The 167500-nt window shown below is 60.0% G+C and carries 154 protein-coding genes, 3 tRNA genes and 2 rRNA genes (1 of these 159 cut by a window edge); 66 read left to right on the forward strand and 93 right to left on the reverse strand.

Annotation, left to right across the window (positions count from 1 at the left end; translation table 11 throughout):
* The first annotated feature begins 279 nt into the window (after positions 1–279).
* Genes AR323_RS15160 through AR323_RS11490 form a run of 3 tightly spaced genes read left to right on the forward strand, consistent with a single transcriptional unit; the run spans position 280 to position 2461 of the window.
* A complete protein-coding gene (locus AR323_RS15160) occupies positions 280–846 on the forward strand; it encodes a ParB/Srx family N-terminal domain-containing protein (protein ID WP_235510396.1) in 567 nt (188 codons plus the stop codon).
* Positions 768–1610 (forward strand): DNA-methyltransferase, encoded by an 843-nt coding sequence (locus AR323_RS15165; RefSeq protein WP_235510397.1) that lies wholly within the window; start codon positions 768–770, stop codon positions 1608–1610. The genes AR323_RS15160 and AR323_RS15165 overlap by 79 nt, the downstream gene beginning before the upstream one ends.
* The gene (locus AR323_RS11490) at positions 1607–2461 is read left to right on the forward strand and encodes a DUF5681 domain-containing protein (RefSeq protein ID WP_057884139.1); all 855 of its coding nucleotides are present in this window, start codon (positions 1607–1609) and stop codon (positions 2459–2461) included. The genes AR323_RS15165 and AR323_RS11490 overlap by 4 nt, the downstream gene beginning before the upstream one ends.
* A 208-nt stretch (positions 2462–2669) precedes the next feature.
* Here AR323_RS11490 and AR323_RS11495 read toward each other — a convergent pair whose 3' ends face one another.
* From AR323_RS11495 to AR323_RS15170, 8 genes are all read right to left on the reverse strand, one after another.
* Positions 2670–2897 carry a hypothetical protein gene (locus AR323_RS11495; protein ID WP_057884140.1) on the reverse strand — a complete coding sequence of 76 codons (228 nt, stop codon included), beginning with the start codon at positions 2895–2897 and terminating at the stop codon, positions 2670–2672.
* Between the two features lie 665 nt (positions 2898–3562).
* A complete protein-coding gene (locus tag AR323_RS11500; protein WP_057884141.1) occupies positions 3563–4060 on the reverse strand; it encodes a hemerythrin domain-containing protein in 498 nt (165 codons plus the stop codon).
* 188 nt (positions 4061–4248) lie between these two features.
* Positions 4249–5583 (reverse strand): PQQ-dependent sugar dehydrogenase, encoded by a 1335-nt coding sequence (locus AR323_RS11505; RefSeq protein ID WP_057884142.1) that lies wholly within the window; start codon positions 5581–5583, stop codon positions 4249–4251.
* A complete protein-coding gene (locus tag AR323_RS11510; protein WP_057884143.1) occupies positions 5580–6017 on the reverse strand; it encodes a DUF2231 domain-containing protein in 438 nt (145 codons plus the stop codon). Before AR323_RS11510 ends, AR323_RS11505 begins: the two co-directional genes overlap by 4 nt.
* 68 nt (positions 6018–6085) lie before the next feature.
* Positions 6086–6319 (reverse strand): hypothetical protein, encoded by a 234-nt coding sequence (locus AR323_RS11515; protein WP_152980331.1) that lies wholly within the window; start codon positions 6317–6319, stop codon positions 6086–6088.
* 46 nt (positions 6320–6365) lie between these two features.
* Complete coding sequence (locus AR323_RS11520; protein ID WP_057884145.1) at positions 6366–8903, reverse strand: cbb3-type cytochrome c oxidase subunit I; 2538 nt, start codon at positions 8901–8903, stop codon at positions 6366–6368.
* Positions 8900–9889, reverse strand: coding sequence for a cytochrome c oxidase subunit II (locus AR323_RS11525; RefSeq protein ID WP_235510591.1), 990 nt, complete (start codon positions 9887–9889; stop codon positions 8900–8902). Before AR323_RS11525 ends, AR323_RS11520 begins: the two co-directional genes overlap by 4 nt.
* Positions 9882–10040: a c-type cytochrome gene (locus AR323_RS15170; RefSeq protein WP_235510593.1), complete on the reverse strand. Its 159-nt coding sequence runs from the start codon at positions 10038–10040 to the stop codon at positions 9882–9884. The genes AR323_RS11525 and AR323_RS15170 overlap by 8 nt, the downstream gene beginning before the upstream one ends.
* A gap of 254 nt (positions 10041–10294) precedes the next feature.
* Here AR323_RS15170 and AR323_RS14485 point away from each other — a divergent pair, with 254 nt between their 5' ends.
* Entirely contained in the window at positions 10295–11035 is a 741-nt protein-coding gene (locus tag AR323_RS14485) for a c-type cytochrome (protein WP_083495390.1), read from the forward strand.
* Here AR323_RS14485 and AR323_RS11535 read toward each other — a convergent pair.
* Complete coding sequence (locus tag AR323_RS11535) at positions 10959–11609, reverse strand: cytochrome b (protein WP_057884148.1); 651 nt, start codon at positions 11607–11609, stop codon at positions 10959–10961. The genes AR323_RS14485 and AR323_RS11535 overlap by 77 nt on opposite strands.
* Complete coding sequence (locus tag AR323_RS11540) at positions 11606–12322, reverse strand: cytochrome c oxidase assembly protein (RefSeq protein ID WP_057884149.1); 717 nt, start codon at positions 12320–12322, stop codon at positions 11606–11608. The genes AR323_RS11535 and AR323_RS11540 overlap by 4 nt, the downstream gene beginning before the upstream one ends.
* Before the next feature lie 622 nt (positions 12323–12944).
* Here AR323_RS11540 and AR323_RS15370 point away from each other — a divergent pair.
* A complete protein-coding gene (locus AR323_RS15370) occupies positions 12945–13352 on the forward strand; it encodes an energy transducer TonB (protein ID WP_123321901.1) in 408 nt (135 codons plus the stop codon).
* Here the strand turns inward: AR323_RS15370 and AR323_RS11545 are convergent, their stop codons facing one another.
* The 5 genes from AR323_RS11545 to AR323_RS11565 form a co-directional block, all read right to left on the reverse strand.
* Positions 13353–14723, reverse strand: a complete 1371-nt coding sequence (locus tag AR323_RS11545) for a L,D-transpeptidase family protein (RefSeq protein WP_083495392.1) — start codon at positions 14721–14723, stop codon at positions 13353–13355.
* 5 nt (positions 14724–14728) lie between these two features.
* A complete protein-coding gene (locus AR323_RS15000; RefSeq protein ID WP_200956708.1) occupies positions 14729–15301 on the reverse strand; it encodes a hypothetical protein in 573 nt (190 codons plus the stop codon).
* A 288-nt stretch (positions 15302–15589) separates the two neighbouring features.
* Positions 15590–16012 carry a response regulator gene (locus AR323_RS11555; RefSeq protein WP_083495393.1) on the reverse strand — a complete coding sequence of 141 codons (423 nt, stop codon included), beginning with the start codon at positions 16010–16012 and terminating at the stop codon, positions 15590–15592.
* A 124-nt stretch (positions 16013–16136) separates the two neighbouring features.
* Positions 16137–18026 carry a response regulator gene (locus tag AR323_RS11560; protein WP_057884151.1) on the reverse strand — a complete coding sequence of 630 codons (1890 nt, stop codon included), beginning with the start codon at positions 18024–18026 and terminating at the stop codon, positions 16137–16139.
* Positions 18023–22933, reverse strand: a complete 4911-nt coding sequence (locus tag AR323_RS11565; RefSeq protein ID WP_235510596.1) for a HAMP domain-containing protein — start codon at positions 22931–22933, stop codon at positions 18023–18025. Before AR323_RS11565 ends, AR323_RS11560 begins: the two co-directional genes overlap by 4 nt.
* Positions 22934–23048: 115 nt before the next feature.
* Between AR323_RS11565 and AR323_RS11570 the strand changes: the two genes are divergently transcribed.
* The 4 genes from AR323_RS11570 (at position 23049) to AR323_RS14680 (ending at position 24356) form a co-directional block, all read left to right on the forward strand.
* Positions 23049–23420: a hypothetical protein gene (locus AR323_RS11570; protein ID WP_057884152.1), complete on the forward strand. Its 372-nt coding sequence runs from the start codon at positions 23049–23051 to the stop codon at positions 23418–23420.
* 2 nt (positions 23421–23422) lie between these two features.
* Positions 23423–23698, forward strand: coding sequence for a DUF5985 family protein (locus AR323_RS11575; protein ID WP_057884153.1), 276 nt, complete (start codon positions 23423–23425; stop codon positions 23696–23698).
* 1 nt (position 23699) lies between these two features.
* Positions 23700–23960: a DUF5985 family protein gene (locus AR323_RS11580; RefSeq protein ID WP_057884154.1), complete on the forward strand. Its 261-nt coding sequence runs from the start codon at positions 23700–23702 to the stop codon at positions 23958–23960.
* A gap of 126 nt (positions 23961–24086) precedes the next feature.
* Positions 24087–24356: a hypothetical protein gene (locus AR323_RS14680; RefSeq protein WP_152980333.1), complete on the forward strand. Its 270-nt coding sequence runs from the start codon at positions 24087–24089 to the stop codon at positions 24354–24356.
* Between the two features lie 338 nt (positions 24357–24694).
* On the opposite strand, the gene AR323_RS11585 is transcribed toward AR323_RS14680, so the two are convergent.
* The 3 genes from AR323_RS11585 to AR323_RS11595 all read right to left on the reverse strand — a co-directional run bounded on the left by AR323_RS11585 (position 24695) and on the right by AR323_RS11595 (position 27646).
* Positions 24695–25792 (reverse strand): S41 family peptidase, encoded by a 1098-nt coding sequence (locus AR323_RS11585; protein WP_057884155.1) that lies wholly within the window; start codon positions 25790–25792, stop codon positions 24695–24697.
* Positions 25793–26019: 227 nt separating this feature from the next.
* The gene (locus AR323_RS11590) at positions 26020–26883 is read right to left on the reverse strand and encodes a helix-turn-helix domain-containing protein (protein ID WP_057884156.1); all 864 of its coding nucleotides are present in this window, start codon (positions 26881–26883) and stop codon (positions 26020–26022) included.
* Positions 26884–27412: 529 nt separating this feature from the next.
* Entirely contained in the window at positions 27413–27646 is a 234-nt protein-coding gene (locus tag AR323_RS11595) for a hypothetical protein (protein ID WP_057884157.1), read from the reverse strand.
* A 917-nt stretch (positions 27647–28563) separates the two neighbouring features.
* Between AR323_RS11595 and AR323_RS11600 the strand changes: the two genes are divergently transcribed.
* The 11 genes from AR323_RS11600 (at position 28564) to AR323_RS11650 (ending at position 44376) form a co-directional block, all read left to right on the forward strand.
* Positions 28564–29733 carry an NnrS family protein gene (locus tag AR323_RS11600; protein ID WP_057884158.1) on the forward strand — a complete coding sequence of 390 codons (1170 nt, stop codon included), beginning with the start codon at positions 28564–28566 and terminating at the stop codon, positions 29731–29733.
* A gap of 96 nt (positions 29734–29829) precedes the next feature.
* A complete protein-coding gene (locus tag AR323_RS11605) occupies positions 29830–32052 on the forward strand; it encodes an adenosylcobalamin-dependent ribonucleoside-diphosphate reductase (protein WP_057884159.1) in 2223 nt (740 codons plus the stop codon).
* A gap of 215 nt (positions 32053–32267) precedes the next feature.
* Positions 32268–33248 carry a GTP 3',8-cyclase MoaA gene (gene moaA / locus AR323_RS11610; protein ID WP_057884160.1) on the forward strand — a complete coding sequence of 327 codons (981 nt, stop codon included), beginning with the start codon at positions 32268–32270 and terminating at the stop codon, positions 33246–33248.
* Positions 33249–33368: 120 nt separating this feature from the next.
* Positions 33369–36113 carry a nitrate/nitrite transporter gene (locus AR323_RS11615; protein ID WP_057884316.1) on the forward strand — a complete coding sequence of 915 codons (2745 nt, stop codon included), beginning with the start codon at positions 33369–33371 and terminating at the stop codon, positions 36111–36113.
* Between the two features lie 17 nt (positions 36114–36130).
* Entirely contained in the window at positions 36131–39928 is a 3798-nt protein-coding gene (locus AR323_RS11620) for a nitrate reductase subunit alpha (RefSeq protein ID WP_083495396.1), read from the forward strand.
* Positions 39925–41454 carry a nitrate reductase subunit beta gene (gene narH, locus AR323_RS11625; RefSeq protein WP_057884161.1) on the forward strand — a complete coding sequence of 510 codons (1530 nt, stop codon included), beginning with the start codon at positions 39925–39927 and terminating at the stop codon, positions 41452–41454. The genes AR323_RS11620 and narH overlap by 4 nt, the downstream gene beginning before the upstream one ends.
* On the forward strand, positions 41451–42146 hold the full coding sequence (gene narJ / locus AR323_RS11630) for a nitrate reductase molybdenum cofactor assembly chaperone (RefSeq protein ID WP_057884162.1): 696 nt from the start codon (positions 41451–41453) through the stop codon (positions 42144–42146). Before narH ends, narJ begins: the two co-directional genes overlap by 4 nt.
* On the forward strand, positions 42143–42937 hold the full coding sequence (narI, locus tag AR323_RS11635; protein WP_057884163.1) for a respiratory nitrate reductase subunit gamma: 795 nt from the start codon (positions 42143–42145) through the stop codon (positions 42935–42937). The genes narJ and narI overlap by 4 nt, the downstream gene beginning before the upstream one ends.
* Entirely contained in the window at positions 42934–43836 is a 903-nt protein-coding gene (locus AR323_RS11640) for a peptidylprolyl isomerase (protein WP_083495397.1), read from the forward strand. The genes narI and AR323_RS11640 overlap by 4 nt, the downstream gene beginning before the upstream one ends.
* Positions 43833–44195: a hypothetical protein gene (locus tag AR323_RS11645; protein ID WP_057884164.1), complete on the forward strand. Its 363-nt coding sequence runs from the start codon at positions 43833–43835 to the stop codon at positions 44193–44195. The genes AR323_RS11640 and AR323_RS11645 overlap by 4 nt, the downstream gene beginning before the upstream one ends.
* Complete coding sequence (locus AR323_RS11650) at positions 44167–44376, forward strand: hypothetical protein (RefSeq protein ID WP_057884165.1); 210 nt, start codon at positions 44167–44169, stop codon at positions 44374–44376. The genes AR323_RS11645 and AR323_RS11650 overlap by 29 nt, the downstream gene beginning before the upstream one ends.
* On the opposite strand, the gene AR323_RS11655 is transcribed toward AR323_RS11650, so the two are convergent.
* Positions 44373–44879 carry a hypothetical protein gene (locus AR323_RS11655; protein WP_152980335.1) on the reverse strand — a complete coding sequence of 169 codons (507 nt, stop codon included), beginning with the start codon at positions 44877–44879 and terminating at the stop codon, positions 44373–44375. The genes AR323_RS11650 and AR323_RS11655 overlap by 4 nt on opposite strands.
* A gap of 109 nt (positions 44880–44988) precedes the next feature.
* On the opposite strand from AR323_RS11655, the gene AR323_RS11660 reads away from it, so the two are divergent.
* On the forward strand, positions 44989–45666 hold the full coding sequence (locus AR323_RS11660; protein WP_057884167.1) for a Crp/Fnr family transcriptional regulator: 678 nt from the start codon (positions 44989–44991) through the stop codon (positions 45664–45666).
* A 9-nt stretch (positions 45667–45675) separates the two neighbouring features.
* Here the strand turns inward: AR323_RS11660 and AR323_RS11665 are convergent, their stop codons facing one another.
* Positions 45676–46581, reverse strand: a complete 906-nt coding sequence (locus AR323_RS11665) for an alginate export family protein (RefSeq protein WP_161808742.1) — start codon at positions 46579–46581, stop codon at positions 45676–45678.
* A gap of 424 nt (positions 46582–47005) precedes the next feature.
* Between AR323_RS11665 and mobA the strand changes: the two genes are divergently transcribed.
* Positions 47006–47587 carry a molybdenum cofactor guanylyltransferase gene (mobA, locus tag AR323_RS11670; RefSeq protein ID WP_057884169.1) on the forward strand — a complete coding sequence of 194 codons (582 nt, stop codon included), beginning with the start codon at positions 47006–47008 and terminating at the stop codon, positions 47585–47587.
* On the opposite strand, the gene AR323_RS11675 is transcribed toward mobA, so the two are convergent.
* The 9 genes from AR323_RS11675 to AR323_RS15420 all read right to left on the reverse strand — a co-directional run bounded on the left by AR323_RS11675 (position 47584) and on the right by AR323_RS15420 (position 55679).
* Positions 47584–48756: a molybdopterin molybdotransferase MoeA gene (locus AR323_RS11675; protein WP_057884170.1), complete on the reverse strand. Its 1173-nt coding sequence runs from the start codon at positions 48754–48756 to the stop codon at positions 47584–47586. The genes mobA and AR323_RS11675 overlap by 4 nt on opposite strands.
* A gap of 15 nt (positions 48757–48771) precedes the next feature.
* Positions 48772–49308 carry a molybdenum cofactor biosynthesis protein B gene (gene moaB, locus AR323_RS11680; protein ID WP_057884171.1) on the reverse strand — a complete coding sequence of 179 codons (537 nt, stop codon included), beginning with the start codon at positions 49306–49308 and terminating at the stop codon, positions 48772–48774.
* A complete protein-coding gene (locus AR323_RS11685; RefSeq protein ID WP_057884172.1) occupies positions 49308–49766 on the reverse strand; it encodes a molybdenum cofactor biosynthesis protein MoaE in 459 nt (152 codons plus the stop codon). The genes moaB and AR323_RS11685 overlap by 1 nt, the downstream gene beginning before the upstream one ends.
* A complete protein-coding gene (locus AR323_RS11690; protein ID WP_057884173.1) occupies positions 49767–50024 on the reverse strand; it encodes a MoaD/ThiS family protein in 258 nt (85 codons plus the stop codon).
* 12 nt (positions 50025–50036) lie between these two features.
* Entirely contained in the window at positions 50037–51308 is a 1272-nt protein-coding gene (locus AR323_RS11695) for an acyl-CoA dehydrogenase family protein (RefSeq protein ID WP_057884174.1), read from the reverse strand.
* Between the two features lie 1019 nt (positions 51309–52327).
* Positions 52328–52753 carry a hypothetical protein gene (locus tag AR323_RS11700; protein WP_057884175.1) on the reverse strand — a complete coding sequence of 142 codons (426 nt, stop codon included), beginning with the start codon at positions 52751–52753 and terminating at the stop codon, positions 52328–52330.
* A gap of 522 nt (positions 52754–53275) precedes the next feature.
* Positions 53276–53959 carry a PEPxxWA-CTERM sorting domain-containing protein gene (locus AR323_RS15175; RefSeq protein WP_057884176.1) on the reverse strand — a complete coding sequence of 228 codons (684 nt, stop codon included), beginning with the start codon at positions 53957–53959 and terminating at the stop codon, positions 53276–53278.
* Positions 53960–54355: 396 nt separating this feature from the next.
* Positions 54356–55144, reverse strand: a complete 789-nt coding sequence (locus tag AR323_RS14690; RefSeq protein WP_152980336.1) for a glycosyltransferase family 25 protein — start codon at positions 55142–55144, stop codon at positions 54356–54358.
* Between the two features lie 79 nt (positions 55145–55223).
* Positions 55224–55679: a hypothetical protein gene (locus tag AR323_RS15420; RefSeq protein WP_456119702.1), complete on the reverse strand. Its 456-nt coding sequence runs from the start codon at positions 55677–55679 to the stop codon at positions 55224–55226.
* A 9-nt stretch (positions 55680–55688) separates the two neighbouring features.
* On the opposite strand from AR323_RS15420, the gene AR323_RS11715 reads away from it, so the two are divergent.
* The 3 genes from AR323_RS11715 to AR323_RS14695 are packed head-to-tail and all read left to right on the forward strand — an operon-like array spanning position 55689 to position 60246.
* On the forward strand, positions 55689–57509 hold the full coding sequence (locus tag AR323_RS11715) for an HAD-IIIC family phosphatase (RefSeq protein WP_057884178.1): 1821 nt from the start codon (positions 55689–55691) through the stop codon (positions 57507–57509).
* A gap of 24 nt (positions 57510–57533) precedes the next feature.
* Complete coding sequence (locus tag AR323_RS11720) at positions 57534–59105, forward strand: MBOAT family O-acyltransferase (protein ID WP_057884179.1); 1572 nt, start codon at positions 57534–57536, stop codon at positions 59103–59105.
* A gap of 40 nt (positions 59106–59145) precedes the next feature.
* Entirely contained in the window at positions 59146–60246 is a 1101-nt protein-coding gene (locus AR323_RS14695) for a hypothetical protein (protein ID WP_152980337.1), read from the forward strand.
* 477 nt (positions 60247–60723) lie between these two features.
* Here AR323_RS14695 and AR323_RS11730 read toward each other — a convergent pair whose 3' ends face one another.
* The 5 genes from AR323_RS11730 to AR323_RS14850 form a co-directional block, all read right to left on the reverse strand.
* Entirely contained in the window at positions 60724–61038 is a 315-nt protein-coding gene (locus AR323_RS11730) for a hypothetical protein (protein WP_057884181.1), read from the reverse strand.
* The gene (locus AR323_RS11735) at positions 61035–62321 is read right to left on the reverse strand and encodes a tyrosine-type recombinase/integrase (RefSeq protein ID WP_152980338.1); all 1287 of its coding nucleotides are present in this window, start codon (positions 62319–62321) and stop codon (positions 61035–61037) included. The genes AR323_RS11730 and AR323_RS11735 overlap by 4 nt, the downstream gene beginning before the upstream one ends.
* Positions 62322–62441: 120 nt before the next feature.
* The gene (locus AR323_RS11740) at positions 62442–63683 is read right to left on the reverse strand and encodes a VapE domain-containing protein (RefSeq protein ID WP_057884183.1); all 1242 of its coding nucleotides are present in this window, start codon (positions 63681–63683) and stop codon (positions 62442–62444) included.
* An 80-nt stretch (positions 63684–63763) separates the two neighbouring features.
* Positions 63764–64036, reverse strand: a complete 273-nt coding sequence (locus tag AR323_RS11745) for a hypothetical protein (protein WP_152980339.1) — start codon at positions 64034–64036, stop codon at positions 63764–63766.
* 213 nt (positions 64037–64249) lie between these two features.
* The gene (locus AR323_RS14850) at positions 64250–64408 is read right to left on the reverse strand and encodes a hypothetical protein (protein ID WP_164461544.1); all 159 of its coding nucleotides are present in this window, start codon (positions 64406–64408) and stop codon (positions 64250–64252) included.
* A 216-nt stretch (positions 64409–64624) separates the two neighbouring features.
* Here AR323_RS14850 and AR323_RS11750 point away from each other — a divergent pair, with 216 nt between their 5' ends.
* The gene (locus tag AR323_RS11750; RefSeq protein WP_057884185.1) at positions 64625–65209 is read left to right on the forward strand and encodes a LysR family transcriptional regulator; all 585 of its coding nucleotides are present in this window, start codon (positions 64625–64627) and stop codon (positions 65207–65209) included.
* Positions 65210–65248: 39 nt separating this feature from the next.
* On the opposite strand, the gene AR323_RS11755 is transcribed toward AR323_RS11750, so the two are convergent.
* The 4 genes from AR323_RS11755 to AR323_RS11770 all read right to left on the reverse strand — a co-directional run bounded on the left by AR323_RS11755 (position 65249) and on the right by AR323_RS11770 (position 66649).
* Positions 65249–65488: a hypothetical protein gene (locus AR323_RS11755; protein WP_057884186.1), complete on the reverse strand. Its 240-nt coding sequence runs from the start codon at positions 65486–65488 to the stop codon at positions 65249–65251.
* The gene (locus AR323_RS11760; protein ID WP_057884187.1) at positions 65485–65853 is read right to left on the reverse strand and encodes a hypothetical protein; all 369 of its coding nucleotides are present in this window, start codon (positions 65851–65853) and stop codon (positions 65485–65487) included. Before AR323_RS11760 ends, AR323_RS11755 begins: the two co-directional genes overlap by 4 nt.
* A gap of 75 nt (positions 65854–65928) precedes the next feature.
* The gene (locus AR323_RS11765; protein ID WP_152980340.1) at positions 65929–66174 is read right to left on the reverse strand and encodes a hypothetical protein; all 246 of its coding nucleotides are present in this window, start codon (positions 66172–66174) and stop codon (positions 65929–65931) included.
* Positions 66175–66337: 163 nt separating this feature from the next.
* Positions 66338–66649, reverse strand: a complete 312-nt coding sequence (locus AR323_RS11770) for a hypothetical protein (RefSeq protein ID WP_057884189.1) — start codon at positions 66647–66649, stop codon at positions 66338–66340.
* A 109-nt stretch (positions 66650–66758) separates the two neighbouring features.
* Between AR323_RS11770 and AR323_RS11775 the strand changes: the two genes are divergently transcribed.
* From AR323_RS11775 to AR323_RS14700, 3 genes are all read left to right on the forward strand, one after another.
* Positions 66759–66977 carry a helix-turn-helix domain-containing protein gene (locus AR323_RS11775; protein WP_057884190.1) on the forward strand — a complete coding sequence of 73 codons (219 nt, stop codon included), beginning with the start codon at positions 66759–66761 and terminating at the stop codon, positions 66975–66977.
* Between the two features lie 151 nt (positions 66978–67128).
* Entirely contained in the window at positions 67129–67845 is a 717-nt protein-coding gene (locus tag AR323_RS11780; protein ID WP_057884191.1) for an endonuclease/exonuclease/phosphatase family protein, read from the forward strand.
* Between the two features lie 116 nt (positions 67846–67961).
* Positions 67962–68261: a hypothetical protein gene (locus tag AR323_RS14700; RefSeq protein WP_152980341.1), complete on the forward strand. Its 300-nt coding sequence runs from the start codon at positions 67962–67964 to the stop codon at positions 68259–68261.
* 2 nt (positions 68262–68263) lie between these two features.
* Here AR323_RS14700 and AR323_RS11785 read toward each other — a convergent pair whose 3' ends face one another.
* The 4 genes from AR323_RS11785 to AR323_RS15005 form a co-directional block, all read right to left on the reverse strand.
* Complete coding sequence (locus AR323_RS11785) at positions 68264–68956, reverse strand: thermonuclease family protein (protein ID WP_057884192.1); 693 nt, start codon at positions 68954–68956, stop codon at positions 68264–68266.
* A gap of 1 nt (position 68957) precedes the next feature.
* Entirely contained in the window at positions 68958–69434 is a 477-nt protein-coding gene (locus tag AR323_RS14705) for a hypothetical protein (RefSeq protein WP_057884193.1), read from the reverse strand.
* A gap of 110 nt (positions 69435–69544) precedes the next feature.
* Complete coding sequence (locus tag AR323_RS11795) at positions 69545–69898, reverse strand: response regulator (RefSeq protein WP_057884194.1); 354 nt, start codon at positions 69896–69898, stop codon at positions 69545–69547.
* 191 nt (positions 69899–70089) lie between these two features.
* On the reverse strand, positions 70090–70332 hold the full coding sequence (locus AR323_RS15005; protein WP_164461543.1) for a hypothetical protein: 243 nt from the start codon (positions 70330–70332) through the stop codon (positions 70090–70092).
* On the opposite strand from AR323_RS15005, the gene AR323_RS11800 reads away from it, so the two are divergent.
* From AR323_RS11800 to AR323_RS15375, 3 genes are all read left to right on the forward strand, one after another.
* On the forward strand, positions 70259–70678 hold the full coding sequence (locus AR323_RS11800; RefSeq protein ID WP_161808746.1) for a universal stress protein: 420 nt from the start codon (positions 70259–70261) through the stop codon (positions 70676–70678). The two genes, AR323_RS15005 and AR323_RS11800, sit on opposite strands and share 74 nt — an antisense overlap.
* Before the next feature lie 5 nt (positions 70679–70683).
* The gene (locus tag AR323_RS11805) at positions 70684–71445 is read left to right on the forward strand and encodes a VIT1/CCC1 transporter family protein (protein WP_057884196.1); all 762 of its coding nucleotides are present in this window, start codon (positions 70684–70686) and stop codon (positions 71443–71445) included.
* 91 nt (positions 71446–71536) lie between these two features.
* Complete coding sequence (locus AR323_RS15375) at positions 71537–71947, forward strand: c-type cytochrome (RefSeq protein WP_161808747.1); 411 nt, start codon at positions 71537–71539, stop codon at positions 71945–71947.
* 867 nt (positions 71948–72814) lie between these two features.
* On the opposite strand, the gene AR323_RS14500 is transcribed toward AR323_RS15375, so the two are convergent.
* Both AR323_RS14500 and AR323_RS11815 read right to left on the reverse strand, forming a co-directional pair.
* Positions 72815–72991 carry a YegP family protein gene (locus AR323_RS14500; protein ID WP_083495403.1) on the reverse strand — a complete coding sequence of 59 codons (177 nt, stop codon included), beginning with the start codon at positions 72989–72991 and terminating at the stop codon, positions 72815–72817.
* A 15-nt stretch (positions 72992–73006) separates the two neighbouring features.
* Entirely contained in the window at positions 73007–73207 is a 201-nt protein-coding gene (locus AR323_RS11815; RefSeq protein WP_057884198.1) for a dodecin family protein, read from the reverse strand.
* Between the two features lie 322 nt (positions 73208–73529).
* On the opposite strand from AR323_RS11815, the gene AR323_RS11820 reads away from it, so the two are divergent.
* Positions 73530–74030 carry an MgtC/SapB family protein gene (locus AR323_RS11820; RefSeq protein WP_057884199.1) on the forward strand — a complete coding sequence of 167 codons (501 nt, stop codon included), beginning with the start codon at positions 73530–73532 and terminating at the stop codon, positions 74028–74030.
* Between the two features lie 137 nt (positions 74031–74167).
* Here the strand turns inward: AR323_RS11820 and AR323_RS11825 are convergent, their stop codons facing one another.
* From AR323_RS11825 to AR323_RS14860, 7 genes are all read right to left on the reverse strand, one after another.
* Positions 74168–75358 carry a S8 family peptidase gene (locus AR323_RS11825; RefSeq protein ID WP_057884200.1) on the reverse strand — a complete coding sequence of 397 codons (1191 nt, stop codon included), beginning with the start codon at positions 75356–75358 and terminating at the stop codon, positions 74168–74170.
* A gap of 282 nt (positions 75359–75640) precedes the next feature.
* Positions 75641–75716 (reverse strand) — tRNA-Thr (locus tag AR323_RS11830).
* Between the two features lie 59 nt (positions 75717–75775).
* Positions 75776–75849 (reverse strand) — tRNA-Cys (locus AR323_RS11835).
* 78 nt (positions 75850–75927) lie between these two features.
* On the reverse strand, positions 75928–76950 hold the full coding sequence (locus AR323_RS11840; protein ID WP_057884201.1) for a tyrosine-type recombinase/integrase: 1023 nt from the start codon (positions 76948–76950) through the stop codon (positions 75928–75930).
* Entirely contained in the window at positions 76937–77242 is a 306-nt protein-coding gene (locus AR323_RS14855) for a hypothetical protein (RefSeq protein WP_057884202.1), read from the reverse strand. Before AR323_RS14855 ends, AR323_RS11840 begins: the two co-directional genes overlap by 14 nt.
* Before the next feature lie 119 nt (positions 77243–77361).
* A complete protein-coding gene (locus AR323_RS14715) occupies positions 77362–77622 on the reverse strand; it encodes a hypothetical protein (protein WP_152980342.1) in 261 nt (86 codons plus the stop codon).
* A gap of 336 nt (positions 77623–77958) precedes the next feature.
* Positions 77959–78102, reverse strand: coding sequence for a hypothetical protein (locus AR323_RS14860; protein ID WP_161808748.1), 144 nt, complete (start codon positions 78100–78102; stop codon positions 77959–77961).
* A gap of 744 nt (positions 78103–78846) precedes the next feature.
* Between AR323_RS14860 and AR323_RS11860 the strand changes: the two genes are divergently transcribed.
* Both AR323_RS11860 and AR323_RS11865 read left to right on the forward strand, forming a co-directional pair.
* Positions 78847–79998: a DNA-methyltransferase gene (locus tag AR323_RS11860; protein ID WP_083495405.1), complete on the forward strand. Its 1152-nt coding sequence runs from the start codon at positions 78847–78849 to the stop codon at positions 79996–79998.
* Between the two features lie 546 nt (positions 79999–80544).
* Entirely contained in the window at positions 80545–81825 is a 1281-nt protein-coding gene (locus AR323_RS11865) for a hypothetical protein (RefSeq protein ID WP_152980343.1), read from the forward strand.
* A 50-nt stretch (positions 81826–81875) separates the two neighbouring features.
* Here AR323_RS11865 and AR323_RS11870 read toward each other — a convergent pair whose 3' ends face one another.
* The 6 genes from AR323_RS11870 to AR323_RS11895 all read right to left on the reverse strand — a co-directional run bounded on the left by AR323_RS11870 (position 81876) and on the right by AR323_RS11895 (position 90757).
* Positions 81876–82874, reverse strand: a complete 999-nt coding sequence (locus AR323_RS11870) for a hypothetical protein (RefSeq protein ID WP_152980344.1) — start codon at positions 82872–82874, stop codon at positions 81876–81878.
* Positions 82875–83025: 151 nt separating this feature from the next.
* On the reverse strand, positions 83026–83712 hold the full coding sequence (locus tag AR323_RS11875; RefSeq protein ID WP_057884207.1) for a hypothetical protein: 687 nt from the start codon (positions 83710–83712) through the stop codon (positions 83026–83028).
* A 30-nt stretch (positions 83713–83742) separates the two neighbouring features.
* Complete coding sequence (locus tag AR323_RS11880) at positions 83743–84936, reverse strand: GIY-YIG nuclease family protein (protein WP_057884208.1); 1194 nt, start codon at positions 84934–84936, stop codon at positions 83743–83745.
* Complete coding sequence (locus tag AR323_RS11885) at positions 84929–87001, reverse strand: DEAD/DEAH box helicase (protein WP_057884209.1); 2073 nt, start codon at positions 86999–87001, stop codon at positions 84929–84931. The genes AR323_RS11880 and AR323_RS11885 overlap by 8 nt, the downstream gene beginning before the upstream one ends.
* A 103-nt stretch (positions 87002–87104) precedes the next feature.
* On the reverse strand, positions 87105–88013 hold the full coding sequence (locus AR323_RS11890; RefSeq protein WP_057884210.1) for an SHOCT domain-containing protein: 909 nt from the start codon (positions 88011–88013) through the stop codon (positions 87105–87107).
* Positions 88010–90757, reverse strand: a complete 2748-nt coding sequence (locus AR323_RS11895; protein WP_057884211.1) for a class I SAM-dependent DNA methyltransferase — start codon at positions 90755–90757, stop codon at positions 88010–88012. The genes AR323_RS11890 and AR323_RS11895 overlap by 4 nt, the downstream gene beginning before the upstream one ends.
* Before the next feature lie 52 nt (positions 90758–90809).
* On the opposite strand from AR323_RS11895, the gene AR323_RS11900 reads away from it, so the two are divergent.
* The 7 genes from AR323_RS11900 to AR323_RS11935 all read left to right on the forward strand — a co-directional run bounded on the left by AR323_RS11900 (position 90810) and on the right by AR323_RS11935 (position 96112).
* Positions 90810–91433 (forward strand): hypothetical protein, encoded by a 624-nt coding sequence (locus tag AR323_RS11900; RefSeq protein WP_057884212.1) that lies wholly within the window; start codon positions 90810–90812, stop codon positions 91431–91433.
* A 21-nt stretch (positions 91434–91454) separates the two neighbouring features.
* The gene (locus AR323_RS11905) at positions 91455–92018 is read left to right on the forward strand and encodes an HD domain-containing protein (protein ID WP_057884213.1); all 564 of its coding nucleotides are present in this window, start codon (positions 91455–91457) and stop codon (positions 92016–92018) included.
* 884 nt (positions 92019–92902) lie between these two features.
* Positions 92903–93382: a GIY-YIG nuclease family protein gene (locus tag AR323_RS11915; RefSeq protein ID WP_057884215.1), complete on the forward strand. Its 480-nt coding sequence runs from the start codon at positions 92903–92905 to the stop codon at positions 93380–93382.
* A 26-nt stretch (positions 93383–93408) separates the two neighbouring features.
* Positions 93409–93963 carry a hypothetical protein gene (locus AR323_RS11920; RefSeq protein ID WP_152980345.1) on the forward strand — a complete coding sequence of 185 codons (555 nt, stop codon included), beginning with the start codon at positions 93409–93411 and terminating at the stop codon, positions 93961–93963.
* Entirely contained in the window at positions 93960–94634 is a 675-nt protein-coding gene (locus tag AR323_RS11925) for a DUF6946 family protein (RefSeq protein WP_057884217.1), read from the forward strand. The genes AR323_RS11920 and AR323_RS11925 overlap by 4 nt, the downstream gene beginning before the upstream one ends.
* Positions 94635–94762: 128 nt before the next feature.
* Positions 94763–95227, forward strand: a complete 465-nt coding sequence (locus AR323_RS11930; protein ID WP_321164550.1) for a thermonuclease family protein — start codon at positions 94763–94765, stop codon at positions 95225–95227.
* Positions 95228–95278: 51 nt separating this feature from the next.
* On the forward strand, positions 95279–96112 hold the full coding sequence (locus AR323_RS11935) for an EcsC family protein (RefSeq protein WP_057884218.1): 834 nt from the start codon (positions 95279–95281) through the stop codon (positions 96110–96112).
* Positions 96113–96169: 57 nt separating this feature from the next.
* On the opposite strand, the gene AR323_RS14720 is transcribed toward AR323_RS11935, so the two are convergent.
* Together AR323_RS14720 and AR323_RS14725 are read right to left on the reverse strand one after the other, a co-directional pair.
* Positions 96170–96715 (reverse strand): hypothetical protein, encoded by a 546-nt coding sequence (locus tag AR323_RS14720; protein ID WP_152980346.1) that lies wholly within the window; start codon positions 96713–96715, stop codon positions 96170–96172.
* Between the two features lie 383 nt (positions 96716–97098).
* A complete protein-coding gene (locus AR323_RS14725; RefSeq protein ID WP_161808750.1) occupies positions 97099–97659 on the reverse strand; it encodes a hypothetical protein in 561 nt (186 codons plus the stop codon).
* Between the two features lie 142 nt (positions 97660–97801).
* On the opposite strand from AR323_RS14725, the gene AR323_RS11945 reads away from it, so the two are divergent.
* The 4 genes from AR323_RS11945 to AR323_RS11960 all read left to right on the forward strand — a co-directional run bounded on the left by AR323_RS11945 (position 97802) and on the right by AR323_RS11960 (position 100587).
* The gene (locus AR323_RS11945; protein WP_152980348.1) at positions 97802–98134 is read left to right on the forward strand and encodes a hypothetical protein; all 333 of its coding nucleotides are present in this window, start codon (positions 97802–97804) and stop codon (positions 98132–98134) included.
* Positions 98135–98368: 234 nt separating this feature from the next.
* Positions 98369–98794, forward strand: a complete 426-nt coding sequence (locus AR323_RS11950; RefSeq protein ID WP_057884318.1) for a MucR family transcriptional regulator — start codon at positions 98369–98371, stop codon at positions 98792–98794.
* A gap of 115 nt (positions 98795–98909) precedes the next feature.
* Complete coding sequence (locus tag AR323_RS11955) at positions 98910–100106, forward strand: serine hydrolase domain-containing protein (RefSeq protein ID WP_057884221.1); 1197 nt, start codon at positions 98910–98912, stop codon at positions 100104–100106.
* A 130-nt stretch (positions 100107–100236) separates the two neighbouring features.
* Positions 100237–100587: a response regulator gene (locus AR323_RS11960; RefSeq protein WP_057884222.1), complete on the forward strand. Its 351-nt coding sequence runs from the start codon at positions 100237–100239 to the stop codon at positions 100585–100587.
* A 19-nt stretch (positions 100588–100606) separates the two neighbouring features.
* Here AR323_RS11960 and AR323_RS11965 read toward each other — a convergent pair whose 3' ends face one another.
* The gene (locus AR323_RS11965; protein WP_057884223.1) at positions 100607–101092 is read right to left on the reverse strand and encodes an MgtC/SapB family protein; all 486 of its coding nucleotides are present in this window, start codon (positions 101090–101092) and stop codon (positions 100607–100609) included.
* 712 nt (positions 101093–101804) lie between these two features.
* Positions 101805–102449, reverse strand: coding sequence for a hypothetical protein (locus AR323_RS11970; RefSeq protein WP_161808751.1), 645 nt, complete (start codon positions 102447–102449; stop codon positions 101805–101807).
* Between the two features lie 56 nt (positions 102450–102505).
* Here AR323_RS11970 and AR323_RS11975 point away from each other — a divergent pair, with 56 nt between their 5' ends.
* Positions 102506–103114: a recombinase family protein gene (locus AR323_RS11975; RefSeq protein WP_057884225.1), complete on the forward strand. Its 609-nt coding sequence runs from the start codon at positions 102506–102508 to the stop codon at positions 103112–103114.
* Between the two features lie 293 nt (positions 103115–103407).
* On the opposite strand, the gene AR323_RS11980 is transcribed toward AR323_RS11975, so the two are convergent.
* From AR323_RS11980 to AR323_RS11995, 4 genes are all read right to left on the reverse strand, one after another.
* Positions 103408–104016, reverse strand: coding sequence for a GIY-YIG nuclease family protein (locus AR323_RS11980; RefSeq protein ID WP_161808752.1), 609 nt, complete (start codon positions 104014–104016; stop codon positions 103408–103410).
* Positions 104017–104404: 388 nt separating this feature from the next.
* A complete protein-coding gene (locus AR323_RS15380; RefSeq protein WP_083495407.1) occupies positions 104405–105226 on the reverse strand; it encodes a 3'-5' exonuclease in 822 nt (273 codons plus the stop codon).
* 207 nt (positions 105227–105433) lie between these two features.
* Positions 105434–106618 (reverse strand): PDDEXK family nuclease, encoded by a 1185-nt coding sequence (locus tag AR323_RS14730; protein ID WP_152980350.1) that lies wholly within the window; start codon positions 106616–106618, stop codon positions 105434–105436.
* Positions 106619–107329 (reverse strand): hypothetical protein, encoded by a 711-nt coding sequence (locus AR323_RS11995; RefSeq protein ID WP_152980351.1) that lies wholly within the window; start codon positions 107327–107329, stop codon positions 106619–106621. It abuts the gene before it with no gap.
* Positions 107330–107810: 481 nt separating this feature from the next.
* Between AR323_RS11995 and AR323_RS12000 the strand changes: the two genes are divergently transcribed.
* Entirely contained in the window at positions 107811–108605 is a 795-nt protein-coding gene (locus AR323_RS12000) for an acyl-CoA thioesterase (protein ID WP_235510602.1), read from the forward strand.
* A 22-nt stretch (positions 108606–108627) separates the two neighbouring features.
* Here the strand turns inward: AR323_RS12000 and AR323_RS12005 are convergent, their stop codons facing one another.
* On the reverse strand, positions 108628–109431 hold the full coding sequence (locus tag AR323_RS12005; protein WP_057884231.1) for a crotonase/enoyl-CoA hydratase family protein: 804 nt from the start codon (positions 109429–109431) through the stop codon (positions 108628–108630).
* Between the two features lie 65 nt (positions 109432–109496).
* Positions 109497–111023, reverse strand: a complete 1527-nt coding sequence (locus tag AR323_RS12010; protein WP_268810510.1) for a tryptophan halogenase family protein — start codon at positions 111021–111023, stop codon at positions 109497–109499.
* Between the two features lie 158 nt (positions 111024–111181).
* Here AR323_RS12010 and AR323_RS12015 point away from each other — a divergent pair, with 158 nt between their 5' ends.
* From AR323_RS12015 to AR323_RS12030, 4 genes are all read left to right on the forward strand, one after another.
* Complete coding sequence (locus tag AR323_RS12015; protein WP_235510604.1) at positions 111182–114466, forward strand: TonB-dependent receptor; 3285 nt, start codon at positions 111182–111184, stop codon at positions 114464–114466.
* Between the two features lie 180 nt (positions 114467–114646).
* A complete protein-coding gene (locus AR323_RS12020) occupies positions 114647–115696 on the forward strand; it encodes a LacI family DNA-binding transcriptional regulator (protein WP_057884232.1) in 1050 nt (349 codons plus the stop codon).
* A gap of 7 nt (positions 115697–115703) precedes the next feature.
* On the forward strand, positions 115704–116882 hold the full coding sequence (locus AR323_RS12025; RefSeq protein WP_057884233.1) for an MFS transporter: 1179 nt from the start codon (positions 115704–115706) through the stop codon (positions 116880–116882).
* A 77-nt stretch (positions 116883–116959) separates the two neighbouring features.
* Positions 116960–119344, forward strand: coding sequence for a glycoside hydrolase family 3 protein (locus tag AR323_RS12030; protein WP_083495408.1), 2385 nt, complete (start codon positions 116960–116962; stop codon positions 119342–119344).
* A gap of 29 nt (positions 119345–119373) precedes the next feature.
* Here the strand turns inward: AR323_RS12030 and AR323_RS12035 are convergent, their stop codons facing one another.
* Complete coding sequence (locus tag AR323_RS12035; protein ID WP_057884235.1) at positions 119374–120147, reverse strand: class II aldolase/adducin family protein; 774 nt, start codon at positions 120145–120147, stop codon at positions 119374–119376.
* A gap of 463 nt (positions 120148–120610) precedes the next feature.
* Here AR323_RS12035 and AR323_RS12040 point away from each other — a divergent pair, with 463 nt between their 5' ends.
* Positions 120611–121774: a tyrosine-type recombinase/integrase gene (locus AR323_RS12040; RefSeq protein WP_057884236.1), complete on the forward strand. Its 1164-nt coding sequence runs from the start codon at positions 120611–120613 to the stop codon at positions 121772–121774.
* Between the two features lie 1228 nt (positions 121775–123002).
* Here the strand turns inward: AR323_RS12040 and AR323_RS12045 are convergent.
* A complete protein-coding gene (locus AR323_RS12045) occupies positions 123003–123254 on the reverse strand; it encodes a DUF6894 family protein (protein ID WP_057884237.1) in 252 nt (83 codons plus the stop codon).
* Positions 123255–123544: 290 nt separating this feature from the next.
* Between AR323_RS12045 and AR323_RS12050 the strand changes: the two genes are divergently transcribed.
* Positions 123545–123748, forward strand: a complete 204-nt coding sequence (locus AR323_RS12050; RefSeq protein ID WP_057884238.1) for a hypothetical protein — start codon at positions 123545–123547, stop codon at positions 123746–123748.
* 1723 nt (positions 123749–125471) lie between these two features.
* On the opposite strand, the gene AR323_RS12060 is transcribed toward AR323_RS12050, so the two are convergent.
* On the reverse strand, positions 125472–126062 hold the full coding sequence (locus AR323_RS12060) for a pyridoxamine 5'-phosphate oxidase family protein (protein ID WP_057884240.1): 591 nt from the start codon (positions 126060–126062) through the stop codon (positions 125472–125474).
* 214 nt (positions 126063–126276) lie between these two features.
* On the opposite strand from AR323_RS12060, the gene AR323_RS14510 reads away from it, so the two are divergent.
* From AR323_RS14510 to AR323_RS12080, 4 genes are all read left to right on the forward strand, one after another.
* Positions 126277–127677 carry an amidohydrolase family protein gene (locus tag AR323_RS14510; RefSeq protein WP_083495409.1) on the forward strand — a complete coding sequence of 467 codons (1401 nt, stop codon included), beginning with the start codon at positions 126277–126279 and terminating at the stop codon, positions 127675–127677.
* A gap of 349 nt (positions 127678–128026) precedes the next feature.
* On the forward strand, positions 128027–128824 hold the full coding sequence (locus tag AR323_RS12070; RefSeq protein ID WP_161808754.1) for a c-type cytochrome: 798 nt from the start codon (positions 128027–128029) through the stop codon (positions 128822–128824).
* A 191-nt stretch (positions 128825–129015) separates the two neighbouring features.
* The gene (locus AR323_RS12075) at positions 129016–130026 is read left to right on the forward strand and encodes an HNH endonuclease domain-containing protein (protein WP_057884243.1); all 1011 of its coding nucleotides are present in this window, start codon (positions 129016–129018) and stop codon (positions 130024–130026) included.
* Complete coding sequence (locus AR323_RS12080; protein WP_057884244.1) at positions 130023–130613, forward strand: class I SAM-dependent methyltransferase; 591 nt, start codon at positions 130023–130025, stop codon at positions 130611–130613. Before AR323_RS12075 ends, AR323_RS12080 begins: the two co-directional genes overlap by 4 nt.
* Before the next feature lie 63 nt (positions 130614–130676).
* Here the strand turns inward: AR323_RS12080 and AR323_RS15385 are convergent, their stop codons facing one another.
* From AR323_RS15385 to AR323_RS14535, 11 genes are all read right to left on the reverse strand, one after another.
* Entirely contained in the window at positions 130677–130976 is a 300-nt protein-coding gene (locus AR323_RS15385; RefSeq protein WP_407701077.1) for a DUF6961 family protein, read from the reverse strand.
* Between the two features lie 540 nt (positions 130977–131516).
* Positions 131517–132137: a thermonuclease family protein gene (locus AR323_RS12090; protein WP_057884246.1), complete on the reverse strand. Its 621-nt coding sequence runs from the start codon at positions 132135–132137 to the stop codon at positions 131517–131519.
* 7 nt (positions 132138–132144) lie between these two features.
* Positions 132145–133251 carry a 5-methylcytosine restriction system specificity protein McrC gene (locus tag AR323_RS12095; RefSeq protein WP_083495410.1) on the reverse strand — a complete coding sequence of 369 codons (1107 nt, stop codon included), beginning with the start codon at positions 133249–133251 and terminating at the stop codon, positions 132145–132147.
* Positions 133221–135386, reverse strand: a complete 2166-nt coding sequence (locus tag AR323_RS12100; protein ID WP_083495411.1) for an AAA family ATPase — start codon at positions 135384–135386, stop codon at positions 133221–133223. The genes AR323_RS12095 and AR323_RS12100 overlap by 31 nt, the downstream gene beginning before the upstream one ends.
* Positions 135387–135480: 94 nt before the next feature.
* On the reverse strand, positions 135481–135774 hold the full coding sequence (locus AR323_RS14870) for a P27 family phage terminase small subunit (protein ID WP_161808755.1): 294 nt from the start codon (positions 135772–135774) through the stop codon (positions 135481–135483).
* A 346-nt stretch (positions 135775–136120) separates the two neighbouring features.
* Positions 136121–136654 (reverse strand): hypothetical protein, encoded by a 534-nt coding sequence (locus tag AR323_RS14875; RefSeq protein ID WP_057884251.1) that lies wholly within the window; start codon positions 136652–136654, stop codon positions 136121–136123.
* 626 nt (positions 136655–137280) lie between these two features.
* Positions 137281–137484, reverse strand: a complete 204-nt coding sequence (locus AR323_RS14525; RefSeq protein WP_200956709.1) for a helix-turn-helix transcriptional regulator — start codon at positions 137482–137484, stop codon at positions 137281–137283.
* A gap of 88 nt (positions 137485–137572) precedes the next feature.
* A complete protein-coding gene (locus AR323_RS12120; RefSeq protein WP_057884252.1) occupies positions 137573–138166 on the reverse strand; it encodes a hypothetical protein in 594 nt (197 codons plus the stop codon).
* 289 nt (positions 138167–138455) lie between these two features.
* Positions 138456–139805, reverse strand: coding sequence for a TonB-dependent receptor domain-containing protein (locus tag AR323_RS12125; RefSeq protein ID WP_057884253.1), 1350 nt, complete (start codon positions 139803–139805; stop codon positions 138456–138458).
* The gene (locus AR323_RS12130; RefSeq protein ID WP_057884254.1) at positions 139802–141013 is read right to left on the reverse strand and encodes a TonB-dependent receptor; all 1212 of its coding nucleotides are present in this window, start codon (positions 141011–141013) and stop codon (positions 139802–139804) included. The genes AR323_RS12125 and AR323_RS12130 overlap by 4 nt, the downstream gene beginning before the upstream one ends.
* Positions 141014–141228: 215 nt before the next feature.
* Positions 141229–141987 carry a Crp/Fnr family transcriptional regulator gene (locus AR323_RS14535; RefSeq protein WP_161808756.1) on the reverse strand — a complete coding sequence of 253 codons (759 nt, stop codon included), beginning with the start codon at positions 141985–141987 and terminating at the stop codon, positions 141229–141231.
* Between the two features lie 56 nt (positions 141988–142043).
* On the opposite strand from AR323_RS14535, the gene AR323_RS12140 reads away from it, so the two are divergent.
* Complete coding sequence (locus tag AR323_RS12140; RefSeq protein WP_161808757.1) at positions 142044–143390, forward strand: DUF1254 domain-containing protein; 1347 nt, start codon at positions 142044–142046, stop codon at positions 143388–143390.
* A gap of 399 nt (positions 143391–143789) precedes the next feature.
* Here the strand turns inward: AR323_RS12140 and AR323_RS12145 are convergent, their stop codons facing one another.
* Positions 143790–145115: a sigma-54-dependent transcriptional regulator gene (locus AR323_RS12145; RefSeq protein WP_057884321.1), complete on the reverse strand. Its 1326-nt coding sequence runs from the start codon at positions 145113–145115 to the stop codon at positions 143790–143792.
* The gene (locus tag AR323_RS12150; RefSeq protein WP_057884257.1) at positions 145112–146785 is read right to left on the reverse strand and encodes an ATP-binding protein; all 1674 of its coding nucleotides are present in this window, start codon (positions 146783–146785) and stop codon (positions 145112–145114) included. The genes AR323_RS12145 and AR323_RS12150 overlap by 4 nt, the downstream gene beginning before the upstream one ends.
* Before the next feature lie 214 nt (positions 146786–146999).
* Between AR323_RS12150 and AR323_RS12155 the strand changes: the two genes are divergently transcribed.
* The 5 genes from AR323_RS12155 to AR323_RS12175 all read left to right on the forward strand — a co-directional run bounded on the left by AR323_RS12155 (position 147000) and on the right by AR323_RS12175 (position 154659).
* Positions 147000–148385 (forward strand): dicarboxylate/amino acid:cation symporter, encoded by a 1386-nt coding sequence (locus AR323_RS12155; protein ID WP_057884322.1) that lies wholly within the window; start codon positions 147000–147002, stop codon positions 148383–148385.
* Entirely contained in the window at positions 148382–149326 is a 945-nt protein-coding gene (locus AR323_RS12160; protein WP_057884258.1) for an alpha/beta hydrolase, read from the forward strand. Before AR323_RS12155 ends, AR323_RS12160 begins: the two co-directional genes overlap by 4 nt.
* A gap of 20 nt (positions 149327–149346) precedes the next feature.
* Positions 149347–152394: a TonB-dependent receptor domain-containing protein gene (locus AR323_RS12165; RefSeq protein WP_057884259.1), complete on the forward strand. Its 3048-nt coding sequence runs from the start codon at positions 149347–149349 to the stop codon at positions 152392–152394.
* Between the two features lie 283 nt (positions 152395–152677).
* Positions 152678–153613 carry a M14 family metallopeptidase gene (locus tag AR323_RS12170; protein WP_161808758.1) on the forward strand — a complete coding sequence of 312 codons (936 nt, stop codon included), beginning with the start codon at positions 152678–152680 and terminating at the stop codon, positions 153611–153613.
* A 254-nt stretch (positions 153614–153867) separates the two neighbouring features.
* Positions 153868–154659, forward strand: a complete 792-nt coding sequence (locus AR323_RS12175) for an alpha/beta fold hydrolase (protein ID WP_057884261.1) — start codon at positions 153868–153870, stop codon at positions 154657–154659.
* 159 nt (positions 154660–154818) lie between these two features.
* On the opposite strand, the gene AR323_RS12180 is transcribed toward AR323_RS12175, so the two are convergent.
* From AR323_RS12180 to AR323_RS12210, 7 genes are all read right to left on the reverse strand, one after another.
* Positions 154819–155514 (reverse strand): FadR/GntR family transcriptional regulator, encoded by a 696-nt coding sequence (locus AR323_RS12180; protein ID WP_235510607.1) that lies wholly within the window; start codon positions 155512–155514, stop codon positions 154819–154821.
* A gap of 11 nt (positions 155515–155525) precedes the next feature.
* Complete coding sequence (locus AR323_RS12185) at positions 155526–156281, reverse strand: helix-turn-helix transcriptional regulator (protein WP_235510609.1); 756 nt, start codon at positions 156279–156281, stop codon at positions 155526–155528.
* A gap of 51 nt (positions 156282–156332) precedes the next feature.
* A complete protein-coding gene (locus AR323_RS12190; RefSeq protein WP_235510611.1) occupies positions 156333–157646 on the reverse strand; it encodes an MFS transporter in 1314 nt (437 codons plus the stop codon).
* Complete coding sequence (locus tag AR323_RS12195; protein WP_057884263.1) at positions 157643–159046, reverse strand: FAD-binding oxidoreductase; 1404 nt, start codon at positions 159044–159046, stop codon at positions 157643–157645. The genes AR323_RS12190 and AR323_RS12195 overlap by 4 nt, the downstream gene beginning before the upstream one ends.
* Positions 159047–159050: 4 nt before the next feature.
* Positions 159051–161231, reverse strand: a complete 2181-nt coding sequence (locus AR323_RS12200) for a TonB-dependent receptor (RefSeq protein ID WP_057884264.1) — start codon at positions 161229–161231, stop codon at positions 159051–159053.
* A gap of 114 nt (positions 161232–161345) precedes the next feature.
* Positions 161346–162119 carry an SDR family NAD(P)-dependent oxidoreductase gene (locus tag AR323_RS12205; RefSeq protein ID WP_057884265.1) on the reverse strand — a complete coding sequence of 258 codons (774 nt, stop codon included), beginning with the start codon at positions 162117–162119 and terminating at the stop codon, positions 161346–161348.
* Positions 162120–162129: 10 nt separating this feature from the next.
* Positions 162130–163614 (reverse strand): carboxylesterase/lipase family protein, encoded by a 1485-nt coding sequence (locus AR323_RS12210; protein WP_057884266.1) that lies wholly within the window; start codon positions 163612–163614, stop codon positions 162130–162132.
* 214 nt (positions 163615–163828) lie between these two features.
* On the opposite strand from AR323_RS12210, the gene AR323_RS12215 reads away from it, so the two are divergent.
* Entirely contained in the window at positions 163829–164986 is a 1158-nt protein-coding gene (locus AR323_RS12215; protein WP_057884325.1) for an alpha-hydroxy acid oxidase, read from the forward strand.
* Between the two features lie 118 nt (positions 164987–165104).
* On the forward strand, positions 165105–165992 hold the full coding sequence (locus AR323_RS12220; RefSeq protein WP_235510613.1) for an ROK family protein: 888 nt from the start codon (positions 165105–165107) through the stop codon (positions 165990–165992).
* Positions 165993–166236: 244 nt separating this feature from the next.
* On the opposite strand, the gene AR323_RS12225 is transcribed toward AR323_RS12220, so the two are convergent.
* The 3 genes from AR323_RS12225 to AR323_RS12235 all read right to left on the reverse strand — a co-directional run.
* Positions 166237–166313 (reverse strand) — tRNA-Met (locus AR323_RS12225).
* Between the two features lie 113 nt (positions 166314–166426).
* Positions 166427–166541 (reverse strand): 5S ribosomal RNA (rrf, locus tag AR323_RS12230).
* Between the two features lie 118 nt (positions 166542–166659).
* Positions 166660–167500 (reverse strand): 23S ribosomal RNA (locus tag AR323_RS12235) (it continues 1951 nt past the right edge of the window).

A 167500-nucleotide genomic window follows, 5' to 3' on the forward strand; every position in this document is an offset into this window, starting at 1 on the left:
GAATTCCGCCATTTCCTGATGCCAATTCCCTGCGCCCGGAACAGGGAATTCACCCACCTCGAACAGCGACCGGTTGCGCGCGAACAGCGAACGTTCCGCAGCGAACAGCGATCGGGCGTCGGTTGCTGAACGATGGCTACAAGGCAGTGAGCTCGAGACCATTGCTCCTATTCTTGGCACCGGGCAAAGCGGTCCTGTTCCCCCTTCGTTCTTGACATTCCAGCCCAGTTGTGATAAGGGTCGCACTCCATCGCTGGATAGCCGAAGGAGACAACAATAATGAACTACCCTGCCCAGCAGGTGATCGAACTGTCGATCGACCTATTGAAGCCTTACCCGCGCAACGCGCGCACCCATTCCAGAAAACAGATCAAGCAGATCGCGGCGTCGATCGAACGGTTCGGGTTCACTAACCCGGTCCTCGTGTCGGACGGCGGCGAGATCATTGCCGGCCATGGCCGCGTCGAGGCAGCACGGCTGCTGGGACGCAGGACCGTGCCCACGCTGGCGTTGTCCCATCTCTCCGAGGTCGAGCGGCGCGCCTACGTACTGGCGGACACAAGCTCGCGCTCAATGCCGGCTGGGACAAGGAGATCCTCGCGATCGAGCTGCAGGCGCTGGTCGATCTCGAGTTCGACGTCGAGATCACCGGGTTCAGCCTGGCGGAGGTCGACCTTGCGATCGACGAGGCCAGCGAAGCGAGCACCGATGGTCCGCTTTCGCCCGAGGACGCAGTACCGACGGTCTCGGGAGAACCGGTTACCTGCATGGGTGACCTCTGGGAGCTCGGACGACATCGACTGCTATGCGGCGATACGCGCGATGCAGCCGGGATGGACCGGCTGATGGCAGGCCAGCGGGCCGACCTCGTGTTCACCGATCCGCCCTACAACGTCGCGATCGACGGCAACGTCTGCGGGTTGGGCTCGGTCAAGCACCGGGAGTTCGCGTTTGCATCGGGCGAGATGAGCGAGAGCCAGTTCACCGGCTTCCTGGCAGACACACTGGGCAACATCGCGCGGGTCATGCGCGACGGGGCGATAGCCTATGTCTGTATGGACTGGCGCCACATGGGCGAGCTGGTCGCCGCCGGGGAGCAGTGCTTCACCGCGCTCAAGAACCTGGTGGTCTGGAACAAGACCAACGGCGGGATGGGCGCCTTCTATCGCTCGAAGCACGAGCTCGTGTTCGTGTTCAAGCAAGGCACCGCCGCTCACACCAACAGCTTCGGGCTCGGCGAGACCGGTCGCTACCGGACCAACGTGTGGGACTATGCCGGTATCAGCTCGCTCGGGGCGAGCCGCTCGGACGAGCTCGCGATGCATCCCACGGTCAAGCCGGTTGCGCTCATCGCCGATGCGATCCGCGACTGCTCGCGCCGCGGCGAGATCGTGCTCGACGGGTTCGGCGGCTCGGGCAGCACGCTGATCGCAGCCGAGAAGACCGGGCGCTCGGCGCGGTTGATCGAGTACGATCCGATCTACTGCGACACCATCATCCGGCGCTGGCAGGATTACACCGGCAAGCGGGCATGCCTTGCCGGGACCAGCGACTGCTTCGAGGACGTTGCCGAGGAACGGCGGGGCCTTGGGCGGGAGGCCGCGGAATGAGCGCGGCCGAAGATCAGGATGACAAGGGCGAGGTGCTCCCCGTCCCCTACAAGGTGGGATACGGGCGTCCGCCGACCGAGCACCGGTTCCGCAAGGGTTACTCGGGCAACCCGCGGGGCCGTCCGCGCGGCGCGCGCAACAAGCCGAAGATAGATACCGGTATCGGCATGCGCGGCGCCGAGGCGTACCTGCGCGCCGAAGCCTACCGGATGGTCACGCTGCGCGAGGGGGACAATGTCATCGAGCTGCCGGCCATCCAGGCGGTGTTCCGGGCGATGGGCGTGGCAGCAATGAAGGGCAACCGGTTTGCCCAGCGCACGCTGGCCGACATGATCACCAGGGTCGAGCACGAGGACTTCACTTCGCGGCTCGATGCGTTCGGGAAGTGGGCCGAGTACAAGCACGAATGGGGCGAAGCGATTGAACGGGCCAAGCTAGCGGGCAGGGAGCCACCTCGGCCCATTCCACATCCGGACGATGTCCTGCTCGATCCCAACACCGGAGACGTGAAGTTCGCTGGCCCGCTGACGAAGAAGGCGCGTGACCGGCTCGACCATGCTCTAGCGCGTCGCGCCGAGGCACAGGACAACGTCAACTACTACGCAGACCAGTACAGGACGCTGCCGGATGACCACCCTCTGAGGCCACGCTACCTGGACGAATGGCACTGGGAGCAGCGCATGTTCGACATCATCAACGATACCGTCTCCGAGCGCTACAAAATCAAGCTCGAGAACCGGTCCTACAAGGAGGGGGCCTCGCGATCAGGCAAAGCACTCGACGAGCTGCGGGCAAGCAGGAGGCTCAGGGACGAGTCTGCGGAGTATGGAACTAAGGGGGGTAGCCGCTAACCAGCCAGAGTCAGATCCGCGCCCCTCTCCCGCCGGCCACCCAACTGCCAAATCAACTTTCCTACACATACTGACTTGGCCTAGCGCCCGGTCATGCGCCGGCCGAATCGAACAGAACTGGAATTTGCCTTCCTGCTGTTCCTGTACGTCGTGCCAATGGGTTATTGGATGCTGCGCACGATCCTGGCGTTCATCGGTCTTTAGGCTGTCAATTGGCGACCTGCCAGTATCCCTCAAGGAACGTCAGGTCGGCTATCTTTTTGCCATCCTCGAACATGATCGCGTGGCGCTTGTTCGGGAAAGCCTGAAGACGGGAGAGCGCGACTTCCGGCCCCAGCGCCTCAAGCTCGATCTCTTCGGTCTCGCATCCATAGCCGTGTTCCAGCCTGATGAGATACGAATGATAGCCCGGCGTACGGGGTAGTGGGTGCGGCATTGGGCGACCTTCCGACCAGCGAAGGGGGGGGTATTTCCCATGAAATCGTGGCTGATGCAAATCTACGACCCGATCAATTCGCGACTCTTACGCCTCGCTTCGACCTGACTGACTGAGTGATGTGTCTGTCATCTTTCGAAGGAACCCACAGCCCGCTTCTTGCTTAGCACAGCATGGAAGTCGGTTCGTTGTCGCTTACGCGCTCAAGCTCATTGTAGCCGGGGTTGTCGGCTGCGCGATCATCCTTCGCCGCAAGCGCCTCAAGAGGCATCAAATGACGCGGGGCCGCCGCATCCGCAGCTAAAGAAACCCCCGCGAAATGCGGGGGTTTAGTTTGCACAGGGTTCGGTGGCAGGACTCAGGGGGATGAAGCCACCTATGCGACCCGAACGCATGAAAGATGCGCAAGTTCCGCCAAATCCCGACTGAAACACCCGTCCTTCGCCAGTGGAACAATATTTAGTGACGTGTCCGGGGGCTTGCACTAGGCCACTCGTCAGGCGCGTTGCACTTGTGCGACCCGAATGCGACGCGCCACCACAACGGTTCAACCGGCCGCCCTTCGGGATCGCTGGGGGAGAGGAAAGAGCCGGTAGGCCCTGCCAGCGCAGAGGCAGGGCCATGCCGAGCAATTGTGCGCAATCCCTGCGCCATAAGACACCTGGTTAGGTGGTTCGCATTTCTGCGGGCGGAAGGCCGTCCCCTTCGGCAAGCACCATGAGGTCTTCTTTGCGTGCGAGCATCTGCTGCCCCAACGCATCCAGATCGACGTTTGCCGCCCGGGCTTGCTGGAACATGTTCTCGTGCTGCTTCTCTTCCTCTTTCACGTGGTGCTCGATCTGCTCCTTGAGCACTGTCACCTTCGCATCGTAGAATTCTTCATCGGGTGATCCCGCCGCGATCTCGTTGACGAGCATCTTGGCGCCATCGTGCTCAACGTATGCCTCTTTCAGGAGATCGTCGTCGATCTTGCCCTCGAGCGCAGGGTAGAAAATCTCTTCCTCGATGACGGTGTGGATTTTGAGTTCGTTACAGATCTGGTTTGCGATCTCTGCCTTCGCCTTCACGCCCGAGGCACCTTCGTACTTCGAGAACAAGTCCTCCACCTTGCGATGGTCGGCGGCCAGGATGTGTGTTGCGTCGGTATCTGCCCTGGTAGCCATGGCCAGTCTCCTCTGACTGGCCAACGTGACTCCCACGCGGTTCGTTCCCTTACTCCCAATCCCTGAAGTAATCTGAAGCGTGGTTGTGGCCAAGCGAGCCCGTCGGCGCTGAGCCAGCGCTACCCAACCCATCAAGAATCCGCGACGACTTCACAAAATTGCGAGTCTTCGACACCGCGTTTAAAACCTCACTGGTTGACGCGTGAGGAAGCAGCTTGCTGAGACACCGCTGCCTGGCGCGGCGCTATCCGCCAAACGGTATTCGACACGTCATCGGCCACATACAGCGCGCGGCGCTGAGCATCGAAAAGTACGCCGACCGGGCGACCCCGTGCGTGACCATCCTTGAGAAAGCCAGTAGCCAAATCGATCGGTTTGCCATTTGGCCTTCCGCTCCTAAACGGGACGAACACGACTTTGTACCCGGACGGATCGCTGCGGTTCCAACTACCGTGCTGACCCACGAACGCGCCTTCCGTGAATGGACCGCCAAGTCCACCGCCGGTTGCGAAACTCAGGCCAAGCGCGGCCACGTGTGAACCGAGAGCATAGTCCGGTGAGATGGCCGTCTTCACCAAATCGGGCCGCTGGGGTCGGATACGTGGATCAACGGTTTGGCCGAAGTAACTGTAAGGCCAACCGTAAAAGCCGCCTTCGCGCACGGACGTGAGATAGTCAGGCACGAGTTGAGGGCCGAGTTCATCCCGCTCGTTCACCACCGTCCAAAGTGCGTTGGTCGAGGGGTTGATCGCGAGCGCCGTGGGATTTCGAATGCCGGACGCAAAGATGCGATTTGCGCCTGTTTCGCGATCGATTTCCCAGATCACGGCACGGTCCTCTTCGACCGACATGCCGCGCTCGCCGACATTGCTGTTCGATCCAATGCCGACGTAGAGCTTCGATCCATCAGAACTGGCGGTCATCGCCTTGGTCCAGTGGTGATTTACGACCGAAGGTAGCTTGGTGACCTCGGTGCCGGGCGAAGTGATCTGCGTTGCACCTTCGGTGTAGGGGAAGCTCATCAGGTCGCCCTGGTTCGCAATGTAGATCGTGTTGTCGACAAAGGCGAGGCCGTAGGGCGCGTCGAGGCCGTCGATGAACGTCGTTTGCAGGTCTGTCTGCCCGTCGCCATCGGTATCCCGCAGTAGCGTGATGCGATCGCCGCCCTTAACTGAACTTTTGCCGCGCTTCTTGATAACTCCAGCGATGACATCCTTCGGCCGGAGTTTTGGCGCTTTTCCGCCCGAGCCTTCCGCAACGAGCAGGTCTCCGTTTGGTAACAGAAGCATTTGGCGAGGGATCTTCAAGTCCTTCGCGATGGGGGCGACCGTGAAACCGTCGGGTACGGTGGGCAAATCCCCTCCCCAGCCTTTCGGGGTGGGAATCTTCATGGCTGGAAGAAGCGCATCGTTTTGCGCGGGTAACTGCGGTCTGGCGCCCGTCTGATCGAGAGAGGGATCGCTTTCAGATTGGCATGCGGCCAAAGCCAGGATGAGCGGGGTGAGAGTGAAAAGCCGGTTCATGCGCTCCGCTCCGACTGTACGGTTCCGGAATAGGCGAGAAAAGCGGCGGCAAACGCGAGCGCGGTGCACGCAATCGACATCACAAGACCGGCCGTACCAACCGAGTGCCAGCCGTCACGCGCGTGGTGGAGCGCGTTGAACATGCCAACCACGAACATCGACGCGACGACAACCAGATACAGCATTCCCCGTCCCCGCGCGTGGCGTGCGCGGCCCAGGAATAGTCCCAGAACCGCCCATGCGAGGACAATGCCGGCGAAGAAGTCTGCACCAGCGATCAGCCACGACGCGAAGTTCGTCCACTGGATTTCGGCCGAGTTGAGATAAGTGATGTCGGCCAGAAGGGCCGACGGGTAGAGTGCTACCGGAAAGGCGAGCAGGATTGCGTGGAATGGATTGGCGAAACTGCGTGTCCGCGTGACTGTCGCATCCATCGGCCGATCTCCTGGTTTCCTCTTGCGCTGTATTTCCAACACATCAATCGGCGAAAAGTGCCTGAGGGTCAGCCCACGATGGCGGGCAAGGTACCGAAGACAATGGCCGCGACGGCCAAAGCAGCAGCAGCGTGCCCGATAGGCCCGATCTTCGCGCGATATCGGGCCACTGCAACGGCAAGCGCGGTCGCCGCGAAGAACGATCCTCCGATGGCGACCCACCGCGCGGCGGCTTGGTCAGGTAACACTAGCACCGCTCCATAGGCGACGATGAAATGCGCAGCCCAGACGGCGAAGGCCATGATCAACGTCCGATAAACCGCCGGTCGATCGATCGGTTTGCCGGACTCAGGCACCCGGGAACACTCTTGGCAGGATCGTGAAAACCATCCCCTGCACCGCGCAGAAGGCTACGAAACGACCGACCACGTCCATAGTCACATTCGTCGGGGTCGTCATGATCCCACGCGCTTCGCGCAAGGCGAGGTAAATCGCCATGATCACCGCCACGATTAACACCTGGGCCTGCAGCACGGCGAGCATGAAGACCGTTGCCCCCATGCCGTTCTTTGTCGGGCCGAGGCCGGTCGCCTGCCACCCGGCCACGTCGAGCCACAGCGCCCCAACCAATAGGGCGACGGCAAGTGCCTCAATCATCCATGGCAAATCACCCGGATGCTTGCCGTGACGGCGTGCTAGCACCTTCCGCCCACCCCAGGCGCCCAGCAGGGCAGACGCTTCGAGGCCGACGATCAATGCAGTTTCGCCAAGGGGCGGCGGCGCACTCCAGACTTCGGGATTGATTCCGTAGAGATAGAGATAGGCGAACAAGGCCATGAATCCGATCATGCCAATGACCACCATCAGTGTGTTGAGGGCCCACCAGCCGTGGCTGCTTGGTCCCGTAATCGCTATCGGTACTTGGATTCCGGCCCCGATGTCGGCTGTCTCCTGCTTGATCGGGCGGTCGGTCTCCCACAGCCAGCGCAGCGTAGCGGCGACTGCGATCGCTCCGCAGAAGATCGCGAACGGGTAGGCCTGGACGGTCAGCGACAGGAAGAAACCGGCAGTAAATACCGCAGCGGCGAGCGGCCATCCCGAGGGGCCCGGCATGATCTGGAGATATTGGGGTTCGGCCAGGATGGGCGAGGTAATGAGCGTCTCTCGTCGGCCCGTCGCTGAGCGGGGAAGGAAATAGCGTCCCTCTTCGACCTCCCGAGCAAGGGGGGGTTGATCCCAGAGGGGTTCGCGCGAGGTAATCATGGGGATTGAACGGGTAGAATAGAGGCCCGTCGGCAACCATTCCAGGGTGCCGCCGCCATAGAGATTGCCTACGTCGTCGTCCGTCGTGAACCGAAACCGCAGGGCGCAGTCGATAATGAACAGCAACACGCCAGCAGCCATCACGAATGCGCCTACGGTTGAGATCAAATTTAGCAGGTCGAGTTCGCGACCAGGCAGGTAGGTATAAACGCGTCGCGGCATTCCCATCAGGCCCGTCAGGTGCATCGGGAAGAACGTGATGTGCAGACCGACGAACATCAGCCAAAACACCCACTTGCCGACCCGCTCGGACAGCGCGCGACTGCTTGCCATGCCGTGCCAGTGATAGAACGCGGCGAACATCGGGAACACCATTCCGCCGATGAGAACGTAATGGAGGTGAGCCACGATGAAGTAGGTGTCGTGCGCCTGCCAGTCGAACGGCACCATGCCGACCATAACGCCGGTCAGGCCACCCATCGTGAACACCAACACGCTTCCCACCACGAAAAGCGACGGCGTGTTCCAGCGAATCTTCCCGCTTGCCAGCGTGGCAATCCACGCGAACACCTGAATGCCGGCGGGAAGGCTTACCGCCATGCTCGCGGCAGAGAAATAGCCCGCCGACACGCGCGGCATGTCAGTGGTGAACATGTGGTGAGCCCATACGCCGAAGCTGATGAACCCGGTAGCAACTAGTGCCAGCACGTTCAGGCGGTAGCCCACTAGCTCAGTCCGTGCGACGGTCGTCACCATCATGCTCATGAGCCCGGCAGCAGGGATGAAGATGATGTAGACTTCTGGATGCCCGAAGAACCAGAACAGATGCTGCCATAGCATTGGATCGCCGCCGCGCGTGGCATCGAAGAAGGGCCAATTGAAGGCCCGCTCGATCTCGAGCAGCATCGTGCAGAGAATCACGCTGGGGAAAGCGACCACAATCATCACCGCGAAGACCAGCATGGCCCACGCGAACATTGGCATCCGGTCGAGCGTCATGCCCGGAGCGCGAGTGCGCATCACGCCGACGATAATCTCGATTGCGCCGGCGATAGCGGAAATCTCGATGAAGCCGATGCCCAGCAACCAGAAGTCGGCATTGATGCCTGGACTGAAGGCTATGCTGCTGAGCGGTGGATACATGAACCAACCGCCGTCTGGGGCGAGGCCGACGAACAGCGACAAAAAGAACAGCGTGCCTCCGACAAAATATGCCCAGAAGGCGTAGGCAGAGAGGCGCGGAAAGGGCAGATCGCGCGCTGCCAGCATCTGTGGGAGCAGCATGATGCCGATCGCCTCGACCATCGGTACCGCGAACAGGAACATCATCACCGTGCCGTGCATGGTGAAGAACTGATTGTAGGTATCGACCCCCAGGAAATCCTGCATCGGCGCCGCAAGCTGTACCCGCATTGCGAGAGCTAGGATTCCAGCAGCGACAAAGAATCCGAACGCGGTGACCACATACCAGAAGCCAACGTAATTGTTGTTGACCGCTGTCAGCCTTCTCCAGCCGGTGGGAGCCGCCCAGATTTTCCGCAATTCCTCGACGTCGGCGTCGGGCTGCTTCTCCGTGGGAAATCGTGCGTAGAGCGCGTGGTCGAACCCGGTTTCGGATCTCATTTCTGTTGCTCGAGCCAGCGCGCAATTGCTTCCAGTTCGTCAGCCGCCAGTTTGTCGTAACTGGGCATTCGATTGCCCGGCTTGATCGATTGGCTGTCGCCGATCCAGCCAATGAGCGTGCCGAGATGATTGGGCAGCACGCCTGCTCCCAGCGATCGGCGCGATCCGACATGTGTCAGATCAGGGCCCGCAAGACCATTTGCCTCGGTCCCCGCCACCCGGTGACAGGCCGCGCAACCACTTTGCATGAACAGTGCCCGACCATCCGTCTTCTGGGTAGTTGTACCGGCCGCCTGTGACAGAGCATCATTCGCTTGGGTCGAAGCACTGGCCACTCTTACCATGCGCGTCCCCTGCCAGGCTCGGTAGTCAGCTGGTGGGTGCGCGACTGCGACGAAGCCCATGAGAGCATGCTGGCCGCCGCAGTATTCAGCGCACACGCCGCCGAACTCGCCCGCCCTGTCTGCCTCGATCCGCAGCAAGGTGCGGCGTCCCGGGATCATGTCCTTCTTGCCCGATAGATGCGGTACCCAGAAGCTGTGAATCACGTCTGCGGATTCGAGCTCCAGCACCACCGGCACTCCAACTGGTATGTGGATCTCGTTTGCGTCCTCCATTACGATATTTCCGGAGGGATCGAGGTATTGCACCCTAAACCACCACATCTCTCCAATAACTCGAATGCGCATCTCGTCGCCGCGGATTGGCTCGGTCAGACTGGCGGTCAGGGTTAGCCCCCAGACAAGCAGAGCCGTCAGCACAACGCCGGGAAAGGCGACGCCGCCGATCCAGATCGCACGCTCGCCTCCCAACATCGCTTTCCACTTTGGCGGGCCTTTGATCGCGACGAAGAGCGCAGCGGCAACGATAGCGGTAACAGCGAAACCGAGGCCGAACAGCGACCAGGCGAGCGTGGTTACTTTGTCCGAATATGGTCCCGCTGGATCGAGCACCGGCGGCGGCCAACCCCACAATGCATCAATCATGGTCAAGTCCATAAAGATAGGCCGCGATGTCGGCCGCCTCGCGCTGCGTAACCGGCATAGGCGGCATGGTCGAGCCCGGCTTGACCGACGGCGGGTTGCGAATGAAGGCTGCCAGCACATCCGGGCGATTTGGCAGGGTGCCCGCGATCAAGCCCACATCACCGAACCCGACAAGCGACGGAGCCAATCGCCCTTTTGGCCAGTCAATTCCGGGTATCTCGTGACACGCGCCGCACCCTGCCTTGCGTATCGCGATGAGGCCTCGGTCGATCGCGGCGGCGTCGGGCTCGTGACGAGTGTCGATTGGATTTTTGCAACCGGTCAGGACAAGGCAAACGGGTAAGGCGAGACGTGCCGCCGAGCGCGCCGCAATCCGGCCCCTTGTAGTCCGATGCCCCATCGAAGATGGGAACCGGAGAAACCGTGGTCTCGTTCCCATTGCCGATGCCTTTTCGTCCATCCGCATTCCTGTCCGCAACTCTGCTCGCGTCATCTGTCGCGGGCTGCACGCCCCCAGCGGTCGCCGACCCTTTTGACGATACGGGAGAGCTCATCGCCTTGTCGGGAGGCGACGCGGGCGCAGCCTTGGCTTGCCACACCTGTCATGGGGTGAACGGTATGGGCGACGGCGCGCTCGTCCCGCGCATCGCTGGGCTCGATGCAGGATACATCATCAGACAACTGGGGTTTTATGCCGACGGCCAACGCAGCCATGCGCAGATGAGCTGGTCAGCGGGGCGCCTTGATTTGGACGAACGCGCTGCCGTCGCGGCGTATTACGCGAAAATGCCCACTGTCCTGCCGCCTGACGTATCAAGCCTTGGGGGGCAATGTGCGCCGCCGGCAATCGCGGCGCTTTACCAATTGGGCTCTGCCGAGCGTGGGCTCACGTCATGCGCATCGTGTCACGGCGAAGACGGCAGCGGTGTCGGCGCAGGCAATCCGCCTCTTGTCGGACAGCCCGCCCCCTACCTAGCCAAACAACTGCGCGATTGGCGAGAAGGCAAGCGTTACGGCGATGCTCTCGGCGTCATGCATGCCGCAGCGACCAGGCTAAGCGAGGATGAGATCAACCCGCTTGCGGATTATATCGCGCGTGATCCCGGGCATTCTGGTCGTCCTCGATTTCCGGAAGAATGCCGATGACGACATCGTCGCGGTCCCAGAAATGATGCTTGAGCGCCGCGCCTACATGGAGCGGCACCAATAGAGAAAGCCCCACGATACCCCACAAGTGAAGGCTTTCTGCCCAGGCAAGGACATAGAACTGCCATTCCTGCGACAGCGTATGGAACGGCATCGCCGGGACTGCGACCAAGCCAGCAAGACGGAGCGGCGCGACCGGCTGGATCGCTGACCACATTGCCCAGCCGCTAAGAGGAAGCAACGCGAACAGTCCATAGAACAAGACATGCGTCACATGCGCAGCCGTCGACTGCCAGCCGGGCGCGTCCGCATCGTTGATCGGGTCAGGGATGAAGAGCCGCCAGACGAAGCGTAGAGCCGCAAGCAAGAGGATTGCGAGCCCAAGTTGGCTATGGAGCGAATAGGCGGCTAGCTTGTCTCCTCCGACCGGGACGCGCGACATGGCCCAGCCGAACCCCAACTGGAACAGCACCAGCGCGGCCATGATCCAGTGAAACCAGACCCCAACCGGCGAATATTTGCCCTCACGGATATAACCCAAAGCCCACTCGCGAACGTGGTCATGCAGCTTCATGCCGCCGCTCGCCGTCCCAGTGCACGGTAGAGAATAACCAGTGCAGCTAACAGATAGACGAGGCTTGCTGGAGCCCACATGACAATGCCTGCAATCTGCTGATCCTCAAGTGGATTGAGACCCCAGCTCTGCACTGTGAACCAGTGCGGGGCATATAGCGCCCGCGGGGCAAATGTCAGAAGTGCGCCCAGCGCTCCCATGGACACCATCATCGCCAGCAAAGATGCGACAGCCGCGTGCGCCGGCGAGCGCAAGACTTTGGCCCACCACAATGCCGCCGTGGCAACGAGGGTCAACTGCATGAGCCAGAAGACCAGGTCGTTGCTCATCACCGCTTCGTACATCTGTGGAGCATGCCACATCCAGAAGATCAGGACATGGACGGCCGTCCAAATGGGCAGGCTGCCTCCGAGCACGAAGCGGTTGCGCGAAGCTCCCACCAAGAGAGGGGCGAACACCGCTACGAGGACAACATCATGCACGACGCGAACCGTAAAAAGCGCTGAGCCCAGTGCGCAAAAGGGAGTGATGTACAAAAACGAGAAAATCGCAGTCGCACCCACTGACGGAGTGGAGCGTAGCCGATCGCGGAAGAAAAATATCCCGGCGAGCATACCGATCACGATGAGGACCAACTCAGGCGAGAAATTCCAGTTCGCCCACCATTGCGCTGGTTTCGGTGCCTCTCCGCAATATGGCAGCCACTCACGCATCGCCCGAGGAGAACCTTTCACTGATCAGTACTGGAATGCCTTTGCACGTATGCGGGTTCCGTTTCGACGGCGGTTGGGTCCTGTTCAACAATCCCGCCCCCTAGGCAAGCAGCGCGATACAGTATCACACCATTTGCGAAAAAACCCCCGCCGGAGCGGGGGTTGAACCAGTCAGGGGCTGCGGGCGGTTGGGAAAGACGCACCGCGATATCGTCCGAACGCAAAAATTCCTGGCGAGTTCCACGCTGAGCTAAACGAACTTCCGAATATACCTCGGCAACCGATACTGATGGCGGCTACCCGCGGACCCCGTGGTGCGCTTTGTCGTTGATGGATAGCAATGTACAGTGAGCAGGCCCAAACATCGCGCCGACTCTTGGCCGCTGCCGCCTCGCTTGCGGTCAATGGAAGCCTGATCGTCGTCCTTCTATGGGGTTTAGCGTCAACGGGCAATGAGAGTGCAGTCGAGCGTGAAGCCGCGCTGACGACGGTAGAATTTCGGCCCGAACCCCGTCCGAAGCCGCCTCCTAAGGAACCTGCGACCAATCTGGACGACCATTCTGCGGGTCAGATAGGCAAGTCGTCTCCGATTGTGGAGCCGCCTGTCGTTCTCCCGGTACAAATGCAGCCTGCAGCTCCAGTCGCTGGGACTGGACTAGCGACAGGTTCGGGAAATGCAGGGCCGGGTACAGGGTCTGGAAGTGGTGGAAAAGGGGCTGGTTCGGGCGGTGCCGGTTCTGGCTCGCCGCCAGTCCGAATAACCGGGACATTGCGTGACACCGACTATCCGCGGGAGGCGCAAGCAGCACAGCTCGCCGGGACCGTCGGGATCAGCTTTCGAGTACGGACCGATGGAAGGGTCGATCGTTGCACTATCGAGCAATCGAGCGGACATTCACTTCTGGATGACCTCACGTGCCGCCTGTTCACCGGACGCTATCGCTTTAGCCCAGCCACCAACGCCGCAGGCGAGCCGATAGAGGCCGTTTTACGAACAAGTTTCACGTGGGGAATGCGTCCGCGAAGGTGATTACCCGCCAGCGAACTCAACCGGCGTACTGCTATCGAGTCCATAGACGTCGCTACGGAACGCAATGCCGCGCTCCGTCGGCATCGCCGTGAGATAGGTAATGTAAACCGGAACCAGGGTGGGCAGATCTATGCGTTGCTCTGGCTTTGTCTTTGCTGCCTTGGGCAGCGACTTGCCGAGGAGCCACTTGCCGAAACGATCCGCGTCCTCGAGCCGAACGCAGCCATTACTCAGTTGTCGGTCGTCGAGCTTGAGCAGAGCGCGTTCGGGCGTGTCGTGGAGATAGATGCCCTGGGCGTTGGGGAATTCGAACTTTACCTTGCCCATGAAATTCGGCCCGCCGGGCTTCTGGCGGACCCGTGGGGGTGCAATTGCTCCTTGGGCAACCGCCCGCCAGTTCACTTTCGCTGGGTCCAGTGCGGCCGGATTGTCGGTGAAATCGGAAAGGACCTCGTAAGTGTTCTGCTTGAGGTATCGCAACCCGCGATCAAGGACGTTGTTCGCAATAGTGTGCTGCACAAGATCGGGCGGCACGTTCCAGTAGGGATTGACGATCGCATATCGAATAAAGCCTGCCATCGTTGGAGTTGCCGATTCCGGTTTGCCCACGACGACGCGCATCGAATCCACGACCTTGCCGTTTTCGTACATCCATAAGCGGGCGCTGGCCGCATCAACCAAGACATAGCGATCGGCCGGCGTAGCCGGCAGCGCCCGGACCCGTTCGATGTTTTCCCAGATCGTTCTGCGCTGGACGGGATCGAACGCGCGGGTATCCATCGCGTCGCGTAGCGGAGCGTAAAATGGATGCATCCATCCCATCTGGCGCACGTAGTCATCGAGTGAAGGTGCCTTGGCTGCAGCGGAAACGGCGGCCGTCACGCTCGGAATTACCGGCGCAAGGGCGGCACTTTCGTAAAGCATGGGCGCCCGGTGGCCCGCGCGGGTCGCACGGACATAGTCGGCAAACAACGTGGACAATTCGATTTCTGCGCGGGCTACGTCCTTTGCCTTTCCGGATCTCGCACGATCAAGTGCCCGGCGAGCGTCGCGTGTAGAAAGGCGCTTCAAAGTCTTAGGATCGAGCGCATCGAACTGGGCAGTCTCCAAACGATCCAGCAACCGATTTACCGCAGGCCCGGCCCGCCCGTCAGGCGTCAGCCACATTGGGCGATGGCCTCTCGCCGCGTAGAAAGTCCGTAATTCGTCGGCTCTGCCGGCGAGCTGTTCGCGCAGATCAGCTGGCGGCGGTGCGCCGAGAGTTTGGGCAAGGACGGGAGAAGGCGCGCCGATCGAAATCAGCGCGCCCAGTCCCACTGCGAGTACCGCACGCTTCAAGCTAGCCGATGTAGGCTTTGCGATACCCGCCATGCCGGTCAGCCCCGCTCACCGGTGTAGGCGACGTTGGTGTTCTGCACCGTCGGCGCACCGGAGTAGTATTGACCTTCGCGAACATATCCGTCGACGCAGCCGTCACGGTTGTTGTCCGCCCAGACTGCTCCACCCAGGCCACCGACTGCAGCACCGATGGCTGCGCCCTCGAGCACCCCAAGTCCGCCGATCAGCGCGCCCGCGCCTGCGCCGACAGCAGCACCCGCAACACCGGTCTTGACGGCTGTTCCGGCAACGCTCGGGCAGTTGGCAGCAGCAGCGGTCTGATACTGGCTGGGCTGGCCCTCATAATACTGGTTTTGATAGACGTAGCCGTCCGCGCGACCATCACCGTTGCGGTCTGCCCAGACTGCCCCGGCCAAGCCGCCCACCGCAGCGCCGATCGCGGCACCGGTGAGGAGATCGCCACCGGCAATCGCGGAAATGCCGGCACCTCCAGCCGCACCGATCGCAGCGCCGGTACCGGCGCTTGCGAGCGTATCGTTGTCAGAACCGTAGGAAGTGCAGGCGCCAAGCGGCAAGGCGGCGGCAGCCAAGAGAACGAGAGACTTTTTCATGATCAACCCTTTCGACAAGTTGTATCGGTCACTGACCGAAGTCCTCTCGTCCGCCCCTGAAACGTTGGCCCATCTTGACGGTTCCGGATGACGGCAAAGCAAGTGCTTGTGACGAGCTTGAAAGGGGTCGCCAAAAAGGTAGGAATGGCGTCTTCAATTAGCGAGCACTGAGCAATACGGCGTCGGGGTCGCCAGATTCTGAATTGGATTCGATAGCCTCACACTAGGCAGTCATCTGCGTTGCTGTGGGTCCGCCTGCGTGATCGGGCATAAAAACGCCAAGGCCGTCTATTTCTTGGAAACACCGTCCACGTCCTCAGGGTCCGATGACGCCTGAAGCGTGGGGAGCCCATTGAGCAGACCAGTAATAGCGCTGATGACTTGAGCATCGGCGAAGGGCTTTTGCAGTACGAGACTGCGCGGTACGCCCTGTGCTGACCAATGGGCGGCGCTATCGCCAGTGATGTAGACTACCGCAAGATCAGGAAATCGGGCGCGTCCATGTCGCGCAATTTCCCAGCCGTCGGCACCTGAACCGAGGTTGATGTCGGTAATCAGTCCGCACAGGTGTTCGCGGGCGTCGATGGCTGCGATGCCCTCTATTCCGTTGGACACCTCGAGGACCGTGAACCCGCCCGATTCCAAGATGTCTACTAGATTGAGCCTGATCAGGCTTTCATCCTCCACCACCAGAATGGGCTGTACTTCCATCGTCTCAGCTTTCTTTTGACGTCCAGACCCTAGATGTGACCAATTCACTCTTTTACTAATCGCATTCCTGCTCGCGACGGAGGGAGGAGGATTTTAATCGGCATTTTTCCATTTAAGTTCGTTTCTACGCTACCGAAGCAAAGGCTTCCTCAAGTGCCTCCAAGTTAATAGGCTTGCGAACCACTGGAACCTCAACCTGCTTCTCGAGGCGAGAATCGGTAACGTTCCCCGACATAAGAACTCCCCGCGCAGAGGGGGCGATCTGTCCGATAGACTGGAGAGTTTCCAGTCCATCCATTTCGGGCATGGCAAAATCGCACAAGACATAATCATATTTGTCCGGACGTTGGCGAACCGCTTCGAGGGCGGCCAGCCCGCTTGCGAAGCCATCGATTAGAGCACCGGAATCGCGAAATTGCTCGCTTAGGATTTCTCTCACCGCGTCGTCGTCGTCGATGATCAGCAGGTTCTTGCCGGCAAGCCAGGAGAGACTGCAATCTCCCTCTCCCGGGGCGTTAGAAACTTGGCTTTCCGTCGCTGGCAATATCAGTTCGATCGTGGTCCCCTCGCCTTCCCGGCTGCTAATGCGGAGCTCGCCGCCGGACTGATCCACGAAGCCCGAGACCATCGAGAGGCCCAGACCCGTTCCTTTCCCCATCTCTTTGGTTGTGAAGAACGGCTCAGTGACTTTGGCCAACTTACTCGCGGGGATGCCGCAACCGGAATCCGCGATCCGGATGCACAGCATGGGTTTGTCGGCTGGCGTATTCTCTACCCGCGCGAACTCCACGCCTATCTCGCCACCCCCAGGCATGGCATCGCGCGCATTAATGATAAGGTTCATCACCGCCAGCTCGAGCTGTCCACGATCTACGTAGAGATTGAGCCCGAGATCGGGGCAATCCCATTTCACCGTCACAGATCCGCCCAGCGTATGGGTAACCAGCCCCGCCACACTTTCGCACAAGGTGGCTGGCGACACGTTCGAGGGCGACAGCTCCTGCTGGCGGGCAAAAGCCATCAGTCGGCGGACCAGTTCGGTCCCTTGGGTCGCCGCGTGACGCATTTGTTCGACCACCCGAAGTTCTTTTTCGCCTAGTTCGAGCCGGCGCTCGAGAATGCTGATGCCCCCTAGGATAGCGGCGAGCAGGTTGTTGAAGTCATGCGCGACCCCCCCGGTGAGCTGGCCAAGCGCATCGATTTTGCCAGCATGCACCAAGCGTGCCTCGAGTTCTTTGCGCTCGGTAATATCAAGCAGCGATCCTGCCCACCGTCGCTCGCCGGTCGCTTTCGTGGTCGCGATTCTCTGGTCGAGGATGTGATGGCGCGCACCGCCGGGTCCGATCCACCGATACTCAACGGTTACCGTGTCCCCTCCGCGCTCGGGTTCGCTATACAGGAGTTCGCGATCATCCGGATGGACCCAGTCTTCCCAGGCCCGTTCGTTGCGGGATACGGCTTCAGCCTCATCGCCAAGGAAGCGCGTCAGATCACCACCGTGGAACCGGCGCAGAAGCAGACCGTCCTTCTCGGTCACTTCGTAGATCGCCATCGGTAGCGCACGCAAAATCGAAGCCTGACGGCGCTCGCTGAGCTCGAGTTGGCGGCGCATTTGGAAAAGATCGACGAACACGCTGACCTTTGATCGGAGGACGATCGGGTCCACCGGTTTGAAGACGTAATCGACCGCGCCCATCGCGTAACCGCGCATCAGGTGCTCGGTTTCCTTGTTGACCGCCGACAGGAAGATGATGGGAATGCGGGCGCTTTGCGCACGCTCGCGAATAAGGGCGGCAGTCTCATAGCCATCGAGATCGGGCATGAAGACATCGAGCAGAATGACGGCAAAATCTTCGCGCAGGAGCTGACGTAGCGCGTCCCGGCCCGAGGAGACACAGACCACGCCCGCGACCGGCTCACAAACCTGGGACAACGCAAGAAGGTTGCGCTCGTCGTCATCGACAATGAGAATGCGAGCCGCGCTCGCATTGGGGCCAGGTGAGGCGTCCGTCATGCAGCGGCCCTCGCTCTGCGCTTTTGATGGGGCTTCCCGATGCGGGTCCGCTCGGTAGTGACGCGCAAAAGAGCCAGAAGCATGTCGATGTCGACCGGTTTGGCGATGTAATCGCTCGCGCCCGCGTCGAGACATTTCTGGCGGTCGCCCTTCATGGCCTTGGCGGTGACCGCGATCAGCGGAATAGCAGCGATGTGCTCGCTGGATCTGATGCGGCGCATGGTTTCATAGCCATCCATCTCTGGCATCATGATGTCGATCAGCGCCGCATCGACATCCGGATTTGTCTCCAAAAGGTTGATCCCCTCCTGGCCTCGCTCGGCGTGAATCACCTGCGCGCCTCGCGCCTCGAGCACGCTAGTGAGCGAGTAGATGTTGCGGATGTCGTCATCGACGATGAGAATCTTCCGGTCGGTTAGCTCGGTCGCCGGATCGGGGCGTTGACTCCGACTGCTGGTCTTGGGCTTTCGGCGCTTCATCCGTGCCACCTCGCCGAACAGGGCACTGAGACGCTCGCGTTCGACAGGCTTTTCGATAACCTTGGTCGCACCGAGGTTAAGGGCATCCTGGGCCGTCTCCCGCCCCGATATGACATAGACCGGAATGGACTCGGTAAGGGGGTCCTGCCGCAGCAGATCAATCAGGACGAAGCCGTTCATGTCGCTGAGCCCGAGGTCGAGTGTGATCGCCGACGGGCCCAGTTTGCGCGCCAAGGCGGCTGTGCCAGCCCCGGTCGGGCAGATGACACCCTTGAGACCTGCCTCGTGTGCCAAATCAAGGAGGATCGTGGCAAAAGCCGGGTCGTCTTCAACGATAAGGACAAATGGTGTCTTACCCAGGTCTCCCCGATCATCGCTAGGCTCGGGCACACTCGCCTCTTCACCATGGGCGGCTTCCGACTTCTGCGCCACTGGATGCGTCAGCGCAGGGGCGCTCGCCGCGCGCAACGGCAGGAAGAGCGTAAAGGTCGAGCCGCCGCCGGGAACTGAGCGGACCTGCAGTTCCCCTCCAAGCAGCCCAGCGATCTCGCGGCTGATCGACAGGCCCAGGCCGGTTCCGCCATATTTGCGGCTAGTAGTTCCATCCGCTTGGTGGAAAGGCTCGAAGATCAACTTCTGCTTATCGGGCGGGATTCCGATACCGGTATCAGTCACAGCGATCTCGAGCGCTTCGGTTACGTCGCGCAACACCGGGTGCGCCTGGCTCCAGCCCTCGCGAGCTATGCTTACGTTGAGCTCGACTTTACCTTCCGAAGTGAACTTAAACGCGTTCGAGAGCAGGTTGAGCACAATCTGCTGAAGCCTCTTCTCGTCGGTGTGGATCGAAGCGGGAAGATCTGGCTCGAATTGGACCTCAAAGGCGAGGCCTTTCTCTGATGCGAGCTGGCGGAACGTGCGCTCCATGTGCAGCTGAAGCGAGGTCAAGGGCATGTCGCCCAGTTCGATTGAAACGGTACCCGATTCTATCTTCGATAAATCAAGGATGTCGTTGATGAGATTAAGGAGGTCTGTTCCCGCTGAATGGATGGTGCGCGCAAACTCGGTCTGCTTGGCGTTGAGATTGCCGTCCTGATTGTCGGCCAGCAATTTTGACAGAATCAGCAGCGAATTGAGCGGCGTACGCAGTTCGTGGCTCATGTTGGCGAGGAACTCACTCTTATATTTCGACGTCAACGCGAGCTGTTCTGCCTTTTCCTCGACCGCGCGCCGCGCCATGTCGATCTCGAAATTTTTCGCTTCAACCTGACGCTTTTCATTCTCCAGAAGCTGCGCCTTTTCCTGCAGCTCCTCGTTCGTGTTGTGCAATTCTTCCTGCTTGGTGGTGAGCTCGGTCTGGCGGGCCTGTAGTTCCTGTGTCAGGAGCTGCGATTCCTTGAGCAGTTCCTCGGTGCGCATAGTAGCCGCGATCGTGTTAAGCACGATGCCAACCGTTTCCATGAGCTGCGTCAGGAAGCTGTGATGGGTCTCGTTAAATTCCTCGAAGCTCGCCAGCTCGATGACTGCCTTCACTTCATCCTCGAACAGTGCCGGCAGGATGTTGAGATGCGCGGGTCGTCCGTCGCCCAGCCCTGAACCGATCCGGATGTAGTCGCCGGGCACGTTGTCCAAACGCATCGGGCGCTTGTCCGCCGCAGCCTGCCCAATCAATCCTTCGCGCAGGCTGAAGCGAGGCTTCATCGTGTCGCGGCTGCCCGCTCCGTAGCTGGCAATCAGGTCGAGCGTCGTGTCGTCCACGTCATTGGCATTGGCGACGTAAAAAACGCCGTACTGAGCGTTCACTAGCGGCGCCAACTCGCTCATGATCAGATTCGAGATTGTAGCAAGGTCCCGCTCGCCTTGCAGCATACGGCTGAACCGCGCGAGGTTCGTCTTTAGCCAATCTTGTTCGGCGTTCTTGAGCGTCTGATCCTTCAGGTTGCGAATCATCTCGTTGATGTTGTCCTTGAGCGCGGCCATTTCACCCAAAGCTTCCACCGAAATCGACCGCGTGAGATCACCTTTGGTCACCGCGGTCGCCACTTCGGCGATCGAGCGCACTTGGTTGGTCAAGTTCGCGGCAAGCTGGTTCACGTTATCGGTGAGGTCGCGCCACAAGCCGGCCGCACCCGGCACGCGCGCCTGTCCACCGAGCCGGCCCTCGACGCCGACTTCGCGAGCCATGTTCGTGACCTGGTCACCGAATGTCGAGAGAGTCTCGATCATACCGTTGATGGTCTCGGCTAGCGCAGCAATCTCGCCCTTGGCGTCGAATGTCAGTTTGCGGTTCAGGTTGCCCTGCGCCACGGCCGTGACGACGTCGGCGATCCCGCGCACCTGATTGGTTAGGTTGGTCGCCATGAGATTGACGTTATCGGTCAGATCCTTCCAAGTGCCACCGACACCCGGTACCTGCGCCTGTCCGCCAAGCTTGCCTTCGGTCCCGACCTCGCGCGCCACGCGGGTCACCTCGCTCGCAAAGCCATTGAGCTGATCGACCATCGTGTTGACAGTGTTCTTAAGCTCAAGGATCTCGCCCTTCACATCGACGGTGATCTTTTTGGACAGGTCACCTCTGGCCACCGCCGTAGTAACCTCGGCGATGTTGCGGACTTGGCCCGTCAAATTGTCGGCCATCAGATTGACGTTATCGGTCAAGTCCTTCCAAGTGCCGCCGACCCCGGGGACGGCCGCCTGCCCCCCCAGCTTGCCTTCTGTGCCCACCTCGCGCGCCACGCGGGTGACCTCCGATGCGAACGAATTAAGCTGATCGACCATCGTGTTGATGGTGCCCTTGAGCTCGGCGATCTCGCCTTTCACGTCGACGGTAATCTTTTTGGACAGGTCGCCCGAGGCCACAGCGGTGGTAACCTCAGCGATATTGCGAACTTGGCCGGTGAGGTTCGCGGCCAGCTCATTGACGTTGTTGGTGAGATCGGCCCATGTGCCGGCGACGCCTTCGACTTGCGCCTGCCCCCCCAACTTGCCTTCGGAACCGACCTCGCGCGCCACGCGGGTCACCTCACTTGCGAACGAGTTCAGCTGATCGACCATTGTGTTGATCGTGTTCTTCAGTTCGGCGATTTCGCCTTTCACATCGACCGTGATCTTTTTGGACAGGTCGCCCAGTGCCACCGCAGTAGTGACCTCGGCGATATTGCGGACCTGGCCGGTGAGGTTGGCCGCCAGTTCGTTGACGTTGTCGGTCAGGTCCTTCCAGATGCCGGCGACGCCCTCGACTTTGGCCTGCCCGCCGAGCCGTCCCTCAGTGCCGACCTCGCGGGCCACGCGCGAGACTTCGGAGGCGAAGCTGCTGAGCTGGTCGACCATGACGTTGATCGTGTTTTTGAGTTCGAGGATCTCGCCGCGCACTTCCACGGTGATCTTCTTCGACAGATCGCCGCGCGCCACCGCCGTTGTTACCTCGGCAATGTTACGCACCTGGCCGGTCAGGTTCGCCGCCATCAGGTTGACGTTGTCGGTCAGGTCGGCCCACGTACCCGCCACGCCAGGCACCTCCGCCTGCCCTCCGAGCTTTCCTTCGGTGCCGACCTCGCGCGCCACGCGGGTCACTTCGCTCGCAAATCCGTTGAGCTGGTCGACCATCGTGTTGATGGTGTTCTTGAGTTCGAGGATCTCGCCCTTTACGTCCACGGTGATCTTCTTGGACAGGTCGCCTCTGGCCACAGCAGTGGTCACTTCGGCGATGTTACGGACCTGTCCGGTGAGATTGTCGGCCATGAGATTGACGTTCTCAGCCAGGTCCTTCCAGGTGCCGGCCACACCTTTTACCCGCGCCTGTCCGCCTAACTTGCCCTCTGTGCCAACCTCGCGGGCCACGCGCGTTACTTCGCTGGCGAAGGACCCAAGCTGGTCGACCATGGTGTTCACGACCCGACCGATGCGCAGAAACTCGCCCTTTAGTTCGCGCCCTTCGATCTCGACCGCCATATTTTGCGACAGGTCACCCTGCGCAACTGCTCCGATGACCCGCGCGACCTCCGTCGTCGGCTGGACCATGTCGTCGATCAGACCGTTGACGGCGTCGAGCTTGACCTGCCAGCCGCCCGCCGCGCCGCGAGCCTTCGCTCGTTGTGTGATTTCGCCTTCCTTGCCGACTACTTGTGCGACCCGGTTGACCTCGTCTGTGATCGTCTCATTGAGAGTGACGACCTGGTTGAAGAGCTTGGCGATCTCTCTGTCGCGGGGATCACGGGATTCCAGATCCAGCCGCACTGAAAAGTCGCCCTGCCGTAGCTTCGAGAGTGCCACGATGAGGGTGTCTCTTAGCTCGTCGCAGCCGGCGTCTATGTCGATCTTAGCCAAAGAATCGTCCTCCCCTGCGGAGTTCGCTGGCGCTGACATCAATGCAACCCCGCAGAGAACGCAGCGCAACCCGCTTCGCTTCGGGAACTCATCGGCGCCATTCAAGTTCCGCAATGGAGGATTGTTAGTTTAGTCGGCCTTCCCTCGGATCTGCAATGGTAGGCGAGAGCAAAATCGGGATCGCCGGCATCGTTCGGCAAATCGGAGGGAAAACGTCGGCATGGCAACCGACCCGCAGATCGAAGAATTCATTAGCGACAGTTTTTCCTCGATCTGGGACCTAGAACTGCTGAGCGCCCTGCTCGACCACCCGGACCTTGCGCTATCGCAGGGCGATCTGGTGGAGAAAATGCGTGCGAGCGAACTCGTCGTTTCGCAAGGCGCTCGCGCATTGGCATCCGCCGGAATGGCATCAATGGACGGCGACGGCCGACTGCAATTTCGCCCCATCAACAATAAAGTAGAGGAGTCGGCGCGACAAGCGTGCGAGTTTTATCGCCGCTTTCCGGGGCGCGCGCGCCGGCTTATCGTCGCCCGTCAGGCGCCGGGCCTTAATGCCTTTGCCGACGCATTTCGGCTGCGCAAGGATTGACCATGATCACTACTGTATCAGATCTCGTCTATCTCCTATGCTTTTTGGCCAGCGCGCTTTGCGCAGGACTGCTCATTCGCCAATACGCGAGTTCGCGCACGCCAATCCTTCTGTGGAGCGCCGCGTGCTTCGTATTCCTTGCTTTTTCGAACCTTCTGGTCGTCGTCGACCAACTTGTGCTTACCGAGGCAAGTTTGCGTCCGCCGCGTCTCGTGCTGACACTACTGGCAGTCTCGGTCCTGCTGTTCGGGTTCATCTGGGAAGTGGAGCGCGACTGACATGGAGCAGTTTTTATCCGGCGCGGTGGCGATGGGCTTCGCAGTGGCCGGCCTTCTGTTTCTATCCTACTGGCGTCGACTCCGCGAGCGCCTCTTCATGATGTTTGCAGTCAGCTTCTTCCTGCTTTCGGCAAACTACACTTGGCTCGCAGTGACAGAAATACCAGCCGAGGAACGCAGCCTCCTATTTTTGGTTCGTCTTGCAGCATTTGCATTGATTATCGTGGCGATCGTCCAGTCCAATCGGCCCTCATCTCGCTAGAGAGATGGGCGCAGTGCCCGCCTTCCAGCCACTCCTAATGCGCGCACCCAGAATGCAATTTAGCATCAGATAGCCGTACAATCCCAAGCTGTCGGAACTCGCAGCGTCAAATCTGGTTGGCGGAGAATGGGTTCGATTCGTCAGATGATCGCTGCCGCCCGGCCAGGCCGTTCGGTGGTCGGCTGGAAACTATTTCAAGCTGATCGCCGCGCGTTGCTCGAACGATTCAGGCCCAAGTATGCACGCACGATAGCTGATCACATTACACTTGCTGCTATGGTTGCCGCCGACACACCGCTGCCAGCTGAAACGACAGCCTTTGTGGTCGGCCATGTCGATGACGGGCAGGGGGTCGAAGCCGAAAAAGTCCCATATAAATGGCCGGACAAAAGCTGACCGCGTGCGGGCAGCTTGATCGCCGAAACAAATATCTCCGTCGCTCTCCACGCCAATTCGCGACCTGGCTGCCGACTGGGAGTTACCCCAGAAACGGTCCAGCACTAACACGCCGGTACGGACATTCTTCGAATGCCGCATTCGGGATTCACGCCCACGCTACGCCGCTCCCTAGTGATGCATGTTGTTGGCTGAAGGCAGGCTGTGCTTGCCACCCACCAGCTCGCACGAACCGCGTGTTCGGTTTGTCAGACGACAGCTTGGCGCCTTTTGAAGGCCTCTTACGAAAATACAAACATGATCTCATGAGGCGATCGCGGCGGGGTAGTTGGATTGGTTCATGATGAGCGTTTCTTGATCGGAATTGCCGGGGCATGGCTGGCGGAGAGCAGGGCCGCTTGAGCAGCGTCGATGCCGAGGTCTTTTAACACCCATTCCAGTGCCGCTTCCGGCGGTAGGTCGACGTCCGGCGCAACACCGACCGTCTCCCAATCCTTCCCGGTCACGGGATCGTAGGTCCGCCCTACCGGAATGAAAGCCCCGAGCTCCCCGGTCAGCTCAATGCCGCCGCCGAAATGATTGGCGCCTGCTGTATGGCTGCCGACTAGCTTGCCGCGGCCGGTGTGCTTCATCGCTAGAGCGAGGTGCTCCGCCGCTGAGCCGGTACGGCGACTGGTCAGCAGATAAACTTTGGCATCGTGCAGGCGCGCATCGGCATTGGGCTTGGCCCAGTGCTCGCGTACCGATTCCTGCGGGGTACCGGGCATCAACCGCAGCGTCGGTGTATCGCCGAAGGGTGTGCCCCGCTCTTCCTCGACCGATCGTCGCATGGCCATTGTAACCAAACGGGTTTCCTTGGCGAACAACCAGGGGAAGATGACGTCCATCTGATCGAGCCCCCCTCCGCGATGCGTCCTTAAATCGAAGATTATGGCGTCGGCGTCGGCATGATCTGCCATGAACTTCGCCACCTCGGCGGTTTGCGAAGCCTCCGGTGTAAAAGCGTTGATGCGCAGGAAGGCGATGCCGGGTGCGATCCAGCCGCCCTGTTCCATAACCGGGAAATTGGGACTGGTACCTCCCACGCCCTGCTGATGTTGGGACAGACGTTCGACACGCAGATGACCGTCGGCTGCAACCGCCTGAAGGTCGGATGTCATGCGGTATGCCGCTTCGTCCGGCGTGAGCGTCGCGTAGCGACCTTCGGCAACGTGGGCGCGGAGCATCGCTGCGTAGGCCTTGCCCTGTTCCGGATAGACAAACGCCTTCTCCAGCTCGTCGGCGAGGCGACATGCCGCGCCCTCAACTGTCGCCAGGTGCTGGCTTCCCACCGCGCCGCAGATGGCTGAAGACGTCGGCGCTGCGAAGGCGGTGCTCATCACCGCGGCGCCCGAGAGGGCCAGCGAAACGACGAGACGGAAGAGTGGGGCATGCATTCAGACCTCCAGCCTGTGTGTTGCTCGGCTAGCACACATGCCGGAACGGGCGGGATGTCGCCAACGTCCGCCGACAAACCGCCAACGTTCTTCGACAGAGAAGCGATCGGCCTGGGACGATTGCGCACTCCAACCGATCAACTACCGATGAGCGGCGGGATTAATCCTGGCCGTCGCTCTCAGCGTCCGTCTCAGGTGCCTACCACCCCTATCTCTGTGACTAGATACTAGGCCCGAAGGTCGGGTGGGATTGGTGCCATACGATCGGTCGATCCTTGGAAATCCCGCAGCGACAAGAAGGACGAGAGATACGGTGTGTCAGGATCCGCGATCCGAGCCGGTGTCCTTCCAGCAAACAGTCGAATTTCCCGGATCATGTGTGACTGATCGTAGAAGTGGTCCTGAACCGCCATGACGTCGTCGGCCGTGGCATCCGGTCGGGAGAGCAGAACGGCAGCACGAAGCGCGCGATACTTCCGCGCCACGGCCTGAGGAGTCATCCCAAAATACCGCTCGGTAGGGCGCTGCACTTGGCGCATGCTGTATTCAGTTCTGGAGAGCAGATCGGCGAGATGGGGTGACAAAGACTGGGCCAGCCAAGCGCTGAGGGTTTGAATGAAGCGTACATGTTTGGCCGGCAGCGGCTTAGCTGACGCAATAAGCGCGTCCGAAAAAGTTTCGCTGAGCTGATCATTCGTTAGATTCCGAAAATTCGAGAGTATCTCCTCTCCGGCATCCACCAGTTGGAGCGGAAGCATGTCCCGGGCATCATGCAGGCGATTGCCAGCCTTTGCGGCGGACAGGCCTGTCAGGCCAGCCCATCCTATCGGGCTCAGCATTGCACCGAATACCTCCCATGGACCGTTCACCACGAAGGTCGCCGCTGCACTGGTCGGGGTGATGAGCGTCAATGGATGACTTGGTTCGGCGCGGCCGTCGAGGAATTGGATTGTACCTGACCCGCGGGCCATCAACGCAAATATTCCGATGCTGGAAGGCTGAACGTCGCGAATGAATTGATCTTCGCAGCGCATGCGGAAGAACGTCGTGACGAGTGACCGGACATCATCACGCGGCGCAATCAACTCCATGCGAAGCGAACTCGCCTTGGTTAGCTGCGGTGGGCGTACCTTGTCTTTCAAGGGTGGTATGCGCGTATGGCAATCTAGTTGGTACCGGCCAGAGGACCGAAGGGAACCGAAACTCGTGCGCAGAGACCTATCTGCGACCTCTTTTCGATGATCTTAGAACAGCCAGATAAACACCAGAATGGCCAAGATGACGACGACGATGGTTGGTATGCCAAATCTTCGCATTGTTCTTCTCCATGAGTGCAAGCTCAAAGCGGCACGTTGCCCAAATGACTAGAAGGTACGGGGGGTTCCGTGAGCCGCCCACAGCCCGCTCCGTCCGAAAGTGCAATGTCCCCACCACTCATCGAAAGTGGAAATTGATGTGACCATCGGGCGTGACGATATTGAACAACTGAATTTGGGCACAAGAGAGGCGAGCGCTAATCTCCGATAAAGGATTGCACGGCGGGACCGCAGGAGGCTGGCAAGCGATAAGCTGCCGCGTCAATAAATTCCAAGGAGGGCGGGCGGCCAAAGCTGCCCTCCTTTATAGTTTTAGCGTCGAGCGGTCAGCGTCCCTTGCATCGACGCTCTCCCCAGCCTCTTCGAGGATCGTCTCTATCTCGGCAATGTGCTGGATGTTCGTCGCAATCGAATCCTCTGTCGTATCGATCTGCACGCCATCTTTAAGCATGCTCGTGCCGATATGGCCCGATATCATCAAAGAGGTAGCCTTCAGCTTACGCTTCCGCTCATTTCTCAGAAAGTCGTGCCAGGTCATTCTTAATCTCTTTAGCTAAAACGGCCCGGGCCGGCCATTGCGGGACCAGGCTAATTTTACCTAGCCGAAGATCCACGTCGCAGAGCCGGCCAGGATCGACCCCATTGGCCGCGAGGTGATTTAGGCTGTCCGTATCGTCCCGCCCGACCGAACTGCAGCGGGATTTGTTCAAACACGGTCGGATGCAAAGCTCCCTTGAAATGGACGCCGACCGATATGCAATTCAATACCTCAACCCTCTTGGCAGCCTGACGAGTCTCTCGAACAGTCGAAATTAGCTTGCTAGTAAACACCTCGCCTGATCTGGACAATCTACTGCTTTTCAGCCCTACTGCTTTCGTCGGCATGACTGATGTAGAGGCGCTTAGCCGACCAGGCAGCTTTTGAGCCGGGAGCGGACAGGCAGCTTCAGGCGGCCGAATTACGTAAGCGGCCGTTTCGCGTGACCAAAATTACCTGTGATGGGGCGCTACCCGGCGACTTGCGGGATGCTGTCAAATGGTGGCCGTAGCGGGGGCAACCTCACTCCAGAGCGGCCTTTGTGCCCTCCACTATCGCGAGTACGGTAGTAGGACTCGATTTGGCAGCCGAAATTGGGCTGATAGCGACTGCCAGCCCATACGATCGGTCAGTCGTGGGCGACCGTTTTGCGATCAAGAGCTGCGCTGAAGACGCGCTACTCGTCGTCTTCAGGCTAATCAGACGGTTTCCGTCGCGGGGTAACATCACCTCTCCCTCAACAGTGCTATCCTCGTGGTGACCGCTGGTTCTTTCTGCGCGGAAGAGAAATTCCGCCGATTATGATTCAAGTCAATCCAAGCGGGCCAACCTTTACCTACGGGGTGCAGTGGCTACGAGTAGGAGCAATGGCGTTGCAAACAAGGGGTGAACAAATGCTAGCGTTGCGGCGGTCCAGGATGGCCGCTGCACCGGCGTTCCTGCGGGGCGGCTTCCGCCCGTTTTTTCTTGGCGGGGCGACTTGGGCGCTCGTTGCACTTTCGCTTTGGTTGATCGCGCTCGCAGGCGGGCTCACCCTGCCCACCGGCTTCGACCCGCTTCCGTGGCATCGTCACGAAATGCTGTTCGGGTTCGTCGGGGCGGTCGTCGCCGGATTCCTTCTTACGGCTATTCCGAACTGGACCGGGCGCCTCCCGATCGCCGGCGCGCCGCTGCTCGCGCTGTTCGCTCTATGGCTCGCCGGGCGTGCAGCGGTGCTCTTTTCGGCAAGCGTCGGAATGGGGCTGGCGGCCGTGATCGACGTCGGCTTTTACCTGGTGGTCGCTGCGCTGGCCGGGCGCGAAGTACTGGCAGCAAAGAATCGGAACTTGCCGGTTGTGGGGCTCGTGATCCTGTTCGGAGGCGCCAATGCGGTCGATCACGCGGCGGCGCTGGGGCTAGTCGCCGACGAAGGCCTCGGCTGGCGGTGCGGGCTTTCGCTGGTGGTGGTGATGATCTCACTCATCGGCGGGCGGATAATCCCCTCGTTTACCCGCAACTGGCTGACCAAGCAGGGTGTCCGCGACGGGCTCCCCGGGCAGCCCGTGTTGTTTGACCTCATCACGATCGGCTTTACCGCCGTCTCACTGGCAATCTGGATCGCTGCTCCTGACAGCATTCCGGCGGGCGTCGGGTTGGGCCTCGCAGGCATGCTCCAGATCGTCAGGCTCGCGCGGTGGAAGGGCCTGAGGACGTTTCGCGATCCGCTCGTCGTCATTCTCCACATCGGTTACGCATGGATTCCGGTCGGGCTTGTTCTGCTTGCCGGTTCGATCTTCGATCCGGCTATCCTGCGTTCGGCCGCGATCCACGCACTCACGGCAGGGGCGATGGGGACGATGATCCTGGCGGTGATGACACGGGCGACGCTGGGGCACACCGGTCGCGAGCTGCGCGCCGGACCGGCGACAGTGATTCTCTACGCGCTAGTGTGCGTAGGGGCGGTCCTACGCGTCGCCGCTCCGCTCGACCTCGTCGACTACACGTTGGGAATGGAAGTGTCGGCACTCGCGTGGGGCGGCGCGTTCGTGGTCTTCCTAGCGGCTTACGGCCCGATCCTGCTCGCGCCTCGCCTCGATGAAAAGAACTAGCGGACGGTTGCGAAATCTCGACTGCAATGCGCTGGATCAACGGCCGCGCGAAATCTGCTGACATCCTCGATCTAAGGGACGGGAAAGGGTCGGCCAATGCAGTTTGACGTGAAGCTCGCGAAGGAAATCTGGCAGTCGAAGTACCGTTACACGCCGCCTGAGGGTCTGGGTGATACGGACTACACGGCGACCGCGTTGCGGGTCGCGTGCGCGATCGCCGAGGCCGAAGAGCCTGCCTCGCGAGAGAAATGGCAGGACCTGTTCTTCGAGGCCGTTCGCGATTTCCGCTTTATCCCGGCTGGTCGCGTGATAGCGGGAGCGGGCACCGGGCGCTCGGTAACGCTGTTCAATTGCTTCGTAATGGGCACGATCCCCGACAGCTTGGAGGGGATCTTTGCTCACCTGCGGGAAGCGGCGATCACCATGCAGCAGGGCGGCGGAGTGGGGATGGATTTCTCGACTATCAGGCCCAACGGAAGCCGCGTGGAGGGGGTCGGCGCGGATGCATCGGGCCCATTGTCGTTCATGGATTGCTGGGACGCGATGTGCCGCACGGTGCACTCGGCAGGCCAGCGGCGGGGCGCCATGATGGGCTGCCTGCGGATCGACCACCCGGACATCGAGGCCTTCATCGACGCTAAGCGCGATCCCGTCAGGCTGCGAAATTTCAATGTCTCGGTTCTTGTCCCGGACGCCTTCATGGCGGCACTCGCCGCCGACGCGGACTGGGCACTCGTCTTCGGCGAAACCGTTCACCGCACCGTGCGGGCGCGCGACCTTTGGGAAAGGCTCATGCGCGCGACATACGACTGCGCGGAACCCGGGGTTATCTTCGTGGATCGCGTCAATCAGGCGAATAATCTCGCCCACTGCGAGACGATCAGCGCCAGCAATCCGTGCGGCGAGCAGATGCTACCGCCGTACGGCGCATGCCTGCTGGGGTCGCTCAATCTCGCCCGACTGGTCGAGCGTAAGTTCGAGGACGACGCCGCGCTTGACGAGGTCGCGTTGGCGGACCTCACCCGCACGGCAGTGCGGATGCTAGACAACGTGATCGATATTTCACGCTATCCGCTCGCGGAGCAGGAGGCCGAAGCTAAGGCCAAGCGGAGGATCGGGCTGGGCATCACCGGTTTGGCCGATGCCCTGCTCTTCTGTGGCGCCGCCTATGGCGGAAGCCGAGCGGTCGAACTGACCCGCCGCTGGTTGTCCGTCATCAAACGCGAGGCCTATCGCGCCTCGGCCCTGCTGGCAGACGAGAAGGGGCCGTTCCCACTTTATGTCCCGGCCATGCTCAATCAGCCAAATTTACTCGACCTTGATGAGGACGTCCGGTCGCTGATCGCCGAGCATGGTCTGCGCAACGGGTGTCTTACCTCGATCGCACCGACGGGCACGACTTCGCTGCTGGCCGGAAATGTCTCGTCCGGGATCGAACCCGTGTTTGCATACGCGTACGAACGACGGATCCTGCAAGCCGACGGATCGGCCCGCATGGAGCCGGTTGAGGATTACGCCATGCAGGTCTGGCGGACCGTGAAGGGAGACGCGCCGCCGCCGGAGGAGCTGTTTGTCAGCGCGCAGACGCTCAAGCCGTCGGATCATCTGGCAATGCAGGCAGCGGCACAGGCGTTGGTGGACAGCTCCATTTCCAAGACCGTCAATTGCCCAGAGGATATCGCTTTCGACGACTTCACCGACATCTACGTCGAAGGTTATCGACTCGGCTGCAAGGGGCTCACAACCTACCGACCCAACTCCATCACCGGATCGGTGCTCAAGGTCAAAGGTGAGAATCCCCCAGCATTGGCTCCGGAGGCCGAGCAGACGCTTTCGGCGCGTGCGGAGGCGCTGCACGGCCAGACCTACAAGCTCAAGTGGCCCGACAGCGCACATGCGGTCTATGTCACGATCAACGATGTGGACACGCCAGCTGGCCGGCGGCCGTTCGAGATTTTCATCAACTCGAAGAACATGGAACATTACGCTTGGACGGTCGGCGTCACCAGGATGATCTCGGCGGTGTTCCGACGCGGCGGTGACGTGTCTTTCGTGCCGGAGGAGCTCAAGGCGGTGTTCGATCCGCGCGGGGGCGCGTGGATGCAGGGTAAGTACGTCCCTTCACTCTTGGCGGCCATCGGCGGGGTGATCGAGCGACACATGGGTTTGGCGCAACCCTCACTCCCCCTGGATGAGCCGCGTTCCAGACAACAGATCACTTCTCCTCGGGCGTGCTGCAGCCAGTGTGGTGCGGCCGCGGTGATCAAGGTCGAGGGATGCGCGAACTGCCTTGAGTGCGGTTACTCGAAGTGCGGATAAATACTCGTCATACGGCGCAGGAACGATGTTCGCGCTTGGAGGGCGAGCGCCGATCAAACGCGGCGGACTGCCAATCAGATGAGCCGTACGGGCAGCACACGATTGATTCACATCGCAAACCCGGCCACATTCCAATTCAGGTCAGTGACGAATCTTACGGGAGGCGTGCGGACAGGGTGGAGACGGTAACGGCGGATTCGAGCCCCCGGCCCGACATGGTCGACAGCTTCGGCCGCATCATCACCTATGTCCGCATCTCAGTGACCGATCGCTGCGATTTGCGCTGCCGCTATTGCATGGCGGAACGGATGCAATTCCTTCCGCGGCGGGAAATTCTCACGCTCGAGGAAATCGCCGCTCTCGCGGATATCTTCATCGCACGCGGGGTTCGCAAGATCCGGCTGACAGGGGGCGAGCCACTGGTCCGCCGGGGCGTGCTCGAACTGGCCTCGGCGATCGGCAGTCGCATTGGTGCCGGTTTGGACGAACTGACAGTCACCACCAACGGTACCCGGCTCGAACATTTTGCTGCCGGCCTTTACGCAGCGGGGGTGCGGCGTATCAACGTCAGCCTCGACAGCCTGCGCGCCGACCGGTTCGCGCACGTAACGCGCGGAGGCGACCTGGCAGGCGTATTGCACGGGATCGACGTGGCAGCGCAAGCTGGGCTCGCGGTTAAGATCAACACCGTCGCGCTAGCGGGAATAAACGACGACGAAATCGCCGCCATTTTGCGGTGGTGCGGGCAAAAAAGCTTCGATCTGACGCTGATCGAGACGATGCCGCTAGGCGAAGTGGAGGAGGATCGGACCGATCGTTACTTGCCGCTGGACGGCGTTAGGCGCGCGCTCGAAGAAGAGTTCGCGCTTACGCCTTCATTGCGTCGCACCGGCGGGCCCGCGAGATATTATGAAGTGGCCGAACTGGGCGTGCGGCTCGGCATGATCACGCCGCTGACCAACAACTTCTGCGATGGGTGCAATCGCATTCGAGTCGCGGCCACGGGAACGGTCTACGGTTGTCTCGGCCACGACCAGAAAGTCGATCTGCGCGATGCCTTGAGAGAGGGTGGGCCAGCCCAAGTCGACGCGCTTCTCGACCAGCTTCTGGCGGGCAAGCCGCGTCGCCATGATTTCCGCATCGGCCCGGCCACCGTGCCCGCGGTCGCTCGGCACATGAGCGTGACCGGGGGATGAAGCGGGCGGGGCAAAGCAAGGCAAGCCGCCTTGCAGAACCGCGCCGAATTGATCCGCGTCAATGGTTGGAGTGGTCTCGGCCTTATGACGGGCTAGAACCAACCAATGGACGATGGCCCCATGTCTGATGCCGTAACCCCTGCACCGGCACCGGTACCGTCCGAGGCAGCGGGGCGTGTGCTCTGGACGAGCACAGCTGCGTTTACCGCCTGTTTCGCGGTGTGGACGATCTTTTCGATAATCGGGCTGGGGGTAAAGGACGAGCTCGGCCTAAGCGAAACGCAGTTCGGGCTGCTTGTCGGCACTCCGATACTGACCGGTTCGATTTCCCGCGTGATGCTGGGTGTCTGGGCCGACCAGATCGGAGGCCGCAGGGTGTTTGCAGCCGTCATGGTGTTCGCGGCGATCGCGACGTTCCTCACCTCGTACGCCGACAGCTACATCATGCTTCTTCTTGCCGCGCTCGGGGTGGGGATGGCGGGCGGCACATTCTCCGTCGGGGTAACCTACGTCTCGAAATTCTACCCAGCGCAGCGGCAGGGCACGGTGCTGGGCATTTTTGGCGCGGGCAACGTCGGCGCCGCCGTCACGAAGTTCCTCGCACCGTTCGTCATGGTCGCCTTCGGCTGGCAGATGGTGGCGCAGATCTGGGCGGCCGGTCTCCTGCTGATGAGCCTCATCTTCCTGGCGCTGACGCGAGAGGATCCCGAACAGGTGGCTCGCCGCCGCGACGGTCGCAAGGCAGCGGCGACGGCTGCGCAGCTCTCCGTACTCAAAAACATCCAGGTATGGCGCTTCGCTCTGTATTACTTTTTCGTATTCGGCGCGTTCGTGGCGCTGGCGCTGTGGCTGCCGCGCTACCTGATGGGGGTGTACGGGCTGGACGTCGGCACGGCCGGAATGCTCGCAGCCTTCTATTCGGTCCCCGCCAGCCTGTTCCGTATCTACGGGGGAAAGCTGTCCGACCGATACGGTGCGCGCTCGGTGCTCTATTTGACTTTCGGCGTTTCGGTTTTGACGACCTTCATGCTGTCGTACCCGCCAACGACGTACATCATCGAAGGCGTTCGCGGGCCGATCACTTTCCGGACCGAAATGGGTCTAGTCCCGTTCCTCGTCACAATCTTTGTGCTTGGCCTGTTCATGAGCTTTGGCAAGGCGGCCGTGTTCAAGCACATTCCGGTGTATTATCCCAACCACGTCGGAGCGGTCGGAGGGCTGGTCGGAATGGTGGGCGGACTCGGTGGCTTCATCCTCCCGCTGGCCTTCGGCGCATTGCTCGATCTTACCGGGGTGTGGACCAGCGCGTTCGTGTTGCTTTTCGTGCTCGTGCTCGTCGCGCTTGTCTGGATGCACTTCGCCGTTCGCTACATGGAGAGGATCGCCCAGCGTGGCGGCACGTCGGCGGCAGTGCCGGAGCTTCCAGAGATGCAGGGACTTGGCGAGCCCGGCTTCGTCGCGCCGCCGCGCAAGGCCGGTCCGATCGACGATTGGCGGCCCGAGGAGCCGACTTTCTGGCGAGCTACGGGCCGCTCGATCGCGCGGCGCAATCTGTGGATTTCGACTTATTGCTTGCTGCTTTCGTTCGCCGTGTGGATGGTCTGGAGCGTGGTCGTCGCCCGGCTGCCGGCGATCGGCTTCGGTTTTTCCACCGATCAGCTGTTCTGGCTGGCGGCGCTTCCCGGCCTTTCGGGTGCGACCTTGCGGATATTCTATGCTTTTCTCGTGCCGATATTCGGCGGAAGGTTGTGGACCACGCTTTCGACCGCGACCCTGCTGATCCCCGCGTTCGGGATCGGCTACGCGGTCCAGGACCCGCAAACGCCGTACCTCATCTTCCTGGTGCTGGCGCTTCTTTGCGGTTTCGGGGGAGGCAACTTCGCTTCGTCGATGGCGAACATCAGCTATTTCTTTCCCAAGGCGGAGAAGGGCAACGCGCTGGCGATCAATGCCGGGTTGGGTAACCTCGGTGTCAGCCTGATGCAGTTCCTCGTGCCCGTGGTGATTACGATGAGCGTGTTCGGTGCGCTCGGCGGACAGGCCCAGACCGCCGCAGATGGCACCCGGTTGTGGATGCAAAATGCCGGGTTCGTATGGGTGCCCCTCATCGGGATAGGCACACTGGCCGCATGGTTCGGGATGAACGATATTCTCTCCGCCAAGTCATCGTTCGCCGACCAGGCGACGATTTTCGGACGCGGACACACATGGCTGATGTGCTGGCTCTACACCGGCACCTTTGGCACGTTCATCGGCATGTCCGCCGGGTTCCCGCTTCTTGCCAAGCTGGTGTTCCCGCAAGTCGACGCGCTCAAATACGCTTTCGTAGGTCCCCTTCTTGGCGCCCTTTCCAGGGCCGGAACGGGCTGGATATCGGACCGGTTGGGCGGAGCGCGCGTGACATTCTGGGTGTTCGTGGTTCAGATATTCGCCATCGTGGGCATCATCGTCTTTCTCGATCGGGCAAGCTTCGCGGGCTTTTTCGCGATGATCCTGCTGCTCTTTTTCGTCAGCGGCGTCGGCAATGCATCGACGTTCCAGATGGTCCCCGGCATCATGCGGCGGGCCGTAGACCTTGCAGAACCCGCGCTATCGCAAGAGCAGCGTCGCCTTCAGGCTGAACGGGAATCGGCTGCGGTTATCGGGTTTACGTCCGCGATTGCCGCATACGGCGCATTCTACATCCCGAAAGCCTATGGCTCGTCGATCGATCTCACAGGCACGGCCAATGCCGCCTTGTGGGGATTTCTAGCGTTCTACGTGAGTTGCGCGGCGCTCACCTGGGTCGTCTACAGTGGGCCCAACGGCATCCTGCGCGGTCACGGCCGAGCGCGGCCCGCACTCCCCACAGTTCAGCCGGCGTGATCAAAGGAGCCTGACGCATGAGCCATTTCCTCGACCGTCTGACTTATTTCCGGCGAACGCGCGAGAAATTCTCCGATGGTCACGGGATCACCACCGACGAGCCGCGCGAATGGGAGGATGCCTATCGCAAGCGCTGGGCGGCGGACAAGATCGTGCGCTCCACCCACGGCGTCAATTGCACCGGTTCGTGCTCGTGGAAGATCTACGTGAAGGGCGGGATCGTCACCTGGGAAACCCAGCAGACCGATTACCCCCGAACTCGGCCCGACTTGCCCAACCATGAGCCGCGCGGCTGCCCGCGTGGTGCGAGCTACAGCTGGTATCTCTATTCCGGCACACGGGTAAAATATCCGCTCGTGCGCGCGCGGCTGGTCCGCCACTGGCGAGAGGCGCGCAAGACTATGACCCCGGTCGCCGCTTGGCAGTCGATCGTAGAGGATGCCGGCAAGCGGCGCGACTGGGTCTCGAAGCGCGGCAGAGGCGGATTCGTGCGCTCGGGTTGGGACGAGGTGACCGAGATCATCGCCGCTGCCAACGCCTATACGATCAAGAAATACGGCCCCGACCGCATCGCCGGGTTCTCGCCTATCCCGGCGATGTCGATGATTTCCTACGCCGCGGGCAGCCGGTATCTCTCGCTGATCGGGGGCAATCTGCTGTCTTTTTATGACTGGTATTGTGATCTCCCGCCGTCGAGCCCGCAGACTTGGGGCGAGCAGACCGACGTTCCTGAGAGCGCGGACTGGTACAACGCCGGGTTCCTGCTGGTTTGGGGCTCGAACATTCCGATGACCCGCGCGCCGGATGCGCATTTCTATTCAGAGGTGCGCTATCGCGGCGCGAAGAGCGTGGTCATCGCCCCGGATTATAACGAGGCAGCCAAGTTTTCCGACCTGTGGTTGCACCCCAAGCAGGGCACCGACGCCGCGCTGGCGTTGGCGCTCGGCCACGTGGTGCTGCGCGAATTTCACGTTGATCGGCAGGCTGAGTACTTTGCGAGCTATACCCGCAAATATTCGGACTTCCCTTTGTTGGTGAAGGTGGTCGAGCGGGACGGCCGTCTGGTCCCTGACCACTTGCTGCGCGCAGCCGATCTCAACGGAAAGTTGGGCGAAAACATCAATCCCGACTGGAAGACGGTCGCCTATGACGAATTGTCAGGCGAGCTGGTTGCCCCGCTTGGTTCAGCCGGTTTCCGCTGGGGTGAGCAGGCTAACTGGAATCTGGAGGAAAAGGACGGTCAAGGCCGCGATGTCCGCCTCCGCACCACGCTCGCGGGACACGAGGACGCCATCGAGCCCGTCGCCTTCCCCTATTTCGGGGGTATTGCACCGCACGACTTCGTGGCCACCGGACACGACGAGATCCTGATGCGCAACGTGCCGCTCAAGAGACTTGAATTCGCCGACGGAAGCAGCGGCTACGTCGCCACGGTGTTCGACTTGTTTTGCGCCAATTACGGGGTGGACCGGGGTTTTGGCGGCGGAAACGTCGCGGCGAGCTACGACGACGACGTTCCTTTCACTCCCGCATGGGCGGAAAAGGTCACCGGAGTGCCGCGCCAGGCGATCATCCAGGTGGCGCGCGAGTTCGCCGACACCGCGGAGAAAACCAACGGTCGCTCGATGGTGATCTTGGGGGCGGGACTCAACCATTGGTACCACATGGACATGAGCTATCGCGGGATCATCGCGCTGCTCGTGATGTGCGGCTGCATCGGCCAGTCTGGAGGCGGCTGGTCGCATTACGTCGGCCAGGAAAAGCTGCGCCCGCAGACCGGCTGGGCGCCGCTCGCATTCGCGACCGACTGGACCCGTCCTCCGCGCCAGATGAATGGCACCAGCTTCTTCTACGCGCACACCGACCAGTGGCGGTACGAAACGCTGAAGATGTCGGAGATACTGTCCCCGGTCGCGCCAGCGGGCGACTGGTCGGCCAGCCTGATCGATTACAATGCGAAGGCCGAGCGGATGGGCTGGCTGCCTTCCGCTCCGCAGCTCCAGCTCAATCCGCTGGAGCTAGGCCGCCACATCCACGAGACTGGCGCCGATGCGGCCACCGTGGTGGCGGACGGCTGGAGATCGGGCGAAATCAAGCCCGCGACGCTCGACCCCGACAACCCGGTGAACTGGCCGCGGAACATGTTTTTCTGGCGATCCAACGTCCTTGGTGCAAGCGGCAAGGGGCATGAGTATTTCCTCAAGCACCTTGTCGGTTCGATGCACGGCGTCGTCGGCACCGACGAGGATCCGCGGATCGACCGCCCTCAGGATATCGTCTGGCACGACGAGGCCCCAGTCGGAAAGCTCGACCTCATGGTCAACATCGACTTCCGGATGTCGACCACCAGCCTGTATTCCGACATCGTGCTGCCGACCGCCACGTGGTACGAAAAGCACGACCTCAACACCTCTGACATGCACCCGTTCATCCACCCGCTGTCGGCCGCGGTGGACCCGGCGTGGGAGACCAAGAGCGACTGGAACATCTTCCGCGCGATTGCCAAGAAGTTTTCCGACATCGCGCCCGAAGTGCTTGGCGTCGAGCACGACGTCGTCCTCACCCCGATTCAGCACGATACTCCGGGGGAAATGGCCCAGCCCTATGAGCCGAAGGACTGGCTGAAGGGCGAGTGCGAGCCGATACCGGGCAAGACGATGCCAAACGTCCAAGTCGTCGAGCGCAATTACCCGGAAACCTATGCGCGATTCACATCGATGGGACCGTTGCTCGAAAAGCTTGGCAATGGCGGCAAGGGCATCGGCTGGGACACGAAGAAGGAGATCGAACTGCTCGGCGACCTTAACGGCCGAGTCCTCGATGGTCCTACTGAGGGGCGGCCCAAGATCGATACCGATATCGACGCGTGCGAGACGATACTGATGCTTGCGCCGGAGACGAACGGCGAGGTTGCGGTCAAGGCGTGGGCCGCGCTCGGCGAGATCACCGGGCGTTCGCATCACCATCTCGCCAAAGGCAAGGAAGAGGAGAAGATCCGCTTCCGCGACGTCGCCGCTCAACCGCGCAAGATCATTTCATCGCCTACGTGGTCGGGTCTGGAAAGCGAGCACGTCTGCTACAACGCGGGTTACACCAACGTCCATGAGCTGATCCCATGGCGCACGCTGTCGGGTCGCCAGTCGCTCTACCAAGACCACCACTGGATGCGCGCATTCGGCGAGGGATTCGTCACGTGGCGCCCTCCGATCGATACCAAGACGGTTCTACAGGTGATCGGCAAGCTCCCGAACGGCAACAAGGAGATCATGCTCAACATCCTGACGCCGCACCAGAAATGGGGAATCCATTCGACATATACAGAAAACCTCATCATGCTCAGCCTCAACCGGGGCGGGCCGACCGTGTGGATCAGCGAGGATGACGCGAGGGCGGCCGGGATTGTCGACAACGACTGGATCGAAGTTTTCAACGTGAACGGCGCGCTGACTGCGCGGGCGATCGTGTCGCAACGGATCATGTCCGGCTCGGCATTAATGTACCACGCGCAGGAGAAGCTGGTGAACACTGTGGGCTCGGAAATCACGGGCCAACGCGGGGGGATCCACAATTCGGTCACGCGGATCAACATGAAGCCGACGCACATGATCGGCGGCTACGTGCAACTCGCATACGGCTTCAACTACTACGGCACCGTGGGCGCGAACCGCGACGAGTTCGTGATCGTGCGCAAAATGAGCGAAGTGAATTGGTTCGACAAGGCGGCCGACGACAGCGCGGCGGTCGAGGGGGGCGCGGCAGACTGGGGCACGGGAACTCCGGCTGACCGAGCCGCAGCACAGGAGGTCGCCCGATGAAAGTCCGCGCGCAAATCGCGATGGTCCTCAACCTCGACAAGTGCATTGGCTGCCACACCTGCTCGATCACCTGCAAGAACGTGTGGACCAACCGCGAAGGGGTCGAATACGCCTGGTTCAACAACGTCGAGACCAAGCCAGGCATCGGTTATCCCAAGGACTGGGAGAACCAGGAACGCTGGAAAGGTGGATGGGTCCGCAAGAAGAACGGCAAGATAATCCCGCGCCAAGGGGCCAAGTGGCGCATTCTGTCGAAGCTCTTCGCCAACCCCCACCTGCCTGAAATCGACGACTTCTATGAGCCGTACACATTCGAATACGAATGGCTGCAATCCGCGCCGGAGATCCAGGCGCAGCCAACGGCGCGGCCCAAGTCGCTGATCACCGGCGAGCTGCTCAACAAGATCGAATGGAGCGGAAACTGGGAGGACATGCTCGGCGGGGAGTTCGAGAAACGCAGCCACGATTACAACTTCGAAGGGGTCCAGAAGGAGATCTACGGCCAGTTCGAAAAGACCTTCATGATGTACCTGCCGCGGTTGTGCGAGCACTGTCTCAATCCGGCGTGCCTTGCCTCGTGCCCCTCGGGCGCGATCTACAAACGGGCCGAGGACGGCATTGTCCTGATCGACCAGGAGAAGTGCCGCGGCTGGCGAATGTGCGTGTCGGGCTGCCCCTACAAAAAGATCTACTACAACTGGGCGAGCGGTAAATCGGAGAAGTGCATCTTCTGCTACCCGCGCATCGAGACCGGCCAGCCGACCGTATGCTCGGAAACTTGCGTCGGGCGCATCCGCTATCTGGGCGTGGTGCTTTACGATGCCGACCGCATTGAGGAGGCGGCCAGCGTAGAGGACCCCAAGGACCTGTATCCCGCGCAACTCGGGGTGTTCCTCGATCCCAACGACGTCACGGTGCAAGAGGCCGCCCGGGCAGAAGGTATTCCGGATACCTGGCTGGAGGCGGCTACCCGTTCGCCGGTTTACAAGATGGCGATGGAGTGGAAAATCGCGTTCCCGCTCCACCCCGAGTATCGCACGCTGCCGATGGTCTGGTACGTGCCGCCACTGTCGCCCATCCAGTCGGCAGCCGAAGCTGGCAAGATCTCGGCGCAGGACGGCATGCCAGACGTGCGGTCGTTGAGGATTCCTCTGCGCTATCTCGCTAACCTGCTCACTGCGGGTGATGAGGAGCCCATCGCCATGGCGCTCGAACGAATGCTCGCAATGCGTTCGTACATGCGCGCCAAGAGCGTGGAAGGCCGTATCGACGAGTCGATCCCGGCCCGTGTCGGGCTCGACCGGGCGACGATAGAGGAGATGTACAAGATCATGGCGCTCGCCGCCTACGAGGATCGCTACGTCATTCCGACCGCGCGCCGCGAACTCGAGGAAGACGCGTTCGTGCTGCGTGGATCCTCGGGCTTCGGCTTTCGCGAGAACACTCTCGGCACAACCAAGACCAACCTGTTCGGAGGAGGCCCTAAAAAGGCGCCGCGCGATCCACGGATGGAGTTGCCGACATGAGGCTCACGCTCAAGGCATTCGCGGCGCTACTGGGATATCCGTCGTCCGAGTTGAGGGAGCACGCCGGCGAGATCGTCGAGGCGGTCGGGTCGGAAGGCGTCCTGCCGCGTTCGGCTCTGCGGCGCTTGCAGCCCCTTCTCGACCGGCTAGCGACCGACGACCTCCTCGATCAGCAGTCAGTATACAGCGAGCTGTTCGATCGCTCGCGCTCGCTCTCGCTCCACCTGTTCGAGCACGTCCACGGCGACAGCCGCGAACGGGGTCAGGCGATGATCGACCTTGGGCATCAATATCTCGAACACGGCTTCTATCTCGAGGCCAGCGAGCTGCCCGATTTCATCCCGGTATTCCTCGAATACGCGGCATTCCTGCCATCCGCCGAAGCACGCGAAACGATCGCTCAGCCGGCGCATGTATTCGCCGCGCTCGCCGAGCGACTGGACAAGCGCGACTCGGATTACGCGGGCGTTTTCCACGCAATCGTCGGATTGGCCGGGGCCCGTCCGGACGCGGCCGCGGTGGCGCAAGTGGACGACAATACCCCGCCAGTCGATCCGCCGGTGGAGGAAGACTGGGAGGAAACCCCTGTGTCATTCAGCGCCCACGCGGCACATGAAATGGGCGGACCGACCGGCCCGGTCGCCCGCATTCGGGCAGCCAACCGGGCCAAGGCACAGGAGGCAGGACGATGACCGATTTCATCAATCAGCTGGCATTCGGCTGGTACCCCTATCTGGCGGTGACTGTCCTCGTGCTCGGTAGCGTCCTGCGGTTCGATGCCAACCAGTACAGCTGGCGCTCGCAATCGAGCCAGTTCCTGCGCCGCAAGCAGATGGTGATCGGCTCGAACCTGTTCCACATGGGCATCATCATCCTCTTCTTCGGCCATCTAGTTGGATTGCTGACCCCCATCAACGTGTTCGACACACTGGGGATCGGACATGGTTTCAAGCAGACCGCCGCGCTCGTGGTGGGCGGCATTGCAGGGCTTGCTTCGTTCGTCGGATGCTCGCTCCTGCTCCATCGTCGCCTGTTCGATCCGCGTATTCGGCGCAGTTCGTCCGTCGGAGATATTCTCGTTCTCGTCCTTATCTGGATCCAACTCGTTCTTGGCATCGCCACGACGTATTGGACGCTCCAGCATCTCGACGGGAGCGAGATGGTGCGGTTCATGAGTTGGGCGAACGGGATTCTCACGCTCGATCCGGCGGCGCCGGGCGAAATTCGCGATGTCGCCCTGGTGTACAAGCTTCACATCGTGCTGGGCCTCACGCTGTTCGTGGTCACCCCATTCACCCGACTGGTGCACATCTGGAGCGCACCGGTGTGGTTCCTGTTGCGGCCGGGCTATCAGATCGTTCGTTCGCGCCGGTCGGACAAGCCGAACTATTCGCTCACCCGCGGACCGGCTGGTGGCGCGCCGAGCTACGGGGGACCGGCCGTTCTGCGGCAGCAGGCGGAAAGTGGGGAGGCGGGAGCATGAGCCGGCGGCTCGACGTCATCAACTTGGGCGATCCGCAGTTGCGGCCCGCGCCAGCCATGCCGAGCGCGTGCCAAAGCCATGGGTGTTCGGGCGGGCCCGAGCCGCTGCTGCCACCCCCGCCGAGTTTCGGCGAAGTCAAGGTGAACGGGGTGGAGATCGACCCCGACGCAATCGCCCGCGAAATCCAGCATCATCCCGCGCCCGATGCGGAGACCGCATGGTCGGAGGCCGCGCGCGCGCTCGCGGTGCGCGAACTGTTGTTGCAGGAAGGCCGTCGGCTCGGCCTGACGGAGGTCACCGAGACGGGCGGGAGCGAGCCCGCCGACGAGGCCCTCATCACGGCCGTGTTGGAACATGAAGTCGAACCCGCCGAAGCGTGCGAGGCCGAGTGCCGTCGCTACTACGACGCGAACATCGACCGCTTCCGTACCCCCGACTTGTTCGAAGCTGCGCACATTCTGCTCGAGCCCGAAGGCAAGGACGAACCGGCGTGGTCTCTCGCGGAAACGCGAGCGCGCGCGCTGATCGGGGAAATTGGCGACAGCCAGGACAAGTTCGCCGCGGCCGCGCGCGAACTGTCGGGATGCTCTTCGGCCCAGCAGGACGGATTCCTCGGTCAAATTCGTCGAGGGGAACTTGTGCCCGAAGTTCAGGCTGCAATCGAGGCTCTGGCTAACGGAGAGACCGGGCGCGAGCCGGTGCGCTCTCCGTTCGGTTGGCATGTTCTGCGGCTTCATCGCCGGATCCCCGGCCGGACTTTATCGTTCGAGGCGGCAAGGCCCAAGATCGCGGACATGCTTGAGGCGCGCAGCTGGTCGATGGGGGCGGCGCGTTACGTCGCCGACCTCGCCCGCAAAGGGCAGGTGGAAGGAGTTCTGATCGAGGACGCCGGCGGATGACCACGCTTGGAGACGTTCTCGGTGCAGCGCGGCGATCGGCGAGTGGCTTCGAGGTCTGGCTGCAAGACTCTGATCCGGCCCTCGCCAGCCGTGTAGCCGACGCCTCTCTGCGAACCGGCATGAGCTTCACGCAATACGTGCGCGCGGCGCTCGCCGATTTCGCGCGGTTCGCTTCGGAGGAGGACTGGGCGACCTTGATGTCCTCGTTACGCGACAGTGACGATCCGGGAACTTTGTGCCTTCTCGCCATGGTCGACTGGCGCTTGACCGCCAGCGGGTGCGGCGCCCACAACCACCGTCACGAAAACGGCCAGAATCATGGAGCGTCCGATGAACGACCCGCTGCCAGGCAAGGCTGAAGAGGGCCCGCTCAACCCGGCGCTCAAAAGCCAGTCTGAAACCGTATACGACACCACACATAGCTCTCCGGCGCCAATCGACACGACGTCGGCCACAGAGGGCGAGGGAGAGGGCTGGCCGTGGATATGGCTGGTCGTGACCGTCCTGTGCGTTGCGCTGGCTATCTGGTTTCTGCTCTAGCCGCCCGTCAGCGCCACGACAGTGCCGGACTCAGCCAAAGCCGGCATCGGTTCTAGCCAGACTGGGACGCTTTCGCCTGGACCCGGCGGTCGGGCCATGTACGCCACGGCCCGGCAACCTTGGGCAACCGCGATGTTTTGCAGCTCCGCTCTGAGCGCGCGTTGCACGTCGATTCCGCGCCGTAGGCTGAACGCCGCGAAAAGTTCGACTTCTAGAACCCGCTCGCTTCGCAGGTTAGGCTTCGGATGGAACGTGGCTATACCGTACAGGCAATTCCTACCTGCTCGCGCGCCCAATATGCCGCCCTCCGATAGCATCACGGTCCGCGCAAAGCGGAGCCACCGATCGAGGTCTACGCGGACGACCGAGCGCACCAGCGGATATGCCAGCGCCAGCTCGCGCTTGTCCAGCCGTACGACCTGCCAGTTGAGCATCGAAACCCCCAGACTAAGCTTCTCTCGGTTGAACCATAGGTTCGAACCGTTAGTGAGGGTGTGAGCCACATCAATCCGACGCCTTGGCAGACACCAGCAACTGAGGTAATAATTGCCCTACACCCCGTCAGGTGCCCTGAGTTCCTTACCGGCAGGTCATCCTTGCGAAACCTGCCCAGTGCGCCCGATCACCATTTGTCGCAGCCTGAAGCCCGAGGTGCTTGCCGATATGCGCCGACTGGGGACCATGCAGCGCCTCAAAAGTGGGCAACCCGTCTTTCACGAGGGTGACCCGGCCCGGCGCGTTTTCATGCTGACGCTTGGTTCGTTGAAGATTTACACGCTGCTCGGCGATGGTCGGCGGCAAGTAACCGGCTTCATGTTCCCGGGCGATTTTCTCGGGATATCGCTCGAAGGCGAGTATGCTTTCACGATCGAAGCACTTCAGAGCGCTGAGCTGTGGTGGTTCTCGCGACCGGCCTTCGACAGTTTCATCGAGGCGCATCCGTCGGTCGAGCGTGAACTGTATCGCATGGCCGCGCACGAGTTGGCGGCGGCACAGCGCCAAATGGTCCTGCTGGGCCGCAAGACCGCGGCGGAGCGGCTAGCGAGCTTTTTTCTGGAGTTGCTCAAGAGTCAGGAACAGCTGAATGGCGGCAGGACCGAGCGCCAGTTCGACCTACCTATGAGCCGGCTGGATATCGCCGATTATCTTGGTCTCACCAAGGAAACGGTGAGCCGCATGCTGTCGGAGCTGCGATCCCGGGGGCTCATTCGCCTAGAACAGCAGAACAGGATCGAGGTGCTGGATCGCGAACAGCTGGAGGACGTCGCCGGCGGCAACGACGAGGTTTAACGCGCGTAGCTACAGGCTGAATTCGAGCTGCAGCCATAGCTTGCGAGTGTTCGCGCCGAAGCTTCGCGCGTGATAGCTGGCATACTTTATCAACGCAGAAACCTTTTTGAGCCTGCCGCCGATCATCGCGTCGAACTCATGGCCATAGCGCGCCGTCCCACCGGAACTGCTATAGCGATGAACGATGATTCCCACGTTGAGACCACCAATCGCTTTCACTTCCGGAAATTTCCGACCGAAAGCGATGTGGACGTCCCGCAATCCGCCAGGCGGCGTGGTCAGGAACATGTCGGCCCAGCCGTTGAACTTGTGGAGCGTCGCCAACGGAGTTTGAACCGCGCGTCCGTTGTCGCTCCCCAGCGTTTCGACGCCCACGCCGAGATCGAAATCAGCCATCCTGGTCGAGGCATCGAGCGACCAGTAGTTGGCCGCATAGGAGAGAGGATTGGAGCCGTAGTCGGACTGGCGCGCATAGCTGGCACGTAGGCCTAGAGAAGTCTTTCCTCCAACCGGCACGTCGGCGGAAAGGAATCCCCCGTAAGTCTGGCTGCTGTTGGCCAATGCGGAGGCTTCGTCATACTCGATCAGGTAAGCAAAGAGCTTGCCTTCAACAGGCCCCCTCTTGGCAGCGACGCCCGCCAACAGGAAATCGCCAGCGAGCGCGGAGCGAGGTCCGGCATCGGTTCCGAAAATCGTCCGCTGGCTCGTCGCATAAGCAAGGTCGATCGATGCCGGCCCGATCGCGGCGGTTCCCCGCACCGCGTCAAACGTTTGTTCGTTCTGCCGCCAACCGACCGAGCCCACCCAGCGCTGATCGTCCAGATCAATCCGTTGGCGGCCCAGGGTAAGCGTCCTTGCGTTCGTGCGATACTCGATTTGCAGGCGGTTGAGCTCGGCGTTCTCGGGGTCGGGCACGATCGCTTGCGCCGGCCTCCACTGCCGATTTCCGGGCGCGGGAAACGGAAACGCGCTGTAGTCGTGGACCGGCGCAAGCGTCGCTTCCCCTTCAATTAGTATAGAAATTCGGCCCTTTCGCGCCTCGGCTCCGCCACGGACGCGCAGGGTCAGGGCGTCGGCTTCAAGCTTACCCTGCTCGACGTGTTCCGATCGAATGCGCGCCGCGAGGAGCGGACGAACGGTGATCTGCTCGCTCGTTGCGGCAGGATCGACTTGAGGCTGTGCCGACGCCGCGTTCGGTAACCCGGCCATCGCCACGAGCGCCATCGCTGCGTAAGACTTACGGCACATGCTTGGCGCTTTCTTTTGACCCCCGCTTGCTTACTCGGTTCGGAAGGATAGCAAGTGATGTGCCTCAAATGAGGTTCCGAATGGAGCTGACATGAATCGCTCGAACGCCAGTCGAGGTGGCGTGGCTGTACTCGTTCTCGCGGGTGGAGAGGGGCGGCGTCTGGGCGGCGGCAAACCATTGCGACGGGTCGGAAAGCGAACACTGCTGGATCACGCCATCGAGCGCGGCCAACAATGGAGCGACACGGTGGCGGTTGCCGCGAAGTCGGCCGATCAGGTTGGTAACTGCGACCTGCCGGTGCTGATTGACCAGCCCGGCATTGGCGGCCCGCTGGCCGGACTGGCATCGGCCCGTCTTTTGGATTGCCCGCTGGTGCTAACGATCCCGTGCGATATGCCTTTCTTGCCCGATGATTTGATGGCGCGACTCACCGCAGTTCTGGGAAATGAGGGAGCGTCGCTGGCTTCAAGTGGTGGGCGGATTCATCCGGTCTGCGGGCTATGGCGCCGTGAAAGCCTGATGCAGCTTCCCGCTTATTTCGCAACTGGACGCCGCTCGATCATGGGGTTCGCCGAGGTCATCGGTTACGCGACAGTCGGGTGGGACGACCACTGGTTCGTCAACGTCAACACGCCGATTGACTTGGCGCAAGCGGAGCGCCGGATCGACTAGAAGGACAAAGCCTGGATCGTTTCTCCAACGCGCCGGACCGGACAATGAGGGAGCGAGCGAATCAGATAGTCGGCCTCTACCAATGCATGTTGGGCACTCGAATCCTGGTTGTGCAATGGGACCACTCCGGCGGCCGTCCACCGCCCCCGGGTAAACGTCTCGCGTTCGCCGCAGGGCGCGAGATCCCCTGCCAACGGGAGATCCTCCCACGCATGCGCCGGGGAGCCACCCGAAATTCCGGTGACGAGCGGCACCAGCATCAGCCTGGCCGTGACCATCGCCGAGGTCGGATTGCCGGGCAGACCAAGGATCAGCCGCTCTCGAGCCCGACCCAGCCAGATCGGCTTGCCCGGCTTAATCGCAACCTTGGAGAACAAGAGTTCGAGGCCGTGCATCTCGAACATCCGTTTTGCGAAGTCCTTCTCACCCACCGAAGCGCCACCCGTCACCACGATCAGGTCGGCATCGGCGAGAGCCTCACCGGCGGCGCGCTCGAGATCCTCGATATTGTCACCCAAGCGGCGGATTGCGACCGTCTGGCCGCCCGACTGATTGACCAGCGCCGCCACTCCGTACGATACGCTTTCGGGTATTGCGCCGGGCCGATCCCGCGCCTGGCCCGGTTGGGCCAGTTCGTCACCCGTGGCCAGGACCACAACCCGCGGCTTGCGCCAGACGTCCACCTCTCCCCGATCGGCAGCGGCCGCTGCCACTAGCGCACGGGGCGTCAATACCGTACCCGCGCCCAGCAGCGCCTGCCCCGCCCGAAAGTCGGAGCCCCGTCGCCGGATGTGGCTGGCCTCGTCCGTCAGGAGCGGAACGATAACTCGATCGCCCGCCGGCTCGGCCCGTTCCTGGATGATCACACGGTCTGCGCCGTGCGGCACAGGCGCGCCCGTGAATATCCGTACCGCGCATCCGGGTTCAAGCGGACGGTCGAAGCCACGTCCGGCGAATGACTTCCCCATGACTCGCAAAGAACCCGGCAAATCGGCTTCACGCACGGCGTAACCGTCCATTGCCGAGCAATCAGCAGGCGGAGAATCGACCTGCGCGACGACGGCTGCCGATAGGGTGCGGCCCGCTGCGCGCGATAGCGGTACCGTCTCGGAGCCGATCGGACGTGCCACATCGGCAATGTGCCTCATGGCCTGGTCGAAGGAGATCATGCGACCGGCCCGCGGCTATGCGCACAGGCTTCGCAGGCGCGGTATCTGCCCCGCCAGCGAGCAGGGTCGATATCGACTGTCGAGCTCTAGCCCGAGAACCAGCTCCCAGGCATCGCGGCATGCCCCGGTCGATCCAGGCAAGCAGAACACGAACGTGTCCGCGATCTGCCCGGCGAACGCGCGCGACTGGAGCGTCGAGACGCCAACCGTGCTCAAGCTCGCCTGGTGGAACACGACTGAGAAGCCATCCATCTCGCGGCGAAACATGGGTCGGATTGCCTCGGGGGTGAGGTCACGCGGGGAAAACCCGGTGCCGCCGGTGACCAGGATCAAGTCGATTGCCTCGTCCTCCACCCACTCCGTGACCTTCGTGCGAATGGATTCGATATCGTCCTTCACGACTGATTTGGCCGCAAGTCGGTGACCGGCGGCCCCCAACTTCTCGACTAGCAATCCTCCCGAAGTGTCCGTGTCTTCGGTGCGTGTGTCGGACACGGTCAACACCGCGATATTTAGCGGGTGAAAGGTCAAGGTGGGGTCGATTCCCGGCATCAAGAACTCCAGTGCGCGGAGTCGGCGTAATCGGATGCGAGTGGCTCGATCCAGCGGGTGCCATCCGCGGCGTCTTCACGCTTCCAGAACACCGCCTCGGTTTTCAAACGGTCCATCGTGAAGTCCGCAGCTTCAAATGCCGCCCGACGATGAGAAGATGCCGCAGCCACAAACACGATCGCTTCGCAAGGCCGGACGAGGTCATGACGGTGAACTACCCGAAGCGCACTGACGGCGAACCGCTCGCGTGCGGCCTGGACGATGTCCTCGATTGAACGAAGCGTCAGGATGGGGTGGTGATCAAGGAATACACCTTCGACCGCTGCGCCGCTGCGTGCTCTGTCACGGGCGAGGCCGACGAAGCTCACCATCGCCCCCTGTCCATGGAGGGTGGCAAGGAAGCTGTCGAACTCTGCCTGGGCGTCAAGCGGGCGATCGGTGATGCGGCTGCTGAACACTCAGCCTCCCGATACCGGAGGCAGAAGGGACACCTCATCCCCCGGGCAGAGCAAATGACCGTCATCGACAATTGCGTCGTTAACGCACGCGCGGACCCGGGGCGATAACAGGTCCGCGCTCGCGACGGGGTATTGCGAGGCGAGGGCCAGGCGCAGCGCGCCTATCGTTCGCCCGACGAGTTCTCCGTCGAACGAAAGCTCGCGGCCCATCGAGTCGCCCAGCTTGCCGAATAAGAAGACCGTGAGTGCCAACTTCATCCTCCAGGGCCACTAGCGGGATACCATGGGCTGCGAGTGTGTTCGCCACTCGAGCAGCCGCTCTCCAGACCGACCCAGCTCGATGCGGGCGATCGAGCGCAGATGAACCTCGTCGGGCCCGTCGGCGATCCGCAACGCGCGCATTCTCGCATAGGCTTCCGCTAGTCCGAAATCGTCAGATAGGCCACCCGCTCCGTGGGCTTGCATCGCATCGTCGATGATGCGCAGAGCCATTCTCGGCGCAGCCACCTTGATCATTGCGATTTCGAGCCGGGCCGTCTTGTTGTCGGTCTTGTCCATCATGTCGGCCGCTTTCAGGCACAGCAGGCGCGTCATTTCAATGTCAATCCGCGCCTCCCCGATGCGCTGCTCCCACACGGATTGATCGGCCAGGCGCTTTCCGAATGCCACCCGAGAGAGCAACCGATCCGTCATCTTCTCCAATGCGACCTCCGCCGCCCCGATGGCCCGCATGCAGTGGTGAATCCTCCCCGGCCCGAGGCGGCCTTGGGCGATTTCGAAACCGCGGCCTTCGCCTAGTATGACGTATTCGGTCGGCACGCGGACGTTGCGCAGCACGATCTCGGCGTGACCATGTGGCGCTCCGTCGTAACCGAATACCGGCAGCATGCGCTCGATATGTACACCCGGCGTGTCTAGCGGGACCAGTATCTGGGTCTGTTGCCGATGGGATGGAGCATCAGGATCGGTCTTGCCCATGACGATCGCAACCTTGCAGCGTGGATCGCCAGCGCCCGATGACCACCACTTGCGTCCGTTGATGATATATTCCTCACCCTCCCGCTGGATTGACGTTTGGATGTTGGTCGCATCGGAGGACGCGACGTCGGGCTCGGTCATCAGGAAGGCCGAGCGAATTTCGCCATCGAGCAACGGGCGCAGCCACATCGCCTTTTGTTGCGACGAGCCGTAGCGGTGGAGAACCTCCATGTTTCCCGTATCGGGCGCCGAGCAATTGAAGGCTTCCGCGGCGAAGCCGACCCGGCCCATCTCTTCGGCGCACAGCGCATATTCGAGATTTGAAAGGCCCGCACCATGATATTTGTCATCGTCGTGCGGCGACGGGGGCAGGAAAAGGTTCCACAAGCCTTCGACATAGGCCCGCGCCTTCAATGCTTCGATCACTGGAGGCACGGTCCAGCGATGGCCCTCTTGCCGAAAGTGCGCTCGGTACTCCTCCTTCGCTGGCTCCACGTGATCCTGCATAAAGGCGCGCACCCGGTCGCGCCATTCGCACTGCTTCGCGGAGATGGTGAAATCCATTGGTCGCTCCTGCCTCACACCCGGCTGTGATACGGGAAGCGCAGCGCAAGGAATTGATTTGGCGCACTACCGCCATGCGATCGTCCCGGAAAAACAGCTTCACGGAGACCTAGGAATAGTTCGAAGCGAATTGCCTTCGCCGGTGGAAAATTGATCCGAGGGCTCGTCGATTACTGACGTGCACGGGCTTGGAAGAGGCGCGCGGACAGGGCGCTGCCGTTTCTTTCGAGATAATCGGATGGCTGGCTTCCCGGCTGGTTTTGGCGTCGCAGGAACGACCGAATTGGGGCGCGAAGCTAGCGTCGGCTATTCCACTCGCAGACAAATTTAGTGAACCGGGACTCGCACCCTATTCGCCGATAGGGCCAAGGGGTCACTATCGGGGCCTCACCAGAATAGGGTTGCAACTTACATAAATTTATCAACGAGCTGAGAGATCAAGAAGAGTCCTCTTCTGTTCGGTGCGACGCTCCCTAATGGCGGGCCTTAGATCGACACGTTACTACATTCAAATATCTGATGAGCTAAAGCTCCGAGACAGCCATTCCGGATCTGAACGAACGGCAGCTTTCAGGATCGCTCCACAACTGGTTGAATGACCGGGGTTAGGGCGCAAAGCGGCCTACGAGACCGAGCCACCCAAATGCCTGCTTTTAGGTCCTTAGCGGAATGGCGGCTTTCGACCACCGCGACGTAATTTGCGAACCCTCGCAATGGGCATCCTCCAAGTCCCTGCCGCCACGTTTTCCGCACTTCATATTTTCACCAACCGCCGAGGCTGGGCGGCATGGCTGGTCGACTAGGGTTTTGTCGGTTTTGTCAGTGCCTCCTGAGAGTGTTTTCGGCGGAGACGACTTACCGGAAGTGCCTCTTCGGTAGTTTGAACCGGAATCGGTTCGATAGCTTCGTGTTTTCCGACACTTGCTAGCCGAGCGCAGGCTGCGGGGGCTCAAGAATATTTCCGGTAGCTTTCGGTCAGTGGGGGGTAAACGACAGGCGGAGGGCCGCCACAGCCTGATCTAGTCGTTGTCCCAGAGGTAAAAGCGGGCATGCTCGAAAGTTGCCTTGCACTGCGGACATTTCACTCCGCGTCCATTGTCGGCGGTGGTGATCATTCGACCGTCCACCTGATCGCAACGAGAACAAAACGGCAAGCCCTGGGGTTCGCCCTCGCGGACCTGTGAGGCCCTGAAACGCATCCCGTGGCGCTCTACCGTTTCGACACGGACCTGAGCCGCCTGCTTAAGCTGCTCGATCTCGTGATCCTTCGCCTCGGTCTCGGCCTTCGCGTCCTGAAGCGCGGTCTTCACGTCCAACAATTTGTCCATCAGGTCCACGACCTGACCTTTGATCACGACCGCGTCGTAATCCTTGCCGATCTGGCGCATCGCTTTGGCAATTTCGAGCGCGCTGCTCGCCGCGCTGATGCCTGCCGCTAGTTCCACTGAACGCTCTCCGTGCTAGCTAGGTGATTGCTAGCTCGACTCGTGGGCGGAGAATTTCGCGTGCCCGGCGAGCCTGTTTCGCCAGCAAAAACAAGGTGGTGCCGCTTACAGGACTCGAACCTGTGACCCCATCATTACGAAATCAAATATCGCCAAAGAGGAAAGCTAGACTTTCCATGGGTTTAGAGTCCCAGCAGACGCTTCCCTCGGCGTTTACCCAAGCCAGTCCCATGTTGTGCGTTCAACGGTGCTAGCAGCTTTCCTACTGAAAGAACTTTGGCAGGGAAGATTTCCGGAATCCGACCCGGCCCATACCCGTCAGGGCGCCACTCCCGAAGCGAGTCTTTCGCGTGCAACGAACGAGGCAGCCACTTGCATTGCGCCCTGATTTCGACTTTCCGAGCTATCCCGTGCGTCCCAAAAGAGAACTGCCACGATTGCTGTAACAGGTCGGGCATTTCCTCTTCTACTGTACAGAGAGGCGGCCGAAGCCGGCTCTCTCTAACTCGTAATCTCTATGTCTCAGGTCAAAGGGCGTAGTCGCAGCGTACCGCGTTCCTTCTGACCACGGCGACGCATGCCTAAGCCGATGGCCCCAAAACCGAACAGCATCAGCGCCCAAGTGGCAGGTTCAGGAACTGCCCCGGCCATACTGATCGTCTCATCAAGTCTGATCTGCTGAACCGCCCCGACACCAGTCCCATTGAAAACTAGCGAGGCGCTCGCGATCGATTGACCGTCGATACCTTGGAAGCCGAACATGTTAGATCCGTTTCCGAGTGCGCTAGTGAAAACGAACGCGGTTCCTTCGTTATCGAGCAACGTAAACGTCGCGCTGGTCGCCCCCCCACCGAAAACATTGAATTCGAGGTTGTTGAAGGTGTTGCCTCCAACCAGGCCAAAATCGAGCGAGCTGAGGGCCAGCGTATCGTTCGGGTTCCGAGTCGAGCTATCGAGTGCTCCATTGATGTTTGCCTGCCCGCCGCTGGCAAAAAGATCGTCACCTCCGTTTGTGGTCGATCCGGTGAAGCGGACAATCGTTCCAGCCTGTGTAGCGCCCTCGACTATGGGGCCCGTCTGGGGGTCCTCGTTGAAGAGTACGTTAGCTCCCTGAATAGAGCTGGCGTCGACAATGATGATGGCGGCGGAAGCCGGCGCCGCGATGGCCACTCCGAAAGCGGCTGTCAGAAGGTAGCGGGTTAACATGATGGGCGATCTTAACGCGGGTCGTGGAGGGGCATCCGACCACGGCTGTTAAGGTCTCGTTAGCCATCAAAGTTCCCCAAACATCGAAATAATCTCGATATCATTCGTTGGACCGGAGGTTGTGCTTGTGAAGAAGATACCTGTGATAACCTATCGCAGGAGCTGCCAGTATCGATGCCCGCCTAGTCCAAGTGCCGAGGCCAGCGTCCGCCAGGGGAGTCGCTTGCTGGCGGGCAGCTTTGGCACCGATATAGCTGACGCAAACAGCAAGCTTTCAGGAAGCCAGTTGTATGTGACTAAGATACGCCTTTGGGGCGGGAAACGAACATTCCACGGGTAAACAGCAAAACGCGGCCAGCTTCCCGCCGGCGGCGCACTTGCTAGTTGCGAAAGCGCTTAAGGGTTGAGACGCGCTGATTTTGGCCTTGCGAATTCATACTCACTGTTTCTGGAAAACTTGCGACCTCTTAGAAGTTCAATCATTTGCCGTAGAACGGGAATCCGATCAAACCATTTCTGATCGCCAATATCAGTCCGCGAGCGACGTTGTTCGCTTAATAGGGCAAACTCAGTTTTGAGTTGAGGGTGGGCACGGCGAAACCAAACAAGAGCACCATCTATGGGTGGTCTTTCATCCCATTGCGCGTTGCCCTCCATTGCAGCCTTTTTATCCAACTCGAACGTCGGATCACGAAGAAATCGTGAGAGGTATTCTGCGGCGCAATTTGCTGCATGGGCACTAAAGCCCATTACGTGCGCACCAATTATATCGCTGTTATGTAGGTCATGCGAATCTTTTGCGACATAACCTCCATAAAATATGTCGCAGCTACCCTTCTCATAGGATAAAATCGCATCGAGAAATTTGCAGTCGTCTTGCAGGATCAAGACTGACTTCATCTCACGCGCGGCGTCTTCGAGGATTCGGCGATGACTTATGAAGCAGCCATGACTTCCTGCGCGTTTGAACGGGCCCGGCTCGTCAATCTGCACTGCAGGGAAAAATGATACACGCTCATCCCTACCTAAGCCAACCGCCGCCAGTTCAAGTTCCATCTTTTTCCGACGGTCAACACGGTGAGGCAGGTTAACGACCACGATCCGGTCGTAATTATCAAAAACTGACAAGGTGCGACCCCATTGATATTTACGCTCTAACCATACATCTAATGGATGCGAATTCAAGCGGACGCTGGATTTTGGTGTTCATCTAACCAGACGGTCTTTTCGCCGTTCGCCGTTTCACTTCATCCTCCGAGCGTTCCTATTTCCCTTTAGACACTGGTCCTGCCCCACCGAGCTGCTTGGCGATGGTCGCAGCTGAAAGTGGTTTCCAAGAGACGGTGTCGAGGCTAGTCACGCCCGAATCGGAGGGGGTATTACCGTGCCAGGAGTCACTATCGAACAACTCAGAGAGATCGTGAGTGATGTCTTCGATGATGAAGATGTCGAAATTTCGGAAGAAACGACCGCTCACGATGTCGAAGGTTGGGACAGTCTCAACCACATCCGATTTATGGTGACGGTGGAACAGCGATTTAATGTCCGCTTTACGAGCCGCGAGGTAGAGAGCCTTCAGAACGTAGGTGACCTGCTCAGGGCCATCAACTCGAAGTCTCAGACCTGATCGGGGCAGGACATGGATTTGATTGCGGACCTGGGATGGCTGCGCCGCGCGCCAGTCAATTTTAGACAGCGGTGCAAACACCTCGATAGCCAAACAGGCGGATTGGACGCCGAGGCTGACGCTGAGCTGATCGACCTCTCCAATTATGCGCTTGACCTCAACCAGCTCGAGCGTCTCGGCAAACTCGCGGCAAAGCGCAGTCTAAGAGATGCGGGCGGCCTGCTCACGCGGTTCAAGCTGGGCTTGATCGGAAGCGGAACGCTGAGCTTGATCGCGTCGGCGATACCGGGTTCAGGCCTTCGCCACTTCGTGCTCATTGATGTCGTGGAGGCGGATTACGGTCGGTCTCTCGAACAAGCCATGGACCCAACCAGCCGGATCCGGTCCTCCGGTCTCGACAGTGTTCTGATCGCATTTGATTATCGCGATCTTCATTTGACCGCCGCCGCGAGCGATTCCCACACGGCCAACGAGCAGGTCGAAAGCGCTTTCGCCCATTTGAAGGCTGTCGCGGAAAACCTGCGGCCATCCTTGAGTGGTCCTATTCTGGTTCAGACGCTTGTTCCACCTGTCGAACCGCTGTTTGGTAGTCTCGACGCCGCCGAAGCCTCAAGCCCCTACGCAATGGTGCAAGCGCTCAATCGTAGGATAGTCGAGTGGGTTAGCGAGAGTGACGTTGTCCTCGTCGACGCTGCGCGTTTCGCGGCTTCGGTCGGCACGGTTCGGTGGCTCGATGCGGTCCATTGGCATTCGGCGAAGTTGCCCATCGCCCCTCAGCTTGTCCCTCTACTTGCGGACCTGATCGCAAGGACGATCGGAGCGTTGAGGGGGAAGACCCGCAAATGCCTCATCCTCGACCTCGATAATACCGTCTGGGGCGGTGTCATTGGCGATGACGGGCTCGATGGCATTGCGATCGGCCAAGGTTCCGCGGAAGGCGAGGCGTTCCTCGCAGTGCAACGGGCCGCGCTGGACCTCCGAGCGCGCGGGATAGTGATCGCCGTCAGCTCGAAGAACGACGAGGAGGTGGCCTGGAGGCCGTTCAGCGACCATCCCGACATGCTACTTAGGAAAGAGCACATTTCGGTATTTCAGGCCAATTGGCAGGACAAAGCGAGCAACATCAAGTATATTGCCGAGAGCCTCAATATCGGCACCGACTCGCTAGTTTTCCTCGACGACAACCCTTTCGAACGCGAGCTCATCCGGCGGGAATTGCCCTTCGTTGCGGTTCCGGAACTCACCGACGATCCCGCCCAATACGTCACCATCCTCGCACTGGCCGGCTATTTCGACACGATCTCGGTCTCGCCAGAAGACCGCAAGCGTGCCGAGTACTACCAAGCCAATGCCGAGCGCACCTCAATACTTGCGTCGTCGACAGATCTAGAAGGTTACCTTAAATCCCTCGACATGGTCTGTACGATCAGACCGTTCGATTCGATCGGGCGGGCGCGAGTGGCCCAGCTTATCAATAAATCAAACCAATTTAATCTGACGACACGACGCTACACAGAGGCGGAAGTCGCCAGTATGGAAGGTTCGGCCGATAAACTCACGATGCAGATCCGCCTCGCCGACAAGTTCGGCGACAACGGAATGATTAGCGTCGTTTCCTTCGACAAAAGCGCATCGCAATGGTCGAACGATTTGTGGCTGATGAGCTGCAGGGTGCTGGGTCGCCGGGTCGAGGAGGCAGTGCTCGCACATGTCGCCGCCGCCGCCAAGGCCGAGGGCGTGCAGCGGCTGATCGGCACATACCTGCCGACGGCCAAGAACCAAATGGTCGCGGGCTTGTACCAACGTCTCGGATTTTCATTGGTCGAAAGTCGCGCGGACGGCGTAACGGTCTGGGAGCTGGCACTGGACAACTATTCAGCGCCCGAACTTCCGATCAAAATCGTCGCCGACCAGATCGCTTAGTCGAGCAGGGAAAACGGGCTCACGATGCTATTCAACTCGGCTCCCTATCTTTTTGCGTTTTTGCCGCTGTCCCTTGTTGCATTCTATCTTCTAGCTAAGGTCAGCCGAGATGCCGCAAAGATCTTCGTGATCGCAGCTTCGCTGTTCTTCTACAGCTGGATAAGCGCCAAGTTCCTGCCTCTCCTGATCGGCTCGGTTGTCGTGAACTATGTTTTGGGGCGCGCGATCATACTGGCTAACGGCGGGGAAAATTTCGGCCGGGCCGCACTTTTGCGGAACGTGGGAGTGTTGGGCAATTTAGCCTTGCTGGTATATTTCAAATATACCAACTTTCTGATCGAAAATGTAAATGTCGTAACCGACGCCAATATTCAAGCGCTCAATGTCATCCTGCCCCTGGGCATCTCGTTCTTCACCTTTCAGCGAATATCGTATCTGATCGATTGCGCGCGCGGGGAAGTCCAGGATGGGAGATTCATCGATTTCGCGGCGGTGTCCGTTTTTTTCCCGCAGCTAATTTCAGGGCCGATCATTTTATACGGCGAGACTAAGCCCCAGTTTGCTAACTCCCATTTGGGATCTCGAGCGGCCAGCAACTTAACGGTGGGGTCGGTCATTTTCGCCATAGGTCTCTTCAAGAAGACGGTCTTAGCCGACAACGCCGGATACGCCTCTGACCCGGTATTCGATATAATCGCGAACGGGGGTAATCCTGGCGCGTTGGCGGCTTGGATTGCCGTGCTGGCCTACACCGTCCAGCTTTACTTCGACTTTTCGGGTTATTCCGACATGGCGATCGGTTCCGCGCGGATGTTCGGCATCCGACTTCCTTTGAACTTTCACTCGCCGCTCCGCGCCAACAGCATCATCGAATATTGGCGGCGCTGGCACATGACCCTTAATCGATTCATGGTCCGCTATTTCCTACCAGCCCTGTCGCTCAAATTGACCCGCGCAGCGGTGGGACGGCGCTTAGGGGACCGAAGCACTTTTTTCGCCTCCGTTGTCCTCCCGGTTTTCCTGACCTTCGTCGTCATTGGCATCTGGCATGGGGCGAGTTGGACTTACGTCCTCTTCGGAGTGCTGCACGCCAGTTTTGTCTCAATCAACGAGGTTTGGCGAAACGCCAGGAAGCGCAAACGCAAGCGGCTGGGCCTGAAGGGCGCGCACAAACCTGCGATTGGCGAACATCTTTTTTATCACGTAATCACGCTGCTATGCGTGCTAGCGGCGAACATCATGTTTCGCTCGGAAACTGTGTCGGCCGCACTCGCCTATTATAGAACGTTGTTCGCATTTAACGTTACTCCTGCGTCCATCGCCCCCTATCGCCCTGAGTTGCTTCTGTTCGTCGCCGTGGGGTGGTTCATCATCTTGGCCCTGCCCAACACGCAGCAGATCCTAAGGGCCTACCGCCCTGCAGTGAATTGGAACCAATGGAGAAATGTCGCCCTCCCGGCAGTGGGCCGCTTCATCAAGTGGCGACCCAATGCAGTGGGACTGGCCGCGTGCGGACTGGTTCTCGCCGCCTCGATCACAGCCATGATTATTGAGATGTCTCGTGAGCCAGCACAGTTCATATATTTCCAGTTCTGAGCCCGAACTCGCAAGGGGGGCGAGGTGGACGTACCGGCCCTTGTTGGGAATCATTGGGTGGGCGCTCGCGGGCCTTGTTGCGATCGACACTTTCATCGGCATAGCTTTTCCATATCCTGACGATCAGACGATCATGCCTTCGCGTCTGCAATCGTTCTTTGAATATGGTCGTTCAGCCGAAGGCGCGCTGTTCCGAAGAACCAAGGCCGATAGGGCACAGACGGCACCGATCACCCTTTCCGGATGGTATGAGCCTTTGATCGCATCGGAACCCGAAGGGAGCGCCGGCAAACCCGCTGTAACTGTATATGGCGGCTCCCATTCCGTCCGCCTTGCTCACGCTCTCGGCCGAGTATCCAACGACCTGACGTGGCGCTCCGTCGCGGCCCCCGGCGCATCATCGAACTGGTCTTACGGGGCGTTTCTTCGGGACGAGGCTGGAAGGCAGGGCAGCGTTGCGGTGGTCTTAACTTTCAATACTAATCTTCTGCCAGCGATCACGTCGTTCTCACCCATGATGTGGAACAACGACAACCCGATGCCTTACACCGGGGATCGTTTTATCGTGAGCGATGGCGGGTTGAAAGTCATCCACCCACCCTACGATTCCTTCGAAGAATATCAGCGGACCCTTACTAACTCCGCCGCCTGGTCGCGGGCCGTCGATTTCTTTGCCAAAAACGATCCGCTCTTCAATCCTATCTCCTTCCGGTCGAGCCTGCTCGACCACTCTGCCCTCGCCCGGCTCGCTCGGCGTGCGTACAACACCGACCGGCACAAGGATACCGAGCAGGCCGTTCTCGATCCTGTCAAATTCAACGACGAGAGCGAGGCCGTTCAACTGGCGCGGGCGATAATCCGCAAGTTCGCGGCGGATGTAAGAGCCGAGGGCAAGATCCCGGTCGTCTTTCTGGTCAACGACATTGGATATTCGGATGTGCTTTTCCGTGCAGTCGAGCCCGCTTTGAAAGCGAGCGATGTGCCTTATTTAAGCTCCCACCAGTTCATCTCGCCCAACGACTTCAACGCTTATCTTCCGGACGGACATTTTACTGATGCTAACGATGATCGGTTGGGGAAGGCGCTGGACGATCTGATAAGAAGCCAAATGGCAATTATATCGGATAATACGAGGCGCTGACCTGAACGCCGCTGTGGCCGCCTCGTTGTTAGCGGGCCAAGTAGCTAAGTGTAGTGTCTAGCGAATGTGGCTCCGAACGCAGGTTAGCTACGATGCCGAGAGCGAAAACGCAGATCAGCCCCCATGCTAAAATATCGCGTTTTCTAGTCATCAAACCACCCTAGCGGCAATGAACTGGAGCTCCAACAGTTAGTTGGAGTAATAGTCTCGAGGAGGGGGCTCACGACCTCCCAGCGCTCTTTTGCGAAATGCGCATGCGTTTGACCCCGCTTAGGGGGGAGACTGGCGAGCGTCAGCCAGAGTTTGGCTTTCTGAAAATCCCGCCAGAGCCGACAGCCAGGAACGTCGCCGCGCTGAGGAGGTCGTCGCCAGGCTGTGAAGCTCGAAAAGATCACCTGCAATCACCCTGGCGCCAAAAAAATAGGATAGAAGAAATCACCCCCACACAGCGCGAGGCCGTGCGGGGGTGTCGAGGTGTCAGGAACCGACGGTCGGCTCCGGTGGCGCGTAGTATCTGCCGTCTTCGCTTCGGCCCCAGTTCGGCCATACAGGGTCCCGCTGCAGGCCCTTCTTAAGCGCGATGCCCGCGTGGCGCTTGTCGAAGCCAAGGGCGGCCAGGACGCCGACAATGCGGCATCCAGTATCAACCCCCTCGCCGATGCACGCGTTGATCAGCATGTGAGCCCGGTCGTGCTTGTTGACCCCGGCACTCGTCAGGTGCCGCTCCAGGTCCCGGAGGCTGCGGAACAGTGCCTCTGTGTTCGGTTGAGCAGGTTTGGTGCTGGGCGTCATCTTGCCGCTCCCAGCATGAGGTTGTTGGCACCCGCTTCCACCGCGGCCGCAAGCGAGATGTCGCTTACATAGGCGTAGCGTGCCGTGCTCTCGGACCTAAGATGGCCAGCCACCTTGCCCGCGACATGGAGCGAGACCCCGTTGTTGATCATCGCGCCGATCGCGGCATGCCTTAGGTCGTGAATGTGCAGGTCCGGCAGGCGGGCCTCGACGCAAGCCGTTTTCCAGGCGCGCTTGATGTTATCGAACGGTTTGCCTGTCGCCGGGTTCGCCAAGAGCCAATCGCTGGCCCGTGGCAGGTCGTTGATCACGGCGAGCGCAGCCTTGCTTAATGGTACCCTGCGAGCTTGTCCGTTCTTCGTAAGGGGTATCAGCCACTCCGCCCTATCAAAGTCGATGTGCTCCCACCTAGCGTTTAGGAGTTCACTCTTGCGGGCAGCGGTCGCGAGTAAGAGCTGAACGATGGGTTTCAACAGCGGATTGGCGGACTGCTCCGCGGCCTTTAGAAGGCGCTCGACCTCGATGGGTGTCAGAAGACAGGTCCGCTTGTTGTCGTATTTCGGCCTAGCAACTGACGCGACGGGATTGCGATCAGAGCCGGGTAAGCCCCACCCCTGCGCAAGCCGGTAGGTCCGGTGCATAACCAGCCGCAAGCGGTCGACAGACGCCGGCGCCAGCCGTTGACGAAGCTCGGCCAGGTATGTCTCGATCGCCTGCGTCGTGACTTGATCGATGCGCAGCTTCCCGAACCTAGGAACTAGATAGCGGCGGTGGGCCAGTTCCACAGAGGCATGCGAGCGCAGGTGCCCCTTCGCATGTTCGACATGCATTTGGGCGAGTTCCTTGAAGGTGATGATAGCTTTTCGGTTGGCCTTCTCCTCGGCGGGGTTTCCGCCCAGCACGATTTTAGAGCGCAACTCCTTGGCGAACCGCTTCGCTTGGTCGAACGACACGTCCGAGTGCCCTCCGATCTTGATTTGCGCAGCCTTGCCTTCGGGGGTCGTGTAGTAGAGCCAGTATGTCTTGCTGGTGGCTCGCACCTCGATCCCGAACCCGGTCTGTTCGGTGCAGCGATACACTTCCTTTCGTTTGTGCGCTGGACAGGTCACGTCGCGACAGAACGCCGACGTCAATTTGAGTTTGGCCATGGGCCGTTCCTTTCTGAATTTGCGATAGACGCCGAACCGAGGAGCGCCGCGGGGCGACTCGAATGGGTTGGGTACGGCGGAGGCAGGCGTCGTCCTCGGCAGCGTCGAGAGGGGCCCAGGCGGCAGCAGTGGCACGGCCGCCCTCTGCGTTGCAGACTAGCGGTGCGGCCACCGAGGCCCCGAGAGCACCCGAAGTTGCCCCCCCTCCCCACCCCCTTGGGTTCGAGGGAGGGAGGGGGAGCAGTTTGGGCAGACTTAGTATTCGTCTTGGGCCGGATCGTAGGCGGCGGCGGTGGCCTCCTTTTTCCGCCAGGGTATCGGCCAGCGGTTGTAACCTCCGATCCGCTTGTGTGGTCCAAGCAGAGCGCGAAGGGCGACGTTGGCCTCCTTCGCTTGCGGGTTGGTCGGCTTCTCGATGCCGAGAACCTTCAGGACCTCGATTGCCGTAAGCCTCGGAAGACCGTCAGCGGACATCCGATCGAGATCGAGCTCCTCTTGGATGCGAGCCTCGATCGCGCTGACGAGCCGGTGCTCGTTGTTGATCTCAGCGAGTTGCTTTTCCTCGCTATCGTTGAGCCACCACTCGGCTCCGGCCCCCAAATCGATTTTCAGCTCCGCAAACACTTGCTGCATGTCTATTGTGTGCTGATAGCCGATCTTTGCCGCCCGAACCGTCCAGAACCGGCTATTCCCAGTCGTGTCGCTCAGAAACTGCCGTTCGTTGACCGAAGCCGCGAAGATCGTGGACCGGGGGTATTCGGCCTCGACCCGGGCGTACGGAGGCCGGATCTTGTCCTCGGTTTCAGTGATGAACGCTTTGAGCCCCGCCATTTCTCGGCGGAACGAAGCTTCGAGTTCACCCAGTTCCACAATACGGTGACGTACGGCGGCCAAACGTGCATCTTTGCTACCACCGTCCCACGAGTGACCCAGCTTTACCGCCTCCTCTCGGAGGTGAGCTGGGGTAACCAAGTTGGCAATCCAGCTGGTCTTGCCGAGGCCTTGCTCCCCTTGGAGGGTGAGAACCCCTCGGGCCCTGAAGCCCTGCTTCACGAAAGTCGCAGCCACGATGCTCAGAAGCCATTTGCGAACCAGCACGTCCCGGAATTCTGCAGGGTATCCGTCTGCCGGAATGAGCGTTTCGCAGATCTCAGATATTCGGCTCCTTCCATCCCAAGCGCGGCTGGTGACCCAGTCGGCGAAGGGATCGAACGGATGGGCGTCCGCGAGCACCAGCAAATGTTGTCGGGCTTGAGCCGGTGACATGTCATTTCGGATGAGCAGGCTTTCGATACGCGAGAGCACCACCGCGTCGCGGTTTTGCCTCCCGAAATTAAGTCCCGGTACCTCGATCTCCGGGCGCTTCTTGATGATGTTGAATCGGATGCCGATTTTCGCGGCATCAATGACGTGCTTGAAGTTCTCGAGCGTCGCGGGGACTTGCTTGCTCGAGTTGCTCGGCTGATCCGGAAAGCTTTCCCGGGCGAGCTTGCCCATTTGGGCGGAGGGCTTGGCCACAGGCAGGGTTGTGGTGGTTGAGGGACCCTTCGATCCCTCAACGCCAGTTCCGCTTGTCATCAGTCGATGAGTTGCAGGCTGCCATCGGCGCACTTGCGCCAGTGAATGTTCTCGCCCTCCATAAGAACCGTTTCGAAGGCTACTCGGAGGTGCTCTCCTCCGATAGATTGCGCCTTGTCGATAATCTGTTCTGAATGCTGAAGCCCGGACCAAATACACGCTTTGGCCAAGCTGATCCGACCGTCTTGACCTGCTCGATTCAATTTCATTCTAACGTTTTCGCTCAGCTTCAAAACTTCGAAGCCAAGGCATGGTGTAATAGGTAATGTCATTTCGTACTCTTTAGTAAGGCGCCTGCTGGCGCTGGTTGGTTAGATTCATCTTCGCGCAGCCAAATTTGGCCTCTTTCCCTGGTGTCCCTTGGCACCATCGCAGGGGAGTTTGGGGCCGCTGCGTGGGCTTCGCCCTCTGCAAGTTCTGTGCGCCATGCCGCCTTTCGATGGCCAACATGACGCGTCGATAGTCGGCTCGCGAGCTGGAGCGGCTCATTTGCCTGCGGGCGCCTCTGCCCGCGCAGGTACCCCGCTTGGATTGTCGATTTGCTTCTCTGAAAGGGCATTTAGATGTTCGACCAGCTCGTGCCAGATGTCGGCGATGCGCTGACCGAACCGATTGGTTTTGGTCATTTTTGTTGTTCTATTCACTGCCGGTCGCCCTCCGGCTGTCAAAGACGATCCTTTCGTGGGCGATCCGAAAGGCACGCCCTGCTGGCAAGCTGCGAGGGTTCGGTAAAATGAAACCTGATCTTTCGGCCTCGAGATGAATGCAGTTACTGCATGGACCCCTTCCGGCCACCGGACTAGGGGCGAGTGGCTCGCCCATTTGCCGAATCAGACCGCTGCAAAAGCCGGAGAAACGATGTGTCATCTTTGAGAGTAGGAAGCCTGCGTCTCTGCTGGATTGAGGCCTTCGTGGCCGTGGTTGACGAGGAGAACATCTCGGCAGCCGCGACCAAGCTCGGCCTTTCACAGCCTATGGTCAGCCGGTACCTCCAAAGCCTCGAAAAGTGGTTGGACAAAAAGCTGATCAAGACCGGCGGCGTCAGTGACCCCGAGCTACCACGCATCTCCATCGCCATCACCGAGGACGGACGCGCACTCTACAGACGGGCTGGTCCCGTGCTGAAAGGCCTCGAGGCGTTCAGGACTCCCAAGGCGCGTGCGGAGGAGCGCATTTCGGCAATAAACGCGATGATCGGGAAGATGGCCGGCGACCTCAAGGGAAAGAGTCCGTCCCGTTCGGCAACGAGACGGGGTGCAACCATCGACGCCCTTGTCGAGATTGTGGGAGCACTGTCGGCGCATGTCCCATTGGAGGCCCTGACCACCGTAAACCATAGTGTTCGCTCGGAGTTTGCCGCTTATGAGCGCGAGCTGGTGCGTGAGAGGAAACTGAAGCCCAAGCGTCGCCCAAGGGCGATCGATATCGCTTCGCTTGAACTGTAGTCCGTGCATTCACCCTCGCCCCCACACCGTCTGAATCGCCTAAGGCCGGCTGGAAATCGAGAGGGTGAGGATCAATGCGCACACCAAAAGCCCGACGAGAGGGTAAGCCGCGAATGCGCTGAGGAAGGAGAGGCTCGTGAGGATTGCCAGCGTCTCCTTAGGCGCGCGGATCAAGGCCACAACCAAGGCAAGGATGATCGCGCCAAAGGTGACGATCGCCGCCATCCGCAGCACGGCAAGCGCCAGCAACCCACCGAGAATCCAGCCGACAAACTTCACGCCCCTTCCCTCCGGCAAAGAAGGGCAAGGGGCGAGCGGTCATCGTCCTCCACCAGCAGGATGTAGGCGAACCCGTCGTTGCCGACGGTGTAGAGCAGCTCCCACCAGCCGTCGTGGCGCTCGATCCAGTCCCAATCCGGTTGGTTACGGATGGCATCAATTCGAGTTTGTAGCGGCGAGAAGCCTACCGCATCGACAATCTGCCGTTCGCTGTCGTCCGCCTCGATGACGAGCAAGTGTGTAAGGTTCTGCAACTCGCAACGGGCGGTGTCGGCCAGCCGATCGGCCAAAAGTGTTCTCAGGTTCGAAAGCTCGAGCTTTTCGATTGCGGATTCGAGCCCGGCGATGGTGGGGAAGTTCATCATTTCAGATTCCTTTCAGACGCAAAGAAAAAGGCGCCTTCGGTTGAAGACGCCTGCGGATGGTTGGGTTGTGTGGGTTCAGCAGTCGGTGGCTGCGTGCTCCCGGCAGATTGTCAGTAGGTAAGGGTCGTATTCGAGCTTGTCCGGCAGAAGAACCGCGTGACCGTGGCCGTAGTCGTCCAGGACGAAGACGGCTTCAAACCAGCCGCTCTCTGCGTGGATGAATTCCCAATTCTCGAAGGCTCGGCCGCGTATCGAAGCCAGATCCTGCGCGCGGTCACCGGGGTGAAGAATAAAGATCACTGCCAAATCTTCATCGGTCATGAGCGGCTGGTAGCGTTGAAGGATTGACGTCAGACCCGGATCGCATCCTGACCTAAGGACGTGCTCAAGGGTCACCGCCGTAGCGATAACGAGCATTGCTGTTCTCCAATGAAAAAGGCCCCCGGAAATCACCGGAGGCCTCGAAAGCGGCTGAGTTGATCGGCTAAGAGTTGCGACTATCAACAAACGTTCGGCAGTCGAGGCCACTGGGGCCCTCACCGCCCCGCCATTTTCCATCCTCACCTTTCACGGCGAGCATCATCTTCTCACCTGTATATCCGCCCATTCGATTTTTGGCGTTGACCATGATGCAGGCCAACTGATCACCTTCATCGTCGGTATATTCGATCAGTTCGCCGAAGCGGGCGGATTCTGGATCGATCAGACCCTCTCGGATATCGCTCTCAATTGTCGATCGATTTGAGCAACCTACAAGTATGGTGGCGACAATCGCCAGCAGAAATCCATATTTCATAACTTCCTCCTGTTGTGAGTGATTGTTTTGCCAACGCGGTTGCGAAGGCAAGCGAAAATGACACGATTGGTATACAGACGACTGGGAGCCCTTGCGGCCACATCCGCCTATGGATGTGGTCCAGCTCCTAGGTGTTAATGTCCGGCACTATCGGAAGCTCAAGGACATGACGCAGGAAGAGCTTGCAGCCCTCGCCGGCATGGAGCGAAGCTACGTCAGCGATCTGGAACGCGGGCAGCGCAACCCAACCGTACGAGCCCTAGGACGGCTGGCTGAAGCGCTTGGAGTTCACCCCAACTTACTGTTGATCGAGAGGTCCCCTGCCTAGCTGGTGGGGGGAGGGGCGGCAGATGTTGCCACTCCACATAAGATACCCGGATCTGCGCGGCTGGGTTGCCAAGCTAGATTGCGAACAGGACGTCACATCCGCCACGAAAGTCTTGCACCGCCGGTCACATGCCCGCACTCTCGCCAACAGCATGGTCACGCTGACGATAGCCACCTGGAACACCGAATGGCGCAAACCTGCCTCGGGTGATGCAGATGTCATTCGCGAGCGCTTGGAAGCCATCGAACCCGATCTGGTTTGTTTGACAGAGACCCATATGGACTTTCTGCAGTCTTGGGGCGGCTACACGGTGCACAGCACGGATGACTGGGGCGGCAAGACCTTCGGTTCACGCAGAGAGGTACTGCTTTGGTCGAAGTTTCCTTGGCGAGACGTCGACACCCTGGGTTCCCCCGACTTGCCTCCTGGACGGTTTGCGTCGGCTGTCACTCAGACTGCGCTCGGGGACGTCACACTCGCCGGAGTGGTCATTCCCTACCACATGTCGAACGTGCGCTATGGGACGCGCAATCGTCGCCTCTGGGAGTTGCACGGCATATATCTTGATGCGCTGGCGCAGGTGGCTTCGGCCCTCCCCCGCAACAGCATAGTGCTGGGTGACTTCAATCAGCGGCTGGGGAATTCTTGGGTCCCGCGAGCTGTCAGGGACAAGTTGCTGTCGGCTCTCAGCGAGCATCCCATTGTCACCGGAGGTGAGCTTGAACCCTTAGGTAGGGCGGCAATCGACCACGTCGCCCTTGGCGGTGCTTTTCAGGCTACGCGGACCTGGGCGATTTCAAACTATAATGCCGAGCGACGGATCAGCGATCACTTCGGGGTCTGCGCAGTCATTCAAGAAGCGGCTTAACTCAATTGGCGGTCGTTGCATTCGCCGTTCAGTCTGTCAGACTTGCATCCTAGGGATAGGAGGTAGCCAAAATGCTTGGGAGTGGATTGAGATTTGCTTGCGGAACAGGAGCGCTCATGTGGGCTTGGCAGGCCGCGGCGCAACCGTCGCCAGAGATGCAGGAGCTCCTGAAGCGCAAGTATGATATTCAGGCGCAGCAAGCTCAAGCTGCTCAGGCCGCCGCAAGTGCCGAAGAGGCTCGTGCTAGGGCAAGCACTTCCAGTGGTTCTCGCTCTACCGCTCATCAGTCCTATGTGATTCCGCAGGGCGATGCGCTCGAAGGCACCAATGCCAAGAAATGTAAGCAGGCCAATGGCTCGACAATTAGCGTTAGCGGAGGCTTTCGCTCGGCCCGCAAAAATGAGGCCTGCAAATAGGCTCAGCGAACGATCGCCCGCCGATACCCGGCCGCTTGAGCTTCAGCCTCGCTGCAGAACATCGCCTCGGCCCGCGTCTGGGCATAGTACGGCATTCCGGGAAGGTGATAGATCCAGTCCCCGCGCCGGCTGTGGTTCCCTTTGATGATGCACCCTTGGGATTGGCTTGCTGAGGCTCGAGGTTGTTGCATCAGCCGCACAGGGGGACGCGCAGCGGCCGCCCGCTCTTCATTCTGACGGCGGAAATCGGCTGGCAGATCGAACGTGGAATCCCAGATACCCACGCGCGCGGCCTTGGCTCGCACTTCGTCCGCAACGTAGTCTTGGGCATACGCTCGGAACGCCGTCGCCCAACCCTGCGCAACCATCGTCCTGTTGAGCTCGATGCCCCCTGCGGAGCAGACCGATACCGCCCGCCCGTACGCGTCTCGTCCGCGAGCTCTGCAGCTGACGGTCTGTCCCTCCACCAGAGAACGCAACTTGCCTGCTGCGGCCTCACCACATGGCCACGCCTGACCGTCCCGCGAGCACTTCTGCTTGCCCTCGGGAGCGTCGATGCCGAACAGGCGAACTTCAATGCCGCCGACAGTCAGGCTGTCTCCGTCGATCGCGTCGGCTGGGCCAGTGAACGACGTCTGCGCTTGCAGAGGCGATGCGAGTAAGCCGAGAGCAACCAAGCCGGTAAGAGGGCGCACGTCAGAACTGCCTTTCAGCCTTGTTCGGGTCGTAGGCTTGGCACTTACCCACGAAATCGCCAGCTTTGCCAGACAAGTTGATGATCCCGGTATAGCGATCGATCCGCATCTTGGGATTGTTGAGTGGGTTCACAGCTACCGACGCCGTTATGTCGGCTTGGGTCACCTTGATGTCTTTGAGCGTGAACCAGCCGTCCTTGCCACCCCGGATGGTCGGAAGCATGGCCCGGGGCATCCGAAGCTGGCCCGCGTTATTCGAGAGCTGAACGTTGACCAGATCCTCGAAGCCTTCACGGGAGTGCTGTAAAACGGTCCCGCTGGCGGAGTCCCCGAAGTTGCTCCAGGCGTTGAACGAGCCGCCTCGCTGCTTGTTCGCGGCGCCATCACCGAAGCAGACAAGGTTGAGAGTGGTAGGCTCTTGAGCAACCGCGGATTGCGCTGTCAGGAGTGCAAGTGTCAGCGTCAGAATTCTACGCACGTGAATTTCCCCTTTGGACTATGCCCTCAGGTACTGGCGCTAAGTTAGGAAAATGGAAAAGTTGATAAGAACGAACCGGATGCACTTCCTTGTTCGGGAAATGCCGGAGATCAGGTCTGGGGATTGTGAATTGCCTGATAAACTGCTGCACGGAGCGAATCCCTCTTCATAGGCTTGGTTACGATCGGCGCACCGTCTATGAGATTCTTCGCTTCGACAGCGTCGCTCACGATAAGCACTGTCGGCACACCTTCTTCGGCGCAAATCGCCCTTACTGCTGAAACTCCGTCGCCACGAACAAGGCGCAGGCTGGTCGTGATCAAATCTGGCCGTCTGCGCTCAGCGGCCTGAATGGCACTATCTTGAGTGAACGCGCTATCGAACGAGGAAAACCCGAGTTCTCGAAGCTCATCCTCGATGGTCACGCTGATCAAACCCTGCGGCTCGATAATTAGTGCGTGCACAATGCCCTCCCATCCCGAGGAACTTGCTCGACCCGAGTGACACGACCGATCTCAAAATATCTAACTTAACCTGATTCGCGAGCCCCAAATCGGCTATTACGATGCAGCAATGTTAAGATTTGTGGGTTCACTGGAGGGGTCTGATCCGCAGGATGCAAGCCCGGCACCCATAGAACAGAGGCCTGCGCTCGCTAATATTGCCTAACCAAGCAAACGCCTGCTGTACCCGAGCCGCTTGAAATTTTCCCTTCGTTGCGGAACAGCATCTCGGCGTGATTTTGAATGTAGCAGGGCGCCGGTGGGCGTTCCTGAGTCGAGCGCACGCCGACGCGTAGTGCGGTGATCTGGAAGGGCGATCCAGTGTATTCGAAGATTTTGACGGCCGTCGATCTGGATGAGCCCAGTTCTTGGCAAAAGCCCATTGCCACGACCATGGCACTCGCCAACTGCTTCGGAGCGAAAGTGGCCATCGCTTATGTTGTACCTGAGACGCCGTTGATGTTGCAGGCACAGTGGTCGGTTTTATCAGTTCGCGCGATTATGGAAGCTGCGCGGATCAAACTGATGAAAGTTGCGCGCGATCACTGCGTCGAGGATGTTGAACAGATTGTCAGAAGCGGCACGATTTATACCGGACTTATCGAAGCTGGCGAGATGTTCGAAGCTGATCTGATCGTACTTTCGTCGCACCGACCCAATATGAAGGACTATTTGCTGGGCGCCAATGCCTCGCGCGTCGTTCGTTATGCGAAGTGCTCGGTGATGGTCGTTCGAGATTAGGACAAGTGCGTTTTCGCGAGACACGCAATCTTGGTGACGAGCACCGGGCGGACCGCATCCGCGATCGCCTGAATAGCCCAAGGGGCGAGAGTCCACTGGGCGATTTCATCCTTGGCGGGGTGGACGGCGTAGTAACAACTTTTGCCGTGGTGGCGGGAAGCGCTGGAGGCGGACTATCTGTCACAGCCATCATCATTTTAGGCCTGGCAAATCTGTTTGCCGATGGCTTCAGCATGGGTATCAGCAATTACCTGGGCACGCGGAGCCGACAGCAGGAAGTGGCGCAAGCTCGTGCGGACGAGCACTGGCAGATCAAAGCCAACCCCGAAGGCGAGAAAGAGGAAATCCGTCAGATATTCGCTGGCAAAGGACTCGAAGGCGATACACTCGACCAGGTCGTTGAAGTCGTTACCAGCGACGAACGTGTGTGGGTCGACACGATGATGACCGAAGAGCTCAAGCTCAGCGAGATTTCAGCCCGGCCCCGCCGTGCAGCGCTCTACACCTTTTTCGCCTTCGTACTCTGCGGCTTCCTGCCGCTACTGCCTTTCATCGCGGGCAATGGACTTTTCGATCGCATGTTTGCCATCAGCGCGGCGCTTGCAGCAGCAACATTCCTCGCCCTGGGCATCGGAAAAGGCTTAGTCCTAAATGCTCCGCGGCTCCGCTCGGGTCTGGAGACCCTGATGATCGGCAGCGCCGCGGCGGCTCTGGCTTACGGCATCGGTTTCGGGTTGCGGACTGTCTACGGGATAGCGCCAGCATAGAGAGCAAATGGCGTACATTATCTTTTGCATCGGTTCGTACCCACCAAACACTTCAAGGCCCAACAGCACGATGAGGATGAGGAGACCGGATATGCAGGCTAACACTCAACGTCCGCCCCACAATTCTGGGCGGGCTTACATATTTCTCGGGCTGTTTATCACCGCCCTGACTGGCTGTCAGGCCGCTCCCGAACAGGCTTCTCAGCAAGTTGTCGGCACACCACTGCTTACGAGCCATTCAGCGGAAGGACGAGGACAAAAATTGGCCGCGAACCGTTGTTCAGACTGCCACTCGGTCGGTTATGGCGAAACGTCGCCCGTAACTCATGCGCCGAGCTTTTCGGCCATCGCCAATACTCCGGAACTTTCAAAGTCGTCGCTTAATCGATGGATGCTAAATCACAAAAATTACCCGTCGGTAATGTACTTCGAAATTCCAGCCGAGCACGTCGATGACCTCATCGCTTACATATTAACATTACGACGCCCGAATAGGGAATGAAGGTGGAAACCCAGCCACGAGCGCTGTCGCGTCCTTACAATCTCCAACGTTGCTAGCGGTCTATCGCCGCAACTGCGACCCGAAGGGCCGACGAGTCGGCTCTTCCCTTCAGGGCCTCGCCTTCCGATCGGAGGCGAGGCCATTTTTCTGTCTGCACATACCGGAATCTGGAACCGAAAGTACGCACATTGGCAGGCTACCCGCCTTCGCACTTCGCCCCGCCGAGGATTGGATGGAAGGGCGTGGACCTGTCCAAATTTCTGCAATCGAAGAAGACCCCCATTGCCGTCAAAACGGGGTCCCGCTCGTAACCTGCCAAAACCCCTCTAAAAATGTGAGATCGGCGATCTTTTCGCCATCCTCGTACACAATCGCCCTGCGCTTATTTGGAATTGTCTCCAGCCGAGAGATTGCCATCTCTGGGCCAAGCGCTTCAAACTCCAGTTCTTCTGAAGTTCGATCGTAACCGTGCTCAAGTTGTATGAGGTAGTGATGCATATGACATACTGGGCCAGCAACGGGCTCCCCACTGGGGTAGCATTATGTCCACTTCCACTATTGCGAGACGGACAGGCGCAAATCCTTGGTGGCTCTCTCTAGCATTCTTCCGACGAACAGCGAATTCGATAAAAGGTGGCGCGCTAGACCGGGTCGCTGCAGTCCAACGCGCCTAAAGCCATTTGCTCTGCATCCCAATGCCTTTCAACTCCGAACTGAGGCGACACAAATTCAGATCACGGGTCGCCGTGCGCGCCACAAACCCCATTGGCTTGCGGGGCACGTCGAGTTCGAGGCAAGCCATGCAGCTCAAAGGTGACCAACGCCTCACGTGTGCGATCGCCTCGCGCGGCGCCAATCTGACATCTGTTAGCTGTTGTCTTCGATCTCCGCTCCGGGACCGTTCTTCTTAAAGGATGCGATAGCAGACAGTGCCGACGACTTGCTTGTGTAACCTTCCGAGGAAAACATGACCTCGGAATTGTATTTGAAGCGAACGCGGAACTCGCCCTTCTTGTCCTTATGGACTTCAAACTTATGCGGCATCGGTCCCTCCTCGGCTTAGTTGACGATAAACGTCACGACCATTGTTACACGCCATTCAGCGACACTGCCGTCGCGAACGACAACTTTGGTATCTTTCACCCATGCGCCCTCGATGTTGTCGATGGTTTCGCCTACTTTGGCGATGCCATCCCGCACCGCGGCCTCCATGCCTTGGGTGGAGCTCGTGATCACTTCGATCGTTTTGGCAATGGCCATGTGGTTTCTCCGTTAGGCGGGGATGTCATCTTGTAACCACGTCCCCAATCCTCCGCAGGTGTCGAGCAGACGTGTTGAAGAATGTTAGACCCGCCGGCTCGTTCACCGCAAGCCGTAAGCTGCCGCGACCACGGGGTTACCGTTAGATCCTTAGGTGAAACAGAGGCGCTGCCGAAAAACCCGCCTGTCCGCAAGCGACCCCATTGCAGACTTGGAGCGGTCCGCTAGGGCGAATTGTGTTAATTCTGAGCCAAGACGCGTCTAACTATCTGTAAAGCCACCCCCCCTCGAACCACGATGGCAAATCTGGGAGAACCGAAAAATGTTCGATCAATTTCTCGCCCAGGATCGCTTCGATTTGGTGCCCCATCTTATCGCCATTAGCATCGCCTACATTCTAGCATTACCGATAGGTTGGAACCGAGAGAAAGCGGAGCGAAGTGCGGGTCTGCGAACTTTCCCCTTGGTCGCTGTGGCAAGCTGCGGTTTCATCCAAGCTGCGGAGGGGATCACCGCTGAATCACCGGAAGCAATGGCGCGAATAGTGGAGGGATTGATCACGGGTATGGGCTTCATCGGTGGCGGGGCAATCCTGCGGAGGAATGACTCGGTCAAAGGTACTGCCACTGCTGCCAGCCTCTGGATCACAGGCGCCATTGGCGTCTCGGTAGCGTTGGGGAGCCTAGATGTTGCAGTGATGTTGTCTCTTATTACTGTGGTAACGCTATGGTTCATGGCACCATTGAAACACGGCAAATCAGATCGCACTACGGCTAATGAAGTCGACGCTAGCGGCGGAATTGACGCCGACGTTGGGCACTAAATTCATACATCCCGACTGTCCGCTTACCACCCAATATCGGTCGTTTAGGAACTCGCCAACGCGTGAAAGCAGATGGACGGTTTTCGCCGTTCGCTGACGGAAAGCGACCAGTCCGCTAACGACCTCATTCCAGGTGCCTAATCTCGGATCGTCCGTGCGGCTTCTACCGCCCGACGGGGGTGCAGAAGGCGCTGGCCCGTCTTGTTGGTGTCAGACGTCTCCAGCATCAGGCTTTTCAGTTCCGCCCCTGTCAGACGAGGGTTGACTGCGAGCATCTTTGCCGCGGCGTTCGCCACGTTTGGCGTTGCCATGGAAGTTCCTGTTGCGAAGCTGAGTAGGCCTCCTGGAAGCCTTGCCGGAACTCTGTCGCCATTTGCGTATAGCGAGACCTCGCTGCCTTGATTGGAGTAGTCAGCTAGCGCGCCGGTGGCATCCACCGCCCCGACGAGGATGAAATTGGGAAGCGTAAAGCGCGTGGCCGGGTTTTCTGTCACGAGAGGCGAGCCCGAGTTACCGGCGGCGCCGACGAAGAGCACGTCTGGTGCAGCGGCCATACCCGATTGCAACTCTGCTCGAATGCGCTCGACGGTGTAGCGCGCGAGAGACTTGCGCTCCCCTTCCGGCATGTTGGGCGCACATTCTTCGAGGTTCTTGATGTACGAAGTCTCAAACCGGCCCCACGACATATTCACAATTCGGGCACCATTGCCGACCAGGAATTGCAGCAAATCGCGAACCGAGGCAGCCTCTAGATCGGCAAGTTCCCGCGTCCAGCAAGGGACAGGCGGCGAGCCATGCCACCACTCCATTCTTGCCACGATGAGTTCGGCGCGCCCGTGGTCTCGCAGGGCGATGTCAGCGACAGATGTGCCATGAGTGTAGCCGGCCCACCGGCCGAGGTCGTTCGTGAACTCGGCCTCTTCTTCCTTGCTCATTGCCCCGAGCCTCGCCTTCATCTCGGAAGCTGACGGGCTCTCAACGCCTGAGTCAATGTCGTCGAAAGCCGCAAGGTCTTTGTTTAGCTCGTCTTGGCGGCCCTGGAGCTCTGGCGGCAGCACCGCCATGGGCGAATCTTGGCGTTGCTTGAACTCGTCGTAGCCGCGCACCAGGGGGTTGCCGTCAGAATCGGTCGCAATCCGACCCTCGAAAAGCGACAAGTCGACACCACTGTCCCAGACGCCGATCCGGACCGCAGGCACCGGGGGTTCGGCGGGAATCGTAACACTTCTTGAGGCCCAGAATTCGCTGTTGTCCGACGCATAGGCCTCGCTTGTGCTTTGAAGGCTGACTCCAATCAGCGCGGCTACGGCGGCAAGTCTCAACAGCATGTGGCGATTCTCCCCTGGTGGAAGCTGCCTGCGGCAACCGGGAAGAGCAAGCGCCTATGTCTGAAACCCACCCTCATCTCGGACATCGCGTGTGCTTGTCGGTTTACCCGAAAGCTGACGGTAAGAAGCATAACCCTTAGACGGAGCAGCTTAGCCTGCGTTAAGTGGGCTTGGAGTTGCTACAGCCCTTTTTCCTACCCAAAGCGCCCCAAATAGGACCCAAACGCCGTCCCAGCCGAACGACCGTTCTCCTTAACCCACTGGATTTGCCTGCTGAAAGACTGGTGCCGCTTACAGGACTCGAACCTGTGACCCCATCATTACGAATGATGTGCTCTACCAACTGAGCTAAAGCGGCACTCCGGCGCCCCTAGCGGCGGTGCGGCGTGGCCGCAATCCGCCTTGGGGTTGCAAAAGTGGAGGCCCGAGCCGGAATCGAACCGGCGTGCAAGGATTTGCAGTCCTCTGCGTAACCACTCCGCCATCGGGCCGCGTGGCGCAAATCGTGGGTTTTTGCCCTCTCGTCAACCAGAGTTCGCACTTTTTCGGCGAAAGTTCGCACTTTTGGTTCACGCATCGTTCCGCTTCCGCCCCATCGCCCCCACCCCCGCCCGTGCCCGCACGCGCTGCGATGCGTACTTGAGCGCCATGCGAAACGTACGGTGGCCGAGAACAGCCTCGATCTCTGCTACGGTAGCCCCCCCTTCCTCCATGCGCGACGCTGCGGCATATCGAAGCCCATGGATGGATCGACGGCGGGGCATTCCTTCGGTCGTTTCTACGGCACGCCGGATCGCTCCTGAAAGCCCGTTTGCTGTCAGCGGTCTTCCTTTTGCGTTGGTACAAATGAGCAAGGCATCGCGAGTAAGGCCATCGAGGTGTTTCTGGAGCACAGGGTGGCAAGGGATGATAAGCGGTTCGTGCGTCTTGGATTGTCGAACGCGGATCGCGCTGCCCTGATACTGCCCCCATGTCATGCTGACGATGTCTTCGCGACGCTGGCCGGTATAGAGAGTAAGCAGGAGCGCGGTCCGCACGTGCACAGGAGCAGCGCCGAGGACCAAGTCGATCTCTTCGTCTGACCAGACAGCAATCTCTTTTTCGCCGCCCTTGCGCTTTAGACGCTTCAAGCCCTTCGTTGGATTAAAGTTCGGATCGACGAGTTCTTCCTCATCCGCCCAGCTATAGAGCCGTGAAACCATCTGACCTATCTTGTTCGCCTTTCGAGGCGTGCTGGCATAGTCGTCCCGCACCGCCTTGATCATCGCGCGAGTCGTATAAGCGAAGGGCTGATCGCCAAGCTCCTGTCGCAGGAGGCTTAGCGTCTTCGTGTAATCGCTCTGCGTGGCGTCCGCGAGAGCCTTGAATTCCGCACTCGCGAGATAACGATTTATGAGCCAAGCAAACGTTCCCTGCGATGGAGGCGTGCGCGCAGACAGCCGCTCAACGAGCGCAAGCTTCTCAGCGTAAGCACTATGGAACCGCGCTTCTCCGGGTGCTCCGGGAAGCGCGGACTCCCCATACAACTTGTGGCGGAAGCGCCAGTAACGCCCCTTCGCCAGATACGTGTAGCGAGGCTTAGCGGCGGGCACGCGCGCGGCTCTTGAAAAATTCTGTTTCCACCGAGTCCTTGATGCCATGGATTGGGGTGGTGTCTACTAAGATGCTGCCATCGGCGCTGATCTCGACGCGCGTGATATCCAGCCCCGCAGAGATCAATCCTCGCACCGCACAAGTCAGATCACGTTGTTTAGGACGGCGAGTTGCTGGTCTCAGCCACTGTTTCGAGAGAAGCTCCTCCCGCACCAAGGTGCGGATTTGAGTGAGCATGTCCCGGTTCAGAGATTGTTCGCTCACCCAAATGCGAATCGGTTCGTACACCATTACGAATTCAACCTCATGGTGCGGTCACGCCTTCATGACACTGCAACAGTCGTTCATTCTCGACATCGAAGCTCCCTTGTAATCCTCCGACCCTGCGCGCCCTCGTTCGCAAGAATCCTTCAGGGACATCGTTGCGCCCACTCAGCGCAGAACCGTTGCTCATCTTCTTCCGCTACCTTGCAGTAATCAAAATCGATGACGCACCATCCCGCTTCATTTGCCAATTTATCCCCCAGAACATATTCAACGCCTTCTTCGTGGGCCTCCTCCTTAGCGTCGAGTTGAAAATAACCTACAGTCACCTTTGCTATTCGGTTTTCTTCATGACTAGTCGCTTCTTCCGAGTCCCACTCTATATTGTAACAAAGATAAGTGCTCATTATTAGACCTCCAAAGTTCGCGATTAAGCGGGGTACGCTCCCGATCTTTCACGTTTCAATTGGAGCTATGCGCTTCTCTAATCAATCTTGCTTAGAGTTCTCTTTCGAGGAACAGTCCACTAATTGAACTTTCTGTTGCAAAAATGATGCTCTTGACGTCACCGGCCAGTTCGGAACTGTTCGCGGGAGGGAACAGAGACTTTGGCAAGTCGGGAACGGTTACGGCATCTCGGTGTGGGCTATAATCTCCCAAGCCCGGATGGTTTTGCCGATCCTCTCAGCGGACCGTGCGATAACTCCGCGCCACGGCGATCAACATCCGTCCGAGACGATCAATTAGGTGTACCGCTGCCTCTCGCACATTTCGTGCACGGTCGAGCCAAAATCGGTTTCGATGTCGGCCAACGCGCTCTTGGTGAAGATCAGGCTCTCGCCGCCATGCTGGGATGATCGGCATTCGCCGTATTGAAGTAGCGCCATCACGACGACCTCATTGAGGCCACGCTGCTGGAGACTGAAACTCTTCCATGAAGAGGAGATCGAGGTCGAGTACTGCAACCCATCGAAGGTATTTTACGGAAATCGTCGGCCACGACTCAATCCTCATCTCGCGGCGGTGCCGGGGGTCCGAAAGATTCCAATCCCGCTAATTTGGAAGCGCGAAGCCCATCATCTCGAAGCCACCCAAAAAATCGACCGAGCCGCTGCCGTTCATTGGCCGGATCGGTTGATTGCAGGAGTTCGAGATTTCGCTCCGCCATCCGATGCGTATCATCCCATTCCAACGCCTCTACGTGCGATTGAAAATTCCTACGCTTCATCGTTTGAGTGTGAATCCAACGTCGAAGCTCCTCCAGTTCCTCGCGCGAATGTCGGCATCGTCGGAATGGCTGCGCCCGCAGCACATGCAACACATCCTCATCGAGCCAACGGTCGATCTGGCGTAAGCAGCAGTCTGCAACCGCCTCGAACGACCATACATTTCGGCCCCGTTCGTCGAGCGAAGGTTCCCATATCTCCCCCGTTCGAATCATCTCGTAGAGGGTACCCTCGGTAACCTCTAAAACGGCCTTCACCGCGTGTGAGTTGAACGCATCTCGATTTGGAAGGCGCTTCATCTGAGAGCCAACATCATGGAAACAGGTCGATATTTGAGCCTCTTCGACGATGGCGTTCTTTCAACGGCATGCTTCGCGCTTCAAATTAAGACGGAGATCAACAACCATGTCGGAACGCACTTCCCTGCCACATCAGACGGTGGAATTGGCCGCTTCAAAGCTTAGCAATGTTTCAATCCGGGAGTCGATTCCCAGCGGCGTCATCATCGGCGCAGCTACGCTGTACCTTGCCGACAGCGCGACTGTTCTGCCTCACCTCAGTGCACTGGACTCTTGCGTCACCGACCCGCCTTACGGTTTCAACTTCATGGGCAAAGCTTGGGACTATGATGTTCCCGATACTGCTCTGTGGCAAATGGTCCACGACACCCTGAAGCCCGGTGCCCATTTGCTGAGCTTCGGTGGACCACGCACTTATCACCGTCTCGCGGTGAAGGTTGAGAATGCGGGGTTCGAAATCCGCGACCAGATCATGTGGCTACACGGTCAGGGATTCCCGAAGTCACACGATGTTGCCAAGGGCATCGACCGCACCCTCGGTGCCAAGCGTGAGATCGTCGGCAAGCAGCCTCGCCTCGGGTTCACTAAGCTTCAGGAAGAGCAGGGTGTCCAGACCGTCAACATCGGCGAGTTCGGCCAACGCTCGAAGGTACCCGTCACCCTTGAGGCCGATCAGTGGCAAGGTTGGGGCACCGCTCTCAAGCCCGCTCACGAGCCCATAGTCATGGCGCGGAAGCTGCTGGCGAAGTCGAGTGTCGCCAAGAACACGCTGGAGTACCGCACTGGCGGGATCAACATCGACGATTGCCGGGTGGGTGAACGTTTCCCCGCGAATGTCATCCACGATGGTGAGACGGGGCTGGCCGAAAAGTACGCCCCGTTCTTCTACTGTGCCAAGCCTTCGACCCGTGAGCGCGACGAGGGTCTCGACGATCTCGCGAAGTCCACCAAGCCGTGGTTCCAGACCGCGAATGGAACGTCAGGCAAGCCGTCCTCGATCAAGAACAGTCAGAAGGTCCCACGGGCGAACAATCACCCTACGGTGAAGCCACTCGCCCTCATGCAGTACCTGTGCCGTCTCGTAACGCCACCGGGCGGCATCGTCCTCGATCCCTTCATGGGCTCGGGCACCACGGGCGTGGCGGCTCTCCGGGAGGGTTTCCAGTTCGTCGGAATCGAGCGTGACCCGGAGTATTTCGAGATCGCTTGCGCCCGGATTGCTCAAGCACAGGGTATTCCGTCGAAGCAGGCAGCGTGACCAAGGGTGACTTGCGTCTCAGGTTGAGATCGGCTGCGCCGCTCTTGATCATCCCAGTTCGACGGGATGCCGAGCAACAGATCGCAGGCGCAAGTTCGAGCAAATACGGGCCAAACTGAACCTCCGATAATGGAAGAGGGGGCATCGGAAATCAAGCTGCCAAGGAACGGCCTGCGGCTTGCCGCGTGGTCGTTTCGAAGCGCAGCATGGACCGGGACCGAAGGGAGCGGGACATCAACTTATGACGATTGAGCCCCGCCCGTGCGCACGCGCCCGGTCATGGCGATCCTTGCCTTCAAGCCAAGGCGTTTTCGCTTCGCTCGACGCCTTAACTGAAAGGCAGCGGCTCAGATTGAGGAGAAGACGAATAGAAATAATGCGCGTGACACACTCTCTCTTTAGAAGACGCGTGTCACCGCAAAAGAGCAGTTTATGAGCGAACTTAATGTAATAGTGGGTCCACCGGGAAGTGGGAAGAGTACGTATCTCCTCACCGAAGCGATCAGTAGCGGAGGCAAGCATCTATTCGCGTGCCCTACGATTGACTTGATCGAAGAGCAGTACGGTCGCGTTCGTCATTCCGCTCCCCTATTGCCGGTTCGTCAGGTTCATTCACGCAATGGACGGAAAGGCAGGGTTGCTCGTCAGCTTGCCGATCTTCCCGCTGACGTCGCCCCCCTCGATGATGTGATTGCCTTCGTCACTCACGAAACGATGATGGACTGTGACCTGAGCGGGTTCGCGGGATGGAACTTGTGCATCGATGAGGCCCCGCAGTCTCTGGCCTGTGGAATGTTGAGCCTCGCGAGCGGGTGGCATGCCTTTGATCAGCGGTACTCACTCACGCCTCTCTCGGGTAGCGATTGGTCGCGTGTCCGTGCCGAGGCTGCTGCGGAGCCTTGGGCCAAGGTCAAGCAAGACTCGATCTGGGCCAATCACATGGACTTCAACAAACACGTACATCGTCCTCATGGGGTTTACGTCCAAGCGGCGGACTGGCGCGAAGGGCGGGATCGCGCGCTACCTTGGTTCTCGATGTGGTCTCCGCTCGCGCAAAGTGCGTTCGCGACAGTGAGTATCGCGGGAGCGGGTTATCTGAGCAGCATCGGCTACAGGGCGCTCGTGTCAGTTGAGCCGAACCTCGTCGTCCAGAGGCATGTGATTGATGCGCCCCGTACTGCGCAACCGCACATCACGATCAACTACTTCACCGATTCCCACAGCGGATCAACGACCTTTTGGGCGACGTCGGAAGGACGTCGCTGCCTCGTTCAGGTGCAAAACTGGCTGTCCGCTAACGTCCGCGATCTTCAGTTTTGGTCGGGCAATGAGGTTGTGCGCAATTCGTTCGAACATCGCATTCCGGGAACGATGGCTGACCCCAAGGTGGCAGGGCTCAACATCTACCGGGCGGCCACATCATGCGCCTTCATCTACAGCAGCAAGCCGGTGCCCGAAGACGCAGCCATGCAGGATATCTTCGAGATTTCTGGCGCGGACATCTACGCGGCTCGCGAGGGTGAGGACTTGGTTCAATTCGCGATGCGTGGCGCTATCCGGAATGCCGATTACGAAGGGTGTTACGATGTCTACGTCTACAGCCGCGAACAGGCCGAGTTTCTCCGCGCGTCGCTTCTTGGCTCAGGGTTCACCAAGGTTGACGTCAATCCGTTAGACGAAGCTGGTCTGATGGAAGTTGAGAGGCCCAAGGGGGCGCGGACGTCGCAACTCACTCCAGCGCAGGCCGCAGAACGGGTAGAGCGCCGCCGCGCGAACAGCCGGAGGAGTAGCGCGAAGAACCGGGTCAAGAAGTCAGGGGGCAAGTGAGGGTCAAGCGAGTTATCAGCCACAAGTTCCGGAAGGCGCTTTCGGCAAGCTCAGTCGAACTCAAAGTTGAAAAAGTGGGGTTGCGTCAAACGACGAACCGCATCCCACTCGGACCTTTTCCGCTTCCTTCCGCTGACCACCACCCCATGTGCTTCCAAATGCCCGTAGAGCGTCTCTCGGAGCGAAGATGGGGGCGGAGCATTGCGGGGGCCATACGCGCCCTCCATGCGCCAGCGGCCTTCAGAATGGCGCAGATGGACCATCGCGCTTTTACCCGCATGATAGAAGACCCCCATCCCGTCCTCCCCGGCGACAATGGGGAGCAAATATCGCTTGGAGCAATTCCGGAATTGGAGGGCCAAGCGCATCAAATCTTGCCCACACACAATTCCTTCGTAGGCCTCAGTGTCAGGCACCGGGTGGGCGGGGAAAATGCACCGACTCAACCACCTGCTCCACAAATTCATCAATTCGCGCTCCGAGCGAATCCGGCAGATCGCGTCAGTGAGGGCGTCGGCGTCCACGCCGCGCTCGACCAAAAGTCGAAACGCGGTGGAGACATCGACAGCCAACGACACACTGTTCGTCGCAGTCATCCCCGCGATTGCATTGACCACATTCGGACGAACCAAGCTGGATGGCGACAGCATGCGCGCGATCAAAAGCTTCTGCCGGTCGATGGATGGCATCCGGTGGATGCACTCCACAACATCAGAAGACGGGGGGCGTGCGAGGGTCTCGTACAGCAGCGAATAGCACCGCTGATCCTGCACCTGTGAGCCGATCCGACTCAAGGCGCGGCGGAAGCCCTTGGGGACGTCGCTGTACCCGGCTTCCAAGATCGTTAAGTGATCTGCGCTGCTGAGGAACTGGCCGACGCGGGCCATCTCATCGCGACCGGGGGGCCTCACTGCCAAATACGCAGCGGTCACTTGAAGACGCTCCGTGCTCGCGCGCAGCAAATCGCCCGCAAAGCCGCGACAGTGTTGATCAATGCCTTCGATGAGAAGGTCGAGCAGCCAACCCGGCTGTGAACAATGCTTGGACAAGTAGTGCTCCTTAGTTTCCTAAGGGCACGACCTCGCGAATGCGGTGGGTGCGGATCATGCGAGAGTTATAGCAGATTCCATGAAAATTGCCAGTTTGCAAAGATTGCTGTTTTCAAGACCAACCGTGACCGACGATCCGTACCATCCGATGTTACTCTGGTTCGATTTTTGAACAATTCACGGTCAGCACAATGCTCATCGCTTCCATCACGTTCGGGCACGTCACCTTCACACGGTCACCCGGACTGACCGCTACAAGCTGCTTCGTCCCGCCGTCAGAGAATCCAAATTCCTGTTCTCGATTGGTTTTGAGGGATCGCAAGATGGCAAACCCAGTGCCGAAAGCCTCCCGGACACGAACCACCTCGCCACTGATTTCAACCGGGGTTGAACCAAACCTTTTCGCGGCTGCGATCTGATTGGCGGCGTAAGCGTCGAGAACTTCGTCGATTGTCGTGACGAGCGGCACGCTGACCGTTGGCTGGTCGGCAACAGGAGTGGCACTCTCTGGAGTAGGCGCTGTGTCGGGTTTCTGAGTTTTTGAGACATCGACAGGGGTGCGTTCGCCTTTGTCAGTAGCTTCAGCGTCCCCCATGAATGCGCGGCCTGAAACGAAAGCAATCATAGCAGCCACCCCATAGGCCAGCGTCTCGACCTTCCAACCCAAAGGGGTTCTTGCCTTCTTTCTTGTGAGGAGGGTGAGAGCCAGCAGGGCCCCAAAAAGCCACACCATCGCGAAACGGATTACATCCAACCATGCGAAAATCGCCGTCATACCAAAGGCAAAGATCGCAGAGACGATTACGTAATGAGAGGGTTTGATTTGCTGGTGATCCATGTAATCGCTATCGTTCTGGAGGCGGTAAGGTCACACGGCTTTTGAATAGACTAGTCGAGCTTCACGTGGATCATACCGATAATCGGCAATGGTCTGATCGCGGATGCGTTCGACAGCTTCATTGATCACGTCGAGCGGGACGAGAAACCACTCGCGTGGCTTGATCATAGTGCCGAACCGATCCGGAATTTCGATGTCGAGCAAAGCCGCGCCGAAGACCCGATGGATGAGCTTCTCCAGCTTCGTCCGGTTGATGTTGTAGAGCGTGTACTGCGCCATGATCTCGACATTGGCCATGAGGAAGGTGGGCTGAAGCTGTGCACCAGCGATGCGCTTTTCGACCGCCATATTGGTGACGCCGATCTTGTGGACGATATCCCGATGTTGCGCGACCACGGGATGATCGGACTTGCTGCGCAGGACGTAGATCGTCCCGCTCGCCAAATCGCCTTCCTCGGCTTGGCCGGAGAAGAGCGGCCCAGCTTCAGGGTCGGTGATCCTGCGGCCCGCTTCGTCGCCATTGAGAGCGCGCTGTAGGGACCGCATGAGCATGTTGCTCTGCGTGCCGTTGTCGAAAATCACCCTTAGGCGGGCATCGGAGCGTCCGTGGGCGGTGGTGAACACCTCGCCCATCTCGGCTACGTACGCGATCTGACCGCCCACAATGAAGTAAGCTCCCGGCCTGATTTCAGCCTTGAGTTCAAATGGTCTCGTCTCGCGCGTGCCAGCTTCGAGGTCGAGCTTCACCTGCTCAAACAGCGGCTTAAATCTGGCGAAGTCCTCGCATTTGTCGCGGGTGGCGATTTCCTCCGCTGCGCGGCGCTCCTCGGCACTCGGCACGTGCTTTAGCGTGCGAATGTCGTCATCGCCTCCGCTGGTCTCGACGCCGAGTTGTGCGAGCAGCGCATCGTCGTCAAGTTCGTCCACCACAGGCGCGTGAGCCTCGGTCTCCCCCTGAAGAAGTCCGTGCTTGTCCAATCCCGTGAGTAACTCTCGGCAATCTTCGAGTTCGCGTAGCCGGTCGAGCCGCACTGCGTAGAGGCGCTCGAAGATGTCCCGATCTTCGCCATGCCGTGGGGCGCGGCCATGCTCTTCGAAGAACCGCTCGATGTCCTCGAACCCAGCGATCACCCGCTCTTCACGAGCCGTGTAAGTCCGAGCTTTCGGCTGCGCGACTTCGACCCCGAGCGCCGCAAGCAGTTCGTCGTCCGTCAAATCAGCCATTCTTGGTCTCTGCGACATGGCGGGCCAGTGCAGCAACCCCTTCAGCCATTCGCCGCTCCCACGCGTCCTGCGAGGTGATCTCTGGCCGTCTACCGCGCTCTTGAAAAAAGCGCAGCGACCGGACGGCAAGCTCGCGCGCTTCCTCCAATGGTATCTTTACCTTGCGGGCCGAGATCACTGACTGGACCTGCTTGAGGACGCTCTCGTTCATCGACTTGGCGAGCACAGCATAGGCAGCTTCAAATGGGTTGATGCTGTCGATCAGATCGATGTCGAGATCGCGCACATCGGTCGCGAACTGGCGGATGCCGTCAATAAGGGCGGTGTTAACTCGTGTCTCGTCTTCGCTGGTCCCACCCATTCCGCTCGCGATTTCCTTGGCCTTTTGAGTCACATTGAGTGCGGCTATCGCGTGCTGGCGGACCGCTTCCTGATCCTCGGGGCTAAGCTCAGGATATCGCTCTCGCACGATCTTACCCATCTTCAGTTGGGTGAGTTCCTGCGGCAGAATCTCCTCGTTGAACAAGCCTTGTTCGAGGCTGGTCTTGTCCTGCACGAACTGAGTGATGACCTCATTGAGGTCTTCGGCACAGATGCGCTGCGCCTCCCCGCTCTTCGGTTTCACCAGACCTTTGATCTCGAAGTGAAGCTGACCCGTGGCCCCGTTCACACCGACATTGTTCGCGCCTTCCTTGTAACCTTCTGAGCCGTAGTCGAAGTCCTTGAGAGGGCCTGCGTCCTTTGGCGTGAAGGTGAAGCGCGGAGCAAGCACCTGCTCCATCAGCAGGCTCGCTGCGATGGCCTTGAGGGTGTCGTTGATCGCACCGACGACCGCTGCCTCTGACGCATCAGGCTCTGCAATTAAGTTGGTGAAAGTAGCGCTTTCCTTCCCCGGAGCATCGCGTGTCGCGCGTCCGATGATCTGAATGATCTCCGTCAAACTCGACCTGTAACCAACCGTCAGGGCATGCTCGCACCAAATCCAGTCGAAGCCTTCCTTGGCCATCCCGAGCGCGATGATGATGTCCACGTGATCGCGGTCATTTCGATGCGCCGGGTCTTTGAGCGCGCCGAGCACTTTGCTGCGCTGGGCAGGATCGCTGTCATCGACAAGGTCAGCGATCTTGACCACACGGCCATCAGTGAGCTTCACATGGTGGAACCCTGTTTGGGGATCGGCTCCCTGCCACTCCCCAAGGTAGTCCATGATCTCGTTCACTTCTTTGATCTTGTCCTTCGTGCTTTCGCGCGAGTTGACCGAGGGGATGTGAACGATGGTCTTCTTGGTCGGATCGAGCACTGCTTCGATGGCTTCGAGGTAGCGACCGCTGTAGAAGAAGTAGCCGATGTTGAGCGCCTTGAGGTGCTCGTAGCCGTTTAGCTGCTCGTAATAGGTGTAGGTGACGGTATCGAACTTGGCCTCGTCCTCCGGCGTCAGAACAGGCACCGCATCACCTCGGAAGTAGCTTCCGGTCATTGCGACGATGTGCGCCTTGTCGCGGCGGATGAACTCGGCAAGCTGACTACCGAGGCGGTTGTCCTCGCTCGCTGAGACGTGGTGGAACTCGTCCACCGCGATCAGCCGGTTGTCGAATGCCTCGACGCCAAGCTGCTCGACCGCGAAACGGAACGTAGCGTGCGTGCAGACCAGCACCTTGTCATCGCTCGCGAGGAACTGACCCACGGCCTTGATCTTCGAGGGATCGACGCGCTCCTCGTCGGGGCCGGGGGTGTTGCAGAGGTTCCACTGCGGCTTCACCACCCAGTCCGCCCAAAAGCCGAACTGGCTCAGCGGCTCGTCCATGAAGCTTCCGCCGATGGACTTCTCGGGCACCACGATGATCGCCTGCCGCAGTCCCTGATTATGCTGCTTGTCGAGCGCGATGAACATCAACGCGCGGGATTTGCCCGAGGCGGGCGGCGACTTGATGAGCAGGTATTGCTCGCCGCGCTTTGCATACGCGCGCTCCTGCATCGGGCGCATGCCCATCTCGTTGGACTTCGTGGACGCGCCAGTGCGCGCAGTTTGGAAGGAGACGGCGGGAATGGGTTTGGAAGTGGTCATCGTTTTCGTGCTCCCTCTCGGTGAGATGAGCTTTGCGGTCTAGTGCGAGACAAGAGCGCTCCCCGCGAGAGATCGCTGACGGCCCGCGTCCTGAGCTTTCTCATCAGCATGGGCCTACCTCGTCACCGGTCACCGATATGCTCCTAACCCTCATCCTCGGCATTAGGCGGCGCGCATCTTCTGGTGGGTTGCTCGCGCAATTGAACGGCTCGTAGTCGAGAGGAGACTCGTATTCACTCAGCCCCGCTTCGCGGCGCACCCCCTGTTCCCACAGACTAAGAGCGTCACTCGCCTGATCATAAGATGTCGAATAACGAATGGAGATAAAGTTGGTCGCGCGGCTACCCCGATAGCTCAGGGCGATCACAGGATCGGCGGCGTTACCGCAACCGTAAAGGCAATCGGCAATGAACTGGCCCCAATTATCCCTGTTGAGGATTTCCCCGAAGGTTGTCCGGGGGCCGATCCGATTTCCGCGAATCGTGGGCGAGCATGAGGGGCCGACATCAACCGTGAAGCCGGTAACCCGGCTACCGGTTGCCGAGTAGGAGATTGTGCAGCCGCCAAGTTCGAAGACCAAGTAGCCCGCGCTCCTCTCCCTCGGAATGCCAAGCCGCTGTTCGAGGTAAGCGGGGTTCGTCCCGATTACCTGATCGGATGTCGCGAAGGTTAGCCTATCGCCCGCCGACACCGATGTGGTGGCCTCGGGCGTCGGCGATTGGCTCGGAGCAACCTGCACGGCCAGTTCGCCCTGTGACGGTGCGTCGGGAGACGCGACCGCTCTCGGATCACCACTGTTGCTGCCGCCTTGCGTCCAGAAGAACACAAGCATTATCGCGCCGATTGCGGCAACGATCCCCAACCCAATCAGCACCGATAGACGTCGGGAGCCGGTTCGCGACTTGCCAACGAGGATTGCCTGCTTCTGATCTTCGAATTCGCTGTCCGAAAGCGCACCAGCTTCGCGAAGTCGGTTGAGGCGCTCCAACTGGTTCAGCTTGTCGTCGCTCATGCCGCCTTCTTGCCTGCCATTTTCGTATAGAGTTCGAATAGCTTTTCGAGGCGTTCGGTGTCGTTGCGGAAGCGGCGACCGATGTAAATGCGTTCGAGCACCTCGTCATTTTCCTCATGCGCGCGGCGGAGGTCTTCGGGCATGGCCTCGGGATCATAGAGATCGGCGATGGTCGCGGGGTAATGCGCCTCCCGCGTGAGGAGGATATTCTCGGCGCAGCGGGTGAGGTCCGCCTTGTTCTGCTCGGTGAGCTTGGGGAGCGGGAAGGTGTTCCAACCCATCTTGTTTGAGTAGCTGAGCCTCGTTTCCAGTTTCCCACAGATTGCGGAAATCCAAACCAAATGCATAGTTGATGATAAGATCGCCAACTGAAAAATTTCGGCATCGTAAAGTGCATATGACTTATTGCTCATCGAGCATGGATAACCGATGAGGATGGGGGTCAGAAACGGCCGATTTTCAGAACTAACTAACGGAACGCCGATCGTGGTGTGACCGCTCTTCATTTCGCAAAACTGATGAGGCTTTGAAGCCATTGCTCGTGTTCCGGGACGCGTGCTCGCCAGCCGCCACGCCTGAACTTCTGCAACCCGCTTTGCCACTTCTGGAAAGGCCAAGGCGTCGGTGAGATCGTCATCTGAAATCCAAAGGCAGAATCTCTGTGTGTCGTTTATGATTTCTGCTGATCCAAGAAACCGGCGAACGATTTTCGACCTAACATCGCTGGGAAGGTTCAGTGCATCCACCTCGTCTCCATTGAGGATCAGATAGCCGCCGTCATATGGTTGATTGCCAAGGTTCATTTCGCTCAACTGCGCAGGTCCACGCGTCTTGCGCTCCACAATGAGGTCTGCTCCCGCTATGAGATAGGGACTGATGTTCGCAACCTCCCGCGCGACGGAAGCGCCCTCAGCGTCCAATTCAAAAAGCTTCGCCGAACCCGGACTGGAAGGGGCCAAGCCCACGACGGCCACTGTGACGCCAGCATTTCTCGACGCGAGATTTTGCCATTTGAACGAGGTATGCGCAAAACTAATGCGCTGCCCCAGCGAGAAAATTGTAGGCCATAGTGAGGAGGTTTGAATTCCTTGGCAAATAGAGTTCGTTGAGACGAAAGCGCTTCGCGAATTCGCTACACGGTTCGTTTCGGCGGCTTTTAAGAACCAGCCAGAAACATAATCGAGAGATTTGTGATTTACTGCATATTGGTCGAATAAAAAATCGAGATCGCGCTTTTGATCGTCGTTCTGGCTACGCGTTCCTTTGTATGGTGGATTGCCGCAAATGTAGGTCTCACCACCCGCGTTTTCGAAGTCGATCTCCGATTGGTCGAGGGGAGTTTCGAACAAGTCGTCGCTCCGCACTCTAACACCCGTCCCAGTGGGTGGACAGATGCTTAGCCAGTCGAGACGCAGCGCGTTGCCGCATGTGATCCAGTTCTCGGAATCCAGCGGCAGAAACTCGGCCAGCGCCTCCTTTTGTCCGCGATAAAGAACGTCGCACTGATACTCGGCGATGATCAGCGCGAGGCGGGCGATCTCGGCAGGGAAATCGCGTAACTCGATGCCGCGAAAGTTGGTGAGCGGGATGTCGGTCTTGCGGTCGGGCTCGCCGCGTCGCTGATTGATCTCAGCCTCGATTTCCCGCATTTCCTTATAGGCAATGACGAGGAAGTTGCCGCTTCCACAGGCGGGATCGAACACCCTGATCCTCGCCATCCGATTACGCAGGTTGAGTAGCTTGCGCCCGTTGTCTCCTGCTTCCTCCAGCTTCGCCCGCAAGTCGCCGAGGAACAGCGGGTTCAGCACTTTCAGAATGTTCGGCACACTGGTGTAGTGCATGCCGAGCGCGCCGCGCTCCTCATCATCGGCGACCGCTTGGATCATCGATCCGAAGATGTCCGGGTTGATCTTGGTCCAATCGAGGTTGCCGATCTGGATGAGGTACGCGCGTGCGATCTTGCTGAAGCGAGGAACCTCGACAGAGCCGCCAAAGAGTTGGCCATTTACGTACGGGAAGGCGCGAGCCCATCTCGCAATGCCCTCTCGCTCGTGGTCGTCCCGCTTGGTGTTCATCGCGCGAAACAGTTCGCTGATAACCTCGTGCGTGTCCGAGCTATCGCGAGCACTCATTTGCTCGACCGTGTCCGTGAAGCGAGACGTCACCGGGAAAATGTCGGTGTCCTCGGCAAAGAAGCAGAAGATCAGCCGCGCCATGAAGTGGTTCATGTCACTGCGGCGTTCGGCGCTCGCCCACTCCGGGTTGTCCTGAAGTAGCGCGACATAAAGTCGGTTCAGCCGACTGGTCGCACGGATATCGAAAGAGCTTTCGCGGATTTGCGCGACGGTCGTGATGCCAGCGAGGGGGAGGAAGAAGCCGAAGTGATTCGGGAAATCGACGTAGTTGCACGCGAGCGTCTCGCCGGTTGTCAGGTCCTCTGCCTGAAGTTCTTCGCCGTCAGTCGATAGGGCGAACTTGACCTTGTTGCTCGCGCTCTTGGGGCTGTCTCGCAGCGCGGAGAGCGTTGCGCCGACCTCACCAACGCCGCACGTCGCGAGATGAATGTTGCTGCGTTGGAGGACGCCGCCCGCGACGTCCGACTGATTGGTATTGCCTTTCCGCAGGCGGTCAATCGTGACCTTCTTGTTCCCAAATGCGGCCAGAAACTGGAAAGGAAACTCGGCCCCATCAAAGGGCTCAGAGGCAAGTTGGGATACGGCTTCTTCGATCTCGACAGGATTCATGAGCCGACCTTATGATGGTTGGAAAGTAGCGCAAGGGGGAGGCGCAGGAGGCATGGGGCAAAAAAAGGTGAGTTACGAAGGCCTTGATAAGCTTGGCCGGGAGCGCCTCTCACCGAGCTTCTTCATGCGCGATTTCCTCTACTCGGAGATCGCCAACTTCTACGGCGTACCGAACATCCCGGATGATCCTAAACTCGCCGTGGAGGCGGGTCGGCGGCTCTGCGAGGAACTACTGGAGCCGCTTCAGGAGCGGTTCGGGCGCATTTCGATCCGCTCCGCCTATCGCTCCAGTGCAGTCAACGCGCTTGGCAACGAGAAGGGGCACAACTGCGCTTCCAACGAGGGGAACTACGCAGCCCATATTTGGGACCGCAAGGACGCCAATGACTGCATTGGGGCAACGGCGTGCGTCGTGGTGAACAGCTTCGTACCCTATTACGAGCGCACTGGTCATTGGGAGGCGCTGGCGTGGTGGGTGCACGACCACCTGCCGTACGCAACGATGACCTTTTTCCCGAAGTTGGCGGCATTCAATCTGCGCTGGCATGAGAATCCAGCGCGGCACATCAAGAGCGAGATACCCCCACGGAAGGGAACTTTGACAAAACCGGGTATGGCGAACTTCGAAGGTACCCACGAGAAAGAGTACGCCGAGTGGCTCAGCCAGTTGGGCTGAGGATCGTCGGCAGGAGAACACATGAATAACGACCTGATACTAATCCTCAATGCGGCGTCCTTTGCTGCCGACAAACATCGTCGGCAACGTCGCAAGGACGCCGACGCTTCCCCCTACATCAATCACCCGCTCGCACTTGCCGACATCCTCGCCAGAGAAGGCGGCGTGGAGGATGCGACCGTCATCGCGGCAGCACTCCTGCACGACACCGTTGAAGATACCGAGACTTCAATCGAAGAGATCGAGGATCGCTTCGGCAAACGGGTGGCCTCAATCGTCGCCGAGGTCACCGATGATAAATCTCTGCCCAAGGAAGAGCGCAAGCGGCTTCAGGTGGTGAAGTCCGCCTCGAAATCGCAGGGAGCCAAGCTGGTGAAGCTGGCGGACAAAACGGCGAACCTGCGCGATCTCGTGGCGACGCCCCCCGCTGACTGGTCAGCCGAACGGCGAGCCAAGTATTTCGAATGGGCCCGCGAGGTCGTCGAAGGTTTGCGTGGCTGCAATGCCGCGCTGGAAGCGTCGTTCGACGAAGCGTATGCCAAAGGAATGAACTCCGGACCAAGCCATCATGACCGACGCGGCTGAAGAGATTCCGTGCAAGTGCTGCTCGCCGGATGCTGACTTTCGTCAGTTTAAGGAATGGAGGGCATTTGACGAGTGGGACACAACTAACGGTCGCTTTGGCGATGCTCGGGTTGACGAGTGCGTGGAGTGTGGACGCCTGTGGCTCCGATATTTCGTTGAATACGAGATGATCTCACGCTCGGGCAGGTGGGCGCGCGGTCTTATCGACCCGGACACAGCGGGATCGATAACGCTGGAGAACGTGACGCGTTATCTCGATGGTCTGCCCCACCTCATTCGCGGTGGCTCATATTTTGAGAAGGCTGAGTGGAGTTCGGAACCCGTGTGGTGGAACATGTAATGGCGATGTGATCGAATGATCTGACCTCGGCGTGGCTATCCGCTCCAAGACTCGGGTGCATAGCAGTATGTCGCCTCGAACGCCTTCCCACCACACGATTGGCACCTGAGGTTCTGTTGGAGCGCGTCGAGCTTTGTGCTTGCCCCGCGCATCGCAAGTACCGCCTGTAGCGCCAGCGGGTCTCTGCGCACTGTGTGACCGCACGAGCAAATGAGCTTCAGCCAGTAGCCGTGCCGCGCGAGATCGGAGAGGGTACGGGGGCGATGCCTGACCATGTCGATCGATTAGAACGAAGGCAGAACATCGGGCAAGGAGGACCTCACGGATGACCTGTTGATTGCCGCACTACCACGAGACGCGGCCTTGTTTTTACACAAGGTTGGTGGGCAGGAGTGGACCTCTAGGTGCGCGCACATAAGCCTGATCGCCATTGAAAACAGCCTGTCTCGTGAGCCAACCTCCCATTTTCTGCCTTTGTGACGTCTCACCTTTTGCCAGTTGGCACCTCGAACTTCACGAGACATAATAACGCTGAGGGGGCGATATGGATTTTAGTCGTCAGTCTTTAGATCAAGCGGGCTTTGGCAAGTGGAACCGCATTGGCGAACTCTCCAACGGTACGTTGCCCGATGGTCCCGGCGTCTATCTCGTGCGGTACCCGCGAGCCGCCCCATCGTTCACTGAGCTTAGCTGCGGCGGTTGGTTCAAAGGACGCGACCCGACTGTCGCGCGCGAGAGCCTCGACGCCAACTGGGTGACCGGCACTGACATCGTCTACATCGGCAAAGCCAACAACCTGCGCCGCCGCATCCGAGAGTTAGCGCGGTTTGGGCAGGGCCACGCAATCGGACATTGGGGAGGACGGCTGATGTGGCAGCTTGAAGCGCCAGAGGAACTCGAAGTGAGTTGGCTGGAGACCACAGGCCGCGATCCGTATGCTGCTGAGACCGAAATGATCACTGCCTTTAGGAGCGCCTTCGGCAAGCCGCCTTTCGCCAATGACCCGCATCGGCTCGGTGGATGAGCACTGCTGCCAACGGGAAAGCCACAATGAACGTAACCGAGACCGACATCGCAATCGCGGAGGCGCTCTATCCCATCCTCGTCGAGTGCGCGCGGTCGGAGCCCATTCGGACGCTCACATATGGCGATCTCCTCGCCACGGCAAAGTCGCGTCAACAAGATGATCACCCTGTTCAAAACGCGATCCCGGTTTCGCTCGGACGGAGGCTAGACGTCATCCGACTGTTTATTGCCGAGCAGAAACTGCCCAACCTCACGAGCTTGATCGTGAACGCAGGCACTGGCGAAGTGGGGGCAGCGTTCGGAAAGAACCCTGAAGAGGCGCGTGAACAGGTCGCAGCTTTCGACTGGGATAAGGTCTCGGATCAGTTCAGCTTGAAGCTTGCGGGTCTCAAGAAATCTGCGGAAGCGCGTGCAAGGCCGAAGCTTTCGCGTGCCGAGGCAAAGGACGCGATGGCCCGATACTACCAGAAGAACCGAACCCAGCTTCCGCACGGCATCGAGCGCAAGCGGGACGAGATCATCGCCTCGATTATGAGTGGTGCGACCCCAGAAGATGCCTTCCAAGCGGCTTCGTCATGACTAGCTCAAAAGTCCTCATCCCCTCCAACGGACCTGACGATTGGAAACGATTCCTCGCCCAACCTGACCTTCACTGGGCGACAGGATACTCGGCTCGCACCCTCGCTCACGCGTGGGAGGCTGCGAATGGCCTACCGCCCGAGATTGCCAAACTCACCGAGCAAGCCTTCGGCCCGAGCGAACTTCTAGTAGCCATCCCCGAGCACAAGACGGTTCTACCGGGAGGACGGCGGGAAAGTCAGTCCGATGTCTTCATCCTTGTGCGACATCAGCAGGGCCTCGCGACGTATACCATCGAGGGCAAAGTTGACGAGCCGTTCGGCCCGACCGTGGGGGATTGGATGATCGAGGCCTCAGCGGGCAAATCCGAGCGCCTCCAGTACATTTCGGACCTTCTTGGCCTGACCGAGATACCTCCCGACATTCACTACCAGCTTCTTCACCGGACAGCCTCTGCACTGATTGAGGCGGATCGGTTTGACGCGAAGCTCGCCGGAATGATCGTCCACTCGTTCTCGCCAACACAGCGTTGGAGGGATGCGTTCGAGCGATTTGCCCGGTTGTTTGGTGCGACCGGCGAGGCCGATGCTCGGATGACGCTGACCGTTCCGTCCGGTCGATCCCTCATGCTGGGCTGGGCCACGGGCTCTCAGACATTCCGGTCGGCATGATCCGGAAACCGGCGAAACGAAAGACGCGCAGGAAGTCTACTTCGCCTCCAGCCAACGTGTTGCAGTTTCGCAAGCGCCCCATATTGCTCGTTCGAGCCTCAGCGTGGTTTGACGGAGCGAAGTGGCCATTGGCTCTCCTTCTCGTTTCTCCGGTGATCGGCATCGGAGCAGCTTGGCTTTGGAATAATCCGCCCGCCTCTCCGATCAGCTTCGCGCTCTTCACCAGCGAACCCATTGTCGAACAGTATGATGTCACCTTCTCGGAGTGTGGCAGTGGTGGGCGGGTAACCTGCGTTATAGATGGCGACACCATCTGGCTAAATGGCGAGAAGATCAGGATCGCTGACATCAACACGCCCGAAGTGAGCGAGCCCCAGTGCGCACAGGAAGCGCAACTAGGAGCGCAGGCGACTCAACGCCTGATCGGGCTGCTCAATGAGGGCGGCTTTAGCCTCGAAGCCGTAGACCGCGATGAAGACGCGTATGGCCGGAAGCTCAGGGTGATCACACGTGATGGCGACAGCGTCGGTCAGCGACTGGTCGAAGAGGAACTGGCTGAAACTTGGACAGGTCGGCGTGGAAGCTGGTGCTGACCTTCTGATCGTGTCTAAGCGGGTAAGGTAATGAAGTGATGAGGGAAGTGAATGCTTGATCTTGGGAATGCATGCAGCGGGTTTAGCGAGACTGAGATCGACGAACTGGAGGCAATCGCGGCGCAGTACTCCGAAGCCACCGGATTGGTGATTAAAGCCGCAAGTTGGGTCGGCGGCAAAGCTGATCAGCTTCTGAGCAAGGTATCAGACGAGTGGCAGGCGCAAATCACTGAAGCGACAGACCTCGCACTCCGCGAGAGTTATAAGCTCGCCTTCGCAACTCAAGCTGATGAGCAATCCACTTCGCTGCTCAATCAGGCGCTGGGCTGGGCAAATGGCGAAAGATGGCATGCCGTTGCAACCGGCGTGACAGGGGCTCTCGGTGGCCTTGGCGGTGTAGCGACGACGCTTATTGATCTCCCAGTCACTACCACGCTTATATTGCGTTCCATTCAACAGATCGCCGCCAGCTATGATGAAGATGTCACGGACGAGGACGTGCGCGTCCAATGTTTGGGTGTGTTTGGGTTCGGCGGTCCTCTCACCGAAGACGATCAAGCGGAGACAGGTTTGTTCGCCAGTCGCATAGCGATAACGGGTGCGACACTTTCGGAGGCGCTGAAGGTGGTCCTGCCTCGCCTTGGAGTAGTTGTGGGGGAAAAGGTACTGGCTCAGGCAACGCCGGTTCTGGGGGCGGTGGCAGGCGCGACCCTAAACACAGTGTTCTCAAACTACTATCAGACGATGGCGCACGTTCACTTCCGCCTTCGGCGACTTGAGCGCAATCACGATCAGGAACAGGTCAAAGCCTGCTTCGAGCGCGTGTTGAAAACGCGAAAGGAGAAGCGCAAACGGATGCAGGTTACCGCTAAAGCGTCCACGTAGCGCGGCAATGCATTGATTTTCGAAGTGGCGCACGCGGTCCGCATTCGTGATCGCACATCAATCATCAATGGAAAGCGGATCGAGTTTCAGTTGCCTTTTGATGTGGCGTGCGAGGGCGGCGTCATCATCGAACGTGTCGAAGTGAGCTTTCGCGAGATTACGTTCGCAACGTGCTGATACCTCCTCAAGCAACTCTAGCGTTCCTTGAAGATGGGCATGCGCGTCTCGCTCAGCGAGGTCGGGCAAACGCTTTAGCCGCGCTTCGATCCAGTCAGGAACTCGGCGTTCGAGTATGACCAACAGGTCTTGCGACTCCGGTTCGAATGGCATGCTCTTGATCTGCTCGCGCGCCTTGTCGCAGCTTCGTCGAATGACGGCGACACGGTTTGGAGATTCATGTGCGGCGACTGCCAATAAAGCCCAAGCATCTGCGATTCGCGTCTCCGGATTTGCCCGCCAGCGCGCGAACCAACCCTTCTGAGATGGCGCAGCTTGCCGAGGGGGCTGACCGGCAGAGGGAACAGGAGTCGAGCGTCCGCCTATCACTGAGAGCAGCACCACCAACAGTAACACCCCAACGGCTATCAGAGCCATAATCGCCATGTTTCACCTGAGCTTATGTGCATTCTACAGTAGCATTGGGGGCGGGAGCACGTCAGGCATTACTGCCATCCAACTGATAGAACATCAGGTGCCTTAGGCGATAGCCACGGGGTGGGCCTAAATATGCGATGACGAACCCACTCAACCATCCACTTCGCGCTTACGTCGCCATGTTCCTGAAGAAGCCTATGCTCCCCTACGTAGTGACGATCCCTTTTCAACCGGGAGAGTGCCGGGAGCAGCGCGCTGACGATCTTCGCCAGTGGTGCGCGGCGAACTGCGCCGGGGAGTGGAGGCCAATGGAACGCTGGAGACCTTGCTCTGTCAGGATCAGCTTCGCAGCCGAGAGCGACGCAGTGAAGTTCCGCCTCTCGGTCTGACATTCAGGAAAGACTGGCCTCCGCCGTCTGGAAGTTGACCCGGACAAACTCGCAGCGAACTGGATCGCCGTAGAAGCGGAACGGATCGATTGGGCCGCCGCTGATCATGGTGTTTTCGAAGCCGACCTCCAGCATCACCTCCCTTCCCGCATGAATAGTGTGCCGCGTGGAGAACTCGATGTTCTGGCATCGTGCATCGAACCCGACGAGGTCCCTGCGCGATGGGTTGACCACGTGAGCATAAAGTGACGGATTGTACGGATCGTCCGTTTTGTTGAAGCGAACTATCTCAACGTAGGCGGTAGATGTAGGGAAGTTGGGAATTTGGTCCCAAGTCCATGTGCCCGGAGGCCCCATCTCGGGCGGAACGGAAGTACGGGGCGGATTCCCTGCCCGATAGACCAGAACCGCAACAGCCATGCAGACAGCAAAGCACGCTGCTTTGGTGGCCCGTGCAGAGGCACGCTGCCTTGCTGAATTGACATTGGGCGAAACGGAATTCGTTCTATCTCGGGTGCACTCTTCAGTCACGCCCCCAAATAGCACAAGAGTTGCGAAGCGCATCACAATTCCGAAAACGAATTCAGCAGTCCCGCCACAAACATGACTCATCTTAAATGAGACTCGTGCGGATCGAGAAAAATATTGCGAGCTTTCTGCCGTAGCACGTATTCGTATGTCTATCGACAACACGAAAGGTGCAATCATGATTACCGTCAATGTTTACAACATCGATTATGACACTGTAGATATGGAAGGCGTCGAACGGCGTAGCGAAATCGAACCTTCGCGGATTCCTACTGAGAAGACGTTCGAATTCGATCCCATCTATCTTCGGCTCATCAACTTCGATGACTGGGTCCGCTCACAAGTTGAGGATGAGTGGCTCGTGAATCGCTTCGACTATCAAATCATTTCGCCCGTCCCCCGCCTTCCGGTCCACGTAAAATGTCAGGCTCGCACGCTTGCTGGGGTGCCCCAGTTTACGCATCTGGCCGGAAAATCGTTTTCTTACGTCACCGCCCGTTTCTTCCGTTAACGAGTAGCGGCAGTCCTCCGGTTCCGGGATAGACCGGTCCGGAGGACAAACGGGCATGGAAGCGATAAGAATTGTCCCATCGCCGAATTTTTTTTTCGGTCGAGGATGGCTCTGTCATCGTCGAATGATATAAGTTCAGGGATTTCGACCCTACGAATTCATTGAACGTAGCCGTAAGCAACCGATTTGCCATTTCGATTATTGAAGCCCACAATGGTGATCAATGGAGGGCTTATGGAAAATCACGACGCACTACTCGAACTCACTGCCGACATCATCGGTGCGCACGTTTCTAACAACAGGATTGAAGCCGAGAAGCTGCCCGGACTTATAGCGAATGTCTTTTCGGCGCTATCCAACCTCGGCGCTCCTTCCGGGCCCATCGCGGAGAAACCTGAGCCCGCTGTTTCGGTGCGCTCCAGCATCAAGCCAGACCATCTGGTTTGTCTCGTCTGCGGAGCCAAGAACAAGATGCTGAAGCGGCACCTCTCGACGGCGCACGACATGTCGCCGCAGGAATATCGCGAGACGTTCGACCTGCGTCCGGACTATCCAATGGTGTCGTCTGAGTACGCGGAAACTCGAAGAGAACTGGCGAAGAAGATCGGTTTGGGTAGGAACCCTAATCAAAACCGTGGCCGAAAGCGCAAACCCACCTAATCGCCAGAGCATCCGCCAATCCCCTGAGAACGTAGTCGCTCACGGATTTGGATAGGCGAATTTCATTAAATGAACGTTTGAAGGCCACGACGGGCATTCCGGTTTGGGAGGAGCAATGAGGTTCGCATTTCAGTTTGTCGCTGGTTTGGCATTCGTATCAGCCAGTATAGCACCCGCTTCTGAGCCTGCGGAGTTACTTGCGCGCCTTCATTCCAGCAGCCAAGCGGCTCATAGCGATGCACTTTATATTGAGCAGGGCGGCCAAAGCCTCTTCACCGATGGAAATAACGAGGGTCCAATCGACCTGATGTCGGCGACGAAAGGTGTCGTCGCCTTGGCAATTGTGAAAGCCGTCGATGAGGGCGCTATCGCCGGTTTCGATGAGCCAATTTATCGTTGGTTCCCTGAGTGGAAGCAGGGCCAAAAGAAGGCGATCACATTAAGGATGTTGCTGGCTCACACCTCGGGTCTCCAGAACGTCGCCAATGCGGGTATTGAGGTCGAGTCGGCCCCGGATGTCGTGCAACTTGCTTTGTCTGCCGAACTCGAAAGCCCTCCCGGCCAAGTCTACAGCTACAATAACAAAGCGACGAACCTGCTGGGCGGAATAATCGAGCGTGCAACCGGCATGAAACTCGACGCCTATGTGGCGGATCGGATTTTCCGGCCCCTTGGCATCGTCCGCTGGGAGTGGCGGACCGACAAGGTTGGAAACCCTACAGCGATGGCTGGTTTGTCACTCAGTGCGCGAGATGCGGCAAAGATCGGTCGGTTAGTGCTCAATCGCGGACAATGGTCGGGACAATCGATCATCCGCAACGAGCTAATCGATATTATGGTTGGACCAAGCTCAGACCTCGCGCCAAACACCGGATTTATGTGGCACCGAACGCCGAGTTGGACGCGCTACACGATCTCGGAACGCACCGTCACTCGCTTTCGTGACATGGGATTATCGCAAGATGTCATCGAAGCAGTCCTACCGCTTAAGGACCAAACGTTTGATGATCGCGATTCACTAATGTCAGAGCTACGCGAACGCCTCGGGCCGACGCATGGCGCGTCATGGGGCCAAGCGATGAATCGCTCAGGAGCGACACCTGAAACTCTTTTCGACACCGAAAGCGGGCCTGTCGTCGCCTTTAGTGCGAGGGGCTACCTCGGACAGTATATTATTGTTGTCCCTCACGCCGATCTCGTCGTCGTCAGGCAATACCGATGGAGGCAGGACGCGCCTCCTGCGGACAATTTCCCGACGATCACACAAGATGTTTTGGACCTCGGTGCCGCTCTCACGCGCAATCGCATGTGACTTAGTTCATTCTAATGGAAGGCTACTTCATTAAGGACTCGCGAAACACTGTCATTGAGATATTTTGATGTTAGTCGCGTCAGGGGCCTCACGCAGGTTGGCACGTAGGCCTCGGTGATGGGAGGGCAATGTGCACGCACTGATCATCGAGCCGCAAGGCCTAATCAGCCTGACGATTGAGGACGAACTGCGAGACTTGGGGTTTTCTTCGTTCGATAGCGCGTTCACTCAAGACAGCGCCATCACGGCGGCGAAGGTACGACCGCCAGATTTGATTACTGCCAGTTTGCGACTCGTGCGCGGCGACGGTGTCTCGGCGGTGAAGGCGATCTGGACTGACCGGAAAGTGCCAACGGTGTTCATCGTCAGTGATGTTGACGAAGCTAAAGCCCTCATCGGCGAGACTCCGGTTATCTCTAAGCCGATCACGAAGTCAGCCCTGCGTAAAGCGGTCCATCGCGTGATGAAGATCGCTGAATAAATGAAGGTGGGACGACTGGTTACGTACGGTCAGTTGATCGGATAGGGAGGCTGTCTTCTGACGACGCCTTTACCTCGCGCTTAAGGGGCGAAAGTAGCCACAAAGTGATCACTGTCACTGCCGACAACATCAACGCGACGTCGAGACTTCCCAGCCCCACCGAAACTCCAATCGCTCCGGTGACCCATAGACTCGCAGCGGTAGCCGTCCCCTTCACCGAATCCTTAAGTCGGAGGATCGCACCTCCGCCGATGAACCCCATCCCAGTAATGAGACCCTCGACAATGCGCGCCATAGCCTCGGGGGATGCGCTCGTGATGGATTCGGCAGCCTGAATGAAGCCGCATGTTGCTACAGCAACAAGTGGGAAAGTGCGCAATCCGGCGCTGCGCTCTTCGTGCTCGCGGTTCCACCCAATCGGGAATGCGAGCGCGTAGGCGAGAGCGAGTGCGACAAAGTGCGGCAGGATGTTGAACCCATCGGGACCTGCAAACTGATCAAACATTGGTAGCTTTCATATTTGCGCGAGGCAGGGCTTGAGGCGCAACGGGTGGATGATGGTCGGTAATGCCAAAATGCAGTAGGAACGGCCTACAAGATTGGATTGTTTTGAAACCTCAGTCATTATCGTACGCGGTAACGGGGCTGTCCTCAACAAGGGCTGGGGATCGCCACTCACACCGTATTTGCGCCGCAGAAGAGTGAGATCATACGCTCGTCTGTTCGGGCGGCACGCCTCCCGGCAAGGTAGCTGCACCTTGAGCTTCTTTGCATCCAGTATCGATCCCAAGGCCATAACATGTCATGGAAAGCGACCTCATCGCGCAGGCCCTTATGATCGGCTCCTACCGCCACGCAATCGTCTGCGCTCGACGTTGATGCCCCAGAGGTTCCGCTGATCGGTGGAGCCAGTGGAGGGGTGGAGGCACCCTTTTTCTCATCGAGTTTTTCCCGACGCATTTGCGTTGCGGAATTCCGTTTATCGGATTTCTGCCTCCATAAGTTCCACTCCTCCACTTGTGAATGAAATCGACGGGAAACTGCCGTTCCTTGGCTGTGATGGCGTGGACGTGATGTGGAGGTTGTGGAGCCATTCCAAAGACCCCCTCGAAATCCGGGTGTAATCGTCGTCCCGAAAACGGCAGAAATCTGCGCTTCCGGCCTCAGCCCCAGAATGCCTTCCGGACTGTTCCAGATATGGATGGAATGGAACGCGATCACGACCGGTTTGCGAGAAAGGCGGTCACCTGAGCGAATGGCACACCAGTGATCTGTGAACTCACGGGAGCCGGATCGACGGTGACGCCCGGAGCGGTTGAGATCGTCTTAGGCAACTTCCACTGCCCGCCGCGCTTAACAACAATCAGCCGCTCACCTCTCGCGGCCAATGGCAGGACCGCTTCAAGCAGCCACCGACGCGTTATGACTGAAGACGGCAGGCGTTTAATGACCGCCCGGTTGTCCGCTTCCTCACTGAGCTTCGGACTGCGATACGCGCATGCGTTGACGACGACAGCTTTTCCCGCCGCGACAAGATGGCCGTAGTTCGTGCGGTCGTAGTAGCGAGACACGAACGACCAGTCGGAACCCGAAGGATCATCGACGCGAGCGATGTAGGCGCTCACCGATGCAGCATCGGGGAACTCGGTTGGGGTAAGGTCCGAGTTGTAGCCAGCGTTCGCCCCGAGGATGACTACGGGGGCATTCAGCACATCGCCTATGTACGGGCTCACTGGATAATCGAGGTTGAAGCTGTGCGGTTCGCTGTTGAGCAGCTTCCGATCCAGACGATGAGCCCAGCGTCCTCGCTCATCTACTTGTTGCTCTCCGTTCCAGAACTCCACGATGTCACCAATCTGCATCAAACCCTCCGAAATCATTTACTTGACGAAATCTCGATCTGTGAGAGTCCCGCCTAATGAAACGCGTTGCTCTCTACACCCGCATCTCCACCGCTGATCGCCAACAGACCATCGACAATCAACTCCGCGATCTCAACCTTGCTGCCGAGCGCATGGGCTGGGAGATCGTCGCTCACTATAGTGATGAAGGCATCTCAGGAGCCAAGGGACGTGATCGTCGTCCGGGTCTCGATGCCATGCTGAACGCCATCACCCGAAAGGAGTTCGACATGGTCGCCGCGTGGTCGGTGTGCAGATTGGGCCGATCTCTCCAGCACCTCGTATCCCTGCTTGGCGACCTCAATGCCCGAGGCGTCGATCTCTACCTGCACGTACAGGCCCTCGACACATCCACACCTTCGGGACGAGCCATGTTCCAGATGCTGGGAGTCTTCTCGGAGTTTGAGCGCGCCATGGTCTCCGAGCGCGTCAAATCTTCGCTCGCCCGTCTCCGCGAACAGGGTAAGGTACTCGGGCGCAAGCCACTCGATCCCAAGACGGTCGAGAGGATCGAGCAATCGCTCATTGAGGGCATAAGCATCAATGCAACCGCCCGAGCGTTCAAGGTCGGTGTCGGTACCGTCCACCGCATCAAGACCAAGATGACCCTTGCGGAAGCCGCATGACGAAGGGACATCAAAAAGGTCCGAAGGGGTCGCATCGGGTATTTCGCCTCGCGTATGTCGCATCGGGTATAACGGGAAGTAACCCCTACGACTGAGGTCTCAAGGGAACCATTCGAAGCAGCCGGAGCCGCCGCCTCAAGAAAAGATCGACATTATCGCTAAGATGGCGATCACCCAGACCCACAAAGGCGGCGGCGGAGGAAAAGATGTCCGATCCACTAGTTTGCGCCTCACGGGTCTACTCCAGCCGGATCAGCAATGACGGAAGCAGCCAACAAGCTGGTCGCGAGTTCTCAAGCAAAGGGATATTTCTGAAGGTGTCGCCGGTCGTTACGGAAATATGCACCCTCGATATAATCTACTAGCCACGCGGCGCAAACTGAACCGCTCTGCGTGTAGGCGCTCTTATTGCCGGTGAAGTCAACGTTCTGGAGCGCCCTAACCAACTCTCGACCAGTCAAACCCGGATTCCGCTCCGCCACTGTGTATATTTTCCCGAAGACGCTTGTGCGCGATTTGGGCTCCTGAGGCCCCGCCATCATCTTGGTGTCAGCAAGCTTGAAGCGCGAGGGTATCTCTTCAACGCTGCCCAAAGCATGATCGTCTGCATATTTGCGAAGCTCTACTCCATCCTTCTTTGCGGAGGAGGCATAGACCTGAGCGTTCGTAAGCGGACCGGTTCCACTCCACACCAGCCCAATCTCATTGATCAGGTATTCTTCACGATCCCAAGGTTCGACATCGTGAAAGCCATCAATCTCACGAATGACCTCTTTGCCCTCGGACCAGACCTGCCGAATGGTTTCGAGTTTCAGGCTATTGCGCTTGGGGTCTTTAGCCTCCTCCTCGTGCGAGAAAAGTCGCAATCCCTGCCCTATTCCGACGTAGAAAGGCGTACCCACCCCGCCCCACCGCGTCGCTTTATCTGGCTTTCGAAGAATATATACGTAGTGCCGGAACGCTGATTGCCTCATTATGGCTTTCAACTGATCGGCGCACTCAATGAGCAACCCAGTCCGCGAATGATTTTGCATGGTCTCACCCCACGTTGGTAACACCCGCTTTGCACTAGGGTGATAGAAGAGTAAGCCACCGGACTCGCCCACAAGGCGTAGCGAGTCCAGCGACTTAACTCCCGTGACCGGTGAATTTCACCGACCCCTCAACGCACCGGAAGCGTCTAGCACCGCCACCGGACGGGTCAGCGGGAAATAACCAATCTCGTTCGCCTTGGCTACCCTGCTGGGAAGGGCAAGTTCGCACATCTTTGTCGAACGCCAGCATCCCTCTTCAAGTTCTAACACGCCATTTTTGGCGGCAACTTGGGCATATAATCTCAAGATGCCGGTTCAGCGGGACTCGCACAGCTTGATCGCAAATAGGACAAACAGGGTAAACTTTTCCGCTCCTCATTGCGAACCCGCCTTCTAGTACATGTTCCTGTTGCCTGCGAATTCGTTCGGCGGCTCTCGATGAAAAACCTTGCGAAGGAGGAACGCGCCAAGCCGGTAATTCTGGGTCAGGGGAGTACTCCGGCAAAGGCTCCGTATTTTCTGGGGGAGGCGTAATCACCTTTCGTCGGACAAGCTCGAAGAAGCATTTTCGAGTTGCGTGGGCGTCTGCGAGGGCATCGTGAGCGTTTTCGAAGTAGTGTCCGAAAATTTTGTAGTGAAGTTCCTCAAGCTTCGGCCACTTATGTCCGGTTCCCCCACGGGGCTTGGGAAGCTCGCACCAAGCTGTCGATAGAGCCATGGTGCAGATGTGATTTTTCGTATCAATCTCACAAGCTAGACCGGATCGATTGAGATCAGAACGAAGCATCCCGAGATCGAACGACATGTTGTGAGCGACGACACAGGTAACCGGACGTGCGTCAGAAAGAAATCGGGAGAGAATTGTACGTCTGTCTCGTCCTAAACGTTGGGCAGCCTCGGTCGTGATACCGTGAATGCGGGAGGCTTGCGTCGGAATGCTAAATCCTTCAGGCTTGATAATGTGACTCTCTTCGCGCTCTATGCGTCCCTCACGAGTAGCCACGACCCAAGCAATCTGAACTATTCGGTCAGATGCCTTGGATAAGCCTGTGGTCTCTGTGTCGAAGAATAGAAACACGCTTGGTCTACCTGCCTTTTCTCACTGAGCTTCCGAAGATACGCTCCGCGTTCCGTTTTCCTGAAATCCCGCCTTTAAGCCCCCGTTGCACTAGATGCCGTGAGTAACTCAACCAACTGATCGTTCAAAACGATTGTTGCTCAATCGCGCTGCGTGGCTGCGAATGTCGAGCCAAGTTTCTTCGACCACAGTTCGGTCCGCCGTCTGCTACTCTTGTTGAGTGCGAAGAACGTGAAGCAGATTCCGGATCGCCATCCGCCAACCTTCTGCCTTTGTGGGCACAAGGTCTTCGATGCGTGGAGCCGACTTACCGTTCGTACTTACGTATGGTGACCCATCGGAACCATGAGCAACGCTTCCGCCGATAAGTTCTGCGAGAGCCCTAGCGTAATCCTCAGCGGCCTCGACAGGCATCTTCCAGCCCAACGCGTTCGTCCAAAGTTGGCCGTTCTTCTGAATGTAGCCAAGGTTTGCGGGACTATCGCGGCCCACCTCAGCTTTGAGATTCAGCGAGCCTAACATCTCAGGATAGACTCCTGACGGTTCTAAGCTGGCAATGAAATCGCGGACATCGGCTGCAAGGCCGGGTCGGCGAGCATCCATGATTTCATCAAACTCAATCTCGGTAAGACCCCGAGGCCTCGCCGAGGGCGAGCCTGCCACCTCGCTAATGGCTTCGACCACGATAGGTCCGTTCGACCGATCAACTCGCACAACGCCACGCTCAATCATGAGCGTCTTTGCAAGTGTGGAAGGAACAACGAAGAGGTCACCGTCTCCTCCTCTGTAGATAGCGAGTTCAACAAGCGCGAAGGTGAAGTGCGCTCCAGCATGGCTTTGGAGAACGGCGGCTAAGGTCTCGGCTTCCCGTCGAACGCCGTCGCCAACCACCAGCGCCAGCATTCGTCCCCGAGCAAGGTTAGCGGCGATAGCATCGGCGAATGTACATTCGTCGAGTGCCTCCGGCTGAGATGCGACGAGCGCATGGAGGGATACGGGATGGCCATCTGTGTGCTGGGCTGCGCAAACAGCGGCCTCGAATTGCCCAAAGCTCATGGCCGAAAGAGCAGCGACATAGTCGAGTGTCTGAGCCACCACTTCGCGTCTCGCTTGCGAATTCGCATGCAACTTCGTCTCGACCACCACGATATCGCCGCCGCCTGTAAGAAACAGGTTATCGATGTACCCATGGCCACAGGATATCTCCCGACCCGCAGGGATGAGGCGCTCAAAGGCTGGTTCGATCTCAGCGACTGGCAGTACTTCAGGATGGCTGGCAATCAGCTTTTGAAGCCACTCCTCGTTGAAACCAAGATCACCCAATGACAGCTTTTGAAGCTTCTCGTCGGGCGAACCGCTGCGAATCCGAACCGGTCGTGTGGAAGCTCGCATTCATTCATCCCCCTCCAGTGCACCTTCAGCATCGTCAGCGCAGCGTTGCAAGCGAGGGAGCAGGAGAGCGGTCACAGCTTCACGTGGCGAGCCTTCGTCAATGCTGCTGCGGATGTTGAATGACTTGAGGTCCTGATTGGAACCAACGGGCAGCATCGCGAGGTGACCCTCCTCACTTAATGCGAAGCTCCTCCCTTCCTCAAGCGGATTGAACTGTAGGTAATAGGTGCCCCATCCGCTGTGATACATGGTCTGCATCGTCCAAGGCTGACGACTGCTCAACGATGGAAGACAGTCCACAGCAGCCGCGAACATGCGCGCCCAGCAGTCAAAGCGTCCCTTTGGGAAGTTCCGCCATCCCTCTTCAAGGGTGATCCTCGCGTGTGCAGCAAGGCAACTTACGGTGCTTTGTAACGGCTCATTGGCAGATTCGGGCCAAAGCTCCTCCAAAACGGTTTGTGCCTCGGTGCTGTCGAACTCGAACCGGCCATCCCAGACCCACAGCGCAGTCATGTCTCCGAGCCTGAGTACCGGAGCCATGTCGTCAGAAGTTGGACCGCTCCAAATGGTGATCGCGTTTCTCTGCCACTCCTTGCGTGGCGCGACATCAGCGTAGAGACTTCGGTCTTCGCGATTGGCTTGCAGAAGCAACTCCGCTGTTACGCGCAAAGCGAACAGCCACGCATCGTATGTTGCTCCGTTTCGCGGCACGCTCGCTCGCCCTCCATTCTCCGAAGCAGCGTACCACCGGACTACCTACCGTGCACCGCTCCTGACCCCTGAAGATCAGCTTTGAACGAGTGAACAAGTGTGCGCGCACGAGTTCGCAATTACAGTTGGGCGTGGGGGTGGCTGGTGCGCGCAAACAGCCCTGCGAGTGCGAACTCTCGCGGATTACTGCGGAGCGACGGGTGATTTGCAGTCCTCTGCGTAACCACTCCGCCATCGGGCCTCGTCCCCGACCAGACGCACGGTCCGTTCGAAGAAGCGGCCCCCTAGCGCCTTGCCGCGCGCATGGCAATTGTCCGTAGCGATTGCGCTTAGTGTCAAATCGATTGCCCTCAGGGGCCAAAGATCCTCACGACGATATCGAGGCGTACCGTATCAACGGTATTGATCCGAACTTGCACTTTGGCAACCGAGCGCGGACTGCACAAAGGCATACCGCAGCTTCTGGACGGATGCGCGCGGCGTGCTATCAATCGGCACGATGGAATTCGCCAACCTTGTCGATGCGGTTCCCGCCGACACTCGCCCGATAGTTCTTCCCGGCGCCGATCGCTGGATGCAAGGGCGCACGCTTTTCGGTGGCGCTTCCGCGGCGCTCGCACTGGTGGCGGCGCGCAAGGCGTTGCCCGATCTCCCGCCGTTCCGCGCGGCACAGGTAGGCTTCGTGGCGCCTGTCGGCGAGAACCTGGCCTTTGCCGTCTCGATGGTGCGTCAGGGCCGCAACGTCACCCAGGTTCGCAGCGACATCGCTTGCGACGGGAAGCTTGCGCTCACCGCGCTGATGCTGTTCGGCGAGGAACGCGAACCCAACGCCCTGCACCCCGCTGGCAAGGCCGCCCCCTGGCCCGGCCCGCCAGAGGACGCCGAGGACGTGGGCGGCGGCGGGCCGCAGTATTTCACCCAGAACCTCGAGATTCGCCGCGCTCAGGACGAGAAGGGGCCGGGCGTGCCGGTGGTGCGGCGCTGGGTTCGCCTGAAGGAACGCGACGGTCTCGATCCCGTCGTCCAGGCGCTTGTGCTAGGCGATGCGCTGCCGCCGGGATCGATGCGCGCGATGCGGCGCCAGGGACCGCTGTCGTCGATCAACTGGAGCTTCAACCTGCTCGACCCCGAAGCCAAGACACGCGACGGGTGGTTTCTCGCCGAGGCAGCGAGCGATCATGCCGACCATGGCTATTCTTCGGAACGCCTGCGGCTGTGGAACGCCGACGGCGAGCAGGTGCTTGCGGGGATGCAGGCGGCGGCGATCTTCGGCTAAGTAGCGGGTCGCTCGCAGATCGTCACACGTCTTCGTAGCGGGCCTTGCGCTTTTCCATCCCGGCCATGACGGCTTCCATCTGGTTGCGGGTGCGCATCAGCTTGTGCTGCTCGAGGCTCTCTTCCATCAGCAGGTCGTTGGTCGACTTGTCGGGCATCGAATTGGCGAGCCGCTTGGCGCCCCGTATCGCATGAGGGTTGCGATCGGCGATCGTCGCCGCGATCGCCGTGGCCCTCGCCAGCGGATCCGCATCGACGTGGGTGGCGAGGCCGAATGCGTGGGCCTCTTCTCCGCTGAACTCACGGTTGGTGTAGGTGAGCTCGCGCAGGAAATCGTCCCGGATGAGCCCGCGCCAAAGCGCGTAGCCGCCCATGTCCGGCACGAGGCCCCAGCGCATTTCCATGATGGCCATGCGCGTGTCGGGGGCGACGACGCGAATGTCGGCTCCGCTCGCGATCTGCAATCCACCGCCGAAGCAAACGCCGTGGATCGCTGCGATGACCGGCACCGGCAGCTTGCGCCACTGCATGGCGACCTGCTGCGCCAGGTTGGCATTGCCATAGGTACGCTCTGTCAGAGGCGGTTCGTTGCCGCGGTCGCGGCCGAAGTTCGACAGGTCGAGCCCGGCGCAGAAGGCGCGTCCTTCGCCGGAGAGAACTACCGCGCGCAGGCCCTTCATGTCATGCAGCGACTGTCCTGCCTCGATCATCCGGGCGAACATCTCGCCGTCGAGAGCGTTCATCTTGTCCGCGCGCACGAGACGCACCTGTGCGACCCCGTCATCGCCGAGTTCGATCCGCACACGATCGTTTTCACGCATGTTCATATCGCCAAGCCTTCAGTCGTTTCGGCGCGCATCGTTGCCCGCCGATCGCGACGCTGTCCAGCGGATCAGGCGGCGACGGCGGCCTGTTCTGGGGCCGGGCAGTAGCGTTTCAAGTAGTCGTGGTGCGTCGGCATCCGGTCGACCGCGAAACGCACCGATCGCTCGATCTCGTCGAATTCCTTCTTGAGGTCGGCGGCCGGAATGCGATCGGCCATCGGGTTGTGGCCCTGCATCGTGATGCCCTGGCCCATCATGACCGCGGCCCAGCTCGTTTCGGTGAAAAGTTCGTCTTCTTCGCGAAATATCTGCCCATTCAGACGGAAGAGTTCTACCTTTTCGACAAGCGAATCCGGCACTTTCATCGTGCGGACGTGGTTCCAGAACTCGGAATCGTCGCGCGTGGTGGCGTTGTAGTGAAGTACGAGGAAATCGCGGATGCGAACGTATTCCTTGGCCGTGAAGCGATTGAAGGCATCTTCCTGGACTTGCGTGATCCCGGCCAGCGAAAGCAGCGCGATCAGCTTGTTCACCCCGGTGTTGATGAGATGGATGGAGGTGGATTCGAGCGGTTCCATGAATCCCGCGGCGAGACCCAGTGCGACGACATTCCTGTTCCAGAATTTCTTGCGCCGCCCGGTCACGAAACGGAGGAAATTGGGGTCGGCCTGCGGTTTGCCGGCGAGGTTTCCGACGAGGATGTCATGCGCCTCGTCATCCTGCATGAATGCGCTGCAATAGACGTGACCGTTGCCGTTGCGATGCTGCAACGGAACGCACCATTGCCAGCCGGCGGAATGCGCGGTGGCGCGCGTGAACGGAGCGGGCGGCGATCCGTCTTCGCGCAGGCATGGCAGCGCAACAGCTCGGTCGCACGGCAAAAGGTGCCGCCAGTCTTCATAGCCCGTCTCGAGCGCCTGCTCGATGAGGAGGCCGCGAAAGCCCGAGCAATCGACGAACAGGTCCCCGGCGATCACCGTTCCATCCGACTTCGTCACCGAAGCGACGTGCCCGCTCTCGCCGTCGAGTGTCACGTCGACGACCTTGCCTTCGCTGCGCACGACCCCGCGCTTCTCGGACAGCGCGCGCAGGAAACGCGCATAACGCGTTGCGTCGATGTGGTATGCATAGTTGACCGGCGGCAGGTCCTGACCGCGAAAATCCTCGGTGCGGGAGAACTTGCCGAAATACGCGGCCATCGTTTCCAGATTGAAGGCCTGGATCGGGCGCCGGTCCGCCTCCGCCCTTGCCCGGTGCCAGTGCTGGTGAAATCCCACGCCGTCGATGGGATAGCCGTACGCCCCGAACGGGTGGATGTAGCTATCCCCCTGCTTGCCCCAGTTCATGAACTGGATGCCCAGCTTGAAGCTGGCCTGGGTAGCCGACATCATCTCGCGCTCGTCGATGCCGAGCAACTGGTTGAATTCCACGAAGGGGGGGATGGTCGCCTCGCCGACGCCCACAGTGCCGATTTCTTCGGACTCGATCAGCGTGATCGCAAGGTCGTTGCCTTCCTTCAGCCGAGACAGCGCAGCGGCCGCCATCCATCCGGCGGTACCACCGCCCACGATCACGATATTGCGTATCGGCTTCACGGCTCTCTCCCTCGTATGCCCGCGTAGTTGCACGGTGCATTCGCAATGCCAAATGTGAACGTTCAATATTTACTTGTGAACGTTCACGCAATGAATTATCGAAAGTTGCGAGCGGGGCGTGAATCCCGCCGTAAAGCTATAGATCTTGGGAGGATCGCTTGATTCGTCGTCACCGCTCCAGCACGGCTGCCCGCCGGCATTTCGCCCTGTCGACCGCATCGGGCATCGCGCTCGTCGCGTGTGCAGCCCAGCCCGCCTGGGCCCAGGACGCTGCCGCGGACCCGGCCGAAGAGACGGAAGAGACTGCCGAGACCGACGAGTCGGCGATCGTCATCACCGGTTATCGCGCGTCGCTGCAGAGCGCGCAGAACATCAAGGAAAACGCCGACACCTTCGTCGACGTGATCACCGCCGAAGATATCGGCGCCCTCCCCGACCGTTCGGTCGCCGAAGCGCTGCAGCGCGTTCCCGGCGTGAACATCGGCCGCTTCGAAAAGACGTCCGACCCCGATCGTTTCTCGGTCGAAGGTACCGGCGTGATCATTCGCGGCCTGCCCTTCGTTCGCTCGGAACTCAACGGACGCGACATCTTCTCGGCCACCGGCGGGCGCGAACTCAGCTTCAACGACGTTTCGCCCGAACTTCTCGGCCGGGTCGAGGTATTCAAGAACGTGACCGCCGACATGATCGACGGCGGCATTTCGGGCACGGTGAACCTCGTGACCCGCAAACCGCTCGACAGCCCCGGCCCCAAGCTCGCCGGGTCGATCGAAGGAAGCTATGGCGACCTTGCCAAGAAGTGGACTGGCGGTTTTTCGATCCTCGGATCGAACACCTTCGAAACCGACGGCGGTACGGTTGGTGTCCAGCTCGGCTACTCGCGCTCGAAGCTCACGACCCGCACCGATGCGACCCAGCTAACCGATCCGTGCTACCGCGCACCGACCCTCGACGGTCCCTGTATCCGCGTATCGCCGACCACCTCTGCAGGCGTCGGCGCGCCTACTTTCGACGAAAGCAATTTCCCGCCGGCAAACACCGTCGTAGCTCCCAAGGGCGCGGGCGTTCGCACGACCGAACTCGAGCGTGACCGCGAAGCCTGGTCGGCCGTTCTGCAATACGAAGATCCGACCGGCGACTTCCAGATGACGGCCGAGTGGCTGCGTTCCGACACCACGTTCTTCACCGACGAATATGCCATCCTGGCGCTCGTGAACGACGATCTGCTGTTCCCCGTTCCGCGCGCCGGCAGTACCTGGCAGTTCGACGAGAACGGCATTTTCCAGAGCGGCGTTCTCACCCAGCGTCCGGGCGATGCCTACGCCAATCCGTTCGGGCGCGGCGGCATCGGCATGGAATCGCTGCGCTTCCAGCGCGGTACGGAAGGCACGACCGAGGACTTCTCGTTCGATGCCAAGTGGCAGGCGACCGACCGCCTGCGTTTCAACTTCGAAGCGCAGCGCATCACGTCCGACCTCAGCCGCGATTCGATCATCGGCGCGATGAACACCTGGGCAGACGTTTCGATCGACGTGACCGGAAAGACGCCGCAAATCGAATTCCTCGCCCCCTCCGGCTCGCCGGCGGATTATTTCACGAGCGGCGACTACACCTATTACTGGTTTCTGCTCGACGCGATCGAGCAAAACGACGCCAAGCTCGACAGCCTGCGCTTCGATGCCGAATACGACATCAGCGATACCGGCTTCTTCAAGACCGCCCGCATCGGCGGTCGCTGGGCCGACCGCGAGCGGACTACGCGCAACACCAACTTCAGCACTTGGGGCAACCTGTCGGCTCCATGGGCGGGTCGCGCGGGCTGCGCGCCGTGGAATGCCGGGCCGAACTGCCCGTTCGTTCCGGGCCGGTTCTATACCGGGCTACCCGGACAGGAAAATGCGATCGCCGGCGGTGCCTATACCGACGAGTTCCCCAACTATTCGCAGATACGCAATCCGTTCGCGGAGAATTTCCAGCGCGGCAATGCACCCACTCCGCTGCCTGGCGGCGCGGCATGGTTCTTTGGCGGTGACGATTTCCTAGGCGAGTATCTGTCCGGTGAATCGAAGCGCCAGGCGCAGGAAATTAACATCTTCTCGCAGACTCCGAACCCGTTCTTCGGCGTGCAGGACCGCTCGTTCCAGCAGATCGACGGGACCGTTGTGCCGTGCGATCCTTACTGCCCGCCCGAAGTGTCCAGCGTGGGCGAAGTCACAAAGGCCGCCTATGCCCGCGTCGACTTCGGCACCGAGTTCGGCAGTGGCTGGAAGCTCGATGGCAACTTCGGCGTCCGCTACATCGAAACGAAGGTCCGCACCGGCGGTCTGATCGGCTTCCCGAACGGATTCTTCTTCGACACTGGACCAGCCGGAAACAACGACGGCATTGTCCAGGTCAACGAGATCGTGGGGCAGTGCAACCAGACGCCGCCCGGCCAGACACTGCCCGGCTATTGCAGCCTCTCACCTGCGCGCCAGCAGGAATTCGCCAATGGCTTCACCGGGGAATTCCTGGTCGATGATCGGGATATCGTGTTCGATCACTGGCTGCCCAGCTTCAACGCGAAGTTGGACGTCGGCGGCGGACTGCTGTTCCGTGCTGCCGTGTCCAAGGGCATTTCACGTCCGGATCTGCAGTTGTTCACCGCCGGTGGCGGTATCGGCGACAACACCAACGACCTGCGGCAGGAGGGCACGCTCGAGACGGGTCCGCTGTTCCAGTTGTTCACCGGCAACCGCAATGTTCGGCCGGTCGTATCCTGGAACTACGACTTCGGTGTCGAGTGGTACTTCGACGCGGTCGGATCGATCACCGCTGCGTTCTTCCTCAAGGATATCAAGGGGATCGTCAGCAACGGGATCGACCTTGTCGAATATACCAGCCCGGGCGGCACCTCGCTCGAAGTCGAGGTCAACGGGCCGATCAACTCGCAGGGAGGCACTCTCAAGGGTGTCGAACTGGCATACCAGCAGACCTACGACTTCCTGCCGGGCATCCTCAGCGGCTTCGGTTCGCAGCTGACTTATACGTACGTAGATGGAGGAGCGTTCGGGAACACGCAGGTCGGCGGTGCTGCCCGCACGACCTTCGCCGAACTCCAGCCGCTGGCGGGCATTTCAAAGCACACCGTCAACGCGGTGCTGTTCTACGAAAAGGGCCCGCTGTCCGCCCGCGCGGCATATAACTGGCGCTCGGACTTCCTGATCACCCCGCGAGACGACATCTTCCCGTTCTCGCCGATCTGGCAGGAATCGGGGGGTCAGCTCGATGCGTCGATCTTCTACACGGTGAACGACAACCTCAAGGTCGGCGTCCAGGGCGTCAACCTGCTCGACCAGGTCACGCGGACCAGCCAGGTGATCGACTTCGACGGCAACCGGGTCATCCGGTCGGCGTTCCGGAACGATCGCCGCTATACGTTCCTCGCCCGCTTCGACTTCTGAGGGGCGAACACGAAACGCATGCGGGCCCGGATCGGTGACGACCGGGCCCGTTTTCGTTCAATGTGCTGAATTGCCTGTGCTTGCCTTCCCGACGCCAAACAACCTAGGGACGACGCCACCGGAAGAGGGGCTGCAGCGCGCGCCCGTCGCTGTGTCGCCGATTTGGGGAAACACCTGACCATGGCTCGTCGCCGCCAGGCCGTCACCATCAAGCACGTTGCGGCCGATGCCGGGGTCTCGCTGCAGACCGTCAGCCGGGTGATCAACAAGGAACCGAGCGTCCGCCCGGAAATGCAGGAGCGGGTGCAGGCGTCGATCGACCGGTTAGGCTATGTCCCATCCATCGCTGCCCAGCGCATGAGCGGGTCGCGATCGTACCTGATTCTTGCGATCAACGACCGCGAGCGCACCATCGCCGACTGGCGCGCGCGGCAGGGTACCGACTGGGTCGACCAGATGCTGCTCGGCGGAATGCTCAAGTGCGCCGAGCACGGCTACCGGATGATTTTCGAGCTGGTCGATACGCACGACGATCATGTCGAACGCGAACTCGCCGCTGCGATCGCCGCGCTCCAGCCCGACGGCATCATCCTGACGCCTCCTCATTCCGACAACCCGCGGATCGTCGAGTTTCTCGGTCGCCAGAAAATCCCCTTCGTTCGCATCGGATCGCGCGAGGACGGTCCGGGCATTCCGCTGACGATGGATGATACCCGCATGGCGAGCCTCGCCACACGGCACCTGATCGATCACGGGCACAAGCGGATCGGCTTCATTGCCGGCTCGTCGGAATATCGCCTGAGCGCTCGGCGCGTCGATGGCTGGAGCGCCGCGATGGCAGAAGAGGGCCTATCGACCGACGGCCTGCTGGCCGAGGGGGATTTCAGCTACGCATCGGGAGAGCGTGCTGCAGCGGCTCTGCTCGATGCGGTCGCGCCGCCGACCGCGATCATCGCCAGCAACGACCAGATGGCGCTTGCCGCGCTCGAGGTTGCCCGAGCGCGCGACATCGCAGTGCCGGGCCAGCTCTCGTTGATCAGTTTCGACAACACGCCGCTGGTCCATTTCACCCAGCCTCCGCTGACCGCGGTAGACCAGCCGATCGCGGAGACCGTCTCATGCGCGGTCGACCTCATCATCCGCGCCCAGAAAGGCGAGGAGTTACCCGCCGGCGTAACCACCGTGCACGGATCGCTCGCCGAGCGCGCCTCGGTCGCTCCTCCCGCCTGACCGGTCGGTGACGACCCGCGCCATTCCTGGACGGATCGAGCGATTCATCATCGTCTATGCGCTGGCATGGGCTGGCGGCGCGATCGCCTACACGCCGTTCCTGACCCTGCTCATGCCGGAACGTATCGCGGGCCTGGTCGGACCGACGCGAGCGGTGGACTGGCTCTCTGCCCTCGCCTTCTGCGGCGCGATCGCCGCCAGCTTCGCACACATCGGATTCGGTTACCTGAGCGACGTGACGCGTAACCGCCGTGGATGGATTGCCGCAGGACTCGTGCTGTCGGGCGGGTTCCTCGCGCTGTTCCCTTACGCCAACGGGTTCTGGGAACTCGCTTCCCTGATCGTGTGCTGGCAATTGGCCTTGAACATGATGCTCGGCCCTCTCGGCGCGCTGGCCGGCGACGTGGTGCCCGATGCGCGGAAGGGAACGCTCGGCGGGTTTCTCGCTTTCGCGCCGGCGCTGGGTGCGGCGAGCGGCGCATTGGTGACTTGGCCCGGTTTGCTGGCGATGGAGATCAGGCCGGCGATCGTCGCCTGCCTTGTCGTCCTTTGCGTCGCGCCGGTACTCCTCATCCGCCTTCCGCCGACGGTAGACCATCCCGTCCCGGCGAAGGGACCGGATCGGCCGCAAAGGACCCGGTCGATAGTCGTGCGCATGTGGCTGGCGCGTCTTTCGTTGCAGATCGCCGAGGCGGCGCTGTTCGCCTTCCTTTACCTCTGGTTCCGGGCGGTCGATCCGACCCTCGGTGCGAGCCGAACAGCCATCATCTTCGGCGCCGTGCTCGCCGTTTCGGCCCCCATTGCGCTGATCGTCGGTCGCTGGGCGGACCGGCACGATCGTCCGCTTGCCCCACTCTCACTTACCGCCGCGATCTCGGCCATCGGACTTGTGTCGATGGCGCTGGCGCAGGGAACGGCGCCGGCCATTGCGGCATATGGCCTATTCGGGATCGCCAGTTCGGTATTTCTGGCGCTCCACTCCGCGCAGACTCTTCGCGTCTTGCCAAGACCGAGCCGGCGGGGCCGCGATCTCGGGATTTTCAATCTCACCAATACCACCCCCTCGCTGGTCATGCCCGCTCTTGCGCTGACGCTGGTGCCGAAGTTCGGCTTTTCGGGCCTGTTCGTCATGCTGGCCGTGCTCGCCGCTTTGGCCGCCACTCTGGTTCCACGCCGCGACCCCTGAAAGTCGCGGTAGCCGCTTGATTTAGCAGCCTCGCCGTGCCAGCTTGAGAACGTTCACAAAGAATGGGACGAGGACGGATGCGAGTTGGTTTTTTGACGGCGGTCGCATGTGCGGCGCTGGTTGCGGGTTGCACGCAAAGCCGGATGGAAGGCGCTGCTCCGGCATCCGCGGTCCCGTCCGCTCAGGCGAGTGAAGACACGCGCATAGCCGAGCTGCTTTCGCGCATGAGCCTGGAGCGCAAGATCGCGCAGCTCATACAGCCGCAGATCAATTCGTTCACTCCCGCCGACATGGAGCGATACCGTTTCGGTAGCTATCTCAACGGTGGGAATGGCGGTCCCTACGGCAACGAGTTCGCGCCGGCGGCCGACTGGCTCAAGCTGGCCGACGAGATGTGGACCGCGTCGACGGCTCCGCTGCCCGGTGGGGAGCCGGTCATCCCGACCATGTGGGGCACCGATGCCGTACATGGCCACACGAACGTAATCGGCGCGACCATATTTCCGCACAACATCGGTCTTGGCGCAACGCGCGACGCCGACCTATTGCGCCGCATCGGCGCCGCGACCGCAGCGGAAATCGAGGCGACAGGTATCGACTGGAACTTTTCGCCCACGGTCGCCGTCGCGCAGGACGACCGGTGGGGCCGGACTTACGAAAGCTATTCCGAGGATCCCGATATCGTCGCGCCGCTCGGCGCCGCACTCGTGGAAGGTCTGCAAGGCAGGACAGGCGCTCCGGACAGGCTCGGCGACGGGCGCGTCATCGCCACAGCCAAGCACTTCTTCGCGGATGGCGGTACTGCACAGGGCGTGGACCAGGGGGACGTCAACGGCGACATAGAAGCACTCAAGGCACTGCATGGACGCCCCTATCCCGCCGCGATCGCCGCCGGGACCGAAACAATCATGGCGAGCTTCAACTCGATCAACGGCGTGAAGATGCACGGCAACAAACCCTTGTTGACCGACGTCCTGCGTGGCGAGATGGGCTTCAAAGGCCTGGTTGTCGGGGACTGGAACGGTCACGGCCAGATCGCCGGTTGCAAGGTGGACGATTGCCCGCAGGCTCTCAACGCGGGTCTCGACATCTACATGGTGCCCGACGACTGGAAGGCCCTGCATGCCAACCTGCTTCGGCAGGTGACGGACGGGACCATCTCGATGGCGCGTCTCGACGAGGCGGTCGGTCGCGTCCTGCGCGTAAAACTCCGCGCTGGCCTGCTAGAGCCGGGCGCGCCCAAGCCTTCGGCCCGGGGCGTAGGCGGTCGGCTTGCGATGATAGGTGCGCCAGAACATCGGGCGATTGCGCGTGAAGCGGCGGCCAAATCGCAGGTCGTGCTCAAGAACGCCGGCGTGTTGCCGATCGCCCAGGGCGCCAGGGTGCTGGTTGCCGGCCGCGCGGCGGACAGCATCGCGCAGGCAGCCGGGGGCTGGACACTGACCTGGCAGGGCGGTGTAGAGCTGGACAATAAAACCTATTTCCCGGGCGCGACCTCGATCTGGGCGGGCATTGCGGACGCTGCCAGGAATGCCGGCGGTTCGGCGACGCTGTCTGTCGACGGAAGCTTTACCGCCCGGCCCGATGTCGCGGTCGTCGTTTTCGGCGAGGCGCCATACGCCGAATTCGAAGGCGACCGAAAGACGCTCGTCTTCGATGACGAGGAAGGCCTCGCGTTGCTCCGCAAATTCGATGCCGCGGGCATACCTTCGATCGCTGTGTTCCTGTCGGGCCGACCGATGTGGATGAATCGCGAGATCAACGCTGCCGACGCTTTCGTCGCTGCGTGGCTACCCGGGGGCGAAGGCGCGGGGGTGGCCGATGTCCTGTTCGGCAAGCGCCCGGCGACGGGGCGACTACCTTTCAGCTGGCCCGCCCAGTGCGACGGCAAGCCAGTGAACGGTCCCGAGGGCGCACTCTTCCGGGTCGGCTACGGCCTGTCGCTCGACGCCCCCCGCACGTTGGCAAGGCTAGACGAAACCTGCGGCTACCTGAGCGCCGGCCCGTCGGCGGACTGGTTCGTGGGTGGCCGTATGGCCGGCGACATCAGCGTGACCGCCGGCGGCCGGCCGCTCCCCAACCTGCGCGGCACGGCCGGTGGCATTACCGCGCGTGGCATCGACCGAAACCGACAGGAAGATGCGCGCGAGATCACGTTTTCGCCCGGCTCGAGCCTGGTCTTCGCCCAGCCGAAAGACGGTGTGGGGGCATACCGCATAAGCTATTTCCTGCCTGCCCAGCCCGAAAGACCGGTGAAGCTGACCGTCGGATCGAACACGATCGACATCACGCGCGAACTGGCACTGAGCGCGGGCAAAGGCTGGCGCGAGATGCTGATTACCGAAGCGTGCGCACCCGGCCTCGGTCGCAGTATTGCGATCGCGTCCGAGGGCCCGCTGACGATGCAGATATCCGCGGTCGCTCGCGAGGTCCTGCCCGATGGAGCGGATTGCTCCTTCTGAACTGAAACCTGATTTCCCCGAACCGCGCTTTAGTCGCGGAAGCTCGGGTCGATCCGGTCCAGCTTCCGTAGAAGCGCAGGCCAGGCCAGCGCCTGAGCCAGTGCGCCCATCCCTTTCGGATTGCTCTGCACTTCGACCTTTTCCGGGGTGCCCTGCGGTGGATTGTTGAGGTTCTCCCGGCCCGCTGCCAGCATGTGGACCTGGGCTTCGCACGCGCGCTCGAGGAAATAGAGCCGTAGGAAACACGACGCGACGCTGTCGCCGACCGCCAGCGTACCGTGATTGCGCAGGATCATCGCGTTCTTGGAGCCGAGGTCCTCCACCAACCTCTCGCGCTCCTCGAGGTCGGTCGCGATGCCTTCGTAGTCGTGATAGGCGATATCGTGCGATGCGATCATGGCGGTCTGCGTGTGCGGCAGCAGCCCCCACTCCATCGCGGAAACGGCCTGACCGTGCGGTGTGTGGAGATGCATCACGGCGTGCGCGTCTTCCCGTGCCATGTGGATGGCCGAATGTATCGTGAAACCTGCCGGATTGACCGGATGGGTCGAAGGCCCAACGGGTGCTCCATCGACGTCGATCTTGACCAGCGAGGACGCGGTAATTTCCTCAAACATCATGTCGTAAGGATTGATAAGGAAATGGTGCTCCGGGCCTGGCACCCTGGCCGAGAGGTGCGTGAAGATCAGGTCATCCCAGCCGTACAGCGCTACCAGTCGATAGGCCGCCGCAAGATCGACGCGGGCCTCCCACTCGCCTGGCGCCATTTCGCTGCCAGACCGAACGTTGATTGCCGTAGCCATTTGCCTCTCCTTCAAGCATCGTCGCTCCACGCCAGCGGCGGCTGAATGCGAACATAGCGCAAGTTGCCGGGCATTGAACAAACAAAATCCCGCGATCGGTGCAAACTGGATTGCCTCGGCCAAGCTAACTGCGGGTTCCTCGGGCTTGTCGAAATGGCACCAGCCCAAACGCAAAAAACCCCGCTGACTGGAGCGGGGTTAGGGATTGAGTCCTTAGGTCAGGAATAGTGGTTGCGGGGGTTGGATTTGAACCAACGACCTTCAGGTTATGAGGGCTCTGCTGGGCTGTTACGCCTCCCTACGCGGGATTGCGCTTAAGCCCTTATTTTCAGCAGCTTAGATTGACTATGAAAGCGTCTGGCGACTGTGTGCCTACGCACGGTTTCGCTACGCTTCGCTCCCGGCTGCTTCCTATTTGCTTACGGATCGAGGCCCGAAACCGCCGCTGGTAACAGGAGGCGTAATGGCAAAGCTCACAAAGCGCACGATAGAGGCGCTCGAACCAGCCGACAAAGATTACTTCGTATGGGATGGCGAACTGTCAGGGCTCGGTATCCGGATCTTCCCCACTGGGCGCAAGCAGTTCGTACTGCAGTATCGCTACGGGCGCACATCACGACGGCTGAGCTTGGGCCGCTTTGGGGCGATCACCCCAGACCAGGCCCGCGGCCTGGCTCTCGAGGCGCTGGTGAAACTGCGCCAAGATATCGACCCGATGGCTGAGAAGCGCGCCAAGCGCACAGCGCTCACCGTACGCGAGCTCGCCGATCGCTTCGACGAAGAGCATATCTCGGTTCACCTGAAGGCGAGCACCGCCAAGGAGTACCGCCGCAACCTCAAGCTCTTCATTCTACCGGCGATCGGTCACTTGCGGATCGTCGATGTTACCCGAGCCGACATCGCGAAGTATCATCACGACTGGCGGCACCGTCCCTACCAAGCCAACCGCAATCTCGAGATCATCTCGAAGATGTTCAACCTGGCCGAGCTGTGGGGATTGCGACCGGACGGCACCAACCCTCGCAGGCACATCAAGAAGTATCCGGAAAAGAAGCGCGAACGGTACTTCTCGGCGGGAGAACTGCAGTCCATCGGTCGTGTGCTGGGCGAAATGGAAGAAGAACGGATCGAACTCCCCTCAGCCATCGCCGCTATTCGGCTCCTGCTTTTTACCGGCTGCCGCCTCGGCGAGATCATGACCCTCCGCTGGGAGCACGTCGACCTACCAAGCAAACTTCTTCGCCTTCCCGACAGCAAAACCGGGGCAAAGGAGGTTCATCTTGGCAATGCGGCAGTCAAGGTCTTGGAGCATATCACACCCGCAGCCGATAACCCCTTTGTGATCGAGGGTCGCAACCCTGGCGCTCACCTTACAGACCTCCAGCCGTTCTGGCAGCGGCTACGCGGTCGAGCTGGATTAAAGAACGCGAGAATCCATGATCTGCGTCATACCTTCGCCTCAGTTGCCGTCAGCCACGGCCAGAGCCTTCCAATGATCGGCAAACTCCTTGGCCATACTCAGGTTCAGACGACGGCACGCTACGCCCATTTGGCAAACCAGCCGGTGCTTCAAGCGGCAAACGACGTCTCCAATTTGATCGCGCGAAGCTTGGCTCCGACCGGGTGACCAGCGGTCCCCATTGAATTTTGGGACCGACTGGCGTCCGCTTTGCGCCCTAATCCCGGTCATTCGACTAGTTTGGGCGCGATCCCGAGAGCTGCCGTTCGTTCATTTCGGCCGTCGGCCCAGCTTCGCGTCCCACTTCCGCTCATTAAATACCTTATCTTGCCGGCTCGAAAGCTGACTTCGCGCCCGACATACGACTGAATCCAATCGTCCTCGCGCGCCTTAGTCGGCTGCAGAGCGATCGTCATTCAGCAGCAGAGGGTAATCACTTAAGTGTTCGGTTCGGCGCTGGCTCTCTTGCTCGCCGCACAATTCCTATTCTGATTGGGTGTTTGCAGTCGACATAATCGCCAAGCAAAAAGACCCCCGCCGAAGCGGAGGTCTTTGAGGCGGATCGCATCGGCGCTGAGGACGGAATGGGGGGATCACTCAACTGCCGACCCAGCTTCAACGGGGTGAGCTAACGCAAGTTCCCTCCCCGCCTAATTGCGACGAGCAAGCCGTCTCATAATGTGGACTGGCTCTCGAAACTCAGGCCTAATCCTTCAAGAGAACGGCAACAGCCAACAACGCCAACATTATCGCGGAGATTGCTACCAGGTACGGTATCATCCGCCTTGCCCGGTCCCTGTCATCTTCTCTCTTTGCATCATCATCCATATGACGTCTCCAAACTTATTGGAGAATGGCCAAGCTTGCGTTGATGATCAACATTTTACCTCCCCACAGGCGGAGGTGCATGCCCGGGTTTTGGTTCAAGGCTGGTCAGAGATTTTTCGACAAAGCAGGGGCAGATTCGTCGGAGGGACGTCGAGTGGTTGGGGCTCACCGTAATTTCGGGAGAAAAGGATGTGCGCCAAAGCCACCTAAAAAAGCTCCCGCCGAAGCGGGAGTTTGAAGTTAGTCAGGGGTGCGGCGGCGAGGAACATGGGGAGGCCAATCTCTCGCCGCCGACTGCGACCCGATTATGAAACTATGACCAGGTGTCCTGGTTCCTGCAGCCCGGCTTAGCACCACCTTAGTTAAGCTTTGCGATAGCTCATCGCGTCGACCGTCGATGGAACCGGGCGGCGCGTCCCCCGCGGCAGCTTTCCTACAGCGAACCGATCCGCTTAACTGGCGAGATGCGCCCCACATTTCCCGAACTCGCCCGCTGGATGATCGTGTTCACGGTCGGCATTCCGCTGGCCTACTTTGCGGTGCGGTTCATCCTGGCGTTCGTTGGGCTTTAGAGCCGCAATCGTCCAGGGGGTGCCGGAGCATCGACACCAACCGCGATGAACGTGAACAACGTGTGGCGATCCACGTCGGTTACTTCGACCCGGAACTCCTCGCCAAGCCAGAGTAGTTCGGGCCGATCACGCAAATACTCAGCGGCAAACTTCACGGCCTGAATGCGAGCGTCCGATAGGTTGCTGATCTCGTGTCCGTCATCGTCAGGCTCGATAACCGCCCCGGCGATGTTGAAGAAGTAGCGCACGACCGTCCCCCGACTCGACAAAAGTCCCACTCTTCAATGCGCTAGTTTGGTCGAGCCTGTAAACTGCACAATCGATTTTGCCCTGCGCACTCCAAGATCGTCTCGATCTCGCCCTGTGGTCGAGCTTGGTCGCAATGGTCGATCTTTAAAGTTTGCCGTCGAAAACGCGGCAGATTAGGCCCATCACGACCAGAGGCGCGCTAGACTCAGCGACCCAGTATAGCGCGCCACCATCCCGCCATGTTACAGCTTTGACCGTGGAGGTCGTAACCATGCCAGGAACGCCAGGAATGCGTCGTTACGTGATTCGTCTGGATCACGGGTACGATGCCGAAACCGAAGAAATCGAATTTGAAGCGTTGGGGTCCGAAATTGCCATTTCGCGCCTGGAGACGATCCCGAACAAGCGCAGGGCCGTCATATTTGAGGATGGCAAGCAAATCGCAGACCTGTCCTATCTGGAAGGCTTCTGGCAGGTGGCAGCAGCGGGATAATTATCGGCGGTGCTGTATGGTGAGGCACCACCGATGCGATCCTAACGCTGTAACTGGACGCGGGTTTCATACTTTAAGCGAAGCCAGCCAGAGTCTGATTTCATTGAATTTTCGTGACACAGCTTGCGGGTTGCTTTAGCGAAACCGGCGACACGCTGCGCTTGGCGACCCGAGGGTGGCGTGTCACCCCATTCTTCCAGCCGGGCGCCCTTCGGAGTCGTGGGGGGGGAAGAAGAGCCGGTCGGCCCTGTCAGCGCCGAGGCAGGGCCATCCCGCGCTTCTGAGCTGATTATGATCTGGCGCTTTCAACAAAAAAATGGCCCCGTCCCGAATTAGAGACGAGGCCGGTCAGGAGAAGCACCGAATCGCTTCGGGCCTTTCGGGTCGCAAATCCTAGATAAACCTCTTCCTCGACGTTGTATCGCGGCAAATTGCGAAGTCCCGAATGTGGGCAGACTCGCCCAATAGTATGAACCTTTACATTCCAGGCGAGCACCGTTCGGAAAACGTCCCGCTGCGATACGTGGGCATCGTGTCAGCCGATCTCGTCCACTGCGTCCAAGTCGCCTTCAATCCCTGAAAGGCGCATCCAGAGGCTCGGAAGGAGGGGGCGTTCTCAGTGTCAATTTAGCGTAGGCAGCCGCTAGTGAGGGACAGGTGCGGATTAAAACTCACTCTGTATAGTCTGAGCACGCCGACGATAGCCTCAGACGTATGTGGTCGAAGATAGGTCCGTAGATCGGTTGGGCGAATTGCGCCCCAATGTACCCTGCCTCGTTCCACCGAACGATCGCATTGAAAGGGCCTAGTTTTTCAACTTTCAATGATTACTCCTGATCCGGCACCAAGCCGCTGAACTTGTCAAAGAACCGACAGCCCGTCTCGGAAATGTCTTTGAGTAGAATGTCCCTCTTCCCGCCGTTGGGCGTTCGGTAAAACCCCCATATCTCTAATGGAAATCGCGCTTCCTGCCGATCGTCAGACATCGTGTCATTCTCGTCAGCGGGTGTCGGTGCGTCGAGGGCGGCCAGTAAGTCCGAAAACCGACCATCGCTGGTCGTTGGAAAGACGCGCTTTAAGGCCTGTTGGAGCATATCGAATTGAGATGCGAACGCCTGGTTCTTTGACATAGCTCTTCACCCTATCATCAGCCAACGCGGATACAGGCGCTTAGGGGCCCAACTTAATCTGTGGGGCGAGCTTCACGATGTTTCCGAATCGTTCCGCTGCGCTATGTGGGCAGCGTGTCAGCCGATCTCGCCCATCGCGCCCAAGTCGCTTTTGATTGGTGCAAGGCGTTTCCTGAGGCTGGCAAGCAGGGGCGTTCCTCCAGGTGCGCGGCGAGGCGTATCTGGCTCTGCTCGAACTTCGGAATCTGGCGCCGGAGATCGTTCTGGCGTTGATTAAGCGAGGCGGCGCGCCAAATGCTCCAGGTGCTGACGGTGGAGAACGAAATTGACGGGAGCGCGGAGGGGCTGGCCGAGACACGACGACTGTGAGTGTGTTCTCTGACGCTCCGATCAGTCTTCCTGCAGGGTTACCCCCACGCTGACTCTAAGTCTGCGGGTACACGATAAATCATCAAAGTAGCGCGAGATTGAATCGCTCAAGCAAAATGCGAAGTTACCCATACGCCACCTGACAGTCAGGCCGTTCCCTAAATCGCAGCTATGCGTTGGAAAATGTGGTGGACGCACGAGAACTGGAGCCGAGGACACGATGATTATGAGTGTCCGAGCTGCACCGCCTGCGGCTGCCAATGCTGTTTGTTGGGCAGGATGCCCTTGCCCATTACTTCCAGCACCTGCGGTACGAAGCGGATGATCGCGAGGTCATCAGGGTAATTAGGCCACTGTGACCGATATTGCTCGGAGGGACCATGATCCGCAATCGAATTGACATCTGTATGAACTGAAGCACGCCCCGTGAAGCTCGCGTAGTAGCTATTTTTCGTGCCGTTCGGGATATCGTCGAGGCCAAAGTGGAGTGCCGCTCTCGGGTTCGCCATGATCTGCTTGGTCTTTCGACTTCCCCGCCGGGTCGACATCCAGATACTCCAGTCGTCCGTCGGGTCACTGACTCCGACGGGGCGAGCGCGAGGCATGCCAACCTCATCGATTGTGATCAGGACGCCGACCCAATCTTCCTTCATAATTTCCCGGGCGGCGGCCATGATGACTTGGGGATCGTCGACCCGATAGCGATCGTCCGACCCGGCCTGGGTGACTGCCCCTTCCGCCGCTTTCCCCGAGAGCAAACTCACCAGCCCCACCGCTGGCGCAGCTACCAGCAACTCCCGCCTCTTAAAGCCCATATATTTTCCCCATCTGCGCAGCCCGTGCAAAAGTGCTCCAATCTGCTAATGTCCGCAATGGGTTGGTTTCCGGCCCGCCCCTTCAGGCTTCGCGCTAACCACGCGAACGTCAAAGATGTGGGGATGCCGGGCCTTAGAGCTCGCTGAACTGCGATGAGATTGAGTTGGCGGCCTTTTCGCTGTCCGGTAAGCACTCGTTGGAGGGGGCGATCAAATGCAAAACTCACGCAGGGCCGCGCTGACTTTAGCTTTGTTCTTGTCGGCCTGTACCACCCCCCGCGTCAGCGCGCCTCCGTCCTCTGACCAGCTCGTCATCACATCGGTGCGAGTGATCGACACAGAGGCTGCGAACGCCTCAGTCCCTCAGGACGTACTGATCGCAGATGGCCGGATCGCCGCTGTTGCACCCGCTGGCCAGCTGAAGATACCTCGAGGCACTCGATCTCTCGACGGATCGGGCCAGTTCGCCCTGCCTGGGCTCATCGACGTGCACGCGCATATCGGGGAAGGCGGAGCGATGCCGAATAGCGAGGCAGGTCGCGAACGGGCGCTGCGCCAGTTTCTTCGCTACGGCGTTACAACGGTGTTTGTTCCGGGCGCGACCGGAGCCGGGGACGCCGATTGGCTAACCCTGACGGAGCGGTGCCGCGCTGGCAGATTTGCTTGCCCGGGACTTTATGGTTCGGGTTCGCTGATCACCGCGCGGGGTAGTCACCCCGTCTCTACGATATTCAATATGCCAGACGATGTGCCCGCGGCAATGACTGAAGCGCGCGGGGTTACCGTGCTGGATCCCGGGACTGACGTATCGGCCCTCATTGCGGCAAAGAAGGCGGCGGGGGTCACCGCGATAAAGATCGTGATCGAGGATGGGCCTCCTCCCTGGCATCCGAAGCCGCGGATGGGCGATGCACAGATACGCGCAATCGTCACAGCCGCTCATGCGCTTTCGATGCCGGTCTTCGCCCACATAAGCGCTTCCGATCATGTTCGGATCGCACTCGACGCGGACGTGGACGGGATCATGCACGCACCCACAGACGTGCTGCCCGCAAGCCTTGTTCGACGGATGGCTGATCGCGGCATGTGGTATGTGCCCACGTTCTCGCTCTACGATGGCATTCTGACCTGGGCCCGCAAGCAGCGGGAAGCCGATCCCGATGCCCTGTCAGGCGTGAATGCCGAGGTGATCGATAGCCTCGCCGCGGCTCCTTTTCTCGCCGCAGCGGCGGAGGATGAGGCGGGAGCTCTCGGCTATTTGGCCAATGCCTCCGAAAACCTGAGGCGGGTGGCGAAAGCTGGAGTGCCCCTCGCGCTCGGCAGCGATGTGAACAACCCTTTCGTGTATCCTGGCTATTCCGCACACGAGGAGCTCTCTTCGATGGTGCGCGCCGGTTTAACCCCGGCACAGGCGCTACGATCCGCAACCATCGGCAGTGCAAAATTCCTGCGTGCTTCAGACCGGCTGGGGCGCATTGCACCTGGGTTCGAAGCAGACCTACTGCTACTGGCGCGCAATCCGCTTGAAACCATCGAAAATAGCAGGACCCTTGTCAGCGTCGTTGCTGATGGGGAGGTAATCTCTGACGTCGTCTCTAGCGGGCGGGGATTGTAGTCGCACTTTCGATAATACCAATCATAAGGCGCCAGCGCGCACATCACCTAGTTGAGGTTATACGCCTCTAGATGACCGCATCGGGATCGTTGGCCAACCGGCCGCTTTGGAATGCTCCGATGAAGTCGACTGGCTACCTGCGCGCCATCGCGCGGCCAGCAGTCTAATTTCTAAGTAACTCTAGTGCGACGTTTACCTTCCTCGGACCCGCAACGGCGGGATTGAAATGGTATGCAAACACGTCCGATATGCGATTTGAGAGTGATTAGCTGACATTCGAAATGGCAGTTGATAGCATCCCGGGCCTATGCTGCTGGCGAGTGCAGGGGGGAGATGTATGCGACAGTATTTGCTGGCGTTGCTGATTTGGTCTGTGTGCGCTTGCACCGCAGATAGCCAGCAAGACAGCACATCCTACGATGCGCCGCCCACAGCATTCGATGGCGCTTTGGTGCAGCAGGCCGCAGCGAAAGCCGCTCACGGGAAACGTATCGCCGAGGTGCTGGGCTGCACTGGATGTCACGGCAAGGACCTTCAAGGCGAGCGATTCTATGAGCTCTATGCGTCTAATCTGACTCGCGACGTCCCCAAGTATACGGACCAACAGCTGGAACACGTATTGAGGGTGGGTGTACCACCAACAGGCCGGGACTTGTGGGGTATGCCGTCCGAGCTATTCCAGCATTTAAGTGCGCCGGATATGGCGGCGCTGATTGCCTACATGCGCACGCTTGAGCCAGCTGGTGCTCCGACGCTACCGCCGCTCCCGTTCCCTCCTGATGTCCAGCAGATGATCGCCGAAGGTGAGTGGAAAACGACTGCCGCTACAGTGCGCGACGCGGAGGCGCACGCGCCTGTCGACCTCGGTCCAACTCACGAACTAGGCCGTTATATCGCGAGAGTGACATGTGCCGAATGTCACGGCCCGGAGCTAAAGGGAAGGAGTGACACGCCCGACCTGATTGTGGTGGGAGCATATTCGCCAACCGAATTCGATGGTCTTATGGTTGAGGGAACTGGTGCCGGGGGGCGCAAGCTGAAGCCGATGATGGAGGGCGTCTCGAAGGGGCGTTTCTCAAAAATGACGGCTCGGGAACGGGAAGCACTCTACGGCTATCTCAAGGCGCGCGCCGAGCAGCCGCAGTAGTCGCACCGCAACTGACCAGAGCTCGATTCGCTGCTTATGTTAGTTTTGGGGTCGTTTTCCGATAGTCTGCTTAGCGCATCCGTGAACTCAGGACCTGACAGTCCGGTAACGGCCCAATTTGCGACACCGAAGGCGGTAGTTGGGCGATTGCCGAGCTTGCGTTCTGGGGGCTGTAGAACGTAACTCGCGGCGTGACTGAGTTTCTGCAAGTTCAGCCAACCGTGCAAAACCGCTGGCGCGCGCTGATCCTGCTTGGTCGGAACACTGCAGCCTACAAATTTGCTCTGGCCGATGCCCTTTTGAGCGGCGACTTTGCCGATACCGATCTTGTGAAAATTGATGAGCTCGCCCTCCCCTTCGCTCAGTCCCTGAGCAAGCACGTTGCTGCCGCACCGAAGCAGGGAAGCACTGGGCTCAATCGAGCGATGCAGAGTGCGTGCGAGAATTTTAATGCCGGTTTGGTTTCCGACGAGCAGCTGAGAGCGATAGCTTGCCGTCACGGTTTCGGGGACGTCATTGACGCCTTCCATATGCTCGGGGGGCAGGCGATCGAGCAGCCCTTTTTCATCGACGAGCGGAGGGAGAGCAAAGCTATTCGTCTGACAGACCACCTCTACACTCTCTTAGACACTGCTGAACGAAAGGATCTCGCCCGCGAGGTCGACGCGCGGTGGCGGGTTGTCGAAACCGCCTGGGCCTTGGGTGTGAACGCCGGGCTTGTCGATTTCGAGCGTGAGACGGGCACGCTCAGCCTGAGGAGTGGGGATCGAAGACTGGCGCTACGGTCCTGCTGCGCGACCCTCAACGGATACCAGAAGGGGAAATGCTTTTACTGCTTTGCGCCGATCAGCATTGAGTCTGGGTCAAACTGCGCAGACGTCGACCATTTTTTCCCGTGGGCTCTCCGCTTGCGGTTTGCCAATGCCGACGGCATCTGGAACCTCGTTCTTGCGTGCCAGGCTTGCAACCGCGGAGCCGGAGGCAAATTCGATGCAATTCCGAACATCGATCTTCTCGAACGGCTCCACCGCCGCAATGAGTTCTATGTCGAATCAAAACACAAGCTCGGGACCACAATCATCGCACAAACTGGCAAAACGGCAGCCGCCCGTCGATCTCATTTGCAGCAAGCTTTCGCAGATTTGACCTGCGCGAGAATTCACCATTGGATGCCAGACCTTCGAGCGGAGCCCGCATTTTGAGTTCGATCGCATATTATGATGCAAACGCGGACGACTACTTCGCCGGGACCGTCGATGCGGACGTCACTGGGCTGAGAAACCGCTTTTTTCGCCATGTGGAGGAAGGCGGCAGAATTCTCGACGCCGGGTGTGGCTCAGGGCGCGATGCGAAGGCATTCCAAGATGCCGGCTATAATGTGACAGCATTTGATGGCTCGGTCCGCATGGCCGAGCTCGCGCGCGAGTACACCGGCCTGGAGGTGCTTTGGCTCCAATTCGATCAGGTCGAGTGGCGGAATCGCTTCGATGGCATCTGGTGCAGCGCAAGCCTGCTCCATGTGGGGCGGGATCAGCTGCTCTCGGTCTTCGATCGTCTCACCAAAGCATTGAAGCCTGGAGGGGTTTGGTATCTCTCGATGAAAGAAGGCACGGAAACCCGCGTAGTTGATGGGCGTAGCTTTACCGACGTCACCAGTTCAGAACTGCGAGCCCTGCTTGTTCATTGCGGACTGGGTATTCTGGAAGAGTGGAAATCTGATGACGTGCGTCCGGGCAGGTCGGACAGGTGGGTAAACATCATCGCGCAGGCTCCCCGAACGAATAAATAGCAAGCGAGATTTGGGTGCAGTCACCTCGGCCGAAAGCGTGCGGGCCCAGAACCTCTTAGCAAGCTAATGGCCTCCATTGGTTCCGTCGGACTTTCGTATCAGATGCTGCTCATATACCCGAGCGACCTCTCGCCAGAATGCAGCCTCCTTAGCCTCACCCGCGACCTGTAAGGCTCCGATCTTCGCAGCAATAACTCGTGGGCCAGCGGCACCGGCCATGCGCTCTACGGACAGTGCCACCGCGAGCAGTTCGGTTTGACGTAGTGGCAGTCTCAACTGAGCCACGCCCAGGCGCTCCAGCCAAACCCGATGTAACCAGCCACAATTATGAGGCCGAGCATCCAAGCCTCCACCACAAGCCACTTTGCCTTTTGCGGCGCTCGATCCTCATTGCTCATTCGACCCTCCCAAGCGCCGGCCCGATCCGACACGGCCTGCGACCGCACTTCGAACAACGCAGATTAGACGCAATGCCTTCGAGCGTGTGACGCCAACCCCGGTCGTTGCAGAGCTTGAGTAAAACGTGGGGCTCGACCAAGACAATCCGCCCACACTCGCAATCGAGCCGCAGCTTGTATCCGTGGCGTGCGTAATCACTGAGACCCGATAGCCTCTTGCTGCTCATGGTCTTCGCCTGATCGACCAAACGAGGGCGGAGATTGCCGTGAGCAGGCCGGCGATAGCCAGGATAATAGCGGCGTCGATGACAATCATGGCGGGATCCTCTCCGAATCGAAAGGCCGCCTATGTTCACATTTCGTTCCGTGTAGGAAAGTGTTTTGTGCTGAGACCGCTTCCCGCGCCCATAGCGGAGGTGGGATTAGCTTATAGTCCGCTTAGCGGCGCTCCAAATGCCAAAGCAGAATGCCCGCGACCAGCATGACCGCTGCCTAGCTAGCAACTTCAGAGAAGCGGAGTCTGCGATGAGGAGGCGTTGCTCCTTCGGCGCTGCCTCGCTTTGAATTTCCAAGGAGCCTCGGGATTATTGGTAGCCCAAAGCCCGCGGCGAGCTCGCCGAGCAGACTCTTGAGCCTCGAAGTATTCCGTCTCGCGCTCAAAAGCATACTGCTGGACCACCCATGCCCACCCATTCACAATCATCTCGAGTTCAATGTTCCGAGTGACCAAGCGAGCCTTTTTGGCCGTTCCGGAGCCGCAAACTCCCTGCAGGAAATAGTCAACCCTTCCCGGCGCAAGCTCGTCGGTAAAGTATCCCATGCATAAGACCCGCCGGTACGGATCGATCGGTTTATACCCGGTGGATTCCTTACCGATGGGATCAAGTCGCAGCGACTTACCGAGGATTAGTCCAGCCAGAACGTCGCGAGCCTCAGGACCGCCAGGCTGCTCCATTTCCGGGGCGTCGATAAACGCAAATCGGAACGGCACGCGCTCGATCCAGACGTGAGCGTAAGGGTTCCATAGCTTCGCCAGGAAACCATCGCCGTCGAACACCTTGGTGACAACCGCTTGGAAGACTTCGTCCTCGCTTGCTGCCTCAGGCTGGTCAGGTGCAATGATCATCGGGACACTAAGCTGCGTTACTGACCGTTGCTATTGGGTTAGGAGGTGAGAGGAGAGCTAGCAACGCGTCCGAAACTCTTCGCCAGGGCTGATCTAAGTTCAGGGTAGCGACCGTCACCTCATGCCCCTGTATCCAGAAGGTTTCCTTCAAAACCTGGCCGACTTGTGGGTACAGGAGCATACCCTCGCAGCCAGCAAACGCCGGATCGGCTGCGGCATTCTTGAGATACGAAAACAGCTGGTAGAGATTGGCCGACTGGAAGCTCTCAGAGCCATAGAGGCTTTGTTGAAGCGCCTTGGCATAATACTTCGTGTCGATGATCAGCCGCCTGTGCGCGCTTCTGAGGTAGACGTCGACGATCATGGTCGGCAACCGCCCCGCCCCAGTGGTGCTGACCTCGATGGCATCCCACGATATCGTCAATGGAGCGACGACAAACTCCCGTTGTTCCGCACGGTAAAAATTACGCACGAAGTCTTCGAAGACCCGCGCCATCTTTGTTTCGTCCCTTAGGACATCGTGAAAGGCAAAACCTCCCGCAGCTGGATCTGGAAGCAAGCAATCGAAGGCGAGTTCCGCCACCTTCAGCAGGAGATCATAGTAGGCATTGTTGCGGTGAAGCTGGACGCGCGCGAATGCTGATCGCTCCAGCCAAATGTCCGAGACACCTCCCATTCTTTGAGCGGTGAGCACCAGCTCGTGAGCCAGTTTCGGGTCTATCGAGTTGCCCCGAGCTAGGCGCTTCAGGGAAGCTTTGATGATCTGATTGTGGAGGACATTATTACTAAGTTCGTCGAACTCGCATGCGATGCGCCGAACATTCTTAGCGCGCAGACGCAACGAGGTCCCCAGGTCAATGTGACCGCGCACAGTCGGAATCTCCTCAGCGACATCGCGGTAGTTTCGGTCAAGCCCGCGCCGCAAAAGCGCCCGCGCGCCGTGCAAAAGAACCCGGCCTAAGAGGTTTGGCAGATCGGGGCTGGGTGTGCCGCCGATGGGAATGGACTGCGCCTCTTCGAAGCGATTCCAGGCATAGCAAAACAGAAAGTAGACATTCTCGATCGGGATCTGCGGCGCATTGCTCACTGGCTTACCAGCAGCTGTGCGGTCCATTGCTCCGCTTTAGCAGGCGCGTCGAACCAGTATTCTCGTAGCAGCGGCGCAATCTCGGTACGGATGACGCGATCAAACCACAGCGCCTCATCCTCCTCGTCGACCGGTCCGCTGCAGAAGAAACTATGCCCGATCGCAAAACCTGGGCCCAGGTTCGCGACATCGGAGATGATTTCGGTGTTCAGGGCCGACACGCGATCGACGAGCGCAGACACAAGGCTTTCCGAAACCCCCGACCCCAAAAGCTGCTGTCGGAATTTCGGCGACTGCAGGTTGGACGGAAGGTCAATGAAGGCAAAACGGCGTCGCAGCGCGTAATCGACGACCGCAAGCGAGCGGTCAGCGGTGTTCATGAGACCAAGCAAGTAGACGTTTGCTGGCACATGGAACGGCGCTTTCCCTGAGGCGAGCTGCATCGACCAATCAGCGTCTCGCTTGTCGGGCTCGATCAGCACCATGAGCTCGCCCATGATCTTGCTCAAATTACCGCGGTTGATCTCATCGATGATGAAGACGTAGCGACGCGCCGGATCGGACTCCGCTTCGCGGCAAAACTCCACGAACTTCCCCGGTTTTAGCTCGAACCCGGTCGCCGTCGGACGGAAGCCCTCCACGAAGTCCTCGTAGGAATAGGATTGGTGGAACTGCACGAACTTAACTCGGCTTTTGTCGCGCGCGCCTATGAGCGCATAGGCCAGCCGGTGAGCAGCATATGACTTGCCGACACCGGGCGGTCCTTGAAGAATGATGTTCTTCTTCGCTCGCCAGAGGAGTAGGATTTCTTCGGCTTTCTGGCGGTCTAGAAACAGGGTCTCGAGCGCATCGTCTAGGGTGTAGGCATCAAGCGTTACTGCCTCGGGTCCAGGCTCTGCAGAGACGTGCGGTAGGTCTTTGCCAGCATATGACCGGTATGCCCGATTTAGGATGCCCAGGAGGCTCGGCGTCACCTCTGTGAGGTAAGCCCCCTGATTGAGCTCCAACAACCTGCTGAAGAACATGCCCTTGGCACCGCTCTCCGCCAGTTCCCGAAGCTCGGTTGCAAACGGCTCCTCTGCCAAGAAGCCTTCCCGCGGCAGTGGCGGGTCTAATTTCATGTGGTCGCGAAGCCCGATGCGGTAACCGGGCTGGTCGGCCCAGTCAGTGCCCTCGACCCCGTTGAAACTGTCATCGGCACTCTCGGCTGCAATCGATACGTCTGTGATCGCGCGGTTATCGGTTAGGTGGAAGATCACATCCCCCGGCCTCACCTGCGTCATAGATTTGTAAATGTCGCGGCCGTCCTTCGATTTCTGGGGCGACCAGAGCGCGCGTCCCAAAGCGTGCTCGCCTCTCAGGCGGTCCGGGCGGGTCGAAACTAGCGTCTTCTCGATCCAGAACCGTTGCCCTTGGTCCGGAGTGTCTCCGCTGTAGAGCTCCGCCCAGTATGGGTCCGCAAGGAACAGCTCGAAATCTTGCGGTCGATCCTCGAAGGCAAACCGAATGAGCTCGTCGGCATAACTGCTGCCCGCCGCCTGCTGCCAAATGGTCCGGCGGTTTGTGTAGAAATACCAGTCCTTCGGCTCAAACGCGCGATCCCAATCTACGAGCACCTTCGAGCCGTCACCAGGATTCGCCGCGATCGTGCCGCGCCCCTTGAGGCGCATCACCGATACATTGCGGCCATGGTTTTCAAACGGCAGACCATTCTTCTGCACAAAAGCGGACTTCATGGCGATGGGTTGCCCCGGCTTCATGGAAAGAACGAGCGCCATGTCGGCCTCAAACGGGGTATGCACCTCCCAGATTCCCTCGGTTAGAAACCGCTCCGTTTGATCGTCTGTGCCGCCGAAGGACGATCCAACAAACCAGTAAGGCTCGGACGAGAGAGAGGGCGCGCCCGATCCCGTGAGGTCAAACGTGAAAGTTGTTGTGCTGCTTGCCATGGGTCCATGCATCGTCGGCGGCGGAACATTGGCAAGGTCCTGGAACTTGCGACCCACAAGCGCCTGGCAGACGTTGGGATAGGCGTTTTGCTTTCCGAGCTGATCGTGCAGGTCGCGAACGGCGATAGTGACCTGATCCTGCCCCGTCGCTCTGGCTGGCTCTATAAACTGCGACAAAGCGAGCTGGCGAATGTGATCGGCTTCTGAAGCCATCTTATGCCTTTCAAAACAATCTGATCACTTGGAGCCGAAGAGGGGACGATCGAGCAAGCGATAATGCGCACGCTCAAAGCTCGAAAGCATTTCCTCACCTGAAGAAGCGGTCTGTAGGATCTTCTTCGGACTCTTCGGCGATGGCGATTCCAGTGCGAGCTGAAGGCGAAAACCCAAACTCCGCACAGAGCGCTTTCATGATAACCGTCTGCTGATTGAGGACGCGCTGGTACGGCGAAATAGCGACGTTTCCAGTGGGGCTGCGGATCAGGAGCGAGGAATTTGACAGCTTCTGAGCCGCCTGATTGCGTAGATCGACTGCAAATACCCACGACAAATAAAGGTCACGATCCGCCGCTTTGAGCAGACCGGGTGGAAGTGATGCCAACCCGTACTCCCAGATCTCCAGTTGCGCTGTCGTAAGCCACTCCGGAGGCACAAGACCATCACCTGGGAGGCGCGGTTCTCCATCGCGCAAAACGCGCGGCCGGCGGTCGCGCGAGTTCTCAATTAGCTTCAAATGAGTAGGCTTAGCGCGTCGTCCCACAGACCTTCCCTTCGACGGCGTGACGAGCACAGAAAGGAGCATAAGCCAACTTGTGAGGGCATCGAAGAGGGCGGCTCCGTGTGCAAGCGTGCTCCAACGGAAATTATAATATCGACCATCTGAGTTTGTAGGCCCCACGCCGATGTCCAAGAGGAGGGCTTCAATGTTTTGAAGCCCCCCCGCCTTTTCAGGTCCAGGCCAGGAGCAACGCTTCGCAGCGCCGCAGCCAGTGGCGTTCGACGCGGTCGTGGAAGTCGCGGATGAACTCCAACTGCAGCTTCGCGGTCGAATGAACCTTTTCCCACGACACCTGCATGTCCTCCTCGCTCCGCGCGTAGAGCGAGAGCGTGTCGCGGCAAACATGGCCGAGAGGCAGCGCCGGGTCATCTGGAATAGAGGCATCCCAGGTTTCTGCGTTTTCGAACGCCGTGAAGCGATCCACGATGACGGTAGGGGACATCCCCCACAACTGCGCACTCCCGGAAACATGATAGCGGAATTCCAGCCAATCAACGTTCGGATCGGAATCCTTGATGCACAGGAAGGGCTCCGCGGCGATCTCGAGATCGTACAGCCAATAGCGCTCCACGTGAGGCTCCCCGTAGCGGTTGAAATGATCCAGGACCCAGCCGAACCGCTGATCAAGATAGTCCTTAAGCAAGCTCGTGGAGAAGAGGCGAGCGCGATAGCCCATCTCGATCGGTTCGATGATGTAGTTCATAAAAATGCTCCAAACAGCCGTCGCAAAGCCGAAATTGGCGCGACCCGGCACCGTCTCAATTTGCAAATTTGAAAACAGGGGGAGTTCGAGAAACAAATCTACGAATGGCGCTGATGTCGGTCAGAGCGAGCGACCTCATTGAGCGTGCCTTTGCGGAAAGCGTTCCTTGGATTCTCAAGACACCCTGCTGGTGCGAGCTGTTGGCGTCTGGGAAGGTCTGCTTCGCTTCGCGTGAGGGGCTCACGCTACGCAGACCTTCCAATCGACTGTCACGCGAAAACGGAAAGCACCCAGAGACCTGTAGATGCTTCATGGTGAGATCGCGTTCCAGAGCATAGGACGATCCCCCTCGGCCCGAAGACCGAGGAGGTCCGTCCCAATGTGCTCGATGCCCCACGGCTCGACCAGCGCACATTGAGCGCCTTCAGTATCGATACAGACCTGAAAGCTCGGTAGCTGCTTGCGAAGGTGCATCCCTCCGGAGATCCCCGCTCTACCTTTCGGACTCGGGCTCCCGCTTTGATCTCACCCCTACTGGTGACGGGATTTATATCGGCGCATTCCCAGCCGTGTCTAACCAACCGAATGCGCCGCCCGCGGGAGTCCGCGAGTGGAAGTTCAGTTGGTCAGTTGGCGAAATGGTGATCCGAAGAACGCCAGAGCTTCTCGAAACGCTCGATATCATCAACGTGATAGCGAACGCGGCTTCCGATCTTATGGTAGATCGGCCCGATGCCCTTATCCCGCCAGCCTTCGAGGGTACGCGCGCTCATGCTCCAGCGGGCGGCTGCCTCTTCGGTTGTCAGAAAAACATGCGGATTGGTTTGCAAGGATGCCTCCAACGATTGAGAGGCACCGCATTCATGTCAGCTATTCATTCGAGAACAGGTGGAGTTCGGGAAATGAACTCGGCAAGGACTACGGACCCGGCTTCATCCAAGCTGATGATTTCGAAGCGTTATCCCACGCGATTTTGAAATGATCATCGCGGACGCTGAAGGGCAGGAGCTTGTCCGCCAAATCTTGGATGTGCCGCTTGGTTACTCCCTTCTTTGCCGGGATGATGGCACAGACGGTCTCGATGAAGTCCTTCGTCGCTAGATAACGATCATCGCTGGAATTGGGGCGAATCTGCACCAACGTCAGCCCGCCGAGCCGATTATCCAAGAACGAGACGTCGCGAATTCCAGCCGCAAACTCGAGATCAACCCTACTTCGATCTGTCGAGCGTTGGGAGAGCGCTAAGATTTCCCACTCACCGGACTGAAGCTCAGCCTTAAAGCGGCTAACCAGCAAATCATGCAGATGGAGCTTTAGCGAATACTCCGGCGAAGGTTCATCGACGGTTGTGACTGGAAAGCCTTCGTCAAGAGTCGTGCGAGACTTCGGGGGCCCAGCCACCTGAACACGCAGATATTCAGTCCACTCTTCGCCTTCCGCGAGGTAACGCTCCGCGAAAGACCGGAGTGAGAATTGCGTAGCCTCGATTGCTTCTGAGCGATGGGTAGCCATCACTACGGTCTACTACGCTAAACTGCGGACGCAAACCGCGGCCTTGTGACTGGCGGCCAAAAAAACTGCCTACAAGGCGTCAGGATGGTAACGGCGATTATGCAAAGCATAGGAACGAGCGGTCCCGCGCAAATTGGGACCGACATCGCACCAGTCGACAAAGGCAGCTTCTGGGCCGAAAGCCGACTATCCGCTATATGGACTGGTTGGGGTTGGCAGACGATTAAATCACTCCAAGGGCATCCACAATTTTCACGCGACCGTCATCGTTGATTTAGAACCAAGCGCGTCAGAATCGTGTTCTTGCCGTCACGCCATAGGTCGCCGGTTCCTGGACGAAAGAAGCCCTCGCACGATTGCCCAACGCGCCTCTCAGTGGGACTGTGAATGTTCCCGTCCTGACGTGCTCATCGAAAACATTGTTGCCCCAGAGTTCGAGCGTCCACCTGTCATCCTCAGCTCCGATCCCCGCGCGCAGGTTAACGCGGATATTCGCTTTCTGGATGTCGCCGGGGAGCGGAAGGTCGGGTCTCAAAACCTCGGTCGGGAGGGTCGACGTACGGCGTTCGCTCTCGTAACGCGCGCTCCCCGATATGAACATGTCGAGACGGTCGGAAACCGGTTGTTCGAAGGTACCGCCGAGCACGACCGTCCAGTCGGGCGCGTTGGTGAGCTTGGCACCGCACAGCGTCGCCACGTTGGGTCTGAACCCCGAAGCTGTCGGATCGCGTTCGGCGCAGTCCGCCGGATAACGGGCATCGGTGTAAGTGACGGCGAGATGCGCCGAGAAATTGTTAGACAGTTGCGCCTGACTCTCGATCTCGAAGCCAGTGCTCCGGGCCTTGTCGACGTTGAACGTCTGGAACTGGATTCCCGTGAAGTCGAGGACCTGGAACCCACTCAGCTCCTGATGAAACAGGGCCACGTTCACCCGTGCCCGGCGACCGAACAGGAGGGCCTTGAGGCCGATTTCATAAGCGTCGATTTCTTCAGAAGCGAACCGGGGGTCTACTCCGCCCACGGCCGCGGAGGCATCAAGGTTGAAGCCCCCGGATTTGAAGCCATGGGTAAAACTGCCGTAGAGCGTCAGATCTTCGCTTGGCCGATATGTGCCATTGACCGTGTAGACGAGTTCGCCATCGCTGAACCTCTCGTCGAATTCGCGCGGCAACAGCGCGCGGGCGAGTGGATTGGCGGCGAGCGCGGGCGCGATGCCCGCAAGCGCCTCGAGGCTTGGCGCGGCGAAGACAAAGCAATTGAGGCCAACGCCCGCAGCACCCAGGAAGTTCTGCGGCCCGGCTCTGAGCGTACCGAGGCAGGCGTCGTACTCCCCGGCCACTTGAGTGTACGACCCGTCCTTGCTCTCATCGACGTAACGAAGGCCGACCGTGAGATCGAGCGTGTCGGTGATGGCGAACACATTGTGCGTGAAGATTGAGAAGGACTCCCCGGTCTGCTGGTACCGGTTTGTTGCGAAATCCCCTGTAGCTGCCACGCCGCCCGCAGTCAGAAAAAGCGGGTTGGGCTGGAGAGGCACGGCTCCGAGGAGCCCGCCGCTTACCCCGGCCTGGTACTGGTCGAGAAGGGTTAGAGACAGTTGCTGCCTGATCTGCTCCCACGAGTAATAGGCACCGATCAACCAATGACCCTGCCATCGAAGGCCTTACCCTGGAGCCGCAACTCATGCGTCGTGGTTTTGATGTTCGTCGGGTTGTTCCGCGGCTCGAAGTTCTGACCGCCAAGAGCCTTGGCTTGATCAGAAGCACCGGCAGTGAAAAGGCGCAATTGCGTGTAATCAGTCTCGAGCGACGTGCGGAATTCGAAATCCCGATAGGATCCGACATAGGTCAGTTCGCCGAAAGTGGTTTCTAGGTCGTATTGCGCGGACACGCCCCAGGTTTCGAACGGAGTATCGAACTGGCCGTCGTTGGACCTGAGATCCCCCAGAGCATCGTTCCCTACGTTGGGCGCGCCCCCGTCGGCGGGAAGTCCGAAGGCAGTGAAATTAACGGTCGGGCCATCCTGAAGCCAGATTGCGTGGCAGCAGCTGTCGTTTCCTTCGGTATAGTCTGCGATGATGCGAAGGTCGCCAACAGTGCCCAGGTCGAAAAGCGCCTGCCCGCGCAGAACCAGCCGGTCGATGGTGTTGCTTTCAACGCCGGTGGGTCCTTCGATGAAGCCCCCACGATAGCGGACTGCCCCGGCAAGCCCCACTGCGACCCTGTTGCTCACGACGGGCAGATTGATGCCAGCCTGCACATTCAGGAGGTCGAAGTTGCCGTAGGTCAGATTGGCAAATCCTTCGACAACATCGAGCCTCGGCCTTTTCGTGCGGATGTCGATCGCTCCGGCCGAGGTATTTCGCCCAAACAGCGTGCCTTGGGGTCCCCTCAGAATCTCGACCCGCTCGACATCGAGCAGGTCGCCGAGCGCAACGCCGGGACGCGAAAGATAAACGCCGTCCAGAAAGACGCCGACCGCACTTTCGAGCCCTGCGTTGTTTCCGGTCGTTCCGATCCCACGCATTCGCAGTGTGATCCCCCCAGTCGTCGTGCCCGAGGCGTTGAGGTTGAAGCTGGGGGCAACCGTGTCGAGCGTGGTAATATCCGCCACACCGGCCCGTTCGAGCTGCTCGGCCCCTATTGCCGTAACTGCTATCGGTATATCCTGCACGTCGCTCTCGCGCCGCGTGGCGCTGACGATGATCACTGAGAGCTCGTCCGCGCGCTCGAAGGCCTGATCCTCCCCGACCTTGTCCTGCGCGGTGACCGGGGAAGGCGCCGTCGCGAGAGCCAGACCAGACACGCACGTCAACAACCGACAAGCCTGCTTGTGCTCCATGCCCATGCGTCAATCCTCCCTCTATCTGCGGAAAGGCTTCAGGCCTCGTGGCAGGGCCCGGGATGCATCGACGAAGGCGGTAGCTGAGGGCCGCACCTTATTCCGAAACAATTCGGGCTCGTTGTTATGAGGGGAAGGTAGCGACCTTGGTTTGGAACGAATGTCTCAATTGCAACATTTTTCACATCAAACGAAATGGCCGTCCACGGGCTGCTGCTGCGTCAATAGCCAGCGCTCTCATGCTGCAGCCACGCAAACAGGTTATCGACGCTGCGGACTTCGATTGCACCATAGTGTCTTGCGATCAGGCCTCTGTTCTCGAGATCGGTCAGCGCACGGTTCATCGATGCGCGGGACAGTCCGATCGTGGCGGCAAGGTCCGACTGCTTGAAGCGCACCTTCGACTTGGCCGGCGGAGGCGGCGTCAGGATGAGCAGGAACTTGGCCACACGCGGTACCAGCGGAAGGATGCGGATGGCATGCAGCATCTCGAGCAGCACATGTGATCGCATGAGAGTCGCGCGCATGAGTGCAGCAAGGTAGGCTGGCTCAGCCTGGCCGAGTTCAAGAAACTTCTCCGCCGGGATCCGGATCACAGTAGTTGGTCCGACCGCCGATATGTCGTGGCTGAGCGGCACCTCGGTAAAAACCGTAAACTCACCAAATGAATGCCCCGGGCCGAGGAACGAGGTAAGGATGAATTCCCCTTCGCTGCCGTAGATTCCGGCGCGCGCAGCACCGCTTTCGATGATCGAGATCCCTGGGTCCATGTCCCCCCGGCTATAGATGAACTGCGCGTCAGACAGCTTGCGGCGATATCCTTCCGCCTTGAGCCGCGCGATTTGATCGGCGGAGAGAAAGTCGAGGAATGGTTGGGGCCGGAAGCGAGACAGATCCATATCCGATTGTCGCATTTTCGACATTTGCCGCCAAGCGCTTCTGTTAGTTCGAGTTTCCAAGTCCGTCGCACGCCCGCGCATATGACCGGTCGTGACACTGACTTTTTCCTGCGTCGCAAGGACTGTTGCCCGCCATGATGATGACCGCGCTGATGGCTTCCGCACTGCTCGTAACCTCAGGCGCGGGTACGTCCGCTGAGAAAGCGGCCGGGGACGAAGCTGGCTGTGGCCCTGCCAACACCGAAATCGATACCGCGAGGCGTGTCTTCCAGTTCGCATTCCCGCTCTACGAGGTGTGGCGGACGCGGCAGCGTATGCTTCAGCTTTCTGGTGCGACCACGAACTCCTTGCTCCATCGCAAAACGCTGTCGCGGCCAGGTGATCGGTCGATCACTACTCCGAATGTCGATACGCTGTACTCGACTGCATGGCTTGACCTGACTGATAGCCCGGTACGCCTGACGGTTCCGGCGATGGGCGCGCGCTATCACAGCATCGCATTGATGCACCCCTTCTCCGATGTGTTCGCAATACTTCGCAATGAGGACGCGAATGCGGTCGAGTTCCTGATCGTCGGTCCGCATTGGGGGGGCACCGCCGACCCACACCAGCGCGTCATCCGCTCGCCGACGAACGATGTTTGGCTGGTCGCGAGGACATCAGTGCAAGGAGCGGACGACCTCCCCGAAGCCCAGCAATTGCAATCCACCTATGCACTGACGGGAGAAACGCGCGGGGATCGTGACCTTGCCGACCAAATCCCCGCCAGGCCGAACTCCACCCAATTGCTCGCAATCGCAAGCACAGTGTTGGCAAGAGGTCCAGTCCCCGCAGATGCGGCTGCCCGGATCGATTGCCTCGGCTCGGCGGTCACAGTCCAGGAAGGCGAGAAGCCGGGCGTAACTATCGACAAGGCGATCGGTCCTGCTCTCGATCGCCACCTGGAGACCTTCCTCGACGAGACGAAACTAGCATTCGAACGGTCGGGCACCCTTCGGAACGATTGGCGTTATCCCTTGCCTAATATCGCCCGGTTCGGGCCCGACGACGCACATCGCAGTGCGATGGCCCTTGGCGGCTTGGCCGCCCTCCCGATAGAGGAGGCCGCCAATCCGCTGACGACCCGAGATGCCGACGGCGCGGACCTGATTGGTACTAATTCATATCGCCTGCGCATCCCCGGGGATGTGCCAGTGGACGGGTTCTGGTCGCTGACGCTGTACGAAGCGGACGGATCGGGACGCTGGTTCCTCTATAAGAATCCGAGCGATCGCCATGCGGTAACCAGCCTGACAGGGGACTTGGACAGGGACGAAAGCGGAACCTCGTCAGTGCACATCTCGCATGCTCCGCCCCGGGACGGTGCGAATTGGCTCCCCGCTCCTTCAGGGCGCTTCATGCTGGTCTTTCGTGCCTACCGACCGCGTGCGGCCTTAATCGAAGGCTCGTTTAGGCTTTCTCCGGTTGAAAAAACGAGAAGCTAATGTGTGTGAATAGGGGCGCGAAGCAAGCAACCGGAGTTTGCCAAAGAAATGGCAACTTTCGGAAAGTCACGGGGCCGAAGCGAACGGGGGATATGAGGGCGACCAGCCGCCCAGACAGATAATACCATTTATGGAAAGCCGGAGAACAACGCACCCTCACCGGAATTGGGACCGGGGGACGAAGCAACAGCAAGCTACGCGGCAGCTTATGGGCCGCTACCAGACTGTCTGCTACCCATCCGCAAAGCTAGCAAACCAGACCAAGTAGACGGCGTCGGTGGTTGTCGGTTGGGGGAAGCAATCGTTGCCGCCGGAAATCTTGCGAGTACCGTGCATCTCGGGCGATCCATCGATCATACTGCCGACGTTGTTCTCGACCTTATCAGTCCGCTCGATCGATTAGATTCGGAAGTTTCGCGCTTGAAGCTCGTATCTGGCGAGTTTGTCGTACAAAGTCTTTCGTGGAATGTTCAGGCTGCGCTGAACTTCGGCAACGCGTCCACCGGCTCGTCGCATTGCATCTTCGAGAAGCGTTCGCTCGAAGTTTGCGACCAATTCGTTGAGGCTTGGTCCCTTGGCGCCCGGCGTTGCCGGCTGTGCTAGACGTGTCAGTCCGAGCACAAAATTCTGCGCGAACGTGCGCAGTTCGCGCAGATTGCCAGGCCATTCATGACTGACTAGATGTTGCCATTCAATCTCGGTGAGCTCAGCCGCCGAGCGTTCAAGACTGCGTTCGAAATCGGCCACGAAAATGCGGAACAGTTCCGGTATGTCATCACGCCGCTCGACCAGCCTTGGCAAGGCAACTGTAATGCCACTCAGCCTGTCTTCCAGCCCCTGATCGCGATTCCGACTGTCGTCGTCCAACTGGCCGGACGTGGTTGCGGTTGCGAGTATTCTGATATCGACCTGCCGGGGTCGATCGGCCCCCAGGGCCAAGAAATTCCGGTGATCCACTAAGCTCGCCAAACGGGGCCGGTAGCGCGTGGGAATGCTTTCCAACGCTTCCAGCACCAGCGTTCCTCCGTTCGCCCGCTCGATCATGCCAGACCTCGACAGAGCGACCGACGGATCACGGCCATATAGCAGAAGATCGGCCTCCTCGTTGGCGAAGACACCCGGATCGACAACGACGAACGGCCGGTTCCTGCGCGGGCTGAGATCATGCACCAGCCGTGCAACATGGCTCTTGCCAGTGCCCGGCGCACCGCTGATCAGCAGGTCGGCATCGGTCTGTGCCACCTCGCGCACGATCCGCTCGGTGCGGCCTGCGACGGCGGACGATCCCATCCAGCCCGCCCGTGCCTTGCCCTCGAGTTGCGAGCGCAGTCGGCGGTTCTCCAGCAGAAGCGCACGCCGGTCTGCGGCCTGGCGGACCGACCTCGCCAACCGTTCGATCGTGTAGGGCTTGGTGAAGAAGTCGGCTGCGCCAGCCTTCATGGCGTTTACGGCCATCGACACGTCACCGTGTGCCGTTGTGAAGATCACGGGAATGTCCGGGTCGATCTCGCGAATCCGGGCGAAGAACTCGATCCCGTCCAGCGCCGGCAGACGGACGTCGCTCACCACAACGCCATCGAAGTCCGCTCCGATCTCGCGCAAGGCCGCGGGGGCGGCCGGGAACGCCGTGACGGCGAACCCCTCCAACTCCAACGCCTGGACAGTGCCCGCCCGCAGGCTGTCGTCATCTTCGACGAACACGACCGTTATCGAATCTTGGATCATTTTGTCCGCGAGATGATCATGGTGAAGCATGTCCGCTTGTCATCGGGTTCGAAAACCAGGTCGCCGCCGAGGTCGCGCATGATGTCACGCGAAATAACCAGCCCCAGCCCGAGCCCATCAGGTTTGGTCGTGGCGAAAGGCTGGAACAGGCGGGCGGTCTCATCAGATCCGATGCCGGGCCCGCTGTCGCACACGCGCAGGCGGATATCAGCGTCGCCACGGATAACCTCGATGGCAACCGATCCGCCCTCGCCGACCGCGTCCAGGGCGTTCTGGAGCAAATTGACGAGAACCTGCTCGAGCCGCACGTGCTCGGCCGCCACCGCTATTTCGAGGTCATCCAAATTGGGCACTTGCAGCGCCGCGTTCATCGAGCCGATCCGGTCACGCAGCAGAAGTAGCGCTCCGTCGACGATCTCGCCGATCTTGACGAGGCGGCGGGCGGCGGGTTGGCGACGGCTGAATCGGCGCAACTCCCCGGTGATCAGTCCGAGCCTGTCGGCGAGACTGATGATCTCGCGGAAGTTGGCCGATGCCTCTTCGGGGCGCCCGCGGGCGATGAGCTTCTCGCCGCTTTCGGCAAACACCCGCAGGGCCGCGACGGGCTGCCCGATCTCGTGGCCCACCCCCGCGGAGATCTGGCCAAGCGTTGCGAGGCGGTTTGCCTGGGAGAGCTGATCGCGCAAGGTGCGGGTGCGCTGGGCGACCATTTCCTCCTGCAACGCCTGACGTCGCCGCCGCACGAAAAACAACGCGAAAGCCGCTGCGATCGTGCTGGCAAGGGCAAGCGCCACGGCCAGCCTGCCGCTGGCGATCGCTGCTGCTCCGCGCGGTCCCGGGTCGACCAGCAGGTGCAGGGTCCATCCATCAGGCGAGATCGGTTGCAAGGTGTCGAAAAGCGGCGCGTCGACGATTGCACGCTCGCCCGTGCCACGTGGGCTCGCCATTGTCAGTGGCTCCAGCCGGGCCAGGCCGAAGCGCTGCTCGTCCTGCACAGCGTCGCGTGGCCGGTCGATGGCTTGGTCGGTCAGCCGGAACCGCCACGCTGCATCCGTCGCAAGCAGGACGACACCGCTGGCATCGGTGACGTAGACGCCGTCGGTCGCATCGCGCCAGCTTTCCTCGAGCGCGTCGAACTCGATCTTGACAGCTACGACGCCGAGCGGGTTAGCGGCGGCACCTACCCGGTGCGCGATATATAGCCCAGGCTTTCGGCTGACCGTGCCGAGCGCGAACTCGGTCGAGGTTCCCACGGTTATGGCTTGCCGGAAATAGCGGCGGAAGGCGTAGTTGGAGCCGACGAAGGTGGCTGGCTGGTTCCAGTTGCTCGCCGCGAGGGTGAGGCCGCCCTTGTCCATGACATAGATGGCGGCGGCACCCGACTGGTTGGCGAGATTCTCGAGCCGGGTATCGAGCTGCCCCGTTTGGCCGGAATTGCCTTCGAGTAAGTCGCGCACCTGCAAGTCGCCCGCCAGCGTGATCGGCAGCAGGCTGACTTTGTCGAGTTCGCTCCTGAGGCCGGCTGCGAGAATCGCGGCATCGTCGCGCGCCGCCGCCTTTTCCTGGGCGAGCGCACGCGAGTACATCAACCGGTCCACGGACAGGACCAATCCGGTCAGTACGACAATGGCGACGATCGCCAGCAGGACAAGCCGACGGCGGTCAGGCAACCGAGATTCCGTCCAATCAGCCACCGCCGCATTGTGCGGATTTCCGCACGAAGAGCAACCCGAGTGTGCGGAAAGCCGCACGGGTTGTCGCGCCCTCAGTAAGCAAACTTTTGAAATAAAATGGTAAGTGGAATTCGACCATCAAGCTTTCACCGCCCTGCGTCGCTATTTATCATCTCCGGCAGGCAGAAGCTGCCACGGGAGAGGATTGGATATGGGGTTGGCCGCCGCCACTGACAAAACGGGCGTGCCCTCGCGCAAGATGCCCTTCTATAGGCATCTCTATGTTCAGGTCTTGAGCGCCATCGCACTCGGAGCGCTGGTCGGTCATCTGTGGCCCGAGTTCGGCGCCTCGTTGAAGCCCATCGGGGACGGCTTCATCGCACTGGTCAAGATGATCATCGCGCCGGTCATTTTCCTGACTGTCGCGACCGGCATCGCCGGAATGAAGGACATGACGGCGGTCGGTAGTGTAGCCGGCAAGGCGTTCGCGTATTTCCTATTCTTTTCCACCCTCGCGCTGATCATCGGGCTGGTCGTCGCCAACGTTGTGCAACCGGGTGCGGGCCTGAACATTGACCCCGCGACGCTCGATACGACGGCCGTTGCGGCATATGCCGACACCGCGGAGCAGCAGACTATCGCGGCCTTCCTGTTGGGCATTATCCCGACGACGCTGTTCAGCGCCCTTACCAGCGGCTCAATCCTCCAGGTGCTGCTGGTCGCGATCCTCTCCGGCGTCGCAATCGCCACGACGAGGCCGCACAGCGACCTCGTGCTCGACGTAATGGGGTCGTTCAACGAGGTCATTTTCAAGCTCGTCCACATGCTGATGAAGCTTGCCCCGATCGGCGCATTCGGAGCCATCGCGTTCACCATCGGCGAATTCGGGATCGGTTCGCTGGCCAACCTCGCTGCCCTGATCGCCACGTTCTACCTCACATCCCTGCTATTTGTCCTTGTCGTGCTCGGAATGGTCGCCAGGCTTGCCGGATTTACGATCCTTGGACTGATCAAATACCTACGCGAGGAACTGCTGCTGGTCCTCGGAACCTCCTCGTCTGAGGCTGCACTGCCCAGCCTGATGGAAAAGATGGAGATCGCCGGCTGCCGCAAGACGGTAGTCGGGCTGGTTGTGCCGACTGGCTATTCTTTCAACCTAGATGGCACCAACATCTACATGACGCTTGCGGCGCTGTTTATCGCACAGGCCGTGGGCATCGACTTGTCGTTCGGCGAGCAGCTTACCCTGGTATTGGTGGCAATGATCAGTTCGAAGGGTGCAGCGGGCGTAACCGGTGCGGGCTTCGTCATCCTTGCTGCGACGCTCTCGGTCATTCCCTCGGTTCCGGTGGCCGGTATGGCCCTCATTCTGGGGATCGACCGGTTCATGAGCGAGTGCCGCGCGCTCACCAATTTCATCGGCAACGCGGTTGCCACGATCGTGGTCGCGAAATGGGAAAATGCGCTCGACACGCAGCGCCTCGCCGCCGCAATGGCGGGTGACCCGATGCCCCTTCCCGAAGCCGACATCGAACATCACGAACGCTCCGGACCCCACAGCGAAAGCGTGATTGCCGCCATTGGAGACACACCATGATCGCCCGCCGCACATTGGTCTCGGGCGCTGTCACGCTGCTTGCCGCCACGAACTTGTTGGGCGCTGCTGTCCTCAAGGCGCATGATTTCGAGGAAATCCCGCTGTGGCCCAGCAAAGCGCCGGGCAAGGGGAGCGCCAGCGGGCCAGAGCGGATCGGAGCCGAGGGAGCGGGATATGGAGCGGTGTCCAATGTCTCCAACCCGCGCATGCGGGTCTATCGTCCCAATCATTCCAACGGACGGGCGGTATTGGTCATCGGTGGGGGCGGGTACTTTCGCATCCAACTCTGGAAGGAAAGCACTCCGGCCGCGAAGTGGCTCCAGCTCAAAGGCTACACCGTCTTCGAGCTGATTCATCGCCTTCCCGGTGACGGTTGGGAAGCTGCCGTTCCGTTTATGGATGCCCAGCGCGCGATGAAGGTAGTCCGCACACGCGCTTCCGAGTTCGGCATCCGCCCCGACCGCATCGGCATCATGGGCTTTTCCGCAGGCGGCCACCTGGCTGGCTTCACAGCTCTCCAACCCACCCGCAATCTTTACGCGGGCAGCGACAGGTTCGAAGCTGTGACCGCGCGGCCCGATTTCGCTGCCTTGCTGTTTCCCGTGGTCTCCTTGCGCAGGCCCTTCGACACTACCCGCACCCGGCGAGAGATCGTAGGTGACAAGGCGGATGATGCCTCTGCGGTGGCTTGGTCGCTGGACACCTACGCGTCGAAGGACGCTCCGCCGATGATCCTGTTCTCCTCGGCCGACGATCGAACAACGCCACCGGGACATAATTTCGCGCTGTTCGAGGCGCTTCGGAAGGCGGGCGCAAGCGCAGAGCTGCACATTTTCGCCGACGGTGGCCATGGCTGGGGCCTGGGAACGGCGGACCAGACCCTGAGCCAGTGGCCCGACCAATTCGAAGCCTGGATGGAACGGGCGGCATTCAAATCATGACAATAAAACGGGAGGATTCTATGCGCACCAACACCATCACGCGGCTCGCCCTGCTGGGCGGAGCCAGCCTGATCGCGTTTGCCGGACAGGCTCACGCCCAGGATGCGGCAACCGCGACCGATCCCCAGCCCGCACCGAGCGAGCCGGAGATCGTCGTCACCGGCACCCAGATCCAGGGTGCCCAGATCAATGACGTCCTGCCGGTTACGGTCGTCGACGAACAGGCGATCGAAAACAGCGGTGCCTCTTCGGGCGACGAAATGTTCCGCTCCATCCCGCAGGCGGGCACGGTCGCCTTCAACGAGCAGAACGCGACGACGCAGAACAACGTGCGCGGCGATGTCGGTTCGATCAACCTGCGTGACCTTGGCACCGGCAACACTTTGCTGCTGATCAACGGCCGCCGGATGAACTTGCACCCCGGCTTCCAGACCGAGCTTCTGGTGCCGGTCGTATCTCCCGACACCAACGAAATCGCGCCCGGCAGCGTGCGTCGGATCGAGGTCCTGCGCGATGGCGCATCCGCTCTCTACGGCGCAGATGCCGTGGCGGGGGTCGTCAACACCCACCTCAAGGGCAACATGAAGGGTGGCTTCGTCGAAGGCGACATCCGCATGTCCGACGGGACGAGCCTGTACAATTATGCGCTGACGGGAGGCTATGGCTTCGACTTCGGCGGCGGCCGCGGCAACGTAACCCTTTATGGCAGCTACTTCCACGAAAATGGCCTTCCGGTCACCGGGCGGGATTATGCGCGCGACGACAACCGCCTGCCGCTGGTAGAAGGGACCGACTTCGAAGGCGACGCCTCGTTCAACAACCGGAACACCTTCGGGCCGTTCGGCCAGTTCGATATCCAGGCGCCGTCCAACCGCACGCCGATTGCCGACGACGACTTCTACCTTCAGCCCAGCACGTTTACCGGCTGCCGTCTCCAGTTCGGCGGGGGCATCTGCGCCCGCAACGGCGAAACGCCGGTCGCTGCGGTTCGCTACAACACGATTTTCGGCAACAGCCTGATCAGCAAAAAGGATCGCTACAACGCGATGGCGCTGATAAGTTACGAGCTGACCAACGATATCGAGGCCTACTTCGAGGGCAGCTATTACCGGTCGGACAGCGTGCGCAACTTCGACGCGTCGGCGATCCTCAGTGCGGTGCCGGTCGGCATCTCGCGCAATGCCTATTACAACCCGTTTGGCCCGACCACGCGCAACGGCCAGCCCAATCCGCAGCGCTTGCCGGGCACCACGATTGCGGCCGACGGCGCCGACCTGATCATGGAACGGTACCGCTTCGTCGATGTTGGTAACCGCATCATCGATGTCGAGAAGGAAAGCTACCGGCTCGTGGCCGGATTGCGCGGCAACTTTGGCGATTGGGACTTCGACACCGGCTTCGTCTATTCCGAAGCGGACACGATTGACCTTGAGCGTAACCGCGTCTCGCTCACGGCCATGCAGCGCCAGATCAATCTGACTATGCCCGACGCATACAATCCGTTCAACGGCGGCTGCCTCGACGATCCGGGCTTGGGCGATTGCACACCCAATCCGCTCGCGTCGATCGAACCGTTCAGGATCGACGTGTTCCGCAAGGGCGGTACCAGCCTTGCTCTCGCCGACTTCAAGCTCAGCCGCGACGACCTGTTCACCCTTCCGGGCGGGAACGTCGGCGTGGCCACCGGCATCGAATGGCGGCGCGAGACATTCTACGACGACCGCGATCCGCGTCTCGATGGCACCATCACGTTTACCGACAGCGTGACGGGCGTGTTCAACAGCAGTGACGTTGCCGGCACCAGCGGATCGCCTGATACCAACGGCGTCCGCAACGTCTACTCCGCCTTCACCGAACTGTTCGTTCCCCTGGTCAGTCCGGACATGAACATTCCGCTGGTCGAGGCGTTCAACCTCCAGCTAGCCGGCCGCATCGAGCGCTTCGCCGACATCAAGGCGACCGCGAAGGTTCCGCGCATCGCCGCGTCATGGACGACGATCCCCGGCGTCACCTTCCGCGGCGCGTGGTCGCAGGGCTTCCGCGCACCGAATCTGGTGCAGGTGAACGACGAAGGCACCACGCGGTCCAACACGCGCGACGACTTCGTGGTCTGCCAGGCACAGGTCCAGAAGGGTATCCTGGCCAGCCTTGCCGCCTGCCCAGGCGCAGGAGTCATTAGCTTCCGTTCCGGCGCGCGCGACCTGCGGCCGGAGGACAGCGAGAGCATAAATCTCGGCATCGTGCTCGAGCCAGGATTCTTGCCCGGCCTGACACTCACCGCCGATTACTGGAGGGTGAAGCAGACCGGTCTCGTCGGTACCTTCGGCGATGACAACGCTATCGCGCTCGACCTGCTGCGCCGTCTTGCGGGGAGCACCAATCCCAACGTCATCCGCCAAGCGCCGACCGCGGACGACATTGCCTTGTTCGCCGGCACCGGGCTGGCTCCGGCTGGGCGGATCGAGCGCGTGATCGACCCCTACGTTAATCTCGACAGCCGCGTGTCGAAGGGATGGGATTTTGGCCTGGTCTATCGCTTGCCCGATTTCGGAGCAGGCGATTTCCGTATTCGCCTGAATGCCGCGCGGCTGAACAGCTTCGTCCAGAGCGCGGGTGTAGACGGACAGGAAATCGTCGATGCGATCGCCGCCGGTACTCTGCCGCTCGATGTCACGGTAGGTGGCCTTGGCGAACTGCTCGAAGTCGACGGACGGCCGAAGTGGCGCGCGAGCGGTTCGATCAACTGGGAGCAAGGCCCAGTCGAAGTGGGCCTGTTCGGCAGCTACGTCGGGAAGTTCTACGACAGCAGCGTTGTTCGCGACGATCTGATCGTATCGGACGATCCCAACGCCAACTTCTTCCCGGTGGACGACATCTTCACGATGAATGTGTCAGTCGCCTACACGATCAACAATGATACGCCACTCGACGGCACACGACTGCGGTTCGCGATCAACAACCTGTTCGATACTGACCCGCCGCTGGCCGACGAGACATATGGCTATTACAGCGATCTCCACAGCCCGCGAGGGCGGCAGTTCGCCATCGAACTCAGGAAGAAGTTCTAACGTTGTGAAATCTCACCGGGTCCGGTTGTCGTTTGGAAGTGCGCTCTTTTTCCTTGGGGGGTGCGCCCAGTTGCCTCCCCTCGACGCCGGTACCGGTGCGACGTTGCCTGGCTGCTCGACAGAGGCTGTGGAGATCAGGTTCGATTTTGAGGGGGCACCGCCCTCGCGCTGTATCATCGAGGGCGAGCGGGAGTTTTCCGTCCTGATTTCGCCCGAGCACGCCCCGCCAATCAACCCCAGCCCCTGGTACGCGTTCCGGTACGATGCCGAGGGACCCGAAAACGTGATCGTTCATCTTCGCTATCTCGGGGGCAAGCACCGTTATCGGCCCAAATGGCGAAGAGAAGCCTACGCGAAAGTACTGGACGCCGAAGTGCGCGACGAAGGCAGGACCGCAACCCTCGTCCTGCCTTCCGGTCAGGCCTTGGTAAGCGGGCAGGAATTGATCGGAGCGCCCGAATACGAAAGGCTGATCGCGCGACTGGATAATAGCGCCATGGTCAGCCGAGAGACGCTGGGACACTCGCACGAGGGGAGGCCAATCGAAGCGCTTCGGATCGGCCCCAAGAGCGCGACCAAGGTGGCTGTCCTCCTTGGTCGACAGCATCCGCCCGAAGTAAGCGGAGCGATCGCGATGGAACACTTTCTCGAAGCGCTGGTCTCGCTTGCCGACGCAGGACATTTCGACGTGCATGACCTGCAGGTCCTCGCCGTGCCTCTGCTCAACCCCGATGGCGTCGCGCGGGGACACTGGCGGGCCAACCTCGGTGGTGTAGACCTTAATCGTGACTGGGGAACTTTCGCCCAGCCCGAGACCCGCGCTGTCGCGCAATGGTTGGAGCGGATGGCAGGTCAGGTTCGCCCCGTCGCGATGGTCGATTTCCACTCCACCTCGCGCAATCTGTTCTATGTGCAGGGCGATGAGGCGAGCGAGGATCAGGAGCGCTTCCTGGCCCGCTGGCTCGGCGGCAAGGAGCAGCTTATCGCCGGATACCCATTTTCGATTGAGCGTCGCAACGCCAACCCGGGTGCCGGAACCGCGAAGAATTGGTTTCACGCAACCTATAGGGTCCCCGCCTATACATACGAGGTCGGCGACGAGACGGATCGTCCGGCAATCGCGCGGGCTGCTCGAGGTCTTGGGAAGGACTTTATTGGAACGCTGTCGCTTTGGGGTTCGCAGGAAAATCACGCGAACGACCGCGACCACGGCAAATAGAAGCTATCGCCACGACGCTCGTCGAACGCTGAGTTAGCGACTGCGTCGATCCTCGGTCGGACGGCGACAATTGGGGCGCAAAGCCGCCATCGGGCCTGCTCTGGGTAAATGGCATCTTTCGGGTCAAAGTGCTGACCTTCCAAACGGCCGGATTGGGTCGCAAAGTAGCCACCCAGGCTGATAATATTCTCAGCGACATGGCCAGCAATTCGGAAATTTGAGGGCACTTAGTCGTTGCGAGGCGTTGCCCTCACATGACCATGCACCATACGCGCTCAGGCTGCGGCAAACCCCTTCTGCTGATCCACGGTCTGGGGGGGAGCCACCGCTCTTGGAACACGATCTCACCCTCTCTTGCCGAGGCCAGGGAGGTGATTGCTCTCGACCTGCCTGGTCACGGTCAGACCCCTGCAGAAGCCGACAGTGGCACGTTTAACGGTCTGGCGCGCAGCCTCGACGATTGGCTGCGTGTCGAGAATCTCGCAGGGATCGATATGGTTGGCAGCTCGATGGGCGCTCGCCTCGTGCTCGAGATGGCACGGCGCGGTCGCGCCGGGGCGGTCGTCGCGCTCGATCCGGGCGGGTTCTGGCAAGGATGGGAACGCACGTTCTTCAGGACCACCATTACGGCGTCGATTGCAGTCGTGCGGGCGATGCAACCAGTGCTTCCTGCCATCACCAAGAATATCGCCGGCCGGACCGCGCTCATGCTTCAGCTTTCTGCAAAGCCTTGGGCGCTGAATCCTTCTTTGGTTGCGAACGAACTGCGGTCGTTCGCCGGTACGTCTACCTTCGACTCGCTGGTGAAGGATCTTGCTACCGGGCCAATGCAGGAGGGCCCTGCGGTCACCAACGCGCCGGTCGTCATCGGCTGGGGTCGCAAGGATCGATTATGTCTGCCGCAACAGGCAAATCGTGCGATAGCCGCCTTTCCAAAGGCGACGATGCACTGGTTCGAGCAAAGCGGGCATTTCCCGATGTGGGATCAGCCAAAAGAAACAATTCGTGTCATTCTCGACGCCACGGCTCAATTGGCACCAGCATGAAAGAGCAATCAGTCCCATTACAAAGCTTCCGATCTGCCTAGCTCAAGACAAAATCAGTTGTCCCTTGACTGCAATCTGATCCGTTCGAAGGCGCAGTAGAATGTCCAGATCGAGCGCGGTCTACGTCCGTTACCACCCTTGGATTTGGCAGTCGTGCATTCAGGCAGTGGTTTTATGGAACAGATCGCCAATCGAACGGGCGAAGTGGGATTCCATCGCGGCGCGCGCCAATTCGTCATCACGCTCAGCGATAGCGCGCGCGACCTCGTGGTGTAGTTCGACTGATTCCTGGCGCTCCTGATCGGTCGTCCTTCCGGCCCAGGCTTGCGGTATCGCGATGTGCATCATCTGCTCGAACGAACGCACGATCTGGAAGAATAGCTGGTTGCCACTGGCAAGGGCAATTGTCTGGTGAAACGCTGTGTCGGCCGCCGTTCGGGTGGTCTCGTCACGGCACACTTCGAGCGTATGCGCGGCGGCCATGATTGCCGCAGCCTGTGCTTCGGTGCGGTTACGGGCAGCCAGTTCTGCGGTGCGCAATTCAAGCGTGCGCCGTACGTCCCACACATCAGCCAGAGAGACCTGCGCGGTATTCACAGCGTGTCCAATCGACGCGGCCATTACCGACCCGTCAATCGCGCCAACACGAGCCCGTCGTCCGTTGCCGACATCGATCATCTTGAGAGCCGCCAGCGCGTGGAATGCTTCGCGCATAACGGGACGGCTGACCCCGAGTTGAAGGGCGAACTGACCCTCGCTGGGAATTTCGTCTCCCACCTTGAGCTGGTTGCTGCGGATGTGCTCGCATACCGCTTCTGTGGCGGTCTGGACGAGAGTCCCCTTGGGTTGTTCCACTGCGCTAGAGATCATGCAGCTGCTCCCGTCCGTCGCAATGCGGTGGGCGGAACGCCGAACCGGCGGTTGAATGCCCGCGTAAATGCGGCATTGTTTCTGTAGGAGCACCGGTAAGCGACCGATGCGACGGGCAGATCGGTCGCAAGCAACATCCGGCGTGCTTCGGCGAGACGTCGCTCGGCAAGAATTTCCGCGATGGTCGCCCCGTACAGATCGCGGAAGCCTCGCACGAGCTTGTCGCGATTGACGCCACCCACGCGGGCAAGTTCGGCAATGGTTAGTTTTTCGTGCCAGCGCTGGTCGACAACGCGCCGGACCGAAGCAATCCGCGCAACGTCGCGTTCGTTCATTGCGCGCTCTCCGATCGCAGGCACCAAGGCGCCATCGGCCAGCGCAGCGTGGATCTGGCATAGCAATTCGATGCTACGGGCCAAGCGGAGGGTCGATTGCGCCTCGCCCAGTGTTTCGCAATCGATGATGGCCATGGCGAGCCCCCGCAGCGAACTTGGCAGGTGCCAAATGCTGTCTGCGTCTGGACTGGTCGAAAACAACCGCCGACAGGCGGCGCGAGACACCACGAAAATTAGACCGCATTCCTCGAGTCGAGCCAGGCTGGGGTTGCTGCGGAATTCCAGAACCGGTTGCGCCTCTCCGGTGAGCCCGAAGAAGGCGAAAACCACCGTCTTGTCGCGCAGGTCGACCTGCGGCGGAGCACCCTCGCCGATCAGCGTGACCATTTCGTCCGAGACCTCGATCGCTGCCTTCATGTGCCTCTCCTCAGGCGCGGTAATAGCTCCTGTCATATAGGTAGGCAATAGCTATCTTACAGGTTGTGGAGCACGCCTCATGGCAAGAAGGAACGCACAAAGCGAAAGCGAGCTCACAATCACTCCAACGAAGGCAAGCGCCTCGGCCAGCATGCTTTCTCCGCCCATAAATGCGCTGACGCGGGTCACGATCCAGGGCGCAAGGCCGAAACCGACCAAGCCGGCTATCGCGATGAACGCCCCGATGCAGAGGCCGCGCAGCTCGTTGGGCAAGAGCACGGTCAAGGCAACCGAGACGACGAGCCCGGTCACCGCGCCGCACATCGAGAGCAGTCCGAGCATAACCGCGAAGCTGGTCACTCCCGGCATTAGCGGAAACAGCGCCGCCGGTACGCCCAGGCCAGCAGCTATCGTCGCGCCGATAAGTATACCGCCGCGGCGACCACTCCGTTGGCCCCAATCGGCCGAAAGCCCGCCGAGGATCGCGCCCGCAACCCCCGTGCCGAACATCAGCGCGCCGACCCATCCGGCGAACTCTTGAGGCCGAAGCCCGAAATCACGGGACAGCACCGGAGCTACCCATACGGTCGCTGCCACATCGACCATGACGACTGCAATCTGGCCTCCGAACAGGGGCAACAGGAAGGCCTTCCTTGCCCAGAGCTCCCCCGCAACAACTCTGAATGGAGCGCCTGCCTTGGACTCAACCTCGCCGCGCGCCGGTTCGCGCAAGAAGAGCAGGGGCAGTATCAGCACGGCGCTCATCAACCCGAGCAGGACATGAGTGCCCCTCCAGGGCGCGAAGCCGCTGAGCCAAGGAAAGGCGGCCGTGTCCGAAAGCAGGCCAAACAGCCAGCCTGTCAATGCGAACCCAAGCGCCACGCCGAAAGCCTTGCCCAAGTTCACGATCAGCATTGCCCGGCCTCGCTCGCCGGGAGCGCAGAAATCGGCGCACAGCGAAAGTGCAGCGGTCAGGCTTCCCGTGGAACCGATCCCGACGAGCATCCGCGCAGCGGTGAGCCAAGCCGCGCTCGGGGCGAATGCGGTAAGAAGCGTCCCGGCGGTCCACAACGCCGCTAGGCCGATCGTCAGGCGTACTCGGTTGCGACGGTCGACGAGGATACCGATGGGTATCGAAAACAGCACCATCGGCACGGCAGCCCCGAGTCCTTGAATGAGCGCCAGCGCGTCGTCGCTCAAGTCCAGCTCTGCCTTGGCGCCTTCCTGGATCGTGCCGAAGCTACCCAGCGCGGTGAAGGCCATCGTTGCGACCAGTGCCAGCAACAGTAACGGGATCAGCGTCATCGGCGAAGAGAGCCGCCCCGAACTCGCGGCGGCGATCGGCTCGGCGTGGGTCGCAGTCACAGCGCGAAGATCTTGCCGGGATTGAACAGGTTCTGGGGATCGAAGGCGCGCTTGATCATGCGCATCTGCTCCACCGCATCGCCGAGCTCGGCGACCAGCCACTGTTGCTTGCCGAGCCCGATGCCGTGTTCGCCGGTGCAAGTGCCGTCCATTGCTAGCGCCCTTTCGATGAGACGGGTGTTGAGCGCTTCGACTTCGGCAAGCTCTTCGGATGAATTGGGATCAAGCGAGAATACGACGTGGAAATTGCCATCGCCGACATGACCGAGGATCGTCGCGGGCATACTCGCGCCAGCGAGGTCGGCCTGCGTTTCGACGATGCACTCGGCCAGCCGGCTCATCGGCACGCAGACGTCAGTCGCCCAACCAACCGCACCCTCGCGCAGATTGACCGCTGCGTAATAGGCGTCATGGCGCGCGCGCCACAGCTTGTTGCGCTCCTCGGGAAGGTTCGACCAAGCGAACTCGCCGCCGCCGTTGGCCTCTGCCAGCGCCTTCACGGTTTCCACCTGCTCGGCGACGAATGCTTCGCTGCCGTGGAATTCGAAGAACAGCGTCGAGGCCTCGGGATAGTCGAGCTTGGACCAGCGGTTTACGGCGCGCATTTGCAGTGCGTCGAGAATTTCGACCCGGGCGAGCGGGATACCGCACTGGATCGACTGCACCACGGTATCGACGGCACCCTTGAGGCTCTCGAAGCTGCACACCGCAGAGGAAATCGCCTCGGGGATCGGGTGCAGGCGCAGCGTGATCTCGGTGATGATCCCCAGCGTGCCCTCCGACCCGACGTACAGCCTGGTAAGGTCGTAGCCTGCAGCCGACTTGCGGGCGCGGCGCGCGGTGCGGATCACCTTGCCCTGCGGCGTGACCACCTCAAGGCTGAGGACGGCGTCTTTCATCGTGCCGTAACGGACCGCGTTGGTGCCACTTGCGCGGGTAGACGCCATCCCGCCCAGCGTGGCGTTGGCTCCGGGATCGATCGGAAAGAACAGTCCCTGGTCGCGAAGGTGCTGGTTCAGTTCCTCGCGCCGCACGCCGGGCTGGATGACGCAGTCGAAATCCTCGGCGTTTACGGCGACGATCTTGTCCATCCGCGTCATATCGAGCGATACACCGCCCAGCACCGCAGCGGCGTTGCCCTCGATCGAGGTGCCTGCCCCGAACGGCACGATGGGCACGCCTGCCTCGGCGCAAATCGTCACGACGGCGGCGACATCGTCCCTGCTCTCCGCGAACACCACGGCGTCCGGCAGCATCGCTTCGTAGTGCGATTCGCTGGAGCCGTGCTGTTCGCGGATCGCCGCCCCCGTCTGGAGCTGGGTGCCAAAGCGGTCCGCCAGCCGGTCGAGAAACCCTGCAGGCAACGGATTTTTTTCCGGCAGGCGGCTGGGCGCAGACACGATCCTAGAACTTCAGCGAGGCGCGCACACCGTAGCGGCGACCGTCACCCTGGATGCCCAGATCGGAGGCTGGCAGCCCCGCGAGCTGCAGTGTTGTCTTCTCGATGTAGCTTTCCCAATAATCCTCGTTGAAGGCATTATTGACGAACGCGGCGATCTCGATCGGCCCGGTGCGGTAGGTCGCCGAAGCGCCTGCCAGCCAGTAGCTGTCGAGGAAGGTCGGCGTCGTCTGGTTGAGCGTCGCCGCGAGCCGTTTGCCCTTGCCCACCAAGTTTGCGCTGAGGACGAACTCGCCAGATCCCAGCGGAATGGTGTAGTCGGTGGCGATGTTTGCCATCCAGTCCGGCTGGAAGGTCAGCCGGTCGGACGACAACCGCCGTCCGGTTGTGGCGAAATAGGCATCGTCGTTGGTCAGGCGCGCATGCATCAGGGTCAGCCCGCCGCTGATCGACCACGCGGTCGCCGGCCTGACGAAGCCCTCGATCTCGAGACCGTAGCTCTCGACGTCGCCCGAGTTGAGGTCGACCGTGACCAGACCGCCGCCCGCCGCAGGAGCGATCGAGTTGAGGCCGATGTAATCCTTGTAATCGTTGTAGAACAGCGCGCCCGACAGGGCGGCGTTGTTGTCTGGCGCGGAGAACTTGGCGCCCACTTCGTAAGTCCAGGCCTTGTCGCCGCGGTAGGTGCGGGTCGGCGCGGTCGGGGCGTTGAAACCGCCTCCGCGATAACCCCGGGCGACCGAGGCGTACGTCATCACCGACGGCGACCACGTGCGCTTGACGGTCAACTTGGGCTGCCACTCGTTCGATTTGATCTGGGCCTGCGGGAGCGGTCCGCCAGCGGTGCCAAGCGGGCCGAGCGCGGTCACCACCGAGCCGTTGGCGACGCGGTTCTCCCGGTCGTAGCGCAGGCCGAGCGCCACTTCCCATTCGGGCGTCGGGGTCCAGAACACGGTCCCGAACGCAGCATACGTATCCGCACGAGTCTGGTTGGTCGTCGTGCGAACAATGTTGAACGGCAGACCCGAAAACGCCGGCAGCAGCGTGGTGACATCGAGCGCGCGCGTGCTTTCGCGGCTGTAGAACAGTCCGACGAGCGTTGAGAGCGAGGAGGAAAGCTCGCTGTCGAGGCGCAGCTCGGCGGTCTTGGTCCGCAGTTCGTCGCCGCCGACGGCGCGGGCGAAATCGCCCGGCCCGAAGTCGACGTCCTGGTCGATGTTCTCAGAGTTTCGCGCGTCGTAGGCACCGATCAGCGTGAACGTGCTGCCGATCGCGTCGATCGGCGCGGCCAGCTTGGCGTTGATCCCGCGGTACCGGTATTCGACGCGGTTGAGCGCATTCACGGTGAGCTCGCGCGAGTAATCCTGCGGCCCGGCAATCCTGGCGTAGGGAATGTTGACCGAGTCGATCCAGTCATAATACCCGTTCACCGTCAGCTCGACCGCGCCCGGGGTGAACCGGAGCGTGCCGTTGAGCGACTCGCTGTTGAACGGGCTGCCGTCTGCATCGAGCACGGTGTTGCGCGAAAAGCCGTCCTGCTCCTGGTGCGAGGCGGCAACACGGATCGCGAGAAGATCTTGCACGATGGGCGCCGCGATCGAACCGGCGACTATGAGCTGGTTGTCCGGACCGGCAAAGCTGGCGCTGGCGCGGCCTTCGAATTCGTTGCCAGGCTTGCGGCTGATCACGTTGATCGCGCCGCCCAGGGTGTTCTTGCCGTAGAGCGTGCCCTGCGGCCCGCGAAGCACTTCAATCCGCTCGACATCGAGCAGCGGGCTGTTGAGGTACCCGGTGTTGGGCCGGTAGATGCCGTCGACAAACAGACCGACGCCGGGCTGGACCGATTGGACCAGCGTCACGCCCACGCCGCGAATTGCGACGAATGCGCGTCCTGCCCCGTCGCTGTTGATGTTGAGGCCCGGCGCGAGCACCGCCGCCTCGCGCACCGAATTGAACCCACGTGCCGCCAGCGTGTCGCCTTCGATCGCACTTACCGCGATCGGCACGTCCTGCAATGTTTCCTCGCGCTTGCGGGCCGTGACGACAATCTCACCGCCGGCTTCATTGGTGGCAACAGTGCTGTCGGTGGTCTGGCCATCTTCCAGCGCTGTCTGCGCGAAAGCCGCACCGGGAAGCAAGGCGAGCGCCGCGGCGCCAGCCAGAAACCCATGACGAACTCGAATCATAACTGGTCCTCCCCCGGACTTGCGCGCCCGATGATGAAACCTGTAATACAGCTTGGTGACCTGTATGGAAGGTCGGTCGAGTATGCCGATCGTCAGGATTCTTGTGCCGATTACCTACCAGCAGGTATATCCGCCGTCGGCGAGCACGATGCTACCCGTCATCAGCGAAGCCATGTCTGACGCGAGAAAAAGCACGATAGAGGCGACCTCCTCGGGCTCGCCAAGACGGCCCTGGGGTGTGCCGTCGATCCAGCGGCGAAACATTTCGCCAGTCTGGTCGGCGAAAGCATTCAACGGCGTGGCGATATATGTCGGCGCGACCGCGTTCACCCTGACGCCCTGATCGGCCCACTCGGCGGCCAGGCTCTTGGTGAGCTGGTGAACCGCGGCCTTCGACGCGTTGTAATAGCTCTGCGGTTGCGGCCGGTTGACGATGAACCCGCTCATCGACCCGATATTGACGATGGTTCCGCCCCCAGCCGCCAGCATATGGCGGCCGAAAGCACGCGCACACCAGAACGTGCCATTGAGATTGACGTCGAGCACATTGAGCCAGTGCTCGTCGGCAACATCTTCGGCGGCAGTCTCGCTTCGCGCAATGCCGGCATTGTTCACGAGGATGTCTATGCGGCCCTCGCGTGCGACCATGAGATCCGCTGCCGCCTGGACCGCACCGGAGTCGGTCACATCGAGCAGACAGATGTCCGCCTCATGACCGCGTGCGGCAAGATAGGCCCGCGCATCATCGAGCGCGGCCTGGTTCCGATCGGCGATCGTGACCCGTGCGCCGGCTTCGGCCAGCGCCTCGGCACATGCCAGCCCTATCCCTTGCGCGCCGCCGGTCACGAAAGCCGAGCGAGCGTCGAGCCGCAGCTTCTCGAGGTACATCGGTCGTTGCCTAGGAAGGCAGGAAGTCGGCGGCGGGCATCCGCGGCTCGGTCGCCGTATTGCCACTCGCCAGCTGATGGACCAACCGATCGCCGTCCCGCATGGGCCAGGGAAGCGTACCGTCGCGTGCGAAACCGGCCCACAGCGCATGGACGCGGTCGGCCAGATCCTGAGGTGGGTCTTCTCCGATCAGCCCACGAGGGCCGGTCGCGGTATCCAGCGTACGGAACACGAACGGTAACTCTACACCGTGGCAGGCCCCCAGCTCGCCTGAGCATGCGGGTGAGCGCCAATCCATCTCGTACAGCCACGTGCGGCCCTGATGCGCGTCCGCGTATTGCCGCGCGGGCCAACGGAAAACCAGGTCGTGCATAGCGCGGGTCATGGCTTCGCCGGGCCGGACTCCCTTTCGTCCGAGCCCGTATGCCTTGAGGGCCGCACGCGCGCGCGGCTGTGAGCGGGAAAGAAACCACCAGGCGAGGAGGCCTGGGATCTTCCGGCGCACGCCCGTGGGCACGAAATAGAGATTCATCTCTTCTGCATTGGTGCCGATGAGAACTTCGATCTCGTTGCCGGCACCGTCTCGCAAGGCATCGAGCGGCTTCTTCGGAAGGACGTCGTCACCCCAAACAGGGACGAACCGGCTGATGCCGTAGACCGGTTCGAAACCGTCCGCGTCGCGAAGGTCCACAGCGGTCGGCTTGGCGACCTTTTCGAGCGCATCCATCGCCGCCCGGTTCGTCACTCCGTGGTATCCGTTCATATCGGGCGTGATCTTCAGAACCTTGGCGAGCTTGCGCACCAGCCGCTGAGCCACCGATACATCGCGGACCATCGAGCCATGGCCGCTCTGGATGATGGCCCGGCGGAAAAGGCCCTTGGCGAGCGGCGAAGTGACGAGATCGGCGATAGCCATCGCCCCGGCGCTTTCTCCGAACGCGGTCACATTATCGGGGTCACCTCCGAACGCGGCGATGTTGTCCTGCACCCATTGCAGGGCGAACAGCATGTCACGCAGGCCCAGGTTGGTCGGCGCGCCGGGAACGGGCAGAAAGCCGTCGATCCCCATGCGGTAATTGATCGCAACACAGACAACCCCGGATCGTGCGAAGGCCGTGCCATCGCTCACAGGCGCATCCTTGCTGCCCACGACAAAGCCGCCGCCGTGGATCCAGACCATTACCGGCGCATGGTTCGCACCTTCGGGAGCCCAGACGTTGAGCCGCAGGTAGTCCCCATCGCCGCCATCGCTGCCACTGCCGACCAATGGCACGGCATCGATCTGAGGAAGATCTCCGACGCGATGCGGGGCCGCAGGCCCGCGCTCCACGGCATCGAGCACACCGTCCCATTGAGCACGCGGCTGGGGCAAATAAAATCGCTTGGGCGGGTCCGCGTACGGGATGCCCAAAAAGGTGTGAACGCCGCCTGCGGATGAGCCCCGCAACTGGCCGGCCACGATCGAGACGACGGGTGTAAACGCGGTTTCAGCCATGGAAGATAGATGACAGAAGGAGGGTCGCAAGTCACAGCCGACAATGTGCCCAGCGTCAGCATTGATTTGCTGATCGAACGATGGGGTTCGCCGAAGTTGCTCTGCCGGGGAAACGCCCCCAACCGGGTATGCGAGGCCAGGGTCGTCCGTCGCATGTCGGGCGCAAGCCCGATCGACGCTCTCGAAGAGAGTCGGGCCGGTGGGGGAAACGAAGATGCAACTTCGACGAGCGCGCAATGTCGCCGACCTTCGCCTGATAGCCAGGCGAAGGCTGCCGCGGCCGATCTTCGATTATGTTGAGGGCGGTGCCGACGACGAGGTTTCATTGGGCCGGAACGTCAACGCATTCGCCCGATATGAACTCGTGCCCGACGTGCTGAATGACGTGTCGAGCATTCGTACGGACACCACAATTTTCGGACAGCCATCGCGCTGGCCCCTGATCCTATCGCCGACCGGGCTCACGCGCATGTTCCACGGCGATGCCGAACTCGCCGTAGCCCGAGCCGCTGCGCGGCACGGGCTGATCTACAGCCTGTCGACAATGGGGACGACGCGGATAGAGGAACTCGCGGAGGCCTCCGCGGGGCCCAAGGTCTTTCAGATCTATGTCTTCAAGGACCGCGGCCTAACCGCCGAGTTCATCGCACGCTGCAAGGAGGCGGGCTTCCATGGCCTCATCCTCACGGTTGATACGCCGGTCGCAGGCAATCGGGAGCGGGATCGTGCAAGCGGACTCAGCCTCCCGCCCAGGCTTACGCCTCGCTCGCTTCTGAATTTCGCCCTCCACCCATTCTGGTCAATCCCCGCGCTTACCGGGGCCAAGTTCGACCTGGCCAACGTCAGTCACAGGGTCGATGCCTTGGCGTCGGGGTCGATGAGCCTGTTCGACTACATCGCTGGACAGTTCGATCGGTCGGTCGGCTGGCGGGACGTCGAATGGCTTGCGCGCGAATTGAACGGTCCGCTTGCCATAAAAGGGATCATGACACCCGAGGATGCCAAGAGGTCCATGGATTCGGGCGCCACTGGGGTGATGGTCTCCAATCATGGCGGTCGCCAGCTGGATGGAGCGCCGGCCCCCGTCGATCAGATCGCAGCGGTGCGCGATGCCGTGGGCGATGGCTCGGACGTGATCTGCGATGGAGGTATCCGGCGCGGCTCGGACGTGGTGAAGGCGCTCGCCTTGGGAGCGACGGCTTGCTCGATCGGGCGTCCATATCTCTATGGCCTGGCGGCCGGTGGGGAGGCTGGGGTCGATCGCGTTCTGGCGCTGCTTGGGGAAGAGTTCGAGCGCAGTCTGGCATTGGCTGGCGTGAACGACATCGCCAGGCTGGCACGCCGTTTTGTTCGGAAGGCGCAAAGCGAATGAAGCGCACCAAACGAAGGCACGCCCCCATCCATCCTCGCCAATTGCGGCGATGGACAGGGCAGAAGCACACCTTTCCGGGCTCTCTCGACGCCGAACATGCATGCAAAGGAGGCGATCAGTGAAGTCTAACCTGGTGGGAGCAATCGAGGCGGGCGGAACCAAGTTCGTCTTGGCATTGGCGGACGAGCACGGCGCCATTCGCGCGAGGACACAGATTACGACCGAAAATCCGGATCGTACGTTTCGTGCGATGATCGATTTCTTCCGCGACAGCCAAAGCGCCCACGGCCCCATTACCGCCTTCGGCATTGGCTCCTTCGGCCCGATTGCGCTCGATCGCAGCGACCCATTGTGGGGCTCAATCACCTCTACGCCAAAGCAGGGCTGGACGGGCGCCTCCTTTCCCGACGCTCTTGCGGCCTTCGATAGACCGCTCGCGATCGAAACCGATGTCAACGCCGCGGCTTTAGGGGAATGGATCGCTGGCGCAGGCAGCGGTGCATCGAGCATTGCCTACACCACCATCGGCACCGGCATCGGCACCGGCATCCTTCACGACGGCAAGGTACTCTCCGGCATAAGCCATTTCGAAGCCGGACACGTGCGGACTCCACGACAGCAGGGCGACGATTTTCCTGGCGTGTGCCCGTTTCATGGCGACTGCCTCGAAGGACTCGTCTCCGGACCGGCGATCATGGCCCGGTCGGGTCGTCCTCTCGACGAGCTCGGACAGGTGGAGCGCGCGATGGTCGCCGCTTACGTTGCCGATTTCGCAACAACGCTTGTGCTGCTCCACATGCCCGAGCGCCTCATCTTTGGGGGCGGCGTGTGCAAGACGCCGGGGCTGCTCTCGGATGTTCGCAAGGCCACCACCGAACGTCTCGCAGGATACATTGCACTTCCAGCGCTGGAAGAAGGCCTCGAAGGTTACATTGTCGCGCCGCAATTAGGCGATGACGCCGGGATTCACGGAGCGATCGAGCTCGCTCGTCGGCTTATCCCATAAGCTAAGGCACTATATGGCCGGCGAAATTGAGAACCGGGAGACCCGTCGGTAAAACGGTTTTGTCCACCGAGCCTGTGAGTCGTTCCTAGGTGCAGTCCGCCGCATCAGCGCTGGGAAAGCGGTGGATATCCCGAAGGACGTATTCGATCGAAAAAAATGCTTCCTATGTGCTTACAGTTGCCAACACAAAAAAGCCCCGCTGTAAGCAGCGGGGCGAATTAGATGTGTAATTTCAATAAGATGGTGGTTGCGGGGGTTGGATTTGAACCAACGACCTTCAGGTTATGAGCCTGACGAGCTACCGGACTGCTCCACCCCGCGGCACCATTGGCTTCCGACGTACAGCCGGAAGACCAAAAAGCCGCCGCGCGGATTGAACCGGCAGCGGCTTTTGAAATCGTGAATGGGTTTTCCCTGCATCCGCCGGCTGTAATGCCTGGCGACGACCTACTCTTCCAACGCTTGAGCGGTAGTACCATCGGCGCAGTCCGGTTTCACGGCCGAGTTCGAGATGGGATCGGGTGGGTCACAGACGCTATGGTCACCAAGCAATAAAGCCGGCGGATGCGAGGGTTTTTAATCGGTGCACTGTTGTAAAATTAGATGAGCGTCTGGCTGGACGATCTTCCACAACAACAGGCAGGCCTGTCATTGATGGTGCAGATTCATCAAGCGCGAACAGAACTATTAGGACCGGTTAGCTCCATGCATTACTGCACTTCCACACCCGGCCTATCAACGTCGTGGTCTACGACGGTTCGATGATTGCTTATCTTGAGGGAGGCTTCCCGCTTAGATGCTTTCAGCGGTTATCCCGTCCATACATAGCTACCCTGCTGCACTCCTGGCGGAATGACAGGTACACCAGAGGTATGTTCACCCCGGTCCTCTCGTACTAGGGGCAACTCCTCTCAACAATCGACGCCCACGGCAGATAGGGACCAAACTGTCTCGCGACGTTCTGAACCCAGCTCACGTACCACTTTAATTGGCGAACAGCCAAACCCTTGGGACCTGCTCCAGCCCCAGGATGTGATGAGCCGACATCGAGGTGCCAAACGATTCCGTCGATATGAGCTCTTGGGAATCATCAGCCTGTTATCCCCGGCGTACCTTTTATCCGTTGAGCGATGGCCCTTCCACGAGGGACCACCGGATCACTATGACCGACTTTCGTCTCTGCTCGATTCGTCAATCTCGCAGTCAGGCAGGCTTATGCCATTGCACTCTTGCAGACGGTTTCCAACCGTCCTGAGCCTACCATCGCGCGCCTCCGTTACTCTTTAGGAGGCGACCGCCCCAGTCAAACTACCCGCCACAGAGGGTCCCTACACCGGCTAACGGTGCGAGGTTAGACATCAGAAAACAGCAGGGTGGTATTTCACCTATGGCTCCACGACAGCTGGCGCCGTCGCTTCAAAGCCTCCCACCTATGCTACACAACTCTTTCCTAATGCCACTCTGAAGCTGCAGTAAAGGTGCACGGGGTCTTTCCGTCTAACCGCGGG

This window comes from Tsuneonella troitsensis (genome assembly GCF_001441535.1).
GTDB lineage: Bacteria > Pseudomonadota > Alphaproteobacteria > Sphingomonadales > Sphingomonadaceae > Tsuneonella > Tsuneonella troitsensis.

Excerpts from the sequence above, each read along its gene's own strand:
- AR323_RS12100 (WP_083495411.1), bottom strand. The coding sequence starts at position 135,386 with ATGGCTTCAGAAGCCGATCACATTCGCCAGCTCGCTTTGTCGCAGTTT.
- AR323_RS15175 (WP_057884176.1), bottom strand. The coding sequence starts at position 53,959 with ATGTTAACCCGCTACCTTCTGACAGCCGCTTTCGGAGTGGCCATCGCG.
- AR323_RS12140 (WP_161808757.1), top strand. The coding sequence starts at position 142,044 with ATGATGACCGCGCTGATGGCTTCCGCACTGCTCGTAACCTCAGGCGCG.
- AR323_RS11570 (WP_057884152.1), top strand. The coding sequence starts at position 23,049 with ATGGCAACCGACCCGCAGATCGAAGAATTCATTAGCGACAGTTTTTCC.
- AR323_RS12175 (WP_057884261.1), top strand. The coding sequence starts at position 153,868 with ATGACCATGCACCATACGCGCTCAGGCTGCGGCAAACCCCTTCTGCTG.
- AR323_RS15160 (WP_235510396.1), top strand. The coding sequence starts at position 280 with ATGAACTACCCTGCCCAGCAGGTGATCGAACTGTCGATCGACCTATTG.
- AR323_RS11950 (WP_057884318.1), top strand. The coding sequence starts at position 98,369 with ATGGAAAATCACGACGCACTACTCGAACTCACTGCCGACATCATCGGT.
- AR323_RS12040 (WP_057884236.1), top strand. The coding sequence starts at position 120,611 with ATGGCAAAGCTCACAAAGCGCACGATAGAGGCGCTCGAACCAGCCGAC.
- AR323_RS11965 (WP_057884223.1), bottom strand. The coding sequence starts at position 101,092 with ATGTTTGATCAGTTTGCAGGTCCCGATGGGTTCAACATCCTGCCGCAC.
- AR323_RS11640 (WP_083495397.1), top strand. The coding sequence starts at position 42,934 with ATGAGCCGGCGGCTCGACGTCATCAACTTGGGCGATCCGCAGTTGCGG.
- AR323_RS11560 (WP_057884151.1), bottom strand. The coding sequence starts at position 18,026 with ATGACGGACGCCTCACCTGGCCCCAATGCGAGCGCGGCTCGCATTCTC.
- AR323_RS11620 (WP_083495396.1), top strand. The coding sequence starts at position 36,131 with ATGAGCCATTTCCTCGACCGTCTGACTTATTTCCGGCGAACGCGCGAG.
- AR323_RS12005 (WP_057884231.1), bottom strand. The coding sequence starts at position 109,431 with ATGAACATGCGTGAAAACGATCGTGTGCGGATCGAACTCGGCGATGAC.
- AR323_RS14725 (WP_161808750.1), bottom strand. The coding sequence starts at position 97,659 with ATGCGCTTCGCAACTCTTGTGCTATTTGGGGGCGTGACTGAAGAGTGC.
- AR323_RS11555 (WP_083495393.1), bottom strand. The coding sequence starts at position 16,012 with ATGGAAGTACAGCCCATTCTGGTGGTGGAGGATGAAAGCCTGATCAGG.
- moaA (WP_057884160.1), top strand. The coding sequence starts at position 32,268 with ATGGTCGACAGCTTCGGCCGCATCATCACCTATGTCCGCATCTCAGTG.
- AR323_RS11765 (WP_152980340.1), bottom strand. The coding sequence starts at position 66,174 with ATGACCGATGAAGATTTGGCAGTGATCTTTATTCTTCACCCCGGTGAC.
- AR323_RS11935 (WP_057884218.1), top strand. The coding sequence starts at position 95,279 with ATGCTTGATCTTGGGAATGCATGCAGCGGGTTTAGCGAGACTGAGATC.
- AR323_RS14855 (WP_057884202.1), bottom strand. The coding sequence starts at position 77,242 with ATGGTGTACGAACCGATTCGCATTTGGGTGAGCGAACAATCTCTGAAC.
- AR323_RS11925 (WP_057884217.1), top strand. The coding sequence starts at position 93,960 with ATGACTAGCTCAAAAGTCCTCATCCCCTCCAACGGACCTGACGATTGG.
- AR323_RS11825 (WP_057884200.1), bottom strand. The coding sequence starts at position 75,358 with ATGCTGTTGAGACTTGCCGCCGTAGCCGCGCTGATTGGAGTCAGCCTT.
- AR323_RS11545 (WP_083495392.1), bottom strand. The coding sequence starts at position 14,723 with ATGGCGGGTATCGCAAAGCCTACATCGGCTAGCTTGAAGCGTGCGGTA.
- AR323_RS11775 (WP_057884190.1), top strand. The coding sequence starts at position 66,759 with ATGGATGTGGTCCAGCTCCTAGGTGTTAATGTCCGGCACTATCGGAAG.
- AR323_RS15000 (WP_200956708.1), bottom strand. The coding sequence starts at position 15,301 with ATGAAAAAGTCTCTCGTTCTCTTGGCTGCCGCCGCCTTGCCGCTTGGC.
- AR323_RS12035 (WP_057884235.1), bottom strand. The coding sequence starts at position 120,147 with ATGGCTACGGCAATCAACGTTCGGTCTGGCAGCGAAATGGCGCCAGGC.
- AR323_RS11815 (WP_057884198.1), bottom strand. The coding sequence starts at position 73,207 with ATGGCCATTGCCAAAACGATCGAAGTGATCACGAGCTCCACCCAAGGC.
- AR323_RS12155 (WP_057884322.1), top strand. The coding sequence starts at position 147,000 with ATGGGGTTGGCCGCCGCCACTGACAAAACGGGCGTGCCCTCGCGCAAG.
- AR323_RS11905 (WP_057884213.1), top strand. The coding sequence starts at position 91,455 with ATGAATAACGACCTGATACTAATCCTCAATGCGGCGTCCTTTGCTGCC.
- AR323_RS12060 (WP_057884240.1), bottom strand. The coding sequence starts at position 126,062 with ATGGGCTTTAAGAGGCGGGAGTTGCTGGTAGCTGCGCCAGCGGTGGGG.
- AR323_RS11895 (WP_057884211.1), bottom strand. The coding sequence starts at position 90,757 with ATGAATCCTGTCGAGATCGAAGAAGCCGTATCCCAACTTGCCTCTGAG.
- AR323_RS11885 (WP_057884209.1), bottom strand. The coding sequence starts at position 87,001 with ATGACCACTTCCAAACCCATTCCCGCCGTCTCCTTCCAAACTGCGCGC.
- AR323_RS11675 (WP_057884170.1), bottom strand. The coding sequence starts at position 48,756 with ATGATCTCCTTCGACCAGGCCATGAGGCACATTGCCGATGTGGCACGT.
- AR323_RS11605 (WP_057884159.1), top strand. The coding sequence starts at position 29,830 with ATGCAGTTTGACGTGAAGCTCGCGAAGGAAATCTGGCAGTCGAAGTAC.
- AR323_RS11760 (WP_057884187.1), bottom strand. The coding sequence starts at position 65,853 with ATGATGAACTTCCCCACCATCGCCGGGCTCGAATCCGCAATCGAAAAG.
- AR323_RS14875 (WP_057884251.1), bottom strand. The coding sequence starts at position 136,654 with ATGAACTACATCATCGAACCGATCGAGATGGGCTATCGCGCTCGCCTC.
- AR323_RS11540 (WP_057884149.1), bottom strand. The coding sequence starts at position 12,322 with ATGCGTGAGTGGCTGCCATATTGCGGAGAGGCACCGAAACCAGCGCAA.
- AR323_RS11575 (WP_057884153.1), top strand. The coding sequence starts at position 23,423 with ATGATCACTACTGTATCAGATCTCGTCTATCTCCTATGCTTTTTGGCC.
- AR323_RS12030 (WP_083495408.1), top strand. The coding sequence starts at position 116,960 with ATGCGAGTTGGTTTTTTGACGGCGGTCGCATGTGCGGCGCTGGTTGCG.
- AR323_RS14730 (WP_152980350.1), bottom strand. The coding sequence starts at position 106,618 with ATGCGAGCTTCCACACGACCGGTTCGGATTCGCAGCGGTTCGCCCGAC.
- AR323_RS12095 (WP_083495410.1), bottom strand. The coding sequence starts at position 133,251 with ATGGACCGCACAGCTGCTGGTAAGCCAGTGAGCAATGCGCCGCAGATC.
- AR323_RS11915 (WP_057884215.1), top strand. The coding sequence starts at position 92,903 with ATGGATTTTAGTCGTCAGTCTTTAGATCAAGCGGGCTTTGGCAAGTGG.
- AR323_RS11740 (WP_057884183.1), bottom strand. The coding sequence starts at position 63,683 with ATGGGCAAGCTCGCCCGGGAAAGCTTTCCGGATCAGCCGAGCAACTCG.
- AR323_RS12130 (WP_057884254.1), bottom strand. The coding sequence starts at position 141,013 with ATGGGCATGGAGCACAAGCAGGCTTGTCGGTTGTTGACGTGCGTGTCT.
- AR323_RS11975 (WP_057884225.1), top strand. The coding sequence starts at position 102,506 with ATGAAACGCGTTGCTCTCTACACCCGCATCTCCACCGCTGATCGCCAA.
- AR323_RS11970 (WP_161808751.1), bottom strand. The coding sequence starts at position 102,449 with ATGCAGATTGGTGACATCGTGGAGTTCTGGAACGGAGAGCAACAAGTA.
- AR323_RS11745 (WP_152980339.1), bottom strand. The coding sequence starts at position 64,036 with ATGACATTACCTATTACACCATGCCTTGGCTTCGAAGTTTTGAAGCTG.
- AR323_RS14485 (WP_083495390.1), top strand. The coding sequence starts at position 10,295 with ATGGGAACCGGAGAAACCGTGGTCTCGTTCCCATTGCCGATGCCTTTT.
- AR323_RS11890 (WP_057884210.1), bottom strand. The coding sequence starts at position 88,013 with ATGAGCGACGACAAGCTGAACCAGTTGGAGCGCCTCAACCGACTTCGC.
- AR323_RS14680 (WP_152980333.1), top strand. The coding sequence starts at position 24,087 with ATGGGTTCGATTCGTCAGATGATCGCTGCCGCCCGGCCAGGCCGTTCG.
- AR323_RS11500 (WP_057884141.1), bottom strand. The coding sequence starts at position 4,060 with ATGGCTACCAGGGCAGATACCGACGCAACACACATCCTGGCCGCCGAC.
- AR323_RS11820 (WP_057884199.1), top strand. The coding sequence starts at position 73,530 with ATGTTCGATCAATTTCTCGCCCAGGATCGCTTCGATTTGGTGCCCCAT.
- AR323_RS12200 (WP_057884264.1), bottom strand. The coding sequence starts at position 161,231 with ATGATTCGAGTTCGTCATGGGTTTCTGGCTGGCGCCGCGGCGCTCGCC.
- AR323_RS14510 (WP_083495409.1), top strand. The coding sequence starts at position 126,277 with ATGCAAAACTCACGCAGGGCCGCGCTGACTTTAGCTTTGTTCTTGTCG.
- AR323_RS11490 (WP_057884139.1), top strand. The coding sequence starts at position 1,607 with ATGAGCGCGGCCGAAGATCAGGATGACAAGGGCGAGGTGCTCCCCGTC.
- AR323_RS11720 (WP_057884179.1), top strand. The coding sequence starts at position 57,534 with ATGCTATTCAACTCGGCTCCCTATCTTTTTGCGTTTTTGCCGCTGTCC.
- AR323_RS11580 (WP_057884154.1), top strand. The coding sequence starts at position 23,700 with ATGGAGCAGTTTTTATCCGGCGCGGTGGCGATGGGCTTCGCAGTGGCC.
- narH (WP_057884161.1), top strand. The coding sequence starts at position 39,925 with ATGAAAGTCCGCGCGCAAATCGCGATGGTCCTCAACCTCGACAAGTGC.
- AR323_RS15370 (WP_123321901.1), top strand. The coding sequence starts at position 12,945 with ATGCAGCCTGCAGCTCCAGTCGCTGGGACTGGACTAGCGACAGGTTCG.
- narI (WP_057884163.1), top strand. The coding sequence starts at position 42,143 with ATGACCGATTTCATCAATCAGCTGGCATTCGGCTGGTACCCCTATCTG.
- AR323_RS11520 (WP_057884145.1), bottom strand. The coding sequence starts at position 8,903 with ATGAGATCCGAAACCGGGTTCGACCACGCGCTCTACGCACGATTTCCC.
- AR323_RS12215 (WP_057884325.1), top strand. The coding sequence starts at position 163,829 with ATGCAACTTCGACGAGCGCGCAATGTCGCCGACCTTCGCCTGATAGCC.
- AR323_RS14700 (WP_152980341.1), top strand. The coding sequence starts at position 67,962 with ATGTGGGCTTGGCAGGCCGCGGCGCAACCGTCGCCAGAGATGCAGGAG.
- narJ (WP_057884162.1), top strand. The coding sequence starts at position 41,451 with ATGAGGCTCACGCTCAAGGCATTCGCGGCGCTACTGGGATATCCGTCG.
- AR323_RS12120 (WP_057884252.1), bottom strand. The coding sequence starts at position 138,166 with ATGGCTACCCATCGCTCAGAAGCAATCGAGGCTACGCAATTCTCACTC.
- AR323_RS11645 (WP_057884164.1), top strand. The coding sequence starts at position 43,833 with ATGACCACGCTTGGAGACGTTCTCGGTGCAGCGCGGCGATCGGCGAGT.
- AR323_RS14500 (WP_083495403.1), bottom strand. The coding sequence starts at position 72,991 with ATGCCGCATAAGTTTGAAGTCCATAAGGACAAGAAGGGCGAGTTCCGC.
- AR323_RS11650 (WP_057884165.1), top strand. The coding sequence starts at position 44,167 with ATGAACGACCCGCTGCCAGGCAAGGCTGAAGAGGGCCCGCTCAACCCG.
- AR323_RS15375 (WP_161808747.1), top strand. The coding sequence starts at position 71,537 with ATGCAGGCTAACACTCAACGTCCGCCCCACAATTCTGGGCGGGCTTAC.
- AR323_RS12090 (WP_057884246.1), bottom strand. The coding sequence starts at position 132,137 with ATGATCATTGCACCTGACCAGCCTGAGGCAGCAAGCGAGGACGAAGTC.
- AR323_RS12145 (WP_057884321.1), bottom strand. The coding sequence starts at position 145,115 with ATGATCCAAGATTCGATAACGGTCGTGTTCGTCGAAGATGACGACAGC.
- AR323_RS11495 (WP_057884140.1), bottom strand. The coding sequence starts at position 2,897 with ATGCCGCACCCACTACCCCGTACGCCGGGCTATCATTCGTATCTCATC.
- AR323_RS11515 (WP_152980331.1), bottom strand. The coding sequence starts at position 6,319 with ATGGCCTTCGCCGTCTGGGCTGCGCATTTCATCGTCGCCTATGGAGCG.
- AR323_RS11955 (WP_057884221.1), top strand. The coding sequence starts at position 98,910 with ATGAGGTTCGCATTTCAGTTTGTCGCTGGTTTGGCATTCGTATCAGCC.
- AR323_RS12020 (WP_057884232.1), top strand. The coding sequence starts at position 114,647 with ATGGCTCGTCGCCGCCAGGCCGTCACCATCAAGCACGTTGCGGCCGAT.
- AR323_RS11880 (WP_057884208.1), bottom strand. The coding sequence starts at position 84,936 with ATGGCTGATTTGACGGACGACGAACTGCTTGCGGCGCTCGGGGTCGAA.
- AR323_RS11600 (WP_057884158.1), top strand. The coding sequence starts at position 28,564 with ATGGCCGCTGCACCGGCGTTCCTGCGGGGCGGCTTCCGCCCGTTTTTT.
- AR323_RS12160 (WP_057884258.1), top strand. The coding sequence starts at position 148,382 with ATGATCGCCCGCCGCACATTGGTCTCGGGCGCTGTCACGCTGCTTGCC.
- AR323_RS11535 (WP_057884148.1), bottom strand. The coding sequence starts at position 11,609 with ATGAAGCTGCATGACCACGTTCGCGAGTGGGCTTTGGGTTATATCCGT.
- AR323_RS15165 (WP_235510397.1), top strand. The coding sequence starts at position 768 with ATGGGTGACCTCTGGGAGCTCGGACGACATCGACTGCTATGCGGCGAT.
- AR323_RS11875 (WP_057884207.1), bottom strand. The coding sequence starts at position 83,712 with ATGGATCACCAGCAAATCAAACCCTCTCATTACGTAATCGTCTCTGCG.
- AR323_RS11525 (WP_235510591.1), bottom strand. The coding sequence starts at position 9,889 with ATGATTGATGCATTGTGGGGTTGGCCGCCGCCGGTGCTCGATCCAGCG.
- AR323_RS11615 (WP_057884316.1), top strand. The coding sequence starts at position 33,369 with ATGTCTGATGCCGTAACCCCTGCACCGGCACCGGTACCGTCCGAGGCA.
- AR323_RS11695 (WP_057884174.1), bottom strand. The coding sequence starts at position 51,308 with ATGGATTTCACCATCTCCGCGAAGCAGTGCGAATGGCGCGACCGGGTG.
- AR323_RS12185 (WP_235510609.1), bottom strand. The coding sequence starts at position 156,281 with ATGAAGGCAGCGATCGAGGTCTCGGACGAAATGGTCACGCTGATCGGC.
- AR323_RS11510 (WP_057884143.1), bottom strand. The coding sequence starts at position 6,017 with ATGGATGCGACAGTCACGCGGACACGCAGTTTCGCCAATCCATTCCAC.
- AR323_RS11860 (WP_083495405.1), top strand. The coding sequence starts at position 78,847 with ATGTCGGAACGCACTTCCCTGCCACATCAGACGGTGGAATTGGCCGCT.
- AR323_RS14720 (WP_152980346.1), bottom strand. The coding sequence starts at position 96,715 with ATGGCGATTATGGCTCTGATAGCCGTTGGGGTGTTACTGTTGGTGGTG.
- AR323_RS11770 (WP_057884189.1), bottom strand. The coding sequence starts at position 66,649 with ATGAAATATGGATTTCTGCTGGCGATTGTCGCCACCATACTTGTAGGT.
- AR323_RS11690 (WP_057884173.1), bottom strand. The coding sequence starts at position 50,024 with ATGAAGTTGGCACTCACGGTCTTCTTATTCGGCAAGCTGGGCGACTCG.
- AR323_RS11730 (WP_057884181.1), bottom strand. The coding sequence starts at position 61,038 with ATGACGCCCAGCACCAAACCTGCTCAACCGAACACAGAGGCACTGTTC.
- AR323_RS11900 (WP_057884212.1), top strand. The coding sequence starts at position 90,810 with ATGGGGCAAAAAAAGGTGAGTTACGAAGGCCTTGATAAGCTTGGCCGG.
- AR323_RS11590 (WP_057884156.1), bottom strand. The coding sequence starts at position 26,883 with ATGGAGTTGATTGCGCCGCGTGATGATGTCCGGTCACTCGTCACGACG.
- AR323_RS11945 (WP_152980348.1), top strand. The coding sequence starts at position 97,802 with ATGATTACCGTCAATGTTTACAACATCGATTATGACACTGTAGATATG.
- AR323_RS14860 (WP_161808748.1), bottom strand. The coding sequence starts at position 78,102 with ATGGCGCTACTTCAATACGGCGAATGCCGATCATCCCAGCATGGCGGC.
- AR323_RS11780 (WP_057884191.1), top strand. The coding sequence starts at position 67,129 with ATGGTCACGCTGACGATAGCCACCTGGAACACCGAATGGCGCAAACCT.
- AR323_RS11585 (WP_057884155.1), bottom strand. The coding sequence starts at position 25,792 with ATGCATGCCCCACTCTTCCGTCTCGTCGTTTCGCTGGCCCTCTCGGGC.
- AR323_RS12050 (WP_057884238.1), top strand. The coding sequence starts at position 123,545 with ATGCGTCGTTACGTGATTCGTCTGGATCACGGGTACGATGCCGAAACC.
- moaB (WP_057884171.1), bottom strand. The coding sequence starts at position 49,308 with ATGCCGGGAATCGACCCCACCTTGACCTTTCACCCGCTAAATATCGCG.
- AR323_RS11920 (WP_152980345.1), top strand. The coding sequence starts at position 93,409 with ATGAACGTAACCGAGACCGACATCGCAATCGCGGAGGCGCTCTATCCC.
- AR323_RS14715 (WP_152980342.1), bottom strand. The coding sequence starts at position 77,622 with ATGAGCACTTATCTTTGTTACAATATAGAGTGGGACTCGGAAGAAGCG.
- AR323_RS14535 (WP_161808756.1), bottom strand. The coding sequence starts at position 141,987 with ATGCGCGGGCGTGCGACGGACTTGGAAACTCGAACTAACAGAAGCGCT.
- AR323_RS12205 (WP_057884265.1), bottom strand. The coding sequence starts at position 162,119 with ATGTACCTCGAGAAGCTGCGGCTCGACGCTCGCTCGGCTTTCGTGACC.
- AR323_RS11595 (WP_057884157.1), bottom strand. The coding sequence starts at position 27,646 with ATGACCTGGCACGACTTTCTGAGAAATGAGCGGAAGCGTAAGCTGAAG.
- AR323_RS11505 (WP_057884142.1), bottom strand. The coding sequence starts at position 5,583 with ATGAACCGGCTTTTCACTCTCACCCCGCTCATCCTGGCTTTGGCCGCA.
- AR323_RS12165 (WP_057884259.1), top strand. The coding sequence starts at position 149,347 with ATGCGCACCAACACCATCACGCGGCTCGCCCTGCTGGGCGGAGCCAGC.
- mobA (WP_057884169.1), top strand. The coding sequence starts at position 47,006 with ATGAATCGCTCGAACGCCAGTCGAGGTGGCGTGGCTGTACTCGTTCTC.
- AR323_RS15005 (WP_164461543.1), bottom strand. The coding sequence starts at position 70,332 with ATGGTCGTGGCAATGGGCTTTTGCCAAGAACTGGGCTCATCCAGATCG.
- AR323_RS12210 (WP_057884266.1), bottom strand. The coding sequence starts at position 163,614 with ATGGCTGAAACCGCGTTTACACCCGTCGTCTCGATCGTGGCCGGCCAG.